The organism is Nocardia sp. NPDC056541 (genome assembly GCF_042794235.1).
Classification (GTDB): Bacteria; Actinomycetota; Actinomycetes; order Mycobacteriales; family Mycobacteriaceae; genus Nocardia.
In genome coordinates this window covers 57672-283305 of record NZ_JBHTUD010000007.1, presented here as the reverse complement: position 1 = coordinate 283305, position 225634 = coordinate 57672, and the positions used below count along the sequence as shown (strand labels likewise).

Sequence of the window (225634 nt, the reverse complement as noted above, 5' to 3'; positions counted from 1 at the left end):
GATCGCCGTCGCCACCGCGAACCCCGAGCGCGTGGTCGGTCTGCACTTCTTCAACCCGGTGCCGGTGCTGCCGCTGGTCGAGCTGGTCACCACGCTCAAGACCAGCGAGCCGGTCGCCAAGCGCGCCGAGCAGTTCGCCGCCGAGATCCTCGGCAAGCAGATCGTGCGCTCGGCGGACCGCTCCGGTTTCGTCGTCAACGCGCTGCTGGTGCCGTACCTGCTCTCGGCCATCCGGATGGTCGAGTCGGGCTTCGCCACCAAGGACGACGTCGACAAGGCGATGGTGCTCGGCTGTGCCCACCCGATGGGGCCGCTGGCGCTGACCGACCTCGTCGGCCTCGACACCGTGAAGTCCATCGCGGACTCGATGTACTCGGAGTTCAAGGAGCCGCTGTACTCCGCCCCGCCGCTGCTGATGCGCATGGTGGAGGCCGGCCTGCTCGGTAAGAAGACCGGAGCCGGGTTCTACCAGTACGGCAAATAGGGGACTCGTCCGAACAGCCCGGATTCGGGCTGTTCGGTAGGGACGCATCAGGTTTACCCGCTCGGGGTCGTTTGGTGGCTGTGTTCATTGGAGCGCTGGCGCGTTCGGGCGGGGCCCTTCGGGCCCCTGATCTTCCCTCCCTACGGGTACTCCTTCGTCGCACCCTTCGGTCAGTCCAGATCAGGGCGGGCCCCTAGAGAGACTTACAAAAGGCGCTCAGGTGCTCGGGGTTTGCGGGGGGAGCGGCGCGGGGGCGTTCTTGCGGCTTAAGCTGCTGTTGCCGGACGTGCTTGCTTGCCCGGTGCTATGTCTCGAGCGCAGCGTGTGATCGAAAGGGAGTATCGGCGGTCATGGTCAACGTCACCGATGGATTCGGGTCGAGCGTTCTCGGATACCCGAGGATCGGTCCGCACCGAGAGCTCAAGCGTGCGCTCGAGTCGTACTGGCGCGGATCGCTCGAACGCGAGGAACTGCTCACGGTAGGACGCGATATCCAGGAGCGTCAGTTCAACGAACTGGCCGCGACCGGACTCACGCAGGTGCCGGGCAACACCTTCTCCTTCTACGATCACATCCTCGACAACGCGCTGCTGTTCGGCGCTGTGCCCTCGCGTTTCAAGGAGTTCGAGGCCGGGCTCGACCCGCTCGACTTCTACTTCCTGATGGCGCGCGGCAACCCGGACACCCCGCCGCTCGAGCTGGTGCGTTTCTTCGGCACCAACTACCACTACCGCCAGCCCGAACTCGACGCCGACACCACGTTCTCGCTGCATCCGCAGGCCCTGCTCGACGAGTGGGACCGGGCTGCCGCCCGCGGGATCGAGCTGCGTCCGGTGGTCCTCGGACCGGTGTCGTTGCTGCTGCTGTCGAAGGCCGGGCATGTGCCGGGCGAGGCCGAGTTCGACACGTTGAGCCTGCTCGATCAGCTGCTGCCGTTCTACGAAGAGCTGTTCGAGATCCTCGCCAAGCGCGGGTCGACCTGCGTGCAGCTCGACGAGCCCTGCTTCACCGGCGAGCGCACTCCCGCCGAGCTCGCCGCGTTCGAGAAGGCCTACAACCAGCTGGCGAAGGCGCCGCTGCGTCCGCGCATCCTGGTCACCGGGCAGTACGGCGACTTCGGCGAGGCGCTGCGGATTCTGGCCGCGAGCAATGTCGAGGCCATCGGACTCGATCTGGCCTCCTACCGGATGCAGCCGGAGGAACTGGCGGCGATCCCGGGGATCCGGCGCAAGCGGATCTACGCGGGTGTCATCAGTGGTCAGAACGTGTGGCGGGCCGACCGTTTCGTCACGCTGAGCTACCTCAACGCGATCGCCGAGGTGTGCCCGGATCTGGTGGTGTCGACCGGCACCACGCTGCTGCACGTGCCCTACGACGTGCTCGCCGAGTACGACATCGAAGGCAACGTCGCCGACCGGCTCGCCTTCGCGAAACAGAAGGTGGGCGAGGTCGTCTCACTCGCCAAGGCGCTCACCGAGGGCCCGTCGGAGAACTGGCGCAAGCGGCCGACCGAGGTGCACTTCAAGCAGAAGCACGCGGTGCGCCAGCGGGTGTACGCCGTGACGCCCGAGATGCGCGAACGCGCGCCCTACGACGAGCGCGCGGCCGCGCAACAGGAGCGGTTGAACCTGCCGTTGGTGCCCGCCACCACGCTCGGTTCGTTCCCGCAGAGCGGCAAGCTGCGCCAGGCCCGCCACGAGGTGGCCTCGGGCCGGCTGTCCGACGACGACTACCGCAAGCAGGTCGAGGCCGAGATCGAGGCCACGATCCGGCTCCAGGAAGACATCGGCCTCGACGTGTTCGTGCACGGTGAGCACGAACGCAACGACATGATCCAGTTCTTCGCCGAGCAGCTCGACGGTTTCGCCACCACCCGCTTCGGCTGGGTGCAGGTGTACGGCTCGCGCTGTGTGCGACCGCCGATCGTCTACGGCGATGTGGCACGGCCCGCACCGATGTCGGTGGAGTGGACCACCTACGCGCAGTCGCTGACCGACAAGCCGGTGAAGGGCATGGTCACCGGGCCGGTCACGATGCTGGCGCGGTCGTTCGTCCGCCAGGATCAGCCGCTCTACGAGACGGCCGACCAGGTGGCGCTCGCCATCCGCGACGAAGTGGTCGACCTGGAGAAGGCCGGGATCGCGATCATCCAGGTCGACGAACCCGCCATCCGTGAGCTGCTCCCCGCCCGCCCGCACGGTCGTGAGGAGTACCTGCGCTGGGCGGTCGGCGCGTTCAAGCTGGCCACCTCCGGCGTGCGTTCCGACACCCAGATCCACACCCACATCGGCTATTCCGGCCGCACCGAGGTGGTCGACGCGATCGATCAGCTCGACGCCGACGTCACCGCCATCGTGGCGACCCGCTCGATCGAATGGGTCATCGAGGCGCTCACCGAGGACCTGTCCTCGGGCCACGGCCTCACCCACGGCGTCGGCCCCGGTGTGTACGAGAGCCGCTCGGCCCGCATCCCCGATATCGACGAGTTCGACGAGCTGCTCACCCAGGCCGCGAATGCCGTGACCCCGCAACGGTTGTGGGCCAACCCCGACGGCGGCCTCAAGACCCGCCATTACTGGCAGCTGGAGCCGTCGTTGCGCAACATGGTGGCCGCGGCTCGCCGGGTCCGCCGCCGCGCGTTGGCCGCGCAGGAGGCTGCCGCGACCGAGGAGTAAGCGAACAAAGCAAAAAGGGCGCACCGGGTTTCGGTGCGCCTTTTTGTTGCCGGATGGTCCCTACGCCCAGCACCGGGTTTTATTACGGTACGTACTGTACCGTTGTGGTATGACTGTGATGACCTGGCCGGATTCCTTACGTGTAGCGCAGGTTCGGATCGCGCGCCCGACGGATCGGCTCGACGAGGTGGTGCGCTTCTATGTCGACGGGCTCGGGCTGCGCGAGCTGTACCGGTTCGAGAACCATGCCGGATACGACGGGGTAATGGTCGGTTTGCCCGGCGCCGATTACCACCTCGAGTTCACGAGTCATGTCGACGGCAGCCCGGGTACGGCGCCCAGCGCGGAGAACCTGCTGGTGCTCTATTTCGACGGTGCGGCGCCGATGTTCGACGTGGTGGAGCGGCTCGGTGAGTTCGGGGTCGAGCCGGTGCCCGTGGAGAATCCGTACTGGGCGGCCAACGGCGGTATGGCATTTCCCGATCCGGATGGGTGGATCGTCATGCTCGTGCCACGGCCGGTCTTCTGATGCCTGGACGCGCGCGCGAGGACCGGATCGATGTCGCGGTGCTGGCCGCCACCCGGCAGCTGCTCGACGACAACGGCTACGCCGAACTGTCGATCGGTGCGGTGGCGACCAGGTCGGGCATCCATCGCCCGGCGATCTACCGGCGCTGGCCGTCCAAGCGGCATCTGGTCGTCGCGGTGGTCGCCGATCTGCTCGGTGTCCGGCCGACGGACGACACCGGCGATCTGCGCGCGGATCTCACCGCGGCCCTGCGCGGCCTCGTCGCCGCGCTGCGCGACACCCCGCTCGATCGGGTGCTGCCCGCGCTGGTGGCGGACCTGACGAACGACCCTGAACTGCGCGCGCACTTCCTGTCCACGGTCTTCGAGCCACGCAGGGAAACCACCGCGAACGCCCTGCGCTCGGCGATGGGGCGCGGCGAGGTCGATCCGGACATAGATCTCGACTTCGTCCTCGACACGGTCGCGGCGACGATCTACTTCCGCGCACTCTTCGGTCATCTGCCGTTGGACGACGCACTCGTCGATGCCTCGGTGAACGCCGTCCTGCGCCTGGTGCGCCCGCTCGATAGCTGAGGGCGCCAGCACCTCGCCTGATACTCGAACCCTTCGATGAGGTCGGGCTGTGCCTGGGGTCAGGTTCTGGTGATCGGGGGGAGGACGTAGGTCTGGTCGAGGACCGGTGGCTGGGGCTCGTACATGCGCAGGCAGGGGCGGAAGTCGCCTTCCGGGGCGGGGAGCCAGTTGGCGCGGGCCTTGGGGTCGGTGGGCTCGGCGTGGCTGATGGTGATCGTGAGGGCGCCGTTGTCGTCGTAGACGAGGCCGGAGGTGCGGTCGCCGATCGAGTAGCGGTCGATCGGGTTGGCGCAGAGGTAGAAGTCCGGGGTCGAGTACATGGTGACCGACCAGAAGGCGCTCACCGGCGGGGTGGGGTCCAGGCGCAGGGTGTAGGTGTTCGCGCCGGTCAACTGCCCGCCGGTGCTGTCGGTGTAGATCATCGCGTAGGCGGCCTCGTAGGCGTGGTTGCCCCAGAGTCCGGCCTTGGCGGCTACGGCGCGCGCGATGATGCGCTGTTCGGGGTCGGTGATCTTGAAGTTCTCGTCGTCGAGCGTGCCGACCTCGAAGAAGTCGATGTTGTAGTCGAAGAGGTGCAGTGTCGACTGCCAGCCGTTCTCCCCGGCGCCTGCCCCGCCCTTCGTCGCGTTGCTCAGCTCTTCCTGGCCCTCACCCAATCCGGCGCGCAGCGCGGATGCTCGATCAGGGTCGAGGGACGCATACGGCGAGGCGCCCGCTGTCGTCAGGCCGATCGGCGCGAACGATTCCTGGAGCGCGAGATCGCGCTTCGCGTGCGGAAAGGCCTGCGACCAGACACGGACCTTCTCGAGGAACATCAGGTCCGGGGCGACCGTCGGATCCGGTGACGGAAGTCCCGTCGGCTGTGCGCCGCGGTCGGCGGGTGTCAAGGTCAGCGCGTCCTGCAGGGCGTGCACGGCGGGGAGGTCGTCCGCGCCGGCGCAGGCCCATCGACCGGCGATCACGCCGACAACGGTGGGGAAATGGATGACCGTCGTGTCGTCAGGGGCGGTACCGGTCCATCCCGGTGGTACGAGGAGGTAGTCACCCGCGCGGTTTCCGGTGGCCCGGGTGCCGACGTAGGCGAAGTTGTCGGTCCAGGCGTCGATGAACTGCATGACGTAGTACCGATCGCCGGCATCAGGCACGTGGAAGGTTATCGGACCGACTGAAAGGTCGATCAGGGCGATCGAATACACGGTGTCGTTGTTGACCGAGACGAAGGTCGCCGAGGCGTCGGCGAGGGTGCGGGCATGGGAGAAGTCGTTGAACGGCGTCGCGGGGATGCCGCCGATGCCCTCGCGGAGCAATCGCTCGATCGAATCGAGGTTGAAGACCAGGGGGAATCCGTACAGATAGGCCTGTGCGGTCAATGCGGGGACGTTCTGATCCGGCATGTGCGCTCCTCGTCCTGGCGTCCACGTCGCGCGACCGTCGTCGGACCGCGCGACACCAGCATCCGCTGATGCGCGACCGGCGCACATCGCCCGGACCGGGTGAGATCGTCGCGTGCCGGTTCGGTGGTGGAGCGCGTCAGGCGCGGATCATGGCGCGGGCACCCGCCGTGAGCTCGGCCGCGGAGGGGGCGTTGTCCGGGTCGATCAGCCATTGCAGGAGCAGGCCGCCGATCATCGTCTGCAGGATCGCGCCGACATTGCTGTCGCCGTCGCCGAAGGCATCGGTCAGGCCGCGGCGGGCTCGTCCCTGCGCGTCGGCGAGTTCGGCGCGCAGTTCGGGGGAGTGCAGTGCCTGGTTCAGGCTTTCGGCGTTGGCGTGCCACAGTGGCGCATTCTCGACGAACGAGGTGATCAGGCTGTGCCAGAACGCTTCGAGGCGGGCGGTGGGATCGGTCGGGTCGTCGGCGGGTAGCGCGTCGAGGATCTGCGTCACCGCGGTCGCGCTGGATTCCAGCATCGCCTGTTGGAGCAGCTTGTCGCGGGTGCCGAAGTGGTAGTTGATGGCCGCGAGGTTGGTGCCGGAGGCGGCGACGATGTCGCGCACGGTGGTGCGGGCATAGCCGCGTTCGGCCAGGCATTGCTTGGCGGCTTCCAGGAGATCTTCGCGCGTTCCCACTCGCGCACGATAGCAAGTCGCGCATACATCTGTTTGTGACATCAGTTTCAAACAAACGTCAGTGACAAGTGTATGAAACAGATGTATGTTCTCGACCATGACCTCTCGGCGACGTATCTCCCCGTTCGAATCCAGCTACTTCGGCACCGGCACGACCATCGGCAGCGTCCCGACCGGCGGGATGCCGCTGTTCCTCGGCACCACCGTGCACGGCGAGCTGGACCCCGCGATCCTGCGCACGGTGCTCGACGAGCTCGCCGCGGCGCATCCGCTGCTGCGCAGCCGGGTGGTGACCGAGGACGGTGTGGGCTATTTCGTCCGCGACGACGCGTTCCGGCCTCGGCTGGACCTTGTCGAAGGTGGGGAGGCCGAATATCTGGCGCTGGTCAACGGCCCGCGGGACTGGAGCGATGGGCTGTTCCGCGCATACCTGCTGCGTGCGGGCCTGCGTCAGCAGATCGTGTTGGTCATCCATCACGGAATCTCCGATGGCAGATCAGGATTCGCGCTGCTCGGACAGCTGTGGCGGCACTACACGGCGCACGTGGCGGATAAGTCTGTACCGGAAGTGGATTCGGATCAGTCGATGCCCGAGGCCATGGATACCCGCTTGGCCGACGTGGTTTCGTTCGCGGCGGCTGAAGCGTGGTTGGCCGAGGTCAGGGCGGGCGCGGCGACGATGAACCCCGAGGACGCGCCTCGAACACTGCCCCGCGACGGCACCGGCGCCGACCGGCTCGGCCGATTCGCGATGCAGCGCATCGAACTGACCGCCGAGGAGACCGCCGAACTGGTGGCAGCGGCGCGCTCCCACGGTCTTTCGGTGAACAGCGTGCTCACCGGTGCGGTGCTGGCGGCCGTCAGAACCCGGTTCCCCGAATCGGGCAGCGTGCCGCTGTTCTGTGGCTACGCGGCCGACGTCCGCGCGGAATTCGACCCGCCGGTGCCCGTCGACACGATCGTCAACTACGCCTCAGGCGGGGGCACGCTGGTCTTGGCGACCGGCGAGACCACTCAGCTCGAACTCGCTCGTTCGGTCGACACCGGCCTGCGCGCCGGCCTGGACCGTCGCGAACCCGCGCTCTTCCCGCTCGCCACCCAGCTCGTGAACGACGACGTCACCGCCGCCCTCCTCACCGCGCCGCCGACCTTCGCGCTCTCCAACATCGGCCGCGTCCGACCCCATGCGATCCCCGGCCACATCGCGTTCGTCCGCGACGACATCTACGCCATGGGTCCCGCCATGCCCCCGAAACTCACCGCCTTCACCATCGCGGGCCGCCTCACCCTCCAACTCGAATACGACACCACCCTCTACAGCCGCCCCCAGATGGAAAAGCTCCGCCTCACCCTCATCGAACTGCTGCACACGCTCGAGTGACGTCGTTCTCAGCGGCCACGGGTCAGTTGGGTGTTCCGTAGGCCAGGACTACGTCGACGATTCGGGTGGTGCCGTGGGGGGAGGTCACCTCGAGCCGGATGGAGTCAGCGGGCTTGCGGGTGTTGATGGCCGCGCTCAGTGCCTTGGCGGTGGTGATCGAGGTGCCGTCGACCGCGGTGATCACGTCGCCGATGTTGATCCCGGCTTCGCGAGCGGGTTGGCCGTAGAACGCCCAGCTCACCTGGGCACCTGCCGGTCTGGCATCGATCACCTGCACGCCGAGGGTGGCGGTCGGGCCGATGTGGACGGTGTCGGTGGGCGTGCCCGAACGGATCTGCGCCACGATCCGCAGGGCGGTGTCGATGGGGACCGCGTAGCCGTTGGCCGGTTTGCCCTTGGCTCGGGAATCCTCGCCCGACGCCGCCGTGATCACCCCGACCACCGCACCGGACGCGTCGGCCAGCGCGCCGCCGGACTGCCCGCCCATCACCGGTGCGGCGACCTCCACCATCCCGTTCAATGCCTTGCGAGTGAGGTCGGCGGAGTTCATGGCGACGATCGTGGCGTCCAGATCGGTGATCGGACCGGCGACCGCCGTCGGCTCGCCGCCGTCGCCACCCGCATCACCGATCGCCAGCACGTCCTGGCTGATCCGCAGATCAGCCGAGGTGCCGAGGCGCGCGGTCGGCAGGTCCGTGGCCCCGCCCAGCGACAGCAGCGCGATATCGGCGCCGGAGTCGTAGCCCAGGACGGTGGCCTCGTAGACGAGACCGTTGGCGATATCGGTGACGGTCAGCGCCTCGGCGCCTTTGATCACGTGATGGCTGGTGAGGATCTGCCCGTCGGGGGTGAGCACGATCCCCGACCCGGCCGCTCCGATCCCCAAACCGGCCGCGTCGACATCGATATTGACCAGCGCCGATCCCACCTGCCCGGCGACCAGCGCGGGATCCAGCGGCACCAGCACGGGCGCCTGTGCCTGCGCCACGAACTCCGGCTCGACCACGGCGATCTCCCCGCGATACCCGAGGAACGCGCACACCCCGAGCAGCGCCGCCATCATCGTCACCAGCACTCGTCCGACACGCTTCACAGCACATGTCCTCTCTCGCGAGCCGACCAGTCCATTGTGACCCGTTTTCGGCGTCCGCTGGTCTCGATACGGACGCGGTGGGTTGGCAAAGACACGCATGCGGCTGTAGGCATGTAGCCATGAGCACCGCTGCCGCCTACGCCAAGCCCTCTCCCGACGGGGCCTTCGAGAAGGTCACGATCGAACGTCGCGAAGTCGGTCCCGACGATGTGCTGATCGATATCAAATACGCCGGTATCTGCCATTCCGATATCCACACCGCGCGTGACGAGTGGGGTGGCGCGCAGTATCCGTGCGTGCCCGGTCACGAGATCGCGGGCATCGTCGCCGCCGTCGGCTCGTCGGTGCACAAGTACCAGGTGGGCGATCGGGTCGGCGTCGGCTGCCTGGTGAACTCGTGCGGCAAGTGCGTGCCGTGCCTGGCGGGTGAGGAGCAGTACTGCACCAACGGCCCCACCTGGACCTACAACTCGAGGGTGCCCGAGTCCGCGCAGCCCGGCGGCTACACGATGGGCGGCTACTCCACTCAGATCGTGGTCGACGAGAGCTTCGTCGTCGCGATTCCCGAGGGCATCGGCCTCGATGTCGCCGCGCCGCTGCTGTGCGCGGGCATCACGCTGTTCTCACCGCTGAAGCACTGGAACGCGGGACCGGGTAAGAAGGTCGCGATCATCGGGATGGGCGGGCTCGGGCACGTCGGCGTGAAGATCGCCGCGGCGCTGGGCGCGGAGGTGACGGTGCTCAGCCAGTCGCTGCGCAAGCGTGACGACGGCCTGCGTATGGGCGCTCACCACTACTACGCCACCAGCGACAAGGAAACCTTCCGTCAGCTGCGCGGCCAGTTCGACCTGATCATCAACACGGTGTCGGCCGACCTGCCCATCGACAGCTACCTGCGCCTGCTCGCCCTCGACGGCACGCTCGTCATCCTCGGCCTGCCGGAGCACCCGATGAGTGTCACCGGGCGCAACCTCGCCGGTTTCCGCCGGTCGCTGGCCGGTTCGATGATCGGTGGCGTCGCGCAGACCCAGGAGATGCTGAATTTCTGTGCCTCGCACGGCATCGGCGCGGAGATCGAACTGATCTCCGCCGACGAGATCGACTCCGCGTACGACCGCGTGGTCGCCAGCGATGTGCAGTACCGGTTCGTGATCGACACAGCCACCGTGTGAGGCGAGCGCGCCGACAGGCTGTCGGCGCACGTCCTGGGTACCGTGACATTCGTGGTTGCCCAGGACGAATCCGCTGAACCCGCCGCGCAGTCCGTCGACGTGAGCGCCCTGCCCGCCTTCTGGTCGGTGCGTACGCCGCCGCGCTGGCTGCCGCGGGCACTGCTGTACGCCGTGCTCGCGGTCGCCGGGTTGATCGCGGCGTTCTGGGTGCTCGGCAAGATGCAGGGCCTGCTCACGGTGCTGCTGGTGTCGATCTTTTTGGCGTTCGCGATCGAACCCGCGGTGAATTGGCTTGCCGCGCGCGGTGTTCGGCGCGGGGCGGGCACCGGCGCGGTGTTCCTGGTGGTGCTGGTGGTGATCGTCGCGTTCGTGTGGACGCTGGGCGCGCTGCTGGTCAATCAGGTGACCATGCTGGTGACCAACGCCCCGGACTACGTCCAGGATCTGGTCGACTGGGTCAATTCGACCTTCCATCAGGATATTTCGGGCGACGACCTGACCAAGTACGCCTCGGAGTGGAGTTCCACGATCGAGAAGTACCTGGTCGGTCTGGCCGGAAACGTCTGGGGCATCGGCACTGTCGCGATCGGCGCGCTGTTCCAGCTGCTCGGCGTGCTGCTGTTCACGTTCTACTTCGCCGCCGACGGACCGCGTTTCCGCACCTGGGTGTGTTCGCTGCTGCCGCCGAAACAGCAGAAGCATGTGCTGCGAGCCTGGGACATCGCGGTCGAGAAGACCGGGGGCTACATCTATTCGCGCGCACTGCTGGCCCTGTGCTCGGCGATCGCGCACTACGTCGCGTTGCGGGTGCTCGATGTGCCGTCGGCGTTCGCCCTGGCATTGTGGGTCGGCGTTGTCTCCCAGTTCATTCCGACCGTCGGCACCTATATGGCCGGCGCGCTACCGGTACTGGTGGCGTTGGTACACGACCCGATCACGGCGCTGTGGATTCTGCTGTTCATCATCGCCTATCAGCAGTTCGAGAACTATGTTCTGCAGCCGCGCATCACCGCGACCACCCTGGACATGCATCCGGCGGTGGCCTTCGGGGCGGTGATCGCGGGCGCCGCGTTACTCGGTCCGACCGGCGCCCTGCTCGCCATCCCCGTCACCGCCACGCTGCAAGGTTTCGCGGGTGCCTACGTGCGGCGCTACGAAGTCACCGAAGAGGCCGACGCGCCACCGGCCAAGAAGAAGAAGCGCAAGAAAGCCGACACCGAAGCCGCATCCACCGACGAATAGGCAGCTCATGGCGATCCTGTTGTCCCTGGTGTCGATGTTGTCGACGCTGCTCGGCGGCTTCGTCGCCATGCGGATCGGCGACCGCAAGCACCTGGTTCTCGGGCTGGCCGCCGGGGTGATGTTCGGTGTGGTCGCGTTCGACCTGATCCCCGAGGCGCTCGAACAGTCCGACGGCATGTTCCGGGGCATTCCGTATGTGTTGATCGCCGCGGTCCTCGGCTTCCTCAGCCTGCACGTGATCGAGCGCGCGGTCGCCGTCCACCGTGGCCACGAGCAGGAATTCGGTACGCACAAGCACGGTTTCGAGTCGGTCGGCCTGCTCGCGGCGGGCGGCTTGATCTTCCACAGCACCCTGGACGGTTTCGGCATCGGCCTCGGCTACCAGGCAGGCGCGGCGGTCGGCATGTCCGTGGCGATCGCCGTGATCTGCCACGACTTCGCCGACGGTTTCAACACTTTCACCATCCCCACCGTCTACGGCAACGCCCGCAAACGCGCCCTCACGCTGCTGGCCCTCGACGCCATCGCGCCCGTCGTGGGCGCCGTCCTGGGCACCCTGATCCACGTCCCCGAGAACTGGATCGGCCTCTACATGGGCTACTTCGCCGGTTTCCTCCTCTACCTCGCCACCGCCGACATCCTTCCCGAGGCCCACGCGGGCCACCCCTCCCGGCTGACCCTGCTGTGCACCCTGTTCGGCGTAGGCGCCATGTTCGCCGTCGCCGCCTTCAGCCACTGAGCAACATGAGCGCGGCCTGATCGGTCGTGGGGTGTGGCGGCGGTAGCGTTCGGCGGATGGACACGCTGAACTCGGTGATCGTCGACGTCAATGATGTGTTCTGGAACTGGCTGCTGATTCCGCTGGTCGTGGCGGCGGGGGTGTACTTCACCGTGCGCAGTGGGGTGGTACAGCTGCGGATGCTGCCGGAGATGTTCCGGGTGGTGGCCGAGAAGGGGCCGACGGCGGCGGATGGGAAGAAGGCGGTGTCGGCCTTCGGGGCGTTCAGTATTTCGGCGGCGGCTCGGGTGGGCACGGGCAACATCGCGGGGGTCGCGACCGCGATCAGTGTCGGTGGGCCGGGGGCGGTGTTCTGGATGTGGGCGATGGCTACGGTCGGGGCCGCGTCGGCGTTCGTGGAATCGACGCTCGCCCAGCTCTACAAGCGGCGGGAGAGCGAGCCGGGCACCTTCCGCGGCGGTCCGGCGTACTACATGGAGTACGGGCTGCGCCGTCGGTGGCAGGGGCTGACCTTCGCGGTGATCATCACCGTGACCTTCGGGTTCGTGTTCAACGCGGTGCAGTCCAACACCATCGTGGCCACCGGGCGGGCGTCGCTGTCGGCGCTGGACGGTGACTGGTTCGCGCCGCTGGTCGGGCTCTGCCTGATCACGTTGCTCGGGGTGGTGATCTTCGGCGGGGTGCGCCGGATCAGCCACATCACCGAGGTGCTGGTTCCGGTGATGGCGGTGGTGTACCTGCTGCTCGGCATCGCGGTGGTGGCGCTGAACATCACCGACCTGCCGCGGGTGCTCGCCGATATCGTCGGCGGGGCGTTCGGGCTGCGTGAGGTGGTCGGCGGCGGAATCGGGACCGCGCTCGCGCAGGGCATCCGGCGCGGCATGTTCTCCAACGAGGCCGGACTCGGGTCCTCGCCCAATGCCGCTGCGGCGGCCGATGTCTCGCATCCGGTGAAGCAGGGATTGGTCCAGTCGCTCGGCGTCTACTTCGACACCCTGCTGATCTGCTCGATCACCGCGTTCATCATCCTGACCAGCGACCCTGATCTGTCCGAGCGGCGCAGCGCCGACCTGACCCAGAGCGCGCTGCAGGCGTCGCTGGGCACCTGGGCCGGGCACGTGCTCACCGCGGTGGTGTTCCTGCTCGCGTTCAGCTCGATGATCGGCAACTTCTACTACGGTCGAGCCAATATCGAATTCATCACCACCCGTCCCCAGGTGCTCACCGCGTTCCGAATCCTGGTGCTGGTGGCGGTTTTCGGCGGCGCGCTCGGCTCGGTGAGCCTGATCTGGAACCTGGCCGATGTGTTCATGGGCGTGATGGCGCTGGTCAACCTGGCCGCGATCATCCCGCTCGGCGTCGTCGCGTTCCGCCTGCTCGCCGACTATCGCGCTCAGCGCGGTGCGGGTGCGGACCCCGTGTATGTGCACCGTGCCGACATCGCCGACCCGGCGGGCGTGCAGTGCTGGCAGGCAACGATTGCGTCGAGCTTGCCCGGCAAACCCGCCCATTAGTGGTAGGCATGGGAAATGGCGAAACAGTGGACCGAAACGGCCGATATCGCGCTGCGCGCCGACGGTCAGCGCGTCGCTGATCTGGACACCTCGAGCACGCCGGGCTTCACCGGCGGCAAGCGCCTCGGCAAGGAACTGCTCGCCGAACGGGCGACGGTGCTCTCGGTCTTGCAGGAGAAGCTGTTCGCGCACGGTCGCACCGGTGGACAGCGCAGCGTGCTGCTGATCTTGCAGGGCATGGACACCGCGGGTAAGGGCGGCATCGTGCGCCACGTCATCGGGTCGGTCGACCCGCAGGGCGTCGACCACGCGTCGTTCGGCGTGCCTACCGAGCTGGAGAAGCAGCACGATTTCCTGTGGCGCATCCGCAACAAGCTGCCCGCCCACGGCCAGATCGGCGTCTTCGACCGCTCCCACTACGAGGACGTGCTGGTGGTGCGGGTGCACGACCTCGTGCCGCAGGCGGAGTGGGAACAGCGCTACGACCAGATCAACGCGTTCGAGAAGGAGATCGCCGACGCGGGCACCACCATCGTGAAGGTCGCGATGTTCGTCTCCCTCGACGAGCAGAAGAGCCGGCTGCGTGAACGGCTGGAACGCCCGGACAAATACTGGAAGTTCAACCCCTCCGACATCACCGAACGCGCCTACTGGCCCGAATATCAGAAGGCGTACCAGGCCGTTCTCGACCGCACCAACACCGATTACGCGCCCTGGCACGTGCTGCCGTCGGACCACAAGTGGTACGCGCGCCTCGCGGTCACCGAATTACTGATCGCCGCGTTGGCGCAGATGGAACTCGACTGGCCGCCCGCCGACTTCGATATCGCCGAGCAGTTGCGTCGACTCGACGAGTCCTGAATACGGGCAAGACGCGCATTGCGGAAACTCTCAGGTTCGGCCCGCATGATGTTCCCGGTGGGGAGCCAACGAGCGAAAGGCGTGTGACGACGGTGAGCACGGGCAAGAGTCCCTCGGGCAGGAATCCGCTGGCGGCGGCCGAGGCGGCCGACAAGAAGCGCAAGATCGCGATCCAGGCCGGCGTCGCCGCCGTCCTGGTCGCGCTGGTCGCGGCCATCGGCATCGGCATCGCGGTGAACAAGTCCGATTCCGACAAGGAATCGTCGACGACCTCGGCGGCGCAGCTGCCCGCGACGGGCGGGGCGGTCACCGAGACCGGCACGGTCGTGATCGGCAATCCCGATGCCAAGGTCAAGGTGCGCGTGGTCGCCGACCTCCAGTGCCCGGCCTGCAAGCAATTCGAGGCAGCCAACGGTGCGACACTCGCCAAGGCCGCCGCCGACGGCACCGCCTCCGTCGAGTACCAGATCATCTCGTTCCTCGACAAGGCCTCGACCAACCAGTACTCCTCGCGTGCGGCCAACGCGTCGTTCTGCGTGGCGAAGTCGGACACCACCAAGTACCAGGCCTGGTTGCAGACGATGTTCGAGAAGCAGCCCGCCGAGGGCGGTGCGGGCCTGAGCAACGACGAGCTCATCAAGATCGCCACCGACGCGGGGTACACCGATCCGGCCGTGGCGACCTGCATCAACGACAAGCCGTACAACGACTACATCCAGCAGGTCACCCAGACCACGCTGCAGAGTGGCGTGAAGTCCACGCCGTCGGTGTACATCAACGGCCAGCTGAACCAGACCGACGCGATCTTCACCGAGAACGGCCTGGCCCCCGTGATCGCTGACGCGGCGAAGTGATCACCGCCCCCGCCCGCTCGGCCTGGCTGCTGCTGATCGCCGGGCTGGCGGGCTGGCTGGCGTCGTTCACGCTCACCGTCGAACGGTTCAAGCTGTTCGTCGACCCGGATTACGTGACCTCGTGCAGCATCAACTCGGTGCTGTCGTGCGGGTCGATCATGAAGACCGACCAGGCCGCGGTCTTCGGTTTCCCCAACCCGCTCATCGGCGTCGTCGGGTTCTCGGTGGTGGTGACCCTCGCCGTGCTGTCGGTGGTCGGCGTGGGCTTCCCGCGCTGGATCTGGGGCGGGCTGTGGCTCGGCACCGTGCTCGGCATCGCCGGACTGTGCTGGCTGATCTTCCAGAGCCTGTACCGGATCAACGCGCTGTGCCCGTACTGCATGGTGGTGTGGGTGGCGGTGCCGGTGCTGTTCGCGGTGACCACGCAGGAACTGTGGGGCCGGTCGCGCGGTGCGATGGGAATCCTCGCCGAATGGCGCTGGACCCTGGTTGTGGTGTTCTACGCGGTGGTGCTGCTGCTGGTGTTCCTGAAGTTCCAGGACTACTGGCTAAGCCTGGTCTGACACCGGCTTGGTGGCGTCCACGTATTGCATGAAACGGTGGACGCGCTGGTCGATTTCGGTCAGGCCCGCGCGGTCGAACAGCTTCGGGAAGGTATCGCGGTCGAACAGGCGAAGGCCGCTCAGGCTCGCGGCCAGGCTGCTCGCCGAGCCGAAGAGGTTGTCCTCGGCATAGCTGGTGCTGATCGCGATACGGCCGCCCGGGGCGAGGACACGGATCATCTCGCGGGTGGCGACCAGCGGATCGGGGATCAGGTAGAGGGCGCCGAAACAGCAGACGGCGTCGAAGGTTCCGTCGGCGAACGGCAGCATGCGCGCGTCGCCGCGGACATAACCGACGCGCGGGCTCGCGTTGTCGGTGGCGGCCTTGGCCAGCATCGGCGCCGAGTAGTCCAGGCCGGTGACGAAACCGCCCTTCGTCAGATATTCGCTGAGGTAGCCGGTGAAATTGCCTGGGCCGCACGCCACATCGAGCACCTTCATGGGGCCGCTCAGCCGTAGGGCACCGACCGCTTCGTGGCGGTCGGTGCCGGTGGTCCGGCCGCTGGCGAGGTAGAACAGCGTGGGTCGCCACGCGTGCTCGTACACCGCGGCCAGCGCCGGGGCGTTCATCGTCCTGCGCGCGAGATTCACCGGCGCGCGACCTCGATGGTCATCCCGGCCTCGCGCAGCCGCGTGGTGAGCGCCTCGCCCATCGCCGACGCGGGGGTGAGCACACCCGCGCGCTCGGGCAGGGTGTCGAAGGCCAGGCTCAGGCCGCTCTGGCCGAGCAGTACGGCGGTGGCCTGGTAGCCGGGGTCGCCCGTGCCGGAGAAGGTGGCCTGATACTTGGCGCCGGAGCTGGTGCGGGCGAAGGTCTTCATGGTGAACCACCCACTGCGGCGCGCCTTTTCGCTGGGGCCGGTGCCGGGCTTGGGCAGAATCCGGTCGAGCAGCTTACGGCCGAGCGAAACTCTCGACAGGACCGCGCCCGAGGCCATGCCCGCCACGATGCCGCCCGCGATACCCGCGGCGACCAGCGGCGCGGCGGCCGAGGTGCCCGCGTTCATCACCTCGCGGTAGCGGAACTGCTTACCGTAGACCCAGCCGAGCAGGCCGTTGGTGCGGCGCACGACCTTGGTGTTGTGCGAGGCCATCACGAACGTGGTGACCCAGCCGTCCAGGCCGGGGTCGATGCTGTCGGCGCGGGCCAGCGCCAGATCGGACTGGCGGCCGACATCGGGTTCCATGCTGCGATCCGGGCTCAGCGAATACGGGTGGGCCAGGATCTTGCCGCGCGCGGAGTCGGCCGCCACGTCCTCCCACATGGCACGCCCGGAATCGATGGTGCCGCCGCTCGCGCCGCCCTTGAGATAGGCGACCAGGGTGGTGTCCTCGAGCTCGCCGGTGTCGTCGGCGATCGTGGCCCGGTAGATCTCGTACACGCTCAGGTCGGACGGAATCGAGTCGTAGCCACAGGAATTCACGATTTTGGCGCCCGAGTCGACCGCGGTCTGCTCGTACTTCTCGATGGCGTCGTGGATGAACAGCGGCTCACCGGTGAGGTCGGCGTAGTGGGTGCCCGCCACGGCACACGCGCCCAGCAGGGGCATGCCGTAGCGCAGGTACGGTCCGACCGTGGTGACCACGACCTTGGTGCGCTCGGCCATCGAGGCCAGCGAGGCGGGGTCGCTGGAATCGGCGACGACGAGTTCCCATGTCGCGGCGGCGGGCCCGAGCTCGTCGCGAGTGGCGGCGAGCTTGCTCGCCGAACGGCCGGCCAGGGCGATCCTGGCGTCGGCCGGGGCCGCGGTGAGCAGGTATTCGGCGGTGAGTTTGCCGACGAAACCTGTTGCGCCGAACAGGATCAGGTCGAACTCACGGTGCTGCGGCATGACGCGCCTTTCGAAAGATGATTCAGGGCTTGGTGGCCGGTGCGCTCGCCTTGCGGGGGGCACGAGTCTTCTTCACCGGTTTCGGTGGATGAGTGGCGAGCCAATCACGATGGGCCAGCCCGAGTTCGGTGACCGGCTGATCGCCGTAGAGCCATTCCCTGGCGACCAGATGCCAGTTGTTGGTGCTGTCGAGCTGGCCGAGCATGCCGAAGGTGAGGAAGTCGGCGCGGCGCGAGAACAGGTGTTCGGGCGGCAGATTCTGCTGCTTCATGCCGGTGAACTCGCTGGCCCTCGGGTCGACGGCGAGCAGGAACGCGCCACTGGCCAGTTCCGGGGTGATGGTGAGTTCCTCGTCCACCAGACACCATTCCGAGGCGGCGAGCACGTATTCGAGGCATTCCTCGGCGCCGATCTCCTCGGGCGAATCGATCACGCCGCGATCGATCATCAGCTGCCGCAGGTCTTCCGCGCGATCCTCGGCGGCCGCGCGCAGGCACTGGATCTCGAATCCGACCAGCTTGGGGTCCATCCGGTTGAACAACCCGAAATCGAGGAAGGCGACCCGGCCGTCCCTGGCGAGCAGCACATTGCCCGGGTGCGGATCGCCACAGAACTCGTTGAAGCTGAACAGCGAGCCGACGTAGAAGCGGTAGATGATCTCGCCGACCCGGTTACGTACCGCGGCGGGCATTTTCCGCACCTCGTCGAAGCCGTCGCCATCGATGAACTCGCTGACCAGCACGCGGGTGGTCGACAGCTCCGGCACCGAGGACGGCACCACGATGAACGGGTGGTCGCGGTACAGGTGCGCGATCTCGGCCTGCGTGGCGGCTTCGGCCTGGTAGTCGAGCTCGCTCTCCATGTTCAGTTTCAGCTCGTCGAGCACCGCGGGGGTGATCCACGGCATCGCCGAGGCGAGCACCCGGCGGAACATGGTGAGGTTCTTCAGATCCGCGCGCACGGCGGCGTCGACCCCGGGGTACTGGACCTTCACCGCGACAGCACGGCCGTCGTTCAGCGTGGCCCGGTACACCTGGCCGATCGAGGCGGCGGCGATCGGCTCCGGATCGAATTCGGCGAAGATCTCCGCCAGCGGGGCATTGAAATCCTGCTCGATCACCGTGCGCATGGACTCGAACGACACCGTGGGTGCGGCGTTGCGCAGCACGGCCAGGCGCTGCTGGAACCGCTCGCGATGGTTCTCCGGCACCAGATCCAGGTCGAGCACCGACATCATCTGGCCCAGCTTCATGGCGACGCCCTTCATGGTGCCCAGCACCATGACCACCTGTTCGGTGGTGCGGATCATCGACTCCTCGGCCATCCGCGCGCGCACGGCCTCCGAGCGGCCGCGCATCGATAATCTGGTCTTCTTCGAGCGGATGACCGACCCCGCCGCGACTGCCCCCAGCTTCGTCCCGCGGGCAAGCCGGGAAGTCGGCACGTTCTTCGCCATCGAGATACCTCCGTTGGTGCCGACGCGCACGGCGGTGACACAAGCCACAGCGTCCCGCCCGGGTTCAGCGTAGCCAACCGTGCGCCGTTGTCGAGCCCGGCTCCCTCGAACGCGGGAAATCCCAGCTCAGGGCGACTGTTGCGGCATTTCGGGCAGCGGATGCGGCTGCGCGGTGAAGATCTCGGGTGAGCCACCCGCGCGGGCCATGCCCTCGATCGCACTCCAGGCCATCATCGTGAGGTAGTCGATGACGTCCTGACGCGGCATGGCCTTGTCGGTGGTGGTCCACCAGTGGGTGGCCAGCTGGATGCCGCCGACCAGCACGTACGACCACAGCATCGCGCCCTCGGTGCGGATGCCCTTGGCGCCCGCCCGGTCGACCAGCACCGTGGTGACCACATCGGCGAAGAGGCGCTCGAACTCCGCGAGCGAGGACTTGTCGCCCGCGGCATTGCTCATGATGAACCGGTAGACCTCGGGGTCGTCGTCGACGGTGCCGACGTATTCGGTCATCGCGGCGCGCACGAGTTGGTATTCGTCGGCGTCGAGACTGATCGCGCCGTACACCCGGGGTAGCAGCGTGGTTTCGATGAACCGCTGCATGGTGGCGTGGACCAGGTCGTTCTTGTCCGCGAAGTAGCGGTACAGCACGGTTTTGGACACGCCGATCTCGGTGGCGATCTCGTCCATGCCCGCCTGGCTGCCCCGCGCGCGGATGGCGTTGAGCGTGCCGTCGACCAGTTCCTCGCGGCGGTCGATCTTGTGCTGTCGCCACCGACGTTTGCGGCCGTCAGCCTGGCCGCCGCCGCGCACTCCTGCTCGGCTCGACTGCTCGCCGATCTCGACAAGGTCTTCGGTGGACAGAACAGCCCCCTCGTATCGATGTTGGCGTCTTTAGTCAACAGCTTAGGCGCGCCGGTGTGGGGTGGCGCTCCTTTGGCCCACGTTGCGGCATTTACCACACTCGAGTGCTTACGCGCGCGTACGACAAACCGCGCGGTTCGCCGTGTCGTGGGCGACGCCACGCGGGGTTGGCGGCGGCGCACTCGCCGTGCGCACAGCAGAATGGGTGCTATGGAGAAATCTCCCGGCAACACGGCGGTTCTCACGCCGCGCACCGAGCCCGCCGCACAGCCCGCCGGCTTCGCGGTGATGACCGACGAGGCGGGCAAAAAACGTGACCTGTTCAAGATGAAGGCGCTCGCGACCAGCTTCCTGCTGGTGGCCAGTGTGATCTACCTGCTGTGCCGCTGGCTCGAATCGCGTGGCGGCGGTGGCGAGTGGGTGGGCTATGTCCGCGCGGCCTCGGAGGCGGGCATGGTCGGCGCGCTGGCCGACTGGTTCGCGGTCACCGCGCTGTTCAAGCACCCGCTGGGTCTGCCGATCCCGCACACCGCGATCATCCGTAAGAAGAAGGACCAGCTCGGCGAGAGCCTGGGCGCCTTCGTCGGCACCAACTTCCTCGCCCCCGACGTGGTCTCGGCGCGCCTGGACTCGGCGCAGATCTCGCTGCGCGTGGGCCGGTGGATGGCCGATCCGGCGCACGCGGCGCGGGTGGCGCAGGAAAGCGCGACGATCCTGACCGCGGTGGTCAACACCCTGCGCGACGAGGACGTCGAGCAGATCATCGACAACACCATCGTCAAGCGGATCGCCGAACCGCTGTGGGGGCCGCCGCTGGGCCGGGTGCTCTCGGAGATGATCGCCGACAACCGGCAGCGGCCGCTGATCGACCTGCTGGCCGAGCGCGCGCATCAGTGGGCGCTGGGTTCCCAGGACACGATCGACCGGATCGTGGTGCGCGATGCGCCGCAATGGGCGCCGAAATTTGTCAATACATTGCTGTCGGAGCGAATTTATCGGGAACTCGTCGAGTTCACCTGGAAGGTGCGCTCCGATCCTGAACACGAATTGCGGCGGGCCGCCGATCGCTTTCTCCAGGATTTCGCCGAGGACCTGCAACACGACGACGCGATGATCGCCAAGGCGGAGAAGGTCAAGGCCGAGATCATGGGCCGCGAGCAGATCACCGGAATGGCCGAGGCCACCTGGCGGGCGGCGAAGCGGTTGATCTTGGAATCGGCCGAAGACCCGGATTCCACCCTTCGCCGCAAGGTGGCCGAGAATGTGCAGCAGCTCGGCGAGCGCCTCCGCGACGACCCGGAGATGCGTGGCAAAGTGGACGGGTGGATCGATCGCGGTGCTCGCTATCTGGTCGGTAACTACTCCGCGGAGATCACGACATTGGTGACCGATACGGTTGCGCGCTGGGACGCCGACGAGGCGAGCAGGAAGATCGAATTGCAGGTCGGTCGGGATCTGCAATTCATCCGGATCAACGGCACGGTCGTCGGCTCGCTCGCCGGCCTGGCCATCTACACGATCTCGCAGCTGCTGTTCCACTGAACGACCTGGTAACCGGGGCTGCGTACGTGTTAGCCGACCGGGTGCTAACTGTAGTGCTTGCAATAGCTAGCACCCTGTTCTACTATTGGCCTTACAACGCCAGAAGGTGAGCGATGACAGACCAACCCGAGAGTCGTGTAGCGCACGCGGCTCAAGACATCGGAGGTTTCATCAGGGCACAGCGCGAAGGTGCGCAGGTGTCCCTGCGTCAGCTCGCCGCTCTGGCGGGGGTAAGTAATCCGTACCTGAGCCAAATCGAACGCGGATTACGTAATCCCTCCGCCGAAGTACTCGCGCAGATCGCCAAGGCACTGCGGGTTTCCTCGGAGGTGTTGTATGTGCGGGCAGGATTTCTGGAACAGCGTCCGCACAGCCCGGTCCGTGACGCCCTGCTGGCCGACACTTCGGTGTCCGAGCGGCAGAAACAGGTGTTGCTGGAAATCTATGAGTCGTTTCGCCGGGAAAACGGGGAAGAAGCCGGCTCAGGGGGGAACGAACGAGACACTGACGTTTCGTTCACGACAACTGACACTCCGCCACACCAGGAGACTGAAGACTGATGACCGAGAAGACCGCCACTGTGACCAAGCCGCTGTTCGCCACCGTCGGCGCCGGTGACGCCATCTACGCCGCCGTGAACGACGTCGTCGCCGACGTGCGTGGCCGCGTTGCCACCGCCGACCCGAAGGCCCGCGTCGAAGAGGCCCGCGAGCGCATCGCGAACGTGCCCGCCGACGTGCAGGCCCAGTTCGACACCCTGCGTGACCGTATCTCCGGCCTGCCGTCGGAGCTGCCGGAGGACCTCGCCGAGCTGCGCGAGAAGTTCACCCCCGAAGAGCTGCGCAAGCTGGCCGAGCAGTACTACCGCCAGGCGCTCGACATCTACGCCGATCTCGCCGTTCGCGGCGAGGAGACCGTCGACCGGCTGCGTGCCAACCAGGCCGTCGACGAGCAGATCGGGCGCGTCGAGAACCTCTACAAGGATGCCTCCGCTCGCGCCGAGGATGCCCTGACCAAGGTCAACGACCTGCTGGGTCGCACCAAGGCCGAGGCCGAGGCCGTGGCCGACAAGGTCGACGCCGTGGTCGAGGCCGAGGTCGTCGCCGTCACCACCGAGCCGGCTCCGGCCAAGGCTCCCGTCGCCAAGAAGGCTCCGGCCAAGAAGGCCGCTCCGGCGAAGAAGGCCGCCGCGCCCAAGAAGGTCTAGCCTTCGCGCAGCACCGCTGACAGCGGCCCCGTACACCAGGTGTGTGCGGGGCCGCTGTTCGTATGATGGGGGTGTGAACCTGGTGAATGGGATGACCTCGCTGATTCTGCTGATCCTGTGGATCGGCGCCTTCGGCGCGACGGTGTTCGCGCTCATTCACGCTGTGCGCCAGCGTTCGGATGCCTTCACCGCCGTCGACAAGATGACCAAGCCGATCTGGCTGGCCATTCTCGGTGGTGCGCTGGTGTTTCTGCTGATCGGCATCGGGGGGCTGGGGATGCTGTCGTTCATCGCGATCATCGCGACCGGGGTGTACCTGGCCGATGTGCGCCCGAAGGTGGACGAGGTGCAGCGCGGCCCGCGCTGGTAAACAGCCCCTCGAAGGGCTCGCGGGTGAGTGGTACGCGGTGTTACTGTATCTATCAGTAACACAAAGGAGTGTGCCGATGCGCGCAAAGTTGCCGACGGCTCTGGTGAACCTGGTCGACCGGGTGTCCACCGTGGTCGAGACCACCCTCGCGGCCCACCGGGCGGACCTGCGGACACGGACGCACGGGATCGCGGCCTTCGATCCGCCGCGGATACCGCACGACGTGATCCCCGTGGTCACCGCCGACGGCGCCCGCCTGCGGGTGCACGCCTACGGCCCCGTCGACGCGCCCGTCATCGTGTTCGCCCACGGCTGGACGTGTTCGATCGAATACTGGAACGCCCAGATCAACGCCTTCGCCGGCGAGTACCGCGTGGTCGCCTACGACCAGCGCGGCCACGGTGAGAGCACCAACGGCTACGCCCGCCCCAGCACCGATCTGCTCGCCGACGACCTGTGCGACGTGCTCGACGCCGTACTGCTGCCGGGGCAGCGCGCGGTACTGGCCGGGCACAGCATGGGCGGGATGACGCTCATCGCCTGGGCGGGCCGGTACCCCGAGCGGGTCGCCGAACAGGCCGCCGCGGTGATCCTCACCAACACCGGCGCGCACTCACTGGTCGAGGTGTCGACCATGGTTCCCGGCCTGAACATCCCGCTGCGGATGCTCGGCGGCCGTTCGATGCCGACGCCGGACTGGCTCGGCAAGCTCATCCTCGGCACCCCGGTGGTGTTCCCGCCGATCAAGCCGGTGCGCTGGATCTTCGCCCGGCAGGTGATGACCCTCGATACCTCGCGCGAGAAGCTGAATTACGCGCTCTCGGTGGTGCGTGGCTGCCCGATGATGACGCGTTCGCGCTACGGCTTCCTGCTCACCGAGCTGCACCTCGGCGATGACGCGAAGAACTTCTCGGTCCCGACCACCGTGCTCGCGGGCGATCGTGACGACATGACCCCCGCGATCCACGCCGAGCGCCTGGCCGCGCTGCTCCAGGAAGCAGGCACGCTCGCCGGGTTCAAGGTGCTGCCGACCGGACACCTCGGCAATGTCGAACGCTACGACCTGTTCAATGCCGAGGTGGCCCGAGTGCTGGCCGCCGTCAGCGAGCCCGTGCGCGCCCTGGCCTGACCGCCTGCGAGAATCGGCGGATGAGCTCTACCGCTGTGACCTCGGACGACCGTCGGTTCGTGCTGACCCTCGGGTGCCCGGACCGGCCGGGCGTCATCGCCCGGATCTCCTCGTTCATCGCCGAATTCGGCGGCTCGATCGTGGAGGCCGGGTATCACTCCGACGGTGACATCGGCTGGTTCTTCACCCGCCAGGCCGTGAAGGCCTCGACGGTGCCGTTCTCCATCGACGAGCTGCGGGTGCGCTTCGCCGAGGTGGCCGCCGAGTTCGGTCCCGAGACCGACTGGCAGCTGCACGATTCCGGTGCGCCGCGGCGCGCGGTGCTGCTGGTCAGCAAGGACGGGCACTGCCTGCACGACCTGCTCGGCCGCGCACAGGCCGGTGAGCTGCCCGCGACCATCGAGGCCGTGATCGGCAACCACCCCGACCTCGCGGGCATGACCGAGGCCCACGGGGTGAAGTTCCACCACGTGCCGTTCCCGAAGGACCCGGCCGAGCGCGGTCCGGCCTTCGAGCAGGTGCGCGACCTCGTCGACTCCCACGATCCGCATGCCGTGGTGCTCGCCCGTTTCATGCAGGTGCTGCCCGCCGAGCTGTGCGAGCACTGGGCCGGGCGCGCGCTCAATATCCACCACAGCTTCCTGCCCTCGTTCGTCGGCGCGCGGCCCTATCACCAGGCGTACGCGCGCGGGGTGAAGCTGATCGGGGCGACCTGCCACTACGTCACCGCCGAGCTGGACGCGGGGCCCATCATCGAGCAGGACGTGATCCGCGTCGATCACGCCGACGACGCGCGCGACATGGTCAGGCAGGGACGCGACATCGAGCGGGTCGTGCTCGCGCGTGGACTGCGCTGGCACCTGGAGGGCCGGGTGCTCGTGCACGGTCGGCGCACGGTCGTCTTCGAGTGACCTACAGGTCGTAAAACGGTGCCGGATAACGGAATTCGCCGGTCACGGCGGAATCGTAGGCCGTGAGCGGGCGGACCTGGAAATACGGCGCCCATTCGGCTTCGTCGGGCACGACGCCCAGGCGCGCGCCGGGGACGAAGCCGAAGCGGGCGTAGTAGTCGGGATCGCCGACCAGGCCGACAACCGATTCGTCGAGGGCGTCGGCGGCGCCGAGGGCGGCGTGGACCAATGCCGAGCCGACGCCGGACTTCTGATGCTCCGGATCGACGCCGAGCGGACCCAGCGCGAGCACCGGGAACGGGCCGATTCCGGCTCTGGTGAGACAGATGTGCCCCACGACGGTGTCGTATTCGAGGGCGACCAGCGACAGCGTGGGCATCCACGACTCGTCGGTCCGTAGCGTCTCGACGAGGGCGGGTTCGGGTGGTTCGGTGACGGCCGGATCGCCCGCGTAGTGCGGGGCGAAAGCGGCGCGGTGGATCGCGGCGATCGCCGGGGCGTCCGCTGGGGTCTCGCGACGGATCAGCACAGGCTTAAGTCTCCAGGATTTGGGTACGGGAGCGCAATGATGTGCCGTGCCCGATGTTCCGGACTCGGCCGCGCGTGTGCGATGCTCGGGAAATGACTTCCGCGCCGCTGACCCGGGCCGCCGTGGCCGACATGATCGACCACACCCTGCTCGCGCCGGAAGCCACTCCGGCCGAGGTCGACTCGCTGGTCGTCGAGGCGCGCAAGCTGGGGGTGTACGCGATCTGCCTGTCGCCCTCGATGCTGCCGGTGCGTGCGCCGGGGCTGGTGGTGGCCACCGTGGCGGGTTTCCCGTCCGGCAAACACCATTCGCTGGTGAAGGGTGCCGAGGCGCGGCTGGCCGTGGATCAGGGCGCCGCCGAGGTGGACATGGTGATCGACGTGGGCGCCGCGCTGGCCGGTGATTTCAACGCCGTGCTCGCCGACATCATCACCGTGCGCGAGGCGACCAGGGATCGGGCCGTGCTCAAGGTGATCATCGAATCGGCGGCGCTCACCGATGCGGCGATCGTCGGCGCGTGCCGGGCGGCCGAACAGGCGGGCGCAGATTTCGTGAAGACCTCCACCGGTTTCCATCCCGCGGGCGGTGCGAGCGTGCACGCGGTGCGGTTGATGGCCGAGACCGTCGGCGGACGACTCGGGGTGAAGGCCAGCGGCGGCATCCGCACCGCCGCGGATGCCGCCGCGCTGATCGAGGCCGGTGCTACGCGGCTCGGGTTGTCGAAATCGGCTGCGGTCCTCGACGGATTTCCCGACTAGCCGAGGTTTCCCCGAGTCGTCACCGCCGCGCGCGATCAGCAGGTGAACCCGGACTGCTGAGCGGCCGGGTCGCTCTCGAGTGCGGTCTTGCCACCCGAAAGGTGCACGCTCACACCGTCATCGGTGACCTTGACCTCCTGCGCGCGCAGGCCGAGCGGATAGCTCTGCAAGCTCTGGGTGAAGGTCTCGACGATGTCCTGCACGAGGTCGGTGGGCAGGCCGATGCCGAGTATCTGCGCTGACTTCGTCTCCACCGTGACGTTGCCGTCGCGGACCATCGGCTGCACCTCCAGCTGGGCGAGGCCGCCGAGCACATCGAGAGTGATCACTCCGGTGCTCGCCGAGGAGCTCACGCCGCTGACCATGGTGCCGAGGGTCTCGCGGATGCCGTCGTTGTTCCAGGTCACGTCGGCGGTCGAGCTGTCGATGGTGCCGCCGCCTCGGCCGCGGTCGACGAGTTCGATGTCGTTGAATTTCGCGTGCACCACCATCCCGACAGCGGGGCCGAACTTGTTGTCCTCGCTGTCGACGGTGATCGTGCCGACCTTGCCGTCCACATAGGACAGCAGGATCGGGCGCGGGCCGAAGCCCACGTCGATGCTCGAGCCCATCTGTTGCTCGAACGCGCCGCTGATGCAGCTCGAGATCTTGTGCCTGGCATAGGCTTCGGTTCCGCCGATGGCCGCGACGAGTAGGGCTGCGACCACGGCCAACGCGATCACCAGCGAGCGCCGACCGATCCTGGGGCGAGGGGGCTTTTGTGTGGTCATGGCATCGGATTCTTCCCGATCTTTCTGTGTCCGCTCTGAGGACGTAGTGAAAGCCTTCACAGCAAAATGTGACCTGGCGCACGCAACCGGGCGTAATCTGGGTTGCATGACTGGCGAGGGCGCGCGCCGGGTGGCGGGGACAGCGGATCATCGATGGCGGGTGCTGCGGCGCCTCGCCGGGCGGCACGCGGGCTTCTTCACCACGCGTCAGGTGTTGCGTACCGGCTGCGAATCGCAGGTCAGAGCCGCCCTGGGGGACGGGTCGGTGACCAGGGCCGGGGTCGGGATGATGCGGCTGGGCCAGTGGCGGGTGGGGCCGCTCGACGAGTACGCGATGTGGGCGGCGTGGTTCGACGGCGCGGCGGCGGTGTCGTATCAGAGTGCGGCGGAACTGCACGGGATCGGCAGGTTGCAGCCGCGGTTTCTGCACCTGTCGGTGTCGGCGGGTCGCCCGCCGGTGACCCCACGGTTGGTGCTGACCCGACGCAAGCTCTGCGCGGCGGATGTCGAGTCGGCTGGGCCGTTTCTGGTGACCACGCCGGTGCGGACGGTCCTGGATCTGGCCGAGACCGAGATCTCGCAGTCGGCGCTGGACGAGGTGGTGGCCGACGCGGTGGCGATCCACCGATGCGATACCGACGAGATCTGGTGGGGTGGGCAGCAATTGGCGCCGCGAGCGTCGGCGCGGGTGCGACGGGCGTTAAGCCGGGTCTGACGGGGCGACCACGTCCCAGGGCACCGACAGCACGCAGTCGCGCATTCGCCGGTTGTAGGGGTGGACCGGGAAACCGTTGGCGCGCAGCATCTCCGCCGCTGCACGCCAGCGGATGCGGGGGCCGTACGGCGCCATGGCCGCGGTACGCTCCCAGGCCCGGTCGGCGGCGGTGAGCAGCGTGTGGACGCGTTCGCCGGGAATGTTGCGGTGGATCAACGCTTTCGGCAGGCGCTCGGCGATGTCGGAGGGCCGGTCCACGGTGAACGGATCCCAGGCCAGCGTCAGGGAGAGGGGACGGTGCCGGTCGAGCAGCACCCAGGCGCAGCGGCGGCCGAGTTCATCGCAGGTGCCGTCGACGAGCAGGCCGTCGGGTGCCAGATTCGACTGGATGCGTGACCACGCGTCGGGCACGGCGTCCTCGGGATATTGGCGCAGGACGTTGAACGCGCGGACCAGGGTCGGTCGCAGGCCCGCCAGTTCGAAGCCGCCGCGGGCGAAGCGGACGCCGTCGCGGGGTGCCACGACGCGGGCCGGGTCGATTTCCAGGCCCACCACCTCGAGGTCGGGGCGCACGGTGCGCAGCCGGGCGGCCAGTTCGAAGGTGGTCCACGGTGCGGCGCCGTAGCCGAGGTCGACGACCAGGGGATCGGGCGATTCACGCAGTGTCGCGCTGACGAGTTCGTCGTTGACGAGCCAGCGGTCACTGCGGCGCAAACGGTTGACGCCGGTGGTGCCACGGGTGATCGTGCCGACCGGGGGGAGGGCCTTGCGGCTGGGGGCCACGGGCGTCGAAGTTCTCCGGTGCGTCAGACCGACTTGTCGGCGGTCTGATTGTCCAGGTAGCGCAGGGTTTCTTCCTGCTCGGCGCGGAACAGGTCGACCAGGTTCACCAGCATCAACTGCTCCAGGCGCGGGCCGACCATGGGGATGAAGACCTTGGCGGTGGGGGAGAAGCGCATGGTGGCGCCGGTCTCGGTGGGAAACAGGCGGATGGTGCCGGTCAGGCTGCCGGGGCCGGCCGGAATCGAGGCGGAGAACTTGCCCTCGGTCTCGTCGTGGTCGAACGGGCCCCAGCTCTCCTTGCGGGTGATCACCATGTCTTTGCGCATCACGGTCTGGGCGATCTCGGGGAGCATCTCGCGGGGCAGGGTGTGGTGCAGGACCACGTCGATGCCGTCGTCGGTGACGTCGAGGCTCACCACTTCGTTGTTGGGCGCGTACTTGCGCATTTCGGCGACGCGGGCTTCCCAGTAGTCCCTGCTCTGGAGGGCTGCGTACAGCTCTTCGGTGGTGTGCAGGGGGTAGCGAGCCGAGTAGTCCAGTCTGCGTGCCATGGCAGCACACGTTACGTGGTTGGGGTGCGGGCGGAGGGAAGAGGTGGGTTGTCTGTGCTCGGTCCTATAAATCGATGCCGACGGTTACCGGTTCCGGCTCCAGCGCCACGCCGAACCTTTCCTGGACGCCCGCGCGGACGGTGCGGGCCAGGGCGACGATGTCGGACGCGGTCGCGGTGCCACGGTTGGTCAGGGCCAGGGTGTGCTTGGTCGACAGGCGCGCGGCGGCGCTGTCGCCGGGGAAGCCCTTCGCGAAACCGGCGCGTTCGATGAGCCAGCCCGCCGAGAGTTTGGTGCCGTCGGGTGCGGGATAGGTGGGCACCTTGACGTCGTCGCCGACGTGCGCGGCGATCGCGGCCAGTACCCGTGGCAACTGCTCCTCGGTGACGACCGGGTTGGTGAAGAACGAACCGGCGCTCCAGGTGTCGTGGTCGGCCGGGTCGAGGACCATGCCCTTGCCCGCCCGCAGGCGAAGCACTTCGGCGCGCACCTGCTCGACCGGGCGAGTCTCGCCGTCGCCCGCCCCGAGCACCTTCGCCAGCTCGCCGTAGCGCAGCGGCGCGCTCATCCCGCTCGGATCGAGGGCGAACTCCACCGCGAGGACCACCGCGTCGTCGCTGTGCTTGAGCACGCTGGTCCGGTAACCGAAGCCGAGTTCGGCGGGTTCGGTCCAGCGCACGTCCCCGGTCCTGCGATCGAGCAGGCGTACCCGGCGCAGCAGCGACGCCACCTCCACGCCGTACGCGCCGACGTTCTGCACCGGTGTCGCACCGGCCGAACCCGGAATGCCGGACAGGCACTCCAGCCCACCCAACCCGGCCGCGACGGTCGCCGCGACGACCTCGTCCCAGTTCGCGCCCGCCTCGGCCACCACGCCGTCGGTGCCCAGCTCGACGCCGGTGGTGCCGACCAGCACGACCACGCCGTCGAAGCCCGCGTCGTCGATGAGCAGGTTCGACCCGCCCGCCACCAGCAGCACCGCGATACCGGCCGCGTCCAGGGTCTTCACCGTGGCCACCAGGGCCTCGGTGCTCGCGCATTCGGCGAGCAGCGCGGGCCCGCCGACCCGCAAGGTCGTCAATTCGGACAAACGCACCGAATCGCGGACCGTCGCGCCGGTATCGGCAAGCAGGTCACGCAGCTGATCGGAGGACACCACCCGTGTTGTACGCACGTCCGCAGACGGTACCGTGTCGAGCATGGCTACACCTCTGGCGTTCACTGCCGGCTACACGCATTCCGTCGATGCGGTGCGCGCCGCGTACTCCGACGAGCAGTACTGGAAGGCCCGGATCGCCGAGGTCGGCGGGCCCGGTGCCCGGCTCGACGCCTTCGCCGTCGACGGCGACCAGGTCCGCGTCCAGATGGTGCAGTCCATCCCCGCCGACCAGCTCCCGCCCGCCATCACCGCGGTGCGCCCCGGCGACCTGATCATTCCGCGCACCGAGACCTACACCGGCACCGGCGGTATCTTCGAGGCCCACGTCGACGGTGCCCCCGCGGTGGTCCGCGGCACGGTGACCATGGCACCCGACGGCGGCACCGGCTCCACCACCGCCATCAACGGCACCATCGAGGTGAAGATCCCGCTGTTCGGCGGCAAGATCGAGGCGGCCATCTCCGAGCGCCTGATCGAACTCCTCGGCAACGAGGCCACCTTCACCGAGGAATGGCTCAACCGGTAGTAGCGGTCTCGGTGAGACCGCGCTCACGGGGTATGGGTCGGTAGCTCGGCGTACATTCGATGCGTGAGCAAACATTCGGTAACCGAACTGTTGCGCGCGCGGGCCACCGCGCGGCGTGATTCGTCGGCGCACAGGCGTGAAGTGGGCGTTCGGGGCGGGCGATCCGTGGTTGCGGTGATGGTGCTGGCGGTGCTCGTCGTGCTCACCGGGTGCACCATCGACCGACAGGGCGAGGCCGCCGAGGCGGCGCCGGTGGCGCAGGTCACCATCGCGCCCACGCCCGGAGCCACCGAGGTGGATCCGGTCGCGCCCGTGTCGGTGACGGTCGCGCACGGCACGATCGACCAGATCGCCCTCACCAACGCCGGCGGCAAGCAGATCACCGGTCAGCTCAGCCCCGACCGCACCACCTACAAGGTCTCCGAACCGCTCGGCTACGGCGTCGAGTACACCTGGGCAGGTACGGCCATCGGCGCCGACGCGAAACCGATCCCGATCGACGCCACCTTCACCACGATCAGCCCCCAGTCGACCATCCCGGCCACGATCAACATCGGCGACGGCCAGGAGGTCGGGATCGCGGCGCCGATCATCCTGAAGTTCGCGGGGCCGGTCACGAACAAAGCAGCCGTGGAGAAAGCCCTCACCGTCACCACCGACCAGGGCACCGAAGGATCGTGGGCCTGGCTGCCCGACGACGGAGGCTCGCGGGTGCACTGGCGGCCGAAGGACTATTGGACCCCTGGCACCACCGTGCACGTCGCCGCGAAGCTCTACGGCGTCGACCTCGGCGGCGGCGCCTACGGCGACTCCGATGTCACCTCCGATTTCACCATCGGCCGCAGTCAGATCGTCATCGCGAACGCGCCGAGTCACCGCATGCGGGTGGTGCGCGACGGCGCCACGATCTTCGACTTCGCGGTGTCCTACGGCGAAGGCAACGAGCCGCGCAACGTGACTCGCTCGGGCGTGCACATCGTCACCGAGAAGTACGAGGACTTCATGATGTCGAATCCGCCGTACTACACCAACGTCCGTGAACGCTGGGCCGTCCGTATCTCCAACAATGGCGAATTCATCCACGCCAACCCCGAATCCCTCTCGGCGCAGGGTTCCTCGAACGTCACCAACGGCTGCATCAACCTCTCACCCGCCGACGCCCAGGCCTACTTCCCGACCGCCCTCTACGGCGATCCGGTGGAGGTGACCGGCACCTCGATCGAGTTGTCCCAGGCCGACGGCGACGTCTACGACTGGGCCCTCGATTGGCCGACATGGAAGTCGATGTCCGCCTTGCCTGCCGAATAGCGCGCACCTGTGCCGTCGTGCCGCGGTGGTTCGACACCACGGCACGACGGCTCGGCCGTCCCTAACGTCGGGGCAGGAACAGCGCCGGGACGAGCGCCAGCGCGATCATGACGGGCGCGATCAGATAGGTGTGCTGGAACGCGTCGGCCAGGGCGGGAGCGAGTTCGGCCCGCTGGTCCGCCGTCATGGCGTGCAGCGCCTGGAGGCCACCCGTCACCGGGAGCAGTGCGCCCAATGTCACCGAGGCCACCGCGGTCCCGATCGCCATCGACGTGGTGCTGATCATGTTCAGCACCGTCGAACCGGCGGGCTGCTGCTCGCGGCTCAGCGGCCGGGTCGCCGTGGTCATCACCGGCATCAGGGTCCCGCCGCCACCCGCGCCCATCAGCACCATCGTCAGGCACAGCGCCCAGTACGGTGCGTCCGCGTCGAGCTGGATCACGAACAGCACGAAGCCGGTGAGCGCCACCGTGATCGACGCGGGCAGGTACCGGCCGGGCGGAATCCGGTCGATCAGCCTGCCCGCCACCTGCATGGTCGCACCCGATGCCAGGGCGAACGGAATCCCCAAAGCGCCTGCCACCAGCGCTGACTCACCGCGCACCACCTGGAAGTACAACGGCAGCAGCAGCATCGAACCGAAGTAGCCGCCGGCGAACACCGCCAGCAGCACCGCGGAGGCGCCGGTGATCCGGTTGCCGAGCACGCGCAGATCCAGCAGTGGCACCGAGGTGGTCAGCGATCGGCGCACGAACGCGGCGATCAGGCCGACCCCCACCAGCAGCGGCACCAGTACCGCGGGCGTGGCGAATCCGGCACTCTCGCCCGCGGCGGTGACGCCATAGATGACCAGCGCCAACCCGGGCGACATCAGCAGCAGCCCACGGATATCGAGCGCACGCGGCGGTTCCGGGGCGTCGTCGGGCACCACCCGCACCGCCAGCAGCAGCACCAGCGCGCCCAGTGGCAGATTGATGAAGAACATCCACCGCCACGACACCTCGTCGATCAGGTATCCGCCGATCACCGGGCCCAGCAGCGGGCCGACCAGAATGGCCAACCCGAGCGTGCTCATCAACTGTCCCAGGCGCTCCGGCCCGGCCGCGCGCAGCAGGATCGTCATGCCGACCGGCATCAGCAGTCCGCCGCTGGCACCCTGAACCAATCGAAAAGCGATGAGTGACTCGATGTTCCACGACAGTCCGGCCAGTACCGAGCCGACCGCGAAGGCCGTGATCGCCGTCAGATACAGCCGCTTGGCGCCGAATCGGCCGACCAGCCAGGCCGAGGTCGGCACCACGGCGCCGAGGGCCAGCGAGTAGCCGGTGGCGACCCACTGGATGGTGCTCAGGCCGGCGTGGAACTCCATCGACAGCTTGTTGATGGCGACGTTCACGATGGTCTGATCGAGCGTCGCCATGATCATGCCGACCACCAGGACCAGGGCGATCCGCATCGGAGTGCGACTGGTGGCCGGTTCGACGGTGGTGATCACGGCGGTCACTTCCCGTACGGCTGGGCCAGGCGGGCGGCGCGCAGCGCTTCGCCCCACCAGGTGAGCTGATCGAGCATGGTCGCCGCGGCGGCGTCGGCATCGTTGGGCGCGGACAGCTCGCCCGCGTCGTCGAAGCGGCCCCACGGATTCGGGAAGCAGACCGAGTCGCGCACGGTGACGGCGTGGAGTTCGGCGAAGACCGGGCGCAGGTGTTCCACGGCGCGCAGTCCGCCGGAGATGCCGCCGTAGGAGACGAAACCGACCGGCTTGGCCTGCCATTCGGCGTGGTGGGTGTCGATCAGGTTCTTCAGCGTGCCCGGGTAGCTGTGGTTGTACTCGGGTGTCACCACGACGAACGCGTCGGCGCGCGAGAGCTTTTCGGTGGCTTCGGCGACAGAGGGGTGGTCGGTGGCGGCGCCGAACGCGTGCGGCAGTTCGATACTCGCGGTGTCGACGATGTCGACGGTGACGGTGTCGCGCAGGGCCGCTTGCCGGACGAACCAGCTCGCGATCGTCGGACCGAAGCGCCCCTCCCTGGTACTGCCGATGACGACCGCGAGCCGCAGCGGGCTGATGGCGGTTCGGACGTGGTCAACCGTGGCGCTCATGACGTTCCTCTTCGTCGGTGACGGCCCTCGGCCGCCGCTGCGCTCTACCGTCCTACCTCAACGGTCGTTGAGGTCAAGTCGGCAAAGATTTGGGTGGTCCGGGAATACTTCTCGGCTTATGCTGCTTATTGCGTTCATACGCAGATAAGCAGTTTTGAAAGGGCAGGCATCATGAGCACCTCACTGTTCGCGCACCGCGACTACCGACTGCTGTTCACCGCCCAGGTCGCGGCCCTGTTCGGGACCGGGCTCACCACCGTCGCCCTCGGTCTGCTCGCCTACGAACTGGCAGGCGGCAACGCGGCCATCGTGCTCAGCACCGCGCTGACGCTGAAGATGGTCGCCTACGTCACCGTCGCGCCGATCGCGGGCGCCTACGCGGGCAGGCTGCCGCGCAGGCAATTCCTGATGGCGCTCAACGGTGTGCGCGGCGCGATCGTGCTCGCCCTGCCCTTCGTCGACCAGATCTGGCAGATCTACGTGCTCATCGCGCTGCTGCAGATCGCCTCGGCCGCCTACACCCCCACCTACCAGGCGGTTCTGCCCGACATCCTGCCCGACGAACGCGACTACACGAAGGCGCTGTCGGCCGCCCAGCTCGCGGCGACCATGGAAACGCTGCTCAGCCCGATGCTGGCGGCGCTGGCCCTGAGCCTGATCAGCTTCCACTGGCTGTTCGTCGGCACCGGCCTCGGTTTCGCGGTGTCGGTCGCCCTGGTGACGGCCGCCCGCATCCCGAACGCGGCGGTCGGTGACGGCGCGATCACCGAACGGCTCGCCGCCGGGCTGCGGCTGTTCGCGGCGACGCCGCGACTGCGTGGACTGCTCGGATTGAACCTGGTGGTCGCCGCGGCGGGCTCGGTGGTGATGGTCAACACCGTGAACTACGCGCGGGATGTACTGGGCGGCAGCCAGTCCGGCGTCGCGCTGCTGCTCGCGGCGAACGGTCTCGGCACGATGTTCATCGCGCTCACCCTGCCCAAGATCCTGGACCGCCGCGGCGAACGCCCGGTCATGCTCACCGGGGCGGCGGTGCTGCTCACCGGCCTGACCGCGGCGCTCGTTCTCTCCACCCTGCCGACGGGCGAGTGGCACTGGCCCGCCGCCCTCACCACCTGGGCCACCATCGGTGCCGGTACCGCCCTGATCCTCACCCCCACGGGCCGCGTCCTACGCCGCTCCGCCCGACCGGAAGACCGTCCCGCCCTCTTCGCCGGCCAGTTCTCCCTGTCCCACCTCGCCTGGCTGATCACCTACCCGATCACCGGCTGGCTGGCCACCACTGCCGGCTTCACGACTACCTGGGCGACCCTGGCCGTCATCGCCGGCATCGGCACCGTCGCGGCGATCCGGCTGTGGCCCCGCCACGACCCGGCCGAGATCACCCATATCCACGAACTCGGCGCGGTCGACCCGGCGATCCTGGCCGACGCGATCCAGGTCGGCCCCCGGCACTTCCAGCACACCCACCCCTACGTGATCGACTCCGACCACCCGCGCTGGCCTGCCAAGACCCTGGCTTACGCCTGAACCCGACCCGGAAAGCGAACGACCCCCCGACTCGACGGTCGGGGGGTCGTTCGCGTCCGGTGGGCCCGACGGTCGGAAGCGACTACGCCTCGACGGACTCGCTGGCGCGTTCCTTGCTCAGCGCGACGGCCTGGTCGGTGCTCAGGCCCTGCTGCTTGGCGAGCAGATCGCGGATCTCGATGAGCAGTTCGGTCTCGGTGGGCTCGGCGTCCTTGGTGGTGCCGAACTTGTTCTTCAGCGACTTCATCGGGAGCATCAGCACGAAGTACAGGACCGCGGCGACCATGAAGAAGTCGATGAACGCGGTGATGATCGGGCCGAGCGCGATGAACGTCGCCGGCTTGTCGGCGATCAGCTGGACGCCGAGGCCCAGTTCGTTGGTCGAGCCGAACACCGCGAGCAGCGGATTGATGAGTCCCTTGCTGAACGAGGTGACCACCGCGGTGAACGCGGTACCCATCACGACCGCGACCGCGAGGTCGATGACGTTCCCGCGCATCAGGAAATCTTTGAACCCACTGAAAACAGACTTCATACCGAGCATCGAACTTCTACTCCTAGGGCTGGCTAACGGCAAACGGCGATGTTAATGCCAGTTCGAGTATTGCGGCGAATTCACAGCAACGATCGAACCGCCCGCCCCCAGTATCAATTCCCACGCCCGCTCTCGCCACTCGAACGGCTGTCGCGCCGGATTCGCCTGTCCCGCGCGCGGATTGACCGCCCGGCTCGTCGCGTCGTGCGATGGGCTGGGCGGCGGACCCGGCGAGGCCAGGTGTCGAGTCTCACGTTTGCGGGGAGTAAGTGGTGCGGAACTGGGGAAACGTACTCAGGTGCGGCGGGCGAAGGAGCCGGGGCCCGCCTGGTCTCGGGGTTTGACGACGATGGTGTCGAGGTTGACGTGGGGAGGGCGGGTGGCCACGAAGCCGACGATTTCGGCGATGTCCTGGGCGTGCAGGGGATCGATGCCCTCGTAGACCTTGGCGGCGCGGTCGGCGTCGCCGTCGAAGCGGACCAGGGAGAACTCGGTTTCCACGGCGCCGGGGGCGATCTCGGTGAGGCGGACCGGCTTGCCGAGCAGCTCACCGCGCAGGGTGCGGTGGGCGACGGCCTGGGCGTGTTTGGCGGAGGTGTAACCGGAGCCGTTGTCGTAGGTGTGCAGGGCGGCGATGGAGGTGATGGTGACGATCAGGCCGTCGCCGGAGGCGATCAGCTTGGGGAGCAGCGCCTTGGTGACGCGCAGGGTGCCCACGACGTTGGTCTCCCACATCCAGCGCCAGTCGTCGAGGTCGGCGTCGATGACCGCGGCCATGCCTTTCGCGCCGCCCGCGTTGTTGACCAGCACGTCGACGTGGTCGATGGCGTCGGTGAACGCACGCACCGATTCCTCGGAGGTGACGTCGAGTTCGATGGCGGTGCCGCCGATCTCCTCGGCGAGGCGCTGCACGCGGTCGAGCCGGCGGGCACCGACGTAGACGTGATAACCCTGCTTCGCCAGTTCCCGGGCGGTGGCTTCACCGATTCCCGAGCTGGCCCCGGTGACGACAGCGGTGCGAATGCTCATGTTTGCCGATCTTATTCGCCCGCGATTCCCGGCCGCCATGGCTCCGATCACGGTGATGTCAGGCGTTCGCCGCGGCCGCGCAGCTGGGGAATCCTTCGCGACTGCGCCGATTAACCTGTCGGTATGGCTATTCGCGATGCTGTCAGTGCCGATGGAACGAGGATCGTCTACCGGGTGATCGGTACCGGTAGGCCACTGGTGCTGTTGCACGGGTGGGCCGGGAATCTGCGGTGCTGGGGGGCGGCCGCGGACGAGCTGGCCGAGCGCTATCGAGTGATCGCGCTCGACCTGCGCGGACACGGGTACTCCGACGACCCCGGCGCCGGTTACGACGACCCCAAGGCGTGGGCGGGCGATGTGGCCGCGGTGCTGGCCGCCGAGGGTGTCGACGCCGGTGCGGTGCTGCTGGGCTGGTCCTACGGTGGGATTGTCGCCACCGACTACCTCGCCACCTACGGCACCTCGGCTGTCGCCGGTGTCGTCTACTGCGGGGCGCCCGCCCATATCGGACGCGATGTGCCCGGTGCGGCACCGGGGCCGTCGATGGAGAAGGCGATTCCGGGCGTGTTCGACGAGGCCGCTGGGCGGGCGGTGCGGGCGTTCTCGGTGTTCGGCAATGCCAATACCGGGCCCGGCGCGGACAAGGGCGTCGACGCGCAGCGGCTGTTCGGCGGCAGTCTGGCGACCCCGCCCTCGGTGCGCAAGGCGTTGTTCTACCGCACGATCGACAACACCGAAACTCTGCGCGCCCTGGATGTTCCGGTTCTGGTGCTGCACGGCACCGATGACCCGGTGGTCCCGGCGGCCAATGGTCAGTACATCCTCGACAATGCCCCTGACGCTCGCGGTTCCTTCTGGGAAGGGGCTCTGCACGGGCTGTTCATCGAGGACCGGCCACGCTTCCTCGCCGAGGTCAGCGAGTTTGTCGACGCGCTGGAGTGAGCTCGGCGGGCCATACCTGCTCTGAATCGACAATGTTTCAGAAACATATCCGGGGCAGGTGAGGCCGACCTACTCTGAGCTCGACGGCCATTTCTGGCGGCCGGGCATGGAGGTGGCGCATGAGCGTCTTGACGCGATGTGTGCTGGCCCTCGTGGCAGGCCTGGTGTGCGCCGCCCCGGTCGCCGGAGCGAGTCCGGCCACCGACGCCGCGCGGCTGATTTCCGTCGAGCCCGGTCCCGGCCGCGTCGTCGAGCTCGTGGTGCACTCCGCCGCCATGGCGAAACCGGTGACCGTCGCGGTGCTGCCCGCGGCCGACCGTTCGGCGACCGCGCCCGTCCTGTATCTGCTCAACGGCGTCGACGGCGGCGTCGGCCCGTCCGGTGACTGGCGCGACGGCGGCAACTGGCTCACCCGCACCGACGCCGGCACCTTCTTCGCCGACAAACAGGTCACTGTCGTGATGCCGATCGGCGGCGCGGGCAGTTACTACGCCGACTGGCAGGCCGACGACCCCGTTCTGGGCCGTCAGCGCTGGACCACCTTCCTCACCCGCGAGCTGCCCCGCGTCATCGACCGTGAGTTCCACGGCACCGGGGCCAATGCTGTTGCGGGCGTGTCGATGGCGGGCACCGCCGCCTTCCAGCTGGCGCTCGCCGCGCCCGCGCTGTACAAGGCGGTCGGGTCCTACAGCGGCTGCGTCTCCACCAGCGGTCCGCAGGGTCATGCCATCGTCAACACCGTCGTCTCCGGCCAGAACGGTGACCCTGTGAACATGTGGGGACAACCCGGCGACCCGCTCTGGGCCGCCAACGATCCCTTCCTGCACGCCGAGCGCCTGCGCGGCCTGGCGATCTACGTCTCCTCCGGTACCGGTCTTCCCGGTGTACTCGACACCGTCGACGGGCCAGGGCTACACGGTGATTCGATCAAACTCGTCGACCAGCTGATCATCGGCGGCGCGCTCGACGCGGTCACCGCGCTGTGCACCCAGCAGCTCGCCACCCGCTTCCACGACCTGGCCATCCCCGCCACGGTCGACCTGCGCCCCAATGGAACTCACTCCTGGGGCTACTGGCGCGAGGATCTCCGTCACTCCTGGCCGCTGTTCGCCGCGGCCCTGCGCGTCGGCTGAACGTTCCCGCAGGTCGCGCCGACGGCCGGTACCGACGTGACCTGCCTGCGGTTTTCGGTGCGGACTTCACCGCCGATTCCGGTGATGCGAATAAGTTCGCAGACATGTTGTGTCATGTTTCGCAATTCTCGGTATCCGATGAAAAGGTCCGGTCGGTCTATTCGCGGAGACGATATCTGTCGGCGGGTGCGCGGGTCGTGACGAGCAGACCAGGTGTCTGCGCAGGTAGGGTGATCGGTGTGATTGGTCTGCCGTGCTGATGTGATCGGCCTGTGATTGTTCTCGCTAACCAATCGGATCGAGCGTCCAGAGTTCAGGAAAATCTTCTGGGAATCGTCACAGACTTCCGCTGAATTCGTGTGTAGCGTTCTGGAATGTCGTTGGATCGTATGTGGAGAAGAGGATTCGGCGTCGAGAACGGAGTTCGATGATGTTTGGTCGGGCAGTGGGCGTACGGGTCGCAGTGGCCGTGCTGGGCTTGTTGGCCGGTGTCGTGGCCGGGGTGCCCGCAGCCGCTGAACCGGGGGCGGCGCACATCGAGGATCAGCGGGTCGAACCGGATCGCACCATCGATGTGGGCGTGTACTCACCGGCGATGGACATCGTCACCCGGGTGCGGGTGTTGCGGGCCGCGGATCCGAAAGCGCCCGCGCCGACGCTGTATCTACTCAACGGGGTCGGCGGAGGTGCCGACGGCAACTGGCTCGATCGCACCGATGTCGTCGAGTTCTTCAAGGACAAACAGGTCAATGTGGTGATCCCGTTCGGCGGGGCCGGAAGCTATTTCGCCGACTGGCGAACCGACGACCCGGTGCTGGGCAAGCAGCGCTGGACCACCTTTCTCACCAGGGAACTACCGCCCGTGATCGACGCGGAGTTCGGCGGCACCGGCGCCAATGCCATCGCGGGACTGTCGATGGCGGGCACCTCGGTGTTCCAGCTCGCGCTCGCCGAGCCGGGCCTGTACCGGGCGATCGGGTCCTACAGCGGGTGCGTGCGAACGAGTGATCCACGCGGACAGGCGATCGTGCGGACGGTGGTGGGCAGCAGGCTCGGCAACGCGGCCAATATGTGGGGCCCACCCACCGATCCCGCGTGGTCGGCCAACGACCCCTACCTGCACGCGGAAGCGTTGCGCGGCACCGACGTCTACATCTCCTCGGGCACCGGCATTCCCGGGCCGTACGACACCATCACCGCCGCCCAGGGCGACCCGGCGCAGCTGACCATGCAGTTGCTGTTCGGCGCCGGGCTCGAAGCCGTCACGAATCTGTGCACCCAGCAGCTGCGCGATCGACTGCAAACACTCGGCATCCCCGCGACCGTGGACATGCGCCCCAACGGCACTCACTCGTGGGGCTACTGGGAGCAGGACATGCACAAATCGTGGCCCGTGTTCGAGGCGGCGCTGCACCGCGCGTGACGGCCGAACGCGAGGGCCGAAATCCGCTCGCGCGCGGACCGCGGATCGGGCAGGCTCGACCACGACGAGGACGTGAACTCACTCACGAACACGCTGTGACAGCCGTCACCGAACCCGGTAGGGGCAACGGTGGCGGCGTCGCGGCGTGCACACTGGAGGGTGTGAGCCAGCGTCGTCCCGATCTTTTGCCCCATCGCATCGCGGTGCTATCGGTGCATACCTCGCCGCTGGCGCAGCCCGGTACGGGGGACGCGGGCGGGATGAATGTCTACGTGCTGCAAACCGCGCTCGAGCTGGCCAAACGGGGCACCGAGGTGGAGATCTTCACCCGGGCGACCTCCTCGGAGCTGCCGCCGGTGGCCGAAGCCGCACCCGGCGTGATCGTGCGCCACGTGGTCGCGGGCCCGTTCGAGGGACTCGACAAGCACGAGCTGCCCACCCAGCTGTGTCCGTTCACCGCCGAGGTGCTGCGCCAGGAAGCGCGGCATCTGCCGGGCCACTACGACCTCGTGCATTCGCACTACTGGCTGTCGGGCCAGGTCGGGTGGCTGGCACGCGACCGCTGGCGGGTGCCGCTGGTGCACACCGCGCACACCCTGGCCGCGGTGAAGAACGCCGCGCTGGCCGAGGGCGATACTCCCGAACCCGAGACCCGGGTGATCGGCGAGAAGCAGGTGATCGCCGAGTCCGACCGGCTGGTGGCCAACACCGGTGACGAAGCCCGTCAGCTCGTCGAGCTCTACGGCGCCTCGCCCGACCGCATCGACGTGGTGCCGCCCGGCGCCGACCTGACCCGTTACCGGCCCGGTGACAAGCTCGCCGCGCGCACCGAGCTCGGGTTGCGCGCCGACGAGCAGATCGTCGCGTTCATCGGCCGGATCCAGCCGCTCAAGGCCCCCGATGTCCTCGTGCGCGCGGCCGCCGAGCTCCTCGGCCGTGATCCGAGCCGCAAGCTGCGCGTGCTGATCGTGGGCGGGCCGTCCGGCACCGGACTGGCCAGACCCGACGCGCTGATCGAACTGGCCGCCGACCTCGGCATCGCCGAACGGGTCACGTTCCTGCCGCCGCAGCCCGCCGACAAGCTCGTGCAGGTGTATCGCGCGGCCGATGTGGTGGCCGTGCCCAGCTACAACGAATCCTTCGGCCTGGTCGCCATCGAGGCGCAGGCCAGCGGTACCCCCGTTCTCGCCGCCGACGTCGGCGGTCTCGGCACTGCGGTCCGCAACCACGAATCCGGTCTGCTCGTGCCGGGGCATCGCACCCCCGACTGGGCCGACGCGCTGGCCGCCCTGCTCGACGATCCCGACCGGCTCACCCGCATGGGCGCCACCGCCGTGGAGCACGCCAGCCGGTTCTCCTGGGCGCACACCGCCGACGGCCTGCTCGACAGCTACGCTGCCGCGATGGCCGGATTCCGCACCGAACGCGGTCCCATCGCTCTGCACGCGGGCGAGACCAGGCAGGCCAGATCGCGGGCGCTGTTGCGGCGCCGGACGGGAGTGCGCAGGTGAGCGCCGTTTCGCAGGTAGTGGACGACACGCTGCGCGATCGCGAGATCGAGTACACCCGCCACGATGACGACACCTTCATCGTGGTGCTGCCCGGCGAGCGCAAGCTGAAGACCACGGTGATGCTGACCGTCGGCAAGCACGGTGTCCGCATCGAATCGTTCGTGTGCCGCAAGCCGGACGAGAACTTCGAAGGCGTCTACAAATACCTGCTGCGCCGCAACCGCCGCCTCTACGGCGTGGCCTACACCCTCGACAATGTCGGCGACATCTACCTGGTGGGCCGGATGTCCGCCGAGTCGGTCACCGCCGACGAACTCGACCGCATCTTCGGGCAGATCCTCGAAGCGGTCGACAACGACTTCAACATCCTGCTCGAGCTCGGGTTCGCCGAATCCATTCGCAAGGAATGGAAGTGGCGGGTCTCGCGCGGTGAGTCACTGAAGAACCTGCGCGCCTTCGAGCACCTCATCGACGACGCCGACAAGGTCTGAGAACACAACGATGCCGGACAGGAAAGTTCCTGTCCGGCATCGTTTTTCAGCTCAGCAGTTCGTCGGGACCGGTTCGTTGCGGAAGCGGGCCTCGACGTAGTTCCACGCGTCCGGGAAACCTGCCACGGCGGCGGTCATGTGCTCGGAGATCTCGACCGTGTTCAGCTGGACCGGGGCACCCTGACCACACCAGCGGGCGATGGTCTCGGCGACCGGAGCGTACGGGGTGAGGATGTCGTACTTGCCCTGCCAGATGTAGGTGGGTGCGGTCGGCGCGCCCTGGAAGTGCACGAGGCTGTTCTCGCGCAGCACCCCACGAGCCACCTGGCTGCCCATCAGCTCCTTGGACGCCGCCATCTGCTCGGCGTTGCGCAGGGCACCGTGGAACAGCAGGAAGCGACGGCACGCGTCCTTGGTGAATTCACGGAACCACAGGCCGTTCTCGTTGAGCTGGTCCGACACCGGCACCTGCTCGGGGTACTCGCGCTCGATGCCCATCGCGGCGGCGAAGGCGAGACCGAAGCCGGGGTGCGGCGCGAAACCCAGTGCGTCGGCCATCAATTCGAGGTCGGCGGGGATGCCGCCGGACACCACGGCCGCGAGCTTCAGTTCCGGTGCGTAGGTGGGCTGCAGCGCACCCGCCCACGCGGTGGCCATGCCGCCGCCGGAGTAGCCGGCGATCGCCACCGGCGAGTTGCCGACGCCGAGCTCGGCGACCTTCTGCACCGCGCGCACGCTGTCGAGGGTGACCATGCCGCTGAGCTTGGCTGCACCATAGGCCACCGTCGGGCCGAGGTAGTCGGGCACCGAGATCGCCCAGCCGCGCGCCAGCGGCAGCATGGCGCCCGGCGCGTCCTGCAGCTCGCCGTTGAACAGCGACTGCGACGGATTGCAGCGGGTGCCGATGGAGTTGATCAGCGCCTGGTACGACACCAGGGGCGGGTTCTTCACGCCGATCGGCATGAGCACGGTGGTGATGCCCATGATCGCGTTGCCCGCCGAATTGGTGGAACGGAACGCGACCTGGTGGCCTTCGGTGCCCGGGTACATCCAGGTGTCGATGTGGCGGGTCCGCACAACGTCGCCGGGTGCCAGCGCGGCGATGTCGGCGGGTGCGGTGAAGAACGGATCCGGATCAGGCGTCGGATACAGCGGGTTCGCGCCCGCGGGCGCGGCGAACAAGCCCACAGATAGCAGACTCAACACCAGTACAGCGATTTTCGACACAGCTTTCCTTCATCAACAGTAGTGCTGCCCAACGAGACGACCCGACCCGTGTCGAAGTATCTAACGAAAACCTGTGATTTGTACCGACCAGTAGTCAAAGTGTCGCGTGCCACATGTTGTGATGACTCACATCAGGTGCGGGCGAGGTGTGCGGCGACGCGGCCCGGCACGGGAGGTAGGAGTGGTGATGGCGGTGCTTGCGCTCGATATCGGGGCAACGAAATTCGCTGCGGGACTTGTGGACCCGCACTACCGGCTGCACGGGGTGCGCCGGGCCCCCGCCGCCTCGGACGATCCGTGGGCGGCGTGTCGAGACCTTCTGGTCGCTGTGGCAGGTGACAACGAGGTGAGCGCGGTCGGGATCGGAGCGGCGGGGCCGGTCGATGTGCCCGCGGGAACGATCAGGCCGTTGAACCTGGCGGCGTGGCGCGGCGGGTTCGCGATCGTCGACCACGTGCGCGCGCTGTTCCCGAACGCGGTGGTGCGGTTGGCCATCGACGGCGCCTGTCTGGTGCTGGCCGAGCATCGGGTGGGCGGGTTGCGCGGGGTGGACAACGGCCTGGCCATGACGGTGTCCTCGGGAGTCGGTGGGGGGATCGTCGCCGACGGTCGGGTTGTGTTGGGGCGCACGGGAAACGCCGGTCACATCGGGCACATCGTGGTGCCCGGGGATGACACCGCCTGTCCCTGTGGGGGATTCGGGTGCGTCGAAGCGGTGGCGAGCGGAATGTCGTCGGTGCGCTGGGCGCGGGCACGTGGCTGGGCCGGGGCGAGCGGGATGGAGCTCGCCGAGGCCGCGCATCGTGGCGATCCGATCGCGCTCGCCGCCATGGCGCGTGCGGGAACCGGCCTCGGTGCGGGAATCTCGTCGGCCGCCGCGCTACTGGATGTGGATCGGGTGGTGATCAGCGGCGGGTTCGCGCATTCGGGGGAGCCGCTGTGGGGACCGTTGCGCGCCGCCGTCGCCCGGCATGCGCGGCTCGAGTTCGTCGAGGAACTGTCGGTGGAACTGTCGACGTTGAGCGAAGGCGCCACACTGGTCGGTGCGGGGGTGCTAGCGGTCGAGGCCGCCGCGGATTGAGGCGCTGTGAGGACTCTTCGGTCCGGCCGGCAGTGTGCTCGGCGCGTTCGTTCGGCCTGGTCACCGGCGGGCGTAGCCTCCATGAGGTGGCTGCCGACTACGTGCCGGGCGATGTCGTCCATATACCGGAGGGTCCGTTCCAAGGAGTGTGCGCCGTAGTGCGCGAAGTCGACTCGGTGGCGTCACGATTACAGGTCGACGCGCTGGTCAAGGGCGGGCCGTACGAGATCGTCATCGGCTTCGACGAGGTGGAGTGGGCCTGACATCACCGCAATGTCAGAATGACCCCTATGACCTACACCCTCGTGCTGCTGCGCCACGGCGAGAGCGAATGGAATGCCCTCAACCTCTTCACCGGCTGGGTGGACGTCCAACTCACCGACAAGGGCATCGCCGAGGGCAAGCGGGCCGGAGAGCTGCTCAAAGAAGCAGGCATCCTGCCCGATGTCGTCTACACCTCGCTGCTGCGCCGCGCGATCAGCACCGCGGACAACGCGCTCGGCACCGCCGACCGGCTGTGGATCCCGGTCGTGCGCGACTGGCGCCTCAACGAGCGCCACTACGGCGATCTGCAGGGCAAGAACAAGGAGCAGGTCCGCGAGCAGTACGGCCAGGAGCAGTTCATGCTGTGGCGCCGCAGCTACGACACCCCGCCGCCGCCGATCCAGCCCGACAACGAGTACAGCCAGGAAGGCGACCCGCGCTACGCGGGCATCGAGGTCCCCGAGACCGAGTGCCTGCTCGATGTCGTCAAGCGGATGGTCCCGTACTGGGAAGACACCATCTCCAAGGAACTGCTGACCGGCAAGACCGTGCTGGTCGCAGCGCACGGCAACTCGCTGCGCGCGCTGGTCAAGCACCTCGACGGCATCTCCGATGAGGACATCTCCGGCTTGAACATCCCCACCGGCATTCCGCTGGTCTACGAACTGGACGAGAACATGCGCCCGGTGAAGGCCGCCGAATACCTGGACCCGGCCGCTGCCGCCGCCGGTGCCGCCGCTGTCGCCAACCAGGGCGGCAAGTAACTCCCAGCGTTTCGGCCCCACACCGTCCAACGGTGTGGGGCCGTCGTGGTTTTCCGGGCGATGTCACACTCGCGGGGGCTGTGTCGTCACCTCGGTAGATACCGCGAAACACGCGGCTGCCGAAGGAGTTACGCCATGTACACCGCCTACGTCATCGTCACTGTCGTCGCCGCACTGTGGGTGGGGTTCTCGGCGTTCTCCCTGCTGCGCAAGGCGCCGTTCGTGGTCGATCCGCTGGTGGAATACGGTGTGCCGCAGACCTGGTGGACACCGCTGGGCATCGCCAAGGCCCTCGGGTCGATCGGGCTGCTGGTCGGCCTGTTCGTGCCGGTGATCGGGGTTCTCGCGGCTGTCGGGCTGATCCTGTACTTCGCGGGTGCGGTGGTGACGGTGCTGCGAGCGCGGTCGTACAAGACCGTGGCGTTCCCGGTGTTGTACCTGGTGCCGGTCGCGGTGGCGCTGGGTTTGGGGATCGCCGCCTGAACGTTCCGGCACGGCCGAGGCCGGCGTGATCGTGTGGATGACTACGCATCCCACGATTGCGCCGGCCCGACCGTGTGTCAGACGTCGGCGACCGCGAAGGCCGCCGACAGTGGAGGCAACATCGCGCGGGCATCGAGGCCGGCGAACCAGAGGCCGACGGTGAAGACCGAGGTCGCCTCCAGATATCTGGCGCGGTGCAGACCGCCCGCGGTAAACGGTTGCAGGGCCAGTTCTTCGGCGAGCCGGGCCACCGTCTGTACCGCCGCCGCGTCGTCGCCGCAGATCGGGACGGCCAACCGCACACCGTCGAAGACTCGGTCGGCGCCCGCCCACACCTCGGCGGCGAGGAGGTTGAAGGCCTTGACCACGTGGGCTTTCGGTGCGGCCGCGGCGATGCGTTCGGCCACCGCGTCCTCGCTCAGGACGAACGCGGTGACGCCGTCGGGTGCCGATTCGTCGGGCAGGAACGCGTTGGTGCAGTCGATGACGATCTTTCCGGCCAGCTCGGCGCCGTGTGTGGTGAGCAGTTCGGTGAGCGCGCTCACGGGTACCGCGAACAGCACTACCTCGGCGAAGGCGATCGCCGCGCTGATCGTCGCCGGTCGCACGTCGACCGGAGATCTGCTCGCCCGGTCGGCATCCGGTCCGCTGATCGCGCTGATCTCGGACGCGAGTGCCTGCGCCGAGTCGGCCGAGCGGGCGCCGATCCGTACCTCGTGGCCCGCCGTGGCCCAGCCGCCACCCAAAGCGGACGCCATCGCGCCCGCGCCGATGATTCCGATACGCATGAGAACTCCCGTGATTCGTGCCGAGCCCGGTGGCATCGACCACACCGACGCTAGAAAGGCCGAAAGGCACCCGCGGGTGCCTTTCGGCGGTGGCACGCTGGTACCCATGACCGCCGCCGAACCGGTGCAATACCCGCCCTACGGTGACTACGAGGCCGACTGCCCCGCGCGAATGGCGGTGGACCTGTTCGCGAACTCGTGGCTGCCGGTGGTGGTGTACCTGTTGCGCGATGGTCCGCAACGTCACAGCGAACTTCTGACGGGGGCCGGTGGGATCAGTCAGAAGATGTTGACCCAGACGTTGCGGCGGATGGAGCGGATGACGCTCGTACGCAGGCGGCGGTATGCCGAAGCGCCGCCGCGAGTGGAGTACGAACTCACCGAAGCGGGCCGCGATCTGCTGGTTCCGATTTATGCGCTCGGCGCATGGGTCGACCGACACGGGCCCGCGGTGACCACCGCGATGTACGGCGAACCGCCCGGCTGACACGCCCGGCGAAGGTCCAGGTGCCCGCTGGGTGAACGGCAAAAGAACGCCATGCCAAGTGCCTGTGACCTGCGCGAAACTTCGTCGACCCGCCGACGTTATGTCGGTCCGCACTCGTACGATCAATCTTGTGAGTGTTCCGCAGGCCGTGCTGTTGGCAGTCCTCGCGGCTGTCGTCGGGCTGGCAGTCGGTGGCCTGCTGATCCCGTTCGTCAATGCCAGGCAGGCCGCCCGCACCCAGGAAGACACCGGGCTGACGATGTCGCAGGTGCTCGACCTGATCGTGCTCGCCTCCGAGTCCGGCATCGCGGTAGTCGACGAATACCGCGATGTGGTGCTGGTGAATCCGCGCGCCGAGGAACTCGGGCTGGTCCGTAACCGGTTGCTCGACGAACGCGCGTGGGCCGCCGTGGAGAAGGTCCTCGCGACCGGCGAATCCGCCGAATACGACCTCACCGCCAAGAACCCGCTACCCGGCCGCGGCCGGATCGCCGTGCGTGGTGTGGCCCGCAAACTCTCCCGCGAGGAAACCAGCTTCGTCGTGCTGTTCGCCGACGACGATTCCGAGCAGGCCCGCATGGAGGCGACGCGGCGCGATTTCGTCGCCAACGTCAGCCACGAACTCAAGACCCCCGTCGGCGCGATGAGCCTGCTGGCCGAGGCCATGCTGGAATCGGCCGACGACCCCGAGGCCGTGCGCCATTTCGGTTCGCGCGTGCTGGGCGAATCGCGGCGCCTGGGCAAGATGGTGACCGAGCTGATCGCCCTGTCGCGATTGCAGGGCGCCGAGAAACTGCCCGACCTGGCCGTGGTCGACGTCGACACGGTGGTGCAGCAGGCGGTCGACCGCTCGCGCACCGCCGCCGAGGCCGCGGGCATCACCGTCAGCACCGACCGGCCCAGCGGGCTGGAAGTGCTCGGCGACGAAACGTTGCTGGTGACCGCGCTGTCGAATCTGGTGGAGAATGCGATCGCGTATTCACCACAGGGTTCGCATGTGTCGGTGAGCCGGTCGCTGCGCGGCGATCATGTCGCGATGGCGGTCACCGATCGTGGCATCGGGATCGCCAAGGAAGACCAGGAACGGGTGTTCGAGCGGTTCTTCCGCTCCGACAAGGCCCGCTCCCGCTCGACCGGCGGCACCGGGCTCGGCTTGGCCATCGTGAAACACGTGGCGGCCAACCACAACGGCGAAATCACCCTGTGGAGCAAACTGGGCACCGGCTCGACGTTCACGCTGCGCATCCCCGCCCATCTGGAAACCGATGGGGACGAGGACGCGGAACAGACGCCGGAGTCCACCACGAGAGAAACCACCGTCCCGCGCACTCTCGCGGGACGAACGAACGGTGTGGAGGCACGCAGATGACGAGTGTGTTGATCGTCGAAGACGAGGATTCGCTGGCGGAGCCGCTGGCGTTCCTGCTTCGCAAGGAAGGCTTCGACGTCACCGTCGTCGGCGACGGCCCGTCCGCGCTGGCCGAATTCGACCGCTCCGGCGCCGATATCGTGCTACTGGACCTGATGCTGCCCGGCATGAGCGGCACCGACGTGTGCAAGCAGTTGCGCACGCGCAGCGGCGTGCCGGTGATCATGGTGACCGCCCGCGACAGCGAGATCGACAAGGTCGTCGGGCTGGAACTCGGCGCCGACGACTACGTCACCAAGCCGTATTCGGCGCGCGAGCTGATCGCGCGGATCCGGGCCGTGCTGCGCCGCGGCGCCGGTGACGAGCTGGACTCTGGCAGCGAGAACGGCGTGCTCGAGGCCGGACCGGTGCGGATGGATGTGGACCGCCACACCGTGCACGTCAACGGTGGTCAGGTCACCCTGCCGCTCAAGGAGTTCGACCTCCTCGAGTACCTGCTCCGCAACTCCGGCCGCGTGCTGACCCGCGGCCAGCTGATCGACCGCGTCTGGGGCGCCGACTACGTGGGCGACACCAAGACCCTCGACGTGCACGTCAAGCGCCTGCGCTCGAAGATCGAGGCAGACCCGGCCAAGCCGGAACACCTGGTGACTGTGCGAGGCCTCGGCTACAAGCTCGAGGCTTGACACCACCCCGAGAACGAAAGGATCCCGTCGGCACACCGACGGGATCCTTTTCGTTCATAGACGGAATGACTGATCTAGCGAGAACATGGGTAACTCACCGGGCACGAGCCAACGAACTGGATGCCTTGCCGCCGGCCGCGTACATAGGTCTCCCCGTACCTAGATCTGGCCAAGAGTCGCGGAGAGGCGGTCAGAGCACGCTCCAGGCGGTGCCGAGGGGGGTGTCGATCTTCTTCAGGGCGACCACTTCCACGCCGTCGAACTGCTTGCAGTCGTAGATCGGCACGTCGGCGCCGTTGCCGCGGCAGCCGATGGGCGAGGAGGTGCCCTTCGTGCTGATGATGATGTATTTGCCGTTCTTGGCGGCGTCGATCGCGGCCGGGTCGTTGTAGTTCACGAAGTCGGCCGTGAAGTCCGCGTACGCGGCCGGATCACCGTTCGGTTCGGCATTGGCCAGGCCGGTCATGGAGAGGGTCGCGCCGATCGCGAGGGTCGCTGCGTAGATCGCTTTCTTGGACATGAACAGCTATCCAACCCGAGTTCGGTGACGGATGCACGACCTACAGATGAACCGAATGGTTACGAGGCTTTCACTCCGCGTGATTCGATCTGTGAGGTTCGGGGTTCATCCGCTCGGCTTCGACCGTCGCCGGATGCACCGCGACCAGGCCGAGGCCCTCGCGCCGGCGGCAGTGCTTGGCGAGTTCGTCGTAGGCGGGCGCACCGAGCAGCTCACGCAGTTCCGGGCCGTAGGACTGCCAGACCGGCTTCGCGCCGACGTGGGCGTCGGGAGAGCCCGTGCAGTACCAATCCAGATCCAGGCCGCCGGGTCCCCAGCCGCGCCGGTCGTATTCGGTGACCACGGTGCGCAGGATCTGCTCGCCATCCGGGCGTTCCACCCAGTCCTGGGTGCGCCGGATCGGCAGCTGCCAGCACACGTCCGGCTTCACTTCCAGGGGTTCGATGCCCTTGCGCACGGCCATGATGTGCAGCGCGCAGCCGGGGCCCGCCGCGAATCCGGGACGGTTGAGGAAGATGCACGCGCCGTCGAAGCGACGGGTGCGCAGGGCCGGTTCGTCCTCGAGTTCGTCGAGTTCGAGGTAACCCTTCTTGACGACCTTGCCGTTCTCGGTGGCCTCGCCCATCAGCTGCCAGTCATCGGGTGTGAGCATCTTCACAGCACCGTTGAGGCGCTTGCGGTCGTCCTTGTCGGCCAGGAAAGCGCCGTGTGAGCAGCAGCCGTCGTCGGGGCGTTCGGCGATGATGCCCTGGCAGGCGGGCGTGCCGAACACGCACGTCCAGCGCGACAGCAGCCACGTCAGATCGGCGACGATCTGGTGCTCGTCGTTTGCTGGATCGGTGAACTCGATCCACTCCCGTGGGAAATCGAGCTCGACTTCCGGGGCTGGGTCGATCTTTCGCCCAGGTCGGAGCCCGGTCTCCGCGGTGCCAGATGCGCCTTCGGTCACAACTCGTGACGCTAACAGTTCAGTCGCCTGGCCTGCTGTACCGGATCACCAAGTACCGTATTCGTGTGCGGCTTGGTGTTCTCGATGTCGGAAGCAATACCGTCCACCTGCTCGTGGTGGACGCGCATCGTGGTGGCCACCCGATGCCGATGAGCTCGACGAAGTCGGCGTTGCGCCTGTCCGAGAGCATGGATTCGGTGGGCCGGATCACCGAGGAGGGCGAGGCGCGGCTGATCGCGACCATCCTCGAATTCGCTGATCTGGCACGCAATTCCAAGTGTGTGGAGCTGATGCCGTTCGCCACCTCGGCCCTGCGCGAGGCAACCAATTCCGAGGAAGTGCTCGCCCGCGTCCGTGCGATGACCGGAGTCGATCTGCAAGTGCTCTCCGGCGACGACGAGGCCAGGCTGACGTTTCTCGCGGTGCGCCGCTGGTTCGGCTGGAGCGCGGGCCGGATCATCAATCTCGACATCGGCGGCGGCTCGCTGGAGCTGTCCAACGGCGGCGACGAGGAACCCGACGTGGCGCTGTCGCTGCAACTCGGCGCGGGCAGGCTCACCAGGGAGTGGCTGCGCGACGACCCGCCGGGCAAGCGCAAGATCGCGGTCCTGCGCGACTGGCTCGACGCCGAACTGGTCGTCCCGTCCAAGACGATGATCGACGCGGGCAGGCCCGACCTGGCCGTGGGCACCTCGAAGACATTCCGTTCGCTGGCCCGGCTGACCGGCGCGGCACCCTCGGCGGCCGGTCCGCGGGTGCGACGTACACTGACCAGCTCCGGTCTGCGCCAGCTGATCGCGTTCATCTCCCGGATGACCGCGTCGGACCGCGCGGAACTGGAAGGCGTGAGTTCGGATCGGTCCCAGCAATTGGTGGCCGGCGCATTGGTCGCGGAGGCGAGTATGCGGGCGTTGTCGCTCGACAGCATCGAAATCTGCCCATGGGCGCTGCGCGAAGGCCTCATCTTGCGCAAACTGGACTCCGAGCCCAACGGAGGTGGACCGGCCGCGGTGCCGCCGGTCACGCCGGTCGCGGAAGTGGAGTCGGCATGAGTAGCGAGGATTCTAAACAGCTATCGGTGGCTGAGCTGCTGGCGCGCAACGCCGCGCAAGGGGCCGCGCCCGCGACCTCCGGTGGCGGTGGACGACGACGGCGCAGCGGGCGCGGACTCTCGGTCAACGATCTGACCGGTGAGAACGCGGCGGTCAAGCCGAACTCGCACGCCGCGCCCGCGCCGGAACCCCCGCCCGCGTATGTCCCGCCGCCGACCTACGCCCCCGAGCCCGCGCCTAGTTACGAACCGCCCGCGAGTTACCAGCCCGCGCCCTACCCGCCGCCCGGTCCGGCCGAACCGGCCTTCTCGCCGATGTCGGGCCCGATCACCCGATTCGACCCCGATGCGGGGTACTCCGCGCCCGATCCGCGCGACCCACTCGGACTTGCCGAACAGCGACCGTCGTCCGATCCGTTCGGGCCGTTCCGTGCCGAAGCGCGCGATGCCGGTTCTCGTGGGGGAGGACGCGGTCCGGGTCGCCTCGGTGTTCCCGGCGGTCCCACGCAGCCGGTCGATCCCGGTATCGCCGAGATGTTCGGTTCCGGTGCGCTGCCCGCGGTCGGCGGGGGCAGACGGCATCGACCGGATGAGCCCGAGGTCGCCCCGTACGCCGAGCCGCCGAAACCGCCGCCGGTCACCGGCGGCCGGGCCGCGCGCAGGCGAGCCGCCGAAGCCGCGGAAGAGGCCATCGAGGCGAGCCCGGCGCCGGGCCGCCCGTCGTTCGACGCGCCGCTCTACGAGGCGGGCATCGACGCGCCACAGGCCTTCATGGGCAGGCCGGGGCAGTCGCGTGGATTGGACGCGCTCCCCGATATCGGGCCCGGTTTCGACAATCAGGCCGGATCGGGCTTCGACGAGCATCGGGGGACCGGGTCCTTCGACAGCCGGCCAGGGCAGGGCTTCAACGGCCGACCGGGAGAGTCTTTCGACGGCAGGCCCGCGTCGGGCTTCAACGGGCGGCCGGGCGAGTCTTTCGATGGTCAGCCTGGCAACGGGCGGCCGGGCGCCGAGCCCGCGCGAGGTTTCAACGGGGCGGGGCGTAACGGCGCCCCCGGCCTGAACGGGCAGCCCGCGCCGGGTCGTGTCGACGCGGCGCAAGCCTTCAACGGATATCCGCCGCCGGGCGCCGAAGCCACCCAGGCCTACAACCTCGCGCCGGGCACCGACGCCCCGCCTGCCCGCGGCGCGGATCAGCGCCCCTCGCTGGATCGCCGGCGGGGCGAGCCGAAGTCCGGCGGGCTGCCGTCGTGGTCGGCGCGCAGGCATCGTCCGGACAAGAACGCACCCGCGCCGGAGAGCGGTGGTTTCCCGACGGCCGCGTGGTCGCCGGTCAGCCAGGAGCAGCCATTGGTGTCCGGGCAGTCGGTGGCCGGGGACCTGCTGCGCCAGCGCGCCGAACGCGGCCCCGACGCCGACGCGCACACCGAGGTCGTCTACCGAGTCGGCGCCGACCAGGCCGACGACGAGGACACCGACGACTACGCCGAGTCCGATTACGCCGACCGCGATTACGTCGACAACGACTACTCCGACGCCGACTACGCCGAATCCGATTACGACGACGCGGCATTCGACGATGACGACTACGACGACGACTACGAACCCAAGCCGACCAGGGCGAGCAGGCGTGCCGCGACCAAGGCCGCCGCCGTGACCCTGGCCGACCGGGCGAGGGCGAAGGTGGCGAGCCGGGCCAAGTCGAAGACCGGCAGCGTCGCCGAGTCGCGAGCCGCGAGCCGATTGTCGGGTAACCGAGCGGGCGGGTCGGTGGCCGGGCGTGCCGCGCGCGTATCGAGCATGGCGCGCGGCGGCGACGACAACGCCAACCGCCGCCAGTGGATGATCCTGGGCGCGCAGAGCGCGGGCGCGGCGGTCGCCGGGATGTTGCTGTTCAAGGGTTTCGAGACGTTGTGGGAGTCGATGGCGTTGGTGGCGCTGGCGCTGGCGACGGTCGTGATCCTCGGTCTGGTGGCGCTGGTTCGCATCCTGCGCCGCACCGACGACATCTACAGCACTGTGATCGCAGTCGTCGTGGGCGTCTTCGTGACGCTGGGACCGCTAGCCTTTCTCCTCAGTACCAGCTGAATACAGGGAGTGGGCTGTGGGGAACGCACGGGCGGACATCGCGATCGGGCTGTCGACGGCCTCGGTGTATCCGGAGAACACGCAGGCGGCGTTCCGCTATGCCGCCGAATTGGGTTACGACGGTGTGGAATTGATGGTCTGGGCCGAGCCGGCCAGCCAGGACATCGCGACGGTGCAGTCCTACGCGAAGCGCTACGGCATCCCGGTGCTGGCGGTGCACGCGCCGTGTCTGCTGATCTCCCAACGGGTCTGGGGCGCCGACCCGGTGGCCAAGCTGGAACGCAGCGTGCGGACCGCGGAGGCGCTCGGCGCCGACACCGTGGTGGTGCACCCGCCGTTTCGCTGGCAGCGCCGCTACGCGAGAGGTTTCGCCGATCAGGTCGGTGAGCTCGAGGCGCATCACCCGGTCAAGGTGGCCGTGGAGAACATGTTCCCGATGCGGGCCGACACCCTGTTCCGCGACGGCGCGGTGCGCAGACTGGAACGGCGCGCGGGCCCCGGCCGCGCGGTGAGCGCGTTCAGCCCGTCCTTCGATCCGACCGACACCGGCTTCGATCACTACACCCTCGACCTCTCGCACACCGCGACCGCGGGCGCCGACGCGCTCGAGCTGGCGCGCCGGATGGGCGAGGGCCTGGTCCACCTGCACCTGGCCGACGGTCGCGGCGCCGCGCACGACGAGCACTTGGTGCCCGGCGACGGCACCCAGCCCTGCGCGCAACTGTGTGAACACCTGATACACACCGGTTTTCGCGGCCACGCGGTCGCCGAGATCAACACCCAGAACGCGCGAACCACCGCCGAACGCTCCACCCAGCTGGCGCGCACCCTCGATTTCGCACGCCGCCACCTCACCGGCGCCACCCCCGACCCCCAACCGCGCCACGCCGACCTGCCATAACGGAACGCGAGTCGGAGTCAGCCGGATCCATCACCACCAACGACCACCACCAACGGCCACCACCACCCTGGCCGGGTAGTCCTGATGTGTCTCTACCCAAAGGGGCCCGCCCCGATCTGGACTGACCGGAGGGTGCGACGAAGGAGTACCCGGAGGGAGGGAAGATCGGGGCCTCCAGGGCCCCGCTCGAGCGCGCCAGCGCTCCAAAAACACAGCCCCCAACTATTCCGGACTCGGTAACCCCGATGCGTCACTTGCTCGCATCGCGATGTGTCACCTGCTCGCATCCCGATGTGTCACTTGCTCGCATCCCGATACGTCACCACCTGCTCGAACCTCGATGCGTCACCACCTGCTCGAACCCCACCCCCTGCCCAGCGCGGAATACACCGGCCATCACCAAGCTTGTACGCTGTACGAACTGCTGTGCCCCCCGACCAGGAGTGACGATGACGCGAGAACTCGCGACCGACGCGCCGTTCAGTCAGGTCCTCGACCTGACCGAGCTCACCACCACCGATGCCGAGACCGGCCGCTACGCCGGCATCATCGCGCCCACCTGGACCATCGGCCCCAAAGTCCACGGCGGCACCATGGTCGCGGCCACCGCCGCCGCGGCGACCCGCTGGCTCACCGAGGCCGACGAATCGCTGGCCCAGATGGCGCCCATCGCGGCCAGCACCGACTTCCTCGGCGCTCCCGACCCCGGTGAGGTCGAATACGCGGTGCACATCCGCAAGAAGGGCCGCCAGATCTGCCTGGCCGACGTGGACCTGATCCAGAACGGCCGCACCCTCGTCCGGACCGCGTTCACCTTCGGCCACCTCGACTCCACCGAGACGCGCTGGAGCGGCCCCGACACCGACATGCCCGCCGAGCCGGTCGACGAGGCGTTCCGCTACTCCGCCGATTCGCCCATGGGCAAGATCGTGCACGTCAGCCAGGGCGCCCACATGGTGATCGACCCGACCTGGGGTGAATTCCTGCGCGGTGAGACCGGCCCGCCCCGGCTGCGGCTGTGGATCCGCCCGTTCGACGGCGACGAAGCCGATCCGCGGGCCCGCGCCGCCTTCGCGATGATGGCCGCCGACATCAGCCCGCCGGTGCCGATGAACCTCGGCCACTTCGGTTGGTCGCCGACCGTGCAGATGACCACTTATCTGCGCCGCGTCCCCGCGCCCGGCTGGCTGCGCGTCATCGCGACCGCCCGTGAGGTCGGTGAGCGGATGTTCGACGAGGACCACCTGGTCATCGACTCGACCGGTGCGGTCGTCGCCCAGAGTCGCCAGCTGGCCCTGATCCCGGCGGCACGCTGACGCCACCGGGCCAACTAACCTTGTCCTCATGACGAGAATTGCGGTGGTCGGTGGCGGTCGGATCGGTGAGGCGCTGGTGGCCGGATTGCTGGAATCCGGTCGGGCGACCAAAGATCTGGTCGTGGTCGAGCCGATCGCCGCGCGCGCCGCGCAGCTGGCCGAGCGCTTCAAGGTGCGGGTGAGCGGTTCGGTCGCCGACGCCGTCGAGGGCGCCGACATCGTGGTGATCGCGGTGAAGCCCGGTGTGGTCGACTCGGTGCTCACCGATCTGTCCAAGGCCGACCTCGACAACGGTCGCGATCAGGTGCTCGTCTCGCTGGCCGCCGGTGTCTCCACCGCCCGGCTGGAGTCGAAATTGCCCGCCGGTTTCCCGGTGGTGCGGGTGATGCCGAACACGCCGATGCTGGTCGGGCAGGGTATGAGTGTGCAATCGCCCGGTCGCTACGCCAAGCCGGAGCAGCTCGAGCAGGTCGGCGAGATGCTCGAAGCCGTCGGCAAGGTGGTGACGGTGCCCGAGGCGCAGATGGACGCGGTCACCGCGGTTTCCGGTTCGGGACCGGCGTATTTCTTCCTTGTCGTCGAGGCGATGATCGATGCGGGCGTCGGCCTGGGCCTCACCCGCGAGGTGGCCAGCGAACTGGTCGTGCAGACCATGATCGGTTCGGCGGCGCTGCTGGACGAGACCGGGCAGAGCGCGGCGGAGCTCCGTGCCGCGGTCACCTCGCCCGGTGGTACCACCGCCGCGGCACTGCGCGAACTCGAACGTGGTGCGCTGCGCTCGACGTTCACCGAGGCGCTACACGCGGCCAAGCAGCGGTCCGCCGAACAGGGCGCAACGAACGAGTGACAAACGGGTACCCGGTTTGAAAACCGATTTCTCACACCCGTCGCAGTAATCCCACTGGTCCCGCTAAGCTCGTAGAAGCACGTGCGTGTCTGTTCCGCTGGTGGGGAAGCCGGCGGCGCGGGCGTGCCGGAGGTCAATGGTGCCATGATGTCTGCGAACAGAATGTCAAGTAATCCATCGGCGTCGGGCGGTGGTTCGGGTTCGCCCGCTCCACGGGTCGGCGCCACCCCGCAAACGGTGATCGGCGGTGGCACTCAGTTTCTCACCGTCGCCGAAGTCGCCGATCTCATGCGGGTGTCGAAAATGACGGTGTACCGGCTCGTGCACTCGGGTGAACTGCCCGCGGTGCGTGTCGGACGCTCGTTCCGAGTGCACGCGAAGGCGGTGCACGACTACCTGGAGACGTCGTACTTCGACGCCGGATGACGTAGTTCGGCCAGGTACAAGGGCGGTTTCGTTGCTGCTCGGGTGCCCCGGTAGCATGGACAACTGGTTCGTGTCCGCCTGCCGGTGGCACCGTTCGTGGTGTCCGGTTGCCCCGGCGGCGCGGACGCCAAACGACGCACGTGAACACCGCGTGTGTATGCCGAGTAGAGAGAACGCGAGGAAACCCTATGGGTTCTGTGATCAAGAAGCGCCGCAAGCGTATGTCGAAGAAGAAGCACCGCAAGCTGCTTCGCCGCACGCGTGTTCAGCGGCGCAAACTCGGCAAGTAAGCCTGCGTACCGCGACGAGCCCGTCACCTTCCAGGTGGCGGGCTCGCGCTGTGAAATACGCGGGTTTGTGAAGCTCATCGGTCGAGGACGGGTCGCCGATGTTAAAAGCTTGTAGATCGTGACGGCGAGTGGCGCGAATGCGGCTACTCTGGTACGCGAAACACGATGAGCAGGGGGCTTTGAGTGGGGTCAGGTTCGAGTTCCGATACACGGGAACGACACGCACCGAGAGTTGTGCTGGTCACGGGTGCCAGCCGCTTCTTCGGTGGCAATGTCGCGGCACGTTTGGCTGCCGAACCCGGCGTCGAACGCGTCATCGCGGTGGATACCGTCACTCCCAGCCGTGAGCTCCGGCGAAAAATGGGTAGTGCCGAGTTCGTGCGTGCCGATATCCGGAATCCACTGATTCGCAAAGTCGTCGAGGGCAACGACGTCGATACCGTCGTGCACGCGGCTGTGCTCACCCGTCCGCCCGCCGGTGGCGGTCGCGCGGTGATGAAGGACCTCAATGTCCTGGGTGCGATGCAATTGCTCGCCGTGTGTCAGAAAGCGCCGACGGTGCGCCGCGTGGTGGTGCGATCGTCGTCGGCGGTGTACGGCTGCAGTGCCAAGGATCCGGCGAAATTCACCGAGGAAATGGGCGCGCGCACTCCGCCGGCGGGGTGGTTCGCACGCGACATGATCGATATCGAGGCGCTGGTGCGTGGAATGGCGCGGCGCAGGCCCGATATTTCCGCATCGATTCTGCGTTTCGCGCCGATCGTCGGTCCTCGCCTGGCCGATCGGGGCGTGCAATATCTGCGTTCGCCGATCACCCCGACCGTTCTCGGTCGCGAAGCCCGACTGCAATTGCTGCACGAGGAAGACGCGGTCGCGGTGCTGGTGCACGCGGCGCAGCGCGCACACGGTGGCACGGTCAATATCGCCGGTGACGGCGCGCTGGCCATGTCGCAGGCGATCCGCCGTGCCGGGCGCATCGTCGCGCCGGTTCCCTTTTTCGTCTTCCGCACGGTCGGTCGCTCGCTGATGGGCCCGATCATGCGCGGATTCAGTGGCGAACAACCCGACTATTTCTACTTCGGCTGCGGGCTCGACACCACCCGTATGCGAACCGAACTCGGCTTCACCCCACGCTGGACCACGGTCCAGGCATTCGATGACTTCATCGCGGGCGCAGCGTTGCGGCCCGTCTTCGATCCGGCTTGGATCGACGCCGCGGAACACAAACTGCTCGGCCTCATCGGGGCCGGTACAGGAGCGCGTACATGAACGAGGGAGCGAAAGTCATTCGTCTCGACGTGAATGTCGAGACCCGGCAGCGACCGCAGACCCGGCGATGGCCGGACCAGCCGACGCAGGCGATGCCGGTCACCTCCCTCAGCGAGCGTCGACCGGGAATGCCCGCCCGCCCGCCGAAGTCACTGACCGACATCGTGCGCGATGCCGTCGGCGAGCAGATCGAACGGACCGCCGAGTTCGCGCGCCGCAGGCTCACCGGGGACTACCAGGTCGACGAGTTCGGCTACGACCGGCACCTGCTCGAATCGGTGATCCTGCCCGCGCTCCGGCCGCTGTCGGACTACTGGTTCCGGGTCGAGGTCGCGGGGATCGAGAACATCCCCGCCGTGGGTGGCGCGCTGCTGGTCGCCAATCACGCGGGCACCGTGCCGATCGACGGGCTGATGCTGCAATTGGCCGTGCACGACAAGCATCCGCATCAGCGGGCGCTGCGGCTGCTGGCCGCCGACCTCATCTTCGAGATGCCGCTGCTCGGCGCGCTGGCACGCAAGGCCGGGCACACGCTGGCCTGCCATCCCGATGCCGAGCGGCTGCTGCGCGCCGGGCACATCGCCGGCGTGTTCCCGGAAGGGTTCAAGGGCGTCGGAAAGAACTACGCCGACCGGTACAAGCTGCAACGGTTCGGGCGCGGCGGATTCGTGTCGGCGGCGGTGCGGGCCGGGGTGCCGATCATTCCGGTCTCGATCGTCGGTTCCGAGGAGATCTACCCCAAACTCGCCGATATCAAGCCGCTGGCACGCCTGCTCGGGCTGCCGTACTTCCCGGTGACGCCGCTGTTCCCGCATCTGGGGCCGCTGGGCGCGGTGCCGATGCCGTCGAAGTGGTACATCGAATTCGGTGAGCCGATCGCGACCACGGCGTTCGAGCCGGAAGAGGCCGACGACCCGATGACGATGTTCGAGGTCACCGACCAGGTCCGCGAGACCATCCAGCAGACGCTCTACAAGCTGCTGGCCAAGCGCCGGAACGTGGTTCTGGGGTAGATCGTTCGGGATCACTTGTTCGGTAGTCCCAGGCAGGGTTGAGGCTGTGTTAGTTGGAGCGCTGGCGCGCTCGAGTCGCGGCCCTGAGTGGCCGCCGGTTAGGCACCGGGGCTTGCTCCTTCGTCGCCTACGCCCCGGCGGCTAACCGGCGACCCGGCCGCGACCGGCCACTTCGTGGCCGCCGCTCCCTAGGGGTCGCGGGTGCGGGGTTGGGGTTTATGGGGTGTGGAAGGCGGCCGGGACTCAGTGTTCGCGGTGGCGGGCTACTACTGCTGCTACCGCGCCGCCCGCGGCGCCCAGCGCCAGGGCGGTGGGGACGCCGATCTTGGCTGCTTTGCGGCCGGTGCGGAAGTCGCGGATTTCCCAGCCGCGGTTCTTCGCGACCTCGCGCAGGTCGGAGTCGGGGTTGATGGCGACAGCGGTGCCGACCAGCGACAGCATGGGGACGTCGTTGTGGCTGTCGGAGTAGGCGGTGCAGCGCTTGAGGTTGAGCCCTTCGCGGATGGCGAGGGTACGCACCGCGTGCGCCTTGCCGAGGCCGTGCAGGATGTCGCCGACCAGGCGGCCGGTGAACTTGCCGTCGACACTCTCGGCGACCGTGCCGAGGGCGCCGGTCAGACCGAGGCGTTTGGCGATCACATTGGCCAGCTCGACCGGGGTGGCGGTCACCAGCCAGACCTGCTGGCCGGCGTCGAGGTGCATCTGGGCGAGTGCGCGGGTGCCGGGCCAGATCTTGTCGGCGATGATCTCGTCGTAGATCTCCTCGCCGAGTGCCGCGAGTTCAGCCGTGGGGCGGCCTGCGATGAAGCTGAGCGCCTTCTCCCGGCCCGAGACCATGTCGGAGGAGTTCTCCTTGCCGGTGACCCGGAACTTCACCTGCTTCCAGGCGACGTCGACCAGATCGGAGGTCTTGAAGTACTTGCGCGCGGCCAACCCGCGAGCGAAGTGGACGATCGAGGCACCCTGCACGAGGGTGTTGTCGACGTCGAAGAACGCCGCGGCGGTGAGGTCGCGCGGAACCTCGGGGCCCGCGTCGGCACCCTGCTCGGCGAGCTCGGCATCGTGCAGCTCGAGCGCGGCGTCGGCGCTGGCCTCACCGGCCAGGTTGGCGCGTAACTCTTCTTCGCTCGGTCCGAACGGGCTGCGTGGCAGCCGTGCGAACTGTTCCTGCAGTTCCTGACCGAGGCGGCTGGGCTGCCACCGTGCAGGGAACTCCCCGAATCGCCCTGCGACGAATCCGGCCCTAGTCACCTTCGAACGTTCCGGCACCAGTACCCTCCGCTAGTCGCGCGAACCATGTCCACAGTAACCGGCTGCACCGACAACCCGCTGCGGGCTCGGGGATTAAATAGGGCTCATGACTAATCCCACACCGACGGTGACCCTGTTGACCCGCGCTGGTTGCGGCATGTGCAGCGCGGCACTGGAGCAATTGCGGATGATCTGTGGTGATTTCGGTCTCCCGGTCGCCACTGTAGACGTCGACGAAGCCGCGGTCAGGGAGCCGGAACTGCGTGCCGAATACGGTGATCGCCTGCCGGTGGTCCTGTTGAACGGCCGTGAACACAGCTATTTCGACGTCGATGAGCCCCGTTTGCGGGCGGACCTGAGCCGGATCGCTGGTCGCGACGGAAAATGAGGCCGAATTCACCGACTTTGTGAACGCCTGCACAAGCGGTTACGGTGGTGACACGCAATCCGCACCGCCGCTCCACGCGGCGGCGGTGGCCGGGTTTGTACCGCCCCTATGGCACCGGTCGCGCTCTCGTAATTGCAGCGACCCACACCGGTGAACGAAACAGAGGAACCGGACCGCGATCAGGCCCGGAACGAGGAGCCGACGACGTGACAGAGCAGCACGAGACGCCGAGTGGCGTCTCCGGCAAGGCTCTTGTGCGGGACATTCCGCAGGCCACGGTGACTCGTCTTGCTACCTATCTCCGGGTTCTCGCCGGGTTGGCCGACGAGGGTGTAGTCATCGTATCGAGTGAGGAACTCGCTGTCGCGGCGGGTGTCAATTCGGCGAAGCTGCGCAAGGATCTTTCCTTCCTCGGACCCAACGGTGTGCGGGGTGTCGGCTATGACGTAGCCAAGTTGCGCACGAGGATCGAAGATGTGCTCGGACTGTCGCAGGGACATCGGGTAGTGCTGATCGGCGCGGGCAATCTGGGTCGCGCGCTGGTCGGTTACGGCGGATTCGGGGTACGAGGCTTCACCGTGGTCGGGATCTTCGACAACGACCCGTCGGTGATCGGCCAGTCGTACGCCGGTCTCGTCGTGCGCGATGTCGAGCAACTGACCGCGCAGATTCCGGCGCTGACGCCGACGATCGCGGTGGTGGCCGTGCCCGACGAAGCCGCCCAGGACGTGTGTGACCGGCTCGTCGACGCCGGACTGCCGTCGATTCTGAGTTTCGCGCCGCTGGAACTGCGCGCGCCCGCCCATGTCCAGGTCCGCCGCGTCGACCTGGCGATGGAACTGCAGATGCTGTCCTTCGATGCCGCGCGCAACGACGCGCCCGCGCTGCCCGAGATCGCCGAGGTCGGCTCCGGCCGCGTCGCGCGCCGGGTACCGCCGCCGAACCATCTCACCCATGCCGCACCGGTCGAACCGGCCCGCGGCAGGCCGACACGGCGTACCGCGCCGCATTCGGCCACGCCCCACTCGGCAACGGAGCCAAGCACCAAGGGATCGGTGATCACGCCATGAGCGAGCGCCAGCGAGCTGAACAGCGACACGGCGTGCGGACACGCATGACAGGGCACAGCGCCGGCGAGGTGTGGTCATGAGTGTTCTGCTGGTAGGGATTTCGCACCGCAGCGCCCCGGTGTCGGTGCTGGAGAAGGTGGCCATCAGTGAGGCCGATCGGCCGAAGCTGGTGGATCGGCTGCTCGCCTCGAGTCACGTGTCGGAGGCGATGATCGTCTCCACCTGCAACCGGGTCGAGGTCTACGCGGTCGTCGACGCCTTCCACGGCGGACTCGGCGAGGTGAGCGAGCTGCTCACCAAGCATTCCGGACTGCCGCTGGGCGACCTCACCAAGCACGCCTACGTGCGCTACAGCGAGGCCGCGGCCGAGCATCTGTTCGCGGTCGCCAGCGGCTTGGACTCGATGGTCGTCGGCGAGCAGCAGGTGCTCAGCCAGATTCGCAGCGCCTACGCCAGCGCCGACAGTCAGCAGGCGGTCGGGCGCACCCTGCACGAGCTGGCTCAGCACGGGTTGCGGGTCGGCAAGCGGGTGCACTCGGAGACCGGGATCGACCGGGCCGGTGCCTCGGTGGTGTCGGTGGCGCTGGATCGGGCGCGCGGTGTCGTGGGCGATCTCGCCGGACGGACCGCCGTGGTGGTCGGTGCGGGCGCGATGGGCGGGCTGGCCGTCGCGCATCTGTCGCGGGCCGGGATCGGGCGCATCATCGTCGTCAACCGGACCCTCGAACGCGCACAGCGCCTCGCCGAGACCGGGCGCACCATGCACGGTGTCGACGCCGAGGCGGTCGAGATGTCGCGGCTCACCGAGGCCATGGCGGGTACCGATGTGGTGATCACCTGTACGGGCGCGGTCGGGTCCGTGGTGACTCTGGCCGATACCCATCGCGCGCTCGCGGGCCGGGCGCGCACCGACGCCGCCGAGCGTCCACTGGTCTTCTGCGATCTGGGCCTGCCCCGCGATGTGGAGCACGCCGTGGCAGGCCTGCCCGGCGTCGCCGTCATCGACATCGAATCGCTGCAGCGCGATCCGGCCGCGGGAGCTGCGGCCGACGACACCGCCGCCGCGCGCGTCATCGTCGCCGACGAACTCGCCAAATACCTTGCCGGGCAACGCATGGCGGAGGTCACTCCTACGGTGGCCGCGCTGCGTCAGCGTGCCGCCGATGTGGTGGAGGCCGAACTGCTCCGCCTCGATTCGCGGCTGCCCGACCTGGCCGACCCGGCCCGCGACGAGGTGGCGCGCACGGTGCGCCGCGTCGTCGACAAGTTGCTGCACGCGCCGACCGTGCGGGTGAAGCAGCTGGCATCGACGCCGGGCGGCGACAGCTACGCCGAAGCGTTGCGTGAGCTGTTCGAACTGAAACCTGGTGCGGTACAAGCGGTTGCCGCCCCGATGGAGGTCGCCGCGGCGGAGTCCGCGCTGGCCGACGACTTCACCGCAGGCCACCTCGGCGATGGGCCGTCACGCTTGACCGAGTCAAGACCCGACACAGGCAGCATGCGAAACCACGCAGCGCCGCTCGGGCATGCGCAGGAGGAAACCGCATGACCACGACAGTGCAGGAAGAGGACACCGTGACCGCAGGCAGCAGCAGTGCGCCGTGGCGGATCGGCACGCGCGGCAGTCTGCTCGCGCTGACACAGGCGGGCACCATCCGTGATGCGCTGATCGCGGCGGGGCAGCCCGCCGAACTGGTGGTCATCAAGACACCGGGCGATCTGTCCTCGGATCCGGTGCAGAAGATCGGTGTCGGGGTGTTCACCTCCGCGCTGCGCGACGAGCTCGCCGCGGGCGGCATCGACATCGCGGTGCATTCCTATAAGGACCTCCCCACCGCGCAGGACCCGCGCTTCACCATCGCCGCGATCCCGCCCCGCGAGGACCCGCGCGACGCGCTGGTGGCTCGTGACGGCATGGTGCTCGGCGAACTGCCCGCCGGTGCTCGCGTCGGGACCTCGGCCCCGCGCCGTGCCGCGCAGCTGCGCGCACTCGGCCTCGGCCTCGACATCCTTCCGCTGCGCGGCAATATCGACTCCCGCCTGCGCAAGGTGAGCGAGGGCGAACTCGACGCGATCGTCATCGCCCGCGCCGGCCTGTGCCGGATCGGGCGCACCGACGAGATCACCGAATCGCTCGAACCGGTGCAGATGCTGCCCGCCCCCTCGCAGGGCGCGCTCGCGGTCGAATGCCGCAGTGACGACCCGCAATTGATCGAGATACTCGCCGGTCTGGACGATGCCGCGACCAGAGCCGCGGTGCTCGCCGAGCGTTCGCTGCTCGGTGAGCTCGAGGCAGGCTGCACCGCGCCGATCGGAGCGCTCGCCGAGATCGTCGAGTCGATCGACGAGGACGGCCGGATCTTCGACGAACTCTCGCTGCGCGCCTGTGCCGCCGCGATCGACGGCTCCGATGTCCTCCGCGCCTCGATCGTCGGCGCGCCGAAAGACGCGGCCGAACTCGGTCGCACGCTGGCGCGCGAACTGCTGGACCTGGGTGCTCGCGCATTGCTGAGCGTCACAGACGAACCGGCGCCCACCGACTTCACTAATTCCAGCCCGATGGAGAACAACCGATGAGCAGCAGCCGAGCTACCAAGAAGCAACCAGGGCGGATCCTCTTCGTCGGATCCGGCCCCGGCGACCCGGCCCTGCTGACCGTGCGTGCCCGTGAGGTGCTCGAGCGGGCGATGCTGGCCTTCACCGACCCCGATGTCGACAAGGGCGTGCTCGCCCTGATCGGTAGCGCGGTCGAGGTGGGCGAGGACGGCGAGAGTCCGGTCGACGTGCGGCCCGCCCTCGGCGAACCCGCCGAGGTGGCCAAGACGCTGATCGCCGAGGCGCGCAACGGTCACGACGTGGTCCGCATCGTCACCGGCGACCCGTTGACCACCGATTCGGTGATCAACGAGGTCAACGCCGTCACCCGCTCGCACATGGTGTTCGAGGTGCTGCCGGGCCTGCCCAACGGCTCGGCCGTGCCCAGCTACGCGGGCATCGCGCTGGGCTCCGGGCACACCGAGGCCGATGTGCGCGGCGAGGTCGACTGGTCGGCGCTGGCCGCCGCCCCCGGCCCGCTGGTGCTGCACGCCACCTCCGGTCACCTGGCCGAGACCGCCAGCGCGCTGGTGGAACACGGTATGGCGCCGCAGACGCCGGTCGCGGTCACCGTGCGTGGCACCACTCGTCAGCAGCGCACCATCGAGGCCACGCTGGCCTCGCTGAACAACGCCGCGTCCGAGCTCGTCGGCCCGCTGGTCGTGACGGTCGGCAAGGAAGTCGACAAGCGCGCCAAGATGTCGTGGTGGGAGTCGCGTGCCCTCTACGGCTGGACCGTGCTCGTCCCGCGCACCAAGGATCAGGCGGGGGAGATGAGCGAGCGGCTCGTCACCCACGGCGCGATCCCGATCGAGGTGCCGACCATCGCGGTGGAGCCGCCGCGCAGCCCCGCCCAGATGGAACGGGCCGTGAAGGGTCTGGTAGACGGGCGCTACCAGTGGGTGGTGTTCACCTCCACCAACGCGGTGCGCGCGGTGTGGGAGAAGTTCGCCGAGTTCGGACTGGACGCTCGCGCGTTCTCCGGTGTGAAGATCGCCTGCGTCGGCGAGGCCACCGCGGAGCGGGTGCGCTCCTTCGGTATCAACCCCGAACTGGTGCCCAGCGGCGAACAGTCCTCCGAGGGCCTGCTCGCCGACTTCCCGCCCTACGACGACGTGTTCGATCCGGTGAACCGGGTGCTGTTGCCCCGCGCCGACATCGCCACCGAGACCTTGGCCGAGGGTCTGCGTGAGCGCGGCTGGGAGATCGACGACGTCACCGCCTACCGCACGGTGCGCGCCTCGCCGCCGCCCGCGGAGACCCGCGAGATGATCAAGACCGGCGGTTTCGACGCGGTCCTGTTCACCTCGTCCTCCACGGTGCGCAACCTGGTCGGCATCGCGGGCAAGCCGCACGCTCGCACCATCGTGGCCTGCATCGGCCCGAAGACCGCGGAGACCGCGATCGAGTTCGGTCTGCGTGTGGACGTGCAGCCCGAGACGGCTCAGGTGGGCCCACTGGTGGAGGCACTGGCCGAGCACGCGTCGCGCCTGCGCGCCGAGGGCCTGCTGCCGCCGCCGCGTAAGAAGAGCCGCCGCAGCAGCAGCCGCTGATCTCACCAGATACCCCGAAAGCCCGCCCGCAACGGCGGGCTTTCGGCGTATCGAGGTCATCGGCTGTAGCGCAGCAGTGTGCGCACGAGCCGGCAGGTGGCATCGGACGGCGGGCGGATGTCGATCTTCTCGGCGGTGCGCCGGATCGTGTCGTTGGTGGCCTGATTGGGTAGGTACACACCGGAATCCAGCAGCGCGATCGTCAACCGCATGGCCTTGAGCCGACGGTTGTGCGCCACGTACCAGCGGCGCGGACGGCCCGCGGGCAGTCGCTTCTTCTCGAGCGGCACGTACGGCGCGGTGATGAAAGTGGTCTGAGCGGCAATGGCATTCATTCGGCGTCCTCCCGTTGCGTTTGGGTCCCGCCCCCGATCGTCGGAACCCTCGAACACGCTTTCGATTATACCGAGGGGCACCGACAGGTTTCGTCAATCTCTCGCGGAAGCCATTGAGCTCCAGTGGGTTTCGATGTTATCCACAGGTTCGCCGCGACCGGTCGCCGACCTCGGCGAAGCGCCGCGCGTGGTGATTCGCGGGTAGCTGTCGGACCGCTGTGGTCTAGTAGCGCAAGGCAACCCGGGGAGAGGCGATGACGGTGAACGAGATCGACAAGCGGCTCGGCGCGCACGTCGCGGCGGACGAACTGCTCGGCCTGGCATGGCTCGTGGCAACCGGAGACGATGTCATCACCGGCGCCATCGGCCACCTCGACGCCACCCGCGCCACCCCGACGCGCACCGACACCATCTTCCGGATCTCCTCGATGACCAAACCGCTCACCGCGGCGGCGGCCTCGATTCTGATCGACGACGGCGTACTCGATCCGACCGAACCGGTCGACCGGCTCCTCCCGGAACTCGCCGGCTTACGTGTACTCGCGCACCCCACCGCCGAGGTCGCCGACACGGTCGCGGCGAACCGCCCGATCACCGTCGGCGACCTGCTCACCTTCCGCCTCGGCTGGGGCATGGATTTCGCCGACTTCTCACCCAAGCCGTTCGACGCCGCCTGGAGTGCCCTCGACCTCGGCTGGGGCCCGCCGACGCCCGCGCGGATGTTGCCTCCGGACATCTGGCTGCGCCGGCTCGGCACCCTGCCCCTGCAGTATCAGCCCGGCGAACGCTGGCTCTACCACGTCGGCGCGTCGATCCTCGGATTCCTGGTCGCCAGGGCAGCGAGCAAACCGCTCTCGGAATTCCTGGCCGAGCGTGTCCTGCGCCCACTCGGCATGACCGACACCGGTTTCTCCGTCCCGCCTGACAAGCTGGCCCGATTCGGCCCGCATTACTCGGAAACAGACGGCACCCGCACCGTCTTCGACCCCGTCGACGGCCAATGGAGCACTCCACCCGACTTCGAAGGGGGCGGTGACGGCCTGGTCTCCACTCTCGCCGACTACTACCGCTTCGCCCGGATGCTGCGCGACGGCGGCGAACTCGACGGCATCCGGGTGCTGTCCGAGCGAGCCGTCGCGGCCATGACCACCAACCACCTCACCGCCGAGCAACTGGCCCGCGGCGGACCCGGCCCCGGCGACAGCGCGGGGTGGGGTTACGGCGTCGGCGTCCAGCTACACGACCAACCCGACGGCCCACGCGCAGGTGCCTACGGCTGGGCAGGCGGTCTCGGCTCGACCTGGTCCAATGACGGCGCGGTGACGGCGATCCTGCTCACCAACGAAACGTGGAGTTCGGCCGGCCCGTCCCCGGTCTTCGCAACTTTCGAGCAGATTCTGGGCGAAACCGCCCGCCGTCGCGACCCGTTGTAGGCGCTGCGGCGACCATCGGGGGACAGGCGTATTCTGCGGGCTATGACCGCTTTCGACCGCCCGCGGCGGTTGCGCAGGACACCCGCATTGCGTCGACTCGTCGCCGAGACCACGCTGCAGCCGCGTCAGTTGGTACTGCCGATGTTCGTGGCCGACGGACTCGACGAGCCGCGGGAGATCAGCTCGATGCCGGGGGTGTATCAGCACACGCTGGACTCGCTGCGCAAGGCCGCCGTGGAATCGGTGGCCGCCGGGGTGGGCGGACTGATGCTGTTCGGTGTGCCGCTGTCCGAGGACAAGGACGCCACCGGCAGCCAGGCCAGTGATCCGAACGGGATCCTGAACCGCGGTCTGCGCGCGCTGGCCGAAGAAGTCGGGGACGCGACGGTCATCATGGCCGACACCTGCCTCGACGAATTCACCGACCACGGCCACTGCGGGGTCGTCGGCACCGATGGCGCGGTCGACAACGACGCCACCTTGCACCGCTACGTGGAGATGGCGCTGTCGCAGGCCGAAGCCGGTGCCGATCTGCTCGGAACCAGCGGCATGATGGACGGACAGGTCGGCGCGATCCGGCGTGGGCTCGATGCGGTCGGGCGCACCGACACCGCCATCCTCGCCTACGCGGCCAAGTACGCCTCGGCCTTCTACGGCCCCTTCCGTGAGGCCGTCGGCTCGTCGCTGGAAGGCGATCGCCGCACCTATCAGCAGGATCCGGCCAACCGCCGCGAGTCGCTGCGCGAGCTCGACCTCGACCTCGCCGAGGGCGCCGACATCGTGATGGTGAAGCCCGCGATGTCCTACCTCGACATCCTGCGCGACGTCGCCGACCGTTCCACCGTCCCCGTCGCGGCCTATCAGATCTCCGGCGAGTACGCGATGATCACCGCCGCCGCCGAGCGTGGCTGGATCGATCGCCGGGCTTCGATCCTGGAGTCGCTGATCGGCATCCGGCGGGCAGGCGCGGACATCGTGCTCACCTACTGGGCGACCGAGGCAGCACACTGGCTGTCGTGATCGTTCCGCCGAACAAACCCGAAACCCTTCCCGTGCCGGAGGACGTCGGCACCGCTCGTCAGCTGTGGTGGGGAATCGCCGGCCTCGGTGTCGTCTACACCTTCGCCAGTGTCATCACCATGACCGGGGAGCGCGACAAGCTCAGCAAGCAGTTCCTCGACGAGATGCACAAGTCGGATCCGAACTTCCCGGCGTCGACCGTCGACGTGATGGTGCTGGTGGCTTTCGCGCTGACCGCGCTGGTCGGGGTGCTGCTGGCCGGTGTCACCGTGGCGATCGCGCATCAGCTCGGCCGTGGCAAGAGCTGGGCGCGCACGGTGCTCACTGTTGTCGCGATCTGGCTCGGACTCGGCGCCGTCGCCACCATGTTCAGCTTCTCCGCGGTCGCCAATCCCGCGACGATCGTGGCGGGCGGCTCGGCGATCGTGCAGGGCGTGCTCGCCGCGGGGGCCGCGTTCCTCAGCTACCGGCCCGAGTCGACGAAGTACTTCCAGTCCCGCCGGAAGTGACACCACACAGTGTATGGTGAGGATTGTCACACCGGTTGAGCGCCGGGGGAGCGGAGGCAATGATGCGCGTGGTGATCGAGCAACCACACAGCCTGCGACGCGACCTGTTGGTGATCGGGCTGATGGTTGTACTCACCCTTGCCGTCATCGCGCTGATTCTGCTACCGAGCCTGGTCGGCTGATTCGATCTCGCCCCTGGCAGGATCGCAGGAATGAGACGCTGGATCGCGCTGTTCGAACTCGGCTTCGCCGTGCTCTTCCTTGCCTGCGCGATCGTCAGCTGGCGCGCCGCACGGCGCACGACCGAATTCGCCGGCACCGATGAGCACCCCGGGTTCGAGGCGGTGCGCTACGTGCCGCCGTTGCTGTTGCTCGCCTGTGCGCTGGTGATCGTGAGCGGGGTGCTGGTCATCGATGTCGTCACCAGGATCTACCGCGGATCTGTAGCACCGCGCGATCTCGAACCGATGATCTAGAGGAAGCCGAATTCCGATGTGTGCGTGGGGGTTCGGGACGCGAGCTCGCACCGCGGGCTCCCTCGAGGAGGAATCGATGACCAGACTGACCGCAGGAATCTGTACCGTCGCCGCCGCGGTGGCGACGATCGCCCTGGCCGCGGCGCCCGCCCAGGCCGCCCCCGGCCTGCCGCTCACCCCGATGATCGCCGAGCCGGCCGCCGACGGTTTCGCCCCGGAGACCGGCTCGAGCGGCATCTACAACGGCATCATGTGCCAGCTGCACACGATCTCGGCCGAAGTGCCCTGCATGTACACCTGATCAGCTGGTCCACTGCTGGTAGACGTCGACGATGCGGCCGCCGCGCGTGCCGGGCGCGTTCAGGAAGACGGAGACGGTGCCGTCGGGATGGGCCGCCGCTTCCGTCACCACCTGACGCAGGGTGGCGTGGATGCCGCCGTCGGCGTCGCGGTACAGATCGCTGTCGGGATGCAGACCCGCGCCGATCCGATTGGCGGGTACGAGCATCGCGGTGATCGCCGGAATCGGCCCCGCCCCGAGGGCCGCGGTCTCCTCGTGGCTGAGTTGGGCACCGATCCGATCGGGCTGGGCCTGTGGTGCGAACGCGGTGGCCGAACCCGCGCCGAGTAGCACTCCCGCCGCGACGAATCCTGTGCCAAGGGCAGTGCTGGTGACGCCGAAACGCATGAAATACCCTCTCGCTGATACCTGATTTCCCTATGGCTCAGGTGCTGAGCCGCCCGGAGCGTAGTCGCAGGCCAATGGGCCTAGATCGAATTCTTTCCCGGATCGGGGCGGCGTGTCGGGCGTGTCGTCGGTGGGTCGCTGCGGTCTGGGTCACTGTGCTCCACCCTGTCGTCCGGCGTGCCGAGGCGAACTGAGACACTGGAATCCGTGAGTCTTACGCAGGTACCGGTTTCGGCCCAGCTCTTCGAGCGGGCGGCCGCCGTGATCCCGGGTGGCGTCAATTCCCCGGTTCGTGCGTTCAACTCGGTCGGCGGTACGCCACGGTTCATCACCTCCGCGAGCGGCTACACGCTCACCGATGCCGACGGCAACGACTACGTCGATCTGGTGTGCTCATGGGGGCCGATGATCCTCGGTCACGCCCACCCCGCCGTCGTCGAGGCCGTGCAGAAGGCCGCGACGAGCGGACTGTCGTTCGGTGCGCCGACCGAGGCCGAGATCGAGCTGGCCGAGGCCATCGCCGCCCGCGTCGACCCCGTCGAGCGGGTCCGCCTGGTGAACTCCGGTACCGAGGCCACGATGAGCGCGGTCCGCTTGGCCCGCGGTTTCACCGGCCGATCCAAGATCATCAAATTCTCCGGCTGCTACCACGGTCACGTCGACGCGTTGCTGGCCGACGCGGGCTCCGGTGTCGCGACCCTCGGTCTGCCGACCTCGCCCGGTGTCACCGGCGCGCAGGCCGCCGACACCATCGTGTTGCCCTACAACGACCTCGCCGCCGTCGCCGCTGCCTTCGACGCGCACCCCGGCCTGATCGCCTGCGTCATCACCGAGGCCGCCGCGGGCAACATGGGCGCGGTCGCGCCGCTGCCCGGCTTCAACGAAGGCCTGCGCACCCTCGCCCACGACAACGGCGCGCTGCTGATCATGGACGAGGTGATGACCGGATTCCGGGTCAGCGCGTCGGGTTGGTACGGCCGCGAAGGCGTCGCCGGTGACCTCTACACCTTCGGCAAGGTGATGAGCGGTGGCCTGCCCGCCGCCGCGTTCGGCGGTCGCGCCGAGATCATGAACAACCTCGCCCCGCTCGGCCCGGTGTATCAGGCGGGCACGCTGTCCGGTAACCCCGTCGCCGTCGCCGCGGGCCTGGCGACCCTGCGTGCGGCCGACGACGAGGTGTACGCGGCGCTGGACCGCAATGCCGATCGTCTCGGCGCGTTGTTCGCGAAAGCCCTGACAGAGGCCGGTGTCGAGCATCAAGTCCAGTTCGCAGGCAATATGGTGAGCGTGTTCTTCGCCGAGCGTCCGGTGACCGATTACGCCGCCGCCAAAGCGAGCCAGACCTGGCGTTACCCTGCCTTCTTCCACGCCCTGCTTGACGCGGGCGTGTACGCGCCGCCGAGCGCGTTCGAGGCATGGTTCGTCTCCGCGGCACTCGACGAGGACGCGTTCGACCGTATCGCCGCCGCTCTGCCCGCCGCCGCCCTCGCGGCCGCGGCCGCAACCCCCGAAGGATCCCCAGCGTGAGCTCCGACCAGCCCGACGCAGAATTCGCCCCAGTCCCGGCGGATAGCGACGAGGCGCCCCATCCTGCCCCCGCCGCCGCACCTCCCGCCCTCGACGACGACCCGTCGAGTGTCGAAACCATCGTGCACGTGCTGCGCCACGGCGAAGTGCACAACCCGAACGGCATCCTCTACGGTCGCCTGCCCGGCTTCAGCCTCTCGGTGGCCGGTCGCTCGCAGGCCGGTGCCGTCGCGCGTTCGCTGGCCGATCACGACATCGCGATGGTGATCGCCTCCCCGTTGCAGCGCGCCCAGGAGACCGCGGCGCCGATCGCGGCCGCCCACGACCTGATCGTGCGCACCGACGAGAACCTGATCGAAGCGGGCAACACCTTCGAGGGCCTGCGCGTCTCCGTCGGTGACGGTGCGCTGCGCAAGCCGCGGCACTGGTGGAAGCTGCGCGACCCATTCACCCCGTCCTGGGGTGAGCCGTATCTGCAGATCGCTCATCGCATGCTCGCCGCGGTGAACAAGGCCCGCGTCGAGGCCGCCGGTCACGAGGTGGTGCTGGTCTCGCATCAGCTGCCCGTGTGGACGCTGCGCCGCTTCCTGCAGGGTCAGCGGTTGTGGCACGACCCGCGCAACCGGCAGTGCTCGCTGGCGTCGCTGACCTCGCTGGTCTACCACGGCGACACGCTCGTCGACATCGTCTATTCCGAGCCCGCCGGGGCGTCGGATCCGTCGGTCCACGGCGCATGACACGCTGCACCTCGTCGGGAACCGCCCGTGGCCGTCGGCCGCGGGCGCTGACCGCCGTTCTGTCCGCCCTGCTGGTGATCATCGCCGCGGCGGGCTGTTCGACGGGTACCGATGCGGTCGCCACCGGTGGTGGGACCTTCGAATTCGTCTCACCCGGTGGTAGAACGGATATCTACTACGATCCGCCCGCCACGCGCGGGACGATCGGCACGCTCTCGGGGCCCGATCTGATGAACGAGGGAAAGACCGTTTCGGTCGACGATTTCCCGAACCAGATCGTGGTCGTGAACCTGTGGGGACAGTGGTGTGGCCCGTGCCGCGCCGAGTCGCCCGCTCTCGAAAAAGTCTTCGCGGCGACCAGAGATCAAGGCGTCGCGTTCCTGGGGATCAATGTCCGTGACCATCAGCGCGACAAAGCCCAGGACTTCGTAGTGGACAACAAGATCGAATACCCGTCCATCTACGACCCGTCGATGCGGACCTTGCTCGCTCTCGGCGGAAACTTTCCCACCAGTGTTATTCCGACCACGTTGATCCTGGATCGTCAGCACCGGGTCGCCGCGGTCTTCCTTCGCTCGCTATTGGCCGAAGACCTTCAGCCCGTGGTCGAGCGCATCGCCGCCGAGGAGAAGCAGTGAGCAGCCGTCGTCGTCCAGGAAATCTGACCGCGTGTCGTCCCCGTCAGGGCGCCCGCCGAATGGGTGCGGGCTGGACGGTCGACGACCGTTGGGCCGGTATCGCGACCGTGCCGCGCAGTGTCGCCGGCGCCGGTCTGTTCGATTTCGGCCCCGCTGATCCGGCCGAGACCGAGCGAACCCTGTCGTTGCCGCGCGACGAGCAGCATGACATGGATACGGACACCGACGAGTGATTCCGCTCGCCGCAGTCGGGGATTCCTTCCAGCAGACGGCGGCATCGGGTCCGCTTCTGCTGGCGCTGGGAGCCTGCCTGCTCGCGGGCCTGGTGTCGTTCGCTTCACCGTGTGTCGTGCCGCTCGTCCCCGGCTATCTGTCCTACCTGGCCGGGCTGGTCGGTGCCGAGGCGCCGCCTGCCACCAACGCGCAGGCGAGCACGCTCACCGCGCAGCGCCGTAGCGCGAAGATGCGGGTGGCCGGTGCCGCCGGGCTGTTCGTCGCCGGGTTCACGGTGGTGTTCGTGCTGGCCACGGCCACTGTTTTCGGCGTGATCCAGACCCTCAATGTGAATCGGGAACTGCTGCAGCGCATCGGCGGTGTGGTGACGATCCTGATGGGTCTGGTGTTCATCGGCCTGGTCCCCGCCCTGCAGCGCGACACGCGGATGGAGCCGCGCAGGCTCACCAGCATCCTCGGCGCGCCGCTGCTCGGCGGGGTGTTCGCGCTCGGCTGGACGCCGTGTCTGGGGCCCACGCTGTCGGGTGTGATGGCGGTGTCCGCGGGTACCGAGGGCACCACCGCCGTGCGCGGGGTGACGTTGATCGTCGCCTACTGCCTCGGTCTCGGGCTGCCGTTCATCGTGCTGGCCTTCGGGTCGGCCGGTGCGTTGCGCGGGGTCGGCTGGCTGCGGCGCAATTCGCGCACCATTCAGGTAATCGGGGGTTTTCTGCTCGTCGCCGTCGGCGTCGCGCTGGTCACGGGGGCATGGGATCAGTTCGTCGGCTGGGTGCGTGACGGCTTCGTCTCCGAGGTGACTCTTCCGATCTGATGACTGACACGCTGACCACACCGACCACCCCCACCCCGCCCGTCCGGCAGTCGCTGCTGGGCCGGGCCTGGGCCCTGGTCCGTAATTCCTGGCGCGGCCTCACGAGCATGCGTACCGCACTGGTGCTGCTGTTCCTGCTCGCGCTGGCCGCCATCCCCGGCGCCCTGCTGCCGCAACGCAGCCTCAACGCGCAGAAGGTCGACCAGTACATCGCCGACCGTCCGACACTGGGTCCGTGGATGGACCGGTTCGAACTGTTCGACGTGTTCGGCAGCTTCTGGTTCACCGCCATCTACGTGCTGCTGTTCATCTCGCTGGTCGGCTGCATCCTGCCGCGTTGCTGGGACCACTACCGGGCACTGCGTACCCCGCCGGTGCCCGCGCCGCGCAACCTCAGCCGGTTGCCGCACCACTCCAGCGAAACCGACGACCGGACTCCAGACGAGGTGATCGAGGCCGCCAAGGCTTCCTTGCGTGGGTGGCGGACCGAGGTGCGCCCCGGTCAGCGCGACGGCGAGGTGACGCTGTCCGCCGAGAAGGGCTATCTGCGCGAGTTCGGCAATCTGGTGTTCCACCTGTCGCTGGTGGGGCTGCTCGTCGCGATCGCGCTGGGCAAGCTGCTCGGGTACGAGGGCAATGTCATCGTGATCGCCAACGACGGTCCCGGCTTCTGCACCACCTCGCCCGCGGTCTTCGACTCGTTCCGGGCGGGCAACACCAACGACGGCACCGGCATGACGCCGCTGTGCATCAAGGTGAAGGACTTCAAGGCCGACTACCTGCCCACCGGCCAGGCCGAGATGTTCCACTCGAACATCGAGTACCAGGCGGGCGCGGATCTGAGCACCGACACGTGGCGCAGCACCGAGCTCCAGGTGAACCATCCGTTGCGGGTCGCCGGTGACCGCGTCTACCTGCAGGGACACGGCTTCGCGCCGACGTTCACCGTTACTTTCCCCAACGGGCAGACCCGCACCGAGACCATCCAGTGGCGACCCGACGACGCGCAGACCTTCCTGTCCAGCGGTGTGCTGCGCATCGACCCGCCCGGCGGCATGTACGCCACCGACGAGGAACGCAGGCAGAACCAGATCGCCATCGAGGGCCTGTTCGCGCCGACCGCGATGTTCCACGGCAGCCTGCTCACCTCGTCGTTCCCCCGGATGGACGACCCGGCGGTCGCGGTCGACGTTTACCGCGGCAATACCGGTCTCGACACCGGGCGTTCCCAGTCGCTGTTCTCGCTGGACCCGGAGATGATCAAGCAGGGTCGGTTGACCAAGGAGGCGCGGGTCAACCTGCGTCCCGGCGAGTCGACCACGTTGCCGAGCGGGGCGAAGGTCACCTTCGACGGCGCCGAGGAATTCGTGAACCTGCAGGTCTCGCACGACCCGGCCCAGCAGTGGGTGCTGGTGAGCGCGCTGACGATGATGGCCGGTCTGCTGGTGTCGCTGTTGCTGAAACGGCGGCGGATCTGGATCCGGGCGTACCCGGTCGAGGCCGCGGCGGGTACCGTGGGTCAACGACGCGCCGTAGTAGAAATGGGCGGCCTGGCCAGAAGCGATCAAGCGGGCTGGGGCGCCGAGTTCGATCGACTGCGGACACGGCTGCTGGGAGCGGAGAAGTGATCCGCGCACTCGACATGGAGACGGAATCCTGATGCAGATCGACGAAACGCTGGCACGGTACAGCGACTTCGCGTTCATGTCGGCCATGGCCATCTACGCCCTGGCCACGGTCCTGCTGATCGTGCAGTACGCCTCGGCGCGCGCCAAGCAGGTCGCCGCCCGCGAACTCGTCCCCGCCGGCGACCCCGGGTTGCCCGGCAGGATCGAGACCCCCGAGGCCAAACCGCTCGCCGAACGGCTGGGCAACATGGCCTTCTCGGTGCTGGTAGTCGGCGCGGTCCTGCACATCGGTTCGATCGTGCTGCGCGGCTTCGCCACCCACCGCTTCCCGCTGGGCAACATGTACGAGTTCACCACCATGGCCACCGCGGCCGCCGTGGTGATCGGCCTGATCTTCCTGCGCGACCAGCGCTACCGGGCCATGTGGGCGTTCCTGCTGGTCCCCGTGCTGATCCTGATGTTCCTGGCAGGCACGGTCCTCTACGCCGACGCCGCCCCCGTGGTCCCCGCCCTTCGCTCGTTCTGGCTGCCGATCCACGTCACCATCGTCAGCATCGGCAGCGGCGTCTTCCTGGTCTCGGGCGTGGCCAGCCTGCTCTACCTGTTCCGCATGCGTCAGCCCGCGGGCGAGGAATCCACCAACATCCTCGGCATCATCGCCCGCCGCCTCCCCGACGCCCGCACCCTCGACCAGCTCGCCTACAAAACCACCATCATCGGCTTCCCCCTCTTCGGCGCGGGCGTCATCCTCGGCGCCATCTGGGCCGAAGCCGCCTGGGGCCGCTTCTGGGGCTGGGACCCCAAGGAAACCTGCTCCTTCATCGCCTGGGTCCTCTACGCGGCCTACCTGCACGCCCGAGCCACCTCGGGCTGGCGAGACACCAAGGCAGCCTGGATCAACATCGCCGGCTTCGTAGCGATGCTGTTCAACCTCTTCATCATCAACATGGTGATCAGCGGATTGCACAGCTATGCGGGGCTGAACTGAGCGGCCGCTACCTCCGATATAGCGTGTCTGCATAGCTCCGAGATGAGACCATAGGTCTTGTGGCACACGATCTTCGGCTGTCCGGTGTGACCTACGGGGCGGGGGATCGGTCCGGGGGATCGACTGAGCGTGCGGGGAAGTTGAGTTTCTCGCATTCGGAAATCCGGTGGCGCCGATCGGTGCGCTCGGCGTTCGTGGTCGGTTGGCGCGAGGTGACGGGCGTGGATGTGCGCACGCCCGACCTTGTCGAAGTGATCAGTGCCGGAATCGGGTGGGCCGACGGCTCCGTGATTCGCCTGGATGTGGCGGGGGCTACCCACCGATTCCACGTTGCGGGCACGCAGCCCGAGCAGCTGCGAGAAACGCTGATGGCATGGGTCGTTCGCGAGGCGCCGCCGTCGAAACCGTGGCCCGTGGCGCCTGCCCGACCGGTAATGGCGCGGGCACCGGTCGATATCGCGTACGCGGCGGCGGCGATCTGGCGAGCCAGCGGCCTGGGACGCGCACCGTTTTCCGAGATCACTACGGCGTCGTACCGGGTGGCTGTCGCGGAGAATCACCGCGACAGCGGACGCTACTCGGAAGCGATCGCGGTGTTGGAGCCGCTCGCGCAACAGTGCGCGGAGAAATTCGGCGCCGACCAGCCCATCACGTTGCAGGTGCGAAATGCCCTCGGTCGGTCCTACTGCGATGCGGGGTACTTCTCCGAAGGACTGGAGGTGCTGAACGATATCGTGTCGATCGCCGAGCATGTTCTCGGCGTCGACGACGACATGACGCTCACCCTTCGCAACAATCTGGCATTGGGGTATTCCGCTGCCGGTGAGTACCGTCATGCCCTTGACCTACTCGACTCGAACGTCGACTACAGCGAACGGAAACTCGGCGACGACAGTCTCGAAACTCTCGGGCGTCGCAACAACTTGGCGGCTACACAGGCGCTGGCCGGGCTTCGGCAACGCGCTGCGGCCTCGTACTGGAGCATCCTCGATCGGCTGCATCCCGACAGTTACGCGCACAGTCTCGCGGTCACCGCACGCCAGAACCTGGCCATCTTGCACAACCCGCTGTGGGAGCCCTGAGGCGCCTCGGAGTCAGCAGTAGTAGCAGATCTTGTTGGCGGGGAGTTCTACGTGGCAGTTGAGGCAGACCGGCTTGCGCACCGGTTCGGGCTTGGGGATGGCGGCTACGGTGCGGCGGGCGGCGGAGGGTCGTTTGACGGCTGCCTCGGCTGCTTCGGCGGTGGCCAGGTCCGCGGAGGTGGACTGGCGGATGGCGGCGACCTTCGGGGGGAGGGTGGGCAGGCCGCCGTCGGCGGGGAGGTCGGTGGCGTAGTGCTGGTAGCACTGCCAGCGGGCCGCGGCCGCGTGCATTTCGAGGTCGTCGGGGATGGGCAGGCCCGCGAGTTCGAGGATGTAGCGGTAGCCGGTGCCGACGGTCTGGTTCTTGCGCACGCACAGGGCGCTCAGGGGCGGCTCGTTGTTCTTGTGACAGTGCTCGGCGACTTTGTCCAGCACGACCGGCAGCCAGTGCTGCCACTTCACCGCGGTGCGGATCCCGGATTCTTCCTGGACCAGCTCGGCCAACTCCGTGTTGACGATGAAGTTGTTGAACCGGGTAGCGGTGTCGGCCAGCACCTCGTGTGCGGCGCGAGTCCACTCCGACCGTGCCTCGGTGAACGTCACGGCGCTGCCGTCGGCCGCGCGCCAAGTGGTCGGGACAGAACCCTGCTGCACATCAATCACCGGAATACGTTATCTACCCAGCTCTTTCGACGCGCAACGGGGGTATGTGCGTCAGCTCACGGCGACGCACATCGTGAGGGTCACTCGGCCGGGCCGGAGTCGTCACGTGGTTGTTTGCCGAGGCGCCAGAGGAATTCCGGGTCGTCGTCGGGGCCGAGAACCGGTCTGCGCGAGGGTGGGCCGGGATTCGGGCGTTGCATTTCGGGGCCGAACGCCTTCCAGCACAACACCGCGATGGCCACGATCGCGATGAGTGCCAATAGGTACGTCACGTCGCTCACCTCCTGCTATCGAGGGTAGCCGTGTCCGCGCCGTGTGCACATCCGCAACGGGAGGGAAATTTTTGGCGAACGCGAGCCCGCGGTGGGCTCGCGTCGGCCGGTGAGTCAGCGGGGTGCTGCCTCGGTGGTCAGTGATCTGAGCAACTGCAGGACCTCGGACTCGCGGAAACGGCGATGTCCGCCCGGTGTACGCAGTGAGCCGAGTCTGCCCGCATGGGCCCACCGGGTGACGGTCTTGGGATCTACGTGGAACATGGCGGCCACTTGGCCTGGTGTCAGCAGAGTGTCCTGAAGGCCGACGGTGATCGCAGTCATAGCTAACCTCTCCGTTCTCGACAGTTCCCTCATCAGTGGCGTCATCGTCGCACTGCGACCCCCATGTAGTCGAACCACCTACTGTTGGTAAAGGGGAAGTAATAGACAAAAGCCGCGAACGGGGCCGCATCGGCGAGATTCGCGCCGGGCTACGCTGTAGTCGTGAGTGAAGCAACAGGTCAGCAGGGTCCTGGCGCAGGGAAGCGGCTGGTCCGCAATCTCGCGCTCTACACGCTGGCTCGTCTCGGGCTGGTCGTGGTGATCGCCGCGTTGATCGTAGGCGTGGCCAAGCTGATCGGTGTCGACGTGCCGGTCATCGTCGCGGCGCTGTTCGCGCTGATCGTCGCGATGCCGCTGTCGCTGACGTTGTTCAAGAAGCTGCGGGTGAAGGTGAACGAGGATATCGCCGTGGTCGACGCGCGCCGCCGCCAGGACAAGGCGCAGCTGCGGGCCCGCTTGCGGGGTGACGACGACGGCGCCTCGGCGTGAAATACCTCGATCGCAGCGCCCCGCGTGACTGGGTCGACAATGCCGTCCGGCTGATCGACGCCGACACGCAGCGCTCCGCCGACACCCACCTGCTGCGGTATCCGCTGCCCGCCGACTGGCCGGTGCAGCTCTACCTCAAGGACGAGTCGACCCACATCACCGGCAGTCTCAAGCACCGGCTGGCACGGTCGCTGTTCCTGTACGCGATCTGCAACGGCTGGGTCACCGAGGGCACGACGGTGGTCGAGGCGTCGTCGGGTTCGACGGCGGTGAGCGAGGCCTACTTCGCGAAGCTGCTCGGTCTGGACTTCGTCGCGGTGATGCCCGCGAGCACGTCGCCGCAGAAGGTCGCGCTCATCGAGGCGCAGGGTGGCCGATGTCATTTCGTCGATCGACCACCGGACATGTACACCGAGGCCAAGCGTCTCGCCGCCGAATCCGGCGGGCATTTCATGGATCAGTTCACCCATGCCGAGCGGGCCACCGACTGGCGTGGCAACAACAACATCGCCGAGTCCATCTTCGAACAGCTGGCGCTGGAGAAGCACCCGGTGCCGGAGTGGATCGTGGTCGGTGCGGGTACCGGCGGCACCAGCGCGACGATCGGGCGCTACATCCGGTATCGCAGGCACGCGACGCGGCTGGCCGTGGTGGACCCGGAGCATTCGGCGTTCTACGGCGGCTACGAGTCGGGCGACGCGGGCTATGAGACCGGAATGCCGTCGCGCATCGAGGGGATCGGCCGTCCTCGGGTGGAGCCGTCGTTCGTGGGCCAGGTGGTCGATCGGATGATCGTGGTTCCCGACGCGGCCTCGATCGCCACCGCACGTCATGCGAGCGCCGCGCTGGGCCGTCGCGTCGGCGGTTCGACCGGCACGAACCTGTGGGGCGCCTTCCACCTCGTCGCCGAGCTGGTCGCGGCGGGTCGCAGCGGAAGCGTGGTCACGTTGCTGTGTGACGGCGGCGACCGGTACGCGGGCACCTATTTCGACGACGACTGGGTGGCCGCCCAGAACATGGATCTGACCGGCCCGACCGAGATTCTCACGGAATTCGCCACCACCGGCCGCTGGAACGGCTGACAACCTCCCACACCCTTTTTCGGGTCTGTTCGCGCTCAGCGATGTCAATTTTTGTTGACAAACGCGGCTGTCGTCAAGCAAAATTGACGTCATGACCGATGCAACAACCCTCGCCTCAGCGGCAGGCAACCCCGACCCCGCCGTCGGGCTGCGCGCGGTGCTCGCCCTGCGCAGGCTGGCCGACCGGCTCGAAACCATCCAGGTCGCCAATGCCAGAGCCAACGGCTGGTCGTGGCAGGCCATCGCCGAGGCGCTCGAGGTGAGTAAGCAAGCGGTCCATCAGAAACACAACCGGAAAGGTGGAACCCGCTGATGTTCGAAAAATTCAGCCGCGAGGCCAGAGTCGCGGTGGTCGGTGCCCAGGACGACGCCAAGGAGCTGGGCGCGAAGCGGATCGGGCCGGAGCATGTACTGCTCGGCACCCTGTCGAACGCCCAACCGGACCTGCGCGCGGTGCTCGACGCGCGCGGCATCACCGCCGGCGGTGTGCGCGCCGCCCTCGCCGCCCGCACGAGCGAGCCGCCGATGGGCGCCGATGACGCGCAGGCCCTGCGCTCGATCGGCATCGACCTGGATGCTGTGCAGGCCAGCATCGCCGACAACTTCGGCTCGCAAGCCTGGGACCAGGCCGAACCGGAGGCCAAACGCGGCATGTTCGGCCGATTGCTCGGCTCCGGGCACATCCCGTTCACCAGCACGGCCAAGAAGTCGCTCGAACTCGCGCTGCGCGAGGCGATCCACCGCAAGGATCGGGAGATCTCCTCGACCTACCTGCTACTCGGCATCCTGCGCGGGGCCGACCCGGCCACCACCGACCTGCTCGGCGGCCGCGACGCGGTGTCCGGCCTACGCGCCGATCTCTACGCGATGCTCGACCGCGCCGCGTGAATTCCACATCGGGTGTGTGTCAGACCCGCCGCAATGTCCGTTTCCCGGCCTAGCATTGCGTGCATGCAACTAGCAATCCGGTTGGTCATCAACGCCATAGCCATCTGGGCTGCGGCCGCGTGGATCGACAAGATCGATATCTACGTGCCGCCCGAGTGGTCAGCGGAGTGGGGTAACTGGGGCAAGGCCCTGGTCCTGCTCATCGTCGCGCTCGTGTTCACGGCGGTCAATGCCGTGATCAAGCCGATCGTGCAACTCCTGTCGTTGCCGTTCGTGATCCTCACGCTCGGCCTGTTCCTGCTGGTGGTGAACGCGGGGATGCTGTGGCTCACCGCCAAGATCACCGAGCTCACCGACTACGGCCTTCGCGTCGACGGTTTCTGGGCGGCGTTGTGGGGTGGCTTGATCATCACGCTGGTCAACTGGGTGCTCGGCATTCTGGTGCCCGACGGCGACTAGCCCGCGAGCCCGACGGCCAGCGCGCTCAGCGCCGACCAAGCCAGCAGGGCAAGCCCCGAATCGCGGAGGGCGGGAATCAGTTCCAGCCCGCCCTTACCGGTGCGCACAGGGGCGTTGGCCCGGATCGCCAGCGGCAACGCGAGCAGTCCGGCCAGCGCCCATGGCGTGCGCGCGATCAGCGCGAGGCTGATCACGAACGGCGCCGCGAGCAATACCAGGTGCAGGGTGCGGGTGTGCGCATCGCCGAGTTTCACCGCGAGCGTGACCTTGCCCGACTCGGTGTCGGTCGGGATGTCACGCAGGTTGTTGGCCACCAGCACCGCGCTGGAGAACGCGCCGACGCCGATCGCGAGCAGCAGGCCGACCCAGTCGACCCGCAGCGCCTGCACGTACTGGGTGCCGAGCACCGCGATCAGCCCGAAGAACACGAACACGGCGATCTCGCCGAAACCGCTGTAGCCATACGGCTTGCTGCCGCCGGTGTAGAACCACGCGCCCGCCAGGCACAGCGCGCCGATCAGTACCAGCCACCACGCGGTGGTCACGGCCAGCACGAGGCCGGCGACCGCGCCGATCGCGAGGCTGAGCACCGCGGCGGTGCGAACAGCTGTGGGGGAGGCCAGTTTCGAGCCGACCAGGCGCAGTGGGCCGACCCGCACGTCGTCGGTGCCGCGAATGCCGTCGGAGTAGTCGTTGGCGTAGTTCACCCCGACGATCAGCGCCAGCGAAACCAGCAGCGCCAGAATTGCTTTCCACCAGACGGCCCCGTCGATGGATGCGGCAGCGCCGGTGCCCGCGAGTACCGGCGCGATCGCGTTGGGCAGCGTCCGCGGTCGGGCGCCCTCGATCCATTCCGCTGCTGTAGCCATGGATCGAAGCCTAATCCGACACGGACGCTCCCCGCTCCTGGAGCCCCTCGCGCACGGCCGGAGGGCGCCTGATCGCGGTCAGGCCGGGGTGGACTCGGCGACCGTCTTGAGCCGGGCCAGTCCCTTGTCGAAGTCCTTGCCGATGAGGTTGTCGATCGGGAACACCTTGCCGAGCACGCCCATCAGTCCGGAGTGGGTGCCGGTCATCTGCCAGGTCACCTCGGTGCCACCGGCAACCGGAGCGAGCGTGAAGGTGACGAAATTGGTGGCTTTGAACGGTTTCTCGAAGGTGAGCTCCACGCCGATCTCGCGTTCGGCGTCGGCCTTGATCTCCATCACGCCCGCACCGGCTTTGCGGTTGCCCCGCCAGGCGTAGCGGGCGCCGACGCCGGATTCCGGGCCGGTGTAGGTACGGGCGAGCTGCGGGTCGGCGTCTTCCCACGGCGACCACAGCCGCCACTGGCGGAAGTTGTCGATCAGTGCGTGGATCCGTGCCGGTTCAGCGGCGATGACGGTGCGCCGCGACACCTCGAAGTTGCCCATGTGCGTGAGCCTAAAGCGAGGTGGGGACAAAATCGCGGGACACAACGTCGGCGGTGTCGCGCTGGGGCGCGAACCGGGAACCCGTCGCCGCCCTCGCCTACGATGACATCCGGCATGTCTGTACAGCATCGCGGCCCCGAGGGGTCGCCCTCCGAGGCACTCTCCCGCGTTGTCGTGGGGGTGCTCGGCGTGATCGCGATCCGCCGCGACGACGCCGTGATCGCGCTACCCGGCGCCCGCGCCCGGCTGCTGCTGGCCGCCCTCGCAGTGCATCCAGGGCGGGCTCGGAGCGCCCAAACGCTGATCGACGAGGTGTGGGGCGAACAACCACCCCGCGCACCGATGAACGCGCTGCACACGCAGGTCTCGCGCCTGCGGGCGATGCTGCCCGACGGCGCACTGGAGATCGGCCCGGCCGGTTACCGGCTGAGATTGCCCGCCGACAGCGTCGACCTCACCGCGGTCGGCGCGCTCGCCCGCCGAGCCGATGAACACCTGGCTGAGGGAAACGTCGCCGACAGCCTCGCCGCGATCGCACTGGCCCGGACGCTGTGGCGCGGTGAACCGGGCGCCGATCTCCCCGATTCCGCCCCGGCCGCCGACCTGCGCACAGCCGCCGCCGACCTGGGCCGCCGCCTCGATCACACCGAACTCACCGCCCACCTCACGCACGGCGACGTGGCCGACGCCATTCCCCTCGCCCGCGCCGCGGTCGTAGCCAACCCGCTGGACGAATCCGCCCACGCGACCCTGATCCGGGTCCTCGCCGCCGCAGGCCGGCCGAGCGAAGCCCTCGAGGTCTTCGCCGCCTACCGCCTACGCTTGATCCAAGAACTGGGTGCCGACCCGGGCCCCACCCTCCTCGCCCTCAACACCGCCGTCCTCCGCGGAGAACCGATCGAGCTGCCCGGACGCGCACCACAACACCGCGTCCAGTCGGGTCCGAGTGCCGCGACGACCAGCGGCCGATCCGCCGGCGCAGGGTCGTCGGTCGGCGTCAACGGCGACCGGCCCGGCCGGTCGGGCAGCGACGCCGGGAGCTCCGACGGTGGGGGAGCCGGCCCCGGGGTCGCAGACGGGGTGGGGACCGGTCAGCGCGGCCGGCCGGTCGGCGCCACCGGAAACGACTCCGGTGAGACCGCCGATTCCCAGTCCGCGGCCGGCGCTGGAGATACCGCGGCCACCGACCGGCGCGGCCCGGGCAGCCCCACACCGCGCACCGCCGTCGGACTACGCGCGGCGCCCAACGAACTACTCGGTCGCACAGTGGATCTCGATGCGATCACCGACCTGGCACGGCGCTCCCGGGTGACGACCGTCCTCGGACCAGGCGGCACCGGCAAGACCAGGGTCGCCAACGCGGTGGGTGAACGCATGGCCGGTTCGGTGCCGGTGGTACTCGTCGAATTGGCCTCGGTGCAGCCCGAATCGGAGGCCGGACCGCAATCGCGCAAAGACATCGAGGTCGCCATCGGGCAGGTGATCGGCCTGGGTGAGATGCGGGAGACGGGTGCCATCCGGGCGGGCGTGCACGTGGACGTGAGCACCCGTCTGCGTGAGGCGCTCGCGGCGCGGCCGATGGTGCTGATCCTGGACAATTGCGAGCACGTGATCGATGCCGCGGCTGAGGTGGTCGCCGATCTCGTCGGCAGTTGCGCCCAGTTGACCGTGCTCACCACCAGTCGTTCGCCGCTGTCGATCACCGCCGAATCCGTCTATCCCCTAGCTCCTTTGGCGATCGACGCGGCCGGTTCGCCTGCCACGGACCTGTTCTCGGCTCGCGCCAGGGCGGTACGCCCCGATGTCCGCCTCGACCCCGACATTGTGGCCCGGCTGTGCCGCACCCTCGACGGTCTCCCGCTGGCGATCGAGCTCGCCGCCGCGCGGGTGCGCACGATGAGCGTCGCCGAGATCGAGACCAGGCTCGACCATCGTTTCGCCCTGTTGCGCAGCGGTGATCGGTCCGCGCCGCACCGGCATCGCACGCTGCACGCGGTGATCGCCTGGAGCTGGAACCTCCTCGACCCCGATCAGCAGGTGACCCTGCGCAGGCTGAGCCGTTTCCCGGCCGGGTTCACCGCGGCCGCGGCCGAGGTGGTCGCGGCGGGCCCGGATGTGGCTGTCGCGGTGGACGGGCTGGTCGCCCAGTCCCTGCTCACCGTCCTGGACGACCCCGACGGCGCGGGCATCCGCTATCGCATGCTCGAAACGGTCCGTGAGTTCGGCGCCGAACAGATCGCCACCGTCGACGCGGTGACCGATGGCGCCGAATCCGCGCTCGTGCTCGACAGGATGTTCTGCTGGGCCAGGGAATTCGCGCTGGGGTCGTTCCGCGACTACCGCGGCGGCGGTCAGGTGAGGTCCGTACTCGCGGTGTCGGCCGACCTGGACAACCTGGTCGCCGTGCTGCGCTCCGCTGTCGATCGCGCCGACGCGCCGACCGCGTACTCGGTCTTCCCGGTGGTCGCGATGGTCTGGGTGATGCGTGGCGCGCACCTGGAATTCACCGGGTGGGCAATGCGATTGGTCGCGCTCGCGCCGCCGCCACCGTCCTCGGCCGAGGACGCCGACCTGCAGATGATCGCGCATCTGCTGACCTGCTTGCACATGCTGTTCCTCAAGGACGGTGGCACCCGCGCGACGGCGATCGTGCGCACCCGTGCGCGGCGGCTGCTGACCAACCCTGTTCTCGATCCGGGCCTGTACTTCCTCGGTACGGTGATCACCTTGCGGCCCGAGCCGTTCCGGTTGGGCAGGTTGTTCGCCCGGGGCGCGCGTTCACACCATCAGCAGGTCCGGGTCGCCGCGCTGGTGGCGCGAGCCAACTTCTGGGAGAACGGCGGCAACGTCGCGGGCTCGACCCGCGACTCCTTCCGCACCCTCGACGACATGGATCCGGCGGAGGTGTGGGGGACGGCGACAGTGTGCCAGCACCTGGCCCAGCTGTCCGGCCAGTCCGCGAACTATGACGACGCAGTGAAGTATTACCGCCGCACGCTGGAGTTGATGGGCGAGCTCCGCGTGCACGAGGAGATCATGGAGAGTCGCTGCTACCTGGCCGCCGCTTTGGTCGGCGGCGGGCACCTCGAGCAGGCGCGTGCCGAACTCGACTTCATCGTGCGACCGAACGATTCCGGTGTCAGCCCCGTTGACGACCCCATGGTTCGCCGTAACCACCGGCTGGCGAACGCCGCTACCGCGCTCGCCGAACTCGAACTCGCCGAGGGCGATGTCGACGCCGGGCTCCGCCATTACCGCCGCGGGCTCGAGCTACTCGGGTGGCCCGATTTCGAACCGACGCCGGGCCCCGGTTCGCTGATGGTAGCGGCGGCCACCCTGAGTGCCCACGTGCTCCACGGCCGGGCATCCACTGCCGCGGGTCTGGCGACCGAGCTGATCGAGACCGCCGATCAGCGGTTGGCGCAGTACATCGACCTACCGCAGATCGGGGCGGTCGCGTGCGGGCTCGGGTCCTACCTGCTCACCACCGAGTCCGGGCGCGCCGACGGTCTCGAACTGCTCACCCTCGCAAGGACATCGGTGGCCAGGCAGGACGGCCCCTCGATGGAGCTGGCCGCCCACATCGCCCTGCACCGGGGTGTCGTCGGCGATGCCGCGATGGACGCGGCCCTGCATCGCGCGGCGGGTACGCGTCGTCTCGAGGCCGCGAAGCGCATCGTCGAGATCATCGCCGGACTGCACTGACACGACAACGGCATCCGACCCACTGGATCGGATGCCGTTGCGGAGGAGCGGTGTTCAGGCGCGGCGCATGTAGGCCCGCACCGCAAGCGGCGCGAAGATCGCGATCACCACGAGTGATCCGACCAGCGACCAGACGAGGTCGGTGCCGTAACTGTTGGTGTTCATCAGCTCTCGGCAGGTGTTGACCATGTAGTACACAGGGTTGACGTGGTTGAGACCCTGCATCCAGCCCGGCATGGTGCTCACCGGGGCGAAGGCGCCCGACATGAACGTCAGCGGGAACATCACCATCATCGAGATGCCCTGCACCGACGCGGCACTCTTGCCGGTGACGCCCACCAGCGCCCAGATCCAGCTGACCGCGAACGAGCACACCACGACCACCAGGCAGGCCGCGACCACCCCGACCAGACCGCCGCCGGGCCGGTAGCCCAGGCAGAGCCCGACCAGCACGGTCAGCGTCGAGGCGATGGCGTAGCGCACCATGTCGGCCAGTAGCGCACCGGACAGTGCCGAGACCCGGGCGATGGGCAGGGATTTGAAGCGGTCGAACACGCCCTTGTCCATGTCCTCACGCAACTGCGTGCCGGTGACCACCGAGGTCAGCACCACGGTTTGCACGAGAATGCCCGGGATGAGCACCGGCAGATAGCCGGACACGCTGCCCGAGATCGCGCCGCCGAAGATGTAGGTGAACAGCGCCGTGAACAGGATCGGCTGCACCGTCACGTCGAAGAGCTGTTCGGGATTGTGTTTGATCTTGAGCAGGCCGCGATAGGCCATCGTGAACGAGGTGGAGATCGTGTCGCGCAGGCTGATTCGGTCGCTGGCCTGGGGAATGTCGTCGATGGCTGTGGGAGCGGTGAGAACTGCGGTCATGCCGCGCTCCGTTCGGTGTCGTCGGATTCGTCGGCCGGGTGGCCGGTGATGGTGAGGAAGACTTCGTCCAGCGTCGGCTTGCTGACGGTGATCTCCTCGACCCCGATCTCCCAGTCGCGCAACCGGATCAGCAGGTCGGCGGTGAGATTCGGGTCGGGCAGCGGCGCGGTGAGCCTGCCCGCCTCGGGGCTGATCTGCGCGCTCACGTCGAGGAAGTCGCCGACGATGCGGCGGGCCTCGTCGAGCTGCTCGGGATCGACCAGGGTCAGGTGGACCGACGCGCCGCCGATGGAGGCCTTGAGCTCGTCGGCGGTGCCGTCGGCGATCACCTTGCCGCGGTCGATCACCGCGATCCGGTCGGCCAGCTGGTCGGCCTCGTCGAGGTACTGGGTGGTGAGCAGCACCGTCGCGCCCTCGCGGACCAGCCTGCGGATGGTGTCCCACATCTGCGCGCGGGTGCGGGGATCGAGGCCGGTGGTCGGCTCGTCGAGGAACAGCAGGGGCGGGGTGGAGATGAGGCTGGCAGCGAGGTCGAGGCGCCTGCGCATACCGCCGGAGAAGTTCTTCAACGGCTTGGACGCGGCCTCGACGAGGTCGAATTCCTCGAGCAGCTCGACGGCTTTGCGCCGGGCATCGCCCCTGCTCAGGCCGAGCAGGCGGGCGAAGATGATCAGGTTCTCGGTGGCGGTGAGTTCCTCGTCGACCGAGGCGTACTGGCCGGTGACGCCGATCAGCGAGCGCACCGCGTTCGGTTCGGCCACGACGTCGCGGCCGAAGATCCGGGCGCTACCGCCGTCGGGGCGGAGCAGGGTCGCCAGCATCTTGATGGTCGTGGTCTTGCCCGCGCCGTTCGGTCCGAGCACGCCGTACACAGCGCCGCGCGGCACCGTCAGGCTGACCCCGTCGACCGCCCGCTGCTTCCCGAACACCTTGACCAGCCCGTCCGCCTCGACGGCGAGGGATGAAGTGGGTGTGTAAGTCATGAGCACTACCGTGCCCACCCCGACTTGCACGCCCCTTGCGCAGCGCTGTCGTCGTGCGGCTACTCGGCCAGCAGGAGCGTGCGCAGGGCCGCGCGGTCGGGCTTGCCGGGGCCGCGGAGCGGGATTTCGGACAGGACGGCCAGTTCACGCGGTGCGGCGATCGAGTCGAGTTCGGCCACTACGTGGGCACGTAGTTCGTCCAGTGTCGGCGCGGCACCGGGTGTCGGCACGATCGCGACCGCGACCCGCTGACCCAGCCGTTCATCGGGCAGGCCGAGCACGATGCATTCGCGGATACCGGGGTGGTTGGCCAGCACAGCCTCCACCACCTGCGGAATCACCAGCAGTCCGCCGGTCATGATCGCCTCGTCGAGGCGGCCCGAAATCGAGAGCACACCGTCGTCGAAGGAGCCCGCGTCTTCGGTCCGGAACCAGCCGGGCTCGGCGAAGGCCGGGTGATCGGGCAGATTGCGGTAACCGCGCGCGATCATCGCACCGCCCAGAATGACGCGACCGTCCTCGATCCGCACCTCGGTGCCGTCGAGCGGCACGCCCTCGTAGACGCACCCGCCGCAGGTCTCGCTCATCCCGTACGTGCGAACCACCGTGATGCCGAGGTCGCGCGCCCGGTCCAGCACCGGCGCGGGCGTGGCCGCACCGCCGACCAGGACACCGTCGAGTTCGGCCAGCGCCTTGGCCGCTATCGGCGAATCCAGCGACTTGATCAGCTGGGTGGGTACCAGTGCGGTGTAACGACGCGGTCCGCGCATCGCGCCGACAGCGCCGGCCAGCGCCTCGGGCAGGAATCCGCCCGACACGTCGAGCACGGTCGGCTCGGTACCGGCGAGAATGCTGCGCAGCAGTACCTGGATACCGGCGATGTGATGGGTGGGCAGCGCCAGCAGCCAACTGCCCGGCCCGCCGAGACGGTCGTGGGTGGCGTTACCGCTGGCACGCAGTGCCTCGGCGCCGAGCAGCGCGCCCTTGGGGATACCGGTGGTGCCCGAGGTCGTCACGACCAGCGCGACATCGTCATCGATCGGATCGCCCGGTTTGAGCGCGTCGGAGAGTCTGCGCGCCTCCCGGCGATCGGTGGTCGGGATCGGTAGCCACGCCGGGCCGCTGCCGTTGAGGGCTTGGCGCAGGTGGGGCATCACTTCGCTCACCCCGGCGCCGGTCGGCATCTGCAGCGTCCGCAGGGTTCTGCTCACGCCGCGGCCTCGCTGGCGCTCGGCCGCACCGTGCGCATCGCGCGCTGGCACATGATTCGCTCGCTGTGCTCCCTCATGCCCACCACCTCCGGAAACAGCTTGCCGCGCGCCCTCACGGCTTCGATCGTGTCATGCGACCGACAAGACCCGGCCAACGGGTCGGTTTGTCGGGAAACGGGTCGGGAAAGCCAGACATAGCGACTGCGATTCAGTAGATGGACAACACCACTCGCACTGCGGTCCGGACGGCGTCGGTCGGGCGCTTGCTCGCAGCTATCGTGCGCGGCCGAGCCGTCATCGGCAACTCGGCTCGGCCGCGGGCACAGCCCTCTCACTCCGGTGACCAGCGCTGATCCCGCCGGATCGGATGTTCGGCGGGAACCTGCACCAGCACGATGGCGACCCCGTCCGGATCGCGCACCCACATCTCCCACAGACCCCAGTGTTCGAGCACCGGTGCGCGCTCGATCTCGATTCCCTTCAGCGCCAACTCCGCCGCCGCGTCCTCGACATCGCGCACCTGCAACCAGATCGCGCCGTCGAAGGTGCCTGCCTGCCCGCTGCCACCGTGTGCGGCGACCTCGAGCAGCGACTGCCCGGCGAAGAACACCGTGCCGCCCGGGTACTCCCGCGCGATCGCCAAGCCGAGGCTGTCGCGGTAGAACGCCAGCGTGCGACCGTAGTCGCTGGGACGCACGATGATCCGGCTGTTGAGAATCTCCATGGGGTGTCCGTTCTCAGAAGTACCAGGGGTAGGGCGTCCAATCGGGCTTGCGCTTCTCCAAGAACGAGTCTCGGCCCTCGACCGCTTCGTCGGTCATGTACGCCAGGCGAGTCGCCTCGCCCGCGAACAGCTGCTGACCGACCAGGCCATCATCGAGCAGGTTGAACGCGTACTTCAGCATGCGCTGCGCCTGCGGCGATTTGCCGTTGATGTCGGCGGTCCACTCGAGCGCGACGTTCTCCAACTCGTCGTGATCGACGACCTTGTTCACCGCACCCATCTGGTGCATCTCCTCGGCCGTGTACGGCCTGCCGAGGAAGAAGATCTCGCGCGCGAACTTCTGGCCAACCATCTTCGCCAGATACGCGCTGCCGTAACCACCGTCGAACGAACCGACGTCGGCGTCGGTCTGCTTGAACCGCGCGTGCTCGCGCGAGGCGAGCGTCAGATCGCAGACCACGTGCAGGCTGTGCCCGCCACCCGCCGCCCAACCGTTGACCAGCGCGATCACCACCTTGGGCATGAAACGGATCAGCCGCTGCACCTCGAGGATGTGCAGTCGGCCCGCGCGCGCCGCGTCGACCGTGTCGGCGGTCTCGCCGTCGGCGTACTGGTAGCCGTTGCGGCCGCGGATGCGCTGGTCACCACCGGAACAGAACGCCCAGCCACCGTCCTTCTCGCTCGGACCGTTGCCGGTGAGCAGCACAGCGCCCACGTCGGGGCTCATCCGCGCGTGATCGAGCGCGCGGTACAGCTCGTCGACGGTGTGCGGACGGAATGCGTTACGGACCTCGGGCCGGTCGAACGCGACCCGCACCGTGCCCTGCTCGATATGGCGGTGATAGGTGATGTCGGTCAGGTCCTCGAACCCGGGGACGGGCTGCCACAGCTTCGGATCGAAAGTCACGACCACGATTATTGCCCTACCTTCCGACGTCGCGGTACGAGGTCGTAACACTGCAGCTCGAGCGGTCGCCGCATACTCTGAGCACCCGATGCGTATAGTTGCGCCTGCTCGTACATCGAACCGATCCGGAGGAACCTGAAAGTGGTTGCAGCACTGTCTGAATCCCTGCTCGACGACGCCAAGCGTCCGGCTTTCCTTGCTGACGCCGTCGAGGTGCTCGACGCCGAGGTCTCGGACAAAGGTGGTGCGTCCGGCCTGGCAGTGAAGGGTGGCTACGCGGCGGTCAAGAAGATCAGCCCGACCATCGTTCCCGACGGCCTCGCGTCGCTGGCGCCGAAACTGCTCGACCAGCTCCAGCCGTACTGGGCGGAGTTCACCACCTCCGGCACCGGCACCTTCGCCGATCTGCTGGCCGCGAAGTCCGATGAGGTTGCCGAGTCGCTGCTGGCCGTCACCGACGCCCGCGCCGAGTCGTCCACCCGGCCTGCGCTGAAGAAGGTGTACTCGTCGATGCGTGGTTCGGCCAAGAAGCACGTCATCGAGGCACTGCCGCGCGTCGGCGATCTGGTGCAGAAGCACGCAGGCTGAGCGGTAAGGCGAGGTAGCCCTCGCCGCGATCGTCCGATTGGGCCGGTGTGAGTTCGGGTAACCGAACCGCACCGGCCTTTTCGCGTTCGTGGGTGACCACCCTCACGCAACAGGGGTGTGCGGTGGTGGCGGACACATCGATTCCCGGTCGGCGGTAAATTCCGGGTCGGTCTGTGTGAGGAATATTACCGCTCCGGTGAACGCCAGGATAATTGCGGGTTGCCACGAATTCGTCATATGCGCGTGCGTCATCTTCGCGATTGACAACTACCCGGCCTTATCGGTTACGTTGCCAATCAAGCGATTCGAAAGGTGAATTGCTTCAAGTGACTGCATTGCACAGGTCGAAAGGAAGTTTGCTCACATGATCTCTCGCAAGACCCTCGCCGCCACCGGTGCTGCCGCTGCCGCCGCTGTCATGTTCTTCGGTCCCGCCGTCGCGAGCGCCGACACCGGCTCCGCCGAGGCCTCTACCGGCTCGGCTGACGTGCTGACCGGCTCGTCCTCGGGTTCCGGCGTGCTCGAGTCGGGCAGCGCCGCTGCCGACAGCGCCACCTCCGCTGTTCTCAACATCATCGAGTCCATCACGGGCATCCAGGATCTCACCGCCCCCGCGGAGTGAGCTGACTCTTCGTTCGGCCGGCCTTTTACCGGGTTGGCGGAAATTCCGGCGGCGGGCGTCTTGCTCGTCGCCGGATTTCTTTCTTTTGTTGTTCTCTTTGCGATTTCATGAATATCGATTGCTGCTGGATATCAATAGCTGTCCGGCTCTTCGGTAATTGGTTGAGGCGTTCGTAAATCGATACGCCGCCCGGCTCGGTGACGCACGCAACGCGGGCCGGGGGCAGACGGGTGCGCGCCGGTCTGACAGGCTGTGATTGTGAATCCGTCTACTGCGCAGGCTCGAGTGGTCGTCGACGAGCTCGTCCGCGGCGGCGTCCGCGAAGTGGTGCTGTGCCCCGGATCGCGTAACGCGCCACTGGCCTTCGCGCTGCAGGCGGCGGACGCGGCGGGCGAGCTGCGGCTGCACATGCGCGTCGACGAGCGCACCGCGGGATTTCTCGCGATCGGTCTCGCGGTGTCGTCCGGGCGGCCGGTTCCGGTTGTGATGACCTCCGGCACCGCGGTGGCGAACCTGGGGCCGGCGGTCCTGGAGGCCAACTACGCGCGGGTGCCGCTGATCGTCGTCAGTGCCAACCGGCCCTACGAGATGCTCGGTACCGGCGCCAATCAGACGGTGGAACAGCTCGGGCTGTTCGGCTCTCAGGTGCGTGCCACGATCAGCCTCGGGCTGGCCGAAGCCGAAGCGGGGGAGTCGGCCTACCCGCGACAGAACAGTGTGTGGCGTTCGTCGGTGTGCCGGGTGCTCGCCGCCGCGCGCGGAACCCGTTCCGGCAACGCGGGTCCGGTCCAGTTCGACATTCCGCTGCGGGAACCGCTGGTCCCGGAGCTGTCCGACGACCCGCTGCCCCTCGGCCGCGAGGGCGACCGGCCGTGGACGGCAACCCAGTACGCCACCCTCGACGTGCCGCTCGACATCGATCTGACGCCCGACACCGTCGTCATCTCCGGCCACGGCGCCCGGCTGCTGCCCGAACTCGCCGCGCTGCCGACGGTGGCCGAGCCGACCGCGCCGATGCACGGCCCCGCCCTGCATCCGCTCGCGCTGTCGCGGCTGAAGCCCACCCAGGCGATCATCACCGGTCGCCCCACCCTGCACCGGCAGGTCTCGCGCGTGCTGGCCGATCCGGACGTCACCGTGTTCGCGCTCACCACCGGTCCGCGCTGGCCCGATGTCTCCGGCAATGTCGTCGGCACCGGCACTCGCGCGGTGACCACCGGCGCGCCCGCGCCCGCGTGGCTGGCGCGCTGCTCCGAACTGAACCAGCAGGCCGAATCGGTGGTGCGGGCCGAGCTGGCCGCGCATCCCAAGGCGACCGGCCTGCATGTGGCGGCCGTGGTCATGGACGGACTACGCGAAGGCGATCAGCTGCTGCTCGGTGCGTCGAACCCGGTGCGCGACGCCGCCCTGGTCTCGCATCCACGGCCGGGTATCCGGGTGCTGTCCAATCGCGGCGTGGCCGGGATCGACGGCACGGTCTCCGGTGCCGTCGGTGCCGCGCTGGCGCATCCGGGCCGCACCGTGGCGCTGATGGGTGACCTCACCTTTCTGCACGATGCGTCCGGCCTGCTGATCGGTCGTGGCGAACCACGCCCGGACAACCTCACGATCGTCGTCGCCAACGACGACGGCGGCGGCATCTTCGAGCTGCTCGAACAGGGCGACCCGCAGTACGCGGGCGTGTTCGAGCGGGTTTTCGGCACACCGCACGGCATGGATCTGGCCGCACTGTGTGCCGCCTACCGCATCCCGCACCGTCAGCTCGATCCCGCCGAACTGGCCGTGGAACTGGCCGCCGACGCGCACGGTCTGCGGGTGCTCGAGGTGGCGACCGAGCGTTCCAGCCTGCGTGAACTGCACGCGGGTCTGCGGACGAAGATCGCCGGTTAGGCGAACCTCCGCCCTCGCCGCGGCCGTGCGCGAACGGCGGTCGAACGCTGTCGCGCCCGTCAGCCTTCCTCGGCGACGGTGAACTCCTCGCCGCCCTCGTCGAAGGGGACGGGGATGGTCTGTTCGATCACGTCCGCCGGATTCGCGGTCTCGGCCTCACGGGCGATGGTGGCCGCCATCTCGTCGGTGTAGTCGGCGGCGTCGGAGTAGGCGGGATCGTCGGGGTCGTCATCGCGGAAGGCGGACTGTTCCTGTTCGACGCGATCGGCCTCGGGGACCTCGTCCAGTGGGCGAGAGCTTTCGTAGTCGATCATCGGTGCTCCTCGTTCGTCGGCCTGCTCGATCGGTTGAGCCTCGGACGTGATGTGACGCTGATCGGGTCCTGCGCTGTCCAGGGTGCGCCGATCCGGTGCCCGCGGCAACCCGCACCGATGACTTTCCGGCGACGGTGTCGTCTGCATGAGTGCAGCCACCTGCCATCGCTGAGGAGCGCTCATGGAACCACAGTTCGATTTCGAACCAGCCGCCCGATCGCTGGCCGCGGTCGTCGACGGCATCACCGACGACCAGCTCGCCGACCCGACGCCGTGCGCCGAGTCCACGGTGCGCGATCTGCTCGCCCACGTGGTGGGGCTGACCGAGGCGTTCCGCCAGGCCGCGACCAAGGAGTCGATCGGCCGGTCCGTGCCACCGCCCGCCGGTTCCGACAGCCCGCTGCCCGATGACTGGCGCACTCGCATCGCCGCGCAGCTCGAGACGTTGACGTCGGTGTGGCGCGTGCCCGAGGCATGGGAGGGTGACACCGAGGCCGGTGGAGTGGAGCTGCCCGCCGCGGTCATGGCGATCGTCGCGCTCGACGAGATCACCATCCACGCGTGGGATCTCGCCGTCGCCACCGGACAGCATGTGACCGTCGCCCCCGCGGACCTCGCGATCCTGCACGAGTTCCTGCGCGAGACCGACCCCGCCGGCACTCCCGGCTTGTTCGGCCCGGTCGTCGAGATCCCGGCCGACGCTTCCGCCTTCGACCGACTGCTCGGTCTCACCGGTCGCGACCCGGCCTGGCGTTCCCCGGCGGTCGCCTAGCACCGCGCTCCGTCGTCCCCTGCGTTCAGTCGTCGAGGCTCTCCGCGGCGATGACGAATGTCCCCGCGGCGGCGGCGATGGCGGCGGCCCGGGCCGATCGGTCGGCGATGTCGTCGTCGATGGGATCGCCGCTGGCCAGTAATCGGTAGTAGAGCGGCGCGGAGACCGCGGAGAGCACGGCGCGCGGGTCGGTGCCGACGGGCGCCTCGCCACGGAGGACGGCGGCCTCGACACACGGCGCCCATTCGTTGAGCCGGGTGTCGTAGAAGGTGTGCAGCGCGGCGGCGGTGGCATCGTCGCAGGTGGCGGCCGCGATGACCGCGCGAAACAGGTTGCTCTGGCGACCGTCGGCGAGAGTCTTCGCCACCAGGCGGGCGTTCGCGGTCAGATCGTCGAGCAGTGAGCCGGTGTCGGCGCGGGGCAGTGACTGCTCGGCCATGTCGACGAGTAGATCGGCGACCAACCCCGCGGGTGTGCGCCAGCGGCGGTAGACAGTTGTCTTGCCGACCCCGGCACCGGTGGCGACCTCGGTCAGGTCGAGATGCGCGAATCCGCGGTCCGCCAGCAGATCACCGGCCACTTCCAGGACGGACTCGCGCACCCGGGCGGTGCGTCCACCAGGCCGAACGGAGCCCGGCCAAGCGATGTCGTGGTCCATAACGGAACTCCTGTTTCATTTAGCGCGCATCGGGTGTACTGTCGATCGTGTTAACGAAACTATAGACCCTTTAGGAGCTCTCATGGAGTACCGACGGCTCGGCGCATCTGGTCTTCTCGTTCCGGCACTCGGCTTCGGCGCGGGTACTTTCGGCGGTCGCGGTGCGCTGTTCAGCGCATGGGGTGATACCGATGCCGCGCAGGCCAGGCGCTTGATCGACATCAGCGTGGAGGCCGGCGTCACCCTGTTCGACACGGCCGACGTCTATTCCGACGGCGCGTCGGAGAAGGTACTCGGCGCGGCGATCAAGGGCAGGCGCGAACAGGTGCTGCTGTCGACCAAATCGGCGCTGCCCACCGGCCCCGGCCCCCACGAGGCGGGCTCGAGCCGCGCCAGGCTGATCCGCGCCGTCGACGCCTCGCTGCGCCGCCTCGGCACCGACTACCTCGACCTGTTCCAGCTGCACGCCTTCGACGCGGGCACGCCGCTGGCGGAAACACTCACAGCCCTGGACGATCTGGTGCGGGCAGGCAAGATCCGCTATCTCGGCGTCTCCAACTTCGCCGGCTGGGAACTGATGAAAACACTCGCTACCGCCGAGGCTCTCGGCCTGGAAAGGCCGGTGGCGCACCAGGTCTACTACTCGCTGGTCGGTCGCGACTACGAATGGGAATTGATGCCGCTCGGTGCCGACCAGGGCGTCGGCTCCATCATCTGGAGTCCGCTCGGCTGGGGCAGGCTCACCGGCAAAATCCGTCGCGGACAACCGCTTCCGGCGGGAAGCAGACTGCACGAGACGGCTCAGGCGGGTCCGCCCGTCGACGACGAACGGCTCTACGACGTTGTCGAGGTGCTCGATCGTATCGCCGCCGAAACCGGCCGCAGCGTTCCGCAGATCTCGCTGAACTGGCTGCTCACCCGGCCCACGGTCGCCACGGTGTTGATCGGCGCCCGCAACGAGGAGCAGTTACGCCAGAACCTCGGTGCGGTCGGTTGGCAGCTCGACCCCGAACACCTGGCCGCGCTCGATGCGGCGAGTGCGACGACACCCCCGTACCCCTACTACCCGTACCACCGGCTCCCCGACTTCGCCCGGCTCAACCCGCCGACGATCCACGCGGCGGCCTGATCGGATCAGTACACGTCGCGCACGTACCGCTTCTCGGCGACGAGCTGCTTCTTGAAGGCCAGCGCGCCGGCCTCGTCCAGCTTTCCGTGGATCTGGGCGATTCGCAGCAGGGTGTCGTCGACATCCTTGGCCATCCGGGCGGCATCACCGCAGACATAGAAGTGGCCGCCGTCGCGCAGCCACGACCACAGCTCGGCGCCGTGCTCGATCATTCGGTGCTGGACATAGACCCGCTCGCGCTGATCGCGGGAGAAGGCGAGGTCGAGCCGGGTGAGGAAACCGGAGCGGAACATGTCTTCGAGCTCGGCGCGGTAGTAGAAGTTCTGGGCGGCGTGCTGGTCGCCGAAGAACAGCCAGTTGCGACCGGTCGCGCCGATGGCCCGGCGCTCGTGCAGGAAACCGCGGAAGGGAGCGATACCGGTACCCGGCCCCACCATGATCATCGGGGCGTTCGGGTCCAACGGCGGACGGAAATGCGGTGCCCGCTGCAGAAAGATCGGCACCTCGGTCGTGCCCCGGTCGGCCAGGAAGGTCGAGCACACCCCACCGCGCCGTGCCGAGGTGCCCACCGGGTCGCCGTAGCGGACGACACCGACCGTCAGCTGCACCTCGTCGGGCGTGGTCAAAGGACTCGACGAGATCGAATACTGGCGTGGTTGCAGCTTTTTCAGTGCGCCCAGCCAGTCGACGAGATCGGTGCGTACCGGGAAGTCGCGCAGCACGTCGACCGCCTGGCGGTCCCACAGGTAGGAGGCGAGCTCATTGCGATTGTCGCGGCGCAGCAGCTTGGCCAGCTGTGGGTGTGGGTTGCGCTCGCCGATGAAGCCGAGCAGGTCCTGGCTCACCTTGGTGATGTCGTAGTGGGTGCGCAGGGCATCGGTGAGCGTGAGTTCGCGGTCGTCGACCTCGATCACGCGCCGGCCGTCGAGTCCGGTGCAGGTGAGCCATTCGTCGACCAGATCGGGACAGTTGGCGGGCAGCACGCCCAGCGAATCGCCCACTTCGTACCCGGCGTCGAGGTCGTGCAGGTCGAAACCGAAGCGCCGCACCTCTTTCGGTGAGCCGGGTGCACTGAGGATCTCGTTGCGCATCAGGGTGGCGCGGACCGGCGACTGGCGGGTGAACGGAGCGGCGGCGGCGGCGCGTTTCGCTCGGGCGGGCGCGAGTTGCCGGTCGAGCACGGTCGTTCCACCGCGACCGGCCGGTGACGGCATCGCACGGCCCGAATCGGCGTGCCGGGCAACGTTGCTGGTGCCGATCGAATCGCGGCCGTTCGATGCGCCGACGAGCGAGGCATCGCGGCCGCGCGGAGCGCCACCGGTCGGACCGCCGTCGTCGGGCGATCCGCTGGTGATCGCGATCAGGACATCGTCGAGCCACTGATCGGCGGTGTCGGCGAAATCGGGCTCGCTGTCCACCCGCGCCAGCAGTCGCTTCGCGCCCCGTTCGGCGAACAGGGTGTCGAGCTTGCGGCCATGGCCACAGAAGTCGTCGTAGGAGGAATCGCCGAGCGCGAACACCGCGTACCGAACACCGTTGAGGCGAATGATGCTGTCTTCGAGCCTGGTCCAGAAGTCGGCACCGTTGTCCGGCGGGCCACCGTCACCGAAGGTGCTGGTGACGAGGAGAACGTCACCGGTGATCGAGGTCAGCTCGCACGAATCCATGTCGAGCAACGACGGCGTGAGTCCCGCCTCCGAGAGGCGGGCCGCGACGGTGGCGGCCAGTTCTTCGGCGTTGCCGGTCTGGGAGGCCCACAGGACGGTGACCGGGTGGGAGTCGGGGCTGTTGGTGGCTTCGGTGGCGGCGCCTGCGTTGCGGGAGTACATGCCGGCCAGCAGTCCGTCGACCCACAGGCGTGACTGTGTCGACAACGGTGCGCTCACCGGAAGCACCGGCTGCCCGGTCACCGGTAGCGACTGCAGGGCGGCGAGGTAACCGCCGAGATAGATGCGCTCGGTCTCGCTGAGCGTGGGGGAGATGCCGGCGTCGAGGCCGAGGATCCCGGCCAGTGGATGCGCGGCCGGTTGTGCGGGCAGCTGCGCGGGGTGCGGGGGTGCTTGCTCAGGTGTGGCGGCCGGGCCGACCCGGCGCAGCGCCACCGCGCACGCCTTGAACTCCGGCTGCAACGAGGCCGGATCCACCGCGTCGTTGGTGACCGCGTTGATCGTCAGATATTCGCCCTGTTCGTCATTCCAGTGGAAAGGAGCAAAACAATCACCAGGTCGCACCCGGTCGCTGATCCGCACCGGCAGCACAGCACGGCCCCGGCGCGACGCGATCTCGAGCTGATCGCCCGGCTTCAGATCGAGCTTCTCGGCGTCGGTGGGATGAACTTCGACGAACGGCTCACCGTTCAGCTTCGTCAGCTTGGCGACCTTGCCTGTCTTGGTCATCGTGTGCCACTGATGCTGCAGCCGACCGGTATTGAGCAGGAAAGGGTAGTCGTCGTCGGGCAGTTCGGCGGCGGGCATATGCGGGCGGGGAAAGAACACCGCGCGCCTGCTCGCTGTAGCGAAAGCCAGCCGCGGGGTGGTGCCGTCGGCCGCCGTGTGCAGCGGCTGATGGGTGCCGTCGTTGAGATAGCGGATCGGGTTGCGCGGGGTATCCGCGTCATTGCACGGCCACTGCATCGACCCCTGTGCCAGGCGTTCGTAGCTCATACCGCTGAGGTCGTAGCCGGTGGCCGGGTTGGTGAACTGCCGCAGCTCGGCGAACACCTCGGCGCTGGAGGCGAAGTCGAAGCCCGGGAAACCCATCGCCGTGGCAACCTGGGCGATCAGCAGCCAGTCCGGTCGCGCGTCGCCGATCGGGTCGACCGACTGCTGCAACAGGGTGACGTTGCGCTCCGAATTCACCATCACCGCATCGGCTTCGGCCCACAGTGCGGCGGGCAGCAGCAGGTCGGCGTAGGCGTTGGTCGCGGTCTCGGCGTAGGCATCCTGCACCACGACCAACTCGGCCGCCTCGAGGCCCGCGATCACCGTTTTGCGGTTGGCCACGGTGGCCACGGGATTGGTGCAGATGATCCACGCGGCCTTGATCTCACCGTCGGCCAACCCGCGGAACATGTCGATCGTGCCGGGGCCCGACTCGGTGCGCAGGGTGCCGTCGGGCAGATCCCAGGCGGTTTCGACGAAGGTGCGGTCGGCGGGGGAGAGCAGGCTGCGTTGCCCGGGCAGGCCGGGGCCCATGTAACCCATCTCGCGGCCGCCCATGGCGTTGGGCTGGCCGGTGAGCGAGAAGGGCCCACTGCCCGGCCTGCAGATGGTGCCGGTGGCCAGGTGCAGGTTCACCAGCGCGTTGGTGTTCCAGGTGCCGTGCGTGGACTGATTGAGCCCCATCGTCCACAGCGACATCCACTCGCCGGCTTCGGCGATCATCGTGGCCGCGGTGCGGATATCGGCTTCGGCGAGGCCGGTCAGTTCCGCGACGCGGTCCGGGGGATAGTCGGCGAGGAACTCGGGCATCGCATCCCAGCCCTCGGTGTGCTCGGCGATGAAGTCGGTGTCGATCGCACCGGCGGTGACCAGCAGGTGCAGCAACCCGTTGAGCAGGGCGAGGTCGGTACCCGGTGCGATCTGCAGGAACAGGTCGGCGCGCGCGGCGGTATCGGTGCGGCGTGGGTCGACCACGATCAGCTTGGCGCCCGCCTTGAGCCGGTCGGCCATACGCAGATACAGGATGGGGTGGCAGTCGGCCATGTTCGCGCCGCTGACCAGGAACAGGTCGGCGTGTTCGAAGTCGTCGTAGGAACCGGGCGGCCCGTCCGCGCCGAGCGACTGCTTGTAGCCGGTGCCCGCGCTGGCCATGCACAGGCGCGAGTTGGCCTCGATGTGTTTGGTCCGCAGGTAGCCCTTGGCCAGTTTGGTGGCCAAGTACTGGGCTTCCAGCGACATCTGCCCCGAGACGTAGAGGGCGATCGCGTCGGGGCCGTGCTCGTCGAGGATCGCGCGCAGGCGGGTGGCGGTTTCGTGAACGGCCTCGTCGACCGGCAGTGGGACGGGGACCTGCCCGCGTTCGGGGCGCCGGTAGGCGGTGTCCATCCGGCCGGGCGCGGCCATCATCTCCGCGTGAGTGGCGCCCTTGGTGCACAGCCTGCCCGCGTTCGCCGGATGCAGCTTGTCGCCGCTGACCTTCGCGATCAACCGCGCGCCAGACTGATCAGTCTTTGTCTGGACGTTTATGCCGCAGCCGACGCCACAATACGAGCACTGTGTACGCACAGTGTCCGTGCCGCGGCCGTCCGCTTCCCCTGTCATGACTCGATCATCCGCATCGGTCGTTGCGCTCGATTTACCGAACGTTATGTCCAGGTGACAATCGACCTCACAAGACGAAATCCCGACGGTGAGGATTCGGCCCGAATATCACCCCTGATCAGGGCGCATTCCGGGCTGTCGGCGCACGACCACGGACGAGTCGGGGTGACCGGACTCACCCCCGCCGCCGCCGGTGTTTCAGCCCAGTTTGTAGCCGCGGTGCAGTGCCACCACACCACCGGTGAGGTCACGCCACTGCACCGAGTCCCAGCCGGCGTCCGCGACCCGGCGGGCCAGCCTGCGCTGGTTCGGCCAGGCACGGATCGACTCGGCCAGGTACACGTACGCGTCCGGGTTGGAGCTCACGGCGCGTGCCACCCGGGGCAGCGCCTTCATCAGGTACTCCATGTACACGGTGCGGAACGGTCCGAACACCGGTGTGGAGAACTCGCAGACCACCACCCGGCCGCCCGGTTTGGTCACCCGCAGCATCTCGCGCAGTGCCAGATCGATGTCGGCGACATTGCGCAGCCCGAACGAGATGGTCACCGCGTCGAACGAATCATCGGCGAACGGCAGCGCCATCGCATCGCCGGCCACCATCGGCACCTGCCGGAACCGGCCCGCCGCGAGCATCCCCTGGGAGAAGTCGGCGGCCACACACCAGGCGCCGGACTTGCCGAGTTCCACGGTCGAGACGCCGGTACCCGCGGCCAGGTCGAGGACACGCTCGCCGGGACGCAGCGCGAGAGCACGTCGCGTCGCCCACCGCCAGTACCGGTCCTGGCCACCGGAGATGACCGTATTGGTGAGGTCGTAGCGCTTCGCCACACCGTCGAACATCGACGCGACCTCGTGGGGTTGCTTGTCCAGCGAAGCCCGAATCGGTTCTCGCTGCTCTGTTGTCGCCACGCACCGAGCTTAGAGTTTTTTCGCCGCGATAGCGCGGGTGGGTTGCGCCACTCAGGCCGTGCGCGGCAATCGCTCGCGCATCCCGGTGACGTCGGCGTAGTGACCCATCAGCTCGGTGCAGACCGCGGGCCAGGTGCGGTGCAGCACCGACTTGCGCGCCGCCGCCGCGAACCGGCCGCGCTGGCCCGCGTCACGCAGGGCCGACACCGCGCTCGGCAGCAATTCCGCGAACCGGTCGACCGGCAGCAGATACCCGTTGCGGCAGTGCGAGATCAGATCCCGTGGCCCACCGGCATCGGGCCCGATCACCGGCACACCGGAGGACAGCGCTTCCTGCACGCCCTGACAGAACGTCTCGTGCTCGCCGGGATGCACCATCACGTCCAGGCTGGCGTAGTGCGTGGCCAGCTCGCTGCCACCCAGTTCGCCGGTGAACACCGCGTCCGGCATCACTCTGCGCAGCCGGGCCCGTTCCGGTCCGTCGCCCACCACGACGAGCTGGATCGACGGGTCACCGGCCAGTGCGGCCAGCCGTTCCACGTGCTTCTCCGGTGCGAGCCTGCCCACGAATCCGACGACGAGCCGGTCACTGGAACCGAGCCAGCTCGCCCGCAGCTCGGCACTGCGCGCGGCCGGGTTGAACCGGGCGATATCCACGCCACGGCCCCAGCGGTGCACCCGGGGAATCCCGTGCTCGGCGAGATCGTGCGCGGCCGCCGACGACGGTGCCAGCGTGCGGGTGGCGCCCTCGTGGATCCGGCGCGTCCACGCCCACGCGGCCCGTGCGGCCAGCCCGAGCCCGTAGCTTTTGGCGAACCCGGCCACATCGGTCTGATACACCGCGACGGTCGGCAGATCCAAGCGCGTCGCCGCGGCGAGCCCACCCGCGCCGAGCAGGAACGGCGAGGCCAGGTGCACCACATCGGGATCGAATGCGGCGATGGCGGCGGTGATGCCCGGTTGTGGCAGGCCCACCGGCAGCGAACTCACCTTCGGCACCATCATCGCGGGCACGCGGTGCACCGGGAATCGGCCGTGGAAGCGAGGTGCGGGTGGGGCGCCGCGCAGGGAATCGGGCGCCACGATCATCGCGTCGTGACCGTGCTGGTCCAGGTGATCCAACACCCGCAGCACGGAGTTGACGACGCCGTTCATGTTCGGCAGGAAAGACTCCGAGACGATGGCTACGCGCACTCTTCCAGGGTGACCGCCACACCGCGCGACACCCCCACACCGACGTGAAGCCGGGGCGAACAGCAAACGAAGTTACGACTCGCGCTGCTTGCGGCGCACGATCCAGAGCACCGGCAGGGCGAGCGCCCACGCCACGAAGACCACCGAGGCTGCCGGGATGATCGCCACCCGTGCGTCGCGCCCGGCCACCCGGACCAGGTCGGGGTCACGCGTGCTGTACTCCACGTTGATCCGCTGACCAGCGGTCAGATTCGTCGGATACAGGATGCCGACCTTCGGATTGTGGGTCACGCTGTCGGGCGTCACATAGATCACCGCCGAACGTAACCGGCCCGCCGACAGCACCTCGCCGGAGGTCACGCCACGATGATGCTCGATTTCGAAGTCGTTGCGCCAGGCCGCGAGTACCAGCAACACCATCAGCACGCTGACCACGGTCGCTGCCCCGACCACCCACACCCGAACCCGGCGCAGGCGCTTGTTCCGCCGCTCCGACAGGCTGGTTTCCGACACCCACCACACAGTACCGGTCACCTAGGGGACCGGAAGTTCCCGCACGCGCCGACGCCCCACGAGTCCCTCCCCTAACATTCCCGCTATGTCCCGCAAATTCAGCTTCACCGTGCCCTACACCGTCCCGGTCGAAGAGCTTCACCGGGCACTTGTCGACGACGCCGTCTGGCAGGCGCGTTTCGCCGGCGCCGAGACCGCGACCATCGAACTCTCCCATCCCGACGGCCCCGATTCGATCACCATCCATATGACCGAAACCCCCGGTAAGGACAAGGTTCCCGCGCTGGTGCGCAAGGTGCTCAAGAGCGATCTCGTCCTGGTCCGCACCGACAACTGGCAGCCACTGGCAGGCGAGGTCGCCAAGGGCAGTTTCACCGGCAACACCAGCGGCATCACCACCGAGATGTCGGGCACCTATGAACTGCGGCCCACCGCCGAGGGCAGCGAGATCGAGGTCGTCGGGACGGTCAAGGTGAAGGTTCCGCTGGTCGGCGGCGCTATCGAGCCGCTGGCCGAACAGTTGCACCAGCGCGTCCTGAACAGCGAACGCAAATTCATCGAGAACTGGTTCGCCAAGCTCTGAGCCGACAGCGCGGGTGCCGCTCCAGTGAGCGGCACCCTCGCGTCGGCCATCAGCTGAACGGCGGGAGTTCGTCGGCCCGCAGCGACGCCCGTCCGGCCGCTCGCCAGGCGCGGGCCGTGAGGTCGAGGTCCTCGTCGGTCACCAGATTGCCCATCACCCGAACCGCCGTGCGCTGCAGATACTTCGAGCGCATCACCGGCGGCCCCCCGAGTGGGACCATCTTCGGCTGGGTGGCCAGGCCGGCGAGCCTGCGCGCCACGGAGAAGGTGCGTCCGTAGTGGTCACGCAGCAACTGTGGCCACGCCAGGCTCAGATCGGGTTCGTCGAGCAGGTCCGCGAGCATGTGCCCGCCTTCCAGGCCGTAGTCGATGCCTTCGCCGTTGAGCGGGTTCACGCAGCCCGCGGCGTCACCGACCAGCACCCAGTTCGGGCCCGCCACGTTCGACACCGCGCCGCCCATCGGCAGCAGCGCCGAGGCCACCGCGCGCAGTTCGCCCTCGAGTTCCCATTCCTCGCGACGCAGCTGGGTGTAGTGCTCGAGCAGCGGCTTGAGGGCGACGTGCGAGGGCCGCGCCTCGGTGGCCAGCGAGCCGACGCCGATGTTCACCTCGCCGTTGCCGAGCGGGAAGATCCAGCCGTAGCCGGGGACCAGCTCGTCGGCGGCATTGCGCAGCTCCAGATGCGAGGAGATCCACTGATCGTCGCTGCGACCGGACTTGATGTAGGCGCGGGCCGCGGTCCCGTAGGCGTAGCGGCGATGCCAGGTGCGACCCAGCTGTTTTCCGACGGGGGAGCGCACACCGTCGGCCACCACCAGTACCCGGCAGCGCACCGTGTGGGTGGCCGCGCCGATCCGCACCGTCACCCCGGTGACCCGCTCACCCTCGCGTAATACCTCGGTGACCTTCGCGCCGTCGACCATCCTCGCACCCGACTTGATCGCGGTCTCGCGCAGTTTGTCGTCGAGTTCGGTTCGTGGAACCGCACTTCCGTACGTCGGGAACGACCCACCCGGCCACGGCAGCAGCGCTTCCTTGCCGAAACCCGCCATCCGCAGGCCGTGGTTCACGGTGTGCGCGCGCAACCATTCGCCGAGACCCAGATGTTCCAGCTCGGCGGTGGCGCGGGGCGTCAGCCCGTCACCACACGTCTTGTCGCGCGGGAAAACCGCCGAATCGAGCAGGAGCACATCGCGTCCGGCGCGCGCGGCCCACGCCGCCGACGCGGAACCGGCGGGCCCTGCCCCGACGACCAGCACCTCGACGGTGGCAGGCAGCGGAGCGCGGTCGGCAGGGGTGAGATCCGGTGAACCCATGGCTCAATACTGGCACTGTCGGCCGCTGTGCGAGAGTGTCGGGTACACCGGGAATTGTCACTGTGTGACGGGGTTCATCGGCCATAGTGCCGGGACACGCTAGGTTGCTACCCGTCGGGGTCGGACGCATCGCTGGGAGAAGATAATGAGCACATCGGCTGTGAGCGACGAAAGCACCGTGGTTGCCGGGGTAGATCTCGTCGATCCCGAACTCGCCGTCACCGTGCGCGACGGACTGGCCGCGGTCGAGAAACTGCTCGTCGACGAACTCTCCGACGGTGAGGAATTCCTCCAGGAGGCGGCGCTGCACCTGGCCAGGGCGGGCGGCAAGCGGTTCCGGCCGCTGTTCACCGTGCTCACCGGCCAGCTCGGACCCAATCCGACCGACCCGGCGCTGATCACCGCGGGCACGGTCGTGGAACTCGTGCACCTCGCGACGCTCTACCACGACGACGTCATGGACGAGGCGACCCAGCGTCGTGGCGCGGAGAGCGTCAACTCGCGGTGGGGTAACAACATCGCGATCCTGGCGGGCGATTACCTGTTCGCCCACGCCTCGCGCCTGACCTCCACCCTCGGCCCCGACGCGGTCCGCATCATCGCCGAGACCTTCGCCGAGCTGGTCACGGGCCAGATGCGGGAAACCATGGGCGCCAAGCAGACCCAGGACCCCGTCGAGCACTACCTGCGCGTGGTGTGGGAGAAGACCGGCTCGCTCATCGCCGCCGCGGGCCGTTTCGGCGGCACCTTCTCCGGCGCGGGACTCGAGCACGTGGAACGCCTGGCGCGCCTCGGCGACGCGGTCGGCACGGCGTTCCAGATCTCCGACGACATCATCGACATCTCGTCCTCTGCCGAGCAGTCGGGCAAGACCCCGGGCACCGACCTGCGCGAAGGCGTGCACACCCTGCCGGTGCTCTACGCCCTGCGCGAGACCGGCGCCGACGGCGACCGACTGCGCACCCTGCTGGCGCGCCCGCTGGAAACCGACGCCGAGGTAGACGAGGCACTGGAACTGCTGCGCCGCTCGCCCGGCATGGCGCTGGCCAAGGAAAAGCTGGCCGAATACGCCGACCTCGCCGATACCGAACTCGCCGCGCTTCCGCCCGGCCCCGCCAACGACGCCCTCACCCGTCTCGTCCGCTACACGATCGAACGCGTCGGCTGACCAGGAACCAACACCACCCGGCGCACGTTGTCCTGTCGCGACGAAACAACAGATTTCGACAGCACATGGGTAACTCGCCGGGTACGCCCAGAACCGTTCCCGTTGTCCACCGCAGGCCCGATGCCTGACGAACGCAGCGCCTGACGACCGGCACAAGGCGCGGGGAGGCGGAAATGCCCAATGGGATCAAGACGTTCGGTTTGATGGTGGGGATGTCGGCGTTGATCGTCGCCATCGGGGCGATGTTCCGCAGCCCGACGATCCTGATCATCTCGATCGTGCTGGCCATCGGCATGAACGCCTACGCCTACTTCAACAGCGACAAGCTGGCCTTGAAGGCGATGCACGCGCAACCGGTGAGCGAACTGGAGGCGCCGGTCATGTACCGGATCGTGCGCGAGCTCGCGACCACGGCGCGCCAGCCGATGCCGCGGCTCTACATCAGTCCCACCAGCGCCCCCAACGCGTTCGCCACCGGCCGCAATCCGCGCCACGCCGCGGTCTGCTGTACCAGCGGCATCCTGCAATTGCTCGACGAGCGCGAGCTGCGCGCGGTCCTCGGCCACGAGCTGTCCCACGTCTACAACCGCGACATCCTGATTTCGTCGGTGGCGGGCGCGATGGCCTCGGTCATCACCGGTCTGGCGAACATGGCGTTCTTCGCGAGTTCGTTCGGCAGCAGGGACGGCAACGGACCGAACATCATCGGTGTGCTGCTGGTCTCACTGCTCGGGCCGATCGCGGCGGGCCTGATCAAGATGGCGGTCTCGCGATCGCGGGAGTACCAGGCCGATCAGTCCGGCGCCGAGCTCACCGGCGACCCGCTGGCCCTTGCCTCGGCCCTGCGCAAGATCGAACGCGGCGTCCAGGCGGCCCCGCTGCCGCCGGACCCCAAGATCACCAGCGAATCGCATCTGATGATCGCCAACCCGTTCCGTGCGGGCGACCGCGTCGCCCGCTGGTACTCCACCCACCCCCCGATGGACGAGCGCATCAAGCGTCTGGAGGAGATGGCCGGCGGCACTCATCACCACTGAGTGCCGCCCACACCGGACCTATCGGTAGTTGACGAACTGCAGGGCGATTCCGAAGTCCTCGCCCTTGAGCAGCGAGATCACTTCCTGCAGGTCATCACGCTTCTTGCTGCTGACCCGCAGCTCCTCACCCTGGATCTGCGCCTTGACGCCCTTGGGGCCCTCGTCGCGGATCTTCTTCGAGATCTTCTTCGCCTTCTCGGTGTCGATACCCTGCACCAGCGTGCCGGTGATCTTGAAGATCTTGCCCGACGGCTGCGCCTCGCCGGCGTCGAACGCCTTCAGCGAGATGTCGCGACGGATCAGCTTCTCCTTGAAGACGTCGAGCGCCGCCTGCACTCGCTCCTCGGCATTGGCGGTCAGCACGATGGCCTCCTCGCCCGACCATGCGATCGACGCATCGGTGCCCTTGAAGTCGTAGCGCGAGTTCAGCTCCTTCTCCGCCTGATGCAGAGCGTTGTCGACCTCCTGTCGATCGACCTTGCTCACGACGTCGAATGACGAATCAGCCACACTGCGCTCCTGTCCTGTGAAGGTCCGGCGAACTCCGGGGCCGGGATGTGCCGGCCACCGAGACAGTTGTACCCGCATCGGGGGACGACCGGTGCTCGCAGGGGGTCTGTGCAGGCGTTTTGATAGTCCGGGTGGGTACGTTGTAAGCTGCTCAGCGCACCGGAAACGGCGCACACGGCAGATTGCCCGAGCGGCCAATGGGAGCGGACTGTAAATCCGTCGGCTTATGCCTACGTAGGTTCGAATCCTACATCTGCCACATCGAACCCCCGTCGATCATGAAGATCGGCGGGGGTTCCTTGGTTCTGCGGGTTGTTCTCGCGCGGATCCGGGTAGCCTCGATGTGAGCGGGTCGGAATCAGCGATCTGAACCCCGTGAAAATGCCCTTTGAGCTGCCGATTTGGTGCTCTGGCCGGGGAGTGTGTAATCTCGTTCAGGACGCCGGAGCACGGGGTCACGCTGATCGGCTTGCCGATACAGACTCTGTGCCACGTAGTCATGCCCCCTTAGCTCAGTCGGTAGAGCGTTTCCATGGTAAGGAAAAGGTCAACGGTTCGATTCCGTTAGGGGGCTCGCCGGATTGCCGGTGGTGAGCGGCTTACCGCGGCATCATCGGGATATTAGTCCGCCGTGGCGGTGTAGCTCAGTTGGTAGAGCAAACGACTCATAATCGTTGTGTCGCCGGTTCAAGTCCGGCCATCGCTACCAATTTCAACTCAGCCCAGACCGGAAAGAAGGCAAATCGTGGCCGCGAAGTCCACCGATGTCCGGCCAAAGATCACCTTGGCCTGCGACGAGTGCAAGCACCGCAACTACATCACCAAGAAGAACCGGCGTAACGACCCGGATCGCCTCGAGCTGAAGAAGTTCTGCCCGAACTGCGGAACTCACCGGGCGCACCGCGAGTCGCGCTAGTTTTCAGAAACATCTGCCGAAGGCCGGACGAGAGTCCGGCCTTTGTGCTTTTCCCGGGAAGTTCATGGAAAGTTCGGGGCCGATACAGTACCCGGACGCATCACGTTTTACACCGGTCGACTTCGGTGCTGTCTTACGAGTGAGTAAGGTCCACGTTGTGACAGTGAACACCGGAACTCACGAAGCGGTCCCTGCCGCAGCCGCCGAAACCTTCGATCCCGCCGCCCATGCGGCATCGATGGTCGGCCACCACTACCGCGTCGACGACTACTACGAGGTCGGCCGCGAGAAGGTGCGCGAATACGCCCGTGCGGTGCAGGATTACCACCCGGTGCACTGGGAGGAAGACATCGCGCGCGAGTACGGCCATCAGGGTCTGCTCGCCCCGCTCACCTTCATCTCCCTGGTGGGCATCCTCGCCCAGCGCAAGCTGTTCGAACGGATCGTGACCGGCTACGACCTGAGCCAGATCATGCAGACCGATCAGATCCTGGAATTCCACCGCCCGATTCGGGTCGGCGACCAGTTGACCTGTGATGTGTATCTGCATTCTTTCCGGCAGGCCTTCGGTGGCGACATCATCGTCACCAAGAACATCGTCACCGCCCAGGACGACGAACTGGTGCTCACCACCTACACCACGCTGATCGGCCGCAGTGGTGGCGACATCGATCCTCGGATGTCGGACGCGGTCCGCAACGTGCTGATGCACGGACTCGGCGAGGAGGAGCCCGCCCACCACGCGCCGGCCGAGCTGTCCGTCGGGATCATCCCGGTCACCAAGCAGCCGGAGCCGACGGTCAGCGTGCACGCCCTGTCCTTCGACAGCGTGTTGGTCGGCGACGAGCTGCCCGCCCGCGTGGCGCGACTCACCCGCGGCGACCTCGTCAACTACGCGGGCGTGTCCGGCGACGCGAACCCGATCCACTGGAGCGACGAGGTCGTGAAGCTGGTCGGCCTGGACAACGTGGTGGCGCACGGCATGCTCACGATGGGGCTCGGCGGCGGTTTCATCACCTCGTGGCTGGGCGATCCCGGCGCGGTGAAGGAATACAACGTTCGCTTCACCAGCCCGGTCTACGTCGGTTCCGATGTCCCGGCGGAGGTCGAATACACCGGCAAGGTGAAATCGGTCGATCCGCAGACCCGCACCGCTGTTGTCGCCATCACGGCGAAGTCGGCGGGCAAAAAGATCTTCGGCCGCGCCACGGCAACCGTTCAGCTGTCCTGACCTGGTCGAGTGTCCCGGATTGGCGATAACCGCGCGCGGTGACGTATAGTCGGGTCTCTGGGGTCACGAGATGCTGCGCGCTGATCTTCCCGAGGGGTTATCTCCTCATGGAAGCGGCGCGCGTGTTGTGTGACACTGGAGACAACCGAATATCGAATGTGGTTGGGCATTACGGCTCAGGCTGGTCCAACCGAAGGGGCGTAGCTCAATTGGCAGAGCAGCGGTCTCCAAAACCGCAGGTTGCAGGTTCAAGTCCTGTCGCCCCTGCCCTGAATGCCAGCGACGAGAGAGGATCGACGTGAGCGACGAGCGGGATACTCGCGGCGAAGACAGCGAGGACACCGCCGCTGCCACTCGACCGAGTGGCAAGCGGTCTGCTCGTCGTGTGCGCGCGTCGGATGCTCCGGCAGACAACGGATCGGTGGCCACGCTCGATCGGCCGTCGGCCTCGCGCAAGGCAGACAAGACCGCCGGTAAGGCAAAGACGGGCAACCCGTTCAAGCGGCTGCTCAAGTTCCTGCGAGAGGTCATCGCGGAACTGCGCAAGGTGATCTGGCCCAACCGGAAGCAGATGGTCACCTATACGGCCGTCGTTCTGGTGTTCGTGGTCTTCATGGTCGCGTTCATCGCCGGGATCGACGTGGCGTTCGTCAAGGGTGTCGACTGGCTGTTCGGCTGATCGCCGACACCCACGCCGGTAGCCGATCGCGGGTCGGAACGGCGGAGTGTGCCTCCGCGCACCCGACCCGGCCCAGAGGATGTACGTGACGACACAGGAAGCGAGTGCCTCAGTGAGCACCCCGGAGAACGACACCAACGACGAGTTCCCGGTTGACGACGCTGTCGTGGCGGAAACCGCCACCGACGAGGTCGAGGCCGCCGAGCTCGCCGATGCCGACGAAGCCGCTGCCGACGAGGTCGTCGACGAAGCCGTGATCGAAGAAGTCGCCACCGAGGACGACCCCGAGGCCGACCCGATCGAGTCGATGAAGACCAAGCTGCGCCGCGTGCCCGGCGACTGGTACGTCGTGCACTCGTACGCGGGCTACGAGAACAAGGTCAAGACCAACCTCGAGACCCGCGTGCAGAACCTCGGACTCGAGGACTACATCTTCCAGGTCGAGGTGCCGACCGAAGAGGTCACCGAGATCAAGAACGGCCAGAAGAAGAACGTCAACCGCAAGGTGCTGCCGGGCTACATCCTGGTCCGGATGGAACTGAACAACGAGTCGTGGGGCGCGGTGCGCAACACCCCCGGCGTCACCGGTTTCGTCGGTATGACCGGCGGTGGCCCCGGCGCCAAGCCGACCCCGCTGACCATCAACGAGGTCGTGAAGTTCCTGGTTCCGGCCGGTGCGCAGGCGCAGAAGAAGGCCGCCGCGGCCGCTGCCGGTGGTTCGGATACCGGTAGCGCGGCTTCGGGCAAGCCCACTATCGAGGTCGACTTCGAGGTCGGCGAGTCGGTCACCGTCATGGACGGCCCGTTCGCGACGCTGCCCGCCTCGATCTCCGAGGTCAACGCCGAGCAGCAGAAGCTCAAGGTGCTGGTGTCGATCTTCGGTCGCGAGACCCCGGTCGAGCTGAACTTCACCCAGGTTTCCAAGATCTAGGATTTTCCACACTCGCGTCAACGGCACCGCTCACCGGCGGTGCCGTTGGTGTTTGTGCTGGTCACCACCCGATTGCTGGGTCGTGTGGCAGGTCCGGTAGAGTGTGATGGTTCGTGTTCTGACTTCCCCGCAGTACTTGTCGGGGCCTAGTCGTGCGCGGATACGAGGCTTACGGCAACCGTAAGGAACCGAACCCCAGAAAGCCAAGGAAGAAAGATGCCCCCCAAGAAGAAGAAGCTCGCCGGGATCATCAAGCTGCAGATCCAGGCCGGCGCAGCCAACCCGGCACCGCCGGTCGGCCCCGCGCTCGGTCAGCACGGCGTCAACATCATGGAGTTCTGCAAGGCGTACAACGCCGCGACCGAGTCGCAGCGTGGCAACGTCATCCCGGTCGAGATCTCGGTGTACGAGGACCGGACGTTCGACTTCAAGCTGAAGACCCCGCCTGCCGCTCGTCTGCTGCTCAAGGCCGCCGGTGTGCAGAAGGGCTCCGCTGAGCCGCACAAGACCAAGGTCGCGAAGGTCACCATGGACCAGGTCCGGGAGATCGCCAAGACCAAGGCCGAGGATCTCAACGCCACTGATCTCGATCAGGCCGCGAAGATCATCGCCGGTACCGCGCGTTCGATGGGTATCACCGTCGAAGGCTGAGCGAATCTCGCTCTCATGTGGGAGGGCCGGCCAGGCCCGACAACCACATCTGAACTCGAAACTTTAAGGACAGAAAATCATGGCAAAACGAAGCAAGGCGTACCTCGCCGCTGCTGAGAAGGTCGATCGCGACAACCTGTACTCCCCGCTGGCCGCCGCGCGCCTGGCGAAGGAGACCGCGACCACCAAGACCGACGCGACCGTCGAGGTCGCCGTCCGTCTCGGCGTGGATCCCCGCAAGGCCGACCAGATGGTCCGTGGCACCGTCAACCTGCCGCACGGCACCGGTAAGACCGCTCGCGTCATCGTGTTCGCCGCGGGCGAGAAGGCTTCCGAGGCCGAGGCCGCAGGCGCCGACGCCGTGGGCGCCGAGGACCTGATCGAGCGGATCCAGGGCGGCTGGCTCGACTTCGACGCCGCGATCGCCACCCCGGATCAGATGGCCAAGGTCGGCCGCATCGCGCGTGTCCTCGGCCCGCGTGGTCTGATGCCGAACCCGAAGACGGGCACCGTCACCAACGATGTGACCAAGGCCGTCAACGAGATCAAGGGCGGCAAGATCAACTTCCGCGTCGACAAGCAGGCCAACCTGCACTTCGTCATCGGCAAGGCGTCCTTCGACGACGCCAAGCTGGTGGAGAACTACGGCGCCGCGCTGGACGAGATCCTGCGTGTGAAGCCGTCGACCGCCAAGGGTCGCTACGTCAAGAAGATCACGGTTTCGACGAACACCGGACCGGGCATCCCGGTGGACCCGAACCGTACCCGCAACCTCCTCGACGAGGATGCGTGAGCTTCGGCTGACAGCTAGCTCCTGAGAGCAACACGAGGGTGGGAACGCACAGCGTTCCCACCCTCGTGGTTTTTCGGGGACTAATCGCCCCGGCATCCCGGTTGCGCACAGGTGTGACCAGGATTCTGCTGATCTCCGGTAGCACCAGAGCCGGATCTACCAATACCGCGGCCCTCCGCACCCTGGCCGGGCTCGCGCTCGACGGGATGCGCGCCGACCTCTATACCGGCCTGCGTGACCTGCCCGCTTTCGTTCCCGGCGACGATCCGGACGACTATCCCGCGGTGGTCGACCTCCGCGCCGAGCTCGCCACCGCGCACGCGGTGCTCATCTGCACCCCCGAATACGCGGGGACGCTGCCCGGCAGCTTGAAGAACCTGCTCGACTGGACCGTCGGTACGGCGGACCTGTACGAGAAGCCCACGGCCTGGTTGTCGGTGGCCCAACCGGGCCGCGGCGAGGGTGCGCTGGACACGCTGTCCACGGTGCTCGGTTACGTCGGCGCCGATGTCGTCGAGCGGGCGTGTCTGCGAGTGCCGGTGCTCGGCGCCGAGGTCGACGAGGACGGTCTGGTCGCGGATCGGGAGTTTGCGCTGAACGCGTCGATCGCACTGATCGAGCTGGCTGCTCATCTGCGTCGAATCGGAGTGTGACGTGCGCGCACCGGGCCGCGACAGCCCGGTGCGCGTGCGGTCAGTTCTTCGCCTCGGTGTCCTCGGTCTCGCGCCAGCCGAGCAGGACGGACTCTCCGTCATGCGGCCGCCAGGGCAGGAAGATCGCCACGATCACCGCGCAGACGAGCACCGCGACGGTGGCGACCAGGGACGCGGCGTGGGCGCCCTGGAGCGTCGCGGCCTTCATGGCGACGATCAGGTTCTCGCGTTGGGTCTCGAAGAACGGCGCGAGCTCACGTTTGCGCAGTTCCAGCACGCTCAGCGGACTGGCCTTGACCAGGCTCTTCTCGTTGTCGTTCATGATGCCCATCGGGATGGCGTCGATGCGTGCGCCGATCCGGCTGGTGTAGTACGAGGCCACGATCGAGCCGAGCACCGCGACACCGAGCGTGCCGCCGATCTCGCGGGTCGTGTCGTTGACCGCCGAACCCGCCCCCGCCTCGTTCAGCGGCAGCGAGGACATGATCGATTCGGTGGCCGGTCCCTGCACGATGCCCAGACCCAGCGCCATCAACACCATCGAGGGCAGCACGCCGATCAGGTAGCTGCTGTCGACGGTGACCTGTCCGCCGAGGTAGAGGCCCGCGCCGATGAGTAGCAGGCCGATCACCAGTACCGCGGTGGTACCGACCCGTTGTGCCAGCAGCGTCGCGACCGGTGCGCCGATGGCGACCGAGAAGGCGAACGGCAATGAGGCGATACCGAATTCGAGCGGGGTGTATTCGCGCACGCCCTGGAAATACTGGGTGATCAGGAAAAGGAATCCGAACATCGAGAAGTAGCCGATGGCGATTGCCAGCGCGGGCAACGAGAATCGGCGGTTGCGGAACAACCGCATGTCGAGAATCGGTGCGGCAGTGCGCAATTCCCAGGTGACGAAGGCGGCGAGCAGGACGGTGCCGAGCGCCGCGGTGCACAGTGTGGTGAGCGAGAGCCAGCCATTGTGCGGCGCTTCGATGATCGACCACACCAGCAACGTGATCCCGGCGATCGAGAGCGCGATACCGACGAGATCGAGCTTGCCGATGTGGTCGGCGCGCGATTCTGGCACCCAGATCAGCGTCGCGACCAGCGCGACCAGCGCCACCGGCACGTTGATCCAGAACACCGAATGCCAGCTGAAATGTTCGAGCAGCCAGCCGCCGGAGATCGGGCCGATGGCGATTGCGAACCCGGCCATCGCGGTCCACGCGGCGATGGCCAGCGCGCGTTCGCGCCGGTCGGTGAAGATATTGATGATCAGGGCGAGGGTGGCGGGGAAGACCGCGGCGGCGAAAACGCCCATCGCGGCTCTGGCGACGATGACCTGCGTCATCGTTTCGGCGAGTGCGCCGCCGACCGACATCACCGCGATGCCGACGAGGCCGATGGTCATGATCCGGCGGCGGCCGTAGCGGTCGCCGAGGTTGCCCGCCGCCAGCAGCAGGCCGGCGAAGGTGAGGGTGTAGGCGTCGACGACCCACTGCAGGCCGGAGACTCCGGTCCGTAGCTGGACGCCGATCGAGGGAAGGGCGACGTTGACGATGGTGTTGTCGAGTACCACGAGCAATTCGGCCAGACAGATGACGGCGAGCGCGAGAAACCGCTGCGAACGCCGGTCCAGCAGCACTGATGGAGCGACTATGGAGGTTGCCATAGCATTGGAGTGAATCAGATTACTGTCACCCTGCGTAACACCTTCTCGGTAGGATCACTGCCACATTGCGTTGCCGAAGTGGTCTGTGTCACAGCAAATCCGGCCGAATCGGACCGGGGGATACCCGTTTTGGCAGATGGGGGGAGGTGCAGGTACAGTGGTCAACGGTCATGCGGGATGTGCATACATCCGGCGAAGACCACACCCATTCGTTCTACCGAAGACCGTTGGTCGTTGATGCCGAATTTCACGGTGTCGATCGAAGGTCCGGCGACATTGCCGGCGACCCACGCAGGGAGAGCTGAGGCCGAAGATATTTTGCGCCCCGGTACGCCTTGCGTCCGGGGCGTTCGTTTTGTCGCCGGCCCCTGATTCGGTAGTGCACCAACGAAACCGACATCAGAGAGGAGGCGAAGTATGGCGAAACCTGAAAAGGTCACCGCTGTCGCGGAGATCGCGGAGCAGTTCAAGAACTCCACGGCCACTGTTGTCACGGAATACCGTGGCCTGTCGGTCGGCAAGCTCACCGAGCTGCGTCGTGCGCTCGGCGCCGACGCCACGTACTCCGTCGCCAAGAACACCCTGGTCAAGATCGCTGCCGGCGAAGCCGGTGTGGCGGGTCTCGACGAGCTGTTCGTCGGCCCGACCGCTATCACCTTCATCCAGGGTGAGCCGGTCGATGCCGCCAAGGCGCTCAAGCAGTTCGCCAAGGACAACAAGTCCCTGGTCATCAAGGGCGGATACATGGACGGCCGCGCGCTGTCCGTGTCCGAGGTCGAGCGTATCGCTGACCTCGATTCGCGCGAGGTGCTGCTGGCCAAGCTGGCCGGTGCGTTCAAGGCCAAGCCTTCGCAGGCTGCCGCCCTGTTCGCCGCTCCCGCTTCGCAGGTCGCCCGGCTCGCCCAGGCGCTGCTCGAGAAGCGCACGAGTGCCGAAGGCGCTCCTGCTGCCGAAGAAGCACCCGCGGCTGACGCCGAATAAGACATCTATTACCCGCCTCGGGGTGCGTATGCGCTGCGAGGTACACCACGAAAGGAACCACCATGGCAAAGCTGAGCACCGAAGAACTGATCGGCGCCTTCAAGGAGCTGACCCTGCTCGAGCTCGCTGAGTTCGTCAAGGTCTTCGAAGAGACCTTCGACGTCACCGCCGCTGCCCCCGTCGCCGTCGCGGCCGCCGGTGGCGCTGCTCCGGCCGAGGCTGCCGAAGAGCAGGACGAGTTCGACGTCATCCTCGAGGGTGCCGGCGACAAGAAGATCCAGGTCATCAAGGTGGTCCGTGAGATCGTCTCGGGCCTGGGCCTGAAGGAAGCCAAGGACCTGGTCGAGGGCGCCCCGAAGCCGATCCTGGAGAAGGTCGCCAAGGATGCCGCCGAGGCCGCCAAGGCGAAGCTCGAAGAGGCCGGCGCCAAGGTTTCCGTCAAGTAATTCGGAACCAGTGCTGTTGTGAACGGGCGGTCCTTTCCGGGCCGTCCGTTTGCTATTTGTCCGGACATGCGAAAGTGATCCGGGTCGTAGTAGCCGCGCCAGGTTACTCTTCAGTCATGTAGGGGTGTGCCCCGTCTCACTGATGGGTTACAGTGACCGGACCCACAGAGTCGTAGCGCACCGCCGTGATGTGAGCGCGCGGGAACGCGGGTGGGGTGCTCGCAGGGATCAATGGAGGTAGCAGTGGGCGTCGAGGTCAGGACCGAGGGTGTAACAAAATCCTTCGGTTCACAGCGAATTTGGCAGGACGTGTCGATCACGCTCCCTTCGGGTGAGGTCAGTGCATTGCTCGGCCCATCGGGTACGGGTAAGTCGGTGTTCCTGAAGTCGCTCATCGGTCTGCTGCGGCCCGAGCGCGGGTCGATCTTCATCGATGGCACCGACATCATGACCTGCTCCAACAAGGAGCTCTACGAGATCCGCAAACTGTTCGGCGTCCTTTTCCAGGACGGTGCGCTGTTCGGGTCGATGAATTTGTACGACAACATCGCGTTCCCGCTTCGTGAGCACACGAAGAAGTCGGAATCCGAGATCCGCCGCGTGGTCATGGAGAAGCTCGAGCTGACCGGTCTGCTCGGCGCCGAGGGCAAGCTGCCCGGCGAGATCTCCGGTGGTATGCGCAAGCGCGCCGGTCTGGCCCGCGCGCTGGTCCTCGACCCGCAGATCATCCTCGTCGACGAGCCCGACTCGGGCCTCGACCCGGTGCGTACCTCGTACCTGGCGCAGCTGCTGCTCAACATCAACGCGCAGATCGACGCCACGATCCTGATCGTGACGCACAACATCAACCTGGCCCGTACCGTGCCGGACAACATCGGCATGCTCTTCCGCCGCAACCTGGTGATGTTCGGCCCCCGTGAGGTGCTGCTCACCAGCGAGGAGCCGGTGGTCAAGCAGTTCCTCAACGGCCGCATGATCGGCCCGATCGGTATGTCGGAGGAGAAGGACGAGGCGCAGATGGCGCGCGAGCAGGCGCTCGTCGACGCCGGTCACCACCACGGTGGCGCCGAGGAGATCGATGGCATCATCCCGCAGATGAAGGCCGAGCCCGGCATGCCCGCCCGCCAGGCCGTGTTCCGCCGTCAGGCGCGCGTGCGCGAGATCATCCACACCCTGCCGCACGCGGCACAGGTGGCGATCCGCGAGTCGCTGGATTCCTCCGATGACACTCAGGTGATGGCTGCCTACGGCGGCAACGATCAGCCCACCGAAACGTTCAAGACCGTTCCGCACGGCCAGATCAACGGCTGAGCGACTTTTACGCTTCGGATGAGCCCCGGCCTACGGCCGGGGCTCTTCTGCGTGACAGGGCGGAAAACAACTGCTGACCGGCCGTCTCCGGGGTGGCGCGCACGGCGTGTCGCGAGTAAAATGACCGCGGCGCGGGGTGGGGGATCCCCAGCGCGCCAGGCGATCTCGCATCGCGAACAGACCTTCGCGCGCCACTTGACGAGGGGCTCGCAAACCGTCACCCTATTCACAGCAGCGTGAGCTGTTGAGGGGCATCAACGCCAGCGAGAATTCGGCCCAGCACCAGCTGACAGGGGTCGGCGCCAGTTGAATAGAGGGCTCAGCGCCAAGTGAGCGGTCGTCTCGGGGGAGTCGGCGGCAGGGCGCGCAGCGGTGAAGGAACCCGACGCGGCCAGCGTCCAGGGCTTCGGCGCGTTATCCCGTGCGTCCGGTCACACGGATGGTATGTTGACACTCCCTTGTCTAGGGGTGTAAGTTTGGACGTTGCGCTGGCTGCCTCCTGTCCACACCTTGATTCGCACTCGAAAGTTCCACCCTTCCGGTGTTACTTCCGCTGCTGCTTGTTCTGGTTTCGTTCGGGCTGTAACCAGCGGAATTCGTAGCAGACAAGCGACGGTCGCGGACCACCACGCGACGCGCGTGAGGTGCTGGAAGGACGCATCTTGGCAGTCTCCACCCAGACCAAGGCTGGTATCCCCGGAGCCCCTTTGAGGGTTTCGTTCGCGAAGATCCGAGAGCCCTTGGAGGTGCCCGGACTTCTCGACCTACAAACGGACTCGTTCGCCTGGTTGGTCGGTACTCCCGACTGGCGTGAGAAGGCGGCCGCTCGCGGCGACGTCGGTCTCGCAGGCGGCCTCGAAGAGGTGCTCGAAGAGCTCTCGCCGATCGAGGACTTCTCCGGATCCATGTCCCTGTCGTTCTCTGATCCGCGCTTCGAAGAGGTCAAGGCCTCCATCGACGAGTGCAAAGAGAAGGACATGACCTACGCGGCGCCGTTGTTCGTCACCGCGGAGTTCATCAACAACAACACCGGCGAGATCAAGAGCCAGACGGTGTTCATGGGCGATTTCCCCATGATGACCGACAAGGGCACCTTCATCATCAACGGCACCGAGCGTGTCGTCGTCTCCCAGCTGGTCCGTTCCCCGGGCGTCTACTTCGATCACAACATCGACAAGACCACCGAGAAGGACCTGCACAGCGTGCGCGTGATCCCGTCGCGCGGCGCGTGGCTGGAGTTCGACGTCGACAAGCGCGACACCGTCGGTGTCCGTATCGACCGCAAGCGTCGTCAGCCGGTCACCGTGCTGCTCAAGGCGCTGGGTTGGACGACCGAGGAGATCGTCGAGCGTTTCGGCTTCTCCGAGATCATGATGTCCACCCTGGAGAAGGACAGCACGCCCGGCCAGGACGAGGCGCTGCTCGACATCTACCGCAAGCTGCGTCCGGGCGAGCCGCCGACCAAGGAGTCCGCGCAGACTCTGCTGGAGAACCTGTTCTTCAAGGAGAAGCGCTACGACCTGGCCCGCGTCGGTCGCTACAAGATCAACAAGAAGCTCGGCATCCACGTGCACGAGCCGGTGACCTCCTCGGTTCTCACCAAGGAAGACATCGTCGACACCATCGAGTACCTGGTGCGTCTGCACGCCGGTGACCGCACGATGACCGCCCCCGGCGGTGAAGAGGTCCCCGTCGAGATCGACGACATCGACCACTTCGGTAACCGTCGTCTGCGCACCGTCGGTGAGCTCATCCAGAACCAGATCCGCGTGGGCCTGTCCCGCATGGAGCGTGTCGTTCGTGAGCGGATGACGACTCAGGACGTCGAGGCGATCACGCCGCAGACCCTGATCAACATCCGTCCGGTCGTCGCGGCGATCAAGGAGTTCTTCGGAACTTCGCAGCTGTCGCAGTTCATGGACCAGAACAACCCGCTGTCGGGTCTGACCCACAAGCGCCGCCTGTCGGCGCTGGGCCCGGGTGGTCTGTCCCGTGAGCGCGCCGGTCTGGAAGTTCGTGACGTCCACCCGTCGCACTACGGCCGCATGTGCCCGATCGAGACCCCGGAAGGCCCGAACATCGGCCTGATCGGTTCGCTGTCGGTGTACGCGCGGGTCAACCCGTTCGGCTTCATCGAGACGCCGTACCAGAAGGTTGTCGACGGCAAGGTCACCGACGAGGTCAAGTACCTGACCGCCGACGAGGAAGACCGCTACGTTCGCGCGCAGGCCAACTCCCCGGTCGACGCCGAAGGTCGCTTCCTCGAGGAGAAGGTCCTCGTTCGCCGTGCGGGCGAAGAGGTCGAGTTCGTGACGCCGGCTCAGGTCGACTTCATGGACATCTCGCCGCGCCAGATGGTGTCGGTCGCGACGGCCATGATCCCGTTCCTCGAGCACGACGATGCCAACCGTGCCCTGATGGGCGCGAACATGCAGCGTCAGGCCGTGCCGCTGATCCGTTCCGAGTCCCCGATCGTGGGCACCGGCATGGAACTGCGCGCAGCCGTCGACGCGGGCGACGTTGTTGTCAACGAGAAGCCCGGCGTTGTCGAAGAGGTCTCGGCCGATTACGTCACCGTGATGGCCGACGACGGCAGCCGCAAGTCCTACCGGATGCGCAAGTTCAACCGGTCGAACCAGGGCACCTGCTCGAACCAGCGTCCGATTGTGGACGAGGGCGATCGGGTGGAGAAGGGGCAGGTCCTCGCGGACGGCCCCTGCACCGAGAACGGTGAGATGGCGCTGGGCAAGAACTTGCTCGTCGCGATCATGCCGTGGGAAGGCCACAACTACGAGGACGCGATCATCCTGTCGCAGCGCCTCGTGGAAGAGGACGTTCTCACCTCGATCCACATCGAAGAGCACGAGATCGATGCCCGCGACACCAAGCTCGGTGCCGAGGAGATCACCCGGGACATCCCGAACGTCTCCGACGAGGTCCTCGCCGACCTCGACGAGCGCGGCATCATCCGCATCGGTGCCGAGGTCCGCGACGGCGACATCCTGGTCGGCAAGGTCACGCCCAAGGGCGAGACCGAGCTCACCCCGGAAGAGCGTCTGCTGCGTGCCATCTTCGGTGAGAAGGCTCGCGAAGTGCGCGACACCTCGCTCAAGGTGCCCCACGGTGAGTCCGGCAAGGTCATCGGCATTCGCGTGTTCTCGCGCGAAGACGACGACGATCTGCCTCCCGGTGTGAACGAGCTGGTCCGCGTCTACGTGGCCCAGAAGCGCAAGATCCAGGACGGCGACAAGCTCGCCGGTCGCCACGGCAACAAGGGCGTCATCGGCAAGATCCTCCCCATCGAGGACATGCCGTTCATGCCCGACGGCACGCCGGTCGACATCATCCTGAACACCCACGGTGTGCCCCGTCGTATGAACATCGGCCAGATCCTGGAAACCCATCTCGGGTGGATCGGTAAGGCCGGCTGGAATATCGACGTGGCCGCGGACGGCACCCGTCCCGACTGGGCGGCGACGCTGCCCGAGGAGATGCTGGCCGCGCCGGCCGACTCGAACATCGCCACGCCCGTCTTCGACGGCGCCAAGGATGACGAGCTGACCGGTCTGCTCGGGTCGACCCTGCCCAACCGTGACGGTGAGCGGATGGTCAACGCCGACGGCAAGTCGACGCTGTTCGACGGTCGTTCGGGTGAGCCGTTCCCGTACCCGGTCGCGGTCGGTTACATGTACATCCTGAAGCTGCACCACCTGGTCGACGACAAGATCCACGCCCGTTCGACCGGTCCGTACTCGATGATCACGCAGCAGCCGCTGGGTGGTAAGGCGCAGTTCGGTGGTCAGCGATTCGGTGAGATGGAGTGCTGGGCCATGCAGGCCTACGGTGCGGCGTACACGCTGCAGGAACTCCTGACCATCAAGTCCGACGACGTGGTCGGCCGCGTGAAGGTCTACGAGGCCATCGTCAAGGGCGAGAACATTCCGGAGCCGGGCATCCCGGAGTCGTTCAAGGTGCTCCTCAAGGAACTCCAGTCACTGTGCCTCAACGTCGAGGTGCTGTCTTCGGATGGTGCCGCGATCGAGATGGGCGGCGGCGAAGACGAGGATCTGGAGCGCGCGGCCGCGAACCTGGGCATCAACCTGTCCAGGAACGAAGCCGCCACCATCGACGATCTGGCGAACTAGGTGGTAAGCGGTGCGGTCGCTGTGGAAGCGACCGCGCCGCGCACCGCGCTCGACAACTAGTGAACTTTTGCTCGAATTCGACCCGAACAGGGGAAAGGAAGTTACGTGCTAGACGTCAACTTCTTCGATGAACTCCGGATCGGCCTTGCCTCCGCCGATGACATCCGCCAGTGGTCTTTCGGCGAGGTGAAGAAGCCGGAGACCATCAACTACCGCACGCTCAAGCCGGAGAAGGACGGGCTCTTCTGCGAGAAGATCTTCGGTCCCACCCGGGACTGGGAGTGCTACTGCGGCAAGTACAAGCGTGTCCGCTTCAAGGGCATCATCTGTGAGCGCTGTGGCGTCGAGGTGACTCGCGCCAAGGTGCGTCGTGAGCGGATGGGCCACATCGAGCTGGCCGCTCCGGTTACTCACATCTGGTACTTCAAGGGCGTTCCGTCGCGCTTGGGCTACCTGCTCGACCTGGCGCCGAAGGATCTCGAGAAGATCATCTACTTCGCCGCCTACGTCATCGTCGGCGTCGACGAGGAGCTGCGTCACAACGAGCTCTCCACGCTCGAAGCCGAGATGGAGGTCGAGAAGAAGGCTGTCGCCGATCAGCGCGACGCCGACCTCGAGGCCCGCGCGCAGAAGCTCGAAGCCGATCTGGCCGAGCTGGAAGCCGAGGGCGCCAAGTCCGACGTGCGTCGCAAGGTCAAGGACGGCGGCGAGCGCGAAATGCGTCAGCTGCGCGACCGCTCGCAGCGTGAGCTGGACCGCCTCGACGAGATCTGGACGACCTTCACCAAGCTGTCGGTCAAGCAGCTCATCGTCGACGAGGTGCTCTACCGCGAGCTCGTCGACCGCTACGGCGAGTACTTCACCGGCGCCATGGGTGCGGAGTCCATCCAGAAGCTGATGGAGAACTTCGACATCAATGCCGAGGCCGAGAGCCTGCGCGAGACCATTCGCTCCGGCAAGGGTCAGAAGAAGCTGCGCGCGCTCAAGCGTCTGAAGGTCGTCGCGGCCTTCCAGACCAACGGCAACTCGCCCATGGGCATGGTGCTCGACGCTGTTCCGGTGATCCCGCCGGAGCTGCGCCCGATGGTCCAGCTCGACGGTGGCCGTTTCGCCACCTCCGACCTGAACGACCTGTACCGCCGCGTGATCAACCGCAACAACCGCCTCAAGCGACTGATCGATCTGGGTGCGCCCGAGATCATCGTCAACAACGAGAAGCGGATGCTGCAGGAGTCGGTCGACGCACTGTTCGACAACGGCCGTCGTGGCCGTCCGGTCACCGGACCGGGTAACCGCCCGCTGAAGTCCCTGAGCGACCTGCTCAAGGGCAAGCAGGGTCGTTTCCGTCAGAACCTGCTCGGCAAGCGCGTCGACTACTCGGGCCGTTCGGTCATCGTGGTCGGTCCGCAGCTCAAGCTGCACCAGTGTGGTCTGCCGAAGCTGATGGCGCTCGAGCTGTTCAAGCCGTTCGTCATGAAGCGTCTGGTCGACCTGAACCACGCGCAGAACATCAAGTCCGCCAAGCGGATGGTCGAGCGTCAGCGCGCCCAGGTGTGGGATGTCCTCGAAGAGGTCATCGCCGAGCACCCTGTGCTGCTGAACCGCGCGCCCACCCTGCACCGCCTCGGCATCCAGGCCTTCGAGCCCCAGCTGGTCGAAGGCAAGGCCATTCAGCTGCACCCGCTCGTCTGTGAGGCGTTCAACGCCGACTTCGACGGTGACCAGATGGCCGTGCACCTTCCGCTGTCCGCGGAGGCGCAGGCCGAGGCACGCATCCTGATGCTGTCGTCGAACAACATCCTGTCCCCGGCGTCGGGTCGCCCGCTGGCGATGCCGCGTCTGGACATGGTGACGGGCCTGTTCTACCTGACCCGTCTCGACGAGAACGGTGTCGGCACCTACAAGGCCGCCGCCAAGGACGAGCCGGAGTACGGCGTGTTCTCCTCGCCCGCCGAGGCACAGATGGCCGTCGATCGTGGCGAGCTGACCGTGCGGTCCACCATCAAGGTGCGGCTGACCGAGCAGCGCCCGCCGCGGGATATCGAGAACGAGCTGTTCCCGGACGGCTGGAAGCGCGGCGAAGCGTGGCTGGCCGAGACCACACTGGGGCGCGTGATCTTCAACGATCTGCTCCCGGCGGACTACGCGTTCATCAACGAGCCGATGCCGAAGAAGCGTCAGGCCACGATCATCAACGATCTGGCCGAGCGCTACCCGATGATCGTCGTCGCGCAGACCGTCGACAAGCTCAAGGACGCCGGCTTCTACTGGGCCACGCGTTCGGGTGTCACCGTCTCCATGTCGGACGTGCTCGTTCCGCCGGAGAAGCCCGAGATCATGGAACGCTACGAGTCGATGGCGGACCTGATCGAGAAGAAGTACCAGCGTGGCGCGCTCGATCACTCCGAGCGCAACAACGCCCTGGTCAAGATCTGGCAGGAAGCCACCGAGGAAGTGGGCGCCGCGCTGCGTACCCACTACCCGCCGGACAACCCGATCATCACGATCGTCGACTCCGGCGCCACGGGTAACTTCACCCAGACCCGTACCCTCGCGGGTATGAAGGGCCTGGTGACGAACCCGAAGGGTGAGTTCATCCCGCGCCCGATCAAGTCCTCGTTCCGTGAGGGCCTGACCGTGCTCGAGTACTTCATCAACACCCACGGTGCTCGTAAGGGTCTGGCCGACACGGCGCTTCGTACCGCCGACTCGGGTTACCTGACCCGTCGTCTGGTCGATGTGTCGCAGGACGTCATCGTCCGCGAAGAGGACTGTGGCACCGAACGCGGCATCCTGGTGCCGATCGCGGAGAAGCTGGCCGACGGCACGATCATCCGTGACGCGCACGTCGAGACCTCCACCTATGCCCGGACGCTCGCGTCCGACGCGGTGGATGCCAAGGGCAATGTCATCGTGTCGAAGGGCGCCGACCTCGGCGACCCCGCGCTCGACGCGCTGCTCGCGGCCGGTATCACCGAGGTGAAGGTCCGCTCCGTGCTGACCTGCACCACCGGCACCGGCGTCTGTGCCACCTGCTACGGCCGTTCGATGGCCACCGGCAAGCTGGTCGATATCGGCGAGGCCGTCGGCATCGTCGCGGCCCAGTCCATCGGTGAGCCCGGTACCCAGCTGACCATGCGTACCTTCCACCAGGGTGGCGTCGCGGGCGACGACATCACCGGTGGTCTGCCGCGTGTTCAGGAGCTCTTCGAGGCCCGTGTCCCCAAGGGCAAGGCGCCGATCGCGGAGGTCTCGGGCCGGGTGCGTCTCGAGGACGACGACCGCTTCTACAAGATCACGATCATCCCTGATGACGGGTCGGAGGAAGTCGTCTACGACAAGCTCTCGAAGCGTCAGCGTCTGCGGGTGTTCAAGCACGACGACGGCTCCGAGCGTCTGCTGGCCGACGGTGACCACGTGGAGGTGGGTCAGCAGCTGCTCGAGGGCGCTGCCGATCCGCACGAGGTGCTGCGCGTGATGGGTCCCCGTCAGGTGCAGGTCCACCTGGTCCACGAGGTCCAGGAGGTCTACCGCTCGCAGGGTGTGTCGATCCACGACAAGCACATCGAGGTCATCGTTCGCCAGATGCTGCGTCGTGTGACGATCATCGATTCGGGTGCGACCGAGTTCCTGCCCGGCTCGCTCACCGAGCGCGCCGAGTTCGAGAACTCGAACCGTCGCGTGGTGGCCGAAGGCCGCGAGCCGGCCTCGGGCCGTCCCGTGCTGATGGGTATCACCAAGGCGTCGCTGGCCACCGATTCGTGGCTGTCGGCGGCTTCCTTCCAGGAGACCACCCGAGTGCTGACGGACGCGGCGATCAACTGCCGCTCCGACAAGCTGATCGGCCTGAAGGAGAACGTGATCATCGGTAAGCTCATCCCGGCCGGTACCGGTATCAACCGTTACCGCAACATCCAGGTGCAGCCGACCGAAGAAGCCCGTGCCGCGGCGTACGCGGTGCCGTCCTACGACGACACCTACTACTCCCCGGACAGCTTCGGCTCCTCCACCGGCGCAGCGGTGCCGTTGGACGACTACGGCTTCAGCGACTACCGCTAAGCAGTAACCCGAACGCCCCGTTCCTTCTTGGAGCGGGGCGTTCGTCGTTTCTGTGTCGGTGTGGGGTGAGACCATCTCGGTATGCCCGAAACCGCAGAGGCCCTGTCGATCGAGGACATGGTCCGTGGCGCGATCAAGCAGGTGTGGGCGGACTGTCCGGATCTGGTCGGGGATGCCGTTCACGAGCGAACTGTGGTGGCGCACATCGCATCCGCGCTGAATCAGCGATTGTCGGTTCTGCCCGGGAAGTGGCGGGCGGATGTCGAATACGATCGTGTCACGAATTTAGAATTCTCGATGGTGCGGAAGCAGCTGCGATTGGCGCGCGCGGGGCTCGACGATGTCAGCTTCGTGGTACCGGACTTGATCGTGCACGAACCGTACAGTGGTTCGAAACGTGGCAATATCCTTGTGCTGGAAGCGAAGAAGGGGCGCGTTTCAGCGCGGGCACGCGAAGGCGATTACATCAAACTCTGTGCGTTCATCGAGCAGCTCGGATACCGGCACGCGGTTTTCCTCGAGTTCGACGGTGCGGGTGGCCGCCCCAGGGTCGAGTGGATTCGCTCGGCGTACGAGTACCCGGACCCAACCCTGCGGGCGTCGGAGGAGCTCTAGTCCACTGCCGATTCGGCGGGCCGGCGTGACGGGGCGGTGCGGGCGTGGGTGGCGTAGAGGGTCAGGCCGACGAAGGTGAGCCCGCCTACGAGATTGCCGAGGACGGTGGGGATTTCGTTCCATACGAGGTAGTCGCCGAGGGAGAAGTCGCCGCCCAGGAGCAGGCCGGAGGGGAACAGGAACATGTTGACGATGGAGTGTTCGAAGCCCATGTAGAAGAACAGCATGATGGGCATCCACATCGCGATCACCTTGCCCGACACCGAGGTCGACATCATGGCGGCGACCACGCCGGTGGACACCATCCAGTTGCACAGCACGGCGCGGATGAACAGGGTGAGCATGCCCGCGGCTCCGTGTTCGGCGTAGCCGAGGGTTCTGGATTCGCCGATCTCACCGAGCTTCTCGCCGACGGCGCTGGGGTCGACGGAGAAACCCATGGTGAGGATGATGGCCATCATCACCGCGACGGTGAACGCGCCCGCGAAGTTGCCGACGAACACCAGTCCCCAGTTGCGCAGCATCGTGCGCACCGTGACGCCGCGTCGTTTGTCGATCAGGGCCAGCGGAACCAGCGTGAAAACGCCGGTGAGCAAGTCGAATCCGAGCAGGTAGAGCATGCAGAACCCGACCGGGAAGAGCACGGCTCCGAGTAGTGGTTCGCCGGTGTTCACGGTGATGGTCACGGCGAACGCGGCGGCGAGGGCGAGGATCGCGCCCGCCATGTAGGCGCGGATCACGGTGTCGCGGGTGGACATGAAGGCTTTGGCCTCGCCCGCGTCGATCATCTTCTCGACGAAGTCCGCCGGTGTGAGATAGGACATGGAAAACCCTTCGTAGTGGCTCTAGCGCAGGAGTTTTCGCTGTCGAGGTTGCCTCGCGGTCACCGGACGTTGCTCCCACGTAAATAGTGGTATTCCACTATGGCGGCGAGTGCCTCCGAATGGCAGGCTGGCTGCGACCCCGACCCTAGGAGCCCCTGCATGCAACCGATCCTGAGCAAGTCCGCCGCCGCCGACCTCATCGTCGCCGCTCGTATCCGCAAGGGTATGACGTGGGCGGGCATCGCGGAATCGATCGGCGCACCCGTGGTCTGGACGACGGCAGCCCTGCTCGGCCAGCACCCGATGACCGAGGAACAGGCCGCCGCCGTCTGCACCCTGCTGGACCTCGACGACACCGTCGCCGAAAGCCTGCGTCTGCAACCCTCCCGCGGCGCCGACCCGGCGACACTGTCCGACCCCACCATCTACCGCCTCGTGGAAGCCGTCTCGGTCTACGGCCCCGCCCTCAAGGAACTCATTCACGAGGAATTCGGCGACGGCATCATGAGCGCCATCAACTTCAACATCGACATAGCCCGCCGCCCCCACCCCGACGGCGACCGCGTCGTCATCACCCTGGACGGCAAATTCCTCGACTACCGCTGGTAGATCGGGTTCTCCGCGGTCGGCGCCGATGCTGTCGCGCTGTTGTGTGGTAGTTGTTGCGGGTGTCCCTCCCATACCGCCCGTTGCTAACTGTGTTGTGCACCTTGATGTTCACGGCGGCCTGCTCGACCGGAGGCGGTGGTACGACGGGAAACGCTGTCCCCGAAGTGCGGTCGTATTCGGCGTTGCCCTCGTCGTGCGATGTGGTGGATGTGACGGTACGAGAGGCATTGGGCCGGTTCGCTGGGCGTCTGGAAGACGCGGATGCACGATTGCACGCCGCGGACACCGGAACGCCCCTCGGGGCGAACGAGTTGATCTGTACGGTGAGCTTCGATGCCGACCCCGTCCCGGTCGGTGATGTCATGCCCGCCGCCGGCCCGCTGCTGCGCACCGTGACCATCGAGCTCGATCGGGGACCGGTACCACCGCCGCAGATTCACGCGACGACGACGCCGATGGCGTCGAATGCTGTTGAGCGTGAACACTTCAGCACGCCGCGTCAACTCGACGGAATCGGTGACGACGCGATGGTCAGGGACCAGGATCAAGCCGGAGCGATGCGGAGCTGGGCGACCGCGGTGGTGGGCAACGTCAGGCTCGAGGTTGTCACGTCCGGTATGGATTGGAGTGGCGCCGCGACGCCTCCGGTCTGGAGGTCGCCGACCATGCGGGCGGATCTGAGCTCGGGCGCGGAGATGATCCTCACCGACCTCGCCCGTGAGCTGCCCGAGAGCCTGCCCGTCGCGACGAGTGAACCACCGTCTACACCGACCACTGCTCCCCCTGGTACGACCGCAGTGCCTGTGCCCGTATGGAACGCTTGCGGTATCCCCGAATCTGCGATTGCCGCAGCGGGATTGGACCCGTCGAAGAAGGAGAGCGGCACCAGCGGCGGATGTCGCTGGCGGGGCGACGGGTACACGGTCGAGATCGTGGTGGGCGCCGAACCATTTCATGAGGTGTACTACAGCCACTACGGTTGGTACCCGACTCCGCGACCGATCAAGATCCGAGATCGGCCCGCGCTCATGGCCGCCAAGGCCTTCGGGGGCGCTGGTTCCGACGTCGATGACGGGTACTGCGAGCTCGGGTTCGACACACCTTTCGGCACGAAGAACGGCATCCCGACCGGCCGCGTCAGCATCGAACTGTGGGACACCGCCGACCGCAAGCCGACTGCGGTGTGCAAAGAACTCGCCCGGTTGGCGGATCCACTCGTCGCCCACATCCCACCCAGCAGATAGCGAGCGTCCACAAGTCGAGCGGTGTTGCCTGACGCCGACACCGACGCGCCCGCCGAGGGCTCTGGCATGGTAGGCAAGGGTGTGTCGAGTCGATCGATGACCGAGTCAACGCGTTGAATCCGGCTCCTGACTACGGGCGACATGCCGATCCTCGAAGCGGCTGATCAGCTTTTCTATGTCAGCACGATGCTGCTCGTCTGCCTTTCGGGCCATGCATGATGTGCAGCCCCACCGCAGCGCGTCGTTGACACAGCATCCGCCCAGGATGATCTCGCCACGCTCGGCGCGTTCGCGCATCGGCGGGCTGGGAGAGCCGTAGGCGATTTGGGTCATCGGGCCTCCACATTCCGGACAGCGCGGTTTGTCCACTGGCTTCTTCAGCACCTGGTCAGTGTGGCGGAATGGTTGTTGTCGCGCCCACCGATCAGGGTTCTGGCTGTGTCAGTGCGGGCGCGTCGTCGAGGGTGTCTGCCGGTGTCTCGGGTTCGCCGACGGCGGAGGTCGAGGGTTCGCCGAGGCGGACGGTGACGACGCCGATGAGAATCAGTGCGCCGCCGAGCAATTGGATCGGGCGGGGGGCTTCGGCGAGGAGGATCCAGGCGAAGATCAGGGCGGCGAGGACCTCGGTGAGAGCTACGAAGGAGGCCAGGCGAGAGCCGAGGCGGCGGGTGGCGGCGATGCCGGTGACGTAGGCGATGGCGGCGGTGACGATGCCGATGACGAGGATGGGGATCCACCAGGGGGTGGTGAAGTCGGCGAAGGCGACCCGGTGGGTGGTGGCGTGCAGGGGGACGATGCCGAGGGCGCCCGCCAGGATCAGGGTGAGGCCGCCGATCAGGAGTCCGCCGCAGGCCAGAACGGTGCCGGGGAGGTCGCCACCCTGGGCGGAGAGGACGAAATAGGCCGCGGCGCCGAGCATTGCGGCCAGCGCCCAGGCGATGCCGATCGGGTCGGTCGACAGGCCGGAGGTCACATCGAGCACGAGCAGCAGGCCGGTGATTCCGAGGACCGCGCCTGCGATGGTGGCCGCGCCGGGCTGTTGCCGGTGGCGTACCCACAACCAGCCCACCACGACGATCGGTGCGGTGTATTCGATGAGCAGCGCGGCGCCGACTTCCATGTGCGCGACGGCGTTGAAGTAGGCGAGCTGGGTACCCGCCACGGCGACCAGGCCGTACGCGACGATGAGATTAGCGTTGGTGCGCAACAGTTTCCAGTTTCCCCGCAGGTGGGGGAGGGCGAGCGGCACGAGAACCACCCCGGCCAGCAGCACGCGCGCGGCGACAACGGCGGCGGCGCTCCAGCCCGCGTTCATCAGCCCACGCGCGAGTGGACCGGACAGCCCGAACGAGGTGGCCGACGCCAGCGCGAGCAGCAGTCCGGACCGCATCCGGATCGCGCTGTCATGAGTCAAAGTCACCATGACTAATGACGGTAAGGAGCCTGCGGTAATATGTCAATGTGGTTTTTGCTCATGACACCGAGGCGGCCCTGCTGGCGGCGGTCGAACTGGTCAATTCCGCCGAAGACCCCGACACCTTGACCGAGGCGGCTCAGCTCGCCGAGTTCTTCGAACGACACGTCTACACGGGCGCGCACACCGGTGACGCGGCCGAACTGACCGCTGTCCGGGCCCTGCGCGCGCCGCTGCGCGCGATGCTCACCAGCGACCGTGATGCCGCCGTCACGCTCGTGAACGAGACTCTCGCCGGGCACCGCGCTGTACCGCAGTTGGTCCGCCACGGCGACGTCGACTATCACGTGCACGCGGTCCCGCCGCAAGCCCCACTTCCGGTTCGCATCGCCGTCGAAACCGCGATGGCGATGATCGATCTGATCCGCGCCGACGACCTGAGCAGACTCTCGATCTGCGCCGACGCGGACTGTGCGGGACTGGTACTCGACTTGTCCCGCAACCGTTCCCGCCGCTATTGCAGCACCGCATGCGGCAACCGCAACGCCGTCGCCGCCTACCGTGCGCGCCAGAAGTAGCCCACTGCAACGTGGTTCGGAGTAGCCGATGCCGGGCTGAGTCTGTCTCGGGCTAGCTCGGCCGTCTCTGCGTGAGCCCGTCGAGCAATGCGGCGAGCCCGAACTCGAAACTCCCCACGGCCGTGAGGGTTTCCGTGTCGGCGCGCTCGAGCCGGGCTCGCAGCCGCGGATACGGCAGGGCGATCTCGCCTGCCTCGTCGAGCGCGGCCTGGAGTTCTACCGCCGGATCGCGATCTCCGCGCCCGAGCCGTCGCCGCAGTGACACATCGGCCGCGGCGCCGGCGGCACTGCCGAGGATCAGCGTGAACACCGACCCCATCGCTTGGTCGGCCGCGTCGTCGACGAACCCGGCGTTCTCGTACACCGTCAGTGCGACCTCGTCGTGGCGAGCCTTGTTCGGCCCGTAGAGCAGGTAGCTCGACTGCGCCTGCGCCAGCCAGGGATGCCTGGTGATGGTTGTGTACAACCCGCGGGCCAGCTGTTCGGCGGCCGCGCGCCAGTCGAGCGAGTCGGGATCGGGCAGGGTGATTTCGCCCCAGATCTCGTCGGCGGCGAGGCGAATCAGGTTGTCCTTGTTCTTCACATGCCAGTACATCGCGGTCGGTGCGGAATCGAGCCGCTTGCCGAGGCTGCGCATGTTCAGCCCGTCGAGTCCCTTTTCGTCGAGCAGGTCGATCGCGGTGGCGACGATTTGTTCGCGGGTCAATGTCTCACGCGGCATGCCTAGACCATAGGGGTTCACCTGGCACTTTTACAAAGTTCAAGAAATCTCTTGCACTTAGTTCAAGTAGACCGCTACGCTACTTTTACAAAGTTCAAGAAGGGATCGACCAGCATGAATGTCTTCCTCGCCACCATCGACCTCGCCATCGCCGCCGCGTTCGTGAGCATGCCGTTCGTGCGCAATCGCTACGGCGCGGCCGCCATGGTCACCGCCGAGTCCGAGCTGGCCAGACAGGGGGTGCGCACCACCGCGCTCACCGAGAACGGCATGCGGTTCGACGCCAGTGGCCACGAGAGTGCCGCGCCACTGAGCGTCGCCGCGATCATGATCGCGCTCGCCGGCGTCAACCTCGCTGACCTGGCCGTCGCCCGGCCGCTGAACTGGGTGCTGTTGACGCTGGTTCTGCTCGGCAACAGCGTCATCGTCTACAGCAATCACACCGCCGTGCGCTCGGTGCGCGCCGCGTTCCACCGCAAGGGCGATCCCGAACTGATCCGTATCGACGTTCCCGCACTGCTCGCGGCCGCCGAATCCGGCTTCCCGGCCTGGACGTGGACGTTGCAGACGCTGCGCAACATCACCGTCTTCGGCAGCGCCGTCCTCGGCCTCGCGGCCCTCGTACTTTCCTGAAACAGCAAGCAAGGAGAAGAACCATGTCCGATCTCGCCCAGTTCATCGCCGCTACCGCCACCGAATTCGGCATCCCCGGCCTAGCCGTCGGTGTTTTCGCCGACGGTCACGAGATCTTCGCGACGCACGGCGTCACCGGCATCGACAACCCGCTTCCCATCACCCCCGACACTCTGTTCGCCGCCGGCTCCATCACCAAACCGGTGACCGCGACCGCGCTGATGCGGCTGGTCGCCGAAGGCAGAATCGACCTCAACGCGACTGTTCAGCAGTATGTTCCGGAATTCACGGCCTCGACCGACATCACCGTCGGGGCCCTGCTCAACCACACCTCGGGCCTGGACTGGAACCTCCTCGTCGATACCGGCGAGGGTGACGACGCGCTCGCCGAGTTCGCCCGCCGGTTGAGTGATCTCCCGCCGATCGGCAAGCCGGGCGAACGCTCCTCCTACAGTCAGGCCGGTTTCAACCTCCTCGGCCGGGTCATCGAAACTGTCACCGGCCAGAGTTTCGAGCGCGCGGTCCATGACCTCGTGCTCGCACCGGTCGGTATGGACAACAGTGTTTTCCTGCTCTCCGAGGTCATGACCCGCCGCTTCGCGATCGGTCACGAACTCGGCGCCGACCACGAAATGAGCGTCGTCCGGCCGTGGAAGGGCAACCGCGCCAACAATCCCGGCGGTGGCCTGGCCACGACCGTCGCCGATCAGTTGCGGTGGATGCGCGTGCACCTGGGGAAGAGCGACGTGCTGCCGACCGACATGCTCGCCCGCATGCAGGAGCCGACCGTGCAGCTGCGGGCCAGTTCGCTCGGCGACGCGATCGGTCAGTGCTGGTTCGTCCGCGACATCGATGGTGTCCGCACCATCGGCCACGGCGGTTCGGGCTTCGGGCAATTCGCCGAACTGCTTCTCGTCCCCGAACGCGACTTCGCGGTGGTGGTGATGGCCAACGCCGGTCCCGACGGGATCGCGTGCAACCAGCGCATCGTCCGCTGGGTCCTCGCGCACTACCTCGGCATCGATGATGTCGATCCGGCACCGCTGCCCTTCGACGCCGCGGCGGCCGCGGAACTGGTCGGCCGCTACGAGATCGACGCGATGACTTTCGACATCACCGCGACCCCGTCGAGTCTGGTCCTCGAGGTCAGGATCAAGCCGGAGCTGCGTGCGGCGGCCGGCCAGGATCTCCCGCCCGACCACGCGCCGTTCGATGTCGGCCTGCTGCCCGGCGCCGGTGACGAATACATCGTCACCTCAGGGGCTTTCGTCGGTCAGCGCGGATACTTCAGCCGCGACGAGGACGGCGGGGTGATCGGAGTGGACCTGGCCGGCCGGTTGTTCACCCGCATCGGCTAGCGCGCGTCGGGTGAACCGCCGGGTTTCGCCACCCGGCGGTTCGGTCGTGCCCGCAGCGCGCCTACCTGACCTTCGGGCACTTCTTGCCCGCCAGATGGCACTTGTCCTCGAATCCCGCGGGCAGCCAGGTGCCGGTCTTCAGCAGTGGGTGGTGCGGAAAGTGCCGCAGGGCAGCGGTGACGAAAAGCAATACCGCCCAGGGGCTTTGGATCTGGATCTGCTGCAACTTGCCGTCTCGGTCGGGGAATCGGCAGCCGACGCGATCCGGCGCGGTGAGGTCGATGGACTCGAGCGCGGACCAGTACAGCGAGAACGACCGATCGGGGTTGGCGAGATGCAACCGCCGGTCCGAGATCATCACCGACCCCGGCCGTTCCGCCACCCAGCGCGGTTGCGCGGCAGCCGCTGCCTGAGTGCGCCGGGTCCGGTTCACGACCGCATTACCCAACTGTGCGGCCGCGACGATCGGGGCCGGACCGGCGACGGGCCCCCTGTTCCTGGTCCGATTTCCGTCGCCGGTCGGCCGCCACGTGTACCAGCTGACGGCTCCCTCGGCGAGACCGACCTCGCCGGGCTCGATCCGCACCCGCGTCGCCGTGTGCGGGATCAGTCCCACCTCGCCGCGCGCCAGCAGATCGGCCACCCCGCAGGTGTACAGCAGGTAGTCGTCGAACCACGTCCACCCGGCCTGTTCGGCCAGGGCGCGTTCGATATCGGCCAGCGGGTCGAACACCACTCTCATCACCACCCACCCGTGCGGACTTACTGGTGTCAACGGTAGCGGAGACCGGCGGCAACGCGCGGTCGGCGGACAGCGAAAATCAGCGTTCGCTGTCCAGCATCGCCATCTGCTCGGCCGCGTACCGCTCGCCCGCGACGGCGTCGGCCGGGGCCGCCGCCTCGATCACGGCCAGCTCGTCGGGCGTGAGCGAGATCGCGAGCGCCCCGAGCGTCTCGTCGAGACGCGTCCGGCTGCGCGCGCCGATGACCGGCACGATGTCCTCGCCCCGGCTCAGTGCCCAGGCGATCGCCAGCTGGGCGACCGAAACCTGTTTCGTGGCAGCGATATCGGCCAGCGCCTCGACCAAGCGCAAGTTCCTGGTGAGGTTTTCGCCTTGGAAGCGGGGGCTGTGGGCACGGAAGTCGCCGGCCGTCGCGGGCCCGCCATTGCGGAAGGTATCGCTGAGCAGCCCCCGCGAGAGCACGCCGTAGGCGGTGATGCCCGTGCCGAGTTGCCGTGCGACCGGGAGGATTTCCTTTTCGATGCCGCGGGAGATGAGCGAGTACTCGATCTGGAGGTCGGCGATCGGGTGCACCGCGGCGGCCCGTCGCAGTGTGTCGGCACCGATCTCGGAGAGTCCGATGTGCCGCACGTACCCCGCCTCGATGAGTTCGCCGATCGCGCCGACGGTGTCCTCGATCGGCACCTCGGGATCCAGGCGCGCGGGCCGGTAGACGTCGATGTGATCGACACCGAGTCGAGTCAGCGTGTAGGTGAGGAAGTTGCGGAGGGCGGCCGGTCGCCCGTCGAAGCCGCCCCATGTTCCGCCCGGCCCGCGCAGCGCACCGAATTTCACGCTGAGTACCACGTCCTCGCGGGCACGTTCGGCGATGGCCTTGCCGACCAGCATCTCGTTGTGACCCGCGCCGTAGAAGTCACCGGTGTCGATGAGGTTGATGCCCGCGTCGATGGCGGCATGGAGGGTCGCGACCGATTCACGGTCGTCGGAGGCGCCGTATATCCCGGACATGCCCATCGCGCCGAGGCCGATGCGGCTGACGCGGGGACCGGTGTCGCCGAGGCCGACGGTGGGAATCTGTGAGTTCGTCATGCTTCGAGCCTGCGCCGCGAGCGCCGCTCGCGGCAGAGATCGTTCATCGGGGGATCGCCGGTCCCTGGCTGGGCGCCGCCGCGAAGCGCACCATGGAGACATGGACCGATCCGAGCTGGCCGACTTCCTGCGCCGTCACCGGGAACTGCTCACCCCTGCCGACGTGGGCCTGCCGCCCGGCCTGCGCCGGCGCACCCCCGGTCTGCGACGCGACGAGGTGGCTCTGCTCACCGGCATGTCGACCGACTACTACACCCGCCTCGAACAGGCGCGTGGTCCACGCCCGTCCACCCAGGTCCTCGCCGCGTTGGCTCGCGCGCTGCGCCTGAGTACCGACGAGCGCGACCACCTGTTCCATCTGTGCGGCCACCCGTCCCCGGACCGCGGGCTGCGCGACAAGCACGTCGGCCCCGGCCTGCTGCACATGCTGGACAAACTCGACGACGTCCCCGCCGCCGTGATCACCGATCTCGGCGAGGTCCTCGTCCAGAACCGCATGCACAGTCTGCTGGCTGGTGACCACGGCGCCCGCAGGGGCCTCGATCGCTTCTATTCCTGGCGCTGGTTCACCGATCCATCGGCCAGAACGCTGTTCCCCGAATCGGATTGGGCCCGTATGAGTCGCAGCCATGTGGCCGATCTGCGTGCCACCGCGGCACGTCGCGCCGACGATGCGGAGGTCACCGGCTTCATCAGCGAGTTACGCGGCAACAGTGCGGAATTCGAAGAGCTGTGGAACGAACACGAGGTCGCCGTGCGGATCTCCGACACCAAACAGTTCCTGCACCCGGAAATCGGCCTGATCGATACGATCTGCGAAACCCTGCTCACCCCGAACGCCGCCCAGCGACTGCTGGTCTATCTGCCGCGTCCCGGCACCGACGCGGCGGAGAAGATGGCGCTGCTGCGGGTGATCGGCACCCAACTCCTCAGTCCGACACAGTGATTCACGGTGTCCCGGTGACATAGGCCAGCGCGGTGTCGATCGCGGGCTGACCGCCTGCCAGCGCGTACCCGGCGAGCGCGCCGATCGCCGCCCCTGCCACGGTGGCGACCGGGACGGTGATGAAGTCCAGGATGAACAGGCCGAGTGGGAAGCCGAGTACGAAACCGATGGCAGCCCCGATGGCGGCACCTTCGATGATCTTCGGTTGCAGGCGTTGGGTTTCGGCGAAGAAGCGTTCCTGTGCGCTGATGTCGCGCACCGGTGTGGTGGATTCGCTGATCGGGGTGAGGGTCAGGCTGGTGCCCTGCTCGTCGATCGACGGTGTGAGCGGCACCGCGTGCGCACCGACTCGCACGACCATCGGCAGCGCCGCGAGGACCGCCCCCGATTCGTCGGTGATCGCGACGACTGTCGCGTCGTGGACGAGCTGGAACCGCCCCGTGTCGATGGTGGTGACCACCGCACGCCGATCCTCGGTGGCGCTCACCTGGTAGTTCACGCCCTTGTCGAGGCCGCGCAGCGAGGGCGCCGCGACCGGCTGCTCGGCGATCACCGGCGCGGGCTCGGCGTGCCCGTTCCCGGCTGCCGCCACGATGACCCCCATCGCGAGCAGTGCTGCCCCGACCCCAGTGCCGATCCTCATCCCGCAAGCCTCCTGCTGCTCCACTCGGGTCCGGTTCGTCCCGTTCGTCGCGGCAAACCTAGCCGTTACGGCCCCGTTCGGAAAGTCCACAGCCGGCGGGGCCGGGACGGATCAGCGCCGCGCGTTCGACGATCCGGAGCCGGTCTGTGGACGTCGGGCGAAATCCGGCGCGTGCTCGGGGCGCAGCCCGATACCGCCGAGATAAGCGGTGATTCCGGCGAGCGCGGGCACGGCGTCGACAACACGCAGCGGCAAGGGTGCGGTGTGCAGGGTTCCCCGCAGCGCGGGCGTGATGAGCATGTCGTGTTCGCCGCGCTGGGATCGCTGCGTGAAGCTCGCGGGCAGCATCCGCCTGCGCTGCACCTTTTCCAGGTCGGCGGTCCGCACGGTGCCGTCGAGCAGCGGCTGGGCCAGGATGCGCGCGGCCGCGACGGCGTCCTGCACCGCGAGATTGACGCCGACCCCGCCGACCGGTGACATCGTGTGCGCGGCATCGCCGATGCACAGCAGGCCGGGGACGTACCACCGGTCGAGCATGCCCACCGTCACCTCTAGCAGTTCGACGTCGTCCCAGGCCCGGATCGCCGCTGTCGCCTCGGTGGGCCAGCCGAACAGTTCGGTGACGCGATCGCGTAGCCACCGCACGTCGTGTGCGGCGCGAAGCTCTGCGTCACAGCCCTTTTCGATGATGTAGCCGGTCTGGTAGTAGTCGCCGCGGTCGATGGCCACCGCGGAGTTGCCGTTGGTGAAGCGGGCCTGCACGGCACCGCCGTCGATGTCGTCCTCCGATTTCGGGATGCGGAAGAACCACATGTCCATCGGCACATCTTCCATGCGCGGGCGCAGACCCGCGGCCTCGCGCGTCACGGAATCGCGTCCGTCGCAGGCGATCACGAGATCTGCGCGCAGGGCGTGTTCGACGCCGTCGGCATCGAGATAGCGCACGCCTGCCACCCGGCCCGCCTCTTCGATCAGTCCGGTCGCGGTCGAGCGCATGCGCAGGGTGAAGGTCGGTTCCTCGGCCGCGGCGCTGGTGAGCAGGTCGAGGAAGTCCCATTGCGGCACCATGGCGATGTGCCGGTACTTGCCGGGAATTCGGGTGAAATCGGCGGCGACCACCATGCGGTCGCCCGCGTGCATGCACATCCGGGTGAGCTCGGAGCGCGGCAACCTGGCGAAGTTCGCGCCGAGCCCCAGTTCGTCGATCAGTCGCACCGTCGACGGGTGCACCGTATCGCCGCGAAAATCCCGGAGGAAGTCGGCATGCTTTTCCAGCACGGTCACCTCGACGCCTGCTCTGGCGAGTAGGAGACCGGCCATCGTGCCCGCGGGGCCGCCGCCGACGATGCAACAGGTGGTCTTGTCCATGAGTGTTCCCCCTCGATGATTCCCGCCAAGTTCTACGACAAAGCGTAGTAGTGAATCCATCGGCCCGTCCAGGGTTTTCCGAAAGGGGTTGACCGGATGACGTGGCCACGCAATACTGAACTAGATGGTTCAGTATGACTTCCTAGACGCCTCGTTCGGGGCGCTCGCGGACCCCACACGGCGGGGCATCCTCGAGCAACTCGGGCGTGGACCCGCGAGTATCAGCGAGTTGGCCGAGCGATTCGAGATGACCTTGACCGGCATCAAGAAGCACATCGGCCTGCTCGAGGACGCGGGCATGGTGGTCACCGAGAAGCGTGGGCGGGTGCGGTACTGCCGGATCTGTGAGCACGTCTTCGATCGTGAGGTGGCCTGGATGCAGGGTTATCGGCAGATGCTCGAAGCCCGGATGGACCGTCTCGGTGAATTCCTGCAACGAACGGAGCCAGAGCAATGAGCACCACCACCAACGACGCCGTCATCACCTCCACCTCGGACCGCGAAGTCCACATCGAACGCGATTTCGACGCCCCACTGGACCGGGTATGGGACGCCTACAGCCGCATCGAGCAGCTCTCCCGCTGGTGGGGTCGCGGTCACGTGGTCGACGTCGAGCGCTGGGAGTTCCGCAAGGGCGGCCACTGGCGTTTCGTCGAACACGACGGCGACGAGTCCTACGGTTTCGAGGGCCGCTTTCGCGAGATCACCCCGAAGGAACGCATCGTGCAGTCCTTCGAGTGGGACGGCATGCCCGCCCACATCTGCATCGACTCGACCACCTTCCTCGATCTCGGCGACGGCCGCACCAGGGTCGCCACCGACAGCATCTTCCACACGGCCGAGGAATGCGCGGGCATGCTCGCCTCGGGCATGGAGGTCGGCCTCAACGACAGCTACCAGGCCCTCGACGCCCTGCTGGCCGAACGTCGCTGAGCGCGCGAACCCGATGCGGTGGCGGGGAGACCCGCATCGGGTGGCGGCGTGGCCTGTTTCGCCGCAGGCTGATTCCGGACAGCGAGGGCGATGCGGCCTCGGCGCCGCGTCAGAGGTGAGTGCAGCCGGTCGCTCGTTTGCGTGGCTTCAAGCGCAACGGCGGTAGCGGCGGAGCGGGTATCCGCTCCTCGGGGGTGTGGCCGACGACCAACGGAAAACGGCTGGTATCGCGGGCTTCCCACGCCTGCCGCGCATCGATGATCTCCTCGTGACTGCGGGCGACGAAGTTCCACCACATCACCAGCTCCTCGGCGAAGGGTTCGCCGCCGACCAGCGCGAAATGCGCTCCGTCGGTGCTGGACAGGCGCAATTCGGTGCGGTCGGTGCCCAGATACAGCAGCGGGCCCGGGGTGAGTTCGGTGCCGTCGATCGTCACCGCGCCCTGGATCACCAGCACGGCGTGCTCGAACGCGCGGTCCAGCGGGAGCGACACCTCGGCGCCGGGGTCGAGCACAATGTCGGCCCCGACGATCGGCGTGTAGGCCTTCGCTGGTGAGGCGACACCGCCCAGGGCGCCGATCAGCACGGTGGCGCGCAGTCCTGGCGCCGCGTAGCTCGGCAGTTCGCGATGCTGCTCGAAATGCGGGTCGATGCCGGTGGCGGTGCCGGGCAGCGCGATCCACAGCTGGAGGCCGTGGCCCGCTTCCGCGCCGGGCACGCCGAACTCCGAATGCGCGATGCCGCGACCGGAGGTCATCAGATTCAGCTGTCCCGGCGCGATCTCGACGTCGGAGCCCACCGAATCGCGATGCCGGATGCGGCCGTCGAGCGGCCAGGTCACCGTCTGCAAGCCGATGTGGGGGTGGGGCAGGATGTCGGGGGAGGCGCCGGCCTCGGTCGCGGTGGCCGAACCGAACCGGTCGAGGAAACACCATGCGCCGACGGTGGGCAGATCCCGTTGCGGCAGTGTGCGTTCCACGTACACCCCGCGCACCCCGCCGAGCGGGACCTCCCTGGCCGGATACAACTCGGCGATCGGACCCGGACGCGGCGACGGCTCACACAGCGCCTCGTCCGGGTCGATCTCCAGGTCGCTCATCCGGCGATGCCCTTGCCCACCACGTGCGCGTCGTACTCGGGGTGCTTGTCCAGCCAGCCGCGAATGAACGGGCAGTGCGCGGTGATGGTGCGCCCGCGCGCGATCACGTCCTCGATTGCCTGGCGGGCGAGTACGCCGCCGAGTCCCTTGCCCGCGAACGCGTCGTCGATCTCGGTGTGGATGAAATCGGTGTCGTTGTCGCGCTCGATGTATTCGGTGAAGCCGGCGAGCTCGTCGTCGAAGAACACGTCGTAGCGATTCTTCTCGACATTGCGCACGACGCGGCGCTGTGGCTCTGCTGTCTCGGTCATCGGCAAACGCTCCTTCCGCACCGACGGCGGTGCGCTGAGGGTCGGCGCGTCGTTGCGTCGACCGTGACGGTAACCAGAACCATTCGTCGGCCGCAGCCTATTCCGCGCGATCGTCGGTCGTCGCGGGACTCTATTCGCGTCCTGCCGAGGTGAACGTCATATCGGCGTACCGGCTGCCTGCCACCTGTTCGGCGATCGGCTCCACTGCCGCCAGTTCGTCCGCAGACAGGCGTACCGATGCCGCGGCGACGTTATCGGCCAGTCTGGTCCGCTTGCGGGTGCCGGGAATCGGCACCACGGACAGGTTGTGCACATCCGCCCGCGCATGTACCCACGCGAGTGCGACCTGGGCCTGGGTGATGCCGTGCGCGGCGGCGATCGCGGCCAGCGGTGCGAGCAATGCGGCGTTGTGCTGGGCGTTGTCGCCGGTGAAGCGGGGCTGGAACTTGCGGAAGTCCTGGTCGCTCAGCTCTGTCGCCGAGGTGAACGCGCCGGTGAGAAAGCCGCGGCCCAGCGGCGAGTACGGAACGAACGCCACACCCAGTTCGGCCGCGGCGGGTACCGCGGTGCGTTCCACGTCGCGGGAGAACAGCGACCACTCCGACTGCAACGCCGCGATCGGGTGCACCGCGTGCGCGGCCCGCAGCTCGTCACCGGTCACCTCGGACAACCCGAGCGCCCGCACCTTGCCCGCCGCGACGAGTTCGGCCATGGCGGCGACGGTCTCCTCGATCGGGACTCGCGGGTCGCGCCGGTGCATGTAGTACAGGTCGATCGTGTCGACGCCGAGCCTGCGCAGGCTGGCCTCGACCGACGCGCGAATGTAGGCGGGGGAGTTGTCGAAGCCGCGGAAGGACGGATCGTCGGCCTTGCGAACGATGCCGAATTTCGTGGCGATGAGCAGGTTTTCGCGGTTGGCACGCACGAAATCGCCGAGGAATTCCTCGTTGTGGCCGGATCCGTACACGTCGGCGGTGTCGAACAGGGTGACGCCGAGTTCGAGCGCGTGGTCGAGGGTGGCCCGCGATTCGGCCGCGTCGGTATCACCGTAGAACTCGCTGATGCCCATACAGCCGAGCCCCTGAGTGCCGATCAGCGGTCCGTCGGCGCCCAGAGTCGTGGTCGGCAGTGTCGCGGTGGTGCTCATGTGTCGCTTCCTTCGCTCGTGTGCACGGTGATCGTGGCGGGCCGGACCACATCCGATCGGCCTTCGTAGACGGCGATCTTGTAGTCGAGAACGGCCACGGTCTGCTGCAGCTCCGCGATCTTGTCGAGCACGTCGGATCTGGTCTGCCGGAACATCTCCAGCCGATCCGGGTAGGTCTGCTCGCCTGCCCGCACCAGTTCGGCGTAGCGGATCATGTCGGCCACCGGCATGCCGGTGAGCCGCAGCCGGGCGATCAGCGCCAGCCACTCCAGGTCGCGGTCGCTGAACCGGCGGTTGCCGGTGTGATCGCGACCGACATAGCTCATCAGCCCGATCCGCTCGTACCAGCGCAGGGTGTCGCGGCTCAGGCCCGAGCGATCGGCCACCTGGCCGATCGAATACCTCGGGCGTTCGTGCTCGTCGTCGCCGCTCTCGGCGCGCAGCGCCGCGTCCTGATCCATCGTGCTCGTCCCTTCCCGTGGAACTTCTTAGACGGTATCCACCTGGAGTGCACTCCAAGCAAGGACTGTTCCTCGGGGGCGAGCGAAGTCAGCTGTAGTTCGGCAGCTCCTGGATCGCCCACTTGTTGCCGTCGGGGTCGGCGAAGAAGGTGAACCGTCCCCAGCCCATGTCCTCGACGGGGCTGGCCGCCACACCCGCGGCGATCAGCTGTTCATAGGCCTTGTCGGCGCTGGCCACGACCATCTGCATCCCCTCGACGCTGCCCGGTGCGGCGCTGGTGAGCCCGCGGCCGATGCAGATCGAACACCCCGAACCCGGCGGTGTGAGCTGGACGAATCGGATCTCCGGGGACGGTGTGTGGTCGTGATCGGCGTTGAAGCCGATGCTGGTGTAGAAATCCTTGGCCCGGTCGACATCGGTGACCGGGATGGCAACGAGTTCGATTTTCCAATCCATGTGGTCGAGCATGACACGGTGGTCCGACGGAAACGTAGTGTGGATCACATGGCTGGTAAGGACATCGACCGCGTCAGGGCCCGCTCGGCTTGGGAAACGGTCAAGGAGAGCCCGGTGATCACCGCTATCGCGGTGGCCCCGGTGGTACTCGTGCTCGGCGTGGTCTGGGCGCTGACGAACGGATTCGTCGCGTTCGTGCTCCTGGCGCTGCTGGGGGTGGGCATCGTCGTCGGCGGCAAGCTGCTCAAGTGAGCCGCACCGAATGAGGTCAGCGCGGGACGTGGAACGTCGTGAGTTCGCCCGTTCCGGGGCCGAGTTGTGCCCACGGCCGATCGAACTCGAGCACGGCCAGCGCCGAGGTGGGGAACTTGCGGCTGAGCTCGGTCGCCTGATCGGATTCGCGGTTGCCCGCCAGCTCCCACGCGGTCCAGGGAATCCCGGGCACATGGCCGACGATGAGCAGCGTCGAGATCGTGTCGTCGGTGAGCCCGATCAGTTCCATGAGGGTGTGCGGGTTCGCGTCGTAGATGTCGTCGGTGTACTCGACGGGCGCGGTGATGCCGGTGGCCGCGAGGGTCTGTCTGGTGCGCTCGGCGGTCGAGCAGCGCACCGCGTCGATCGGCGGCGCGGCGGCGCGCAACCAGTCCCCGGCCAGCGCCGCTTCGCGCTCGCCACGCGGTGCCAGCGGGCGCGCGTGGTCGTCGACGTTGTCGGGATAGGCCGATTTTCCGTGCCGCATCAGGATCAGGGTCGCCACCATGAGACCACCGTAATCGTGGGCAGCGGTGAGGTAGCAGTCACACTCGAGGCACACTGAAAGCTGCGTCACCATCGATGGGTTCGTGGTTCACCCGCCACGGGCCCTGATAGGGGGCGTCTCGAGCCACCGACCACACATTTCGAGGATCTGCACCTATGGCCTACGTCATCACGCAGCGTTGTTGCAACGACGCCAGCTGCGTCACCGAATGCCCGGTCGACTGCATCCGCCCGACTCCGGATCAACCGGAGTTCGCCACGGCGGAGATGCTGTACATCGACCCCGACACCTGCATCGACTGCGGTGCCTGCGTTGACGCGTGCCCGGTGGACGCGATCTTCTCCGAAGATGACCTGCTGGCCTCGCTGTCCAGATACCGCGAGATCAACGCCGCCTACTTCCAGCGTCACCCGCTCGAGTCGAACTTCGACCCGCTGAGCACACCGGTGCGCCCGCCCAAGAGCCTGGGCACGCTGCGCGTCGCGATCGTCGGCGCGGGCCCCGCTGCCTGCTACGCCGCCGACGAATTGCTGCGGCGCAGCGATGTCGAGGTGGAGATGTTCGACCGGCTGCCGACCCCGTGGGGTCTGGTGCGCGCGGGCGTCGCCCCCGATCACGCGGGCACCAAGGGCGTCGCCGAGATGTTCGAGTCGGCGTTCCGCCGCGACACGCTGCAGTACTACCTCAATGTCGAGGTCGGTGAGCACATCGATCACCAGGAGCTCCTCGACCACCACCACGCGGTGATCTACGCCGTCGGCGCCTCGAGCGACCGCGCGCTCGGCATCCCCGGCGAGGACCTGCCCGGCAGCCACTCGGCCACCGAGTTCGTGGCCTGGTACAACGGCCACCCCGACTTCGCCGAGCACGAGTTCGACCTGTCCGGCGAACGTGCGGTGATCGTCGGCAACGGCAACGTGGCCCTCGATGTGGCGCGCGTGCTCACCGGCGACCCGGACGAGCTCGCCAAGACCGACATCGCCGACCACGCGCTGGACGCCCTGCGGCGCAGCAACATCCGCGAGGTGGTGATCCTCGGGCGACGAGGCCCGCTGCAAGCCGCCTACAGCTCGCCGGAGTTCCTGGCGCTCACCCATCGCACGGGCGTCGATGTGATCGTCGACCCCGCCGATATCGAACTCGACCCGCACAGCCGCGCGTTGCTCGACGATCCGAACATCGAACCCTCGTTGCGCCTGAAGTACGAGCTCGCGAAAGAGTATTCGACGGCCGCGCCCGACCTGTCGAACAAGCGGATCGTGTTCCGCTACCTCGCCGCGCCGACCGCCGTGCACGGTACCGACGCGGTCACCGCGATCGAGTTCGCGCACAACGAATTGACCGAGGAGAACGGGCAATTGGTGGCCACCGCCACCGATCGCACCGAGACCATCGAGACCGGCCTGGTGCTGCGCTCGATCGGCTACCGCGGCGAACCCGTCGCCGGCCTGCCCTTCGACGAGCGCCGTGGCACCGTGCCGAGCGAGCACGGCCGGGTCATCGACGCGACCGTGCCCGTCCCCGGCGTCTACGTCTCCGGCTGGATCAAGCGCGGCCCGCGCGGGGTGATCGGCTCCAACCGGATCGACGCCGAGGAGACCGTCGAAGCGGTGATCGCCGACTTCATCGCGGGCAAACTCACCGCGCCGACCGGCGACCGCGCCGCCCTGCGGGCACTGCTCGCGCAGCGCCAGCCCGATCTGGTCGACCGCAAGGGCTGGAAGACCATCGACCAGGCCGAGAAGACCGCGGGCAAGGCGGCAGGCAGGCCGCGGGTCAAGTTCACCACCCGCGCCGACCTGCTCAAAGCAGCCAAGGGCTAGGTGTAGAGCCGGCACGGGTACCCGCGGTGCCGGGTACCCGTGCCGGCCGCGCCGCAGGAACGGCCGCAGGCCGAGAACACGCGGCGCCAGCCGCCAAAATTACGGTAGCGGCATGATTCGGACGACGGTTGTGGTGACGCCGCCGACCACGAACCACAGGCGTAGCACCATCTGCCCGGTCCGGTCGCCCGGTTCGTGGCGGGCGCGCACGGTGATGTGCTCGCGGGCCAGCACCGGCGCCACGTACTCGATCACGGCGCGATGCGGTCCGGCGACCAGCTTCGGGAAGTCGACCAGGAACTGTTCGACGGCCTGCCAGTAGCAGGCGTTGTTGACATGGTTGTACTGGTCGATATCGGTCGCCCGTACCGGGAACGGCAGGTCGGCGTCGGATTCGCGCGGCGCCGGATCGGTGAGATAGGGCCGCCAGCGCAGGCGATGCTCGTCGGTGGATCGGGCCAGGTAGGCGAGGCCGTCGTCGCTGATCCGGGCGGGCAGATTGCTCGACTCGCTGAGGTTGATCCAGAATCCCTCGGTCTCGATCAACCCACCGCGTTCGCTGGTGATCCGCGTGCGCATATTCGTCCACCGGGTGGACATCGACGAACACCAGCGCTCGAGATGCACGTGATCGGGCCACACGACCGGGCGGATCACGTCGATAACAGTGCGGCGCACGATCCAGGTGGGGTCGGTGAGGTGCAGCGCGGTCTGATTGAGCTCGTCCCAGGCGATGTCGGACAGGTAGCGCGCTACGGCGTCCAGGCGGAGTCGTTGATAAGGATCCACGTCGCCTGCCCGGACGGGCCACGCCGTGGCGAAACCCGTGCCCTCCTCGGGAAGCGGGGCCAGTGGCTGATCGAGTGACACGTGTGCTCCTTGCGCGACACACCAGTGCGCCGCGACTTCTTGCGTAGTTCTGTAGACGACTTTACGGGTCGCAGATCACACCCTCACGCCGAGCCGGGACTAGCGGTACCAGGTGTGGGTCACCAAGGGCCCAGCAGCGGGGTTGTCCTACATGACAGACCTATCGGCGCCCAGGTAGCCTGCTGTAATGGCCGGCGGAGCGATGGCGGGCTCGATGTTCGGGCGCTATGAAATTCGCAGACTTCTCGGAGTCGGCGGTATGGGGGAGGTCTACGAGGCATACGACACGTCCAAGAATCGTGTTGTCGCCCTCAAGATGCTCAACCGTGAACTCGCTGGTGATCCCACCTTCGTGCAGCGTTTCCGTCGCGAATCGCAGGCTATGGCGAGTGTGCAGGAACCGCACGTCATCCCGGTGCACGACTGGGGCGAGGTCGACGGTGTTCTCTACATCGACATGCGCCTGGTCAAGGGCGTCGATCTCAAGGAGCGCTTGCAGCAGTACGGCAGGCTCACGCCGGTCGAGGCGGTGCAGGTGGTCGAGCAGATCGCGTTCGCGCTCGACGCCGCGCACGAGGTCGGCTTGGTCCATCGCGACGTGAAACCGGGCAACATCCTGCTCACCGGCAACCTGTTCGCCTACCTGGTCGACTTCGGCATCGCCCACACCGCCACCGACCCGCAGCTCACCAGCGCGGGCAGCGCGGTCGGCTCGATGGCGTACATGGCGCCGGAGCGGTTCGAGAGTGTGCCGATGTCGCCGTCGGTGGACACCTACGCGCTCACCTGTGTTCTCTACGAATGCCTGGTGGGCCGGGTGCCGTACCCGGTGAACAGCCTCGCGGGCGCGATCGGCTCGCATCAGATGGCGCCCGCCCCGCGCCCCAGCGCGGCCGACGCCACGCTGACCACCTTCGACCCGGTCGTTGAACGGGGCATGGCCAAGCGGCCCGACCAGCGCTACGCGACCCCCGTCGACCTGGCCCGGGCCGCCAGAGCGGCGCTGATCCAAGCCGAACGCTCCACTCCCGCCACGGTATCCGGGCCCCGGATCGAGATCACCGGCCCGCAGACACCGCCGAGCCGGGTCGGCGATCTCGCTTCCCCGCCGACAACCCGCGGCTCGGCGGTCGTGCCCGCCGACTCGCAGCCACCGCCGACTCGCGACTCCGCGGCTCTTTCGCCGGATTCGCATTCGCCCCCGACGCGGGACTCCGCGGCGCTGTCGCCGGACTCGCGGTCACCCGCTACCCGGGATTCCGCAGCGCTGTTTCGTGATTCGCAATCGCCCCCGGCGATCTACGGCTCGGCAGCCTATGCGCCCGACTCACACTCACCGGTGACGGCAAGGGGGCCGGTGTCCCGGCCGGGAGGGCAGGCGACCGGCGCCGGGCCGACCACTCGGGTCACGGGGCCGCAATCCGGCGAACCGTATTCGACGCATCGCGTGAGCGGCCCGCATTCCGCCGGACCGCAGCCGACGCGCCGGGTGACCGGACCCCAACCCGCAGACGCGTATCGGGCAGCAGAGCACCAACCGACGGTCCTGCGCGCGGCACCCGGTGTGACCGGTCCCGGCCGGGGGAGTGGCTATACCCATCCGTCGGCACCGCTCCCGATTCCCCCGCAACGTAATTCGGCCACGCCGGTGCTGGCCGGTGCGCTGGGTTCGCTGATCGTGTTGGCGGCGGTCGGTATCGGGGTGTGGTTCATGATGACCGTCGACGACCGCCGCGATGTGGCCGTGCCGCCGTCGCCCGCGTCCGGCGTCGTCGATCCCTCGGTGATCGAGACCGTCAGCCAGACGGTCCCCACCACAGAACAATCGCCGATCACGACCACTGTCCCCCCGCTGCAATCGAGTGTCTCCGGCGCCGACGGCCAAGGTTTCCTGAACGCGGGCCCGCGGTGCAACGACAACGACGCCGCGATGTCCATCGCCCGCACCACCAGATCGCGTGTCGTCATCTGTCACACCGGCGACCAGCGGTATTACTACAAGGGTGTACGCGCCAGCGACGGTGCCGGGATCGAACTCGATGATCCGGTACCGAACGGCGGTGGCGCGTACACCGTCACCAACCCGACCGACGGCACGCAGTACCAGCTCGACTCTTCCGGTCTGACGATCATCAAGGCCGGTTCGGTGCTCGCCAGCGAGCCGGTCACCGAGTTCGCCCATCGCTGATCCCACCGGCGGGTTATGTTCGCGGGTGAATGTCATCAAGAGAGGTGTCGGAAATGCGCGCAGCCCAGGTCGGCAAGTTGGACGGACCGTCGGCGATCGAGATCGTCGATTTGCCCGAGCCGGTGGCCTATCCGGGCGGTGTGCTGATCGACGTGCACGCGGCGGGCATCGCCTTCCCCGACGTGCTGATGACGCGCGGTCTCTACCAGATGAAGCCGGGCTTGCCGTTCGTCGTCGGCGGCGAGGTGGCCGGTGTCGTGCGCGAGGCGCCGGAGGGTTCGTCGCTGCGCCCCGGTGACCGGGTGGCCGCGCTGACCATGCTCGGCAACGGCGTCGCCGAGGTGGCGGTCTCGCCGGAACACGCGGTGTTCGCCCTGCCGGACAACGTCTCTCTCGAAGCCGGTGCGGGCGTGCTGTTCAACGACCTCACCGTCCACTTCTGCCTGACCAAGCGCGCCAGGATGGTCGAGGGCGAGACGGTGCTGGTACACGGCGCGGCGGGCGGTATCGGCACCTCCACGCTGCGCATGGCCAGGGCGCTCGGCGCGGGCCGGGTGATCGCGGTGGTCAGCACGGATACGAAAGCACAGGTGGCCAAGGCCAATGGCGCCACCGATGTGGTGCTGACCGAAGACTGGCTCGCCGCGGTGAAGGACCTGACGGACGGCCGTGGCGTCGATATCGTCCTCGACCCGGTCGGCGGCGACCGCTTCACCGACAGCGTCCGTTCCCTGGCGGGCGGCGGCCGGCTGCTGGTCGTCGGTTTCACGGCGGGGGAGATCCCGACGGTGAAGGTGAACCGCCTGCTGCTCAAGAACGTCGAGGTCGTCGGCGCGGCCTGGGGCGAATGGGTGATGAGCCATCCCACCTACCTCGCCGAGCAGTGGGCCGAGATCGCCCCGCTGCTGGCGTCGGGCGCGATCCCCGCTCCCGATCCGGTGCTGTACCCGCTGGAACGCACCGCCGAAGCCGTTGCGGCACTGGATAACCGGACCGCCACCGGCAAGGTGGTCGTGCGGCTGCGCTGACCGCGCCGGCTGTCACAGGTCGGCGGTACTGTCGGCGGGTTATCGCGGGTCGACGAAGGAAACCGAATGCAGCTGTCGAACAGAACACTCAACCGGACGTTGCTGGCCCGGCAGCATCTGCTGGAGCGTTCGACGCTGACCACCGACCAGATGTGCGAGCACCTGGTCGGCTTGCAGGCCCAGGACGTACCCCCGCCGTTCATCGGCTTGTGGAGTCGGATAGCCGATTTCGATCCGGCGACGGTATCGAAGGGCCTCGATGATCGGTCGCTCGTGCGGATCACCTTGATGCGCGGCACGATTCATCTCGTCACGCCGCCGGATGCGTTGCGGATCGCGCCGCACATTCAGCCCGAGCTCGAGAAAGCCCCGTTCCGTCAGGGTTTCAACTACGGTGCGATGGTCGGCCTCGACCCCGACGAAGTGCGCGCGCACGGGGAGGCGGCGCTCGGTGACGAGCCGAAGTCGGCGGCTGACCTGCGCGCCGAAGCCGCCCGCCGCTACCCCGACCGCGACGCCGGTGCGGTCCTGCAGACCTGGCTGTATCAACTCCCCGTCCTGCAAACACCCCCGCGCGGCCGCTGGGGCGACAACAGCCGCCCGGTCTGGTCGCGGGTTCAACCCTGGCTGGGCGCCCCACTCGATCCGGCCTACCCGGTATCGGAGTTGATCCTGCGCTACCTGCGTGCCTTCGGCCCGGCGAGCACGATGGACATGCAGGCGTGGTCGCGCCTGCCCGCCATGAAGAAGGCCGTCGCCGAACTCGGCGACCGGGTGCGCACCTACACCGACGCCCGCGGCCGCACCCTCTACGACCCGGCCGACCTCGAACTCGCCGATCCCGACCTGCCCGCCCCGGTCCGGCTGCTCGGCTGGTACGACAACGCGCTGTTGTCCCACCAGGACCGCGCGCGGATCACCGGCGACGACAACCCGCCGACCCTGCGCGCCTTCGCCACCAATGTCTCGCCGATCCTGATCGACGGTTTCGCGGCCGGGGTGTACAAGATCTTCGTCAAGTCCGGAACCGCTCGCCTGCGGATCAGTCCGGCCCGCCCGTGGACGAAAACCGAAGCGGCGCAGGTGGAAGCGGAAGCGGGTGCCTTGCTCGCCTTCCTCGAGGCCGAATCCGAACCGGTCGTCGAGATCCTCGAGCCCGGCGCCGACCTTCGCCCGTGACGTCGCTTTAACGTCGAGGCAACAACGGCTTCCTAGGGTCGGTCCCACGACGTTCATGGCTGCAACGGACGACGTGCTCCGCTGAATCCGGCGAGCGAACCAGCCGCATCCCGAAAGAGGTGCGCGCATGGATTCTGTCGCGTCCGTAGTCATTACCGATGTCACCGTCTATACCGAGCGGGGCTGGGCGCCCGGCGAAGTCGTGATCGAAGACGGCGTGGTCATCGCCGTGGGGGCCACCCCCGAACACGCGGAGCTGCCCCGTTTCGACGGTGGTGGCGGTTATCTGCTGCCGGGCTTCGTCAATACCCACACCCACCTTCAGCAGGCGGTTCTGCGCGGGGTCGGCGAGGGCCTGCCGCTGCTGGAATGGCTGCGTTGCGTTGGCGAACACACCGTGGCCGCCACCCCGGAACGGACCTATCTCTCGGCGCTGGCAGGTGGCCTCGAGCTGCTGCGTAGCGGCGTCACGACGGTCGTCGAACACATGTGGCCGAGCCCGTCCGACGAGATCCACCAGTCGATGATCCGCGCGCTGCGAGAGCTCGGAATCCGTGTGGTCCTCGGTCGCGGCATCGCCGACCGCGCCGACATCACCCGCAAATGGGGCCTCGATCCGCGGCTCCTGCAGCCGCTCGACGAGGCTCTCGCCCACGTCGACGAGCTCGACAAGCAACTCGTCGGTACCCGCATCACGACGGCGCTCGCGGTCCCCAATCCGCGTTGCCTGACCCCCGACGGCATGGCGGCCGCCCGCGAGTACGCCCGAGCCGCCGGCAAAACCGTGTCGATACATGTACTCGAGACCACCACCGACGACGACATGTGCCGATTGCATGCGGGTGTCTCGGCCGTCGACTACCTCGACGCGAGTGGTTTCCTCTGGGACCGCACCTTGGCCGTGCACTGCGTCAACCTCGACGAGCACGGCCGCGAGGTCTTCGCCGAACGCGGTGTCGCCGTCTCCTACAACCCGGTTTCCAACATGCGCCTCGGCAGCGGCGTCGCCCCGGTTCCGGAGATGCTCGCGGCAGGCATCGACGTCACCCTCGGTGTCGACGGCGCCGCGAGCAACGACACTCAGGACATGCTGCTGGCCCTGCGCATCGGCGCATACCTGCAGCGTGCGGCCCATAAGCAGGCCGACCTGCTCGGTTTCGACGAGATGCTGCGGATGGCGACCGGGGCCGCGGGCCGGGTGCTCGGCCGCCCTGCGCGCACCGGCATCGCCGTGGGTGACCGCGCCGATCTCACCCTGGTTCGCTTCGACCGCGACTTCGCCTGCCTGCCGGTTCTCGACCCCGGTGCCACCCTGCTCACCGCCGCGTCGCCGCGCGTGATCGACACCGTGTGGGTCGACGGCGAGGCCGTGATCCGCGACGGCCGCAGCACCCGCGTCGATCATCAGGATCTCGCGCGACGTCTGATCCGCATGCGATGACTGTTAATCCATCGGAAACGAACGACACATTGCATGTAATTCAGCTAGATCAAACTGAATCCATTCCAAGGTTGCACGCAAAACCGATATACCGCAGGAGAAGGTGATCACGGTGACGCTCTACGACACGGTGAACGACGCCGACGCGAGGACGCTGCTGTCCGGCATGGAGGTTTCCTTCGCCGGTGTGAGCAAGCGCTTCGGCGGCGAAGGCGGCACACTCGCCCTGACCGACGTCGACCTCGACATCCGCGAAGGCGAATTCGTCGCGGTGGTCGGCCCGTCCGGCTGCGGTAAGTCGACGCTGCTGCGCCTGGCGGCCGGTCTCGAGCCGGTGAGCTCGGGAGCCGTTGCGGTGCGCACGAATTCGATCGGCTTCATCTTCCAGGAAGCCACGCTGCTGCCGTGGCGCAAGGTTCGCCGCAATGTCGAACTCTCGGCCGAACTGGCCGGGGTCGACCGCAAGACGCGCCGCGACCGGGTCGAGCGGGCGATCGAAGCCGTCGGCCTGGCCGACTTCGCGAACAAGCTGCCCAGCCAGCTCTCCGGCGGCATGCGCATGCGCGTCTCGCTGGCCAGGGCGCTGTCGCTGGAACCGCGCCTGATGCTCCTGGACGAACCGTTCGGCGCGCTCGACGAGATGACCAGGCTGAACATGCAGGAGGAGCTGCTTCGCCTCTACCGCGACAACGCCTTCACCGCCCTGTTCATCACCCACTCGGTCTCCGAGGCCGTATTCCTCGCCTCGCGGGTGGTGGTGATGTCGGCCCGGCCGGGCCGCATCCACGAGGTGATCGACGTCGACCTGCCCTACCCGCGGGAACGCGAACTGCGCTTCGAACCCGCGTTCACCCAACTCGTCTCGCGCATCTCGCGCTCGTTGAAAGAGGCTGCCTGATGGTCAGTGTCGCGGCCCGTGTTCCCGCCGCCACGAAGATGCAGCTGCCCACCGCGCACCTGCGCAAATTCGGCAGTTCGCTGGTAGCGCCGATTGTTTCGATCACCTTGGCGCTGGCCGCCTGGTACGCGGTGTCGATGCTGGTCCTCAGCGAGGGCCGCCGCTTCCTGCTGCCGCCGCCGCACGTGGTGTTCAGTGAGTCCCTTGCCGACCCGAAGAAACTCGAGGTGATGCTGGAGGCGCTGGCCGTCACCGCCAGGGTCGCGATCACCGGCCTGCTGATCTCGGCGGTGCTGGGGGTGGCGATCGCGGTGCTGATGAGTCAGGCCAAACCGATCGAGAACGTGGTCTACCCGTACGCCGTTGTTCTCCAGGCGATCCCGGTGCTGGCCGTGGTCCCGCTGATCGGCTTGTGGCTGGGCTACGGCTTCGCCGCCCGCACCACCGTGTGTGTGCTGATCGCGATCCATCCGATCATCGCGATGACCCTGTTCGGTATCAAGTCGGTCGACGGCAATCTCCAAGAGCTGTTCACCCTCGGCCGAGCGGGCCGCCTGCGCCGCCTCTGGTCGCTGCAACTGCCCGCCGCGCTGCCCTCGACCCTGACCGGATTGCGCACCGCCGCGGGACTTTCGGTCACCGGCGCCATCATCGGCGACATGTTCTTCGCGCAGGGCAAGCCCGGCATCGGCACCCTGCTCGACACCTACCGCGCCCGCTTGCAATCCGAGGATCTGATCGGCGCACTGCTGCTGGCCGCCCTGTTCGGCGTGCTCGTGTTCACCGTGTTCACGGTCATCCAGAAGGTCAGCGTCGGCCGCTGGCACAACTCCGCCAACTAAGGATCACCATGAAGACACTTCCCCTACGTCGCGTAGGTATCGCCGCGCTGGCGGTGCTGCTGGCCGGCACCGCGTCCGCCTGTTCCGGCGACGCCTCCGACGCCCCTGCCGTCGCGCTCGAACCGGCCCCGGCCGAACAGCAACTCGCGGGCGCTTGCCCGGCCACCGTGGTCGTCCAGCTCCAGTGGGCGCCGGAAACCGACTCCGGCCCGATCTTCGGCCTGCTCGGCCCGGGCTACACAGTCGACGCCGACAACAACAAGATCACCGGCCCGCTCGTCGCCGACGGTAAGGACACCGGCGTGCAGCTGGAGATCCGCGCGGGCGGCCCGGCCATCGGCTTCCAGACCGTGCCGTCGCAGATGTACGTCGACCAGAGCATCACCCTCGGTCTCGCGCACTCCGAGCACGCCATCGCCGCCGCGGGGCAGCAGCCGATCGTCGCCGTCACCACGCTGCTGCGCAACAGCCCTCAGATGCTGATGTGGGACCCGAAGACCAACCCGGACTGGAAGGGCATCACCGATATCGGCAAGTCCGGCAAGCCGGTGGTGGTCTCCAAGGGCCAGCTGTACCCGGACTGGCTGGTCGCGCGCGGGCTGGTGAAGAAGGAGCAGGTCGACGCCTCCTACGACAACTCGCCCTCGCGCTTCGTCACCGATCCGTCCTTCGCTCAGCAGGGCTTCGCCAATGCCGAACCCTTCACCTACGAGCACGAGGTGCGGGCCTGGAACAAGCCGGTCGGCTACCAGCTGCTCAAGGATGTCGGCTACGAGGGTTATGCCCGCACCGTCAACGTGCGCGCCGACAAGCTCGCCGAGCTGCGTCCGTGCCTGCAGAAGCTGGTGCCGATGATCCAGCAGGCCACGGCCTCCTTCAAGGCCGATCCCAGCCACGTCAACGACGTCGTCGTCGATGTGGTCGAGCAGAACCCCAAGCTCAATCCCTACAGCGCCGAACTGGCCGAATTCGGATCCAAAGCCCTCATCGACGGCGGCCTGATCGGCAACGACACCGACGGCGTGCTCGGCAGTTTCGACGAGGCCCGCGTCCAGCGCATCATCGACGAATTCGCCCCCATCCTGCGAGCGGGCGGCGCGAACGTGCCGACCGGCCTGACCGCGAAGGACCTGGTCACCAAGGAATTCCTCGACCCCGCCATTTCCGTCACCGGCTAAGGAGACACCCATGACCACCAGCTACGACCTGTCCGAAGTCTCGCGTGAGAAGCAGATGGGTGGTCTCGGCAAGGAGACCACCGACCGCGAGATCCGCGTCGTCGACCTCACCGACTTCGACAACCGCCGCGCCGAGATCACCGACGAACTGTGGGCCGCCGCCACCGAGATCGGCTTCTTCCAGCTCTCCGGCCATGGCATCCCGCAGGACCTGATCGACGAGATGTTCGGCGCCACCGCCGATTTCTTCGCCCTGCCCGAGCAGATCAAGGGGCAGTACCCCCTGGTCAAGCAGAACAACGCGGGCTGGGAGAGCCTGAGTCAGGTGCGCCCGTCCATCGGGGTTCCCGATCAGAAGGAGTCGTATCAGATCACCCGGCCGCACATGGACCAGCTGTGGCCCAGCGAGACCGAGCTGGCCGGATTCCGCACCCGCGTCCTCGATTTCGAGAGCCGGGCCTGGGCAGTGGCGATGCGGGTGCTGTCCTGCTTCGCCGACCGCCTCGGACTCGACCGCGAACACTTCACCGCCGCACACGATCCCGGTTCCGAGAGCTACCAGAGCGCCCTGCGGCTGCTGCACTACTTCGCTGTTCCCGAGGAACTGCGCGGCGTCCCCGGACGCTGGCGGGCCGGCGCGCACACCGACTTCGACTGCCTCACACTGCTTTTCCAGCGCGACGGGCAGGGCGGGCTCCAGGTGTGCCCCGGCAAGGAGATGCACGAGCAGGAGTGGACCTCCATCACTGCGTCATCGAGCCTGATCACCTGCAATATCGGTGACATGCTCACCCGCTGGAGCGACGACCTGCTGCCGTCGAACTTCCACCGTGTGCGCAGCCCCGGCGAGGGCGAGTACCAGGGCGAGCGCTACAGCATCGCCTACTTCGCCCAGGCCGACCGCGATGCCGTCATCCAGGGGCCCGCGGGCAAGTACCCGCCCGTCACCGCGGCCGACTTCCTGACTCAGCGGGTACAGGCGAACTACCGCCCCCAGGGATAATCACCGCAACCAACGGAAAGGGCACTGCGATGACCGAAGCCTCGCTGCTCGGCCAGTCTGTCCATCGACGGATCCGGCAGATGGTCCTCTCCGGCGAGCTGACCTCGGGCCAGTCGCTCAGCGTGCCCGCGCTGGCGACCGAGCTCGGGGTCAGTCGCAGCCCCGTCCGCGAAGCGGTGCAGCAGCTGATCTACGAGGGTCTCGCGGTCAGCGCACCGCATGCGGGGGCGAAGGTCGCCGCCGTCGACGACGATCGCATCCGCGATGTCCTGGCGGTCCGCGCCGCCCTCGACGGCCTCGCCGCCGCCGCGGCCGCCACCCGCCTCACCGAGGCCGACCTCGACACGCTCACCGGCATCATCACCGCCCAGCAAGCGCATCTGGACGACCCCGCCGATCCCGCTCGCGACGCCCAGCTCGACCTGGAGTTCCACACGTTCATCCGCGACGCCTGCGGCAACGCGTGCGTCGTCGACGAACTGGCCCGCCTGGAAGCCCAGGCCCACCTCTACCGCGGCGACCTGTGGTGCTCGGCCCGCAACCGCCGCGTCGCCCTGCGCGAACACCGCCGCATCGTCGAAGCCCTCGAATCCGGCCACCCCGAGTCCGCCCGCGCGGCCGCCGAGGCACACGTGCAGGGTCTGCTCACCCGCCTCGCCAGGCAATAGCAGCCCGAGTCGGCTCCCGGCAGTAACCGTCAGCGGTGATCGCGGTACGCGGGGGCCTTCGCGGTCCCCGCCGGGGTCAAGGTGTGCAGCAGCGGCATGGTCCGATGCGCGACCACCGTCGACAACACGATCACACTGTGCGACCGCACCACCGACCCGGTCCGATCGATGCTCAACAACACCGCCTGCAAACCGGCATGGGAATCGGCCCCGATCCGGCACAGCACGTCACCGGAACCGGTCGTCGCGTACGCCTCGAGCACTCCCGGAATCGCCGCCAGCTCCGCGCTCACGGTATCCAGCGCGCCCTGCGCGATCTCCAGGGTCACGAACGCCTGCACATCGAAACCCGCTGCGGTGACATCGATCTGCGGATCGTAGGACGCGATCACCCCGGATTCCTCCATCCGGTTGATCCGCGCCTGCACCGTCGCCCGCGCGACCTTCGTCCGCCGCGACAGTTCGAGAATTCCGGCCTTCTGGAACTCGTGCATCGCGGTGAGGATCGCCAGGTCGAGCTCATCCAATTTCGCAGGGGTGCGCATGCGAAGACCTCCATGTCCGGTTGCTATTCAAATTGTCCATCATTTGTGGGCATCCGGTGGCTTCTCGAGCCAGCCTGCTCAGACAAAGATGGTGTAGTTGCCCACCTGCGGCCCGGCGCGATTTCCTAGGTCATGACCATTGAGCAGCAGCTCGTCGGGCTGATCGAGCACGACGACAGTGTCGATCCGTTTCCGGTGATCGGATGGGACGCCCTCGTCTGGGTCGTCGGCAACGCGACCCAGAGCGCCCACTTCCTGCAATCCGCGTTCGGCATGCGGCTGGAGGCGTACTCGGGCCCCGAGACCGGTAATCGCGACCACAAGTCGTTCGTGCTGCGCAGTGGGGGAGCGCGATTCGTGATCACCGGCGCGGTCGACCCCGACAGCCCGCTCGTCGCCCACCACGACCGCCACGGCGACGGCGTCGTCGACATCGCGCTCGAGGTCCCCGACGTGGACCGCTGCATCGCCTGGGCTCGCGATCACGGCGCGACCGTCCTCACCGAACCGCACGACGAGACCGACGAATTCGGCACCGTGCGCTCGGCCGCACTGGCCACCTACGGCGACACCAGGCACACCCTGATCGACCGCTCCGGCTACGCGGGTCCCTATCTCCCCGGTTATATCGCGCGCACCTCCACCCGCGAGCCGGGTAAGCGCGTGTTCCAGGCCATCGACCATGTGGTCGGCAATGTCGAACTCGGCATGATGGACCGCTGGGTCGACTTCTACCGCGACGTCATGGGATTCACGAACATGGCCGAATTCGTCGGCGACGACATCGCCACCGAGTACTCCGCGCTGATGAGCAAGGTCGTCGCCAACGGCAATCACCGGGTGAAGTTCCCGCTCAACGAACCGGCGGTGGGCCGCAAGCGTTCTCAGATCGACGAGTATCTCGAGTTCTATCGCGGCCCCGGCGTCCAGCACATCGCACTGGCCACCGGCGACATCCTCGAAACCGTCGACGCCCTGCGCGCCGAGGGCGTCGAATTCCTCGCGACACCCGACACCTATTACGAGGATCCCGAACTGCGCGCTCGCATCGGCGCCGTGCGCGTACCGGTCGACGAACTCCAGCGCCGAGGCATCCTGGTCGACCGCGACGAGGACGGCTACCTCCTGCAGATCTTCACCCGTCCCCTCACCGATCGCCCCACCGTCTTCTTCGAACTCATCGAGCGACACGGCTCACTCGGCTTCGGAAAGGGCAACTTCAAGGCCCTTTTTCAGGCCATCGAGCGCGAACAGGAGGCTCGCGGCAACCTGTGACCGGGTCCGCGGACCTACTACAGTTGCGGCCATGCGGATCCCCTCGGCGATCATCACCGGCATGACCTTGGTCGTCATGCTGACGTCGTGCGGATCGGGGGGCGACTCCGATACGCCGACAGGACCCAACCGGCCACCACCGAAGGTCGCCTCACTGGGTCCCTTCGTGGGCGAGTGCGGCCATGTCACCGACGACGAAGTGCGCACTCTCGCCGGTCTCGGCCAGATCGCGCGGGTCTACAAGAACGCGACCGGCTGCAATTGGCAATCGGCCGGATTATCGTCGCCCAGCGTCACTTTCGCCTCGTACCGCGGCAGTCCGATCGAACGTGAGAAGGCGTGGGTGTCCAACGTGGGCCGTGCACCGGAGACCATCGACGTGGGCGGGCATTCCGGCTTCATGGCGCTCGACCCGCAGGGCACTGTCTGCGACCTCGCCGTGCAACTCGACGACGACTTCTTCGAGTGGTCGATGTCCACCGGCATCTTCGCCACCGGCGGCAACCCGTGCGACCGGACCAGGAAACTGGCCGAGCTGACCGTGGGACGGCTGCAGTGAGCGCCGGCAAGGTCGCCGCCGCGGCGCTGATGCTCACCCTCGCGCTGGCAGGCTGCGGCCAGAAGATCGAGGGCACTGCCCAGCCGCTGGGGAAGGGCGGCGGCGGTGAGACGATCAATACCGACTTCGACAAGCTGCTGCGCGAGTGCGAGGTGGTGGCCGCGGCCAAGATCGGCGAGATCATCGGCAACGCCAAGAGCGTGAGCGCCTCGTTCAGCGGTGCCGTCTGCATGTGGGACATCGAGGACGCACCCGGCGGGGGCGCCATGGCCAGCCTCAACTGGTACGAGATGGGTACGCTGAACAACGAGAAGACCACCAACGACAAGTTGGGCTACACCTCCGGCGACATCACCGTGCAGGGCCGCAGGGCGTTGCAGGTGCGCAGACCGGGCGACAACGACTCCTGCGGCGTCACCGCCCCGGCCGCCGATGTCGGCGTCGTCGGGTGGTGGATCAACTACCGGCCCGGCTCGGCGCACCCCGATCCGTGCGTGGGCGCCCAGAAATTGGTCGAGCTGACCCTGGATCTCGCCCGGTAGAAGGCTTGACGCGGCCCCCCGCTTTGACCCCGAATCGGGCACGCGGGTATCGTGGATCCCTGTGCCCGGATTACTGCGGGCAAGTTCGTGTGTGAACGTAGGCCAGCGAAAGCGGCCGATACGTTCCAACGTGCCTTGAAAAGGGCACTGAGCGCCTCAGCGACACGCCCGACCACGGGTTAACGGAAACGTGGTCTGACGTGCGGGTGAAAGCTCGATGAACTGCAAGACACTGCACACCAAGCGCAATTACCAATAAGGAAAGCCGGTCTATGCCAACCATCAACCAGCTGGTCCGCAAGGGTCGCCGCGACAAGGTCACCAAGACCAAGACTGCGGCCCTGAAGGGGAGCCCGCAGCGTCGTGGCGTGTGCACTCGCGTGTACACCACCACCCCCAAGAAGCCGAACTCCGCGCTCCGTAAGGTCGCGCGTGTTCGCCTGACCAGCGCGATCGAGGTCACGGCGTACATCCCCGGTGAAGGCCACAACCTGCAGGAGCACTCCATGGTGCTCGTTCGCGGCGGTCGTGTGAAGGACCTCCCTGGTGTCCGTTACAAGATCATCCGTGGATCGCTCGACACCCAGGGCGTGAAGAACCGCAAGCAGGCGCGCAGCCGCTACGGCGCCAAGAAGGAGAAGAGCTGATATGCCACGCAAGGGCCCCGCACCCAAGCGTCCGCTGATCAACGACCCGGTCTACGGGTCCCCGCTGGTCACTCAGCTGGTCAACAAGATCCTGATGGACGGCAAGAAGTCCACCGCCGAGCGCATCGTCTACGGTGCCCTCGAGCAGGCGCGTGAGAAGACCGGCACCGATCCGGTCGTCACCCTCAAGCGCGCGCTGGACAACGTCAAGCCCGCCCTCGAGGTGAAGCCCCGCCGTGTCGGTGGCGCCACCTACCAGGTGCCGGTCGAGGTCCGTCCGGGCCGCGCCAACACCCTGGCGCTGCGCTGGCTGGTCAGCTACTCCCGCGCCCGTCGCGAGAAGACCATGGTCGAGCGTCTCGCCAACGAGCTCCTCGATGCCAGCAACGGCCTCGGTGCCGCCGTGAAGCGTCGCGAGGACACCCACAAGATGGCCGAGTCGAACCGGGCCTTCGCGCACTACCGCTGGTGATAGCCCGGCCCGTCACTTAAAAGGGAGAATTTCGTGGCACAGGACGTGCTCACCGACCTGAACAAGGTCCGCAACATCGGCATCATGGCCCACATCGATGCGGGCAAGACCACCACGACCGAACGCATCCTGTTCTACACCGGTATCACGTACAAGATCGGTGAAGTTCACGATGGCGCGGCCACGATGGACTGGATGGAGCAGGAGCAGGAGCGTGGTATCACCATCACCTCCGCGGCTACCACTTGCTTCTGGAAAGACAACCAGATCAACATCATCGACACCCCCGGGCACGTCGACTTCACCGTCGAGGTGGAGCGTTCGCTCCGCGTCCTCGATGGCGCGGTCGCGGTGTTCGACGGCAAAGAGGGTGTCGAGCCCCAGTCCGAGCAGGTGTGGCGTCAGGCCGACAAGTACGACGTGCCGCGTATCTGCTTCGTGAACAAGATGGACAAGCTCGGTGCGGATTTCTACTTCACCGTGCAGACCATCAAGGACCGTCTCGGCGCTCGTCCGCTCGTGATCCAGCTGCCGATCGGCGCTGAGAACGACTTCGAGGGCATCGTCGACCTGGTCGAGAACAACGCCAAGGTCTGGAAGGGCGAGACCAAGCTCGGCGAAGAGTACGAAGTCGTCGAGATCCCGGCCGACCTCAAGGAGAAGGCCGAGCAGTACCGTCAGGAACTGCTCGAGACCGTCGCCGAGTCCGACGAGGCACTGCTCGAGAAGTTCTTCGGTGGCGAGGATCTCACCATCGAGGAGATCAAGGGCGCCATCCGCAAGATGACCGTCAACTCCGAGCTGTACCCGGTGCTGTGCGGTTCCGCGTTCAAGAACAAGGGCGTTCAGCCCATGCTCGACGCGGTCATCGATTACCTCCCTTCCCCGCTGGACGTCGAGGCCACCACCGGCCACGTGCCCAACAAGGAAGAAGAGCTGATCACCCGCAAGCCGAACGTCGACGAGCCGTTCGCGGCCCTGGCGTTCAAGATCGCGGTGCACCCGTTCTTCGGTGAACTCACCTACGTGCGTGTGTACTCGGGTCAGGTCGCCTCCGGCGCCCAGGTCGTGAACTCGACCAAGGGCAAGAAGGAGCGTCTGGGCAAGCTGTTCCAGATGCACTCCAACAAGGAGATGCCGGTCGCCACGGCGTCGGCAGGCCACATCTACGCGGTCATCGGCCTGAAGGACACCACCACCGGTGACACCCTGTCCGACGCGCAGAACCAGGTCGTCCTCGAGTCGATGACCTTCCCGGATCCGGTCATCGAGGTCTCGATCGAGCCCAAGACCAAGTCCGACCAGGAAAAGCTCGGCACCGCGATCCAGAAGCTGGCGCGCGAAGACCCGACGTTCTCGGTCAAGCTCGACCAGGAAACCGGCCAGACCGTCATCGGCGGCATGGGCGAGCTCCACCTCGACATCCTCGTCGACCGTATGCGTCGCGAGTTCAAGGTCGAGGCCAACGTCGGCAAGCCGCAGGTGGCCTACCGCGAGACCATCACCAAGAAGGTCGAAAAGCACGAGTTCACCCACAAGAAGCAGACGGGTGGCTCCGGCCAGTTCGCGAAGGTCATCATCGCCCTCGAGCCGTTCGTCGGCGAAGACGGCGCGACCTACGAGTTCGAGAACAAGGTCTCCGGTGGTCGCGTGCCCCGTGAGTACATCCCGTCGGTCGACGCGGGCGCCCAGGATGCCATGCAGTACGGCGTGCTCGCCGGCTACCCGCTGGTGAACCTGAAGGTCAGCCTGCTCGACGGCGCGTACCACGACGTCGACTCCTCGGAAATGGCGTTCAAGATCGCGGGTTCGCAGGCCCTCAAGGAAGCGGCCCGTAAGGCCGGTCCGGTGATCCTCGAGCCGCTCATGGCGGTCGAGGTCATCACGCCCGAGGAATACATGGGCGACGTGATCGGCGACCTCAACTCCCGCCGTGGCCAGATTCAGGCCATGGAGGAACGCAGTGGTGCCCGTGTCGTCAAGGCGCTGGTTCCGCTCTCGGAGATGTTCGGTTACATCGGTGACCTGCGGTCCAAGACCCAGGGTCGCGCGAACTACTCCATGGTGTTCGCCCAGTACGCAGAGGTTCCGGCCAATGTGTCCAAGGAGATCATCGCCAAGGCGACCGGCGAATAAAACCCTCTTGCGGTCCAGTGGCACACTGGACCGCAAGTGCCGGGCGTCAAGTAATACCCCCGATCCCCGCCTCCAGCGGGGATGACACACGCACTGCTGCAAATGCACGCACCAACAAGTCCAGGAGGACCCAAAAGTGGCGAAGGCGAAGTTCGAGCGGACGAAGCCGCACGTCAACATCGGCACCATCGGTCACGTCGACCACGGCAAGACCACGCTGACTGCAGCGATCACCAAGGTGCTGGCTGACAAGTTCCCGGATCTGAACGACGCGTTCGCGTTCGATCAGATCGACAAGGCGCCGGAGGAGAAGGCTCGTGGTATCACGATCAACATCTCCCACGTCGAGTACCAGACCGAGAAGCGCCACTACGCGCACGTCGACGCCCCGGGCCACGCGGACTACATCAAGAACATGATCACCGGTGCGGCGCAGATGGACGGCGCCATCCTGGTGGTCGCGGCCACCGATGGCCCGATGCCGCAGACTCGCGAGCACGTGCTGCTCGCCCGTCAGGTCGGCGTGCCTTACATCCTGGTCGCGCTGAACAAGTCGGACATGGTCGACGACGAGGAAATCCTCGAGCTCGTCGAGATGGAGGTCCGCGAACTGCTGGCCTCGCAGGAATTCGACGAGGACGCGCCGGTCGTGCGTGTCTCCGGTCTGAAGGCCCTCGAAGGCGACGAGAAGTGGGCCGACGCGATCGTCGAGCTCATGGCCGCTGTCGACGAGTCGATCCCGGACCCGGTCCGCGAGACCGAGCTCCCGTTCCTGATGCCCGTTGAGGACGTCTTCACGATCACCGGTCGTGGCACCGTCGTCACCGGTCGTGTCGAGCGCGGCATCGTCAACGTGAACGAGGAGGTGGAAATCGTCGGCATCAAGGAGAAGTCGACCAAGACCACCGTCACCGGCATCGAGATGTTCCGCAAGCTGCTCGACCAGGGCCAGGCGGGCGACAACGTCGGCCTGCTGGTTCGTGGCATCAAGCGCGAAGATGTCGAGCGTGGCCAGGTTGTCGTCAAGCCGGGCACCACGACTCCCCACACGGAGTTCGAGGGCCAGGCGTACATCCTGTCGAAGGACGAGGGCGGCCGCCACACCCCGTTCTTCAACAACTACCGCCCGCAGTTCTACTTCCGTACCACGGACGTGACCGGCGTCGTTACCCTCCCCGAGGGCACCGAGATGGTCATGCCCGGCGACAACACCGAGATGCTGGTCAAGCTGATCCAGCCGGTCGCCATGGACGAAGGCCTGCGCTTCGCGATCCGCGAGGGTGGCCGCACCGTCGGTGCCGGTCGCGTCACGAAGATCATCAAGTGAGTCTCTGACTTGCTGACACCGCAACGGCGTCGCTCCTTCGGGAGCGGCGCCGTTCGGCGTTTTCAGGGGCGATCGTGCGACTCGGACGGATCCACTACGCCGGTCGGACGCGGACGGTTACTCGGCCGCGGTCGTCTCGGTGGGCTATGGCGTGGCCGGGGTGGTCGATGCCGTCGATGCGCAGGGTGACAGAGGCTCCCTCGTCCAGGAAGTTGCGCCACCAGGACTTCTTGTCCGGCATCGCTACGCCGATGAGGTATTCGTCGCCGGAGCGGCGATAGTTGACGGGGGTGCTGAACGTGCGGCCCGAGCGGCGGCCGGTGTAGGTGATCTGGGCGAAGGCTTTGCCGAGTAGCTTGCCGATGACGGGGGCATTGGTCAGGGCGACCACGCCGGTGTTGAACGCGCCGACACCGCGGCGCAACAGCGATTCTTGTCCCATCGGATTCTCCTGTAGTCGACGAACCGTCAGCCTACCGACGGTGTATGACTTCTGACGTCATCGTGGTTGTCGGTCGTGCTCGGTAGCGTTGGGGCACTATCGCATTCGAGAGGATCGGAGACCTCGTGGGCAAGGCCGCGCTCGAACGGGAATTGGATGTCAGCGAAGGGGTGCTCGAACACGGGATGCCCTATCTCGCGTTCGGGTCGGGGCGTCCACTGGTGTTCTTGCGGTGGTTCATGCCCGACCACGCCAATCCGCGTGGCTGGCTGCGGTCCAGCGAGATCAAGACGATGGCGCCGTTGGCCAGGAACTTCCGGGTGTACGCGGTCAATCGCGCGCCGGGGATGGCGGCCGGTACCTCGATGGGCGATATCGCGCGGGAGCACGCGGAAGCGTTGCACAACGAATTCGGCGGTCCCGTAGACGTTCTCGGCATTTCCTCGGGTGGCTCCGTAGCGCTGCAACTCGCCGCCGACCATCCGTCAGCAGTACGCCGACTGGTGATCGCTTCCTCCTCCTACCGTCTCGACCAGTCCGCGCGCGTGTCGCAGATGAAATACGCGGAGGCCGCCGCCGCGGGCAAACGGTCCCTGCACCACATGGCGACCCAGGGCATCGAATCTTCGCTGAAGGCGCGCCTCGTCGGCGCCGCCGCCTGGCTGGCGGACCCGCTGTTTCGCCCGAAGAACCCCGCCGACACCCTCGCCTTCGTTCATGCCGAAGATGCCTTCGACCTCACCGGCCGCCTAGCCGACATCACGACCCCCACGCTGGTCGTCGCAGGCGACCGCGACGAGTTCTACGACCAATCCTCCTTCCTCTACACCGCCGACGGCATTCCTGATTCCCGCTTGATCATCTACCCCGCGACAGACCACCTCGGGGCGATCAAACACGCCCGGTTCGCTTCGGACGTCACCGAATTCCTTTCGGCAACGGGCTGACTCAGCGAATCTTGGCGCCGTAAACGTGCTCGACGGACAGGGCCATGAGTACGCGGCGATCCGAGACCATGACCTCGCGGTACTCGTTCCAGTCGGGGTGTTCGCCCGCGGCTGCGCGGTAGTAGTCGACCAAGGCCTCGACTTCCGGGCCGTTCGGGTCCGTGCCGGGGCCGGTCAGGGTGGCGGTGCCCTCGGCGGTGGCCCAAGACCAGCCGTCGGCGCTGGTGACCTCGAGGGCAGCGCGCGGGTCGCGACGGAGGTTGATCGTCTTGGCACGGCCTTCGGTCATGGAGACGTAGATGATGCCGGCGGCGCGGTCGTAGTACGGGGTGACGGGGGAGAGTTGGGGGCGGCCGTCGGATTTGATGGTGGCCAGGATGCCGATGCGGGAGTCGGCGATGAGGGCGTGCAGGTCGAGCGCGGTTTCGGGCATCGATCGGCTCCTAGGGGGTGGCGGGGCTGTTCGTTGTGTCGAACCGTCGTGGTCGCGCGTTTATGCCCGGGCGGCGGAAATCCCGTCGACAGCGCGCGATCGGGCGCGTAGAACTTGTCGCATGGTTACAGCACGTCCGCAGTCGCGGTTCTAGCTCGCATCGGGTCCTTCGGCGCCGGTGCGGCGCCGCGTGATCCGACGCCCGTGCCGTTCCCGGAACGCCCCACTGGCGAGCGTCGATTCATCGACAAGAACCAGCCTGGGGGATTCCCATGACCAGAATCGATCTCGCCCGAATTCGCAATATCGGCATCGCCGCCCACATCGACGCGGGCAAGACCACGACCACCGAACGGGTGCTGTTCTACACCGGTGTCACCCGGACCCTCGGTGAGGTGCACGACGGCACCGCGGTGATGGACCGGATGATCCAGGAGCGCGAACACGGCATCACCATCGCGGCGGCGGCGACCACCTGCTGGTGGGACGAGCACCAGATCACCATCCTCGACACCCCCGGCCACGTCGACTTCACCGTCGAGGTGGAGCGTTCGCTGCGAGTGCTCGACGGTGCGATCGCCGTGTTCGACGCCAAGGAGGGCGTGGAGCCGCAGTCGGAGCAGGTGTGGCGGCAGGCCGACAAGTACGGCGTCCCGCGGCTCTGTTTCGTGAACAAGATGGACAAGCTCGGTGCCGATTTCGCGTTCACCGTGCGGACCATCGCGGAGCGACTCCGGGTGCGCCCGTTGGTGATTCAGCTGCCGATCGGTGCGGAACGCGAGTTCGACGGCATCATCGACCTGGTCGAGATGACCGCCAAGGTGTGGCGTGGCGACACCGACCGCGGTGCTCGTTTCGAGACGATCGAGATTCCGGAAGATCTGCGTACCAAAGCCTTCCAGCATCGTGATGCGCTGGAGGCGGCCGTCGCGGAGGCCGACGAGGAAGTACTGGAGCGCTACCTCACAGGCAAGCCGATCACCGTCGATGTTCTCGAGGCGGCTATCCGGCGGATGACGATCGACGCACGGGCCTACCCGGTGCTGTGTGGCTCGGCGCTGGCCAACATCGGCGTGCAGCCACTGCTGGATGCCGTCGTCGACTACCTGCCGTCGCCGCTGGATGTCGTTGCTGTGCACGGGTTCTCGCGGGAGGGCGAGCACATCCACCGCGCGCCCGATATCGCCGAGCCGTTCGCGGCGCTGGCGTTCAAGGTCGCGCTGCACCCGTTCTTCGGCAAGCTCGTCTACCTGCGGGTGTACTCCGGTACCGCCGAACCCGGTGCGACCGTACTGAATTCGACCAATGGACGAAAGGAGCGTCTCGGCAAACTGTTCCAGATGCATTCGAGCACCGAGATCGCCGTCGAGCGGGTGCAGGCCGGGCAGATCTGTGCCGTGATCGGTCTGAAGGCGACGGGAACCGGCGACACCCTGTGCGATCGGGCAGCCCCCGTCGTCCTGGAGTCGATGACCTTCCCCGACCCCGTACTCGCCGTCTCGATCGAACCGAGGACCCGCGCCGACCAGGACAAGCTGGGCACCGCCTTGGCGCGCCTGGCCGACGAGGACCCGACGTTCACCGTGCGCATCGACGCCGAAACCGGCCAGACGGTCATCGGCGGCATGGGCGAACTGCATCTGGAGATCCTGGTCGACCGGATGAAACGGGAGTTCCGGGTCGACGCCGACATCGGCGCCCCACGCGTGGCCTACCGCGAAACCATCACCGCGGCAGTCGATCTGTTCGAATACACCCACCGCAAGCAACAGGGTGGGCACGGGCAGTTCGCCAAGGTGGTGATCGCGCTGGAACCCCACGTGGCCGAGGACGACGCGATCTACGAATTCGAGAGCCGGGTCACCGGCGGGCGCGTGCCGCGGGAGTACATCCCCGCGGTGGACGTGGGCGCGCAAGACGCGCTGCGCGTCGGCACGCTCGCCGGCTTTCCGCTGGTGAACGTGAAGGTGACGCTGCTCGACGGCGCCGCCCACGCGCAGGATTCGTCGGAACTGGCGTTTCGTCTCGCGGGAGCGGCGGCGGTGCGCGCGGCGCTCGCGCGAGCGAAGCCGGTGCTGCTCGAACCGGTGATGGCCGTGGAGGTCGTGACACCGGAGGAGTACGTCGGCGAGGTGATCGGTGACCTCAACGCCCGTCGTGGCCGGGTCACCGAGCTCACGGAACGGGGCGGCGCGCACATCATCCGCGCGCTGACCCCGCTCCAGGAGATGTTCGGCTACATCGGGGACCTACGCTCGAAAACCCGTGGCCGAGCGAACTACTCGATGGTGTTCGACTCCTACGCCCCGGTCCCGCCGGGTGCTGCGGAGTCGATCATCGCGGGCAGTTGATCGACACCGGTGGCGCCGCGATACCCGCGGCGCCACCGGTTCGTCGACAAGCCCTAGGTGGGGGTTGCGTCCGGTGTCTCGGAGTCGACCATCGCCGGCACCCGACGCGTCCTGGTGGATCCGGCGGTCAGCAGGCGCAGCGCGTCTGCCGAGCTCGCATCGCGCGCGGTGTAGACCTCGAGCCGGTGGTCAGGACTGTCGGGCTGCAACCACACCTGATAGTCGACGTCGACACGGCCGACCGTCGGATGACGCAGATCCATCGGCCCGACGGTGCAATCGGCGACCTCCGCGCCGGCCCACAGTGTCGCGAAAGTCGTACTGCGCATGGTGAGCTCGCCGATCAGTTCGGCCAGACGCGCGTCGGTGGGGTAGCGTCCCGCGGTCAGCCGGAGGTAGCCCACGTGAATGCGGGCGAGCTCGTCCCAGTTCCGGTACAGATCCCTGGCGAGTGGATCGAGGAAGAACAGTCGCGGAATCGACGGACGTCGGGCGGGGTCGTCGGGCGCGGTGAAGTCGAGGTGCTCGCCGACGAGCGCGTGCCCGGCGTGATTCCAGGCCAGCACATCGCCACGGCGTCCGAGCACGACCGCGGGCATGGTGTCGCCGAGCGAGGTGAGCAGCGTGAGAACCCGCGGATGTGGTTGTTCCGGTTCGGCCCGGACCAGGTGCGGCACGGCCGGTTGACCTGCGAGGTTGTGCAGGTGGGCCGTTTCGGCGGGATCGAGCTGGAGCACCCGGGCGATGGCGTCGATGACCTGCGCGGAAACGGTTCCGGCCTGATCTTGTTCGAGGCGCGTGTAATAACCGGCGCTGACTCCGGCGAGCTGAGCGAGTTCTTCGCGGCGAAGTCCGGGGACGCGGCGGGTGACGCCGAAGGTGCGTAGGCCGATCCGCTCAGGGGTAGTTCGGTCGCGGCGGGACTTGAGGAACGTTCCGAGGCTTTCCAACTCCATCGTTCCGATCGTAGGCACCACCGGGTTGTCCTGCCTATCCCGGCCGGGTGTACCCACGTCAGGGGTCTGGTTACCACTCGCACGCGATCGCAGGGTGGGGACATGAATCGAATCGATATCGAGCTGCGATCCTGGCTGGGCCTGCTGGTGGTGCTCGGCCCCGTCCTGCTCGTCGCCATGGACGGCTCGGTGCTGTTCCTGGCCATGCCCGCCGTCACCGAGGCGCTCTCACCCTCGGCCGACGAAGCCCTCTGGATCCTGGACAGCTACGGCTTCGCGGTCGGCGCCCTGCTGATCGCGTTCGGCACCATCGGTGACCGATACGGCCGCAAACGCCTACTGATGTTCGGCGCGGCGATGTTCGGCCTCGGCTCGGTGGGGGCGGCCTTCGCCACGAGCCCCGCACTGCTGATCGCTTTCCGCGTCCTGATGGGGGTGGCAGGCGCGACGCTGTTGCCGTCGGCGCTCGCCGTGCTCGGCACACTGTTCACCGACCCGCGCCGGCGCGCGCAGGCCATCGGCATCTTCGCCGCCACCTTCGCCGCGGGTTTCGCGATCGGCCCGATCGTCGCCGGGCAGCTGCTGACCCGGTTCTGGTGGGGATCGGTGCTGCTGATCAATGTGCCCGTGGTGCTGGTGTTCCTGGTGCTGGCGCCGATCCTGCTCGGTGAGGTGCGTGCGACCGGCCTCAGCCGCATCGACGTGGCGAGTGTGCTCACCTCGGCATCTGGACTTCTGGCTGCCATGTACGCGGTGAAACACGGCGCTGCGCAGGGCATATCCATTTCCTCGGTGACTGTGGGCCTGGTCGGTGTGGCGCTGCTCGCGTGGTTCGGCCGCAGGCAGGGGCGCATCGACAACCCGCTCATCGACTTCACCCTGTTCCGCAACCGGGTCTTCACCATCGCGATCGTGACCGGGTTCCTGCCCCTGGCGGCTTGGTCGGCGACCGCGTATCTGGCGGCGATGTACCTGCAATCCGTGCTCGGCCGGTCCATCGCCAAGGCCGCGCTGCTCGCGGTCCCCGGCGCGCTCGTGCTCACCGCGGCCGCCGTCGTCACCCCGGTCGTCGTGGCCCGCATCGGCCGGTCGGCAGCGTTGATCACCGCCCACTTCACGATCGCGATCGGACTGTCGTTGCTGTTGCCGACCAGCACCGGCAGCGGGGTCGGCTGGTATATCGCCGCGACGGCGGTTGCGGGCATCGGCTACGGCATCTCGTTCAGCGTGGTCGCCGAGATCGCCGTCGCCGCGGTGCCGGCCGAACGGGCGGGCGCGGCGGCCGCGCTGGCCGAGACCGGCAACGAACTCGGCAACGCGCTCGGTATCGCCCTGTTCGGCTCGCTGGCCGCCGTCTTGTTCCGCGTCCACGGTCCGGACCCTGCCCCGACCCTCGGCGAGACTCTGCACCTGCCCGGCCTCGCCCCCGCCGTACTCGACGACGCCCGCAGCGCCTTCGTCAGTGGACTGCACGTCGTCGCCGCCACCGCGGCCGTCCTGCACGGGGTCCTCGGCTCGGTGGCCCTCCGCGTTCTCCGTGGCGGGGCGCTCACCGCGGCGGATGCGGCGCCGACCGGATCGGCATCTCGTCGACGACGCCCGGCGGACAGCCGAAGCTGACGGATCTACGCTGCCGTCAGCCGAGGTGGGTCATGCCCGCCGCGACCACCTGGGCGACGTTCAACAGGTCGTCGGCAGTCGGGACGGGTAGGTCGTCGAGGGCGTGGAGGCGGTCGGTGCTGGCGATCGCGAACATGGCGGACACCCAGGCAGCGGCGCAGGCGTGGAGGGTGCCGGGGCGGACGGGGACGGGGGTGCTGGCTTGCAGGACCCGGGTGGTGACATCGAGGAGCTGATCGCGCAGGGCGCGGAGTTTGCGGCGCACGTCGGGGTGGGTGTCGGCTTCGCGCCACATGATCACCCGCAGGACCGAGGAGTGATGGTCGCGCAGGTTGATCGCGGTGTCGAGGTTGATCAGGCTGGCGGCCGGATCGCCGGGGGTCACCACGGCGGCGAGGTCGTCGATCGGGTGTTCGGGGACGCGTTCGCGCATGAGCGCGGACAGGATCGCGTTCTTGGTGGGGAAGTAGTAGAAGACCAGTCCTTTCGGCACATCGGCGGCCGCGGCGACGGCCGCGGTCGGCGTCGCGTCGAATCCCTGTGCGGCGAACAGGGTCTCGGCGGCATCCAGGATGAGTTGCCGGGCGTCGCCATCGCGTTTCGCGTTGCGGCGCCCGACTCGTCGGCCCGGCATCAGTGATGTGGAGCCATGTTGTGCAGGCGCTGGTTCATGGCAGGCAGCGCGGCGACCGCCACCACCGCCGTCACCACTCCGACCACCCATGCGGTCCAGGACGCGCCGCTGAACGCGGTGAAGTCCATGGCCCACGGCGAGATGAACAGCAGCACGCCGAACACGCCCATCGCGTAGTCCGCGACCGTCAGATCGTCCCTGGCCATCTGGATCAGACCGGTCGCGGCGATGAGTACGCCGAGCACGATCAGGGTCCAGCGGGCGTTGTCGTTGGTGTCGAGCCACAGGGGCGACAGTGCGGTGAATGCGCCGAGCACAACGGCCAGAAAGTCCTGTGCGCGACTGTTGGTGAACATGGGAAATGCCTCCTCGTTGAGACGAAAATACCTCTGACCTCGGTCTACTCCTGATTGACCGCCCGGTCGACATCGGAAGCGGCACGGTTGTGTTGCGACGTGGGTGTCACAGGTGACCCGGCGCACTGGTACAAACATCTGGGGGCCGTAGTGGTCCGCGACACAGCAGAAACATGGCACGAGCGGTCAGCGACCGAGCATGCCGAGAGGACACAATATGAGCGCGCCCATCGTGATCGTCGGAGCGGGTCTGGCAGGCCTGCGCACGGCCGAGGAACTGCGCCGGGCCGGATACGAGGGCGGTGTGCTGCTGCTCGGCGACGAGACGCGCGCGCCGTACGACCGCCCGCCGCTGTCGAAGCAGTTCGTGCGCGGCGAGACCGACGACACCACCCTTCGCCCGCCGGAGTTCTTCGCGGACAAGAACATCGAGCTGCGCCTCGGTACCGCCGTCACCGGTGTCGACACCGCCGCGCGCGCCGTCACCCTGGCCGACGGCGCCACCATCGCCTACGACCAGCTGATCATCGCGACCGGTCTGCGCCCGCGCAGGCTCCCCGGTCTGCCCCAGGTCGGGGGCGTACATGTGCTGCGTGCCCATGAGGACGCCGAATCCCTGCGCGCCGAACTGGACGGTGCGAACCGGGCATTGATCATCGGCGCCGGTTTCATCGGCTGCGAACTCGCCGCCAGCTTCCGCGCCGCCGGAGTCGAGGTCACCCTCGTCGAACCCCAGCCGACCCCGCTGGCCTCGGTCCTGGGCGAGCAGATCGGTGGCCTGGTGGCGCGCCTGCATCGCAACGAAGGCGTCGACCTGCGCTGCGGTGTCGGCGTCGACACCCTGCGCGCCGACGATTCCGGCCGGGTGTGTGGCGCGGTCCTCACCGACGGCACCGACCTCGACGCCGACCTGGTCGTGGTCGGCGTGGGCTCGGTCCCCGTCACCGACTGGCTGGCCGACTCCGGTATCGAGCTGGCCGACAGGTCCGCGGGCGGTGGCGTGCTCGCCGACGAGGTCGGCCGTACCTCCGCCGACGCCGTCTGGGCGGTCGGTGATGTCGCCGCCTGGCAGCACGACTCCGGCGTCCGCAAGCGGGTCGAACACTGGACGAGCGCGGGTGAGCAGGCGAAATTGCTGGTCACCGCCCTCCTCGGCGGTACTCCGCCCACCATGGCCCGCGTCCCGTACTTCTGGAGCGACCAGTACGACGTCAAGATCCAGGCCCTCGGCACCCCCTCGGCCGGCGACGACGTCACCGTGGTCACCGACGACGGCCGCAAGTTCCTCGCCTACTACTCCCGCGACGGCATCCTCACGGCCGTGCTCGGTGCGGGCCTGACCAGCCAGGTGATGAAACTGCGCGCCAAACTGGCCACCCCCACGCCGGTGGCGGACCTCCTCGCCGCGGCAGGCTGAGCCCGCCCGGGCCGGTGCGTCCATGGTCGCGATCGGCCGGGCTCGCCGCTGTAATACGGTGTAGCGGTGATCGTCGCGCTCATCGATTCCGGCCTCGGCCTGTTGCCTACGGCTTCGTGGTTGCGCAAGCTGCGGCCCGACGTCGACTTGCTGCTGCTGCTCGACCCCGATGGTGCGCCCTGGGGGCCCAAGCCGGAGCAGTGGGTGGTCGAGCGGGTCGTCGGCACGGCACGGCAGGCGATCGAGGCGGGGGCCGAGGTGATCGTGCTGCCGTGCAATACCGCCAGCGTCACCGCGTTGGCGCATGTGCGGGCGGAGGTGGGGGATTCGGTGCCGGTGATCGGCACGGTTCCCGCGATCAAACCTGCTGCCGCACAGTGTAATTCGGTAGCCGTGTGGGCGACGGCGGCGACCACCGCCAGCCGCTACCAGGCCGATCTGATCGCCCGGTTCGGCGGTGACGCGAAGGTCGTCGGAGTCGCCTGCCACGGCCTGGCCGATGCGATCGACCGCGGTGACATCGTGGCGATCCGTGAGTCGATCGCCGACTCGGCCGCGCGCACCCCGGCCGACGTCGAGGGCGTTGTCCTCGGCTGCACCCACTACCCGCTGGTCATCGACGCCATCATCGCCGCACTGCCCGACGGCGTGCGCCTGTTCGACAGCGCCCAAGCTGTCGCCGCCCAGACCGTGCGCAAGATGGACGAACTCGGCCGCCCCACCACCGGCTCCGGCACCGTCACCGTCCGCACGAGCGGTCGGCCGGGCGAGTTGCCCTCCGGTGCGGCGACATTCGAGTCGGGCCGCCTCCTCGGCGCACTACCGGCCTGATCGGACGACGGGGAGCCTGCTCCGGCATGTCACCGCACCAGTGTTGAATGCGGAGGGAATCCGCCGACCCGGAGGTGCGTGTGTCCGAGCTTCCCACCGCTGCACAGGTGCGTAAGGCCCTCGCCGACCTGGCGAACCCCACTGACGCGCATCACCTGCAACGCTTCTTCAAGACCGGCCCCGGCGAATACGGCGAGGGCGACATCTTTCTCGGCATCCGAGTCCCCGTCACCAGAAAAGTGGCGAAACAGTTCCCCGCACTGCCGCTTTCGCAGATCGACGAACTCCTCGACAGTCCCCTCCACGAGGAACGCCTGGCTGCCCTGTTCATCCTCAACGCCCGCTTCGCGGCGGCATCGAAACCGCGTGCCCTCGACGACACGGCCCGCAAGGAGATGGTCGATCTCTACCTGGCGGCCGTCCGGCGCGGCCGGGTCAACAACTGGGATCTGGTCGACGCCTCCGCCGAGAACATCATCGGCCCCTGGCTACTCGACAAAGACCGCACGCTGCTGTTCGAACTGGCCGAACAGGATTCGCTGTGGGAGCGCCGCGTCGCGCTGTTGTCGACGTTCGCGTTCATCAAGGCGGGCGACCCGAGCACCACGTTGGAGCTCGCCGAAATCCTTCGGACGGACCGCCGAGATCTGATCCAGAAGGCGCTGGGCTGGATGTTGCGTGAAATCGGCAAGCGCGTCGACCAGACCGCACTCACCGATTTCCTGAACCGGAACGCACCCGAGCTGGGCCGCACCGCGTTGAGCTACGCGACCGAACACCTCGACCCCGAGCAACGCGCCGCCTACCGCGCCATGCGTTAGAACTGGATCCGCAGCCGATCGGTCACCGGCCGCGCCTGGCAGCCGAGGATGTACCCGTTCTCGATGTCCTCGGGATCGAGGATCTCCGAATTGGCCATCTCCACTTTGCCTTCCAACACGGTGCAGGCACACGACCCGCACTCGCCCTCCTGGCAGGAGTAGGGCACGTCGAGGCCCTTGTCGAGCATGATGTCGACCAGCGTCTGCTTGCGGGGCCACGACATCTCGTGCACCTGGCCGTCGAGTTCCACCTCGACCGTCGCCGCGTCGGCCGCTTCGGCCTCGGACACCTCGGCGGGCGCGTGGTCGGCGAACGGATCTCCGGCGAGGGAGTTGAACACCTCGGCGTGGGTGCGGTTGCGCGGGACCTCGAGCGAGGCCAGCGCGTCGTGCACCAGGTCCATGAACGGCTTGGGCCCGCACATGAACGCCTCGTAGGCGGTGTAGGGCCGGACCAAGGTGGCGAGCATGTCGGCGGTCGGCAGACCGAGCAGCGGTTCGAGCCAGTGGATGACGGTGAGTCGCTGGGGATGCTTACCGACGAGATCGCGGAGTTCGTCCGCGAAGATCACCGAGGTCGCGTCGCGATTGGCGTAAACCAGCACGACCTTGCCCGAACCCTGCGACAGCGCCGACTTCAGGATCGACATCACCGGCGTGATTCCGCTGCCCGCGCCGAACAGCAGCATGTCCTCGTCGAGATCCTTGGGCGTGAACACACCTGACGGCGGCAGCACCTCGACCTCGTCGCCCGCGGCGATGTTGTCGCACAGCCAGTTCGAGCCGTATCCGTCGACGGTGCGCTTGACGGTCACCTTCGGCAGGTCATCGGTGAACGGCGAACTGGCCAGCGAATAGCAGCGGGCGACCGATCCGGTCTGATCGCTCGGGATGCGCAGCGTCAGGAACTGGCCGGGGGAGTAGGCGAAGCGCTCGCGGAGTTCGGCGGGTACCTCGAAGACCACGGAGTGGGTGTCGGCCGTTTCGGCGATCACCGCGGCTACTCGCAGCACCACCGAGCGCGAGCCGTGCGGAACCTCGACTGTGGTCATGTCGTCCTCTCGGGCAAAACTAGAACGTGTTTCAGTTTCATGCTAGGCCGGGACGCGCCTGCAGGGCAAGCTGCGCCTCGAGTCCGGCGACCAGCACCTCCATCCCGAAGTCGTAGGAGTACTTGCCGCGCAGGTCGGACATGTACTTCGTGGCTCGGGCCACTGCCTCGGGCAGCAGCACGTCGGCGGGCGCGGAACGGTCGCGCGGGTTCACTCTGCTGCGGCCGAACAGGTAGGTGTGGATGGTCGCGTAGGCGGCCAGCACGTTGCGGTCGCTGAAGCCCGCGTCGAACAGGATCTCCATCACGGCGTCGATCAGGTCGAGCTGCTTGCCGAGCATCTGCTCGAGCAAGATGTCGCCCAGGCCGGGATGCGTGCGCAGTTTATCGTCTATCTGATCGATCAGATCGCGCAGGCGCACCTGCCACGGACCGGACTCGCGCGGCGGCTTGCGCACCCCGACCAGGGCCGCGCTGGCAACCAGATCGAGTAGCTCGCGCTTGTCGGCCACGTAGTAGTACGGCGCCATCGGTGACACCCCGAGCTCGCGCGAGAGCCGCCGCATCGACAGCTTCTCGACCCCGTCCTCGCGCACCACTTTCAGTGCCGCGTCGACGATCTCTGCCTCCGACAGTGTCGAACCAGCACCCGCCCCGCCATGGTTACGCAAGCCTCTGCCTCACCTCTGCTGCCACCGGGCCATCAGCCCTTTCCCGTCCCTGCCTCCGGAAGTCTAGAGGGGTTCGCAGCCGAGGGGGGCGGGGTGTGCTCAGAGAAAGATTTTCCGATTCCGCCCTTTATGGCAGTCACTGACGTTAAGGTGCGAGGTGACCGGCAACACAATGGAGGTAGTCATGCCTGAGAACACCACGCCTGCGACCGTCGAATCCGACGAGGACCTGGTCACCGAGACGCTGATCGAAGAGGTCAGCATCGACGGCATGTGCGGCGTGTACTGACCATGCTGGACCTCGACACCCGTTGGACGCTGCACCCTCGGGTCTCGTTGCGCCCGGAATCCTTCGGCGCGCTGCTGTACCACTTCGGCACCCGCAAGCTCTCGTTCCTCAAGAGCCGCGATCTCGTCGATGTGGTCCGGTCGCTGCCCGCGCACCCCTCCGTGCGCGACGCACTGCGTGCCAAGGGCATAGACGCCTCCGACGCGCACGTCAAAGCGCTCGCGCAGCTGGCCGACACCGACATGATCGTGGCATCGCCCGGACCGGTCACCGCCGCACCGACAGCCCTGGCGGCGGGTGACGCCACCCAGGGCGGCAGGTTGATCGACCGTTTCGAATCGGGCCTCGCCGCACCGATCTGCCTGACCTGGGAACTCACCTACGCCTGCAACCTGTCGTGCGTGCACTGTCTGTCCTCGTCGGGTCGCCGCGACCCGAACGAACTGAGCACCGAGCAGTGCAAGGCGCTGATCGACGAGTTCGAGCGCATGCAGATCTTCTACGTCAACATCGGCGGCGGTGAACCGACTGTGCGCCCCGACTTCTGGGAACTGGTCGACTACGCCACCGCGCACAATGTGGGGGTCAAGTTCTCCACCAACGGCGTTCGCATCAACGAAGAGGTCGCCGCGCGTTTGGCGGCCAGCGACTACGTCGACGTGCAGATCTCCCTCGACGGCGCCGATGCCGCGGTGAACGACGCCGTGCGCGGTCCCGGCTCCTACGACACCGCGATCAAGGCGCTGTCGAACCTCGCCGCGGCGGGTTTCAAGGACGCCAAGCTCTCGGTGGTCGCCACCCGGCACAACATCTCCCAGCTCGACGAGTTCAAGGCCATCGCCGACAAGTACGGCGCCACCTTGCGACTCACCCGCCTTCGTCCCTCGGGTCGCGGCGCGGACGTGTGGGACGAGCTACACCCGCTGCCCGAACAGCAGCGCGAGCTCTACGACTGGCTCGTCCGCAACGGCGAGGGCGTCCTCACCGGCGACTCGTTCTTCCACCTGTCCGCATTCGGCTCGGCGCTACCGGGTTTGAACATGTGCGGTGCGGGCCGGGTGGTCTGTCTGGTCGATCCGGTCGGTGATGTCTACGCCTGTCCGTTCGCCATCCATGACCGCTTCAAGGCCGGAAACATCGTCGCCGACGGTGGTTTCGAGGCGGTCTGGACCGATTCGGAACTCTTCGCCGAGCTGCGCGAGCCGGTCGACGGTGGCGCGTGCACGAAGTGCTCGCACTACGACTCGTGCCGTGGTGGTTGCATGGCCGCGAAGTTCTTCACCGGCCTGCCCGCCAACGGACCGGACCCGGAATGCGTTCAGGGCTACGGCGAAGCGGCGCTGTCGGCGCCGGGACGCACCATTCCGCGCCCCGCCGTCGACCACTCGCGCCCGGTTCGCAGCCGAACCAGGGTGTCGCTGCCACTGACCGTGAAGCGGCCACCGGCCAAGGCGTGCAACGAGAGTCCGCTCGGCTGAGCCCATCCCGGTTGCCGGAAGTGCGCTGCCGATCTTGTTGACGCGTCCGGCAACCGGTCACAGCCGTATTTCGGACAGACTTTGGTCCTTTTTTGTGGGGTGATGATGTCTGCGCGGCCAACTGCGAATAGCATGCGAGGAATGCGCCATGATCGTCTGCCCGACGGCTTCGGGGTACGGATCGATCCACGGGTACGCGCATTTTCCGGGGGTCGGATCCTGATCGGAGGATCGCCCGCACGGATGCTGCGCTTGGCCCCGGAGGCCGCCGAGTTGATCGGCGACGGATACCTGGAGGTGACCGACACCAAGTCCGCGATCGTCGCGCGCCGACTGCTCGATTCCGGCGTGGCCAACCCGCGCCCGCGGCTCGAACCATCCCTCGACGACGTCACCGTGGTCATCCCGCTCTACAACAACGCCGACGGGCTGTTACGGCTGCTGGCAGTGCTGCGTGGGCACAATGTGATCGTCGTCGACGACGGCTCCGACGAGCCGGTCCGCATCCCGCCACGGCCGGGCCGCGGTCAGGTGACGGTGCTGCGGCACGAGAGCCCGCTCGGCCCCGCCGCCGCCCGTAATGCCGGATTGCAGGCGGCGACAACGGGCTTCGTGGCGTTCCTGGACTCCGATGTGGTGCCGCGCAGCGGATGGCTCGAGGTCATGCTCGGACATTTCAGCGATCCGCAGGTCGCGCTGGTCGCGCCGCGCATCGTGGCCCTGGATTCCGAATCCAACGCGCTTGCTCGCTACGAACACACTCGCTCCTCACTCGACCTCGGCCGGCGCGAATCGGCGGTGCACGCTCGCGGCATCGTGTCGTACGTGCCCAGCGCGGCGCTGCTGGCCAGGCGCGCGGCGCTGCTCGGCGAGGGTGGATTCGACGAATCGATGCAGGTGGCCGAAGACGTCGACCTGTGCTGGCGCCTCGAACGCGCGGGCTGGCGGTTGCGCTACGAGCCCGCCGCGCACGTCGCCCACGATCACCGGGTCGCCTTCCGCGCCTGGTTCGGGCGAAAGCTGTTCTACGGCACGGGCGCGGCACCGCTCGGGAAACGGCACTCGGGCTTGGTCTCGCCGCTGTCGGTGCCGACCTGGACCGTGCTGGCCAGTCTGCTGTTCGCGACACTGTCGAAATGGGGTCTGCTCGGCGGACTCGTCACTCTGGCGACGGCCCTGGTCCGCCTGCGCCGGGTCTTCACCGAACTGGACAACCCGACCCGGATCGCGGCGGTCTACCTCGCGCGCGGCTACTTCGCCGGGATGTGGCGACTGGCTTCGGCGATGTGCCGGGACTATTGGCCGGTGACGCTCCTGGCGGTGATCGCGTCGAGCCGGATCCGCAAGATCGCCATCACGATGGCACTCGCCGACGGTCTCGCCGACTGGTTCACCCATCGCGACTCGGGCGGGCTCGACCCGGTCCGCTATGTGGCCTACAAGCGTCTCGACGACGTGGCCTACGGCACGGGCCTGTGGCTCGGCGTCATCCGGGCGCGCAGTTTCGAAGCGCTCAAGCCGAGCGTGCCGCCCCGCTGAAGCCGACTGCGTGACGAGCACTCTCATCGTCGGAGCCGGGTCGGCGGGTTGCGTGCTCGCCGCGCGGCTCAGCGCCGATCCGGCGCGTTCGGTGCGCGTCATCGAAGCCGGACCGGTTTTCCCTGCGCTGGGGGAGCTGCCCGTCGAACTGCTCGACCCAGGTCATCTCCCGGTCGGCCCCGAGTCTCGACTGGTGTGGCGGTATCCGGGAAATCTGGTGCGAGGCAAGCTGATCGGTGGTTCCGGTGCGATCAACGGCAGCTACTTCATCCGCCCACCCGCCGACGACTTCGCCGCCTGGAGCGTGGTGGCGGGCCCGCGCTGGTCGTTCGAATCGGTCCTTCCGGTGTTCTGTGCTCTGGAAGACGATGCGGAATTCGGCGCTGTGCCCGGTCACGGAATCGGCGGCCCGATCCCGATTTCACGAACCAGCGACCCCACCGAGTTCAGCGTCGAATTCGCGCAACAGTGCGTGGCAGCGGGATTCACCGAAATCCCCGATCTCAACGCACCGTCCGCAGATACCGGCGCGGGATTCGGGCGCGTTCCGTTGGCGATATCGCGAGGCCGCCGCGCCGGGCCCGCGATCACCCATCTCTTTCCTGCACTCCACCGAAGCAATCTGATCCTCACCGGCGAAACAATGGTGACCCGGCTATTACTGCGTGGCACCCGGGTAATCGGTGTGGAGTGGGCCCGCGGGCGAGAACGCGGGACGACGTATGCCGACGAGGTGGTGTTGTGCGCGGGTGCGGTGGAGTCGGCCGCGCTGCTGATCAGATCCGGGATCGGCCCCGAACCGCTGCTGCGCTCGCTCGGTGTTCCGGTGCTGCGACCCGCTCCGGTGGGCGCGTGGTGCACCGATCATCCGGAGATCGGCATCGAATTCGCCGGTGCGCAACCCGCGTGGTCGACCGTCGCGCTCGAATACGTCCTCGAAATGGACGACCTGGAACTACGTCCCTACACCGCGATGTTCACGCCGGGTCTTCGCCGGGTGGGGGTCGCCCTGATGCGTCCCGAGTCGACCGGCGAGCTGACCCTGGTTTCGACTGATCCGGCTGTCGCAGCCCGCGTCGACCACCGTTATCTCCGCGCCGAGCAGGACCGAGCCCGGTTGCGCGAGGCAGTGGCACTCACGGCGGATCTCCTGGGTCGGCGAATCGGACCCGTCGACGACACCTGGCTGCGCGCCAACGTCGGCACGTCTCAACATCTTTCCGGTACCTGTCGCATGGGCCCCGCGGGGGACGAGCGCGCGGTGGTCGACGAACAGGGGCGTGTGCACGGCATCGAGGCACTGACGGTGGCCGATCTGTCGGTCGTCCCTGTCCCGTTGCGGCGCGGTCCACAGGCCACCACAGTGATGCTCGCCGCGTCCATAGCGGACCACATGGTCGTGTGACGAAGTGACGATTGATACCACGATGTGACCTGCGGGACAAACCCTGACTTCTGGCGGTTGGCCTGATATCTGCCCGGTACAGTTTGTAGCGGGAAAGAAAGGCAAATGGTCAGCAATCTTGCAGGTGGGAGGCCCCCACGGCAGGCATCGGAGTCGGGCGCACAGCTCGGTGCTCTGGAAGCCTATGCCGCACAGGCCCATGGATTTCTCAGTGCCGGTGGTGAACAGCTTACCCAGCTGGCCGGTCTTCTACGTCCGCTCGTTCTCGAATCATGGCTGCGCAGTGTGCGCGGCGGTGTCGACCCGACGGACGTCCTCGACGGTCGCGGGCTGCGCGGCGCCGATCTGGAGCGTTATCGCGACGCCCACCCTATCGCCGCTCTCATGCCGCTGATCGACAAACTGCTGGTCCAGGACGCGTCGCACGCAGGATTGATCGTGACCGTGGCCGACCAGTTCGGTCGGGTGCTGTCGGTGCACGGTCATCCGGAGCAGGTCGCCGCCGCCGCCGAGATCGGCGTGCGCGAGGGCGACGATCTCAGCGAGCGCCGGATCGGCACCAATGCCGTCGGCCTCGTCGTGCGCACCGGCCGCGCCACCTGGATCCACGGACCCGAACATTTCCTGCATCGCATGCACCAGATCACCGGCGCCGCGGCGCCCGTGCACGAGCCGGACGGCCGACTGATCGGCGTTCTGATGATTGCCGGCGGGATGCGGGTGGCCAAGCCCGAAATTCTCGCGTTGGTCAAAGCCGCCGCGACCGCGGCCGAGATGGATCTGGTGCTGCGAGCCATGCGCGCGAGCCACGGGATCAAGGCGCCGGCTGCGGCGAACCGCGACGGCACCGGACAGGCCAGGCTCGGTCTGGACGTCTTGGGTCTTGGTCAACCTCAGTTGAGCATCGCGGGGGAGCGGGTGCCGCTCTCGCAGCGCCACGCCGAGATCCTGCTCTTGCTCACCGAACATCCCGAAGGTCTCGGCGCCGATCACCTGGCGCTGCTGCTGGACGACACCGATCTGGACAACGGCACGATCCGCGCGGCGATGTCGCGGCTGCGGTCGGTGATCGGCGCCTCGGTGGTCGGTTCGCGCCCATACCGTCTGCGCGTGCATGTCGCAACCGATGTGGAGGAGCTCCGGGCCGCACTCGACTCCGGTGATACCGCATCCGCATTGAACTTGTACGCGGGTCCGGTGCTGCCGCGCTCCTCGGCTCCCGGCATTTGCGATATCCGCGACGAGCTGCGAGTCCGGTTGCGGACCGCCGTGCTCGCCGCCCCCGACGCCGCCGTACTGCGCCGATGGACCTCGTGTCCGGAAGGCCGCGACGATGCTGCCGCGTGGGCCGCCTACCGGTCGACCGTCGATCGCGATTCGCCGCTGTATGCGCAGATAGAAGCCAAGATCCGGGTCCTCGACCGGCGCATCGGCGCCGATGCAACGCAGATGCAACGTTTCGGCTCATAGTGTCCCGGTCTGAAGGTGTGGTGGCTCACATATGGATGGTCGATGTGTTGGAGCCCACACTCATGCCCTGGTCGTGGGTACCCGCCGGTACGGACTGGACGTCTGACCGATTTTTTTAGCGGAAAAAGTTTCTTTTTATTAACTGAGGGCCTACTGTCGGCACTGCATGGACAGGCGCCCATGTGATGTAACTGACAAAGCCGTTGGAGGAACGATCAACAGCTAGGCACCCGCGACGGACCCAGCGTCCGTTGCCTCGGCGACCCCTCGGTCGTCGATCTCGTCCACATGATCTGTCGGGGATCTTGCGCGAGTGTGGCGGCACGCCCACCGCGTTCATATCGAATCTTTCGCTGCGCGAGGTGTATTCGTGCTGCCCGAAAACATTCGATCTGCTGTTCTTTCGCGATACGAGGAGGCTCTGGTGCACGGTACGGAGTTGGGTGGGTTCAGTGCGCGACCACAGGAAGCGCGGGTCGTCGGTCTGCCGTTTCCGCTGACCCCGGCCCAGCTGGGTGTCTGGTACGCACAGCTGCTCGACCCCGATGTCCCGATCACCATCGCCCAGTACGTCGACATCGACGGCGAACTCGATGCCGCTGTGCTGCAGCAGGTTACGGCCGAGGCCGCGCACGCCTACGGTTCGCCGCTGGTGCGCATCGGCGAGTTCGACGGTGTCCCGCACCAGTACGTCGACCACACCATCGCGGTCGAGCAGGAGCTGCCGCTGATCGACCTGCGCCACCACGACGACCCCGTGGCCGCCGCGCAGGAATGGATGCGCGCGGAATTCGGCGCCCCCATCGACCTGCTCACCGACCGGCTGGTGGCGGGCGCTGTGTTGCGCGTCGGCGAGACCCGCTGGTTCTGGTACTTGCGCGGCCACCACATCGTGCTCGACGGGTACGGCGCGTTCACCAACTCCCAGCGCATCGCCGAGCTGTACACCGCGCGGATGCTCGACACCCCGGCGCGCGAGGTGGTGCCGGGTGAGCTGTCGGCGCTGGTCGAGGGCGAACAGCGCTACCGCGAGAGCACCCGTTTCGTCGGCGATCGTGAGCACTGGGCTCAGCGGATCGCGGGCCTGGACAGCCCCACCGCGCTCGACGGCCGCACCGCGCCGCGTTCGGCGATCAACCTGGTGACCGGCGGGCGCCTGTCGGAAAAGCTGGTCGACCGCCTGGAAACTATTGCCGCCAGCGATGATTCGACCATCTCCGCGGTGCTGCTGGCCGCCTTCGCCGCCTACCTGGGCCGCCTCACCGATCGGCCGGACGCGGTACTGAGCCTGCCCGTCACCGCTCGCACCACCGCGGTCATGCGCCGCTCGGCGGGGATGCTGTCCAACATCGTGCCGCTGCGACTGCCCACGGGTGCGGCGGGCTCACCCGCCACCTGGGGTGAACTGCTGCGCGCGGCCCGGGTCGAGGTGGCGGGTGCGCTGCGTCATCAGCGCTACCGGGCCGAGGACATCCGCCGCGACGCCGAAGACGACGGCCGCCCCGCCCGGCGCGCGCTGTTCGGCCCGCTCGCCAACTTCATGCTCTTCCGCAGTGACCTCACCCTCGGCACCACCACCGGCCGCTACCGGGTGCTGTCCACCGGCCCGATCGAAGACTTGAGTCTCAACGTCTACTACGGCGACCGCGATCGGGTGCACGTCGATTTCGAGGCCAACCCGCATCTCTACGACGCCGACACCCTGGCCAGGCACCACGCCCGCTTCCTCGGCTTCCTCGAGCGGCTGGCCGCTACCGACCTCGACACCGCGCTCGGCGCGATCGAGGTCGCGACCGAGCTGGAGCTGCAGGTCAGCACCCGGATCTGGAACTCCACCCGATTCGACATCGACGCCGCGCTGGCCGAGCGTTCGGTGCCGGTCGCGACTCTGCCCGCTGTGTTCGAGGCCCAGGTCGCGCGCACCCCCGATGACGTGGCCGTGCGGATGGCGACGTCCTCGCGCACCGACGCTGTTCGGGACAACGCCGTCGTGTCTTCGGCGGACGCGACCCTCACCTATCGCGAGCTGGCGCAGCGGGCCAACCGGCTGGCCCGGCGGCTGCGCGCGGACGGCATCGGGCCGGAATCGCTGGTGGCGCTGAGTATTCGGCGCTCGCCCGAACTGGTGGTGGCGATGTACGCGGTGCTCGCCGCCGGCGCGGCCTACGTGCCGATCGACCCGGATCATCCGGCTGAGCGCATCGCCCACATCCTCGCCACCGCCGCACCGGCGGCCGTGCTCACGACCACCCGCGATAGTGCACCTGTCGACGGACGGCCGGTGCTGGCCGTCGACGCCCTCGATCTGAGCGACTACGACGACGCCCCCCTGACCGATGCCGACCGCACCGCGCCGCTGCGCCCCGGCCATCCCGCCTACATCATCTTCACCTCCGGCTCCACCGGTCTGCCCAAGGGCGTCGCGGTCGAGCACGCCGCGATCGTGAACCGCCTCGTCTGGATGCAGCACACCTACCGCCTGCACGGGGTCGATGTGGTGTTGCAGAAGACGCCGATGACCTTCGACGTCTCGGTGTGGGAGTTCTTCTGGCCCTTGCAGATCGGTGCGACGCTGCTGCTCGCCGAGCCGGACGGCCACCGTGACCCCGGCTATCTGCGCCGCGTGATCAGCGAATACGGCGTCACTGTCGCACATTTCGTGCCCTCGATGCTCGAAGTGTTCCTGGCCCAACAGGAAATCGCCGAGCGCACCTCGCTGCGGCTGGTCTTCGCCTCCGGCGAGGCATTGCCCGCCGCGCCTGCCCAGCGGCTGCGGCTGCTGACGGGCGCTCGCCTGCACAATCTCTACGGCCCGACCGAGGCCGCCGTCGACGTCACCTTCCACGAGGTGAACGACAGCGACCGGGTCACAGTGCCGATCGGCGCGCCGGTGTTCAACACCCGGCTCCATGTTCTCGACTCACGGCTGCGGCCCGTTCCGGTCGGGGCTCCGGGTGAGCTGTATCTGTCGGGGGTACAGCTCGCCCGGGGTTATGTCGGACGTCCCGAGCTCACCGCCGGACGTTTCGTCGCCGCGCCCGCGGTGGTCGCCGCCGACTCCGGGCGTGTGCTGCCCGACGGTGGTTCCGGCAGCACTGCCACCCATCCACTGCCGGGCGAGCGGATGTACCGCACCGGTGACCTGGTCCGCTGGACCACCAACGGCGAGCTGGAATACCTGGGGCGCACCGACTTCCAGGTGAAGCTGCGCGGGCTGCGCATCGAGCTCGGCGAGATCGAGTCAGTGTTGGAGAGTGTGGACGCCGCGGCGCGCGCGGTAGTGCTGGTCCGGGACGACGCGGGCGTCGGCGAGCAGTTGGTCGCCTATGTCGTGGAAGCCGAGCCGGGCTCGGTGTCGATCGACGATCTGCGCGAGACCGCACTGCGCGCGCTGCCCGCCTACATGGTGCCCGCGGCGTTCGTGCTGCTCGAGGCCCTTCCGGTGAACGCGTCGGGCAAGCTGGACCGTAAGGCCCTGCCCGCTCCCACCCGCGCGGTCGTCACCTACGCCGAACCGGTCGGCCCGGTGGAACAGACGGTGGCCAGGGTCTTCGGCGAGGTCCTCGGCCTCGACCGCATCGGCCGCGACGACGACTTCTTCGCCCTCGGCGGCAACAGCCTGGTCGCCACCCAGGTCGCGGCCCGCCTCGGCGCCGACCTCGGCTGCCGCCTCGGCGTGCGCGATCTGTTCGGCGCGACCACCGTGGCCCGCCTCGCTGCCGCCATCGCCGATCGCGACGACACCGGCGTCTCGGCCCAGCTCCCGGTGCTCACCGCGGGCCCCCGCCCGGCGCTGATCCCGCTGTCGCCCGCACAGCAACGGATCTGGTTCCTCAACCGCTTCGATCCCTCGGCGCCCGGCTACAACATGCCGTTCGTCATCCGCCTGCGCGGCACCGCCGATCTCCCCGCCCTGGTCGCGGCCCTGCACGCGGTGGTCGACCGCCACGAGGCGCTGCGGACCGTGTTCCCCGCGGTCGGCACTCCCGGTGGTGAGGTGGCCGAGCAGGTCGTCCGCGATGCCGGGCTGGTCCGTCTCGGTGACCCCGTCGAAGTGCAAGCCGCCGACCTCGACGCGGAGCTCACCCGCTTCGCGCGTACCGGGTTCGACCTCGAACGTGAAGCACCGGTGCGTGCGGGCATCTTCGTTGTTCCGGCCCCCGACACAACTGTGGACAACTCGGCACCACGGCCACCGAGCGTCGCGGCGCAGGAGTGTGTCCTCGCTGTCGTGCTGCATCATATTGCGGCAGACGGTGTTTCGCTGCAGGTGCTCGTCCGCGATGTGCTCACCGCGTACCGCGCCGCCACCGACGGCGTCGCGCCCGGCTGGTCGCCGCTGAGTGTGCAGTACGCCGACTACGCCCTCTGGCAGCGCGAGCTCCTCGGTGCCGAAACCGATCCGCAGTCGCTGGCCTCCCGCGAAATCGCTTTCTGGGAGCGGACTCTGGCTGGTCTGCCCGACCAGCTCGAGCTGCCCTCGCGTCGCCGGCGGCCGATCGAGCCGAGCATGCGCGGCGCCCGCACCGCCTTCACCATCGACGCCGATCTGCACCGTCAGCTCGCCGGGCTGGCCCAGCGGGCAGGCGCCTCGCTGTTCATGGTTGTGCACACCGCGTTGTCGGTGCTCCTCGCCCGTCTGTCCGGCACCACCGACATCGCCATCGGCACCGGCGTCGCGGGCCGCGGCGACCGGGCCATCGACGACCTGATCGGCATGTTCGTCAACACCCTGGTGTTGCGCACCGAGGTCGACCCCGCCGCGAGCTTCGTCGCCGCGCTCGAGCACACCCGCGAAACCGACCTGGCCGCCTTCGCGCATGCCACCGTTCCCTTCGATCGCCTGGTCGACGTGGTCAACCCGGCCCGCTCGCAGTCCCGGCACCCGCTGTTCCAGGTGGCGCTGAACTTCCAGGCCGTCCTCGACACCACCTTCGACCTGCCGGGCTCGCCGGTGACGGTGCGTGAGATCGAGCTCGACATCACCAAGTTCGACCTACAGCTCACCCTCGCCGAACGACGCGGTGCCGCAGGTGAACCCGCAGGCATCGACGCCGTCACCCTGTACGCCGCCGACCTGTTCGACGCGTCCGAGATGCACACCTTCGGTGCGCGTTTCGTGCGGCTACTCGCCGCGGCCGTCGCCGCGCCGGACACCGCGGTCGGCGACCTACCGCTGCTGTCGGCGCCCGAACACTCCCAGCTCACCGGCATGCGCGGCGCACCGGTCACCGCCACCGGTCTGCTACCCGACCTCCTGGCCGGCGCGGTCGCCGCCGACCCGGATCGCGATGCCGTCACCGACGGCGACCGCACCCTCACCTACCGCGAACTCGACCGGGCGTCGTCACGCCTGGCCAGGGTCCTCATCGACAGCGGCGCCGGCCCCGACGACGTGATCGCCGTCGGCATCTCCCGCTCCATCGAGTCGGTGCTCGCGGTGTGGGCGATCGCCAAGTCCGGTGCCGCCTGGTTGCCCGTCGACCCGAGCTACCCGCTCGATCGGATCACCCATATGGTGACCGATTCCGGGGCCCGACTAGGTCTTACAGTGTCCGAGTCGCTGTCCGCGCTGCCCGGCCCGCTCGATTGGCTGGTCCTCGACGAGCTGAAGCTGATGGCCGAATGCGCCGGGCGTTCCAGCGATCCCGTCACCGACTTCGACCGCGTGCGACCCCTGCGCGCCCAGCACCTCGCCTATGTCATCTACACCTCCGGCTCGACCGGCCTGCCCAAGGGCGTGCTCGTCACCCAGGCGGGTATCGCCGGTTTCGCCGCCGAGGAAACCGCGCGCATGTTCGGCACCGCCGACGCCCGCGTCCTCCAGGTCGGCTCCCCGTCCTTCGACATCTCGGTGATGGAACTACTGCTCGCGGTGAATTCCGCCGCGACGCTGGTGATCGCCCCGCCCGGGCGGCACGTGGGAGCTGAACTGGCCCAACTGCTTTCGGAACAGCGCGTCACGCACGCCCTGATGACCCCGTCCGGTCTGTCCGTGCTCGACCCCACCCCGCTCGACGCCCTTCGCATGGTGATGGTCGGCGGCGAAGCCTGCCCGCCCGACCTGATCGCCCGCTGGACAACCGGACCCGTTCCCCGCGCGTTCGTGAACGCCTACGGCCCCTCCGAGACCACGGTCGCCACCAACATCAGCGCCCCGCTCACCGCCGATTCCCCGCTGACCCTCGGCACGCCGCTGCGCGGCATCACCCAGTGGGTCCTCGACTCCCGGCTGCGGCCGGTCCCTGTCGGCGTCGCGGGCGAGCTGTACGTCGCGGGTGCCCAGCTCGCGCGCGGCTATCGCTCCCGCGCCGCACTCACCGCGACCCGCTTCGTCGCCTGCCCGTGGGCGTCGTCGGAGCGCATGTACCGCACCGGAGACCTGGTCCGCTGGACTCCGGAGGGCACCCTCGACTACCTGGGCCGCAACGACGACCAGGTCAAACTCCGGGGTTTCCGCATCGAACTCGGGGAAGTCGAATCCGCCCTGCTCGCCCAGCCCTCGGTTCGCCAGGCCGCGGTGCTGGTGCGCGCCGACCCGCACCGAGGCGATCAGCTCATCGCTTATGTCGTGCCCGCCGTCGAGACCGACGAGCTGATCGATGCGCTCGCCGCCGCCCTGCGCGGCACCCTCGCCGCGCATATGGTGCCGTCCGCGTTCGTGGTGATCGATGCCCTGCCGCTCACCCCCAACGGCAAGCTCGACCGCAAGGCCCTGCCGGAGCCGGTGTTCGCCGCGCGTTCGTTCCGCGCGCCCGCCGCAGGCACCGAGTCCGTGGTGGCCCAGGTCTTCGGCGAGGTGCTCGGTGCCGCGCCGATCGGCGCCGACGACGACTTCTTCGCCCTCGGCGGCAACTCGCTCGTCGCCACCCAGGTGGTGTCGCGTCTGGGCACCGCGCTCGGCCGCACGGTCTCGCTGAAGTCGCTGTTCGAGGCGCCAACCGTCACCGCGCTCGCCGCCCTGCTCGGCACCGCGGACGCGGTCGCGCCGAGGCCCGCGCTGGTGGCAGGCGAACGGCCGCACCGGATTCCGCTGTCCTACGCGCAGCAGCGCATGTGGTTCCTGAACCAGTTCGACGCCGAATCGGTCGCCGACAATATCGCCGCCGCCATCCGCCTCACCGGCGTCATCGACTACGCCGCGATGAACGCGGCCGTCGCCGCGGTCTTCGCCAGACACGAGGCGCTGCGGACCCGCTACCCCGCCGTCGACGGCATCCCGTTCCAGCAGGTGCTCGACGCCGACCAGCTGACGATCACCCTCGAACCGCGCGCGATCGCCCCGGTCGACCTCGGCAACCGGATCCGCGCGCTGGCCGCCGTCCCGTTCGCGGTGGACTCCGAACCCCCGGTCCGCCTGCACCTGCTGCACACCGGCACCGACGAGCACGTCCTCGTCCTCGTACTGCACCACATCGCCGCCGACGGCTGGTCGGTCGCGCCGCTGACCCGCGATGTGATGGTCGCCTACGCCGCCCACCTGGCCGCCGCAGCACCCCAGTGGACGCCGCTGCCGGTGCAGTACGCCGACTTCGCCCTCTGGCAGCGCGATGCGCTCGGCGCCGAGGACGACGCCGAATCCGCACTGTCACAACAGCTCACGTTCTGGACGACGGAACTGGCCGACCTGCCCGACCTGCTCTCGCTGCCGACTGATCGACCGCGCCCGGCCGTGGCCTCGGGACGCGGTGCGCGCCAAGCGTTCACGGTGCCCGCCGAGATCGTCGACCGACTGCGCGGCATCGGTGCGCGAGCCAATGCCTCGCTGTTCATGGTGCTGCACACCGCCTTCGCCACCACCCTCGCCGAACTGTCGGGTCAGCAGGACATCTCGATCGGCACCCCGGTCGCCGGTCGCGGTGACCAGGCGCTCGACGACCTGGTCGGCATGTTCGTCAACACGCTCGTGCTGCGCACCCGGATCCGCCCCGACGCCACCTTCGCCGAACTGCTCGGCACCGTCCGCGACAGCGACCTGCGCGCCCTCGCCAACGCCGACGTCGCCTTCGACCGGCTCGTGGAGGTCCTCAACCCCGAGCGCTCGACCGCCCGGCACCCGCTGTTCCAGGTGATGCTCGACTTCCAGAACAACTCCCGAACCGAACTCGAACTCGCGGGCCTGACCGCCACGGAGCTCGAGATCGATACCCACACAGCCAAATTCGACCTGCACCTCACGCTGCGCGAGACCGCCGACGGCCTGCTCGCCCGCTTCGAGTACGCGACCGACCTCTTCGACGCGCAGACCATCACAGATTTCGGCACCCGCTTCCTGCGGACGCTGGATACGGTGACCGCCGATCCCGACGTGGTGATCGGCGACATCGACCTCCTCGACGCCGACGAGCGTATTCGCGTGCTCGGCGCCTGGAACGCCACCGAGTACCCGGTCGACGAACGGATGACGCTGGCCTCGCTGTTCGCGGCGCAGGCCGAGCGCACCCCGAACGCGACCGCGGTGACCCTCGAGGGCGAGTCGCTGAGCTATTCCGGGTTCGCGGACGCGGTGAATCGCCTCGCCCGCCTGCTGATCTCGATCGGCGTCCGCCCCGACCGCACCGTGGCAATCGGCATGCGCCGTTCGATCGACTCGGTCGTCGCCATGTACGCCGTCATCGCCGCCGGTGGCGCCTACGTGCCCCTCGATCCGGATCACCCCGCCGAGCGCATCGCTCAGGTGATCGCCGCCGCCGACCCGGTCTGCGTATTGACCCGCCGCAGCGACGACCTCGACCTCACCGGGGTGGAGGCGGCGGGAGAGCACTGCGCGGTTCTCGATCTCGAGCAGGTCGACACCACCGACTACTCGGCCGAGCCGATCACCGACGCCGACCGCCTGGCCACGCTCACCCGGGACAACGCCGCCTATCTGATCTTCACCTCCGGCTCGACAGGCACGCCCAAGGGCGTCGTCGTCTCCCATGCCGCGATCGTCAACCGTCTGGTGTGGATGCAGGACGCCTACCGGCTCACCCCCGACGACGCCGTGCTGCAGAAGACCCCGGCCACCTTCGACGTGTCGGTCTGGGAGTTCTTCTGGCCCTTGCAGATCGGCGCCCGGCTCGTGCTCGCCCGCCCGGACGGTCACCGCGACCCCGCCTATCTGATCCGGCTGATCACCGACGAGCGGATCACCGTCGCCCACTTCGTCCCGTCGATGCTGTCGGTCTTCGTCGCGGTGCTCGACAGTGCGCACGCCGACGAGGCGACCACGCGGACCGCCGGGGACTGCGCATCGCTGCGTCTGGTGTTCGCCTCCGGCGAGGCGCTGGCGCCCGCGCCCGCCCAATTGCTGCGCGGGCTCACGGGGACGGCTGTGCACAACCTGTACGGCCCCACCGAGGCCGCGGTGGACGTGACCTTCCACGAGGTGATCGACGCCGATACCGTCACCGTGCCGATCGGTGCGCCGGTGCACAACACCCAGGTCTACGTCCTCGACGGCCGCCTGCGCCCGGTCCCCGTCGGCGTGCCCGGCGAGCTGTACCTGGCGGGCGCCCAGCTCGCTCGCGGCTACGCGGGCCGCGCCGACCTCACCGCCGACCGCTTCGTCGCCAACCCGTTCACCACCGCCGAGCGCATGTATCGCACCGGTGACCTCGTCACCTGGACGTCGGCCGGCGAGCTGGAGTACCTGGGCCGCACCGACTTCCAGGTGAAGCTGCGTGGTCTGCGCATCGAACTCGGCGAGATCGAAGCCGTGCTCTCCGGGGTTCCCGAGATCACCCAGGCCGCGGTGATCGTGCGCGACGAGACCCTGGTCGCGTATCTCGTTGCCGCACAGCATGTCGACGTGGATGCGGTGAAGTCCACGCTCAGCCGCACTCTGCCCGCCTACATGGTCCCCGCGGCCTTCGTCGTTCTCGACGAGTTCCCGCTCAACTCGTCGGGCAAGCTCGATCGAAAGGCGCTGCCCGCACCGAGTTTCGAGGCGGCCGTCTTCCGCGCGCCGTCCACCGAGGTCGCGCGCATCGTCGCGGTCACCTTCGCCACGGTGCTCGGCTTCCCCGCCGACCGCGAAGTCGGTCTAGACGACGACTTCTTCGCCCTCGGCGGCAACTCCCTCAACGCCACCCAGGTCGCGGCCCGCCTCGGCGCCGCCCTCGACACCCAGATTCCGGTCCGGCTGCTGTTCGACGCACCGACGGTGGCCGATCTGGCCGACCGGTGCACTGCCCTGCGCGGCACCGGCGGGCGGCTCGAACTCACCACTCGGGAACGGCCCCGGCGGATTCCGCTGTCCGCGGCGCAGCGCCGGATGTGGTTTCTCAACCGCTACCTCGCCGACGTCGACGGCATCGGCGACGCTGTCGACAACATCCCCGTCGCGCTGCGGCTCACCGGCGACCTCGACCTCGCTGCCCTCGAAGCGGCTCTCGCCGATGTGGTCGCCCGGCACGAAACCTTGCGAACCAGCTACCCGGAGGGGCCGGAGGGCGCCGAACAGGTGATCTCGGACGCCACCGCAATCACTCTGCGGCCCGAGGCGATCACCGAGTCGGAGCTGCCCGAACGCCTGCTGTCGTGCGCCGCGGTCCGATTCGACCTCACCGCCGAGATCCCGCTGCGCGCGGCCTTGTTCGCGCTGAACACCGACCACGTGCTGGTCCTGGTGGTCCACCACATCGCCGCCGACGGTTTCTCGCTCGGCCCGCTGGCCGCCGATCTGATGGCCGCCTACGCCGCCCGCCGCGCGGGCGCCACCCCCACCTGGACACCGCTGCCCGTCCAGTACGCCGACTATGCCCTCTGGCAGCACGAAAACCTCGGCGAGACAGCCGATCCCGCGTCGCTCGCGCACACCCAACTGGCGTTCTGGCGCCATGGTCTCGCCGGTCTCCCCGAGCAGCTCGACCTGCCCACCGACCGTCCCCGCCCGGCCGAGTCCACCTTCCGTGGCGCCGTCCACCGCTTCCAGATCGACTCCGATCTGCACAGTGAACTGCGCGAACTCGCGCGCAAGCACGAGGCCACCCTGTTCAGCACGGTGCACGCAGCGCTCGCGGTCCTGCTGGCCCGCCTGTCCGGGGGCAGCGACATCGCCATCGGCACACCGGTCGCGGGCCGCGGCGAGGCCGCCCTCGACGGGCTGATCGGCATGTTCGTCAACACCCTGGTACTGCGCACCCAGATCGACCCGCGCGCCGAATTCGAAACGACCCTCGACGCCGTCCGGGCCGGCGACCTCGACGCCCTCTCGCACGCCGACGTCCCGTTCGAGCAGGTCGTCGATGCCATCGACCCGGCGCGAGCCCGCAACCGGCACCCGCTGTTCCAGGTGGCGCTGGCGCTACAGAACTTCACCGTTCCCGCGCTGGAGGCCGCGGACCTGCGCGTGGAATCTCTCGATTTCGACGCCGCCGTGGCGAAGTTCGACCTGCAGTTCACCCTCGGCGAATCCGACGACATCGACGGCCGCGCGAACGGCATGTCCATCGAGATCGCCTACGCCACCGATCTGTTCGACGAGGGCAGCGTCGCGGTGCTGGCCCGGCGCTTCACTCAGGTGCTGGCCGCCGTCGTCGCCGACCCGACTGTCGTGGTGGGCGACATCCAGTTGCTCAGCGCCGAAGAACAGCAGCGCACCCTGCACGATTGGTCGTCCACCGGCGAATCGGTGGCCGCCGCCGACACCATGGTGGACCGGTTCGCCCGCGTCGCCGCCCTCGACCCCACCGCCATCGCCGTGAAAGCGGGCGAGCGCGCGCTGACCTACGGCGAGCTCGACGCCTGGTCCAACCGTCTCGCCCGCCGACTCGTCGCCGCGGGCGTCGGCCCGGAATCGCTGGTAGCGGTGACCCTGCCGCGGTCGGTGGAGCTGCCGGTCGCTCTGCTCGCCGTGCTGAAGGCAGGCGGGGGCTACCTGCCGATCGACCCCAACTACCCCGCCGATCGCATCGAATACGTCCTCGACGATGCCCGCCCGCAGTGTGCGATCACCAACGACGACACCGGCCTGGCGCACGACTGGTTCGGTGGTCCGGTCATCGATCCCGGCGCGGACAACCTGTCCGACTTCGGCACCGACGCCCTGACCGACGCGGACCGGCGTAGCCCGCTGGCTCCGGCCAACGCCGCCTACGTCATCTACACCTCCGGCTCGACCGGCCGCCCCAAGGGCGTCGTCGTCCCGCACACGAATGTCATCGCGCTGCTGGACAACACCGCGCAGCGCTTCGGCTTCGGACCGTCCGACGTGTGGACGATGTTCCACTCCTACGCCTTCGACTTCTCGGTGTGGGAACTGTGGGGCGCGCTGCTCCACGGTGGCTCGATCGTTCTCGTCGACTACTTCACCTCCCGTTCGCCCGAACAGTTCCGCGAACTGCTCCGCACCGAACGCGTCACCGTTCTCAACCAGACGCCGTCCGCGTTCTACCAGCTCATCGCCGCCGACCTGGCCGCGCCCGCACCCACCGAATACGCCCTGCGCACAGTGATCTTCGGTGGCGAGGCGCTCGAACCGCAACGCCTCGCCGGCTGGTTCGCCCGCTACCCGGACTCGCCCCGCATGGTGAACATGTACGGCATCACCGAGACCACCGTCCACGCCTCCTACCGGGAGATCACCCCGCACACCGGCTCGGCCAGTGTGATCGGCGGTGCGCTCGCGGGACTCACAGTGCGCGTGCTGGATTCGCGCCTGCGTCCCGTCCCGCTCGGCGTTCCCGGCGAAATCTACGTCTCCGGACCGCAATTGGCGCGCGGCTACCTGGGTCGACCCGACCTGACCGCGAGCCGCTTCGTCGCCGACCCCTACGGTCCTGCCGGATCCGTCGCCTACCGGTCCGGTGACCTCGCCCGCTGGACGGTCGTGGCCGACGACGCCACGGGGGCGCTCGCGTCGTCGCGCGCCACGCACGTCGACCTCGAATACCTCGGCCGCGCCGACCAGCAGGTCAACCTCCGTGGCTTCCGCGTCGAGCTCGGCGAGATCGAAGCGGCGCTGCTGCACAGCTCGATCGCACCTCGCGAAGTCGCCGTGCTGGTGCGGACCGACCTCGTCGACGAGCCGCGCATCGTGGCCTACGTGGTCGGGGAGTCCGACCACCTCGACACCGCCGCCCTGCGCAAGGAGCTGGCACGCACCCTGCCCGAGCACATGCTCCCGGCAGCTGTCGTGCCGGTCGCGCGCATTCCGCTCACGGTCAACGGCAAGCTCGATCGCGCGGCCCTGCCCGCCCCCGTCTTCGAGACCACCACCTACCGCAGGCCGACCACCGTCACCGAGCAGATCATCGCCGCCGTGTACACCGAGGTGCTCGGCCGTGCCGACGATCAGCCGATCGGCGCCGACGACGACTTCTTCGCCCTCGGCGGCAGCTCGCTGCTGGCAGCAAAGGCCGTGGCCCGTATCGGCGCCGCGCTCGACCGGCGCGTGGGTGTCCGGCTGCTGTTCGAGGCGCCGAGCGTCGCCGAACTGGCCGCCGCGATCGACGCCCAGTCGAAGGTCGATCGCCCCGCGCTGGTCGGCCGGGCTCGCCCCGAGTTGCTCCCGCTGTCCCCGGCCCAGCAGCGGATGTGGTTCCTCAACCGCTTCGACCGCGCCTCGGTGGCCTACAACATCCCGTTCGCGCTGCGCCTGAGTGGGGCGCTCGACGTCACCGCGCTGCGCGCCGCGATGGCCGACGTGGTCGCCCGCCACGAATCGCTGCGCACCGTGTACCCGGAGGTCGACGGCACACCCGCGCAGTCGATCGTCGCTGCCGCCGAAGCGATGCCGACGCTGGCTCCACCGGTGAACACCGAAGCGGCCGTGGGCGACACGCTCACGCCGGTGGCGACCAGCGAGGCAGCGCTTCCGGCCGCGATTCGCGAACTGGCCGAGACCACCTTCGACGTCACCACCGAGATCCCGGTGCGCATGCGGCTGTTCCGGGTGGACGACACCGAATTCGTGCTGGCCGGCGTCCTGCACCACATCGCCGCCGACGGCTCCTCCATCGCCCCGTTCGTCGCCGACCTCATGCGGGCCTATACCGCCCGGCTCGCCGACACCGCCCCCGGCTGGGCGCCGCCCGCCGTGCAATTCGCCGATTACGCGCTGTGGCAGCGTGACCTGCTCGGCGACGAAGCCGACCCGGAATCCCTCGCCGCCCAGCAGGTCGGCTACTGGCAGACCCAGCTGGCCGGACTTCCCGACCAGCTGGCCCTGCCGACCGACCGTCCCCGCCCCGCCCGCCAGACCCTGCGCGGCGACAAGGTGAGTTTCACCGTCGACGCCGACCTGCACGCCGCGCTGTCCGCGCTCGGGCGCGACAACGGCGCCACCCTGTTCATGGTGGTGCACGCGGCGTTCGCGGCCCTGTTGGCCCGCATCTCCGGTACCGCCGACATCGCCGTCGGCACCCCGAACGCGGGCCGTGGCGAAGCCGAGCTCGACGAGGTCATCGGCATGTTCGTCAACACCCTGGTCTTGCGGACCCAGGTCGTGAGCGACGCCCCGTTCACCGAACTGCTCGCCACCGCGCGGGCCGCCGACATCGCCGCGTTCTCGCACGCCGATGTGCCGTTCGAGCGGTTGGTCGAGGTGCTCAACCCCGCCCGCTCCACCGCGCGACACCCGCTGTTCCAGGTCGGCTACTCGTTCCAGAACCACGACCGCGCTCAGCTCGAACTTCCCGGCCTGTCCGTCTCCGCTGTCGAATTCGATGCCGGTGTCGCGCAGTTCGACCTGCATCTGTTCGCCCTGGACAACTACACCGCGGACGGCACCCCGGCGGGAATCGAGATGGCCCTCGGCTACGCCACCGAGCTGTTCGACGCCGCAACAGCCGAACGCTTCGCCGGTCAGCTGTGCCGGATCCTCGCATCCGTCAGCGGCGCGGCGGAGACCGCCATCGGTGACCTCGACATGCTCGGTGCCGACCGCGAGCTGCTGCTCGAAACATGGAACGACACCGCCCGTCCCGTCGAGTCCACCACCCTCGCCGAACTGGTTGCGCGCCAGAGCGACCTGACCCCCGGCGCGCTCGCGCTGGTAGACGATGAAACCGGCGAGTCCCTGGATTACGCCACCTTCGACGCACAGGTCAACCAGGTCGCCAGGCTCCTGATCGCCGAGGGAGTCGGCCCGGAGCGCACCGTCGTACTGGCCATGCGCCGCGGCATCGACCTCGTCATCGCCATGCACGCCGTCGTCCGGGCGGGCGGCGCGTACGTGCCGATCGACCCCGACCACCCGGCCGACCGTATCGCCTACATCGTCACCACCGCGGCGCCCCTGTGCGTGCTCACCACCGCCGCCGACGGACTGCCGATCGCCGTGGACGTTCCGGTCTTCGAGCTGGACCACCGCGCGCTGCGCGAACTCTCGACGGAGCCGGTGACCGATGCCGAGCGCATCGCCCCGCTGCGCCCCGAGCATCCCGCGTACATCATCTTCACCTCCGGCTCCACCGGCGTGCCCAAGGGCGTCACCGTTCCGCACGCCGCGATCGTCAACCAGCTCGGCTGGCTGCGCGAGCGCTTCACCATGACCACCGCCGACCGGGTGCTGCTGAAGACACCCGCCACCTTCGACCTCTCGGTCTGGGAGTTCTGGTCGCCCCTCACCTCCGGCGGTGCCCTGATCGTCACCCGCCCCGGCGACGAACGCGACCCGGATCGCCTGCGCGCCACCATGACCCGGCACGGCGTCACGATCTTGCATGCCGTTCCCTCGCTCGTCGGCATGCTCCTGGCCACCGAAGCGACACCCGCCCTGCCTGTTTCGTTGCGCGCCGTCCTCGCGATCGGTGAAGCCCTGCCCGCGGCGACGGCCACCGAGTTCCGTGCCGTCGGCGCCACCGTGGCCCTGCACAACCTGTACGGGCCGACCGAGGCAGCCGTCTCGATCACCGAATACGAAGTGGCGCAAGATCTGTCGCACGTCGTGCCGATCGGTACTCCCGTCTGGAACAGCGCGCTCTACGTTCTCGACGTCCGGTTGCATCCCGTCCCGATCGGCGTCGCGGGCGAGCTCTATCTGTCCGGTGATCAGCTCGCCCGCGGCTACCACGGGCGCCACGCCCTCACCGCCGACCGGTTCGTCGCGAACCCCTTCGCCGACACCGGCTCGCGCATGTATCGCACCGGCGACATCGTCCGTCGGCGCGCCGACGGCACGGTCGAATACCTCGAACGCGCCGACTTCCAGGTCAAGATCGGTGGCTTCCGCATCGAGCTCGGCGAGGTCGAAACAGCCCTGCTGCGCTGCGCCGAAGTCCGGGCGGCAGTCGCGATCGCCACGACCGACGAGCGGGCGGGTGCCCGCCTGATCGCCTACGCGGCGGTCGCGGACCTGGCCCCGGGCGACGAGCCCGCCATCGCCGCCCGGCTGCGCGGAGAGCTCGCCGCCGACCTGCCCGCCTACATGGTTCCGGCGGCGCTGGTGGTGCTCGACGCGCTGCCCCTGAACGCCAACGGCAAAGTCGACCGGAAGGCGCTGCCCGAACCGCAGTTCGCCGAAGCGGCCTTCCGCGCTCCGGTCACCGCGGTCGAACAGCTTGTCGCCCAGACGTTCACCGAGGTGATCGGCTGCGCCGCCGCCGGACTCGACGACGACTTCTTCGCCCTCGGCGGCAACTCGCTGATGGCAACCCGCCTGGCTGCCCGCCTCGGCGCCGCGCTCGGCGTCCACGTCGCCGTGGCCGCGGTCTTCGACGCACCGACAGTCGGCGCGCTGGCCGCGCACCTCGCCACCGCTGATCGCACCATCGCCCGCCCCCCGCTGACCAAGCGCACCGGCGAAGGGCCCGCGGTCCTCTCGCCCGCGCAGCAGCGCATGTGGGTGCTGCACCAGCTCTCGCCACAGTCCTCGGCCTACCACATCCCGGCCGCCATCCGACTGACCGGCGAGCTCGACCTACCCGCCCTGCAGGCGGCCGTCGCCGACCTGCTGGCCCGCCACGACACCCTGCGCACCCGCTACCCGGACACCACCGACGGCCCGATCCAGCAGGTGATGCCCGCCTGGTCCGCCGCCGTCGACCTCACCCCCCTCCCGGTGGCGCTCGCCGATGTCGAAACCCGGATCGCGGCGCTCGTCGCGCAGCCCTTCGACATCACCGCCGCGCCCCCGATCCGGGTCGCCCTCTACCGCCTCGGCGACAACGATCACGTCCTCGTCGTCGTGGTGCACCACATCAGCGCGGACGGATACTCGATCGACCCGCTCACCCGGGACCTGGTGCGCGCCTATGTGGATCGCGGCCAGGGGCGCGAACCGGGCTGGGCCCCACTGACGATCCAGTACGGCGATTTCAGTGCCTGGCAGCGCGATCTGCTCGGCTCCGAGTCCGACCCCGGCAGTGTGCTCACCCGGCAGCTCGCCTACTGGACCCGCGAGCTCGCCGGCGCACCCGAACTACTGGCGTTGCCGACAGACCGCCCGCGCGCGGCCCGTCGTGAAATGCGCGGCGCGACGATCGAATTCGACATCGATTCCGCACTCACCACCCGCCTCGACGACGTGGCCCGCGCCAACGGAACCACTCTGTTCACGCTGATCCACAGCGCGCTGGCAGTGCTGCTGGCCAAGCAATCCGGCAGCGCGGACATCACCATCGGCGCACCGGTCTCCGGTCGTGGTGCCCGCGAACTCGACGACCTCGTCGGCATGTTCGTCAACACCGTCGCCCTGCGCACCGAGGTCGACGCCCGCGCACCGTTCACCGACCTGCTCACCCAGGCGAAGCGCCGCGATCTGGCCGCGCTGTCCCATGCCGATGTTCCGTTCGAGCAGGTGGTCGACGCCGTGGGTCGCGCCCGTACCGGCGCCTACACGCCGCTGTTCCAGGTGATGCTGACCTTCCAGAACATGCCGCCCGGCGGTATCGAGCTCCCCGGCCTCCACGTCCAGACCTTGGACCCCGGGCTCACCGAGGCCAAATTCGACCTGCATCTCACCGCCCTGCAGCGCTATCGCGACGACGGCGCGCTGGACGGCCTCGACCTCCACTTCGGCTACGCCACAGACCTGTTCGACGCGTCGACGGTCCGGACCATGGCCGAGCGATTCCGCAAGGTACTCACCACCGTCGCCGCCGACCCCACCGTGGCGGTGCGCGCGATCGACCTGCGCACCGATGCCGAAAAGACCCCGACCACCTACACCATCGCCGATCTTCCGGGCCTCGTCGGCTCGGCAGCTCGGCTCGCGCCGGCGACCGTGGCATTCACCCACGGCGAGCACGCCATCTCTTACGGAGCACTCGACGCCAAGCTCGCTGCGGTGAGCAGGGCGATGGGCGCGAAGATGAAACCTGAAGCGTTGGTGAACGTCGCGCTGGCCGGCCTCGTGCCCGGCGTGCTCGCCGCACTCGGCGCGGCCGGTCTCACTTCGACTCTGCAAACACTGGTGACCGATGCTGCCGCGGTAATCGCCGGGACAGCGTCGGTTGACGACTCGGAAGGACAACTCTGATGTCGCACACGGATTCGGTCACGACCGCTGCCACCCTCGCCGCGCTCCTGCGTGACCTGGACGGCGATCGACCACGTGACCCGGCGACCCTGCTCGCCGCCTTCTCCACCTACGCCGACCGCGAACCCGACATCCTCGCGGTCCGCGACGGCGAAATCGGCCTCACCTACGGCGAACTGGCCGAGCGAGTCGATGCGTTGGCCGCCGCGCTCCTCGAGCACGGTGTCGGCCCCGAAACCACTGTCGCGGTGTCGCTTCCGCGTTCGGTGGAATTGGTGGTCGCTGTGCACGCGGTGCTCGCCGCCGGCGGTGCGTTCGTGCTGCTCGACCCCACCGGCCCCGGTGACGTGCAGCGTCGCACTGCCGCGCTGGCCGCGCCCGCCCTGATCCTCACCAGCGACGGAACACCGCACCCCGCCGGGTTCCCGGTCGTGCACACCGACGCCACGGTCGACGTCACCCCCGATGAGCTACCGGGGCCGGGCGCGGACAACCCCGCCTACCTGGTCGTCGATGTCGTTGCCGCGACCGCCGTCATCGTCGGGCATCGCGCGGCGCAGGCCAATTCGAGCTGGCGCCAGCGCCTCTGCGGTATCGGTATCGGCGATTCGGTGCTCTGGCACGCACCGCTGGCCGGCCAGGCCGCGGTGGGGGAGATGCTGCTCGCGCTGCAAACCGGTGCCACGCTGGTGGTTTCGCCGTCGGCGGTGCTCGCCGACGCGATTGCCGAAACGCAGGTGACCGCAGCATGTTTCGATCATGCCGAGCTCGCCGAGCTGGCAGCACTGCCCGATGCCGAGCAGCGTCTGGACTCGCTGCGCGTGGTGCTCGGCTCGGGTGGGCCACTGCTCGCGGAAACCGCCGCCGCCCTGCGCGCGGTGAGCGGTGCGACGCTGTGGCACGTCTACGGCAGGCCCGAGACGGCGGGCGAGTTCGTCGCGCACGAGGTGACCGGCGCCGACCTGGAGGTGGTCCCGTTCGGATCGGCCGCTGACGATGTCGAACTGCTGATCCTCGACGAGCACCTGTGCCCGGTAGCCGACGGCGAAATCGGTGAACTCTATGTCTCCGGTGTGCAATTGGCGCGCGGATACGTCGGCAGACAGGCCACCGCGGCGACCTTCCTCGCGAACCCCATCGGTCCGGTGGACGACCGCATGTTCGCCACCGGCGACCTCGTGCGCCGCAGGCCGCCGGGCGACGCCTGGACGGCCGAGATCGAATTCGTCGGCCGCATCGATGACGGGCCCTACGCCCGCGCGACCGGTCTCGCCGACGAACTACTGCTCGATGAGTTCGAAGCCCAAGCCGCCGCAACCCCTTTCGACCCGGCCGTCGTCCATGCGCCGACCGACGGCCCGACCTCGATCATCACCTACGGTGACCTCGACCGGCGCACCAATCAGCTGGCCCGGCATCTGACCGCGCTCGGCATCGGCCCGGAATCGGCTGTGCTCGTGGATGTCCCAGGTTCCATCGAGTTCGTGGTCGCGGCGTACGCGGTCCTCAAAGCCGGTGGGATCGTGGTACCGATCGACACCGCGAACCCCCGGCTCCCACCGATCGTCAACCCGGCACTGGCCCTGACCATCGCCGCCCGCGAGCACCTCGGCACCTACGACATCCCGACGGTGACGGTCGATCGGGCATCTCTGTCCACCTATTCGAGCGAACCCATCGCCCGCGGCGAACATCGCGCCCCGATCCTGCCGCAGCACCCCGCCTTCGTGCTGTTCCCCCCTGGCGCAACGCACAGCGTCACCATCAGCCATGCCGCCGCGGTGCACCGGGTCACCGCCATGCAGGCCCGCCACCACCTCACCACTCGCGATGTCTATCTGCACCAATCCCATACCGGCGACGCCACCGCTTGGCACGGCTACCTGCTTCCCCTGCGAGTCGGCGCGACCGTCGTCCTCACCGAACCGCCCGACCCCACCCGGTTAGCCGCCCTCATCGCCGCCTACGGCGTCACCGTCACCGACTTCACCCCCCACTTCCCGTCCGCCCGCACCGGCCACAGCGACCGCCTGTTCCGCACGAGCGAGCTCGCCCACCACGAAATCGAAGGCACCCCGGCAGCATTAGCCCACCTCGGCACCCTCCTCGGAAAGGCCACCCCATGACCAACCCGTTCGACGACGACAACGCCCAGTTCTACGTCCTGGTCAACACCGAAGGCGAACACTCCCTCTGGCCCACCTTCGCCGCCGTCCCCGGCGGCTGGTCGGTAGCCTTCGGCGCCGCCCCCCGAACCTCCTGTCTCCACTACGTGGAATCCCACTGGCTCGACATGCGCCCCAACTCCCTCATCGCCGCCATGTCCAACAAGCCCTGAGGGATCAGCCCGCCGCAGATGTCTCGGGTTGGCTGGGAACGGGTGTCGTCCGGATGTTGCGGACACCAGCAACGATCTGGTCCACGTCTTCCTCGGCGAAGAGATAGTCCGGACAGATCGGCGCATGCGATTTGAACGGTGTCTCGTAGCATTCTCATGCTTGAAGGCGGAGCGATGAACTGAATGAGCTACTGTCCCCCCACGTCGGGCAATCTGTTCCGGACTTTCGCGGCGTGCGGTCGTTCGAACGGCCAACGGAGAGCGATGATGTCGACAATGTTGCCAATGGTCGGAATATCGGCCTCCAGTGTCGGTGGGCGTGGATGGTCCAGGAAAGCATCGATATCATTGAGGACCAAACTTGCATCGAACTCACTCATCGTTGCAGCGGCATTCTTCACCGCGTCTATCTGTGACCTATCTCCGGTTCGGTAGGCGGCGAGACGAACCTGCAGTCCGAGATCGGGGTCGTTCTCGAGCTTATTGACAAGGGCTTCCATATTATTGTCGGGGTCATTGATCGGGGTCTGACCCAAAGAGTGAATCGCGTACCTGCGAACCTCGTCCAGCTCGTCATCATCGTCCGCACACGTGAACAACGCCGCTGTCGAACTTCCCGGATAGCGTCCCAATGCTTCCGCCGCCGACGCCCGGACTATCCATGAATCGTCGGATCGAAGATGCGATGTCAGCGGTCCGACGGCAGGCGCGAACTGGATCATAGTGAGCGCTTCGGCCGCTTCGGTGCGAACGAGCTCGTCTGGATCTTCGAGCATCCCGACAAGTAATGGTCCAACGTCGTCGACGGAGGCTCCGCCAAGGAGCCCTGCCGCGCGGACCGCCTCGCTTCGAACTGCAATATCCGAACTTCCGAACAGAGGGAGCACCAGATCAATCTTTGATTGATCATCTTCCTTGATCAGTTCGATCAGCGCGGCTACCTGCCTGCTGGAGCTGAGAGATTCCACAGGGTCACCCGAGTCGTCTTGCATGTTTCCTCGCCTTCGAGTTGTCCAGGTTTTCTCTGGACATGAGATCGCGCATTTCCTATTCGATACACCTATCGGCGACGCGTTGCTTCCCGCCCGTGGCCATTTCGGCGACGAAGGCGCCGACCAGGGCAATTGCTGTGAGCGATGCAATGTCGTCCAATGCTGACCGGACCCCCTAACGGATAGCTGCGTCCGCTGCCATCGTGATTCTGACGCCGAGCTGCAGGCTCTGGAAGAGTCTGACCGTAGCGGGGTGCGGGTACCTGTCAGACGGTCGGACTAGCTTTGCGGCTATGGGACTTTCAGTGGGAACCGGGGGGCTGGCCTTTGCCGTGGCAGACGGGAGTGACCCGGAGTATCTCGATGCGTTGACCGAGCAACTGCGTGCGCTCAGCGAGCTACTGGTGCGGGAGGGGCTTGCTCCGCACGACGAGCCGAGGGTTGCGGGACCGGCGGTGGACCGCGCTCGGATAGGGAGCGTGCCCTACTCTTTCGTGCATTATCTGCGACGCGCGTATGCCTTAGCGCGTGAGTATCCTGAGCAGCCGCTGACACCCGTCGCCGACGGAGACAGCGCTTCGGATGATCCAGCCATCAACCTGGTCGGATCCACCTTCGACTCCCACCTGATCTGCCATTCGGATTGCGAAGGGTTCTACGTACCGGTCGATTTCGACGACGTGCTTTTCGTCGGCGAGGATGTCGACATCGCCGGTGGCATGGTCGGGTCGAGCACTGCGCTGATGCGCGAACTCGTTTATGTCGCACCGTATTTGGGTGTCGAGCTAGTCGATGGTGTGCTCTCCGACGCCGAGATCGGCAGGATCCGGACGATGCTGGACAGCGATTCGTCGCACCCGTTCGACCGGGAGTTGATCACCTGGCTGCTGCTGTTCGAGGCCGCGAGGGTGTCGATCGAGAACGGCACCGTTGTCGAGTTCGGGTGATCGGACAATCCGTGCCCGGCTCAGTCGACCAGGGTCATCGGCGGCGGCTCCCACTTTCCGTCGAGGGCGTTCTCGCGCGGTGCGTAGAGGCGGAGGGTGAGGGAGAAGTCGCCGGTGGCGGGGATGGGGAGCCAGTTGCCGGTGGGGACGGCGGGACGTGGGTCCTGGTGCTGGACGGCTAGTTCCACAGATCCGTCGGGGGCGGGGACAACGGCGGGGAAGTGACCTACCGAGTAGATCGTGTCGGGGTTGGGGACCAGGAAACCTTGCGTGTCGTAGGCGGTGATCGAGGTGAAGGCGTGGACAGGAGGCCATCGGCCCGGTTCGAAGCGGATGCGGTAGCGCAGTGGGTTGCCCCGGTCGTCGGTGGTGGGGGCGTCGCGGTTCGCGTAGAGCACGTCACGAATGGGGGCAAGGGCGGGGGAGCGCTTGGTGGTGGCCGCGCGGCGGAGGTAGTCGGTACCGAAGGTGCCGAGGTCGACGGGGATCTCCCAGCCGTTGACGGAGCGGGCGGTGGGGTCTGTCCAGTCGGCGATGCGGCGGTGGGCTTGGCGCACCGCCTCGTCGAGGATTTCGGCGGGCTGGTCGTCGAGGACCCCGCCGGGCTGGACACCGATCGTGGCCAGTTGCGTCATCAGTGGCGCGTCGGCGGCAGCGGGGGGATCGGTGAGCATCAGCCGGCACAGGCGGTTGAGATAGGTGCGGCCGTCCAACGCGGCGATCCGCTTCGTCGGTGGCTCCGGTCCACGGTCTATCGCGTGGACGCGGCTGACCGTCCCGGCGAGCTCACCGCGATCCCACGCGCTGAGCGGGATCAGCTTCATCTTCTCCTGCCACTGGTTGACCGTCGGCGCGTCCCCGGTGCCGTTGATCTGGACCCGCGCGACGATCGTGCACATCGACGACGGCATGTGCAGCCGGGTCACGTTCGCGGGCAGTACACCGGACCACTGCGGCCCGGTGAGGACGTAGGTGAAGGGTGGACCGTCGGCGTCCACGGTGGTTCGCGGGGTCTTGCTGGTCAGGTCGTGCACGGTGTTCGCCCACCCGTCGACCAGCTGGAACAGCCAGAACCGGTCGGGTTCCATTCCCGGGATCTGGAGCACGATCGGCTCTTCGGTGATATCGAGCCACGCCTGCGAATACACCATGTCGTGGCTGAGCCTGGCCACCCCGCGATCGTCGGGATCGGGCAGCACGCTGTGATCGAAGCCGTTGATCGGCCCGCTCGCCGCGCGCATCATGTCCAGCAGGATCATCGGATAGCCGTAGATGTAGGCGTCGATCGCCCGGGCGAGCAGATCCGGGCGACCGGTGGTGCGGATCGGCTCGGGAACCGATGCGTCACCGCATCCGGGCAACGCCGCCGCGGCGGTGGCCGCGGCGGCGAGCCCGAGCAACGATCGCCTGGTCAGCGCGCTCGCGCGAGAATCCATGCACGCTCCGTTCGAAGGCTTGATCGCCGAGCGTATGACGAGTCAGCAACGCACCGCCTCATACACAACGGGTGAATTGCCTCAACCGAGCAGCACCCGCCGCATCAGGAATGCGACCCTGGCCCGGCCGGCGATCGGGTCGTCGCCGAAGCGCTGACCGAGGTCGATGACCATCGCGAACGCCGCGTGCACCAGGAAACGCGCCTCGGCCGCGGAGAGCTCCGGCCGCATATCGCGCACCAGCCGCGCCCACTCCTGCACGCTCAACCGCTGGATATTGCGCAGGACGGCACGTTCCTCGGCGGGCACGTGCCCGAATTCGGCGTAGTAGACGACGGCCAGCGCTCGCTCGTCGAAGGTGTCGGCGACGAACTGCTCGACCAGCACGTCCAGCGCGGCCCCGCTGTCGGGCGTGCTCGCCACCGCGGGGCCGATCGCCCCCGACACCCGGTCGGCCGCGCGCCGAAACGCCGCGGCGAGGATGTCGCTCTTGCCGCGATAGAACCGGTACACCGCCGACGCCGCCGACAATCCCGCCGCCGAGGCGATGTCCTCCACGCTCACATTCGGATAGCCGCGTTTGTGGAACAGCTCCACCGCTTTGCGCAGCAGCAGTTCATGTTTGAACGAGTCGGGAATCTGGGCGCGGGCACCCTGCTCCGAAACGATTGCGGCAGGCGGCAACGCGGTGTCGGTGAGCGCCATACACGCCGAGCCGAGCAACTTGTTCAGCGTGCGAAGGGGCAGCGCGGCGTGATGATCGGCGATGCTGGTGACCACGCCGAGAATCGCCGTGGAGACCATACGCCGCTCGGCCGTGGTCAATTCGGGACGCAGGATCGCCAGCTGTTCGTCGAGCGCGACCAGCACCGAACCCTGCTGCTCATCGAGCACCACCCGATCCGCCGGCTCGAGGTAGCGGCCCTCCCATCGCACCAGCCGCACCGTCGCCCGATTCTCGACGGTCGCGCCGATCAGCCCGGTCAGCATGTGCCGCAACCGTTGCGCCGCGGGCAGGGTGTCTTCGGCCGACACCACGATCGACGCCGTGAACGCCTGCCCGACCCGAAGTAACTCCTCCCGGAACAACGCGTACTTACTGGGGTAGTGCCGATACAGCGCGGCCGAACTGATTCCCAGCCCGGACGCGATGTCCTCCATACTCACCCCGTGATATCCGGCTGCGCCGAACGCCACCGCCGACGACGCCGCGATCTGCGCCCGGCGATTCTTCGGCCGCCGCCGAACTTCAGTCCCAGCTACCCCACGCGCCCCACGAGACTCGCTGACATTCATAGTTCAAGTGTATTAGCCCTTGTCGGGTGGGCTTATCCGGGCATACCAGTCGAGGAGTGCGGGGTCGTCGACGGCGCTGCGTTCGACGACGCGAGCGGGATCGGCGCCCTGGAAGAGCTTTTTGATGGGGACTTCCAGCTTCTTGCCGGTTCGGGTGTGGGGGATGCCGGGGGCTTCGCGGATCTCGTCGGGAACGTGGCGCGGGGAGACCTCGGTGCGGATCGCGGTGGCGAGACGGGTTTTCAGGTCGTCGGTGAGTGCCGCGCCGGGGGCGAGCACGACGAACAGGGGCATCCAGTAGCCGCCGTCGGGTTGTTCGGCGCCGATCACCAGGGCCTCGGCGATCTCCGGAAACTGTTCGACGACCTGGTAGATGTCGGCGCTGCCCATGCGGATGCCGTGGCGGTTGAGCGTCGAATCGGAGCGACCGTGCACGACGATGCTGCCGTGTTCGGTGAGGGTGATCCAGTCGCCGTGGCGCCATACGCCGGGGTAGGTGTCGAAATAGGCCGCGTGGTAGCGTTTTCCGTCGTCGTCGCGCCAGAAGCTCACCGGCATCGACGGCATCGGCGCGGTGACCACCAGCTCGCCGACCTCGCCGCGCACGGGGTTGCCCTGCTCGTCGAAGGCATCGAGGGCGACGCCGAGATACGGCGCCGACAGCTCACCCGGCCATACCGGCACGGTCGGGGCGCCACCGACGAACGCCGACACCACATCGGTGCCGCCGCTGATCGAGTTCACCTGAACATGCTCTCCGGCATTCTCGTTCAACCACAGCGCGCTCGACACCGGTAGCGACGAACCGGTGATACCCACGGAGCGCAGGGCCGAGAGGTCGTGCTCGGCGCGTGGCACCGATCCCGCCTTGACACAGCCGAGAACATAGCCGGGGCTGGTCCCGAAAACGGTGGCGTCCACCTGAGCGGCGATGCGCCACAGCGCATCCGGCCCGCCCGCGGTCGGGCTGCCGTCGTAGGTGACGACGGTGGTGCCGGTGAGCAGACCCGCTACCTGGAAGTTCCACATCATCCAGCTCGGGCTGGTGTACCAGAAGAACGTGTCCTCGGGGCCCATGTTCGATTGCAGCGCTACGGCTTTCAGATGCTCGAGCAGCACGCCGCCGTGGCCGTGGACGATGCCCTTGGGCAGCCCGGTGGTGCCGGAGGAGAACACGATCCACAGCGGATGATCGAAATCGACGGGGACGGTTTCGATGACACCGAGTCCGGCATCGGCGACCGAGTCCGTCCAGGACAGCGTGTCGGGTACCTCGCGTCCGAGTTGCGAGACGACGACGGTGGCGCGCAGGCCGGGCAGCCCGTCGCGCAGTGCCGCGATGTCGGCCCGTTTGTCGTGTTCCTTGCCGCCGAACCGGTAGCCGTCGGCGGTGACCAGCACCGTCGGGTCGAGCTGGCCGAGCCGGTCCAGCGCGGCCTTGGCCGAGTAGTCCTGACCACAGGCGCTCCACACCGCGCCGATACTGGCGGTGGCGAGGAAGGCGACGATCGCTTCCGGAATATTGGGCAGGTAGCCCACCACCCGGTCGCCCGCCTCGACGCCCTGCTCACGCAAGGTGCGCGCGAAAACCGTGACCTGTTCGATCAATTCGGCCCACGACACCTCCCGCGGCTCGGCTTCTTCGTGCAGGGCGATCACCGCGGGGCGGCCGAACTGGGCCATCCGGATGATCTGGTCGACATAGTTCAGCCGGGTGCCGGGAAACCATTGCGCGCCCGGCATCTCCCGCGAGCCGAGCACCTCACCGGCGGTCTCGCCGAGCTCGAAGTAGTCCCACACGGCCTGCCAGAAGCCGGCGACGTCGTCCACCGACCACTGCCACAGGGCCTGGTAGTCGGGGTACGGGTCGCCGGTTCGCGTGGTGACGAAGGCGGCGAAGTCGGTGATTCGGGCCGACGCGATGTCCTGCGCGCTCGGTACCCATTGCGGTTGCACTCCGATGTCCTCCTCGAACTGGACTACTTCGTGTATCGGGGGGTGGATTACCCGATGATCAGCTGGGCACGCCTGCGCGCCGGACGATCTGTTCGGCATGCCGGAGCACCGGTGCGTCGACCATACGGCCCTCGAACGCGAAGACGCCGCGATGGTTGGGCACCTCCGCCAGCACTCGATGCGCCCAGTCGAGCTCGGCGGGGTCGGGTGCGTAGCCATCGCGGATCACGGCGACCTGACTCGGGTGGATGGCGACCTTGGCGTCGAATCCGACGGCGACCGCATCGCTCGTCTCCGCGGCGAGGCCGTCGAGATCCTTGATGTCGAGGTACACCGAGTCCAGCGCGAAGCGCCCGAAGGCCTTGGCCGCCAGCAGCGTCGATGAACGCACCTGACGGGCGACATCGCGGTAGCTGCCGTCGGCGTGCCTGCTCGAGTTGCCACCGAGTCCGGCGACCAGATCCTCGGCACCCCACATCACGCCGATGGCATTGTCTGCCTGCACCGACTCGGTGATCCGCACCGCGCCGAGCGGCGATTCGACCAGCACGATCACTTCGTAGCCGTCGAGGCTGCGAACCTGGTCGGCCGACTCGCATTTGGGCAGCATGACCCGGCGGTAGGCGGTCTGCGCGAGCGCGGCCAGATCGGCCGCGTAGTCGTCGGTGCCGGCCGCGTTGACCCGAATCACGGTGTGCTGCGGGTCGAGCGGGGTGTCGATGAGCGCCTGCCTGGCCGCGGTCTTGTCACCCGCCGCGACACCGTCCTCGAGATCGAGGATCACCACATCGGCCACCGCGGCGGCCTTGGCGAAGCGTTCGGGGCGATCGGCCGGGCAGAACAGCCACGCGGGACCACTCGGCTGCCAGCTCATACTGCGTCCTTTCGGCGGGTGGCCGCTCATGCCTGCGGCGCCTTGCGGACCAGTGTCTTGCGTATCGCGGTCGCCACGATCACGCCGTGCTGGTTGCGTGCGGTGTGGGCCAGGCTGACGATGCCCTCGCCGGGACGGCTCTTGGATTCGCGCTTGTCGGTGACCAGCGTTTCCGCGTACATGGTGTCGCCGTGGAACAGCGGTGCGGGCGTGGTCATCTCGGAGAAACCGAGATTGCCGACCAGCGTGCCCTGGGTGAGCTGGGCGACGGAGAGCCCGACCAGGGTCGACAGCGTGAACATCGAATTCACCAGGCGCTGGTTGAACGGCGGCTGCGCGTCGGCGAAGGCCGCGTCCAGGTGCAGGGCCTGCGTGTTCATGGTCAGCGTGGTGAACAGGACATTGTCGGCCTCGGTGATGGTGCGGCCGGGCCGGTGCTCGTAGATCGTGCCGATCTCGAACTCCTCGAACCACAGCCCGCGCTGGACCACCCGCCTACCTTCGCTCACAGACCCAGCTCCCTTGCGATCAGCATCAGCTGTACCTCCGTGGTGCCCTCGCCGATTTCCAGGATCTTGCTGTCACGGTAGTGCCTCGACACCGGGTATTCGTTCATGAAGCCGTTGCCGCCGAAGATCTGGGTGGCGTCGCGGGCGTTGTCCATCGCGGCCTCGCTGGCGACCATCTTCGCGATCGAAGCGGCCTTCTTGAACGGCTTGCCCGCCAGCATCAGCGCGGCGGCGTCGTAGTAGGCGGTGCGCGCGACATGGGCCCGCGCCTCCATCCGGGCGATCTTGAACGCGATGGCCTGATTGCGGCCGATCGCCTGTCCGAAGGCCTGGCGTTCACCCGCGTAGCGCACGCTCTCGTCCACACAGCCCTGCGCGGCGCCGACGGCCAGCGCGGCGATGGCGATGCGGCCCTCGTCGAGGATGCGCAGGAAGTTGGCGTAGCCGCGACCGCGCTCGCCGAGCAGGTTCTCCTGCGGCACCCGCACATCGGTGAAGCTCAGCGGGTGGGTGTCGGAGGCGTTCCAGCCGACCTTGTTGTAGGCGGGCTCGGCCACGAAACCCGGGGTGGAGGTCGGCACCAGGATGGTGGAGATCTCCTTCTTGCCGCCTGCCTGTCCGGTGACCGCGGTGACGGTCACCAGGCGGGTGATGTCGGTGCCGGAGTTGGTGATGAACTGCTTGCTGCCGTTGATCACCCAGCTCTCGCCGTCCTGCACGGCGGTGGTCCTGGTGCCGCCCGCGTCGCTGCCCGCGTCGGGTTCGGTGAGTCCGAAGCCCGCCAGCGCCTGCCCGCTGGTGAGCTGGGGCAGCCATTCGGTGCGCTGCTTGTCGTTGCCGAAGCGGTAGATCGGCATGGCGCCCAGCGACACCCCCGCCTCGAGGGTGATGGCCACGCTCTGGTCGATCTTGCCGAGTTCCTCGAGCGCCAGGCACAGGGCGAAGTAGTCGCCGCCCATGCCGCCGAACTCCTCGGGGAACGGCAGGCCGAACAGGCCCATCTCGGCCATACCCGCCACGACCTCGTACGGAAAGCTGTGTTCGGCATCGTGTTTCGCCGACACCGGCGCGACGACCTGGTTGGCGAAATCGCGCACGGTGAGGGCGAGCTGGCGGTATTCCTCCGGCAGCGAACCGGTGGACAGGTAGTCGGTCATGCGGGGGTTCCTTCGGGCTCGGTCGGTGCCGCGGCGGTCTCGGCGACGGCGGGTTCGGTCGCGGCTGCCGCGACGACGGTTTCTGCGGGGTGGGCGATGACGCGCACCAGCACCTGGTCCAGTTTCACCTGGGCGCCGGGGAGGGCGAGCACCTCCACCGTGCCTGCCACCGGCGCGGTGAGCGCGTGCTCCATCTTCATGGCCTCGATCACGATCACCGGATCGCCGACGGCGACGGTCGCGCCGTTCTCGACCGGCGTGGCGATCACCGAACCCGGCATGGGACTGCGGATTTCGGCGTCACCGACGTGGGCGGCGTCGCCACGCACGCTCGCCTCGGCGACCTCGCGCAGCACGGCGAGACCGCCGTCGTGGCTCACCCACAGCTGGCCGTCGGCCTCGGCGATGCGGTAGGTGCGTCGCAGCCCGTCGAGCGTCGACGCGAGACCGTCGGCCGAGACGGTGGCGGTGAGCGTGCGCGGTTCGGGGTGACTCGCCGGTTCGCCGGACTCCGGCTCGTCGAGCCACACGGTCGCCGAAGCCGGTGTGCCGGTGATGAACACGTGGCGCGCCTGGTCGCCCGCGGACAGTCTGATCGATGTCGGGGCGGGTTCGCCGAGGCGCCATCCCGACGGGGTCGACCAGGGGTCGCCGCCGGTGGCGGGCCAGCGTCGCAACCAGTGATGTGTCGCGGCGGCGATGAATTCGTCGTCGGTCACCTCGGCGGGTACGAAGTCGGCGACGCGGCGATCCAGCAGCGCGGTGTCGAGACGGCCGGCCTGTACATCATCGTCGGCGAGCAGGAAACGCAAGAATTCGATATTGCTCGTCACGCCAAGCAGCACGGTCTGTTCCAACGCGCGGTCCAGCGCGGCGAGCGCGTCGGCGCGAGTATTGCCGCGCGCGATCACCTTCGACAGCATCGGGTCGTAGTCGCTACCGACCACGGTGCCCACCGAGAGTCCCGAATCCACCCGCACGCCGGCGCCTTCCGGCTCCGACAGTGCGAGCACGGCACCGCCGGTCGGCAGGAACCCGCGACCCGGGTCCTCCGCGTAGACCCGTGCTTCGATCGCGTGCCCGACGAGGTGGATCTCGTCCTGGGTGCGCGCCAGTTTCTGGCCCGCGGCGACCCGCACCTGGCATTCCACCAGGTCGACACCGGTGACCATCTCGGTCACCGGATGTTCCACCTGCAGACGGGTGTTCATCTCCATGAAGAAGAACTCGTCGGGCTGGTCGGCCGAGACGATGAACTCCACGGTGCCCGCGCCCACGTAGTCCACGCTGCGGGCGGTATTGCAGGCGGCGGTGCCGATCCGGGCCCTGGTCTGCGCGTCCAGCAGCGGTGAGGGAGCCTCCTCGATCACCTTCTGATGCCTGCGCTGCAAGCTGCATTCGCGCTCACCCAGGTGCACCACATTGCCGAACTTGTCGGCCAGGATCTGCACCTCGATGTGGCGGGGCCGGTTGACGAACCGCTCCAGGAACAGGGTGTCGTCGCCGAACGCGGCAGCGGCTTCGCGCCGGGCACTCACCAGCGCGGCGGGCAGATCGGCGGGGTCGGTGACCCGGCGCATGCCCTTGCCGCCACCGCCTGCCGACGGCTTCACCAGCACCGGGTAACCGATGTCCGTTGCGGCGGCGATCAATTGGTCATCGGTCAGGCCGGGTTCGGCGATGCCGGGCACCACCGGAACCCCGAACGCCGTCACCGTCTTCTTCGCGGTGATCTTGTCGCCCATCACCTCGATGGCCTTGGCCGGCGGGCCGAGGAACACGATGCCCGCATCGGCCAGTGCCGCCGCGAAGGCCGAATTCTCCGACAGGAAGCCATAACCCGGGTGTACCGCCTGCGCACCCGAACGTACGGCGGCATCGACGACCTTCTCGATCGACAGGTAGCTCTCGCGCGCCGGCGCCGGTCCGAGCCGCACCGCGACATCGGCCTCACGCACGTGGCGTGCGTCGGCATCGGCGTCGCTGTACACCGCGACCGAGCGAATGCCCATGTCGCGCAGGGTCTTGATCACACGCACCGCGATCTCGCCGCGGTTGGCGACCAGGACGGTGTCGAATTCGACGAGATGGTTCTTGTTCAGCATGTCGCTCACATCCGGAAGACGCCGTAGGAAACGGGTTCGAGCGGCGCTTGCGCGCACACCGAAAGGGCAAGACCGAGCACGGTTCTGGTATCGGTCGGCGCGATCACGCCGTCGTCCCAGAGGCGCGCGGTCGCGTAGTAGGGGTTGCCCTGGGTCTCGTACTGTTCGCGGATCGGGGCCTTGAACGCCTCCTGATCCGCCTCGGACCACGGCTTGCCCGCGCTGTCGAGCTGATCACCGCGCACCGTCGACAGCACCGACGCGGCCTGTTCGCCACCCATCACCGAGATGCGCGCGTTGGGCCACATCCACAGGAAGCGTGGCGAATACGCGCGCCCGCACATGGAGTAGTTGCCCGCGCCGTAGGAACCGCCGATCACGACCGTGAGCTTCGGCACCCGCGCGCACGCGACCGCGGTGACCATCTTCGCGCCGTGCTTGGCGATGCCGCCGGCCTCGTAGTCACGGCCGACCATGAAGCCCGTGATGTTCTGCAGGAACAGCAGTGGGATCTTGCGCTTGTCGCACAGCTCGATGAAATGCGCGCCCTTCATGGCGGATTCGGCGAACAGCACGCCGTTGTTGGCGACGATGCCCACCGGATGGCCGTGAATGCGGGCGAACCCGGTGATCAGGGTTTTGCCGTATTCGGCCTTGAACTCCTGGAAGCCGCTCTCGCCGTCGATGATCCGGTCGATCACCTCGTGCACGTCGTAGGGCGTGCGCGGGTCGACGGGCACCACGTCGTAGAGCTCGTCCTCGGCTTTGGCGGGCGGGGTACTCGGCAGGACCTCCCACGGTGCTTCGGGGCGCGGGCCCAGCGTGGCGACGATATTGCGGACGATCCGCAGTGCGTCGCGGTCGTCGTCGGCCAGGTGATCGGTGACCCCGGAGGTGCGTGAGTGCAGCAGGCCGCCGCCGAGGTCCTCGGCGGTGACGATCTCGCCGGTCGCCGCCTTCACCAGGGGCGGGCCGCCCAGGAAGATGGTGCCCTGGTCGCGCACGATCACGGCCTCGTCGGCCATCGCGGGCACATACGCGCCACCGGCGGTGCACGAACCCATCACCGCCGCGATCTGGGCGATGCCCTTGGCGCTCATGTTCGCCTGGTTGAAGAAGATGCGGCCGAAGTGCTCGCGGTCGGGGAACACCTCGTCCTGGTGCGGCAGGAAGGCGCCGCCGGAGTCCACGAGGTACACGCACGGCAGGTTGTTCTGCGCGGCCACCTCCTGCGCGCGCAGGTGCTTCTTCACCGAGATCGGGTAGTAGGTGCCGCCCTTGACCGTCGCGTCGTTGGCCAGGATCAGGCACTCGCGGCCCGCGATGCGGCCGATGCCGGCGATCACGCCCGCGCCGGGGCACTCGTCGCCGTAGATGCCGTTGGCCGCCAGCGGGGACAGTTCGAGGAACGGACTACCGGGGTCGAGCAATTGGTCGACGCGCTCGCGGGGGAGCAGCTTGCCCCTGGCCACGTGCCGTTCGCGGGACTTCTGCGGACCACCGAGGGCGGCCGTGGCCAGCCGCTGCCGCAGATCCGCGACCAGGGCGCCGTGCGCGTCCCGGTTGCTCGTCGCGGCCACGGTGCCGTCGTCGGTCTCGTGCGTAACCGTCATCACGCCACTCTTCCCATTCGGTTAATCGCTAATAACTGAAATTCAGGTTAATCTTGACTAACCAAGTTGTCCAGAGGGGGCGGCCACGATGTCGACTACCGAGCCTGTCCAGGCGACCCGCCGCGAGCAGCTCAAGGCCCAGCGGCGCGAGCAGTTGCTGGCCGCGGGCGCCCGGCTCATCGCCGACCGCGGCTTCTTCGGCGTGCGGCTCGACGACCTCGGCGCGGCGGTCGGCATCAGCGGCCCCGCCGTCTACCGGCACTTCGCGAACAAAGAGGCGCTGCTGGTCGAACTCCTGGTCGGCATCAGTGAGCGTCTGCTCTCGGGCGGTCGCGCCGTCGTCGACGAATCGCCGTCGGCCGTTGCGGCGCTGACCGCGCTGGTCGACTTCCACCTCGACTTCGCCTTCGGCAACCCCGAGCTCATCCGCATCCAGGACCGCGACCTCGACAATGTCCCCGCCAACGACCGCCGCGTCCTGCGTCGCACCCAGCGCCAGTACGTCGAGATCTGGGTTGGTGTCCTGCGCGAACTGACCCCCGGGCTCCCCGAGGAAACCGCCCGCATCCAAGCCCACGCCGCCTTCGGCCTGATCAACTCGACCCCGCACAGCGCCTCCGCGGCGAGTGCGTCGAGGGCCCGGCCGGTGCTGCGGCAGATGGCCCTGGCGGCGTTGACGGCCGGCTAGTTCGCTTCGGCGCCGGGTGGGTCGAGCTGGTTCCAGAGCCAGCCGGGGCCGACGGATCCGGCGCCGTGGGCTTCGACACGGGTGCGGAGCTCGCGGTCGGCGGTGACGACCGTGATCCGTTCGACGGAGTCGGCCCCGGCGACCACGTCCACGATCTTGTCGTCGCCCGAGCGCTCGGCGAGGACCACCTCCATCCGCGGCGCGGTGGGCGCGGCACCGTCGGCAGCGGCCTTGGCCGCCCCTTCGAGGACGACCGTGACTTCGGTGTTGTCAGGAAGCCGGGTAGTCAGGTCCGCCACGTCGGCGAGAAATCGCCGAGCAGCACCCGCCCTGTCCTTCCACCATCCGTTGGCGCGCGACCCGATCACATTGGCCGCATCCACCACGACGAGATGCCTCGGATCGCTCATCGACCCAGTCTGCCCGCCGTCGTCCGCTGCGCCGAACGGGCGCGCTGGACTCTCGCCCGGCGGATGACGGGGCCGAGAGTCCAGCGGCAGCACGGTCAGGCGTCAGGCAGGCGCGGGGACGGAGACCGTGGTGAGGCGGCCGTCGGTCATGCGGTAGACCGCGTCCATGATGTGCAGGTGGGTCGGGTCGTGGGTGACCAGGATGGTGGCGGCTCGGTGTTCGCGGGCGATGGTGGTGATCAGGGCGATGATCGCGGCGCCGCGTTCGGAATCGAGCGCGCTGGTGGGTTCATCGACCACGAGCAGGGCCGGGTCGTTCATCAGGGCGCGGGCGATGTTGACGCGCTGGCGCTGGCCGCCGGAGAGCTGGGCGGGGCGTTTGTGAGCGTGGTCGGTCAGGCCGACCGCGTCGAGAAGTTCTCTCGCGCGGGTACTGGTCGCGTGGCGTGATGCGCGTTTCGGGCCGCCGAGGTGGGCGGTGACTTCCAGTTGCTCGATCGCGGTCAGCGAGGGGATGAGGTTCGGCTGCTGGAAGACGATGCCCATCGACTTGCGGCGGGCGGTCGCCGCGGCTCGTCGGCTCAGCGTGGCGAGATCTGTGGTGCCGGACTCGGTGTCGAGCACGACCGTGCCCGAATCGGGTCGGATCAGGGTCGCGGCGACGGCGAGCAGGCTCGACTTGCCAGAACCGGACGGGCCGGTGACGGCGGCGATGGTGCCGCCGGGCACGTGCAGATTCACCCGGTCGAGGGCGGTGAGACGGTCGGTGCCGTCGGGGTAGGTGAGGGTCACGTCGGTGAGAGTGAGTGCCACAGTGGATCCTTCGTTCGGTCGCGCGGTGCGGTGGATCGGCAGCGCGACTGCGGCATCGGTGCGGGCGACGGTCGTCATGGGATCGTCAGCGGGTCGCGCCGAGCGCGGTCAGTGGGTCGGTGGTGAACAGGAAGCGCAGGGCGACAGCGGCGCCGACCAGGCCGAGGACGATCAGGGCCAGCGCGGGGACCAAGGTTGTCGCGGGGCTGAGCACGAAAGGCATCGCCTCGCCCAGGAACAGTGAGGCGAGGGCGGTGATCGCCAGGCCCGCCGTGACACCCGCGGTCAGGACGATCGCGGCCTGGGCGAGGGCATCACGGACCAGGGAACCGGTGGTCGCGCCGAGCGCCTTCAAGGTGGCGATATCGGGTTGGCGCTGCACGGTCCAGACCGTGAAGAAGGCGCCGATCACCAGGGCCGAGATGGCGAACAGCAGCACGGTCATCAGGGTGAGTGAGCTGTTCTCGGCCTGGTAGGAGCCGATCGCCTGGACGGCATCCTTCGCGGGCAGCGAGTGCGTGCCTGCTTCGGCGTCGAGGCCGCCGGGGGCCTCGCCGGTCACCGCGAGCACGGTCGCGGCACCGGCGCGCGGGCTGGCCGCTTGCCAGTCCTGCAGGCTCGTCCAGATCACGGGGGTGTGGCTGTACCACTCGTCGCCGGCGACGTCGGCGACGGTGAACTCGTGCCCTGCCAGCAGCACGACGTCGCCGGTGCCTGCCGACAGCTCGCGAGCCGCCGCCGAACTCAGCACCACGGCGCCGGGAGCGGTAGCAGGGCGATTGCTGAATGCCGATGGGTCGCCGCCGAACAACGCGACCTGCGTCGGACTCGCACCCGCGTGCTCGGCCCTGGTGCGCGAGATGCCGATCGGGGTCGCGTCCGCCGATTCCCACTGCGCGATCTGCTGCTCGGTGAGCACCGAGGAGTCGAACGACGGGTCGGCCCCGGTTTCGGCGAAAACGACCCGGTCGGCGTCGATGCCCTGGACAGCGGAGATGTTCTGGTGCGCCAGCCCAGCGGTGAGGCCACTGAGGAAGCTCACCAGCACCGCCACCAAGAACACGACGGTGGTGATGAGCAGGAAGCGGCCACGGGCGGCCCGCAGATCTCGGAGTGCGACGAACATGACTCCACTCTGTCGTTCTCGTCCGTCGACGCCATCGCACCGGCGCACGAATCGCCGTCCATCCAAGGTCTGGCGGCGTTTACATCTTTCGATGGATGCCCGCGTGGTTGCCGCACATAAGCTGGTCGACGTGCACTCGTCCCCCCTGACCCCGGTGGTCACCACCCTGCGCTTCGGCCTGCATGTGCTGGTGACGGTGCTGGCGGTGGTGGTCGCGGTGCGCGCGTTGCTGCCCGGCGGCGGCGGTCACGGTATCGCGGTGGTCGCGCTGACGGTGGTGTGGTTGCTGGTGTATTTCGCGGGGACCGAGTTCCCGCGCTCACGTTCGCCTGCGTATCCCGATGCGGCGGTGTGGGTGTGGCTGGCGGCTCTGACCGTGTTGTGGCTGGTCATGCTCACGCTCACCGCTGATGCGGTCTACCTGGCGTTCGGGCTGTTCTTCGTCTACCTGCACCTGTTGCCACGGCCGTGGAATCTGGTCGCGGTGGTGTCGGCGACGGCGGTCGGTGTGATCGGGTTCGCGGCGCATCGTGGTTGGTCCGCGGGTGCAGTGGTGGGGCCTGTTCTCGGCGCGCTCGTGGCGATCGGGATCGGGCTCGGCTACCAGGCCCTGCGTCGTGAGGCGGTCGAGCGCGAGCGGCTGATCGACGAATTGATCGGCACCAGGGCGATTCTCGCGGAACAGGAACGGACAGCGGGCAAGCTCGCCGAGCGCGAACGCTTGGCGAAGGAGATCCACGACACCGTCGCCCAGGGCCTGAGCAGCATCCAACTGCTCCTGCACAGCGCTGAGCAGGCCGCACCGGATCATCCTGCGCTGGACCGTATTCGGCTCGCGCGCGAGACCGCCGCCGAAGACCTGGCCGAAACCCGAAGGCTCATCGACGAATTGTCCCCCGCCGCGCTGGACGGGCAATCACTGGCCGAAGCGCTGGAACGCATTTGTCTGCGCGCGCAGTCGCCGACACTGACCACGCAGCTGCTCGTCGAGGGTGAGCCGGAGCGACTGCCGATGCCGGTCGAGGCGGCGCTGGTGCGGATCGCGCAGAGCGCGGTAGCCAATGTGGTGCAGCACGCGCAGGCTGAGCGCATGCGGGTCACCCTCACCTACGACGACACCGACGCGCACTTGGACATCGTCGACGACGGCATCGGCATCGAGCCGGATATGTTGCGCCACCGCCGATCCGGCGCGTTCGGCCTCGCCGCCATGCGCAGCCGCGTCGAGCAGCAAGGCGGTGCGATGACCGTCGAATCCGAACCGGGCCACACCGCAGTGTCGGTGACCTTCCCGCTCGGCGCGGCCTCATGATCCGACTTCTCCTCGCCGACGATCACGCCATCGTCCGTGCGGGCCTGCGCGCACTCCTCGACTCCGCCGCCGACATCACCGTCGTCGGCGATGTCGCGAATGCCGATGCGGCAGTGGCCTTTTGCGCCGCCACCTCCGTCGACCTGGTCTTGATGGACCTGCGTTTCGGCGACGGTCGCTCCGGCGCCTCCGCCACCGCCGACCTGCGCGCCCTGCCCACCCCGCCGAACGTCCTCGTCGTCACCAACTACGACACCGACGCCGACATCCTCGGCGCCATCGAAGCGGGAGCCGTCGGCTACCTCCTCAAAGACACCCCACCCACCGAACTCCTCGCCGCCGTCCGCGCCGCCGCAGCGGGCGAGAGCGTGCTCTCCCCAACCGTCGCCTCCCGCTTGATGACCCGAGTCCGCCGAGCCGACACCACCCTCAGCCCCCGCGAGGTAGAAGTCCTCCGCCTGGTAGCCGCCGGCCTTTCCAACCGCGACATAGCCAAACAACTCTTCCTCAGCGAAACCACCGTGAAGTCCCACCTCGTCCACATCTACGCCAAACTCGGCGTGAAGTCCCGCACCTCCGCCGTCGCCACAGCCCGCGAAAGCGGCGCGATCTAACTGTCGACATGCTGATTCACCTTCGGCGCCGCCGCCGCTGCGCTTACCCTGGGCGTATGGCCTCTCTGTCTGATCCCAAGGTGCGCGAATTTCTTTCCCATGGAACGCGAACGGGCAAGGTGGCGTTCGCCGCGGCGGACGGGCGTCCGCTGGTGACGC

General features: G+C 67.7%; 212 protein-coding genes and 4 tRNA genes (2 of these 216 only partly in view). 139 read left to right on the top strand and 77 right to left on the bottom strand.

Annotated elements, in window-relative coordinates:
- The 4 genes from ACFQ9R_RS14935 to ACFQ9R_RS14920 form a co-directional block, all read left to right on the top strand.
- Positions 1-484 carry the 3' portion of a 3-hydroxybutyryl-CoA dehydrogenase gene (locus tag ACFQ9R_RS14935; RefSeq protein ID WP_358186489.1) on the top strand. The gene continues 389 nt to the left of window position 1, outside the view, so only the last 484 of its 873 coding nucleotides appear in the window; the start codon falls outside the window, past its left edge; its stop codon occupies positions 482-484.
- Between the two features lie 350 nt (positions 485-834).
- Positions 835-3159 (top strand): 5-methyltetrahydropteroyltriglutamate--homocysteine S-methyltransferase, encoded by a 2325-nt coding sequence (gene metE / locus ACFQ9R_RS14930; protein WP_378991100.1) that lies wholly within the window; start codon positions 835-837, stop codon positions 3157-3159.
- 109 nt (positions 3160-3268) lie between these two features.
- On the top strand, positions 3269-3688 hold the full coding sequence (locus ACFQ9R_RS14925) for a VOC family protein (protein WP_378991098.1): 420 nt from the start codon (positions 3269-3271) through the stop codon (positions 3686-3688).
- On the top strand, positions 3688-4263 hold the full coding sequence (locus ACFQ9R_RS14920; protein WP_378991096.1) for a TetR/AcrR family transcriptional regulator: 576 nt from the start codon (positions 3688-3690) through the stop codon (positions 4261-4263). Before ACFQ9R_RS14925 ends, ACFQ9R_RS14920 begins: the two co-directional genes overlap by 1 nt.
- Before the next feature lie 59 nt (positions 4264-4322).
- Here ACFQ9R_RS14920 and ACFQ9R_RS14915 read toward each other — a convergent pair whose 3' ends face one another.
- Both ACFQ9R_RS14915 and ACFQ9R_RS14910 read right to left on the bottom strand, forming a co-directional pair.
- Positions 4323-5657, bottom strand: a complete 1335-nt coding sequence (locus ACFQ9R_RS14915; RefSeq protein WP_378991094.1) for a DUF1254 domain-containing protein — start codon at positions 5655-5657, stop codon at positions 4323-4325.
- Between the two features lie 136 nt (positions 5658-5793).
- Positions 5794-6333 carry a TetR/AcrR family transcriptional regulator gene (locus tag ACFQ9R_RS14910; RefSeq protein WP_378991093.1) on the bottom strand — a complete coding sequence of 180 codons (540 nt, stop codon included), beginning with the start codon at positions 6331-6333 and terminating at the stop codon, positions 5794-5796.
- A gap of 97 nt (positions 6334-6430) precedes the next feature.
- On the opposite strand from ACFQ9R_RS14910, the gene ACFQ9R_RS14905 reads away from it, so the two are divergent.
- Positions 6431-7714: a hypothetical protein gene (locus ACFQ9R_RS14905; protein WP_378991091.1), complete on the top strand. Its 1284-nt coding sequence runs from the start codon at positions 6431-6433 to the stop codon at positions 7712-7714.
- Between the two features lie 22 nt (positions 7715-7736).
- On the opposite strand, the gene ACFQ9R_RS14900 is transcribed toward ACFQ9R_RS14905, so the two are convergent.
- Positions 7737-8807, bottom strand: coding sequence for a S1C family serine protease (locus ACFQ9R_RS14900; RefSeq protein WP_378991089.1), 1071 nt, complete (start codon positions 8805-8807; stop codon positions 7737-7739).
- 119 nt (positions 8808-8926) lie between these two features.
- On the opposite strand from ACFQ9R_RS14900, the gene ACFQ9R_RS14895 reads away from it, so the two are divergent.
- The 7 genes from ACFQ9R_RS14895 to ACFQ9R_RS14865 all read left to right on the top strand — a co-directional run bounded on the left by ACFQ9R_RS14895 (position 8927) and on the right by ACFQ9R_RS14865 (position 15752).
- Positions 8927-9979: an NAD(P)-dependent alcohol dehydrogenase gene (locus ACFQ9R_RS14895; protein WP_378991088.1), complete on the top strand. Its 1053-nt coding sequence runs from the start codon at positions 8927-8929 to the stop codon at positions 9977-9979.
- A 51-nt stretch (positions 9980-10030) separates the two neighbouring features.
- Complete coding sequence (locus tag ACFQ9R_RS14890; protein ID WP_378991086.1) at positions 10031-11221, top strand: AI-2E family transporter; 1191 nt, start codon at positions 10031-10033, stop codon at positions 11219-11221.
- A 7-nt stretch (positions 11222-11228) separates the two neighbouring features.
- On the top strand, positions 11229-11960 hold the full coding sequence (locus tag ACFQ9R_RS14885) for a ZIP family metal transporter (RefSeq protein WP_378991084.1): 732 nt from the start codon (positions 11229-11231) through the stop codon (positions 11958-11960).
- Between the two features lie 56 nt (positions 11961-12016).
- A complete protein-coding gene (locus tag ACFQ9R_RS14880; RefSeq protein WP_378991081.1) occupies positions 12017-13474 on the top strand; it encodes an alanine/glycine:cation symporter family protein in 1458 nt (485 codons plus the stop codon).
- Positions 13475-13489: 15 nt separating this feature from the next.
- Positions 13490-14335: a polyphosphate kinase 2 family protein gene (locus tag ACFQ9R_RS14875; protein ID WP_378991080.1), complete on the top strand. Its 846-nt coding sequence runs from the start codon at positions 13490-13492 to the stop codon at positions 14333-14335.
- 83 nt (positions 14336-14418) lie between these two features.
- Positions 14419-15189 (top strand): DsbA family protein, encoded by a 771-nt coding sequence (locus tag ACFQ9R_RS14870; protein WP_378991078.1) that lies wholly within the window; start codon positions 14419-14421, stop codon positions 15187-15189.
- Positions 15189-15752 carry a vitamin K epoxide reductase family protein gene (locus ACFQ9R_RS14865; protein WP_378991240.1) on the top strand — a complete coding sequence of 188 codons (564 nt, stop codon included), beginning with the start codon at positions 15189-15191 and terminating at the stop codon, positions 15750-15752. Before ACFQ9R_RS14870 ends, ACFQ9R_RS14865 begins: the two co-directional genes overlap by 1 nt.
- On the opposite strand, the gene ACFQ9R_RS14860 is transcribed toward ACFQ9R_RS14865, so the two are convergent.
- The 4 genes from ACFQ9R_RS14860 to ACFQ9R_RS14845 all read right to left on the bottom strand — a co-directional run bounded on the left by ACFQ9R_RS14860 (position 15738) and on the right by ACFQ9R_RS14845 (position 19892).
- Positions 15738-16382, bottom strand: coding sequence for a class I SAM-dependent methyltransferase (locus ACFQ9R_RS14860; RefSeq protein WP_378991077.1), 645 nt, complete (start codon positions 16380-16382; stop codon positions 15738-15740). The two genes, ACFQ9R_RS14865 and ACFQ9R_RS14860, sit on opposite strands and share 15 nt — an antisense overlap.
- On the bottom strand, positions 16379-17623 hold the full coding sequence (locus ACFQ9R_RS14855) for a saccharopine dehydrogenase family protein (protein WP_378991075.1): 1245 nt from the start codon (positions 17621-17623) through the stop codon (positions 16379-16381). Before ACFQ9R_RS14855 ends, ACFQ9R_RS14860 begins: the two co-directional genes overlap by 4 nt.
- A gap of 22 nt (positions 17624-17645) precedes the next feature.
- Entirely contained in the window at positions 17646-19079 is a 1434-nt protein-coding gene (locus tag ACFQ9R_RS14850) for an ABC1 kinase family protein (protein ID WP_378991074.1), read from the bottom strand.
- A 126-nt stretch (positions 19080-19205) separates the two neighbouring features.
- Positions 19206-19892: a TetR/AcrR family transcriptional regulator gene (locus tag ACFQ9R_RS14845; RefSeq protein WP_378991072.1), complete on the bottom strand. Its 687-nt coding sequence runs from the start codon at positions 19890-19892 to the stop codon at positions 19206-19208.
- Positions 19893-20153: 261 nt separating this feature from the next.
- Between ACFQ9R_RS14845 and ACFQ9R_RS14840 the strand changes: the two genes are divergently transcribed.
- From ACFQ9R_RS14840 to purU, 6 genes are all read left to right on the top strand, one after another.
- A complete protein-coding gene (locus ACFQ9R_RS14840; protein ID WP_378991070.1) occupies positions 20154-21485 on the top strand; it encodes a DUF445 domain-containing protein in 1332 nt (443 codons plus the stop codon).
- A 113-nt stretch (positions 21486-21598) separates the two neighbouring features.
- Positions 21599-22045 (top strand): helix-turn-helix domain-containing protein, encoded by a 447-nt coding sequence (locus ACFQ9R_RS14835; RefSeq protein WP_101465494.1) that lies wholly within the window; start codon positions 21599-21601, stop codon positions 22043-22045.
- Positions 22045-22692, top strand: a complete 648-nt coding sequence (locus ACFQ9R_RS14830) for a heparin-binding hemagglutinin (RefSeq protein ID WP_378991069.1) — start codon at positions 22045-22047, stop codon at positions 22690-22692. Before ACFQ9R_RS14835 ends, ACFQ9R_RS14830 begins: the two co-directional genes overlap by 1 nt.
- Before the next feature lie 91 nt (positions 22693-22783).
- Positions 22784-23062 (top strand): DUF2516 family protein, encoded by a 279-nt coding sequence (locus ACFQ9R_RS14825; RefSeq protein ID WP_235569396.1) that lies wholly within the window; start codon positions 22784-22786, stop codon positions 23060-23062.
- Positions 23063-23138: 76 nt separating this feature from the next.
- Positions 23139-24191, top strand: coding sequence for an alpha/beta fold hydrolase (locus ACFQ9R_RS14820; RefSeq protein ID WP_378991068.1), 1053 nt, complete (start codon positions 23139-23141; stop codon positions 24189-24191).
- A gap of 20 nt (positions 24192-24211) precedes the next feature.
- Positions 24212-25102, top strand: a complete 891-nt coding sequence (purU, locus tag ACFQ9R_RS14815; protein WP_378991066.1) for a formyltetrahydrofolate deformylase — start codon at positions 24212-24214, stop codon at positions 25100-25102.
- A gap of 1 nt (position 25103) precedes the next feature.
- On the opposite strand, the gene ACFQ9R_RS14810 is transcribed toward purU, so the two are convergent.
- Positions 25104-25631, bottom strand: a complete 528-nt coding sequence (locus ACFQ9R_RS14810; RefSeq protein ID WP_378991064.1) for a GNAT family N-acetyltransferase — start codon at positions 25629-25631, stop codon at positions 25104-25106.
- A gap of 92 nt (positions 25632-25723) precedes the next feature.
- Here ACFQ9R_RS14810 and deoC point away from each other — a divergent pair, with 92 nt between their 5' ends.
- The gene (gene deoC, locus ACFQ9R_RS14805) at positions 25724-26389 is read left to right on the top strand and encodes a deoxyribose-phosphate aldolase (protein WP_378991063.1); all 666 of its coding nucleotides are present in this window, start codon (positions 25724-25726) and stop codon (positions 26387-26389) included.
- Positions 26390-26424: 35 nt separating this feature from the next.
- On the opposite strand, the gene ACFQ9R_RS14800 is transcribed toward deoC, so the two are convergent.
- On the bottom strand, positions 26425-27159 hold the full coding sequence (locus tag ACFQ9R_RS14800) for a DUF2993 domain-containing protein (protein ID WP_378991062.1): 735 nt from the start codon (positions 27157-27159) through the stop codon (positions 26425-26427).
- 106 nt (positions 27160-27265) lie between these two features.
- Between ACFQ9R_RS14800 and ACFQ9R_RS14795 the strand changes: the two genes are divergently transcribed.
- Complete coding sequence (locus ACFQ9R_RS14795) at positions 27266-27874, top strand: hypothetical protein (protein WP_358186434.1); 609 nt, start codon at positions 27266-27268, stop codon at positions 27872-27874.
- Here ACFQ9R_RS14795 and ACFQ9R_RS14790 read toward each other — a convergent pair.
- The 3 genes from ACFQ9R_RS14790 to ACFQ9R_RS14780 form a co-directional block, all read right to left on the bottom strand.
- Positions 27860-28657, bottom strand: coding sequence for a class I SAM-dependent methyltransferase (locus tag ACFQ9R_RS14790; protein WP_378991060.1), 798 nt, complete (start codon positions 28655-28657; stop codon positions 27860-27862). The genes ACFQ9R_RS14795 and ACFQ9R_RS14790 overlap by 15 nt on opposite strands.
- Positions 28658-28680: 23 nt before the next feature.
- On the bottom strand, positions 28681-29208 hold the full coding sequence (locus ACFQ9R_RS14785) for a DUF2505 domain-containing protein (protein ID WP_378991059.1): 528 nt from the start codon (positions 29206-29208) through the stop codon (positions 28681-28683).
- Positions 29209-29272: 64 nt separating this feature from the next.
- Positions 29273-30409: a UDP-N-acetylmuramate dehydrogenase gene (locus tag ACFQ9R_RS14780; RefSeq protein ID WP_378991058.1), complete on the bottom strand. Its 1137-nt coding sequence runs from the start codon at positions 30407-30409 to the stop codon at positions 29273-29275.
- Here ACFQ9R_RS14780 and ACFQ9R_RS14775 point away from each other — a divergent pair.
- Positions 30408-30893 carry a DUF2505 domain-containing protein gene (locus ACFQ9R_RS14775; protein ID WP_378634077.1) on the top strand — a complete coding sequence of 162 codons (486 nt, stop codon included), beginning with the start codon at positions 30408-30410 and terminating at the stop codon, positions 30891-30893. The two genes, ACFQ9R_RS14780 and ACFQ9R_RS14775, sit on opposite strands and share 2 nt — an antisense overlap.
- 177 nt (positions 30894-31070) lie before the next feature.
- Positions 31071-32201 carry an Ig-like domain-containing protein gene (locus ACFQ9R_RS14770; protein WP_378991238.1) on the top strand — a complete coding sequence of 377 codons (1131 nt, stop codon included), beginning with the start codon at positions 31071-31073 and terminating at the stop codon, positions 32199-32201.
- Positions 32202-32262: 61 nt separating this feature from the next.
- Here ACFQ9R_RS14770 and ACFQ9R_RS14765 read toward each other — a convergent pair whose 3' ends face one another.
- Together ACFQ9R_RS14765 and ACFQ9R_RS14760 are read right to left on the bottom strand one after the other, a co-directional pair.
- A complete protein-coding gene (locus ACFQ9R_RS14765; protein ID WP_378991057.1) occupies positions 32263-33696 on the bottom strand; it encodes a DHA2 family efflux MFS transporter permease subunit in 1434 nt (477 codons plus the stop codon).
- 5 nt (positions 33697-33701) lie between these two features.
- Positions 33702-34304: an NADPH-dependent FMN reductase gene (locus ACFQ9R_RS14760; RefSeq protein ID WP_378991056.1), complete on the bottom strand. Its 603-nt coding sequence runs from the start codon at positions 34302-34304 to the stop codon at positions 33702-33704.
- A 171-nt stretch (positions 34305-34475) separates the two neighbouring features.
- Here ACFQ9R_RS14760 and ACFQ9R_RS14755 point away from each other — a divergent pair, with 171 nt between their 5' ends.
- Positions 34476-35834 (top strand): MFS transporter, encoded by a 1359-nt coding sequence (locus ACFQ9R_RS14755; protein ID WP_378991055.1) that lies wholly within the window; start codon positions 34476-34478, stop codon positions 35832-35834.
- Positions 35835-35916: 82 nt separating this feature from the next.
- Here ACFQ9R_RS14755 and mscL read toward each other — a convergent pair whose 3' ends face one another.
- Both mscL and ACFQ9R_RS14745 read right to left on the bottom strand, forming a co-directional pair.
- The gene (mscL, locus tag ACFQ9R_RS14750; RefSeq protein ID WP_378634088.1) at positions 35917-36369 is read right to left on the bottom strand and encodes a large conductance mechanosensitive channel protein MscL; all 453 of its coding nucleotides are present in this window, start codon (positions 36367-36369) and stop codon (positions 35917-35919) included.
- 294 nt (positions 36370-36663) lie between these two features.
- Positions 36664-37398: an SDR family NAD(P)-dependent oxidoreductase gene (locus ACFQ9R_RS14745; RefSeq protein ID WP_378991054.1), complete on the bottom strand. Its 735-nt coding sequence runs from the start codon at positions 37396-37398 to the stop codon at positions 36664-36666.
- Positions 37399-37521: 123 nt separating this feature from the next.
- Here ACFQ9R_RS14745 and ACFQ9R_RS14740 point away from each other — a divergent pair, with 123 nt between their 5' ends.
- The 5 genes from ACFQ9R_RS14740 (at position 37522) to ACFQ9R_RS14720 (ending at position 42898) form a co-directional block, all read left to right on the top strand.
- On the top strand, positions 37522-38340 hold the full coding sequence (locus ACFQ9R_RS14740) for an alpha/beta fold hydrolase (RefSeq protein ID WP_378991052.1): 819 nt from the start codon (positions 37522-37524) through the stop codon (positions 38338-38340).
- 119 nt (positions 38341-38459) lie between these two features.
- Positions 38460-39473 (top strand): alpha/beta hydrolase, encoded by a 1014-nt coding sequence (locus ACFQ9R_RS14735; protein WP_378991051.1) that lies wholly within the window; start codon positions 38460-38462, stop codon positions 39471-39473.
- Between the two features lie 430 nt (positions 39474-39903).
- Positions 39904-40896 carry an alpha/beta hydrolase gene (locus ACFQ9R_RS14730; protein ID WP_378991236.1) on the top strand — a complete coding sequence of 331 codons (993 nt, stop codon included), beginning with the start codon at positions 39904-39906 and terminating at the stop codon, positions 40894-40896.
- A gap of 152 nt (positions 40897-41048) precedes the next feature.
- The gene (gene mshA / locus ACFQ9R_RS14725) at positions 41049-42407 is read left to right on the top strand and encodes a D-inositol-3-phosphate glycosyltransferase (protein ID WP_378991234.1); all 1359 of its coding nucleotides are present in this window, start codon (positions 41049-41051) and stop codon (positions 42405-42407) included.
- A complete protein-coding gene (locus tag ACFQ9R_RS14720; RefSeq protein WP_378991050.1) occupies positions 42404-42898 on the top strand; it encodes a YbjN domain-containing protein in 495 nt (164 codons plus the stop codon). Before mshA ends, ACFQ9R_RS14720 begins: the two co-directional genes overlap by 4 nt.
- A gap of 51 nt (positions 42899-42949) precedes the next feature.
- Here ACFQ9R_RS14720 and ACFQ9R_RS14715 read toward each other — a convergent pair whose 3' ends face one another.
- On the bottom strand, positions 42950-44125 hold the full coding sequence (locus ACFQ9R_RS14715; RefSeq protein ID WP_378991049.1) for a lipase family protein: 1176 nt from the start codon (positions 44123-44125) through the stop codon (positions 42950-42952).
- A 187-nt stretch (positions 44126-44312) separates the two neighbouring features.
- Here ACFQ9R_RS14715 and ACFQ9R_RS14710 point away from each other — a divergent pair, with 187 nt between their 5' ends.
- The 4 genes from ACFQ9R_RS14710 (at position 44313) to ACFQ9R_RS14695 (ending at position 46717) form a co-directional block, all read left to right on the top strand.
- Positions 44313-45206, top strand: coding sequence for an ROK family protein (locus tag ACFQ9R_RS14710; RefSeq protein WP_378991048.1), 894 nt, complete (start codon positions 44313-44315; stop codon positions 45204-45206).
- 86 nt (positions 45207-45292) lie between these two features.
- The gene (locus ACFQ9R_RS14705) at positions 45293-45469 is read left to right on the top strand and encodes a hypothetical protein (protein WP_170112119.1); all 177 of its coding nucleotides are present in this window, start codon (positions 45293-45295) and stop codon (positions 45467-45469) included.
- Between the two features lie 27 nt (positions 45470-45496).
- Complete coding sequence (locus ACFQ9R_RS14700; protein ID WP_378634111.1) at positions 45497-46234, top strand: phosphoglyceromutase; 738 nt, start codon at positions 45497-45499, stop codon at positions 46232-46234.
- Between the two features lie 135 nt (positions 46235-46369).
- A complete protein-coding gene (locus ACFQ9R_RS14695; RefSeq protein WP_378991046.1) occupies positions 46370-46717 on the top strand; it encodes a DoxX family protein in 348 nt (115 codons plus the stop codon).
- Positions 46718-46794: 77 nt separating this feature from the next.
- Here the strand turns inward: ACFQ9R_RS14695 and ACFQ9R_RS14690 are convergent, their stop codons facing one another.
- A complete protein-coding gene (locus tag ACFQ9R_RS14690; RefSeq protein ID WP_378991045.1) occupies positions 46795-47505 on the bottom strand; it encodes an NADPH-dependent F420 reductase in 711 nt (236 codons plus the stop codon).
- Here ACFQ9R_RS14690 and ACFQ9R_RS14685 point away from each other — a divergent pair.
- From ACFQ9R_RS14685 to ACFQ9R_RS14675, 3 genes are all read left to right on the top strand, one after another.
- Positions 47504-47992: a winged helix-turn-helix transcriptional regulator gene (locus tag ACFQ9R_RS14685; protein ID WP_378991044.1), complete on the top strand. Its 489-nt coding sequence runs from the start codon at positions 47504-47506 to the stop codon at positions 47990-47992. The two genes, ACFQ9R_RS14690 and ACFQ9R_RS14685, sit on opposite strands and share 2 nt — an antisense overlap.
- A gap of 130 nt (positions 47993-48122) precedes the next feature.
- Entirely contained in the window at positions 48123-49361 is a 1239-nt protein-coding gene (locus ACFQ9R_RS14680; RefSeq protein WP_056816211.1) for a cell wall metabolism sensor histidine kinase WalK, read from the top strand.
- Positions 49358-50047 (top strand): response regulator transcription factor, encoded by a 690-nt coding sequence (locus tag ACFQ9R_RS14675; RefSeq protein WP_056814516.1) that lies wholly within the window; start codon positions 49358-49360, stop codon positions 50045-50047. The genes ACFQ9R_RS14680 and ACFQ9R_RS14675 overlap by 4 nt, the downstream gene beginning before the upstream one ends.
- Before the next feature lie 190 nt (positions 50048-50237).
- On the opposite strand, the gene ACFQ9R_RS14670 is transcribed toward ACFQ9R_RS14675, so the two are convergent.
- Positions 50238-50567, bottom strand: coding sequence for a hypothetical protein (locus ACFQ9R_RS14670; protein WP_378634123.1), 330 nt, complete (start codon positions 50565-50567; stop codon positions 50238-50240).
- Positions 50568-50637: 70 nt separating this feature from the next.
- The gene (locus tag ACFQ9R_RS14665; protein WP_378991042.1) at positions 50638-51516 is read right to left on the bottom strand and encodes a hypothetical protein; all 879 of its coding nucleotides are present in this window, start codon (positions 51514-51516) and stop codon (positions 50638-50640) included.
- Between the two features lie 65 nt (positions 51517-51581).
- Between ACFQ9R_RS14665 and ACFQ9R_RS14660 the strand changes: the two genes are divergently transcribed.
- From ACFQ9R_RS14660 to ACFQ9R_RS14620, 9 genes are all read left to right on the top strand, one after another.
- Positions 51582-52568, top strand: coding sequence for a hypothetical protein (locus ACFQ9R_RS14660; protein ID WP_378634128.1), 987 nt, complete (start codon positions 51582-51584; stop codon positions 52566-52568).
- Positions 52569-52594: 26 nt separating this feature from the next.
- A complete protein-coding gene (locus tag ACFQ9R_RS14655; RefSeq protein ID WP_378991041.1) occupies positions 52595-54655 on the top strand; it encodes a hypothetical protein in 2061 nt (686 codons plus the stop codon).
- Between the two features lie 16 nt (positions 54656-54671).
- Complete coding sequence (locus ACFQ9R_RS14650) at positions 54672-55556, top strand: sugar phosphate isomerase/epimerase family protein (RefSeq protein WP_378991040.1); 885 nt, start codon at positions 54672-54674, stop codon at positions 55554-55556.
- Between the two features lie 449 nt (positions 55557-56005).
- Positions 56006-56872 (top strand): thioesterase family protein, encoded by an 867-nt coding sequence (locus tag ACFQ9R_RS14645; protein ID WP_378991039.1) that lies wholly within the window; start codon positions 56006-56008, stop codon positions 56870-56872.
- 28 nt (positions 56873-56900) lie between these two features.
- Positions 56901-57719 carry a pyrroline-5-carboxylate reductase gene (proC, locus tag ACFQ9R_RS14640; RefSeq protein WP_378634139.1) on the top strand — a complete coding sequence of 273 codons (819 nt, stop codon included), beginning with the start codon at positions 56901-56903 and terminating at the stop codon, positions 57717-57719.
- Positions 57720-57863: 144 nt separating this feature from the next.
- A complete protein-coding gene (locus tag ACFQ9R_RS14635) occupies positions 57864-58145 on the top strand; it encodes a helix-turn-helix domain-containing protein (protein ID WP_228537168.1) in 282 nt (93 codons plus the stop codon).
- Between the two features lie 188 nt (positions 58146-58333).
- A complete protein-coding gene (locus ACFQ9R_RS14630) occupies positions 58334-58435 on the top strand; it encodes a 30S ribosomal protein bS22 (protein ID WP_003402602.1) in 102 nt (33 codons plus the stop codon).
- A gap of 234 nt (positions 58436-58669) precedes the next feature.
- Positions 58670-59704 (top strand): NAD-dependent epimerase/dehydratase family protein, encoded by a 1035-nt coding sequence (locus tag ACFQ9R_RS14625; protein WP_378991038.1) that lies wholly within the window; start codon positions 58670-58672, stop codon positions 59702-59704.
- Positions 59701-60717 carry a lysophospholipid acyltransferase family protein gene (locus ACFQ9R_RS14620; RefSeq protein WP_378991037.1) on the top strand — a complete coding sequence of 339 codons (1017 nt, stop codon included), beginning with the start codon at positions 59701-59703 and terminating at the stop codon, positions 60715-60717. Before ACFQ9R_RS14625 ends, ACFQ9R_RS14620 begins: the two co-directional genes overlap by 4 nt.
- 243 nt (positions 60718-60960) lie before the next feature.
- On the opposite strand, the gene ACFQ9R_RS14615 is transcribed toward ACFQ9R_RS14620, so the two are convergent.
- Positions 60961-61986, bottom strand: coding sequence for an HAD family hydrolase (locus tag ACFQ9R_RS14615; protein WP_378991035.1), 1026 nt, complete (start codon positions 61984-61986; stop codon positions 60961-60963).
- An 88-nt stretch (positions 61987-62074) separates the two neighbouring features.
- Here ACFQ9R_RS14615 and ACFQ9R_RS14610 point away from each other — a divergent pair, with 88 nt between their 5' ends.
- The 5 genes from ACFQ9R_RS14610 to ACFQ9R_RS14590 all read left to right on the top strand — a co-directional run bounded on the left by ACFQ9R_RS14610 (position 62075) and on the right by ACFQ9R_RS14590 (position 67574).
- Positions 62075-62356 carry a glutaredoxin family protein gene (locus tag ACFQ9R_RS14610; RefSeq protein WP_378991033.1) on the top strand — a complete coding sequence of 94 codons (282 nt, stop codon included), beginning with the start codon at positions 62075-62077 and terminating at the stop codon, positions 62354-62356.
- Positions 62357-62562: 206 nt separating this feature from the next.
- Positions 62563-63426: a redox-sensing transcriptional repressor Rex gene (locus ACFQ9R_RS14605; protein ID WP_378634153.1), complete on the top strand. Its 864-nt coding sequence runs from the start codon at positions 62563-62565 to the stop codon at positions 63424-63426.
- Positions 63427-63502: 76 nt separating this feature from the next.
- Positions 63503-64975, top strand: coding sequence for a glutamyl-tRNA reductase (locus ACFQ9R_RS14600; protein WP_378991032.1), 1473 nt, complete (start codon positions 63503-63505; stop codon positions 64973-64975).
- Entirely contained in the window at positions 64972-66003 is a 1032-nt protein-coding gene (hemC, locus tag ACFQ9R_RS14595) for a hydroxymethylbilane synthase (RefSeq protein ID WP_378991031.1), read from the top strand. Before ACFQ9R_RS14600 ends, hemC begins: the two co-directional genes overlap by 4 nt.
- The gene (locus tag ACFQ9R_RS14590) at positions 66000-67574 is read left to right on the top strand and encodes a uroporphyrinogen-III synthase (RefSeq protein ID WP_378634163.1); all 1575 of its coding nucleotides are present in this window, start codon (positions 66000-66002) and stop codon (positions 67572-67574) included. The genes hemC and ACFQ9R_RS14590 overlap by 4 nt, the downstream gene beginning before the upstream one ends.
- Positions 67575-67630: 56 nt before the next feature.
- Here ACFQ9R_RS14590 and ACFQ9R_RS14585 read toward each other — a convergent pair whose 3' ends face one another.
- Positions 67631-67909, bottom strand: a complete 279-nt coding sequence (locus ACFQ9R_RS14585) for a hypothetical protein (protein ID WP_364403472.1) — start codon at positions 67907-67909, stop codon at positions 67631-67633.
- Positions 67910-68163: 254 nt separating this feature from the next.
- On the opposite strand from ACFQ9R_RS14585, the gene ACFQ9R_RS14580 reads away from it, so the two are divergent.
- The 6 genes from ACFQ9R_RS14580 to ACFQ9R_RS14555 all read left to right on the top strand — a co-directional run bounded on the left by ACFQ9R_RS14580 (position 68164) and on the right by ACFQ9R_RS14555 (position 71648).
- Positions 68164-69342 (top strand): serine hydrolase domain-containing protein, encoded by a 1179-nt coding sequence (locus tag ACFQ9R_RS14580; protein WP_378991029.1) that lies wholly within the window; start codon positions 68164-68166, stop codon positions 69340-69342.
- A gap of 42 nt (positions 69343-69384) precedes the next feature.
- Complete coding sequence (hemB, locus tag ACFQ9R_RS14575; RefSeq protein WP_378991027.1) at positions 69385-70362, top strand: porphobilinogen synthase; 978 nt, start codon at positions 69385-69387, stop codon at positions 70360-70362.
- On the top strand, positions 70359-70871 hold the full coding sequence (locus tag ACFQ9R_RS14570; RefSeq protein WP_378991025.1) for a hypothetical protein: 513 nt from the start codon (positions 70359-70361) through the stop codon (positions 70869-70871). The genes hemB and ACFQ9R_RS14570 overlap by 4 nt, the downstream gene beginning before the upstream one ends.
- Positions 70872-70930: 59 nt before the next feature.
- Positions 70931-71053, top strand: coding sequence for a hypothetical protein (locus ACFQ9R_RS14565; RefSeq protein ID WP_281258081.1), 123 nt, complete (start codon positions 70931-70933; stop codon positions 71051-71053).
- A gap of 30 nt (positions 71054-71083) precedes the next feature.
- The gene (locus ACFQ9R_RS14560; RefSeq protein ID WP_378991024.1) at positions 71084-71347 is read left to right on the top strand and encodes a hypothetical protein; all 264 of its coding nucleotides are present in this window, start codon (positions 71084-71086) and stop codon (positions 71345-71347) included.
- Positions 71348-71423: 76 nt separating this feature from the next.
- Complete coding sequence (locus ACFQ9R_RS14555) at positions 71424-71648, top strand: hypothetical protein (RefSeq protein ID WP_143875995.1); 225 nt, start codon at positions 71424-71426, stop codon at positions 71646-71648.
- On the opposite strand, the gene ACFQ9R_RS14550 is transcribed toward ACFQ9R_RS14555, so the two are convergent.
- Positions 71649-72035 (bottom strand): hypothetical protein, encoded by a 387-nt coding sequence (locus ACFQ9R_RS14550; RefSeq protein ID WP_378991023.1) that lies wholly within the window; start codon positions 72033-72035, stop codon positions 71649-71651.
- Positions 72036-72242: 207 nt separating this feature from the next.
- Between ACFQ9R_RS14550 and hemL the strand changes: the two genes are divergently transcribed.
- The 8 genes from hemL (at position 72243) to ACFQ9R_RS14510 (ending at position 79680) form a co-directional block, all read left to right on the top strand.
- Positions 72243-73562 carry a glutamate-1-semialdehyde 2,1-aminomutase gene (gene hemL, locus ACFQ9R_RS14545; protein WP_378991020.1) on the top strand — a complete coding sequence of 440 codons (1320 nt, stop codon included), beginning with the start codon at positions 72243-72245 and terminating at the stop codon, positions 73560-73562.
- Between the two features lie 119 nt (positions 73563-73681).
- The gene (locus ACFQ9R_RS14540) at positions 73682-74299 is read left to right on the top strand and encodes a histidine phosphatase family protein (protein WP_378943160.1); all 618 of its coding nucleotides are present in this window, start codon (positions 73682-73684) and stop codon (positions 74297-74299) included.
- On the top strand, positions 74296-74937 hold the full coding sequence (locus ACFQ9R_RS14535; protein ID WP_378655524.1) for a TlpA disulfide reductase family protein: 642 nt from the start codon (positions 74296-74298) through the stop codon (positions 74935-74937). Before ACFQ9R_RS14540 ends, ACFQ9R_RS14535 begins: the two co-directional genes overlap by 4 nt.
- The gene (locus ACFQ9R_RS14530; RefSeq protein ID WP_378991018.1) at positions 74934-75170 is read left to right on the top strand and encodes a hypothetical protein; all 237 of its coding nucleotides are present in this window, start codon (positions 74934-74936) and stop codon (positions 75168-75170) included. The genes ACFQ9R_RS14535 and ACFQ9R_RS14530 overlap by 4 nt, the downstream gene beginning before the upstream one ends.
- Positions 75167-75982: a cytochrome c biogenesis CcdA family protein gene (locus ACFQ9R_RS14525; RefSeq protein ID WP_378991016.1), complete on the top strand. Its 816-nt coding sequence runs from the start codon at positions 75167-75169 to the stop codon at positions 75980-75982. The genes ACFQ9R_RS14530 and ACFQ9R_RS14525 overlap by 4 nt, the downstream gene beginning before the upstream one ends.
- On the top strand, positions 75982-77610 hold the full coding sequence (locus tag ACFQ9R_RS14520) for a cytochrome c biogenesis protein ResB (RefSeq protein ID WP_378991014.1): 1629 nt from the start codon (positions 75982-75984) through the stop codon (positions 77608-77610). Before ACFQ9R_RS14525 ends, ACFQ9R_RS14520 begins: the two co-directional genes overlap by 1 nt.
- A 31-nt stretch (positions 77611-77641) precedes the next feature.
- The gene (ccsB, locus tag ACFQ9R_RS14515; RefSeq protein ID WP_378991013.1) at positions 77642-78598 is read left to right on the top strand and encodes a c-type cytochrome biogenesis protein CcsB; all 957 of its coding nucleotides are present in this window, start codon (positions 77642-77644) and stop codon (positions 78596-78598) included.
- A gap of 221 nt (positions 78599-78819) precedes the next feature.
- Entirely contained in the window at positions 78820-79680 is an 861-nt protein-coding gene (locus ACFQ9R_RS14510; RefSeq protein WP_378991011.1) for a tetratricopeptide repeat protein, read from the top strand.
- A gap of 12 nt (positions 79681-79692) precedes the next feature.
- Here ACFQ9R_RS14510 and ACFQ9R_RS14505 read toward each other — a convergent pair whose 3' ends face one another.
- From ACFQ9R_RS14505 to ACFQ9R_RS14495, 3 genes are all read right to left on the bottom strand, one after another.
- A complete protein-coding gene (locus ACFQ9R_RS14505) occupies positions 79693-80343 on the bottom strand; it encodes a hypothetical protein (protein WP_378634197.1) in 651 nt (216 codons plus the stop codon).
- A gap of 80 nt (positions 80344-80423) precedes the next feature.
- A complete protein-coding gene (locus tag ACFQ9R_RS14500) occupies positions 80424-80615 on the bottom strand; it encodes a hypothetical protein (protein ID WP_378634199.1) in 192 nt (63 codons plus the stop codon).
- 114 nt (positions 80616-80729) lie between these two features.
- Entirely contained in the window at positions 80730-80939 is a 210-nt protein-coding gene (locus tag ACFQ9R_RS14495; protein WP_056814442.1) for a BldC family transcriptional regulator, read from the bottom strand.
- Between the two features lie 162 nt (positions 80940-81101).
- Here ACFQ9R_RS14495 and ACFQ9R_RS14490 point away from each other — a divergent pair, with 162 nt between their 5' ends.
- The 5 genes from ACFQ9R_RS14490 (at position 81102) to ACFQ9R_RS14470 (ending at position 83857) form a co-directional block, all read left to right on the top strand.
- On the top strand, positions 81102-81428 hold the full coding sequence (locus ACFQ9R_RS14490) for a DUF4229 domain-containing protein (RefSeq protein ID WP_378991009.1): 327 nt from the start codon (positions 81102-81104) through the stop codon (positions 81426-81428).
- Positions 81425-82510 (top strand): PLP-dependent cysteine synthase family protein, encoded by a 1086-nt coding sequence (locus ACFQ9R_RS14485; RefSeq protein ID WP_378991008.1) that lies wholly within the window; start codon positions 81425-81427, stop codon positions 82508-82510. The genes ACFQ9R_RS14490 and ACFQ9R_RS14485 overlap by 4 nt, the downstream gene beginning before the upstream one ends.
- A gap of 91 nt (positions 82511-82601) precedes the next feature.
- Positions 82602-82823, top strand: a complete 222-nt coding sequence (locus ACFQ9R_RS14480) for a hypothetical protein (protein WP_019049431.1) — start codon at positions 82602-82604, stop codon at positions 82821-82823.
- A complete protein-coding gene (locus ACFQ9R_RS14475) occupies positions 82823-83398 on the top strand; it encodes a Clp protease N-terminal domain-containing protein (protein WP_378991005.1) in 576 nt (191 codons plus the stop codon). Before ACFQ9R_RS14480 ends, ACFQ9R_RS14475 begins: the two co-directional genes overlap by 1 nt.
- Positions 83399-83461: 63 nt before the next feature.
- Complete coding sequence (locus tag ACFQ9R_RS14470) at positions 83462-83857, top strand: phage holin family protein (protein ID WP_378991002.1); 396 nt, start codon at positions 83462-83464, stop codon at positions 83855-83857.
- Here the strand turns inward: ACFQ9R_RS14470 and ACFQ9R_RS14465 are convergent.
- Positions 83854-84726 carry a 1,4-dihydroxy-2-naphthoate polyprenyltransferase gene (locus ACFQ9R_RS14465; RefSeq protein WP_378991000.1) on the bottom strand — a complete coding sequence of 291 codons (873 nt, stop codon included), beginning with the start codon at positions 84724-84726 and terminating at the stop codon, positions 83854-83856. The genes ACFQ9R_RS14470 and ACFQ9R_RS14465 overlap by 4 nt on opposite strands.
- 78 nt (positions 84727-84804) lie before the next feature.
- Positions 84805-85269 carry an SRPBCC family protein gene (locus ACFQ9R_RS14460; RefSeq protein WP_378990998.1) on the bottom strand — a complete coding sequence of 155 codons (465 nt, stop codon included), beginning with the start codon at positions 85267-85269 and terminating at the stop codon, positions 84805-84807.
- A 114-nt stretch (positions 85270-85383) separates the two neighbouring features.
- Here ACFQ9R_RS14460 and ACFQ9R_RS14455 point away from each other — a divergent pair, with 114 nt between their 5' ends.
- Complete coding sequence (locus tag ACFQ9R_RS14455) at positions 85384-88974, top strand: BTAD domain-containing putative transcriptional regulator (RefSeq protein WP_378990996.1); 3591 nt, start codon at positions 85384-85386, stop codon at positions 88972-88974.
- A 54-nt stretch (positions 88975-89028) separates the two neighbouring features.
- On the opposite strand, the gene ACFQ9R_RS14450 is transcribed toward ACFQ9R_RS14455, so the two are convergent.
- From ACFQ9R_RS14450 to ACFQ9R_RS14430, 5 genes are all read right to left on the bottom strand, one after another.
- Entirely contained in the window at positions 89029-89853 is an 825-nt protein-coding gene (locus ACFQ9R_RS14450; protein WP_378990994.1) for an ABC transporter permease, read from the bottom strand.
- Entirely contained in the window at positions 89850-90836 is a 987-nt protein-coding gene (locus ACFQ9R_RS14445) for an ATP-binding cassette domain-containing protein (RefSeq protein WP_378990992.1), read from the bottom strand. The genes ACFQ9R_RS14450 and ACFQ9R_RS14445 overlap by 4 nt, the downstream gene beginning before the upstream one ends.
- Positions 90837-90895: 59 nt before the next feature.
- Positions 90896-92020: an o-succinylbenzoate--CoA ligase gene (gene menE, locus ACFQ9R_RS14440; RefSeq protein WP_378991233.1), complete on the bottom strand. Its 1125-nt coding sequence runs from the start codon at positions 92018-92020 to the stop codon at positions 90896-90898.
- A 358-nt stretch (positions 92021-92378) separates the two neighbouring features.
- On the bottom strand, positions 92379-92771 hold the full coding sequence (locus tag ACFQ9R_RS14435; protein WP_378990991.1) for a VOC family protein: 393 nt from the start codon (positions 92769-92771) through the stop codon (positions 92379-92381).
- 13 nt (positions 92772-92784) lie between these two features.
- The gene (locus ACFQ9R_RS14430) at positions 92785-93678 is read right to left on the bottom strand and encodes a 1,4-dihydroxy-2-naphthoyl-CoA synthase (protein WP_056816187.1); all 894 of its coding nucleotides are present in this window, start codon (positions 93676-93678) and stop codon (positions 92785-92787) included.
- Between the two features lie 141 nt (positions 93679-93819).
- Between ACFQ9R_RS14430 and ACFQ9R_RS14425 the strand changes: the two genes are divergently transcribed.
- The 3 genes from ACFQ9R_RS14425 (at position 93820) to menD (ending at position 96778) form a co-directional block, all read left to right on the top strand.
- Positions 93820-94266 carry a DUF6918 family protein gene (locus tag ACFQ9R_RS14425; protein ID WP_056814402.1) on the top strand — a complete coding sequence of 149 codons (447 nt, stop codon included), beginning with the start codon at positions 93820-93822 and terminating at the stop codon, positions 94264-94266.
- 364 nt (positions 94267-94630) lie between these two features.
- A complete protein-coding gene (locus ACFQ9R_RS14420; RefSeq protein WP_378990990.1) occupies positions 94631-94888 on the top strand; it encodes a hypothetical protein in 258 nt (85 codons plus the stop codon).
- A gap of 258 nt (positions 94889-95146) precedes the next feature.
- Complete coding sequence (gene menD / locus ACFQ9R_RS14415; protein ID WP_378990988.1) at positions 95147-96778, top strand: 2-succinyl-5-enolpyruvyl-6-hydroxy-3-cyclohexene-1-carboxylic-acid synthase; 1632 nt, start codon at positions 95147-95149, stop codon at positions 96776-96778.
- Between the two features lie 59 nt (positions 96779-96837).
- On the opposite strand, the gene ACFQ9R_RS14410 is transcribed toward menD, so the two are convergent.
- A complete protein-coding gene (locus ACFQ9R_RS14410; protein WP_378990986.1) occupies positions 96838-97092 on the bottom strand; it encodes a hypothetical protein in 255 nt (84 codons plus the stop codon).
- Positions 97093-97273: 181 nt separating this feature from the next.
- On the opposite strand from ACFQ9R_RS14410, the gene ACFQ9R_RS14405 reads away from it, so the two are divergent.
- Positions 97274-97864, top strand: coding sequence for a TIGR03086 family metal-binding protein (locus ACFQ9R_RS14405; protein ID WP_378990984.1), 591 nt, complete (start codon positions 97274-97276; stop codon positions 97862-97864).
- Positions 97865-97889: 25 nt separating this feature from the next.
- Here the strand turns inward: ACFQ9R_RS14405 and ACFQ9R_RS14400 are convergent, their stop codons facing one another.
- Positions 97890-98522 (bottom strand): TetR/AcrR family transcriptional regulator C-terminal ligand-binding domain-containing protein, encoded by a 633-nt coding sequence (locus ACFQ9R_RS14400; protein WP_378990983.1) that lies wholly within the window; start codon positions 98520-98522, stop codon positions 97890-97892.
- 82 nt (positions 98523-98604) lie between these two features.
- On the opposite strand from ACFQ9R_RS14400, the gene ACFQ9R_RS14395 reads away from it, so the two are divergent.
- On the top strand, positions 98605-99651 hold the full coding sequence (locus ACFQ9R_RS14395; RefSeq protein ID WP_378990980.1) for an aldo/keto reductase: 1047 nt from the start codon (positions 98605-98607) through the stop codon (positions 99649-99651).
- A gap of 5 nt (positions 99652-99656) precedes the next feature.
- Here the strand turns inward: ACFQ9R_RS14395 and ACFQ9R_RS14390 are convergent, their stop codons facing one another.
- The 4 genes from ACFQ9R_RS14390 to ACFQ9R_RS14375 all read right to left on the bottom strand — a co-directional run bounded on the left by ACFQ9R_RS14390 (position 99657) and on the right by ACFQ9R_RS14375 (position 106532).
- The gene (locus tag ACFQ9R_RS14390; RefSeq protein ID WP_378990978.1) at positions 99657-103913 is read right to left on the bottom strand and encodes a molybdopterin-dependent oxidoreductase; all 4257 of its coding nucleotides are present in this window, start codon (positions 103911-103913) and stop codon (positions 99657-99659) included.
- A gap of 198 nt (positions 103914-104111) precedes the next feature.
- Positions 104112-104825 carry a demethylmenaquinone methyltransferase gene (locus ACFQ9R_RS14385; RefSeq protein WP_378990977.1) on the bottom strand — a complete coding sequence of 238 codons (714 nt, stop codon included), beginning with the start codon at positions 104823-104825 and terminating at the stop codon, positions 104112-104114.
- Positions 104826-104876: 51 nt separating this feature from the next.
- Positions 104877-106019 carry a glycosyltransferase family 4 protein gene (locus ACFQ9R_RS14380; protein ID WP_378990975.1) on the bottom strand — a complete coding sequence of 381 codons (1143 nt, stop codon included), beginning with the start codon at positions 106017-106019 and terminating at the stop codon, positions 104877-104879.
- A 72-nt stretch (positions 106020-106091) separates the two neighbouring features.
- Positions 106092-106532, bottom strand: a complete 441-nt coding sequence (locus ACFQ9R_RS14375) for a DUF3592 domain-containing protein (RefSeq protein WP_378990973.1) — start codon at positions 106530-106532, stop codon at positions 106092-106094.
- Positions 106533-106617: 85 nt separating this feature from the next.
- Here ACFQ9R_RS14375 and ACFQ9R_RS14370 point away from each other — a divergent pair, with 85 nt between their 5' ends.
- A complete protein-coding gene (locus ACFQ9R_RS14370) occupies positions 106618-107115 on the top strand; it encodes a DUF2505 domain-containing protein (RefSeq protein WP_378658681.1) in 498 nt (165 codons plus the stop codon).
- 49 nt (positions 107116-107164) lie between these two features.
- Here the strand turns inward: ACFQ9R_RS14370 and ACFQ9R_RS14365 are convergent, their stop codons facing one another.
- A complete protein-coding gene (locus ACFQ9R_RS14365; RefSeq protein ID WP_378990972.1) occupies positions 107165-108430 on the bottom strand; it encodes a geranylgeranyl reductase family protein in 1266 nt (421 codons plus the stop codon).
- A 145-nt stretch (positions 108431-108575) separates the two neighbouring features.
- Between ACFQ9R_RS14365 and ACFQ9R_RS14360 the strand changes: the two genes are divergently transcribed.
- Together ACFQ9R_RS14360 and htpX are read left to right on the top strand one after the other, a co-directional pair.
- Positions 108576-109598, top strand: coding sequence for a polyprenyl synthetase family protein (locus ACFQ9R_RS14360; RefSeq protein WP_378634250.1), 1023 nt, complete (start codon positions 108576-108578; stop codon positions 109596-109598).
- Between the two features lie 173 nt (positions 109599-109771).
- On the top strand, positions 109772-110635 hold the full coding sequence (gene htpX / locus ACFQ9R_RS14355; protein WP_378990970.1) for a zinc metalloprotease HtpX: 864 nt from the start codon (positions 109772-109774) through the stop codon (positions 110633-110635).
- Between the two features lie 18 nt (positions 110636-110653).
- On the opposite strand, the gene ACFQ9R_RS14350 is transcribed toward htpX, so the two are convergent.
- Complete coding sequence (locus ACFQ9R_RS14350; RefSeq protein ID WP_378634254.1) at positions 110654-111145, bottom strand: YajQ family cyclic di-GMP-binding protein; 492 nt, start codon at positions 111143-111145, stop codon at positions 110654-110656.
- 176 nt (positions 111146-111321) lie between these two features.
- Between ACFQ9R_RS14350 and ACFQ9R_RS14345 the strand changes: the two genes are divergently transcribed.
- From ACFQ9R_RS14345 to ACFQ9R_RS14295, 11 genes are all read left to right on the top strand, one after another.
- Positions 111322-111404 (top strand) — tRNA-Tyr (locus ACFQ9R_RS14345).
- A gap of 242 nt (positions 111405-111646) precedes the next feature.
- A tRNA-Thr gene (locus ACFQ9R_RS14340) sits at positions 111647-111719 on the top strand.
- 59 nt (positions 111720-111778) lie between these two features.
- Positions 111779-111854 (top strand) — tRNA-Met (locus ACFQ9R_RS14335).
- A gap of 36 nt (positions 111855-111890) precedes the next feature.
- Positions 111891-112061, top strand: coding sequence for a 50S ribosomal protein L33 (rpmG, locus tag ACFQ9R_RS14330; RefSeq protein WP_056814348.1), 171 nt, complete (start codon positions 111891-111893; stop codon positions 112059-112061).
- Between the two features lie 163 nt (positions 112062-112224).
- Positions 112225-113292, top strand: a complete 1068-nt coding sequence (locus tag ACFQ9R_RS14325; RefSeq protein ID WP_378991232.1) for a fused (3R)-hydroxyacyl-ACP dehydratase subunits HadA/HadB — start codon at positions 112225-112227, stop codon at positions 113290-113292.
- A 194-nt stretch (positions 113293-113486) separates the two neighbouring features.
- Positions 113487-113559, top strand: a tRNA-Trp gene (locus tag ACFQ9R_RS14320).
- 31 nt (positions 113560-113590) lie between these two features.
- Positions 113591-113971, top strand: a complete 381-nt coding sequence (gene secE / locus ACFQ9R_RS14315) for a preprotein translocase subunit SecE (RefSeq protein ID WP_378990968.1) — start codon at positions 113591-113593, stop codon at positions 113969-113971.
- Positions 113972-114083: 112 nt separating this feature from the next.
- The gene (nusG, locus tag ACFQ9R_RS14310) at positions 114084-114902 is read left to right on the top strand and encodes a transcription termination/antitermination protein NusG (protein ID WP_378990967.1); all 819 of its coding nucleotides are present in this window, start codon (positions 114084-114086) and stop codon (positions 114900-114902) included.
- A 216-nt stretch (positions 114903-115118) separates the two neighbouring features.
- Positions 115119-115553 (top strand): 50S ribosomal protein L11, encoded by a 435-nt coding sequence (gene rplK / locus ACFQ9R_RS14305; RefSeq protein ID WP_019049397.1) that lies wholly within the window; start codon positions 115119-115121, stop codon positions 115551-115553.
- A gap of 79 nt (positions 115554-115632) precedes the next feature.
- The gene (rplA, locus tag ACFQ9R_RS14300; protein WP_301903705.1) at positions 115633-116346 is read left to right on the top strand and encodes a 50S ribosomal protein L1; all 714 of its coding nucleotides are present in this window, start codon (positions 115633-115635) and stop codon (positions 116344-116346) included.
- Between the two features lie 113 nt (positions 116347-116459).
- On the top strand, positions 116460-116999 hold the full coding sequence (locus tag ACFQ9R_RS14295) for an NADPH-dependent FMN reductase (protein WP_378990966.1): 540 nt from the start codon (positions 116460-116462) through the stop codon (positions 116997-116999).
- Between the two features lie 40 nt (positions 117000-117039).
- On the opposite strand, the gene ACFQ9R_RS14290 is transcribed toward ACFQ9R_RS14295, so the two are convergent.
- Positions 117040-118656, bottom strand: a complete 1617-nt coding sequence (locus ACFQ9R_RS14290) for an MFS transporter (RefSeq protein ID WP_378990963.1) — start codon at positions 118654-118656, stop codon at positions 117040-117042.
- 417 nt (positions 118657-119073) lie between these two features.
- Between ACFQ9R_RS14290 and rplJ the strand changes: the two genes are divergently transcribed.
- From rplJ to ACFQ9R_RS14260, 6 genes are all read left to right on the top strand, one after another.
- Positions 119074-119637, top strand: a complete 564-nt coding sequence (gene rplJ / locus ACFQ9R_RS14285) for a 50S ribosomal protein L10 (RefSeq protein ID WP_062988862.1) — start codon at positions 119074-119076, stop codon at positions 119635-119637.
- Between the two features lie 62 nt (positions 119638-119699).
- Entirely contained in the window at positions 119700-120083 is a 384-nt protein-coding gene (rplL, locus tag ACFQ9R_RS14280) for a 50S ribosomal protein L7/L12 (protein ID WP_194826830.1), read from the top strand.
- Positions 120084-120314: 231 nt separating this feature from the next.
- A complete protein-coding gene (locus tag ACFQ9R_RS14275) occupies positions 120315-121394 on the top strand; it encodes an ABC transporter ATP-binding protein (RefSeq protein WP_378634266.1) in 1080 nt (359 codons plus the stop codon).
- 644 nt (positions 121395-122038) lie between these two features.
- The gene (locus ACFQ9R_RS14270) at positions 122039-125539 is read left to right on the top strand and encodes a DNA-directed RNA polymerase subunit beta (protein ID WP_378990961.1); all 3501 of its coding nucleotides are present in this window, start codon (positions 122039-122041) and stop codon (positions 125537-125539) included.
- Positions 125540-125644: 105 nt separating this feature from the next.
- The gene (locus ACFQ9R_RS14265) at positions 125645-129598 is read left to right on the top strand and encodes a DNA-directed RNA polymerase subunit beta' (RefSeq protein WP_378990960.1); all 3954 of its coding nucleotides are present in this window, start codon (positions 125645-125647) and stop codon (positions 129596-129598) included.
- Between the two features lie 81 nt (positions 129599-129679).
- The gene (locus ACFQ9R_RS14260) at positions 129680-130213 is read left to right on the top strand and encodes a hypothetical protein (protein WP_378990958.1); all 534 of its coding nucleotides are present in this window, start codon (positions 129680-129682) and stop codon (positions 130211-130213) included.
- On the opposite strand, the gene ACFQ9R_RS14255 is transcribed toward ACFQ9R_RS14260, so the two are convergent.
- Positions 130210-131037, bottom strand: a complete 828-nt coding sequence (locus ACFQ9R_RS14255) for a formate/nitrite transporter family protein (RefSeq protein WP_378990956.1) — start codon at positions 131035-131037, stop codon at positions 130210-130212. The two genes, ACFQ9R_RS14260 and ACFQ9R_RS14255, sit on opposite strands and share 4 nt — an antisense overlap.
- Before the next feature lie 159 nt (positions 131038-131196).
- On the opposite strand from ACFQ9R_RS14255, the gene cynS reads away from it, so the two are divergent.
- Entirely contained in the window at positions 131197-131646 is a 450-nt protein-coding gene (gene cynS / locus ACFQ9R_RS14250; RefSeq protein WP_378990954.1) for a cyanase, read from the top strand.
- Positions 131647-131855: 209 nt separating this feature from the next.
- Positions 131856-132890: a hypothetical protein gene (locus ACFQ9R_RS14245; protein ID WP_378990953.1), complete on the top strand. Its 1035-nt coding sequence runs from the start codon at positions 131856-131858 to the stop codon at positions 132888-132890.
- Positions 132891-132995: 105 nt separating this feature from the next.
- On the opposite strand, the gene ACFQ9R_RS14240 is transcribed toward ACFQ9R_RS14245, so the two are convergent.
- On the bottom strand, positions 132996-133223 hold the full coding sequence (locus ACFQ9R_RS14240) for a hypothetical protein (RefSeq protein ID WP_378990952.1): 228 nt from the start codon (positions 133221-133223) through the stop codon (positions 132996-132998).
- Between the two features lie 91 nt (positions 133224-133314).
- The gene (locus tag ACFQ9R_RS14235) at positions 133315-134313 is read right to left on the bottom strand and encodes a DMT family transporter (protein ID WP_378990951.1); all 999 of its coding nucleotides are present in this window, start codon (positions 134311-134313) and stop codon (positions 133315-133317) included.
- Between the two features lie 38 nt (positions 134314-134351).
- On the opposite strand from ACFQ9R_RS14235, the gene ACFQ9R_RS14230 reads away from it, so the two are divergent.
- Positions 134352-134882, top strand: coding sequence for a CGNR zinc finger domain-containing protein (locus ACFQ9R_RS14230; RefSeq protein ID WP_378990949.1), 531 nt, complete (start codon positions 134352-134354; stop codon positions 134880-134882).
- 52 nt (positions 134883-134934) lie between these two features.
- Here ACFQ9R_RS14230 and ACFQ9R_RS14225 read toward each other — a convergent pair whose 3' ends face one another.
- Complete coding sequence (locus ACFQ9R_RS14225) at positions 134935-135603, bottom strand: TetR/AcrR family transcriptional regulator (protein WP_378990947.1); 669 nt, start codon at positions 135601-135603, stop codon at positions 134935-134937.
- A 114-nt stretch (positions 135604-135717) separates the two neighbouring features.
- Between ACFQ9R_RS14225 and ACFQ9R_RS14220 the strand changes: the two genes are divergently transcribed.
- Together ACFQ9R_RS14220 and ACFQ9R_RS14215 are read left to right on the top strand one after the other, a co-directional pair.
- Positions 135718-136236, top strand: coding sequence for a hypothetical protein (locus ACFQ9R_RS14220; protein WP_378990945.1), 519 nt, complete (start codon positions 135718-135720; stop codon positions 136234-136236).
- 23 nt (positions 136237-136259) lie between these two features.
- Entirely contained in the window at positions 136260-137594 is a 1335-nt protein-coding gene (locus ACFQ9R_RS14215) for a serine hydrolase domain-containing protein (protein WP_378990943.1), read from the top strand.
- Positions 137595-137655: 61 nt separating this feature from the next.
- Here ACFQ9R_RS14215 and ACFQ9R_RS14210 read toward each other — a convergent pair whose 3' ends face one another.
- Positions 137656-138336 (bottom strand): hypothetical protein, encoded by a 681-nt coding sequence (locus tag ACFQ9R_RS14210; RefSeq protein WP_378990942.1) that lies wholly within the window; start codon positions 138334-138336, stop codon positions 137656-137658.
- A gap of 79 nt (positions 138337-138415) precedes the next feature.
- Positions 138416-139426: an aldo/keto reductase gene (locus tag ACFQ9R_RS14205; protein WP_378990939.1), complete on the bottom strand. Its 1011-nt coding sequence runs from the start codon at positions 139424-139426 to the stop codon at positions 138416-138418.
- Positions 139427-139526: 100 nt separating this feature from the next.
- On the opposite strand from ACFQ9R_RS14205, the gene ACFQ9R_RS14200 reads away from it, so the two are divergent.
- Positions 139527-140372, top strand: coding sequence for a helix-turn-helix transcriptional regulator (locus tag ACFQ9R_RS14200; RefSeq protein ID WP_378990937.1), 846 nt, complete (start codon positions 139527-139529; stop codon positions 140370-140372).
- 1 nt (position 140373) lies between these two features.
- Here the strand turns inward: ACFQ9R_RS14200 and ACFQ9R_RS14195 are convergent, their stop codons facing one another.
- Positions 140374-141015 carry a hypothetical protein gene (locus tag ACFQ9R_RS14195; protein ID WP_378990936.1) on the bottom strand — a complete coding sequence of 214 codons (642 nt, stop codon included), beginning with the start codon at positions 141013-141015 and terminating at the stop codon, positions 140374-140376.
- Between the two features lie 111 nt (positions 141016-141126).
- Positions 141127-142383 carry an FAD-dependent oxidoreductase gene (locus tag ACFQ9R_RS14190; protein WP_378990935.1) on the bottom strand — a complete coding sequence of 419 codons (1257 nt, stop codon included), beginning with the start codon at positions 142381-142383 and terminating at the stop codon, positions 141127-141129.
- A gap of 124 nt (positions 142384-142507) precedes the next feature.
- On the opposite strand from ACFQ9R_RS14190, the gene ACFQ9R_RS14185 reads away from it, so the two are divergent.
- Positions 142508-142840 carry an ArsR/SmtB family transcription factor gene (locus ACFQ9R_RS14185; protein ID WP_378634300.1) on the top strand — a complete coding sequence of 111 codons (333 nt, stop codon included), beginning with the start codon at positions 142508-142510 and terminating at the stop codon, positions 142838-142840.
- On the top strand, positions 142837-143316 hold the full coding sequence (locus ACFQ9R_RS14180) for an SRPBCC family protein (RefSeq protein WP_378990933.1): 480 nt from the start codon (positions 142837-142839) through the stop codon (positions 143314-143316). Before ACFQ9R_RS14185 ends, ACFQ9R_RS14180 begins: the two co-directional genes overlap by 4 nt.
- Before the next feature lie 109 nt (positions 143317-143425).
- On the opposite strand, the gene ACFQ9R_RS14175 is transcribed toward ACFQ9R_RS14180, so the two are convergent.
- The 5 genes from ACFQ9R_RS14175 to ACFQ9R_RS14155 form a co-directional block, all read right to left on the bottom strand.
- The gene (locus ACFQ9R_RS14175; RefSeq protein ID WP_378990931.1) at positions 143426-144415 is read right to left on the bottom strand and encodes a pirin family protein; all 990 of its coding nucleotides are present in this window, start codon (positions 144413-144415) and stop codon (positions 143426-143428) included.
- Positions 144412-144726, bottom strand: a complete 315-nt coding sequence (locus ACFQ9R_RS14170) for a GNAT family N-acetyltransferase (RefSeq protein ID WP_378990930.1) — start codon at positions 144724-144726, stop codon at positions 144412-144414. Before ACFQ9R_RS14170 ends, ACFQ9R_RS14175 begins: the two co-directional genes overlap by 4 nt.
- Positions 144727-144856: 130 nt before the next feature.
- A complete protein-coding gene (locus ACFQ9R_RS14165; RefSeq protein WP_378990928.1) occupies positions 144857-145873 on the bottom strand; it encodes an aldo/keto reductase in 1017 nt (338 codons plus the stop codon).
- Positions 145870-146334, bottom strand: a complete 465-nt coding sequence (locus ACFQ9R_RS14160) for a MerR family transcriptional regulator (RefSeq protein ID WP_378990927.1) — start codon at positions 146332-146334, stop codon at positions 145870-145872. Before ACFQ9R_RS14160 ends, ACFQ9R_RS14165 begins: the two co-directional genes overlap by 4 nt.
- Positions 146335-146422: 88 nt before the next feature.
- Positions 146423-146791, bottom strand: a complete 369-nt coding sequence (locus tag ACFQ9R_RS14155) for a VOC family protein (RefSeq protein WP_378990926.1) — start codon at positions 146789-146791, stop codon at positions 146423-146425.
- Between the two features lie 48 nt (positions 146792-146839).
- Between ACFQ9R_RS14155 and ACFQ9R_RS14150 the strand changes: the two genes are divergently transcribed.
- Positions 146840-147043, top strand: a complete 204-nt coding sequence (locus tag ACFQ9R_RS14150) for a hypothetical protein (RefSeq protein WP_062988972.1) — start codon at positions 146840-146842, stop codon at positions 147041-147043.
- 16 nt (positions 147044-147059) lie between these two features.
- Here the strand turns inward: ACFQ9R_RS14150 and ACFQ9R_RS14145 are convergent, their stop codons facing one another.
- The gene (locus ACFQ9R_RS14145) at positions 147060-147551 is read right to left on the bottom strand and encodes a SixA phosphatase family protein (protein WP_378634316.1); all 492 of its coding nucleotides are present in this window, start codon (positions 147549-147551) and stop codon (positions 147060-147062) included.
- Between the two features lie 155 nt (positions 147552-147706).
- Between ACFQ9R_RS14145 and ACFQ9R_RS14140 the strand changes: the two genes are divergently transcribed.
- The gene (locus ACFQ9R_RS14140; protein WP_378990925.1) at positions 147707-149374 is read left to right on the top strand and encodes an FAD-dependent oxidoreductase; all 1668 of its coding nucleotides are present in this window, start codon (positions 147707-147709) and stop codon (positions 149372-149374) included.
- 99 nt (positions 149375-149473) lie between these two features.
- On the opposite strand, the gene ACFQ9R_RS14135 is transcribed toward ACFQ9R_RS14140, so the two are convergent.
- Positions 149474-150244, bottom strand: a complete 771-nt coding sequence (locus ACFQ9R_RS14135; protein ID WP_378634320.1) for an acyl-[acyl-carrier-protein] thioesterase — start codon at positions 150242-150244, stop codon at positions 149474-149476.
- Positions 150245-150431: 187 nt separating this feature from the next.
- Here ACFQ9R_RS14135 and ACFQ9R_RS14130 point away from each other — a divergent pair, with 187 nt between their 5' ends.
- The 9 genes from ACFQ9R_RS14130 (at position 150432) to ACFQ9R_RS14090 (ending at position 160669) form a co-directional block, all read left to right on the top strand.
- On the top strand, positions 150432-152432 hold the full coding sequence (locus tag ACFQ9R_RS14130; protein ID WP_378990923.1) for a protein kinase: 2001 nt from the start codon (positions 150432-150434) through the stop codon (positions 152430-152432).
- A 53-nt stretch (positions 152433-152485) separates the two neighbouring features.
- The gene (locus ACFQ9R_RS14125; protein ID WP_378990922.1) at positions 152486-153460 is read left to right on the top strand and encodes an NADPH:quinone oxidoreductase family protein; all 975 of its coding nucleotides are present in this window, start codon (positions 152486-152488) and stop codon (positions 153458-153460) included.
- A 66-nt stretch (positions 153461-153526) separates the two neighbouring features.
- On the top strand, positions 153527-154639 hold the full coding sequence (locus ACFQ9R_RS14120; protein ID WP_378990921.1) for a winged helix DNA-binding domain-containing protein: 1113 nt from the start codon (positions 153527-153529) through the stop codon (positions 154637-154639).
- 127 nt (positions 154640-154766) lie between these two features.
- A complete protein-coding gene (locus ACFQ9R_RS14115) occupies positions 154767-156080 on the top strand; it encodes an amidohydrolase family protein (RefSeq protein ID WP_378990920.1) in 1314 nt (437 codons plus the stop codon).
- A gap of 112 nt (positions 156081-156192) precedes the next feature.
- Positions 156193-156978: an ABC transporter ATP-binding protein gene (locus tag ACFQ9R_RS14110; protein WP_378658633.1), complete on the top strand. Its 786-nt coding sequence runs from the start codon at positions 156193-156195 to the stop codon at positions 156976-156978.
- Complete coding sequence (locus ACFQ9R_RS14105; RefSeq protein WP_378990918.1) at positions 156978-157820, top strand: ABC transporter permease; 843 nt, start codon at positions 156978-156980, stop codon at positions 157818-157820. The genes ACFQ9R_RS14110 and ACFQ9R_RS14105 overlap by 1 nt, the downstream gene beginning before the upstream one ends.
- Before the next feature lie 8 nt (positions 157821-157828).
- A complete protein-coding gene (locus ACFQ9R_RS14100) occupies positions 157829-158998 on the top strand; it encodes an ABC transporter substrate-binding protein (RefSeq protein ID WP_378990916.1) in 1170 nt (389 codons plus the stop codon).
- A gap of 10 nt (positions 158999-159008) precedes the next feature.
- The gene (locus ACFQ9R_RS14095) at positions 159009-160001 is read left to right on the top strand and encodes an isopenicillin N synthase family dioxygenase (RefSeq protein WP_378990914.1); all 993 of its coding nucleotides are present in this window, start codon (positions 159009-159011) and stop codon (positions 159999-160001) included.
- A 29-nt stretch (positions 160002-160030) separates the two neighbouring features.
- Positions 160031-160669 carry a GntR family transcriptional regulator gene (locus tag ACFQ9R_RS14090; protein WP_378990912.1) on the top strand — a complete coding sequence of 213 codons (639 nt, stop codon included), beginning with the start codon at positions 160031-160033 and terminating at the stop codon, positions 160667-160669.
- A gap of 29 nt (positions 160670-160698) precedes the next feature.
- Here ACFQ9R_RS14090 and ACFQ9R_RS14085 read toward each other — a convergent pair whose 3' ends face one another.
- Complete coding sequence (locus ACFQ9R_RS14085) at positions 160699-161214, bottom strand: Lrp/AsnC ligand binding domain-containing protein (protein WP_364408533.1); 516 nt, start codon at positions 161212-161214, stop codon at positions 160699-160701.
- A 132-nt stretch (positions 161215-161346) separates the two neighbouring features.
- On the opposite strand from ACFQ9R_RS14085, the gene hppD reads away from it, so the two are divergent.
- The 7 genes from hppD (at position 161347) to tuf (ending at position 168172) form a co-directional block, all read left to right on the top strand.
- Positions 161347-162489, top strand: a complete 1143-nt coding sequence (hppD, locus tag ACFQ9R_RS14080; protein ID WP_378990910.1) for a 4-hydroxyphenylpyruvate dioxygenase — start codon at positions 161347-161349, stop codon at positions 162487-162489.
- A gap of 31 nt (positions 162490-162520) precedes the next feature.
- Entirely contained in the window at positions 162521-163048 is a 528-nt protein-coding gene (locus ACFQ9R_RS14075; RefSeq protein WP_378990909.1) for a DUF3558 domain-containing protein, read from the top strand.
- Positions 163045-163590 carry a DUF3558 domain-containing protein gene (locus tag ACFQ9R_RS14070; protein WP_378990908.1) on the top strand — a complete coding sequence of 182 codons (546 nt, stop codon included), beginning with the start codon at positions 163045-163047 and terminating at the stop codon, positions 163588-163590. Before ACFQ9R_RS14075 ends, ACFQ9R_RS14070 begins: the two co-directional genes overlap by 4 nt.
- Before the next feature lie 272 nt (positions 163591-163862).
- The gene (rpsL, locus tag ACFQ9R_RS14065; protein ID WP_056814220.1) at positions 163863-164237 is read left to right on the top strand and encodes a 30S ribosomal protein S12; all 375 of its coding nucleotides are present in this window, start codon (positions 163863-163865) and stop codon (positions 164235-164237) included.
- Position 164238: 1 nt separating this feature from the next.
- Positions 164239-164709: a 30S ribosomal protein S7 gene (gene rpsG / locus ACFQ9R_RS14060; protein WP_056814216.1), complete on the top strand. Its 471-nt coding sequence runs from the start codon at positions 164239-164241 to the stop codon at positions 164707-164709.
- A gap of 33 nt (positions 164710-164742) precedes the next feature.
- Complete coding sequence (fusA, locus tag ACFQ9R_RS14055; RefSeq protein ID WP_056814212.1) at positions 164743-166845, top strand: elongation factor G; 2103 nt, start codon at positions 164743-164745, stop codon at positions 166843-166845.
- A 136-nt stretch (positions 166846-166981) separates the two neighbouring features.
- Positions 166982-168172 (top strand): elongation factor Tu, encoded by a 1191-nt coding sequence (gene tuf, locus ACFQ9R_RS14050; protein WP_378990905.1) that lies wholly within the window; start codon positions 166982-166984, stop codon positions 168170-168172.
- A 94-nt stretch (positions 168173-168266) separates the two neighbouring features.
- Here tuf and ACFQ9R_RS14045 read toward each other — a convergent pair whose 3' ends face one another.
- Positions 168267-168614, bottom strand: coding sequence for a nitroreductase/quinone reductase family protein (locus tag ACFQ9R_RS14045; protein ID WP_378990903.1), 348 nt, complete (start codon positions 168612-168614; stop codon positions 168267-168269).
- A gap of 125 nt (positions 168615-168739) precedes the next feature.
- Between ACFQ9R_RS14045 and ACFQ9R_RS14040 the strand changes: the two genes are divergently transcribed.
- The gene (locus ACFQ9R_RS14040; protein ID WP_378990901.1) at positions 168740-169561 is read left to right on the top strand and encodes an alpha/beta fold hydrolase; all 822 of its coding nucleotides are present in this window, start codon (positions 168740-168742) and stop codon (positions 169559-169561) included.
- A 1-nt stretch (position 169562) separates the two neighbouring features.
- Here ACFQ9R_RS14040 and ACFQ9R_RS14035 read toward each other — a convergent pair whose 3' ends face one another.
- Positions 169563-169994 carry a PPOX class F420-dependent oxidoreductase gene (locus ACFQ9R_RS14035; protein WP_378990900.1) on the bottom strand — a complete coding sequence of 144 codons (432 nt, stop codon included), beginning with the start codon at positions 169992-169994 and terminating at the stop codon, positions 169563-169565.
- Between the two features lie 272 nt (positions 169995-170266).
- Here ACFQ9R_RS14035 and fusA (ACFQ9R_RS14030) point away from each other — a divergent pair, with 272 nt between their 5' ends.
- Positions 170267-172345: an elongation factor G gene (fusA, locus tag ACFQ9R_RS14030; RefSeq protein ID WP_378990897.1), complete on the top strand. Its 2079-nt coding sequence runs from the start codon at positions 170267-170269 to the stop codon at positions 172343-172345.
- 53 nt (positions 172346-172398) lie between these two features.
- On the opposite strand, the gene ACFQ9R_RS14025 is transcribed toward fusA (ACFQ9R_RS14030), so the two are convergent.
- Positions 172399-173301 carry a helix-turn-helix transcriptional regulator gene (locus ACFQ9R_RS14025; RefSeq protein WP_378990894.1) on the bottom strand — a complete coding sequence of 301 codons (903 nt, stop codon included), beginning with the start codon at positions 173299-173301 and terminating at the stop codon, positions 172399-172401.
- 102 nt (positions 173302-173403) lie between these two features.
- On the opposite strand from ACFQ9R_RS14025, the gene ACFQ9R_RS14020 reads away from it, so the two are divergent.
- Positions 173404-174921, top strand: a complete 1518-nt coding sequence (locus ACFQ9R_RS14020; protein ID WP_378990892.1) for an MFS transporter — start codon at positions 173404-173406, stop codon at positions 174919-174921.
- Positions 174922-174937: 16 nt separating this feature from the next.
- Here the strand turns inward: ACFQ9R_RS14020 and ACFQ9R_RS14015 are convergent, their stop codons facing one another.
- Positions 174938-175555, bottom strand: a complete 618-nt coding sequence (locus ACFQ9R_RS14015; protein WP_378990890.1) for a TetR/AcrR family transcriptional regulator — start codon at positions 175553-175555, stop codon at positions 174938-174940.
- Positions 175555-175911: an SPW repeat protein gene (locus ACFQ9R_RS14010; protein WP_378990889.1), complete on the bottom strand. Its 357-nt coding sequence runs from the start codon at positions 175909-175911 to the stop codon at positions 175555-175557. The genes ACFQ9R_RS14015 and ACFQ9R_RS14010 overlap by 1 nt, the downstream gene beginning before the upstream one ends.
- Before the next feature lie 217 nt (positions 175912-176128).
- Between ACFQ9R_RS14010 and ACFQ9R_RS14005 the strand changes: the two genes are divergently transcribed.
- The 3 genes from ACFQ9R_RS14005 to ACFQ9R_RS13995 all read left to right on the top strand — a co-directional run bounded on the left by ACFQ9R_RS14005 (position 176129) and on the right by ACFQ9R_RS13995 (position 178980).
- Positions 176129-177328 (top strand): NAD(P)/FAD-dependent oxidoreductase, encoded by a 1200-nt coding sequence (locus tag ACFQ9R_RS14005; protein ID WP_378990888.1) that lies wholly within the window; start codon positions 176129-176131, stop codon positions 177326-177328.
- Between the two features lie 66 nt (positions 177329-177394).
- The gene (locus tag ACFQ9R_RS14000; protein ID WP_378990886.1) at positions 177395-178159 is read left to right on the top strand and encodes a glutamate racemase; all 765 of its coding nucleotides are present in this window, start codon (positions 177395-177397) and stop codon (positions 178157-178159) included.
- 80 nt (positions 178160-178239) lie between these two features.
- Complete coding sequence (locus ACFQ9R_RS13995; protein ID WP_378990885.1) at positions 178240-178980, top strand: DNA alkylation repair protein; 741 nt, start codon at positions 178240-178242, stop codon at positions 178978-178980.
- On the opposite strand, the gene ACFQ9R_RS13990 is transcribed toward ACFQ9R_RS13995, so the two are convergent.
- Positions 178977-180032 (bottom strand): 2Fe-2S iron-sulfur cluster-binding protein, encoded by a 1056-nt coding sequence (locus ACFQ9R_RS13990; protein ID WP_378990882.1) that lies wholly within the window; start codon positions 180030-180032, stop codon positions 178977-178979. The two genes, ACFQ9R_RS13995 and ACFQ9R_RS13990, sit on opposite strands and share 4 nt — an antisense overlap.
- Positions 180033-180069: 37 nt before the next feature.
- Positions 180070-180702 carry a mycofactocin system transcriptional regulator MftR2 gene (gene mftR2, locus ACFQ9R_RS13985; RefSeq protein ID WP_378990881.1) on the bottom strand — a complete coding sequence of 211 codons (633 nt, stop codon included), beginning with the start codon at positions 180700-180702 and terminating at the stop codon, positions 180070-180072.
- A 184-nt stretch (positions 180703-180886) separates the two neighbouring features.
- On the opposite strand from mftR2, the gene mftA reads away from it, so the two are divergent.
- The 8 genes from mftA to ACFQ9R_RS13945 all read left to right on the top strand — a co-directional run bounded on the left by mftA (position 180887) and on the right by ACFQ9R_RS13945 (position 207627).
- Positions 180887-180991 (top strand): mycofactocin precursor MftA, encoded by a 105-nt coding sequence (gene mftA / locus ACFQ9R_RS13980; protein WP_101468422.1) that lies wholly within the window; start codon positions 180887-180889, stop codon positions 180989-180991.
- 2 nt (positions 180992-180993) lie between these two features.
- Positions 180994-182469 carry a mycofactocin radical SAM maturase gene (gene mftC / locus ACFQ9R_RS13975; protein WP_378991230.1) on the top strand — a complete coding sequence of 492 codons (1476 nt, stop codon included), beginning with the start codon at positions 180994-180996 and terminating at the stop codon, positions 182467-182469.
- A 141-nt stretch (positions 182470-182610) separates the two neighbouring features.
- Positions 182611-184008 (top strand): mycofactocin biosynthesis glycosyltransferase MftF, encoded by a 1398-nt coding sequence (gene mftF / locus ACFQ9R_RS13970; protein ID WP_358060798.1) that lies wholly within the window; start codon positions 182611-182613, stop codon positions 184006-184008.
- 10 nt (positions 184009-184018) lie between these two features.
- Positions 184019-185413: a mycofactocin system GMC family oxidoreductase MftG gene (gene mftG / locus ACFQ9R_RS13965; protein WP_378990879.1), complete on the top strand. Its 1395-nt coding sequence runs from the start codon at positions 184019-184021 to the stop codon at positions 185411-185413.
- A 105-nt stretch (positions 185414-185518) separates the two neighbouring features.
- Positions 185519-186883, top strand: a complete 1365-nt coding sequence (locus tag ACFQ9R_RS13960) for a GAF domain-containing protein (protein WP_378990877.1) — start codon at positions 185519-185521, stop codon at positions 186881-186883.
- A gap of 424 nt (positions 186884-187307) precedes the next feature.
- The gene (locus ACFQ9R_RS13955; protein WP_378990875.1) at positions 187308-205289 is read left to right on the top strand and encodes a non-ribosomal peptide synthase/polyketide synthase; all 17982 of its coding nucleotides are present in this window, start codon (positions 187308-187310) and stop codon (positions 205287-205289) included.
- Complete coding sequence (locus ACFQ9R_RS13950) at positions 205289-207415, top strand: AMP-binding protein (RefSeq protein WP_378990874.1); 2127 nt, start codon at positions 205289-205291, stop codon at positions 207413-207415. Before ACFQ9R_RS13955 ends, ACFQ9R_RS13950 begins: the two co-directional genes overlap by 1 nt.
- Positions 207412-207627 carry an MbtH family protein gene (locus ACFQ9R_RS13945; RefSeq protein WP_056814159.1) on the top strand — a complete coding sequence of 72 codons (216 nt, stop codon included), beginning with the start codon at positions 207412-207414 and terminating at the stop codon, positions 207625-207627. Before ACFQ9R_RS13950 ends, ACFQ9R_RS13945 begins: the two co-directional genes overlap by 4 nt.
- A 188-nt stretch (positions 207628-207815) precedes the next feature.
- On the opposite strand, the gene ACFQ9R_RS13940 is transcribed toward ACFQ9R_RS13945, so the two are convergent.
- Positions 207816-208619 (bottom strand): HEAT repeat domain-containing protein, encoded by an 804-nt coding sequence (locus ACFQ9R_RS13940; RefSeq protein ID WP_378990872.1) that lies wholly within the window; start codon positions 208617-208619, stop codon positions 207816-207818.
- Between the two features lie 293 nt (positions 208620-208912).
- Between ACFQ9R_RS13940 and ACFQ9R_RS13935 the strand changes: the two genes are divergently transcribed.
- The gene (locus tag ACFQ9R_RS13935) at positions 208913-209566 is read left to right on the top strand and encodes a hypothetical protein (RefSeq protein ID WP_378990869.1); all 654 of its coding nucleotides are present in this window, start codon (positions 208913-208915) and stop codon (positions 209564-209566) included.
- 20 nt (positions 209567-209586) lie between these two features.
- Here the strand turns inward: ACFQ9R_RS13935 and ACFQ9R_RS13930 are convergent, their stop codons facing one another.
- From ACFQ9R_RS13930 to ACFQ9R_RS13895, 8 genes are all read right to left on the bottom strand, one after another.
- Positions 209587-211002 (bottom strand): DUF1254 domain-containing protein, encoded by a 1416-nt coding sequence (locus ACFQ9R_RS13930; RefSeq protein ID WP_378990868.1) that lies wholly within the window; start codon positions 211000-211002, stop codon positions 209587-209589.
- Between the two features lie 81 nt (positions 211003-211083).
- Positions 211084-212298: a TetR/AcrR family transcriptional regulator gene (locus ACFQ9R_RS13925; RefSeq protein ID WP_378990867.1), complete on the bottom strand. Its 1215-nt coding sequence runs from the start codon at positions 212296-212298 to the stop codon at positions 211084-211086.
- Positions 212299-212310: 12 nt separating this feature from the next.
- A complete protein-coding gene (locus ACFQ9R_RS13920) occupies positions 212311-214254 on the bottom strand; it encodes an acetoacetate--CoA ligase (RefSeq protein WP_378990864.1) in 1944 nt (647 codons plus the stop codon).
- Between the two features lie 58 nt (positions 214255-214312).
- Complete coding sequence (locus ACFQ9R_RS13915; RefSeq protein WP_378990862.1) at positions 214313-215128, bottom strand: HpcH/HpaI aldolase/citrate lyase family protein; 816 nt, start codon at positions 215126-215128, stop codon at positions 214313-214315.
- A 26-nt stretch (positions 215129-215154) separates the two neighbouring features.
- Complete coding sequence (locus tag ACFQ9R_RS13910; protein WP_378990861.1) at positions 215155-215637, bottom strand: MaoC family dehydratase; 483 nt, start codon at positions 215635-215637, stop codon at positions 215155-215157.
- Positions 215634-216794 carry an acyl-CoA dehydrogenase family protein gene (locus ACFQ9R_RS13905; protein ID WP_266293533.1) on the bottom strand — a complete coding sequence of 387 codons (1161 nt, stop codon included), beginning with the start codon at positions 216792-216794 and terminating at the stop codon, positions 215634-215636. The genes ACFQ9R_RS13910 and ACFQ9R_RS13905 overlap by 4 nt, the downstream gene beginning before the upstream one ends.
- Positions 216791-218899: a biotin carboxylase N-terminal domain-containing protein gene (locus ACFQ9R_RS13900; protein WP_378990859.1), complete on the bottom strand. Its 2109-nt coding sequence runs from the start codon at positions 218897-218899 to the stop codon at positions 216791-216793. Before ACFQ9R_RS13900 ends, ACFQ9R_RS13905 begins: the two co-directional genes overlap by 4 nt.
- Positions 218900-218904: 5 nt before the next feature.
- Positions 218905-220512 (bottom strand): carboxyl transferase domain-containing protein, encoded by a 1608-nt coding sequence (locus tag ACFQ9R_RS13895; RefSeq protein WP_378990857.1) that lies wholly within the window; start codon positions 220510-220512, stop codon positions 218905-218907.
- Between the two features lie 88 nt (positions 220513-220600).
- On the opposite strand from ACFQ9R_RS13895, the gene ACFQ9R_RS13890 reads away from it, so the two are divergent.
- The gene (locus ACFQ9R_RS13890) at positions 220601-221200 is read left to right on the top strand and encodes a TetR/AcrR family transcriptional regulator (protein ID WP_378990855.1); all 600 of its coding nucleotides are present in this window, start codon (positions 220601-220603) and stop codon (positions 221198-221200) included.
- On the opposite strand, the gene ACFQ9R_RS13885 is transcribed toward ACFQ9R_RS13890, so the two are convergent.
- The 3 genes from ACFQ9R_RS13885 to ACFQ9R_RS13875 form a co-directional block, all read right to left on the bottom strand.
- A complete protein-coding gene (locus ACFQ9R_RS13885) occupies positions 221197-221610 on the bottom strand; it encodes an NYN domain-containing protein (RefSeq protein WP_378990854.1) in 414 nt (137 codons plus the stop codon). The two genes, ACFQ9R_RS13890 and ACFQ9R_RS13885, sit on opposite strands and share 4 nt — an antisense overlap.
- 102 nt (positions 221611-221712) lie before the next feature.
- Positions 221713-222423, bottom strand: coding sequence for an ABC transporter ATP-binding protein (locus ACFQ9R_RS13880; protein ID WP_378991229.1), 711 nt, complete (start codon positions 222421-222423; stop codon positions 221713-221715).
- Positions 222424-222508: 85 nt separating this feature from the next.
- Complete coding sequence (locus tag ACFQ9R_RS13875) at positions 222509-223549, bottom strand: ABC transporter permease (RefSeq protein WP_378990853.1); 1041 nt, start codon at positions 223547-223549, stop codon at positions 222509-222511.
- Between the two features lie 130 nt (positions 223550-223679).
- Between ACFQ9R_RS13875 and ACFQ9R_RS13870 the strand changes: the two genes are divergently transcribed.
- The 3 genes in view from ACFQ9R_RS13870 to ACFQ9R_RS13860 are tightly spaced (at most 56 nt apart) and all read left to right on the top strand, a layout consistent with a single transcriptional unit that may run on beyond the window.
- Complete coding sequence (locus ACFQ9R_RS13870) at positions 223680-224861, top strand: sensor histidine kinase (protein WP_378991228.1); 1182 nt, start codon at positions 223680-223682, stop codon at positions 224859-224861.
- Positions 224858-225475 (top strand): LuxR C-terminal-related transcriptional regulator, encoded by a 618-nt coding sequence (locus ACFQ9R_RS13865; RefSeq protein WP_378990852.1) that lies wholly within the window; start codon positions 224858-224860, stop codon positions 225473-225475. Before ACFQ9R_RS13870 ends, ACFQ9R_RS13865 begins: the two co-directional genes overlap by 4 nt.
- A gap of 56 nt (positions 225476-225531) precedes the next feature.
- Positions 225532-225634 carry the beginning of a PPOX class F420-dependent oxidoreductase gene (locus ACFQ9R_RS13860; RefSeq protein ID WP_378990850.1) on the top strand. Its footprint extends 323 nt past the window's final position, so only the first 103 of its 426 coding nucleotides appear in the window; its start codon is at positions 225532-225534; its stop codon lies off the right edge, out of view.

What these genes read in the sequence shown, in the direction of transcription:
- metE (WP_378991100.1), top strand. Translation starts at nt 835, where the DNA reads ATGGTCAACGTCACCGATGGATTCGGGTCGAGCGTTCTCGGATACCCG.
- ACFQ9R_RS14925 (WP_378991098.1), top strand. Translation starts at nt 3,269, where the DNA reads ATGACTGTGATGACCTGGCCGGATTCCTTACGTGTAGCGCAGGTTCGG.
- ACFQ9R_RS14920 (WP_378991096.1), top strand. Translation starts at nt 3,688, where the DNA reads ATGCCTGGACGCGCGCGCGAGGACCGGATCGATGTCGCGGTGCTGGCC.
- ACFQ9R_RS14915 (WP_378991094.1), bottom strand. Translation starts at nt 5,657, where the DNA reads ATGCCGGATCAGAACGTCCCCGCATTGACCGCACAGGCCTATCTGTAC.
- ACFQ9R_RS14905 (WP_378991091.1), top strand. Translation starts at nt 6,431, where the DNA reads ATGACCTCTCGGCGACGTATCTCCCCGTTCGAATCCAGCTACTTCGGC.
- ACFQ9R_RS14895 (WP_378991088.1), top strand. Translation starts at nt 8,927, where the DNA reads ATGAGCACCGCTGCCGCCTACGCCAAGCCCTCTCCCGACGGGGCCTTC.
- ACFQ9R_RS14885 (WP_378991084.1), top strand. Translation starts at nt 11,229, where the DNA reads ATGGCGATCCTGTTGTCCCTGGTGTCGATGTTGTCGACGCTGCTCGGC.
- ACFQ9R_RS14880 (WP_378991081.1), top strand. Translation starts at nt 12,017, where the DNA reads ATGGACACGCTGAACTCGGTGATCGTCGACGTCAATGATGTGTTCTGG.
- ACFQ9R_RS14875 (WP_378991080.1), top strand. Translation starts at nt 13,490, where the DNA reads ATGGCGAAACAGTGGACCGAAACGGCCGATATCGCGCTGCGCGCCGAC.
- ACFQ9R_RS14855 (WP_378991075.1), bottom strand. Translation starts at nt 17,623, where the DNA reads ATGCCGCAGCACCGTGAGTTCGACCTGATCCTGTTCGGCGCAACAGGT.
- ACFQ9R_RS14850 (WP_378991074.1), bottom strand. Translation starts at nt 19,079, where the DNA reads ATGGCGAAGAACGTGCCGACTTCCCGGCTTGCCCGCGGGACGAAGCTG.
- ACFQ9R_RS14840 (WP_378991070.1), top strand. Translation starts at nt 20,154, where the DNA reads ATGGAGAAATCTCCCGGCAACACGGCGGTTCTCACGCCGCGCACCGAG.
- ACFQ9R_RS14835 (WP_101465494.1), top strand. Translation starts at nt 21,599, where the DNA reads ATGACAGACCAACCCGAGAGTCGTGTAGCGCACGCGGCTCAAGACATC.
- ACFQ9R_RS14830 (WP_378991069.1), top strand. Translation starts at nt 22,045, where the DNA reads ATGACCGAGAAGACCGCCACTGTGACCAAGCCGCTGTTCGCCACCGTC.
- ACFQ9R_RS14825 (WP_235569396.1), top strand. Translation starts at nt 22,784, where the DNA reads ATGACCTCGCTGATTCTGCTGATCCTGTGGATCGGCGCCTTCGGCGCG.
- ACFQ9R_RS14820 (WP_378991068.1), top strand. Translation starts at nt 23,139, where the DNA reads ATGCGCGCAAAGTTGCCGACGGCTCTGGTGAACCTGGTCGACCGGGTG.
- purU (WP_378991066.1), top strand. Translation starts at nt 24,212, where the DNA reads ATGAGCTCTACCGCTGTGACCTCGGACGACCGTCGGTTCGTGCTGACC.
- deoC (WP_378991063.1), top strand. Translation starts at nt 25,724, where the DNA reads ATGACTTCCGCGCCGCTGACCCGGGCCGCCGTGGCCGACATGATCGAC.
- ACFQ9R_RS14800 (WP_378991062.1), bottom strand. Translation starts at nt 27,159, where the DNA reads ATGACCACACAAAAGCCCCCTCGCCCCAGGATCGGTCGGCGCTCGCTG.
- ACFQ9R_RS14795 (WP_358186434.1), top strand. Translation starts at nt 27,266, where the DNA reads ATGACTGGCGAGGGCGCGCGCCGGGTGGCGGGGACAGCGGATCATCGA.
- ACFQ9R_RS14785 (WP_378991059.1), bottom strand. Translation starts at nt 29,208, where the DNA reads ATGGCACGCAGACTGGACTACTCGGCTCGCTACCCCCTGCACACCACC.
- ACFQ9R_RS14775 (WP_378634077.1), top strand. Translation starts at nt 30,408, where the DNA reads ATGGCTACACCTCTGGCGTTCACTGCCGGCTACACGCATTCCGTCGAT.
- ACFQ9R_RS14780 (WP_378991058.1), bottom strand. Translation starts at nt 30,409, where the DNA reads ATGCTCGACACGGTACCGTCTGCGGACGTGCGTACAACACGGGTGGTG.
- ACFQ9R_RS14770 (WP_378991238.1), top strand. Translation starts at nt 31,071, where the DNA reads ATGGTGCTGGCGGTGCTCGTCGTGCTCACCGGGTGCACCATCGACCGA.
- ACFQ9R_RS14760 (WP_378991056.1), bottom strand. Translation starts at nt 34,304, where the DNA reads ATGAGCGCCACGGTTGACCACGTCCGAACCGCCATCAGCCCGCTGCGG.
- ACFQ9R_RS14755 (WP_378991055.1), top strand. Translation starts at nt 34,476, where the DNA reads ATGAGCACCTCACTGTTCGCGCACCGCGACTACCGACTGCTGTTCACC.
- mscL (WP_378634088.1), bottom strand. Translation starts at nt 36,369, where the DNA reads ATGAAGTCTGTTTTCAGTGGGTTCAAAGATTTCCTGATGCGCGGGAAC.
- ACFQ9R_RS14745 (WP_378991054.1), bottom strand. Translation starts at nt 37,398, where the DNA reads ATGAGCATTCGCACCGCTGTCGTCACCGGGGCCAGCTCGGGAATCGGT.
- ACFQ9R_RS14740 (WP_378991052.1), top strand. Translation starts at nt 37,522, where the DNA reads ATGGCTATTCGCGATGCTGTCAGTGCCGATGGAACGAGGATCGTCTAC.
- ACFQ9R_RS14735 (WP_378991051.1), top strand. Translation starts at nt 38,460, where the DNA reads ATGAGCGTCTTGACGCGATGTGTGCTGGCCCTCGTGGCAGGCCTGGTG.
- ACFQ9R_RS14730 (WP_378991236.1), top strand. Translation starts at nt 39,904, where the DNA reads ATGTTTGGTCGGGCAGTGGGCGTACGGGTCGCAGTGGCCGTGCTGGGC.
- ACFQ9R_RS14710 (WP_378991048.1), top strand. Translation starts at nt 44,313, where the DNA reads ATGGCGGTGCTTGCGCTCGATATCGGGGCAACGAAATTCGCTGCGGGA.
- ACFQ9R_RS14700 (WP_378634111.1), top strand. Translation starts at nt 45,497, where the DNA reads ATGACCTACACCCTCGTGCTGCTGCGCCACGGCGAGAGCGAATGGAAT.
- ACFQ9R_RS14695 (WP_378991046.1), top strand. Translation starts at nt 46,370, where the DNA reads ATGTACACCGCCTACGTCATCGTCACTGTCGTCGCCGCACTGTGGGTG.
- ACFQ9R_RS14685 (WP_378991044.1), top strand. Translation starts at nt 47,504, where the DNA reads ATGAGAACTCCCGTGATTCGTGCCGAGCCCGGTGGCATCGACCACACC.
- ACFQ9R_RS14690 (WP_378991045.1), bottom strand. Translation starts at nt 47,505, where the DNA reads ATGCGTATCGGAATCATCGGCGCGGGCGCGATGGCGTCCGCTTTGGGT.
- ACFQ9R_RS14675 (WP_056814516.1), top strand. Translation starts at nt 49,358, where the DNA reads ATGACGAGTGTGTTGATCGTCGAAGACGAGGATTCGCTGGCGGAGCCG.
- ACFQ9R_RS14670 (WP_378634123.1), bottom strand. Translation starts at nt 50,567, where the DNA reads ATGTCCAAGAAAGCGATCTACGCAGCGACCCTCGCGATCGGCGCGACC.
- ACFQ9R_RS14645 (WP_378991039.1), top strand. Translation starts at nt 56,006, where the DNA reads ATGACGCGAGAACTCGCGACCGACGCGCCGTTCAGTCAGGTCCTCGAC.
- proC (WP_378634139.1), top strand. Translation starts at nt 56,901, where the DNA reads ATGACGAGAATTGCGGTGGTCGGTGGCGGTCGGATCGGTGAGGCGCTG.
- ACFQ9R_RS14635 (WP_228537168.1), top strand. Translation starts at nt 57,864, where the DNA reads ATGATGTCTGCGAACAGAATGTCAAGTAATCCATCGGCGTCGGGCGGT.
- ACFQ9R_RS14630 (WP_003402602.1), top strand. Translation starts at nt 58,334, where the DNA reads ATGGGTTCTGTGATCAAGAAGCGCCGCAAGCGTATGTCGAAGAAGAAG.
- ACFQ9R_RS14620 (WP_378991037.1), top strand. Translation starts at nt 59,701, where the DNA reads ATGAACGAGGGAGCGAAAGTCATTCGTCTCGACGTGAATGTCGAGACC.
- ACFQ9R_RS14610 (WP_378991033.1), top strand. Translation starts at nt 62,075, where the DNA reads ATGACTAATCCCACACCGACGGTGACCCTGTTGACCCGCGCTGGTTGC.
- ACFQ9R_RS14600 (WP_378991032.1), top strand. Translation starts at nt 63,503, where the DNA reads ATGAGTGTTCTGCTGGTAGGGATTTCGCACCGCAGCGCCCCGGTGTCG.
- hemC (WP_378991031.1), top strand. Translation starts at nt 64,972, where the DNA reads ATGACCACGACAGTGCAGGAAGAGGACACCGTGACCGCAGGCAGCAGC.
- ACFQ9R_RS14590 (WP_378634163.1), top strand. Translation starts at nt 66,000, where the DNA reads ATGAGCAGCAGCCGAGCTACCAAGAAGCAACCAGGGCGGATCCTCTTC.
- ACFQ9R_RS14585 (WP_364403472.1), bottom strand. Translation starts at nt 67,909, where the DNA reads ATGAATGCCATTGCCGCTCAGACCACTTTCATCACCGCGCCGTACGTG.
- ACFQ9R_RS14580 (WP_378991029.1), top strand. Translation starts at nt 68,164, where the DNA reads ATGACGGTGAACGAGATCGACAAGCGGCTCGGCGCGCACGTCGCGGCG.
- hemB (WP_378991027.1), top strand. Translation starts at nt 69,385, where the DNA reads ATGACCGCTTTCGACCGCCCGCGGCGGTTGCGCAGGACACCCGCATTG.
- ACFQ9R_RS14565 (WP_281258081.1), top strand. Translation starts at nt 70,931, where the DNA reads ATGATGCGCGTGGTGATCGAGCAACCACACAGCCTGCGACGCGACCTG.
- ACFQ9R_RS14560 (WP_378991024.1), top strand. Translation starts at nt 71,084, where the DNA reads ATGAGACGCTGGATCGCGCTGTTCGAACTCGGCTTCGCCGTGCTCTTC.
- ACFQ9R_RS14555 (WP_143875995.1), top strand. Translation starts at nt 71,424, where the DNA reads ATGACCAGACTGACCGCAGGAATCTGTACCGTCGCCGCCGCGGTGGCG.
- ACFQ9R_RS14550 (WP_378991023.1), bottom strand. Translation starts at nt 72,035, where the DNA reads ATGCGTTTCGGCGTCACCAGCACTGCCCTTGGCACAGGATTCGTCGCG.
- ACFQ9R_RS14535 (WP_378655524.1), top strand. Translation starts at nt 74,296, where the DNA reads ATGACACGCTGCACCTCGTCGGGAACCGCCCGTGGCCGTCGGCCGCGG.
- ACFQ9R_RS14520 (WP_378991014.1), top strand. Translation starts at nt 75,982, where the DNA reads ATGACTGACACGCTGACCACACCGACCACCCCCACCCCGCCCGTCCGG.
- ccsB (WP_378991013.1), top strand. Translation starts at nt 77,642, where the DNA reads ATGCAGATCGACGAAACGCTGGCACGGTACAGCGACTTCGCGTTCATG.
- ACFQ9R_RS14495 (WP_056814442.1), bottom strand. Translation starts at nt 80,939, where the DNA reads ATGACTGCGATCACCGTCGGCCTTCAGGACACTCTGCTGACACCAGGC.
- ACFQ9R_RS14480 (WP_019049431.1), top strand. Translation starts at nt 82,602, where the DNA reads ATGACCGATGCAACAACCCTCGCCTCAGCGGCAGGCAACCCCGACCCC.
- ACFQ9R_RS14475 (WP_378991005.1), top strand. Translation starts at nt 82,823, where the DNA reads ATGTTCGAAAAATTCAGCCGCGAGGCCAGAGTCGCGGTGGTCGGTGCC.
- ACFQ9R_RS14470 (WP_378991002.1), top strand. Translation starts at nt 83,462, where the DNA reads ATGCAACTAGCAATCCGGTTGGTCATCAACGCCATAGCCATCTGGGCT.
- ACFQ9R_RS14465 (WP_378991000.1), bottom strand. Translation starts at nt 84,726, where the DNA reads ATGGCTACAGCAGCGGAATGGATCGAGGGCGCCCGACCGCGGACGCTG.
- ACFQ9R_RS14460 (WP_378990998.1), bottom strand. Translation starts at nt 85,269, where the DNA reads ATGGGCAACTTCGAGGTGTCGCGGCGCACCGTCATCGCCGCTGAACCG.
- ACFQ9R_RS14455 (WP_378990996.1), top strand. Translation starts at nt 85,384, where the DNA reads ATGTCTGTACAGCATCGCGGCCCCGAGGGGTCGCCCTCCGAGGCACTC.
- ACFQ9R_RS14450 (WP_378990994.1), bottom strand. Translation starts at nt 89,853, where the DNA reads ATGACCGCAGTTCTCACCGCTCCCACAGCCATCGACGACATTCCCCAG.
- ACFQ9R_RS14445 (WP_378990992.1), bottom strand. Translation starts at nt 90,836, where the DNA reads ATGACTTACACACCCACTTCATCCCTCGCCGTCGAGGCGGACGGGCTG.
- menE (WP_378991233.1), bottom strand. Translation starts at nt 92,020, where the DNA reads ATGCCGACCGGCGCCGGGGTGAGCGAAGTGATGCCCCACCTGCGCCAA.
- ACFQ9R_RS14435 (WP_378990991.1), bottom strand. Translation starts at nt 92,771, where the DNA reads ATGGAGATTCTCAACAGCCGGATCATCGTGCGTCCCAGCGACTACGGT.
- ACFQ9R_RS14420 (WP_378990990.1), top strand. Translation starts at nt 94,631, where the DNA reads ATGATCTCTCGCAAGACCCTCGCCGCCACCGGTGCTGCCGCTGCCGCC.
- ACFQ9R_RS14410 (WP_378990986.1), bottom strand. Translation starts at nt 97,092, where the DNA reads ATGATCGACTACGAAAGCTCTCGCCCACTGGACGAGGTCCCCGAGGCC.
- ACFQ9R_RS14405 (WP_378990984.1), top strand. Translation starts at nt 97,274, where the DNA reads ATGGAACCACAGTTCGATTTCGAACCAGCCGCCCGATCGCTGGCCGCG.
- ACFQ9R_RS14400 (WP_378990983.1), bottom strand. Translation starts at nt 98,522, where the DNA reads ATGGACCACGACATCGCTTGGCCGGGCTCCGTTCGGCCTGGTGGACGC.
- ACFQ9R_RS14395 (WP_378990980.1), top strand. Translation starts at nt 98,605, where the DNA reads ATGGAGTACCGACGGCTCGGCGCATCTGGTCTTCTCGTTCCGGCACTC.
- ACFQ9R_RS14390 (WP_378990978.1), bottom strand. Translation starts at nt 103,913, where the DNA reads ATGACAGGGGAAGCGGACGGCCGCGGCACGGACACTGTGCGTACACAG.
- ACFQ9R_RS14370 (WP_378658681.1), top strand. Translation starts at nt 106,618, where the DNA reads ATGTCCCGCAAATTCAGCTTCACCGTGCCCTACACCGTCCCGGTCGAA.
- ACFQ9R_RS14365 (WP_378990972.1), bottom strand. Translation starts at nt 108,430, where the DNA reads ATGGGTTCACCGGATCTCACCCCTGCCGACCGCGCTCCGCTGCCTGCC.
- ACFQ9R_RS14360 (WP_378634250.1), top strand. Translation starts at nt 108,576, where the DNA reads ATGAGCACATCGGCTGTGAGCGACGAAAGCACCGTGGTTGCCGGGGTA.
- htpX (WP_378990970.1), top strand. Translation starts at nt 109,772, where the DNA reads ATGCCCAATGGGATCAAGACGTTCGGTTTGATGGTGGGGATGTCGGCG.
- rplK (WP_019049397.1), top strand. Translation starts at nt 115,119, where the DNA reads ATGCCCCCCAAGAAGAAGAAGCTCGCCGGGATCATCAAGCTGCAGATC.
- rplA (WP_301903705.1), top strand. Translation starts at nt 115,633, where the DNA reads ATGGCAAAACGAAGCAAGGCGTACCTCGCCGCTGCTGAGAAGGTCGAT.
- ACFQ9R_RS14290 (WP_378990963.1), bottom strand. Translation starts at nt 118,656, where the DNA reads ATGGCAACCTCCATAGTCGCTCCATCAGTGCTGCTGGACCGGCGTTCG.
- rplJ (WP_062988862.1), top strand. Translation starts at nt 119,074, where the DNA reads ATGGCGAAACCTGAAAAGGTCACCGCTGTCGCGGAGATCGCGGAGCAG.
- rplL (WP_194826830.1), top strand. Translation starts at nt 119,700, where the DNA reads ATGGCAAAGCTGAGCACCGAAGAACTGATCGGCGCCTTCAAGGAGCTG.
- ACFQ9R_RS14275 (WP_378634266.1), top strand. Translation starts at nt 120,315, where the DNA reads ATGGAGGTAGCAGTGGGCGTCGAGGTCAGGACCGAGGGTGTAACAAAA.
- ACFQ9R_RS14260 (WP_378990958.1), top strand. Translation starts at nt 129,680, where the DNA reads ATGCCCGAAACCGCAGAGGCCCTGTCGATCGAGGACATGGTCCGTGGC.
- ACFQ9R_RS14255 (WP_378990956.1), bottom strand. Translation starts at nt 131,037, where the DNA reads ATGTCCTATCTCACACCGGCGGACTTCGTCGAGAAGATGATCGACGCG.
- cynS (WP_378990954.1), top strand. Translation starts at nt 131,197, where the DNA reads ATGCAACCGATCCTGAGCAAGTCCGCCGCCGCCGACCTCATCGTCGCC.
- ACFQ9R_RS14240 (WP_378990952.1), bottom strand. Translation starts at nt 133,223, where the DNA reads ATGACCCAAATCGCCTACGGCTCTCCCAGCCCGCCGATGCGCGAACGC.
- ACFQ9R_RS14235 (WP_378990951.1), bottom strand. Translation starts at nt 134,313, where the DNA reads ATGGTGACTTTGACTCATGACAGCGCGATCCGGATGCGGTCCGGACTG.
- ACFQ9R_RS14225 (WP_378990947.1), bottom strand. Translation starts at nt 135,603, where the DNA reads ATGCCGCGTGAGACATTGACCCGCGAACAAATCGTCGCCACCGCGATC.
- ACFQ9R_RS14220 (WP_378990945.1), top strand. Translation starts at nt 135,718, where the DNA reads ATGAATGTCTTCCTCGCCACCATCGACCTCGCCATCGCCGCCGCGTTC.
- ACFQ9R_RS14215 (WP_378990943.1), top strand. Translation starts at nt 136,260, where the DNA reads ATGTCCGATCTCGCCCAGTTCATCGCCGCTACCGCCACCGAATTCGGC.
- ACFQ9R_RS14210 (WP_378990942.1), bottom strand. Translation starts at nt 138,336, where the DNA reads ATGAGAGTGGTGTTCGACCCGCTGGCCGATATCGAACGCGCCCTGGCC.
- ACFQ9R_RS14205 (WP_378990939.1), bottom strand. Translation starts at nt 139,426, where the DNA reads ATGACGAACTCACAGATTCCCACCGTCGGCCTCGGCGACACCGGTCCC.
- ACFQ9R_RS14200 (WP_378990937.1), top strand. Translation starts at nt 139,527, where the DNA reads ATGGACCGATCCGAGCTGGCCGACTTCCTGCGCCGTCACCGGGAACTG.
- ACFQ9R_RS14195 (WP_378990936.1), bottom strand. Translation starts at nt 141,015, where the DNA reads ATGAGGATCGGCACTGGGGTCGGGGCAGCACTGCTCGCGATGGGGGTC.
- ACFQ9R_RS14190 (WP_378990935.1), bottom strand. Translation starts at nt 142,383, where the DNA reads ATGGACAAGACCACCTGTTGCATCGTCGGCGGCGGCCCCGCGGGCACG.
- ACFQ9R_RS14185 (WP_378634300.1), top strand. Translation starts at nt 142,508, where the DNA reads ATGGTTCAGTATGACTTCCTAGACGCCTCGTTCGGGGCGCTCGCGGAC.
- ACFQ9R_RS14180 (WP_378990933.1), top strand. Translation starts at nt 142,837, where the DNA reads ATGAGCACCACCACCAACGACGCCGTCATCACCTCCACCTCGGACCGC.
- ACFQ9R_RS14175 (WP_378990931.1), bottom strand. Translation starts at nt 144,415, where the DNA reads ATGAGCGACCTGGAGATCGACCCGGACGAGGCGCTGTGTGAGCCGTCG.
- ACFQ9R_RS14170 (WP_378990930.1), bottom strand. Translation starts at nt 144,726, where the DNA reads ATGACCGAGACAGCAGAGCCACAGCGCCGCGTCGTGCGCAATGTCGAG.
- ACFQ9R_RS14165 (WP_378990928.1), bottom strand. Translation starts at nt 145,873, where the DNA reads ATGAGCACCACCGCGACACTGCCGACCACGACTCTGGGCGCCGACGGA.
- ACFQ9R_RS14160 (WP_378990927.1), bottom strand. Translation starts at nt 146,334, where the DNA reads ATGGATCAGGACGCGGCGCTGCGCGCCGAGAGCGGCGACGACGAGCAC.
- ACFQ9R_RS14155 (WP_378990926.1), bottom strand. Translation starts at nt 146,791, where the DNA reads ATGGATTGGAAAATCGAACTCGTTGCCATCCCGGTCACCGATGTCGAC.
- ACFQ9R_RS14150 (WP_062988972.1), top strand. Translation starts at nt 146,840, where the DNA reads ATGGCTGGTAAGGACATCGACCGCGTCAGGGCCCGCTCGGCTTGGGAA.
- ACFQ9R_RS14145 (WP_378634316.1), bottom strand. Translation starts at nt 147,551, where the DNA reads ATGGTGGCGACCCTGATCCTGATGCGGCACGGAAAATCGGCCTATCCC.
- ACFQ9R_RS14140 (WP_378990925.1), top strand. Translation starts at nt 147,707, where the DNA reads ATGGCCTACGTCATCACGCAGCGTTGTTGCAACGACGCCAGCTGCGTC.
- ACFQ9R_RS14130 (WP_378990923.1), top strand. Translation starts at nt 150,432, where the DNA reads ATGGCCGGCGGAGCGATGGCGGGCTCGATGTTCGGGCGCTATGAAATT.
- ACFQ9R_RS14125 (WP_378990922.1), top strand. Translation starts at nt 152,486, where the DNA reads ATGCGCGCAGCCCAGGTCGGCAAGTTGGACGGACCGTCGGCGATCGAG.
- ACFQ9R_RS14120 (WP_378990921.1), top strand. Translation starts at nt 153,527, where the DNA reads ATGCAGCTGTCGAACAGAACACTCAACCGGACGTTGCTGGCCCGGCAG.
- ACFQ9R_RS14115 (WP_378990920.1), top strand. Translation starts at nt 154,767, where the DNA reads ATGGATTCTGTCGCGTCCGTAGTCATTACCGATGTCACCGTCTATACC.
- ACFQ9R_RS14105 (WP_378990918.1), top strand. Translation starts at nt 156,978, where the DNA reads ATGGTCAGTGTCGCGGCCCGTGTTCCCGCCGCCACGAAGATGCAGCTG.
- ACFQ9R_RS14100 (WP_378990916.1), top strand. Translation starts at nt 157,829, where the DNA reads ATGAAGACACTTCCCCTACGTCGCGTAGGTATCGCCGCGCTGGCGGTG.
- ACFQ9R_RS14095 (WP_378990914.1), top strand. Translation starts at nt 159,009, where the DNA reads ATGACCACCAGCTACGACCTGTCCGAAGTCTCGCGTGAGAAGCAGATG.
- ACFQ9R_RS14090 (WP_378990912.1), top strand. Translation starts at nt 160,031, where the DNA reads ATGACCGAAGCCTCGCTGCTCGGCCAGTCTGTCCATCGACGGATCCGG.
- ACFQ9R_RS14085 (WP_364408533.1), bottom strand. Translation starts at nt 161,214, where the DNA reads ATGCGCACCCCTGCGAAATTGGATGAGCTCGACCTGGCGATCCTCACC.
- hppD (WP_378990910.1), top strand. Translation starts at nt 161,347, where the DNA reads ATGACCATTGAGCAGCAGCTCGTCGGGCTGATCGAGCACGACGACAGT.
- ACFQ9R_RS14075 (WP_378990909.1), top strand. Translation starts at nt 162,521, where the DNA reads ATGCGGATCCCCTCGGCGATCATCACCGGCATGACCTTGGTCGTCATG.
- rpsL (WP_056814220.1), top strand. Translation starts at nt 163,863, where the DNA reads ATGCCAACCATCAACCAGCTGGTCCGCAAGGGTCGCCGCGACAAGGTC.
- rpsG (WP_056814216.1), top strand. Translation starts at nt 164,239, where the DNA reads ATGCCACGCAAGGGCCCCGCACCCAAGCGTCCGCTGATCAACGACCCG.
- ACFQ9R_RS14045 (WP_378990903.1), bottom strand. Translation starts at nt 168,614, where the DNA reads ATGGGACAAGAATCGCTGTTGCGCCGCGGTGTCGGCGCGTTCAACACC.
- ACFQ9R_RS14035 (WP_378990900.1), bottom strand. Translation starts at nt 169,994, where the DNA reads ATGCCCGAAACCGCGCTCGACCTGCACGCCCTCATCGCCGACTCCCGC.
- fusA (WP_378990897.1), top strand. Translation starts at nt 170,267, where the DNA reads ATGACCAGAATCGATCTCGCCCGAATTCGCAATATCGGCATCGCCGCC.
- ACFQ9R_RS14025 (WP_378990894.1), bottom strand. Translation starts at nt 173,301, where the DNA reads ATGGAGTTGGAAAGCCTCGGAACGTTCCTCAAGTCCCGCCGCGACCGA.
- ACFQ9R_RS14020 (WP_378990892.1), top strand. Translation starts at nt 173,404, where the DNA reads ATGAATCGAATCGATATCGAGCTGCGATCCTGGCTGGGCCTGCTGGTG.
- ACFQ9R_RS14015 (WP_378990890.1), bottom strand. Translation starts at nt 175,555, where the DNA reads ATGCCGGGCCGACGAGTCGGGCGCCGCAACGCGAAACGCGATGGCGAC.
- ACFQ9R_RS14010 (WP_378990889.1), bottom strand. Translation starts at nt 175,911, where the DNA reads ATGTTCACCAACAGTCGCGCACAGGACTTTCTGGCCGTTGTGCTCGGC.
- ACFQ9R_RS14005 (WP_378990888.1), top strand. Translation starts at nt 176,129, where the DNA reads ATGAGCGCGCCCATCGTGATCGTCGGAGCGGGTCTGGCAGGCCTGCGC.
- ACFQ9R_RS13990 (WP_378990882.1), bottom strand. Translation starts at nt 180,032, where the DNA reads ATGACCACAGTCGAGGTTCCGCACGGCTCGCGCTCGGTGGTGCTGCGA.
- mftA (WP_101468422.1), top strand. Translation starts at nt 180,887, where the DNA reads ATGCCTGAGAACACCACGCCTGCGACCGTCGAATCCGACGAGGACCTG.
- mftC (WP_378991230.1), top strand. Translation starts at nt 180,994, where the DNA reads ATGCTGGACCTCGACACCCGTTGGACGCTGCACCCTCGGGTCTCGTTG.
- mftF (WP_358060798.1), top strand. Translation starts at nt 182,611, where the DNA reads ATGCGCCATGATCGTCTGCCCGACGGCTTCGGGGTACGGATCGATCCA.
- ACFQ9R_RS13960 (WP_378990877.1), top strand. Translation starts at nt 185,519, where the DNA reads ATGGTCAGCAATCTTGCAGGTGGGAGGCCCCCACGGCAGGCATCGGAG.
- ACFQ9R_RS13950 (WP_378990874.1), top strand. Translation starts at nt 205,289, where the DNA reads ATGTCGCACACGGATTCGGTCACGACCGCTGCCACCCTCGCCGCGCTC.
- ACFQ9R_RS13945 (WP_056814159.1), top strand. Translation starts at nt 207,412, where the DNA reads ATGACCAACCCGTTCGACGACGACAACGCCCAGTTCTACGTCCTGGTC.
- ACFQ9R_RS13940 (WP_378990872.1), bottom strand. Translation starts at nt 208,619, where the DNA reads ATGCAAGACGACTCGGGTGACCCTGTGGAATCTCTCAGCTCCAGCAGG.
- ACFQ9R_RS13935 (WP_378990869.1), top strand. Translation starts at nt 208,913, where the DNA reads ATGGGACTTTCAGTGGGAACCGGGGGGCTGGCCTTTGCCGTGGCAGAC.
- ACFQ9R_RS13930 (WP_378990868.1), bottom strand. Translation starts at nt 211,002, where the DNA reads ATGGATTCTCGCGCGAGCGCGCTGACCAGGCGATCGTTGCTCGGGCTC.
- ACFQ9R_RS13925 (WP_378990867.1), bottom strand. Translation starts at nt 212,298, where the DNA reads ATGAATGTCAGCGAGTCTCGTGGGGCGCGTGGGGTAGCTGGGACTGAA.
- ACFQ9R_RS13915 (WP_378990862.1), bottom strand. Translation starts at nt 215,128, where the DNA reads ATGAGCTGGCAGCCGAGTGGTCCCGCGTGGCTGTTCTGCCCGGCCGAT.
- ACFQ9R_RS13905 (WP_266293533.1), bottom strand. Translation starts at nt 216,794, where the DNA reads ATGACCGACTACCTGTCCACCGGTTCGCTGCCGGAGGAATACCGCCAG.
- ACFQ9R_RS13900 (WP_378990859.1), bottom strand. Translation starts at nt 218,899, where the DNA reads ATGCTGAACAAGAACCATCTCGTCGAATTCGACACCGTCCTGGTCGCC.
- ACFQ9R_RS13895 (WP_378990857.1), bottom strand. Translation starts at nt 220,512, where the DNA reads ATGACGGTTACGCACGAGACCGACGACGGCACCGTGGCCGCGACGAGC.
- ACFQ9R_RS13890 (WP_378990855.1), top strand. Translation starts at nt 220,601, where the DNA reads ATGTCGACTACCGAGCCTGTCCAGGCGACCCGCCGCGAGCAGCTCAAG.
- ACFQ9R_RS13885 (WP_378990854.1), bottom strand. Translation starts at nt 221,610, where the DNA reads ATGAGCGATCCGAGGCATCTCGTCGTGGTGGATGCGGCCAATGTGATC.
- ACFQ9R_RS13875 (WP_378990853.1), bottom strand. Translation starts at nt 223,549, where the DNA reads ATGTTCGTCGCACTCCGAGATCTGCGGGCCGCCCGTGGCCGCTTCCTG.
- ACFQ9R_RS13865 (WP_378990852.1), top strand. Translation starts at nt 224,858, where the DNA reads ATGATCCGACTTCTCCTCGCCGACGATCACGCCATCGTCCGTGCGGGC.